Here is a 228,257-nt window from a genome sequence, read left to right on the forward strand (position 1 = left end):
CTGTCCTCTTGCTTCACTGCGTCCATGGCCTGCCTCATCGTGACGGTCGGATCTGCGCCGTCTCATGAGGACCAAGCCAAGCGCGTTGCGCTTAAACCGGGGCGGGCACTTTTTACACTTGAAACTCAAAAGACGTGGCAGACATCTTTCAACAACCTAATGAGGATTAACCTTTGGATCAATACAATCCTAGATGGTTTGTCTTTGTTTCTTTTCCATAAATTGTCGTTTGCCGAATTCCATCCCCCTGCCGGAGCAACATGACAGGGTCAACAACACCATTGCACCGCGCCAACGCGGCGCTGGCACTGGCCCGGCAGACTGCCCCGACAGACCGGCCCTTCGCGAAAAGCTGAATTCACTTCACTTTTTATAGGAAATATGGCTATTTTGGCGTGTATGGAAAGGCCGCGTCGCGGCAATGAATTATTGTTCATACCGTTGGTCAATACCCTTTGCATTGGATCAGCTTGGGTCATCGGCATTGTTCTTTGGTGGCGGTTTTCCCTGCACACCCGAACCAGCCAGACGCAGGCCCATATTTCGATGACGATGCATATTCGAGGTCAGGGGTGTGCCACGGTCAAATCCGGGTGGAGTGAGTTTTGCCGATTGTTTTGGGTATCATGTGATGTCGGTCGCCCCCATTGACCAGATGATTGAATTTGCATTGGAAGAGCTGCTGTCTGGCGACATTTCCCGATGCCGCGCCCTCGTGCGTAAACTGTGCCAAAAATGGCCGTCAGAACCCGCGCTGTGCGTTGTTTTCGCGCTGACAAGTGCCGCATCCATGGTCGAGGATAATTTCAAGATCACCGAACAATCTGACGGGCTGAGCTTGCTGGCTTATAAGCTGGTCGCCCTTTTGGCGGCGGATGTTTATGCGGTGGAAAGCATGGGTCACAAGCCCGCCAAGGCCCGTGATCTGTTGCATTTCTGGCGGCGTGTGGATGGGTATTTTCTGGATCTTTGATTGGCGCTCAGAGCATCTGAATGACGTCTTTGTCGATCGACAGCATATACCCACGACGCGCGATGGTTTTCACCAAAAGCTCGCTCATCATCTGGTTGCCCATCGCATCGCGCAGACGCTTGATCCGCGTGGCACCGGCGGCCTCTTCGCAATCGCTGGCATCCCGGCCCGAGATCAGCGCCTCAAGGCCAGACCCGGTCAGAACCTCATCATCCATGCGGGCCTCAGCCAATGCGGATAGGGTTTCAATCGCGGCCTCGGTCAGGTTCAGCTCCATGTTATTAAGGTAGACCGTGCGCTCTTCTCGGCTGATCAACAGGGAATTCACCTGAATACCGGCACGCTCGATCTCGCCCATGCGGCGGTTCAACCCGATGATGGTGATCAGAAACACCAAGGACGCCACCAACAAAGCCGTCGCAAAAATCAGCAAGACAAAAATCACCATGCGATAGCTGGTCAGCGTGTCAGCAAAGGAGGTTCCCGATTGGGCGAGGATCTCCAAAAGCTTGATTTCTGCGCCCGAGGTCAGCCCGTCATTTTCCATAAAGATCCGTTCAACCCGCGCATTAAACGCACCGGCATCCGGAAGGTTCAGGAACAGGAAAATCGCCGCCAAAAGCAGGATCACAACAATCGCAGCCATGCCAGCCACAATCACCCGCGACGCCCCTTTGCGCGCATCAGTAGCGGAGGAAGAATTGTCCAGCACTCTGTTTCCTTTTCTCAAGTCCATCCGCATCAAACAGCGACAATACATTTAACAACACCCAGCCATCAGTCGCCAATCTGGCAGACACTTGGCGGGCGGCGGCGGCTTTGTTTGCACAGGCCGTATCGGGCAATTCGATGACACCGTAATGAAGCTTAAGCGGGTCGTCACGCTTGGCTTTGTAATCGGCATAACATCCCGCTTGGGCCGGGGCGGCCACTGCGGCAACAGCGCATGCAAACGTCAGGGATAAAAGGATCTGTTTCATGGGGAAAACCATGATCGGTGTACCGCAGATATTCAATAACAAACCACGTTTTCACGAGTGATAACAGATAACCGCACCGCGATATCGCTTGTCTGGCGGGCCACCGGGCAGGGTGAGGCATCACCGCCCACTACGGGCCAACACGGTATGCGGCGCAGATCACACACACAAGCGCCGTCCTATTTGCCACCAGAAGGAGCTCACCATGACTCGCCTAACTGAAACCAACACGACAGAGACAAAGCCCAGCTTGCTGAACCGCGTATTTGCCAAGGCCTCGTTGCGGCGCCTGACCCGTGGTCTCATTGCGCCCTTGCTGGTGGGGGCCTTGACCTTGACATCCATCACCGCGCCCCCCGCCTTTGCCGGCCCGCGCAATCAAAACAACAATGACGAGATCAACGGTCTGATTGCTGCGTTGCTTGGGCTGGCTGTCGTGGGTGCCGTGATCAGCAACAAAAACAATGATCATGACAGCGGCCGCCCCACCAAACCCCGTCGTCCCAAGCGGGGCGGACAGGGCTGGGATGATCGCGGCATGCATCCGAAATTCCAATTGCCGCGCGATTGTCTGCGTCGCTTCAACACCCAGTATGGTAAAGAAAAATACTGGGGCAAACGCTGTCTGAAACGGAATTACGAGTTTTCACGTTCCCTGCCCCGTAGCTGTCGCGACACCATTGTCGCACGGAACAATCGCGGTGTTTATGTCGTACGCAAGGTTTATGAACCGCGCTGCATGAAGCAGGCAGGATACCGTAAATTGCGCCGGTAAGCACAAGAGATGTGCGGCCATCCCCTCAGGTCTTCCTGCGTCCCGCCGCACTTGTATGACCTTCCTTTCCGGTCATGCACAACTGGCGGAAGCTCCGGCTTCCGCCCTTTTTGCTTGCGATCCATTCTGCAATCGGTCACCCAATTCCCATGACAGAGAAAACCGCACCGCCCGCCCCGGACTACAGCTTTGAAACCGCCGCCCATGCCAAAGGGTTTTTGCGCATCGCGGGCGTGGACGAGGTTGGCCGTGGGCCTTTATGTGGCCCCGTGACCGCCGCCGCCGTGGTGCTGGACCCGGAAAATATTCCCGTGGGCCTGAACGATTCCAAAAAGCTTTCTGCCAAAAAACGCGAAGCGCTTTATGATCTGATCTTTGAAACCGCTGACGTCTGCATCGCCCATGCCACTGTCGAAGAGATCGACGAGCTGAACATTCTGCGCGCCAGTCATCTGGCGATGGAACGCGCGGTCGCGGGCTTGGCCACGCCCCCGGATCACCTGTTGATCGACGGAAATATGACCCCACGCGGCATCACCCTTTCAAACGAAACCATCATCAAAGGCGACGCCCGATCTGTGTCGATTTCAGCGGCCTCAATTGTGGCGAAAATATGTCGCGACCGGATCATGGTGGATTTAGCGCAACAGTTTCCCGGCTATGGATGGGAGACAAACGCCGGTTACCCGTCGAAAAGCCACAAGGAAGCCCTGGTCAAACTTGGTGTCACCCCACACCATAGACGTTCGTTCAAACCGGTACACAATATCTTGTATCAACAGAAAAATGTAACCTCCTGATTCAAAAAAGAATTTGACCGGGAATCCACAATTGCCCATCCTAGTACCCAATGAATGAGCGCAAAAATGCGCCGTCACTAGAGCGCGAATGCGCCGGTACATGAGGCAGATATGACGACGAAAACCAAAGTAAAGGTGGCTGAAAAGCTGCCGCTGAATGAGATATTGGATGGTGACTGCATCGACGTGATGAACAGTCTTCCCGCGAACTCGGTTGACCTGATTTTCGCCGATCCCCCCTATAATCTTCAGTTGAAAGGCGATCTTCATCGCCCCGACAATTCCAAAGTGGACGCCGTTGACGACCATTGGGACCAATTCGACAGTTTCAAAGCCTATGATCAATTCACCCGCGCTTGGCTGAAGGCCGCGCGCCGTATTCTGAAACCTGACGGCGCGATTTGGGTTATTGGCTCTTATCACAACGTCTTTCGCATGGGTGCTGAGCTTCAGAACCAAGGTTATTGGATCCTGAACGATGTGGTTTGGCGCAAGTCGAACCCGATGCCGAATTTCCGCGGCAAACGCTTTACCAACGCCCATGAAACCATGATCTGGGCGTCAAAATCCGAAGGTGCAAAATACACCTTTAACTACGAAGCGCTGAAGGCCCTGAACGAAGGCATTCAGATGCGCTCGGACTGGGTTTTGCCAATCTGCACCGGCCATGAGCGTCTGAAAGACGAAAACGGCGACAAGGCGCATCCGACCCAAAAACCACAAAGCTTGCTGCACCGTGTTTTGGTTGGCTCAACCAACCCCGGCGATGTGATCCTTGATCCGTTCTTTGGCACCGGCACCACCGGCGCTGTCGCCAAGATGCTGGGTCGTGATTTCATCGGGATCGAACGTGAAGAAGCGTACCGCAAAGTGGCGGAAAAGCGCATTTCGCGTGTTCGCAAGTTCGACAAAGAAGCGCTGCAAACCACAACCTCCAAGCGCGCCGAACCTCGTGTGCCTTTTGGTCAATTGGTGGAACGCGGCATGTTGAACCCGGGCGAAGTTCTGACCAGCCCGCGTGGCAAAACCGCAAAAGTACGCGCCGATGGCACGTTAATCGCGGGGGACGCGCGTGGGTCGATCCATCAGGTTGGGGCCGCTCTGGAAAGCGCGCCAAGCTGTAATGGCTGGACCTATTGGCACTTTAAGCAAGACGGGAAAAAGGTTCCCATTGATCTCTTGCGTCAACAAGTTCGGGCAGAAATGGTCTAAGACCACCCCTTTTCAATCATAACAAAGAATATCGCTGGGCGCGTCAACGCGCGCCCGGAACGGGATGTGCTGTGTTTGGGTCTGCGCCCAACGGCCCCCGTAGGATAAAGGTGTACCGCCGTGCCTGTGGCAAATTCCACGGCACAACCAACTGGCCCCGCTCTGCTCGAGCGGGGCTTTTTTTTAGATACCCGGTGGGATTGGTTTGTCGTCTTTCAGAAAAAAGGCCAGACGATAGGCAACAATGGACATGTTGCGAAATTGCTCTGCGTCATGTGGGTTTGCACCGTTTTTGGCCAGATCAACTGTGTTGATACCGCCCGTTGATCGGTGGAACCCAAAATAAAGCGCATACATCTGCTTGTCCGCCTGCCCCTCAAACGACAGGGCGTGAGTGACCATTTCGGCCCAATATTTTTCGCCATACATCTCGAGATAGGCCAGCACCCCGCGTGCGGCCTTAAGGAATGATGCCTTTGCCTGAGGGTCGCTCATCTGATCACCGGCGGGGGTAATGTGCCATTTTTATAGGACGTCCAATCGGTGACTTCTGGATAATACCGCGCACGCCATGCGCGCACACGCGGGTTCATGCGTCGCCGCCAAAGCGGAGGCACCATCGCCATCATGCCCATAATCGGATAGCCAAATGGCAATTGCGGCGCCTCACCTTCGGGATAGGTTTGCAACAACGGGAACCGCCGCGCGGGTTTATAGTGGTGATCCGAATGGCGTTGCAGATTGATCAGCAACCAGTTTGACGCGCGGTGATCCGCGTTCCACGAATGATGCGGCATGACATGTTCGTATTTGCCATGGCCCAGATGTTTGCGGGTCAGCCCGTAATGCTCCACATAATTCGTCAGTTCCAACTGCCAGACGGCAATCAGCGCTTGGAATGCAAACAGCGCAAGCCCCAGCCAACCGCCGAGGATCACGGCCAAAAGCACGGCCATCAATTGCAACACGCCATAGCGCCAAAATGGGTTTTTCCCATCAAGGGACGATAGCCCACGCCGCGCCAGCATCGCCCGCTCTGCCCGCCACGCCGAGATCGGCGCCTCGCGCAAGACGCGCGCAAAATAGCGGTGGAACCCTTCGTTATATCGGGCCGTGACCGCATCGCGCGTGGTGCCCACATGGGGGTGATGCACCAAAAGATGTTCGGTACGGAAGTGGCTGTAAAGCACTGTGGACAAAAGCAAATCTGCCAACCAACGCTCGACCCGGTTGGATTGGTGCATCAGCTCGTGGCTATAGACAATGCCCACTGTGCCGGACAAAACGCCCACGCCGAAAAAGACACCGAATTTCTCACCAACAGACAGGTGTTCTGCGCCTGTGACATAAATCAACATGCCGTAGATCATCACAAATTGGATCGGAAACCAGATCATCGTGATCAAACGGTACCAGAACAGTTGTTCCTCCGTCGTGTCCAGATCAGGATTGTCCGTGTTGCGCCCCAACCAAGCATCAAGGCCGGTGTAAAGCCACCAAGTGCCAAAGGGTGGCAAAAGCAAATACCACCCGCCTTTTGTGGCGGCGAAATAGACCAGAATGGGCAGCACGATGGAAATTCCAAACGGGGCGGCGTGGCTGAAACGGGCGACTTTTGACGCGGGAACCATAGCGAGATCCTTATCCTCCCAAAAAACAACTCGGGGAACATTATCCCACATCCACAAGCGCGACTTGCGCAAAGTCAAGCGCTTTGCGCATAACCGTGGGTAAATCCGACGGGCGGATCTGTTGAAACTCGCCTTGATTGGGCGCGGCGTCGAGCGGCAGATGCGCCACCCTTAACGCAAGCCGCAGGTGGAAATGTGTGAAGGTATGGCGCACTTCTGCGCCCGGATCCTGCCAATCCGCCACGATGGGCGGGGCTTCATGTGCGGTCTCGCCCCATTCGGCCCCCGGCCAGCCGAGCATGCCGCCAAGCAGCCCCTTATCCGGGCGACGCTCCACCAGCCACGCACCATCCGTGCGCCGCGCCAGATAGGCAATGCCATAGCGCGTCGGCTTCGGCGCTTTTTTGCGCTTACGTGGAAGCTCTGCTGCGAGGCCAGAGGCGCGCGATTTACACGGCGCACGCCACGGGCAAATTCTGCAGGCTGGTGACTTTGGTGTGCAAATTGTGGCCCCCAGATCCATCACGGCTTGGGCATAGTCGCCGGGGCGCGTCAAAGGGGTCAACGCAGAAGCCGCCTCTTTCATCATCGGTTTGGCATCGGGCATTGGGGTTTCGATCTGAAACACCCGTGCCATGACCCGCTCCACATTGCCGTCGACAACGGTTTCCGGCAGGTCGTAAGCGATGGCGGATATGGCGGCTGACGTATAGGGTCCGATGCCCGGAAGCGTCTCTAACCCAGCGCGATCTGTGGGAAATCCGCCCCTTGCCGTCACTTCGCGGGCGCATTTCAAAAGATTGCGGGCGCGGGCGTAATATCCAAGACCCGCCCATTCCCCCATCACCTGATCATCCTTGGCCGCAGCGAGATCCTCTACCCTGGGCCAAAGGGACAAAAAACGCAGGAAATAGGATTTCACGGCGGCGACGGTGGTTTGCTGAAGCATAATCTCAGACAGCCAGATGGCGTAGGGATCGGGGATCACACCGACGGCACGATCAGCGGGAGAGACCCGCCAAGGCAATGCGCGCGCGTGCGCATCATACCATGCCAGCAATTCCACAGGATCCGGGCCCTCTGCCTGTCCGTCACGCATCTGTTATCCTTCTTCATTTCTTTCCTCTGGCATTGCCGGTGGAAGCGCTTAGAATACGGGCAAATGAGGAAGTTACCAGCCGTGACAAAACCGGTCAAAATGCAGGGCGAAACGGGGGGCAAAATCCCTCGCCGCAAACGCGGGTTCGAGCGCACCTCGAGCTTGCTTATGGCGCGCATCCGCAAGGCGGGTGAAACGCGGGGGTTTGCTGTGACGCGGGTGTTGACCCATTGGGGTGACATTGTCGGGCAGGATATCGCCCAGATCGCCCGACCGGTTGATGTGTCTTATGGCCGTGGTGGCATGGGGGCCACTTTGACGGTGCTGACCACCGGCGCACAGGCCCCGATGCTTGAGATGCAAAAGGAAAAACTGCGGGATCGTGTGAACGGCGTTTACGGCTATAACGCGATCGCGCGCATTCGCATCACCCAAACCGCCCCCACCGGATTTGCCGAGGGGCAGGTACAATTCACCCCCGCCCCCAAAGTGAAAAAAGAACCCGACCCAGAAACTGTCGCCGAAGTGCGCAACACCGCAGCGAATGTGACCGACGATGGGTTGCGCGCAGCACTTGAGGCACTGGGCAACAATGTCATAACAAAACACAAGCACCAAAGAGGCTGAGACCTGATGAACCGTTTTATCCCAATGATTGCCGCCGCACTGATCGCCCTTGGTGGCGGTGCATATTTCATGAGCCAGAACAGTGGCACCGTACCCGGCGTTTCGCTGGCTATGGCGGAAGATGCCGCGGTTGAGCCCGTAAAAGACATGGTGATGGGCGATGAAAATGCGCCGGTCACAGTGATCGAATACGCGTCTTACACCTGTCCCCATTGCGCCAACTGGCACGAAAACATCTTTGATAAACTCAAGGCCGACTACATCGACACCGGAAAAGTGAAATTCATTCACCGCGAAGTGTTCTTTGATCGGTTTGGCCTGTGGGCGGGCATGATTGCGCGCTGTGGTGGCGACATGCGGTATTTTGGTCTGAACGACATGATCTATTCGACCCAAAAAGAATGGATTGGCGAAGGCGACCCAACCCTGATCCTTGAAAACCTGCGTAAAATTGGCCGCAAGGCGGGCATGTCAAACGAGGAAATGGACAGCTGTATGGGCGACGAAAAATTCGCACAAAGCTTGGTGGCCGCCTATCAAACCAACGCCGCGGCAGATGAGATCAACTCCACCCCATCTTTCATCATCGGCGGCGAGAAATTCTCGAACATGTCGTATAAAGATTTCGCAGCCGCAATTGACGCGAAGTTGGCGCAATAAGCGTTAGCTTTGTGAATGAATGCACAACGCCCGTCTGTTTTTACAGGCGGGCGTTGTTTATTTATGACCCTATAGCCCAATTTCCGCCAAGGCGGCATCCAAAGGGGCTTCATCATCCAACACCAAACGCACCGGCACCGTCAGCACCTTACACCGGAAAGATTGCGGCAAGCGCACCGCGTCTTTTTCCGTGGTGACAAGCTGTGCCCCGATGGTGGCGGCCTCAATCTCAAGCCGTTTCATCAGCGCTTCGGAGAGCGGTTGATGATCGGACAAACCTTCACCGCGCAGCACATTTGCGCCCATCATCTTCAACGTCGCAAAGAATTTCTCAGGGTGCCCGATGCCCGCAAAGGCCAACACGTCCTGCCCAGCAAAATCCATCCCCATCTGCAGGGGCTGTAAGTGGCCGGTAATATGCGGGACCGTGATTTTGCCAAACCAATCCTTGGCGAATTTGACTTGTGCATTCTGCGCGCCGATCGACAACAGCAAATCCGCGCGTTTTAGTCCCTGTTCCACAGGTTCACGCAGTGGGCCCGCCGGAATGCAGCGCGCATTGCCAAAGCCTTTGACCGCGTCCACAACGACAATCGACAGCGTTTTATTCACGGAAGGGTTCTGAAACCCATCATCCATCAAAATCACATCCGCCCCCGCCGCTTCGGCCGCACGCACACCCGCGGCACGGTCTTTGGCGATCCAGGTTTTGGTGAATGCCGCCATCAACAGGGGTTCATCCCCCACGTCATCAGCAGAATGGGTCCGGGTATCGACCAAAACAGGCCCCGCCAACGTGCCCTTGTGGCCCCGCGACACCACTTGCACATCTTTGCCACGCGCAAGCAACCTCTGCGCCAAGGCGATGGTTGTAGGGGTTTTCCCCGTGCCACCGGCATTGATATTGCCGATGCAAATCACCGGCACCTGCGCGCCGTATCCCACCCCGCGCAAACGCCGCGCCGTGGCCGCCCCGTAAAGCCACCCAAAGGGCGCCAGCACGCGGGCGCGCCACTCTGGGTGTCGGGGTGAGGTGAACCAAAAACTTGGCGTTTTCATCTTACACTCTCCGCTTGTCGAGCATTTTCACCACAAGCTCTTCGACCAATGTCGACACCTCGGCGCCGCTTGTCGTGATGTCCCAGGCGGCCATGGCCATTTCAGCGGCGCGCTCTGGCTGCAAAAGATATTCAACCTCATCCGCAAGCTTACTTACATCGCGAACGTGACACGCCGCCCCCGCGGCCTGAAGGCGTGCAAAGGCACCAGCGTGTTGGTCGAGATGAGATCCAAACATGACCACCGACCCCAAGGATGCAGGCTCATTCGGGCTGGTACATGGCCCACCCGTTAGGGTTTGACCGATCAAAGTCGTGGGTGACAGATGCATCCACAGCCCCTCTTCACCGGGTTGGTCCGCGATATACACCTGCACCTCTGGCGTTGGATCCTCATCCTGAGATCGCAGCGCCACCACCCAGCCGTCCTCATCGAGCTTTTGCGCCAAAGCCGGGGCGCGGCTGGGATCATCCGGGATCAAAACCAACAACAACCGATGCGATTTGCGCATGACCTGACGATGCGCCGCCAGGATCATCGCGTCTTCGTCCGCATTGCAATTCAACGCCAGCCAGATCGGCCGCGCGCCCAGCGCGTTCGCCATATCGTCGCGTTCCGCCTGATTACAGCTGGGCGGTTGGGTTTGCTCCTGCAAGGCACCCACCACTTGCAGCTTGCTCATCGGCAGGCCAATACGCGACAATTTCGAAGCCGAAATATCATTTTCCGCTAGAATAGTCTCAAATCCCAATGCAATTTTGCGAAGGGATCCCCGGGCCCAACGCAAGCCCGGCTGGTCCGTCAAAGGAGATCTGGCATTGATCCAAAGGGCGGGAATGCCGCGGGCATGGCTTTCTGACAACAAGGAAATCTCCAGCCGCTGACCCATCCACATCACCATATCCGGCGCCCAATGATCCAGAAACCTGCGCACCGATTTCGCGGCCTCATCCGGCAACGGCTGCAGCAATATCAACTCCGCAAGGTCTTGGGGAAGCTCAAACGCGCCATTGCCCCCACGACAAGTAATTAGAAAGCACAAATCATCCCGAGATTGGGTCAACTGACGAACGAATCCCAGCAATGCCTGAAGCTCGCCGATGCCCCCAACATGACACCAAACCAGCGGACCACCCGTTGGACGTGGCGGGTAGTTTTCTGGATCACCATTGACCTCGTCACCCCGTCTCAGGCGGTGAACCAAGCGATGGAAATAGACGCCCGTTGGCAACATGGCCTGCCTCTCTGACCGGAATGCCCCGCATGTGTCGCGGGTTTGTCCCAATCTAGGCGAGGCGCGCGCGCGGGGAAAGGTCAGAACGGCCAGTTTTCCTGCGACAATGCGCTGATTGCCACCAGGATGCGATCAAAGCTCGCTTTTGCGCGGGGCACGGTGCTGCGCGCGCGTAGATAGCCATGCACCAGACCCGGCTCCTCAACCCAGTGCGCACGGCCGCCTGCGGCCCGAATGCGATCGCGATACATGCGCCCATCGTCCGCAAGAGGGTCACATTGAGCGGTGAAAATGACGCTTCGCGGAAGTCCGGCGAAATTGCTATCCGTCAGCGGGGCGGCTGTCGGGTCTTCGTGTATTTCTGACGTGCCGTGGCGCACAGAATGGTAAAATCGCACCTCCTCGGTGCTAAGCATCGGGGCCTTGGCATGGGTCATATAGGACCCTTGCGTCATATCCCCGCCAAGCCCCGGATAGATCAGCACTTGGCCTGCAACCGGCACTTTGCCGCGCGCGTGATGTGATACGGCGGCGGCCAGATTTCCACCGGCACTGTCACCCACCAAAACAGTCACTCCTGGCCAGGTTAGTGACACATAATTCAGCGTCGTCCACGCATCTTCAAAGGCTGCTGGGTGGGGGTTTTCCGGGCATAGCCGGTAATCAGCCGAAACCACACGCAGACCTGTGCGATCACAGATTTCAGCACAAACATCATCGTGACTGTCCAACCCGCCGACCACAAAACCACCACCGTGATAATAGATCACCGTGGCGTCACTGCCCGGTGCGTCGATCTCATTCTTTGCGGTTGCCTCATAGATCCGGATCGGCACCCCTTGGGCGTCGCCATCTCGTACACTCACACCATTTGGATAGCCTTGAAAAAAGGCGCGGCACATCGTGTCATAGGTCTTTCGTTGCTCGGCGATGCTCATCACCGTTGCGTCGGGGGGATAATAGTCTTCGGTCTTGCGAATGAAGGCCCAAGTCTCTTTGTCGATTAGCTTTTCATAGTCCATAGATAGGACGCTATCACAGCAATCAGCCTTGGCAAGTCACCTTGATCCGTTAAGGCGCGTGGCGTGGGGTCAGGCTTAGCGCGTGTTCGCGCGCGGCCCCCCCAAGCGGCAAGGGCACGACATTCCCGCCTTGGCGCGGGGCAACACCGGGGATGATTTGCGTGGCAATGCCCGCCTGACGCAGGGTATCATGGGCGGCATCAACATCGGGAGAGTTTTGCGCTGTTCCCGCGACAAGCCAGACCACGCGCTGCCCCGCGCGTGCGCCATTCAATGCGATTTGGATGATTTGGGCTGGATTAGAGACTATACGTTCCGCATCGCGCCGGGTTAGTGCCAGAAACTCGGGCGTGGTATTCGCCCCATGCAAGACCAGATCGGCACGTTGCATGGCGCCCAGCGCGCGGAATGTAACCAGATCGGTCTCACCGGGGCCGACACCAATGATGGCGACGCTTCCGGGCTCCACCCCATTTTGTGCCAACGCATCTGCGATCAAGTCTTCCGCTCCGGCCGTGTCACCCGCAAGATAGCGGTCTGCAATCGGTCCGTCGATCATCGCTTCCCAAAAGCGTCGGCGGGTGCGGGAGTTGGTGATTTTCGTTTCGATTGTCGCCCGAAACCCAGACAAGAAGCGCGCCAGTTGACCATAGCCGGTGGGCAGCATCGCCTCGATCCGGGCGCGCAGCACACGGCCAATCACGGGTGCGGTGCCGCCGGTGGAAATGGCCACCGTAACCGCATCACGCTCCACCACTGAAGGCGTAATGAAATCGCACAATGGTTTCACGTCAGCCACATTGACCAGCGCCCCGGCCGCTTTGCCGTGTCTGTGCAAAAACGCATCTCGGCTTGGATCGTCCGATGCCCCATAGGCGATCATCACGCCGGCAAAATCCTTGGCACGAGGCAGGCGCGCAACATGGGTAAAGCCATCGCGCCCAATCAGCGACAGCACCTCGCCACCGGGCGCCGGATCAAACAAGCGCACCTTTGCCCCCGCCGACAACGCACGCTCTGCACGACGTGCGGCCCCGGTGCCGCCGCCATCCACAAGGATGCTGCGATCGTTCACATCAAGGAAAACAGGGAGGTGTTTCATCTGAGGGGCTCCGGGGTTAATGACTGACTTGCCCTATTATGTGGAACAATTTCCAGACGAGAGTAGGTTATCACCCCTTGAAAAGATGATCGTTCCACGCGTATCGTTTACAAATGGAATATTATTCCATGTAATTTGATGGGCACAGCACGGGTGGTTTCAAACAGATCAAACGGGGATTCGGTGGAAACGGGGAAAACGGTCCAGTCTGGACCTAACGCCCCTGCAAACTGGCCCTACCCGGCTCGGGTCCTGCCTGATTGGTTTCAGGTCCGAATGGGTGGGGCAATTCGGTATTTTGACCCGCCCCCCCTACATGCTCGACCATGCCAGCAAGTGACAGGACGAAATGCGCCAAACGAACGAGACACAGATCGACACCTCGCCAGCCATTTCTGACGAGATCCGTAAAACCACCTGTTATATGTGCGCGTGCCGATGCGGCATCAACGTGCATATGAAAGGTGGTGAAGTTGCCTATATCGAGGGCAATCGCGACCACCCCGTGAACAAGGGCGTGCTGTGCGGCAAAGGTTCCTCCGGTATTATGCAGCATTACGCGCCGTCGCGGTTGCGTGCGCCCTTAAAGCGGGTCGGTCCGCGCGGGTCGGGTGAATTTGAAGAGATTTCGTGGGAAGAAGCGCTGGACACGGCCGCCGGTTGGCTTGGCCCCTTGCGCAAAGAAGACCCCTCAAAGCTCGCGTTTTTCACCGGTCGCGATCAGTCGCAAAGTTTCACGTCTTGGTTTGCGCAAGCTTACGGCACACCAAACTACGCGGCGCATGGTGGGTTTTGTTCCGTGAACATGGCCGCCGCTGGCATCTATACCATGGGCGGGGCGTTTTGGGAGTTTGGACAGCCCGATTGGGATCGCACCAAGCTGTTCATGCTGTTTGGGGTTGCTGAAGACCACGACAGCAACCCGATCAAAATGGGTCTCGGCAAGTTGAAAGAGCGCGGCGCCAAGGTGATTGGCGTGAACCCGATCCGTTCTGGCTATAACGCCATCGCGGACGAATGGGTTGGCATCACGCCGGGCACCGACGGGCTGTTTATCATGGCGCTGATCCATGAGCTGATGCGCGCGGGCAAGGTCGATCTGTCCTATTTGGCACGCTACACCAACGCAGGATTTTTGGTCGATGACGACCCTAACTCGCCTGAAAAGGGCCTGTTTATCCGTGGTGAAAGCGGCAAACCTCAGGTCGTGTGCCGCGACAGCAAGGGGTTGGCGGATTACGACACCCCCGGTGTGATCCCGAACCTTGCGGCCCAAATGTTCGAAGGGGATGTGACCCACCGCACCGTGTTCCAACTGATGGCTGAACGCTATTTGGGTGACGAATACGCGCCCGAAGCGGTGGCTGAACGCACCGGAATTGAAGCTGCCAAGATCAAATCCATCGCCGCCGAGCTGGCGCGTGTGGCGTTTGAAGAAGAGATTGTAATCGATCAGCCCTGGACCGATTGGAAGGGGCAAAAGCACGACAAGATGATTGGCCGCCCTGTGTCGTTCCACGCGATGCGCGGGATTTCGGCGCATTCCAACGGGTTTCAAACCTGCCGGGCGCTGCACATGCTGCAAATCCTTTTGGGATCGGTTGAGGTGCCAGGCGGGTTCCGGTTCAAACCACCTTACCCCAAACCACCAGAAGCCCACCCAAAGCCCCACGCAGGCGTGACCCCGGGCCAGCCGCTCGACGGCCCGCATTTGGGGTACCCGCTGGGGCCAGAGCATTTGCTCTTGGATGAGGACGGCAATGCCAAGCGCATCGACAAAGCGTTCACATGGGAAAATCCGCTCTCTGCCCACGGGTTGATGCATATGGTGATTTCAAACGCGCATGCGGGTGATCCCTATAAAATCGACACGCTGTTTATGTATATGGCGAATATGGCGTGGAACTCGTCGATGAATTCCTCCGAGGTGATGCAGATGCTCACCGACAAAGACGACAGCGGTGAATATGTCATTCCGCACATTATTTATTCCGATGCCTATAGCTCGGAAATGGTGGCCTATGCGGATCTGATCCTGCCCGACACGACGTATCTTGAGCGTCACGATTGCATCTCGCTTTTGGATCGCCCGATTTGCGAGGCGGATGGTGCGGCGGATGCAATTCGTTGGCCTGTGGTGGAACCTGACCGTGATGTGCGCGGCTTTCAAACCGCGCTGATCCAACTGGGTGTGAAACTTGGCCTGCCGGGTTTTGTGACCGAAGACGGATCCGCAAAATTCGAAGACTACGCCGATTACATCGTGAACCACGAACGCCGTCCGGGCGTTGGCCCACTGGCCGGTTGGCGTGGCGAAGATGGTGAAGGCAAAGGGCGCGGTGCGCCAAACCCGAAACAGATCGACAAATACATTGAGAACGGCGGGTTTTGGGTCGATCACATCCCCACCGAGGCGAGCTTTTATAAACCGTGGAACAAAGCCTATCAGGAATGGGCCGTGAAGCGCGGGATCTTTGATGCCGAAGCACCCTATGTGTTTAACCTTTACGTCGAACCCATGCGGAAATTCCAGCGCGCCGCCGAGGGGCACGGCGACATCCAACCGCCAGAGCATCTGCGCGAGCGTGTCCAGCAAACGATGGACCCGCTTCCGATGTGGTACGAACCGTTTGAAGACAGCAATGTGGATGTGGAGGAATATCCCATTCATGCGCTCACCCAACGACCCATGCATATGTATCACTCTTGGGGGTCGCAAAACGCGTGGCTGCGTCAGATCACCGGCAAAAATTACCTTTATCTGCCAACCAAGATTTGGGAGGCCAACGGGTTTGAAGATGGCGATTACGCCGAGGTCAGTTCCGTGCATGGAACCATCACAGTGCCGGTCGCCCATCACGCAGCATTAAATGACAGCACGGTCTGGACATGGAACGCCATTGGCAAACGCAAGGGCGCATGGGCATTGGATGAAGACGCACCAGAGGCGACCGAAGGCTTCCTGCTCAATCACCTGATCCATGAACTTCAGCCCCCCAAAGGCGACGGTATGAGATGGGCCAATTCAGACCCTATTACGGGCCAAGCCGCGTGGTTTGACCTTCGGGTGAAGCTGAAAAAAGCAGTGCCTAAACCAGCGGAAAGCCAACCGGTACATCCACCGATCAAATCCCCCGTGGGCAAAGGCCCCGCCAAAGTCGCGAGGAAGATCTGATGACCTGTTTGCCCAGCACAACACAAAAGAAACTCGGTCTGGTGATCGACCTTGATACCTGTGTCGGTTGTCATGGTTGCGTGACCGCCTGCAAGGGGTGGAACACGCAAAACTATGGCGCACCGCTGTCGGATATGGACCCATATGGCGCCGACCCGTCAGGCACGTTTTTAAACCGTGTGTTCAGCTATGAGGTCACACCAGAAGACGGCGCGGCGCAAACCGTGCATTTTCCGAAATCCTGCCTGCACTGCGAAGACGCGCCGTGCGTAACCGTCTGCCCAACAGGGGCGAGTTACAAGCGCGAAGAAGATGGGATTGTCTTGGTGGACGAGGACAAATGCATCGGCTGTGGCCTGTGTGCATGGTCCTGTGCCTACGGCGCGCGCGAATTGGATCAAGACGCGGGTGTGATGAAGAAATGCACGCTGTGTGTGGACCGGATTTACAACGAAAACCTGCCCGAAGAGGACCGCGTGCCTGCTTGCGTGCGCACCTGCCCGTCTGGCGCGCGGCATTTTGGTGATCTGGGTGATCCGAACTCTGACGTGTCCAAGCTGGTTGAGGAACGCGGCGGGTTTGATCTGATGCCAGAGCAAGGCACCAAACCTGTGAACAAATACCTGCCACCGCGTCTGAAAGACCGGTTGGATACGGCCCCGATGATCCCTGTGGCTGAGGAGCCGAAAGGCTTTCTTGGTTGGCTCGATAAAGCGCTGGAGAAACTTTAATGCATCCCGCACCAAGTGTTATTATTTTCACCACGCTGTCTGGTCTTGGCTTCGGGCTTTTGGCCTTTTTGGGGCTGGATATCCCCCATGTTCGGGGCGGGTCGGCGTTTGCATTTTTTGTGATTGCTTATGGGCTGGCGGTTGGTGGGCTTTTGGCCTCGACCTTTCACCTCGGCAATAAAAAGAACGCGATTTATGCGTTTAGTCAGTGGCGCAGCAGCTGGTTGTCGCGCGAAGGCATCGCGGCGGTGTTTACGTTGTTGGTGTTTGCTCCGGTTGCACTGGGCAAAATCTTTCTGGGCGCGCAAATGCCCGTGCTTGGGTTAATCGGCAGCCTGGGGGCCGTGGCCACGGTGTTCACCACCTCGATGATCTACGCACAAATGCGCACGATCCCCCGTTGGCGCCAACCGATTGTGCCCGCGATGTTCCTGTTTCACATGCTGGCAGGCGGTGCGCTTTTGTCAGGCGAAAGTCGCTTGGCGGGTGTGCTGATTTTGGTGCTGACCGCGATCATGTTCTGGATGTGGCGCGACGGTGATGCGCGTGAGGCCGCAAGTGCCGACACAATGGAAAGCGCCACCGGGCTTGGGGCGATCGGCAAAGTCCGCATGTATGAAAGCGCGCACACCGCGCGTAATTATGTGATGGATGAGATGATCCACCGGGTTGGGCGAAAACACGCAGAGAAACTGCGCAAAATCACGCTTTTGCTGATCGGTGTTCTGCCTGCCGCGATCCTGCTGATCCTGCCACCCATGCATGTCACCGCGCTGATTGCGCTGGTGTTGCATCTGGTCGGGGCCGCGATCGGACGTTGGTTGTTTTTCGCAGAAGCGCGCCATGTGGTCGGGCTTTACTACGGCAAGTGATCACCGAGCCAGGGGTATGAAACTGCGCGGCGGCCATCAGCTCCGCGCAGTTCTTATGGAAGTTATGAATAGCTAACGGAAACCCACTCGAAATCATCAATGGTAAGCTGGCCCGCAGCACCACGCACAATCGCCAAAGTGGTCCCATCAATTTTGATCAGCGCATCATCGCCGTCATATTCAACATTCGCCGTTAGAACCGGACCATCGGCGTCATATTCCAAGTCAATGTAGTCATGTGCGGCTTCCCAGTCCTGTATCATCACAGGGTCGCCCAAATTACTCGCGTTGAGGACAAATGTATCTGATGAGGTATCGTTTTCGTCCAATGCGCCACCCCAACCGGTGTCCCCTTGGTTCAAAACCAGTACATCCCTGCCCTCACCACCGATCAATGTATCAGCACCATCGGAGCCGGCTGGTTTCTCCAACGCATCCAGATCAATGTCTGAGAAGAATTTGGACGTCTTGATCTCTTCACTGGTTCCGTTTTCAAATAAATCTGGATCCTCCGACTCGAGTTTACTCATGGCTTCTCTGACCGCAACATTGGGATCAAACCCTGATCCGTCAGCATGTTGGTAGTTATACCCGCCAACAAGAATGTCGTTACCTGCCCCGCCCTCTAATAGGTCTTCCCCCGCACCCCCGTATAGTGTGTCATGCCAATTCCCGCCGCCAAGCGTGTCATTGCCATCACCACCCAAAAGCGTGTCTTCGTCACGACCACCGCGCAGCAGGTCATCACCATCCTCACCCGCGATCAGATCTTGGCGAAGCCCACCTTCGATCTCATCATCACCGGCACCGCCAACCAAAGTGTCGCTGCCGCCACCGCCATCAATCGTTTCGCCCTCATCGCCCGCCTCATAGCGGTCAGCTGTATCGGTACCAAGATATTCCGTACCAGCATCGGGGGTAGGCTCAGGCTCAGGCTCAGGAACGATTTCTGGGTCGGACTCAGATGTCTCATCCGTGTCCAGATCATCATCAGCCCCATCAAACAGGCCGCTCAGTCCCCAACCAACAAACCCCAGCGACATTAGAACCGCAAACATCATAATTTTTGTCCTCAAATTGGCGCATCGCACCGACTTTCAAAATTCAACTCGTGTTAACATCAATACCCGAATAAATTGAACCAAATTATGGGAAACTCTGTTTCCGGGTTTGAATGAATCACCACGTCAGCAAGAATTGCCGTGGTTTGAGCGGGCGAAAACAGCATTCCCCCTTTCGGCACAGGTCAAAAACCCGGTAAAGAGGGTGCAGAAATCGTGAGGGCATTATGACCAATCATCTATACAAACGCGATCTGCCGGATGGGCTGGATCTGGGGCCTGTCGTGGCCATTGACTGTGAAACCATGGGCTTGAACCCGCACCGGGATCGTCTGTGTGTGGTGCAAATGTCCGGCGGTGACGGCAATGCGCATTTGGTTCAGGTTGAAAAGGGTCAAACCTCGGCCCCTAATCTGGAACGTATGTTGACCGACCCGAATGTGTTGAAGATCTTTCATTTTGGCCGCTTTGACATTGCCGCGATGCTGAACGCGTTTGGCGTGGTAACTGCACCGGTTTACTGCACCAAAATCGCCTCGAAACTGATCCGCACCTATACCGATCGGCATGGGTTGAAAAACCTGTTGGATCAGCTGTTGAAGGTTGATGTCTCCAAGCAACAACAGATGAGCGATTGGGGCGCGGAAGAATTGACCGATGCGCAGCTGGCGTATGCAGCGTCCGATGTCTTGTATCTGCACCGCTTGAAAGAGGAATTGGACGCGCGTTTGATCCGCGAAGGTCGCATGGAAATGGCGCAGGCCTGCTATGATTTCCTGCCCATGCGCGCGCAATTGGATCTGGCGGGATGGCCCGAACAGGATATTTTCTCGCACTGACGGGTGCGTCTTTAAGCAACGGATCAGGCGTCCTTTTGGGGCGCCTTTTTGGTCGACGGGCGCCCTCCCCCAAATTGACGAGTTGTTAACGCTGCGCCGGTTAAGATTATATCAGGCAGTTAACTAAGAAAGTGGACCAGCAAAAATGACCCACGCACCGTCAACAGATTTCGCACCTGCAACGCAAAAATACGCCGAACCCGGGGGGCGTGACGCCCGATTTCATCCCGGTTGGTGGATCCTTCCCGGTGTGCTGTTGGTGATCCCATTTTGGGTTGCATTCTTTCGCGGTTTCTCTGCGTTGGTGTCGCCCTTTTTGCACTGATCCAACAGCAAAGCCTCGCCGATCCTCCGCTATGTTCTTGGCAAGCCGCGCCAAGGTGCTAGATAGAGGGGGAAAGGACGGTTGATGGCCAGCTATAACAATAGATATTCGCGCATGGTTGCGTGGCTGAAGGTTCTTCTGCCACTGATCGCGCTTGGCCTGTTGTCCACCATGTTCCTGATCTCGAAATCCATCGACCCGACCAAATCGCTGACCTATGCACGGGTCAATTTGGACGAGGTGATGCGCGAGCAAAAAATCTCCGGGCCCAGCTTTTCATCGGTCACAAAAGATGGGGCAGCGATCACATTTTCCGCCGACAGCGCACGACCCGAAGAAGGCAAGAACCGTTATTCTGCCAAAGAAATGGTGGCGCGGATCGAGACACCAGATGGTGCAACCGTAGATATCAACGCCAAGGATGCGATGATTGATGGGGGCACAAATAGAATTGATCTGGCGGGTGGCGTCACTTTGGTCACATCAACAGATTACACCATTAAAACCGAGGGATTACAGGCCGCGATGGACGCCACAACGGTCACATCCAACGGCGCTGTGACCGCCACCGGCCCCTTGGGCGAGATCACCGCCGGCCATGCCAGCATCGCGGAGCAAGGTGACAAAGCAGGCACTTATCTTCTGGTGTTCAAAGATGGGGTAAAGCTGGTATACACTCCCTCAGGTATAGGAGGGGAATAGTGTTGAAATTATTCAAACTGGCCGCTGTCATCGTGGCACTGGGGGTCCCATCTGGGGCGTTTGCCCAAGCGCAGGTGGCTTTTGGCGGTCTGAAACACGACAGCTCGCTCCCAATTGAAATCGCGGCGGACCAGTTGTCGGTTGATCAGGCGGATGGCTCTGCGGTCTTTAACGGCAACGTAAAGATCGGTCAGGGCGACATGCGGTTGTCGGCAGGCAAAGTGCGTGTGGAATACACCACGGGCGCAGGCACCACCGGCGAGATTTCCAAGCTCTTTGCCTCGGGCGGTGTGACGCTGGTCAATGGCGCAGAAGCGGCCGAAGCGCGCGACGCGACCTATACGATTTCCAGTGGGACGGTGGTGATGACCGGCAGCGTGATCCTGACCCAAGGCCAAAACGCCCTGTCATCGGATAAATTGATCGTCAACCTGACCTCTGGCACCGGCACGATGGAAGGTCGCGTGAAGTCAATTATTCAGACCGGGGGCAACTGATGCCGGAACTTGCGGTGGAAAATGGCAGCGCGGGCCTGCATATCAAAGGCTTGCGCAAAAGCTATCGCAAGAAGACCGTGATCCGCGACGTCACACTTGATCTGAACCGCGGCGAAGTTGTTGCCCTTTTGGGGCCAAACGGCTGCGGCAAAACCACCACGTTTTACGCGATTGCCGGACTGGTCACACCCGAGGCAGGTCAGGTGCTGATTGATGGCCGCGATGTAACCCTGCTGCCGATGTATCGCCGCGCCAAATATGGCATTGGTTATCTGCCACAGGAAATGTCGATCTTTCGTGGCATGAATGTCGAAGACAACATTATGTCGATCCTTGAAATTTCCACACCCGAACGCCACAAGCGCCGGGAAAGGCTGGAGGAATTGCTGAACGAGTTTTCGATCAGCCATCTGCGCCAAGCCCCCGCTTTGGCCCTGTCGGGCGGTGAACGTCGCCGGGTTGAGATCGCCAGATTGCTGGCCGCCGACCCCAAATATTTGCTTTTGGACGAACCGTTTGCAGGCGTTGATCCAATTGCCGTCGGGGAAATTCGGACCCTAGTTCATGACCTCAAAGATCGCGGCATAGGTGTTCTGATCACCGATCATAATGTGCGCGAAACGCTGGAGATTGTGGACCGCGCCTACATCCTTCACGATGGGCATGTTTTAATGAGCGGCACCACCGAAGAAGTGGTCCAAGACGAAAACGTGAAACGGGTCTATCTGGGTCAAAATTTCTCGATCAATTGAGCGGATTTCCCCAGAAATTCCCGGCGATCTGCTTGACTCCTTTCCAGATGTGTCGCCAAATGTAAGCAATGCACATACTCGCAAACCTTCGTTTGTGCCGCATCCAACCGGATGCATGCACCAAGGATGGCACCGACAAATCGGCGCCCAAATTCCTGCAAAATAACAGTTTTTTCGCACTCGCCCCCGCCATGGGACGGGTGTTTTGTGACCTGCAAATACCATAGGAGGTAGGATGCAATATCAAATCAGTGGTAAACAAATCGACATTGGTGAGGCCCTTCAAGTTCATGTGAAAGGTGAGCTTGATGGAGTGGTTCAAAAATACGCTGAACGTCCCACCGATGCCCAAGTGATTTTCTCGAAATCCGCCCATGAGTATATCTGTGAAACCATCGTCCACCTGTCGACGGGTCTGACCGCGCAAGCCAAGGCAAGTGCCACCGAAATCTACGCGGCTTTTGACCAATGTGCCGAGAAGATGGAGAAGCAACTGCGTCGCTACAAGCGTCGGTTGAAAGACCACCATCGTGACCGTGCGGACCCGGTTGAAGTATTCGGCGGTTCCTCTTATATCCTTGCATCAGAGGAAGGCCCGGAGGAAAGCGTAGACGCGCAGCTGGAGCCCATGATTATCGCCGAGATGGAGACACGTATCCAGTCGCTCTCGGTTGGCGAGGCAGTCATGCAGATGGAACTAGCGCACGCGCCGGTCCTGGTTTTCCGCAATGAGAAAACCGATGGGGTGAATGTGGTCTATCGTCGTGACGACGGAAATATAGGCTGGGTTGACCCGACAAACGACGCTTAAACCGCCCGCAAACTTGACGGGCGGGGAGTATTATTGATGGAGCTTTCGAGCATTCTTCAGCCCTCGGCCGTCAAGGTCCTTGCAAGCCTGACGTCCAAGAAACGCCTGTTTCAGGAACTTGGCGAAATTGCGGCCGCGACCTATGGTCTGGATGGTAGCGCCGCCTTTGCGGCCCTTCAGGAACGTGAGATCCTCGGGCCAACCGGCGTGGGCCATGGTGTGGCCCTTCCTCATGCCCGAATGCATGGCCTTGATCAGGTGGTCGGCTGCTTTATTCGCGTGGAAAAACCCTTTGATTTCGATGCGGTGGACAAACAACCGGTGGATTTGTTTTTCGCCTTGTTCGCGCCTGAGGATTCGGGGGTTGAGCATCTAAAAGCGCTGGCGCTGGTGTCGCGCACCCTACGCGATCAAACGATATGCACCAAGTTGCGCTCTAACGGGGATGCCGTCACATTACACGCTTTGCTCACCGACAGCCTGTCAAACAAAGCGGCCTGACGCCCACCCAATAGACCCCCACAAACACAAAGGGCCCGTGCGATTGCCGGGCCCTTTGTCATTCGTCAATGGCGCTCATCGCCGCCAAGGGCGAAACCCAAACATCATATAATCACGCTGATAAAGCTTGCGAATCTTGCCCTCGATCTCGTCATCGTAAGTCTCGGCCAGAGTAAAGGGCGTATCGGGTTGTTCTGCCGCAAGTTGCGGGGCGGCCTCGGCCATGCCTTTTTCACCCAGAATCCCCACGAGCCCTTCGGCCAGCTGATCTTCGCGCAAGACATGGTCGGGCAGGGAAAATCCCGCGAATCCCTGCAACACCGCTGATTGTGATGCCCAGCCTGCATCCACGCGGATCCCGGTTTGCCCCTTCAGGTTTTTGTCAACGAAGTCGACAAATTGCGCAAAGGCCGCTTTATGCGCAGCCAAACTCCAACCGTCGCCCGGTTCTGCCTCGGGCAACTCCACACCATAGCTTTCGCGCAGCGCGTGTTTGATGTCCCAATATGTATCTTCGCCATGGTTCACCAGATGCTTGCAAAACACGGCATGCAGGCGCGCAACAGGATGGCGCAGCACGGTAAAGCTGCGATGGCCTTTGTGCTGACGCTTCCACTGGCGCAACGTCTTTTGCGTGAACCCCTCGTCTGTTGCACCCATCCGACCCAGCCAATCGGTCACACGATCCATCGGGCCGCCCTTGACTGGCATAAACACCAGACCGGCAGCATCGGACATCACATAAGACGTCACAGCCGCCGGGCGCGACGGTTCAAAGTTTGGAATCTTGTGCAGATCAAAGAAATCAATCGCGGCAATTGTTTCTTCAAGCTTGTCGAAGTTCACCACTTTTTCAGAAAGCGTTTCCGGGTTTTGCTTTTTGAACTTACCGGCAAATTCGGTGATCTCACCCTCTTCGCCAAGAAACCGTGCAAGCCCGTTGATCACACCAATGTCCTGCGCATCTTCGTAGTCCACATAAAACGCAGTCTGACCGCTGCGCTGCAACCGGTCCTTGATTTGCAGCTGAAAGTTTTTCATGCGGTAAAACAGGCGCTCAAATTCCCAACCATGAAAGGTCGCTTGCTTTTTGATCACGTCATGCACGTCGTTCAACTGCCACTGATCAGTTTCCCAAGCGATCTTGCGCGAGACATAGCTTTCGACGTGATTGCGGGTCAGCACCACTTTGGCACAGCGCGGATCATCAATCAGCATCTCAAACACGCGCGGATCATGGTCGTGGAAAAACCGAAATCCCGGCAGACCCTTTGTGCCTTTTTTGATCGCATCAATCAGCACCATCGGATCCTTATCACGCGCCTCAGTTGTCACCCCAAACAGCTCTTTTGTTTTCGGGGACACCATAAAATAGGGGTTAAACGCCTCGCCATAACAGGTCAGGCCGGAAAACTGGTCCAGATTGCTTTCCAGGAAATTGGACCCGGTGCGCATTTCGGCAAAGATGATGAAGCAATCGAATTGTCGGGTCATGGGGTGGCTCTGCCTGTCACTTGATCAAATAGGGTTTGCGGGTATCACGCGGCGTTTGTACGGGGTCGACACCCGAAGGGTAATCGCCCATCAAATAGGGCTGCATCCCCTGGTTTTTCAGATTCTGCAGGAATTGTCCAAAGCCATCAAGCTCTACCATTTTTGGGGCCTCGGTCAGGCGTGTGTTCATGCGACCGCCAATTTCATCCAGGATCAACTGCAGCGGTTCCATTGGGTTTTGAACGAATTCCGCCATGGTCCAGATGCGAATACGCGCGCGCGAATAACCCGACCGTAGAATATCCAGATGGTCACTTTCGATTTTTTGCAGTTTGGCCGCTTGTCTGCGAATGTCACTGAAATTCTGCTTGGAGTGATAAAGCGGTACCGCCCAAGCCCCCGATACGACCGAGATATAGGCGTTGGGGTCTTTGGCCATGTCCCAACTGATCTTCTGGTTGTCAGCAGGGCCAAATTGGAAACATTGCCGCTCTCCGCGGGTTGACCAAATAAGGTTGGTCAGAAATCCGCGTGGATCATAGTCACGCAGTGCGGCGTTGTCGGTCAGCGCGCCGCTAAATTCGCTCTGCCCGCCCGAAAACTCGGCGCGTTCAGGCGCGAACAAATGCCCATGTACACGGCCCCCGACGGCGCGTTCCAGCCAGCTGTCGAAATCCTCAAACACTTCGGTAAAGCCTTCGAACACCGCATATGGGCTGCCGGTCAAGCCATTTTCAAAACCCATACGCGGATAGCGACTTTGCATGTAAAGGCCCGGACGACCGCGCGTGCGCCGCTCCACTGCTTTGGAAAAGATCCGATCAATCTTGCCGGGATTGGGTTCCGCCCCGCTCATGATCGAGGCCGCATCCGACAAAAAGCTGTCGTAGAGCTTGTCGGCCTGTGGCCAGATTTTGCGCGCGACAAAGCAATCAGACCGGCGCAGCAATTGTAGGTGATCATCATAGAAAATATGCGGTTTTCCCTGATAATCAAACTTCGAAAGGGTCAGCGAACGGCTTTCGATATTGGTTGAAAACTGCCGCACCAAAGTCTGGTAATAGCTTTCATCAGGGATCCAGACCTTTTGGAAATAGGTGTCATATTGTTCACGGTCAGGATCATTCAGAATGTCAGACAGGGTTTGCCGGGTCAGACACCACCATTGGCTGCCCAGATGCGGCGTCAATCCAACGGGGATCTTGCGTTTGAATTTCAGCCGCCGTTGCAACCGCACATAGGCATCAAACAGCGAACGATGACGTTTCCACGAAAATGGGAAGCGTAGGGTAAAGCGTTCTTTGTCCAGCCCGCCCACAGTCCACGGCACATCTTCGGTGGTGACGCTTTCAATGAAATTAGTCTTTGGACGATTGGCCAGATAATCCTGCATTTCCTGTATCGGGCGCAAGGGCAGGCAGGACCCAGAGGCCAAAATCACATGGCTGATCTCTGGAAAGCTTTTCAACATCAGCTCTGACGCGGTTTGACTGGCGGCGACCAACGACCATGTGCCCCATTCGCATTTATGACGGCCGCAAAAGCGCACATTCTCAAGATCCGCCAGATCATTCACAAAACTGGCATAGGCGCGGCGCTTTACGCGTTTGTCGACATGGATCACCACCGGGCAACCATGCCCCGCCCAATGGCGCACCAACTGTCCCGCGCGATCTAGCGCATCGTGGACCAGCATGACGACACCCAAACTCATGCCCAATTGCCTTTTGACATGATCCCAAGGATCTCAAGCTGGCGCCAATTGATGTATTTCTCACTCCATTTACACCACAGATCCGGGTTGTCTTTCAGGTGTTGTTGATAGGCCCGGTATTCATGGCTTCCGGCGTAATGCTGACCGCGCTTCAACTCTTCTTCTGCCTTGGCCGAAAACGTATCGAGGAATTTTGCATGCAGCAAACAGCCCGACGCCTTTTCCCCACCCCATTCGTCATACACAAGGTTCAGCCCACGCGGCAGAATGGTGTGGGTCGAGCTGAGATAGGTGTAATTCTTGTCCCATTTCACCAGCGGGATCTTGTTCAAAGCCGGGGCGCGTTTCGGGTCATCCTGGAAAAAAGCCCGCGTGCGCGGCCCGCCTTGTATCCATAGGTTCCCGTAAAAATTATTCTTCTGGATCATGTAATTGCCGCTGTCGAACCAGCACGCAATATCAAACGGGTCCTGCCCCTCGCGGTAGGGCTGCGCATCCAGCGCCCCCTTTGGATACATATCCAAGAGCATCGCCCCAAACGAGCGCACGCCCGATGCATCCAGCCAATCGGTCAATGCGCGCAAGGGACGGGTATCACAAAACGGATAAACCAGAAACTCATCCGGGTCGACCACCAAGGTCCAATGCCCATCAGCATATTTGCGTTGCAACCAATTCAACCAATCAACACCAAAATGCGAGCGTTTATAGCTGGCATTTGTGCGCCAAAGCGAAACATCTTCTTGTTCAGCAAGATATTCCCGCCCGCCGTCGTCCGACCCATTGTCGACGATAAAGAAATGGCTGACGCCAAGGTCACGGTAATATTTCAGGAAAAACGGTAGCCGAATACGTTCATTGCGCAGGGTAGAGAAAACCAAAATGTCTTCTGGTCGGATCGCACGCGTCCGATTGACAACTTCCGTCAGTTCCCTGCGCTTTCGAAACGCACGAACTTGGCGGCGTTTACGTTGCAGCCTTAGGCGATATGATGTCCAGGCGCCCAAATCTCTTCCACTGCCCCTTGCACTTATTGTCAGCTATCACGTTGCGGTTCACAAACCGACCCAAAAAGACACAACGGCTTCGACCGCAATTGATCCCACTTTACGAACAATACCTTAGATTTATCCATACATGTGACAATTATGGGGGTAAACTGTTTATACAGTTTTAATCCCAGCCTCCCGTTGAAATCAGCCCCAATTCAACCAGTTGTAACCAATCACGAAAGCGCAGGGCGTGGTCTGACCACAAATTGGGCGCCGCGCTGATCCCGTCATAATAGGCATCAAACTGATCCGGTTGACCGAAGTGTTCGCGCCGATCCTTTTCTTCGCGCGATCGTTCCAAAATCCCCGGCAAAAACTTTGTGTGTAAAAGCGCGCCGGACAAACGACCATCGCCGGAAACCACCTGTGGCCCATCCCATTGCAAGTTCATTTTTGGCGGCAGCATAGAGTGGGTGGAGTTGGCATAGGTATATCTGCGGTTCCATTTCACCAGCGGCAGCTTGTTCAGCGTGGGGGCCTGCTCTGGCCGGGTTGGGAAAAACACCCTGTCGCGCGGGCCGCCCTGAAGCCACAGGTTTTGCATCGGGGTCTGGCGACACACACGATAGGGGGCTGCATCAAACCAATTCAGAACCTCGGTGGGGTCTTGTTCAGGGTGATAGGATTGCTGCCCCAACACCCCCTTGGGAAAGAGATCCAGCATCATTGCGCCCAGCGCATGGGCGCCGGTTTCCTCCAGCCGTGCGGTAAGCGCATTTAGGTCGCGCGTGTCCCAATGGGGGTAGACCAGGATCTCATCGGCATCCACGCTGAGACACCAGGCGTCATGACCATATCGAAATTGCAACCACGTCATCCAGTCGACCCCAAACCGCGAGGCTTTGTAACTGGCATCCGTGCGCCACAGCGAGACATCCGGCTGATCCGCCAGCATCGCGACAGACCCATCGTCGCTGTCATTGGCCACAACCATGAAATGCCCTACGCCAAGCCGCCTGTAATGGGCCAAAAAAAAGGGCAGGCGCTGGGCCTCGTTGCGGAGGGTGGTAAACGCGAGGATCTGCCCCGGCTCGATCTGATCAGTACGATCCACGACCGGGGTCAACTGGCGACGTGACCGAATGGATCGCAACAAAAGACGGCGGCGTTTTAGGCGCAGTTTATACGACGCCCAAAATCCCGGCCCGCCCTCAGCCGTCATCGTTTACTCGGCTGCTTTTTGCTGTGCGACAAGGTCGTTCAAGAAGCCCGAGAACTCATCATGCAATTCTTCGCGGGCCAAACCGAAAGAAACGGTGGCCTGAAGGAAGCCAGCCTTGGATCCGCAATCAAACCGGCGCCCGCGGAATCGATAGCCGTAAACTTCACGTTCCTGCTCCAGCTCTTGTGCAATGGCGTCGGTCAGTTGGATTTCACCGCCCGCACCACTTTTGATCTTGTTCAGATTGCGCAAAATGTCCGGGGTCAGAATATATCGTCCAATCACCGCCAGATTTGAGGGGGCATCTTCCATGGAGGGTTTTTCCACCATGCCACGGGCCGAGACCAGCGCGCCCATGTCTTCCTTAATATCAAGCACGCCATAAGAGGATGCTTTTTCCGGCGGAACTTCCATCGCGGCAACCATACAGCCACCGGTTTCTTGATAGGCTTCAACCATCTGCTGAAGGCAGGGTTTTTCGGCAGCGATCACATCATCCGGCAGGATCACGGCGAAAGGCTCATTGCCAATCAGTCGCCGTGCGCACCAAACCGCGTGGCCCAAGCCAAGCGCTTTGTGCTGACGCATATAGGCAATCGCGCCGCTGTCCATATTGGTGTCTTTGAGGATCTCAAGCAGATCATCTTTGCCCTTTTTGCGCAGCTCTTGTTCCAGCACGGGCGAGTTGTCGAAGTAATCCTCAAGCGCGCCTTTGCCGCGCGAGGTTACAAAGATGAATTCTTTGATCCCGGCGGCGCGCGCCTCATCAATGGCGTATTGGATCAGGGGGCGATCCACCAGCGTCATGATTTCTTTGGGGATGGATTTGGTTGCTGGAAGGAAGCGTGTTCCTAGGCCCGCAACCGGGAAAATGGCTTTGGTAACTTTACGTTTCATGTCTGTCCCACCTCATTTGCACTCATTCACACTAGGAAACCATTTGCCTTGGTTCGGCCCGTTCGCCTTTACCCCAATGTTTTCGCACAACATTGTTTTTTTATTAAGGCTAGCGTTTTCCACTAAATTGTCACTTGTTTTTTATGTCTACCCACAGCGTAGCGGGATCAAACAACGCCGGTTGGGCAAAACCGTGACATTATCGTGACGCCACTTTCCCACGTTAAGAAACCATTACGTGAAATATCCCGCTGGCATCAACCCAAACGCGCGCTGGCTAGTCAACCTGCATCCCGCGCAGCATCTCTTCGATCCGGGGAACATCTTCGGGGTTATTTAACTCCCAAAACTGTCGCCCTTTGGCGTCAACTTCGATGCATTGCACCGGGCGTTCTCGTTCCAAAAACCGCAATTGCTCAAGACCTTCTAGTGTTTCCAATGGCCCCGGTGCCCAGCGCGGATATGCGGCAAGGGCAGAGGGGCGATAGGCATACACTCCCACATGATGAAACACGGATGTAGGGGAATTCGGCGCGGTTTCTGACCCACCCGTATAGGGGATCACCTCCTTCGAGAAATAAAGCGCCTTTCCCTCGGCCCCAAAGACCACCGTTGTTCCGCCAACACGCCCCGCACGACGGTCGTCTTGAAACCCCATCAAGGCGCGGCCATCAGCACGCAAGACGGGTGTGGCAACCTCGGCTGTGGGGTGCGCCATCAAGCCTTGGACCAAATCCTCAATGAACCAATGCGGCGTCAGCGGCGCGTCGCCTTGCAGGTTCACCACCACGTCAAATCCCCCGCCCAGCGCATCCAAGGCTTCGGCGCAGCGTTCAGTTCCGTTTTGACAGTCAGACGAGGTCATCACCACGTCGGCCCCAAACCCCTGTGCCACCTCAGAAATACGCGCATCATCCGTGGCCACAACCACACGGTCGATGCCCTGAACCTCTTGTGCGGCTTCCCAGCTGCGTTGGATCAAGGGTTTCGCCACACCAGACGCACCACGCAAAGGCGCAAGCGCCTTTCCGGGATATCGGGTTGAAGCATAACGAGCGGGAATGACGATCAGCGTTTTCATGCGGGTTTCAGATCCACGCCCTTGGCGTAAGCAATGAAAAACGGGTTTTCATAGATCGGTTTGCCGTAGGTCAGTGGCGAATGATCGTCAAAACGCACAACCGCCCCCCCGGCCCCGTTTAAAACCGCATGTCCGGCCGCCGTGTCCCACTCCATCGTGCGCCCGACACGCGGATAAATGTCCGCCTCGCCTGTGGCCACCAAACAGAACTTCAGGCTGGATCCCGCAGACCGGCTGTCGCGCACCGCATATTTGTTGATGTAATCATCGGTGGCCTGATCGCGGTGCGATTTTGAGGCAACAATCATCAGCGCATCATTGTCGGGGGTCGAGACGTTGATCTCTTTGACCTCGCCCTGAGCGTCCTTGTTGAACGGCCCCATTTCCTCAACGCTTTGACCGTCGGCACGGGTGAAAAACATCCGCTCGCGGTAAGGCGCATAGACCACGCCGCGAATGGGGGATCCGTCTTTGACGTAAGCAATATTCACGGTGAAATCACCGCGTCGCAGGACAAATTCTTTGGTGCCATCCAGGGGATCGACAATCAAAAATTCATCGGCCTGCAAATCATGACTGTCGGCCTGTTCTTCTGTCACCAAAAGCACATCCGGGAACGCCGCGCGCAGACCTTTGGAAATCAACGCATCCGCCGCTTCATCCGCCGCCGTGACCGGGCTGTCGTCCGATTTCGCCCGTACATCAAAGTCATCCGAGTTATAGATTTCCATAATGACATCGCCTGCCTCCAGAGCCAAACGACGCATTACCCCTTCTAAACGATCAAAATCCAAACTCTCGCTCCTTAAATTCGGTGATATTCGGCGCTGTTGCCATGATTTCCTTCCTCTCTTATGGTTTCAAGGTAAAGGAACAGCAAGAATTCCCGTGTATTATTCGAGTGCAATCGACGCAAAAGGCAAAAATATGTTTCAAGCCTCCAGTAAAAAACAGTCCCGGGTCGAGGCCGCGTGGTCGATGGGTGAGGTGATTTACCACGCCACCGTGCGCTCTGTGCGTCAGGCCCATTCTAACGCGCTGTTTGGTTTGCTGATCAATATGATGCAGACCATGATCCTGGTGGGGGTGTTTTTCCTGCTGTTCTCACTTATGGGGCGCGGCGGGGGCAAAGTTCGCGGCGATTTTCTGTTATACATCATGACCGGGATCTTCCTGTTCATGACCCATGTGAAAACCATGAAATCGGTCTCATCAGCCGCCGGGCCAACATCCTCGATGATGCAGCACGCCCCAATGAACACCTTTATTTCCATTTCTTCATCGGCGCTGAGCGAGCTTTATACCCAGGTGTTATCGGTGTCCGTGGTGCTGTCTATCTATGAATTATGGACCGGGAATGTCACGTTTCAGCACATACAAGGTGTTGTGGGCATGTTTTTGTTGGCGTGGTTCTCCGGGCTCTGCGTCGGGCTAAATTTTCTGGCGCTTAAGCCGTGGTTCCCGCAATTTTCCAGAGTAGCAACACAGATCTATTCGCGCGCAAATATGATTGCCTCGGGGAAAATGTTCCTTGCCAATACGTTACCAAGTACAATGTTGGCGATGTTCGACTGGAACCCGCTGTTTCATATTATTGACCAAGCACGCGGCTTTACCTTTGTGAATTACAATCCTCATTACTCCAACACGCTCTATCCTCTTTTGGTGTCACTGGTGTTGTTGTTTACCGGCATGCTGGGCGAAAGCTATACCCGCAAACATGCATCCGCCAGTTGGGGAGCCAAAAATTGAAGACTCTCTTTCTCATTGTTTTTACAGTACTTATTCCACTTCACCTTTCCGCAAACCCTTTCCCGGCGCTTTACAACGTCACAGGTGTCGCCAGCGACGATGTCCTGAATGTCCGCGCCGCCCCACATGCAGGTGCGGAAAAGATTGGCGCGCTTTCTTATGCGCAAACTCAGGTCGAAGTCGTGTCCACCTCTGATGATCACACATGGGGGTTGGTGAATATCGGCGAAGGCGCGGGTTGGGTTTCAATGGCCTATCTGCAACGCTTACCCGGGCAGGAATGGGGCAGCTTTAACATGCCCGCCGGCTGCTACGGAACCGAACCGTTTTGGAGCGTGACAGGCATGCAAGGCGATCAAATCATCCTTGAAGAAACCTCTGACACACCGTTCACCTACCACCTGATCGCCAGCATGAGCAGCATTGGCAACATCGGTTCACATTGGCTGGTTGGAGAGAATGGCGGGCGCAATATCCATATTACCTTCCGCCGAACCAGCTGTCACGACGGCATGTCGGATCGTGAATATGGTTTGGCTGTGGATCTCTATGCCGACACAGACGACAACGGTCCGCTGGCGCTGACAGGGTGTTGCTTGCTGGCACCACAATAGCGCGAACAAGCTTGGCTAGCGCACGACGCGAAGGGTCAGATTGATCCGCCCATGGTGCGGTAGAAGATCGCTGGACCCAAACCGCAAACGGTCCACACCGTGAAAGGCCAAGCGCGCCGCGCCGCCCAACACCAAGACGTCCCCGGAATTCAGCCACGTTGATTGTGTCTTGCCGCCCCGTGTGGTGCTGCCGATGCGAAACAACGCATCATCACCAAGCGAGAGCGACACAACCGGAAAGCTGAAATCCCCCTCATCGCTGTCTTGGTGAAGCCCCATTTTGGCCCCCTCGCCGTAATAGTTCACCAAGCCGCAATCAGGTGGCACATCACATCCAGACACGGCGCGCCAAACATCCAACACCTCGGGTGGAATATCCGGCCACACCCCACCCGCTGGATGAAGCGCGTCATAACGATATCCGCGCCGGTCACTGACCCAACCAACCCGCCCACAAGAGGTCATGCGCACTGACATTTTCTTGCCCGACGCCGTCACCGGGTGGAAAAGTGGCGCGTCGGCCACAACCCGCCGCACGGCATTTACCATCACCAATTGGGCGTCACGATCCAACAACCCCTTGAAAATTTTCGCCCCATTAAGGTCCAGAGGGGCTAAATCTTGCGAAAACATGTCCAAAACCCTGAAAATGACTCGTTTTTTTGCACAAAACCCACCCTTCAAAAGCTTGCAGGGGTGCATTTGCCTTCTTATATACGCCGAGACGCTGAGTGTGGACGATCCATATTCGGCTGGAAATTGGGATCAGGGGCCGATGCTTTGCAAGGTCGGTTCCTTAAACATCGCCTAGAAGAGGATATAAGTATGGCCAAAGTCATTGGTATTGACCTCGGGACCACCAACTCCTGCGTTGCCATCATGGATGGTTCACAGCCCCGAGTTATCGAAAACGCCGAGGGTGCCCGCACCACCCCATCAATTGTCGCCTTTAAAGACGACGAACGTCTGGTTGGCCAAGCCGCCAAACGCCAAGCTGTGACCAACCCGGACAACACCATCTTTGGTGTGAAACGTCTGATCGGTCGTCGCGCAGATGATGCGAACCTTGCTAAAGATAAAAAGCACCTTCCATTTGCCGTTGTTGACGGTGGCAATGGGGATGCATGGGTCGAAGCCTCGGGTGAGAAATACTCCCCCTCGCAAATCTCGGCCTTTATTCTTGGCAAGATGAAAGAAACCGCCGAGAGCTATCTTGGCGAAGACGTGACCCAAGCGGTCATCACCGTTCCTGCCTATTTCAACGACGCCCAGCGTCAGGCCACCAAAGACGCCGGTAAAATTGCCGGTCTCGAAGTGCTGCGGATCATCAACGAGCCGACAGCGGCGGCCCTGGCCTATGGTCTGGACAAAGAAGAAACCCAAACCATCGCGGTCTATGACCTTGGTGGCGGTACCTTCGATGTGACCATTCTGGAAATCGACGACGGCTTGTTCGAAGTGAAATCGACCAACGGCGACACCTTCCTGGGTGGCGAAGACTTCGATATGCGCATCGTGCAGTATCTGGTCGACGAGTTCAAAAAAGAGAACCAGGTTGACCTGTCGAAAGACAAGATGGCCCTGCAGCGTCTGAAAGAAGCCGCTGAGAAAGCCAAGATCGAACTGTCGTCCGCACAAACCACCGAGATCAACCAGCCGTTCATCTCGATGGGTGCAGATGGTGCGCCACTTCACATGGTGATGAAGCTGACCCGCGCCAAGTTGGAAAGCCTTGTGGCAGAGCTGATCAAACGCTCGCTCAAGCCTTGTCAGGCCGCGCTGAAAGATGCCGGTTTGTCCACCGGCGACATCGACGAAGTGGTTTTGGTCGGTGGTATGACCCGCATGCCGCGCGTTGTGGAAGAAGTGACCAAATTCTTCGGCAAAGAGCCGCATAAAGGTGTGAACCCGGACGAAGTTGTGGCCATGGGCGCCGCCATTCAGGCCGGCGTTCTGCAGGGTGACGTTAAGGATGTTGTGCTGCTCGACGTGACCCCGCTGTCACTGGGCATCGAAACGCTGGGTGGCGTGTTCACCCGTCTGATCGACCGCAACACCACGATCCCGACCAAAAAGTCGCAAATCTTCTCGACCGCCGAAGACAGCCAAAACGCAGTGACCCTGCGGGTGTTCCAAGGTGAACGTGAGATGGCCGCGGACAACAAGATGCTTGGCCAGTTCAATCTGGAAGACATCCCACCCGCACCACGCGGCATGCCGCAGATCGAAGTGACCTTTGACATCGACGCCAACGGCATCGTTGAAGTGGCCGCCAAAGACAAAGGCACCAACAAAGAGCACAAGATCACCATCCAAGCCTCGGGTGGTTTGTCGGACGAAGACATCGAAGCCATGGTGAAAGATGCCGAAGCCAACGCCGACGCCGATAAAGAGCGTAAAGAGTTGGTCGAAGCCCGCAACCAAGCCGAAAGCCTGATCCACTCGACCGAAAAATCGATGGAAGAGCATAACGACAAGGTTGACCCAACCACGATTGAGGCCATCGAACTGGCAATTGCCGCGCTGAAGGACGATCTGGAAAAAGACGATATCGCAGCTGACAAGCTGAAGTCTGGTGTTCAGAACGTCACCGAAGCGGCGATGAAGTTGGGCGAGGCGATTTACAAGTCGCAGCAAGAAGAAGCTGCCGGTGAAGAGCCAGAAGAAGCCGAAGGCCCTCGTGCCGCAGACGACGATATTGTTGACGCCGATTTCGAAGACCTCGACGGCGACAAACGCTCGTAACTCTCCTTAGGCAACGGGATGGCCTGCTTCTGCGGGCCATCCCCCTCCTCACAGGAGAATACCAATGTCAAAACGTGATTATTATGATGTTCTGGGGGCCCAGAAAGGCGCGTCTTCGGACGAGCTGAAAAAGGCCTATCGCAGAAAAGCGAAAGAGCTTCACCCGGATCGCAACTCCGACAATCCTGACGCCGAAGCGCAGTTCAAAGAAGTGAACGAAGCGTATGAGGTGTTGAAAGACGGTGACAAAAAGGCGGCTTATGACCGCTATGGTCATGCGGCTTTCGAAGGGGGCATGGGGTCGCGTCATGGCGGCGGGGCGGGTCAAGGCGACTTTGCCAGCGCGTTCTCAGACGTGTTTGACGACCTGTTTGGCGACTTTATGGGTGGCCAAGGCGGGGGTCGCGGTGGTGGTCGTTCGCGCGCACAACGCGGGTCTGACCTGCGCTATAACCTGCGTGTGACGCTGGAAGAGGCCTTCACCAGTATCCAGCAAACCATCAATGTCCCCACCTCTGTCAGCTGCGAAGGCTGTAACGGAACCGGTGCTGAATCCGGTGCGGAACCCACCATGTGTCCGACCTGTTCAGGCATGGGGAAGGTCCGCGCGCAACAGGGTTTCTTTACCGTTGAACGCGCTTGTCCCACCTGTCAGGGTATGGGTCAGATGATCAAGAACCCCTGCAAATCTTGCGGTGGTGCTGGGCGGACGGAAAAAGAACGCTCGCTGTCTGTGAACATCCCGGCGGGTGTTGAAACCGGCACGCGCATTCGTCTTGCTGGCGAAGGCGAAGCGGGGCTGCGTGGCGGACCCTCTGGCGATCTTTACATCTTTATCGAGGTGCAACCGCATCAGATTTTCGATCGCGAAGGCACGCATCTTCACTGTCGCATTCCCGTTTCAATGACCTCTGCCGCCCTTGGCGGAGACATCGAAGTGCCAACCATCGACGGCGGACGTTCACGCGTGAAAATTCCAGCCGGAAGCCAATCTGGCCGCCAAATGCGCCTGCGCAGCAAAGGCATGCCCGGCTTGCGGGGTGGCCCGGTGGGCGACATGTATATCGAGCTGTCCGTGGAAACACCGGTCAATCTGACCTCTCGCCAAAAAGAAATGCTGCGGGAATTTGAAAACATGTCCGAAGAGAACAACCCCGAAAGCACCAATTTCTTTTCCAAAGTGAAGGGATTTTGGGACGGGATGACCTCATAGGGCACCAAGACAGTCTAAAGCAGAGGCGTTTGTTAACCTTTGCTTTACCAAAGCGTGGAAGGGTTGGTGTATGGCACATCAACCCTTTTCTTTTGGCGAAAGGCCACAATCACTGTTTGATACGGACGAGGCGATGCCCGTTCCCGTGAAGCAGGAAAAAGGCCGCCTGCCCTCTTACATCAAAGATCACCGCAAGCGATTGCGCGATCGCTTTATGTCTGGTGGTGCCGCGGCCTTGCCGGATTACGAAATGCTCGAACTCGTGCTTTTTCGTGCCATCCCACGTCAGGACGTAAAGCCCTTGGCGCGGCGCTTGCTGGACCGGTTTGGGGATTTCAACGGGGTGATTTCCGCCCCAATTGTGCGCCTTCAGGAACAAGCCGGCGTTGGTCCATCCGTCATTACAGAACTTAAGATCGTCGAAGCAGCCGCACATCGTTTGGCGCGCTCTCGCGTGATGCAGCGCCATGTGATTTCATCTTGGGACAGCTTGATCGACTATTGCCACACCACCATGGCGCACCGGGAAACCGAACAGTTTCGCGTGCTTTATCTGGATAAGAAAAACGTGCTGGTGGCCGATGAAGAACAAGCCAAAGGCACCGTGGACCACGTCCCGGTTTATCCACGCGAAGTGGTCAAACGCGCTTTGGAACTAAACGCCTCTGCGCTTATTTTGGTGCACAACCATCCATCCGGGGATCCAACCCCATCAGACAGTGACATGCAGATGACGCGGCAAGTGGAACACGCCGCAACAGCGCTGGGGATTACGCTGCATGATCATTTGGTGATTGGGAAATCGGATGAGCTGAGTTTTCGGGCCCAGGGATTTCTTTGACGCTTACAAAGCGACATTGGTCATCCCGGCCCGTTAACCCAGACCTCGACCCGCCGATTAACACCCCTGCCCCAAGCATTTTCATCGCAGGCCATTGGCAACGCCTCGCCAAACGCTTCGGTCAAAATCGTGACGCGTTCGGGGTCAAACCCTTCAACTTGCGCCAGCACGGCCCGACGCACCGCATCCGCCCTTTTGCGCGCCAGTTTCAGGTTTGCGGCGGCGCCTCCCTGCCCATCGGAGAACCCCACAAAGCTGAGCTGTTTTCCATCAAAACGTCCGGCCTCAAACGCGCGCGCCAGCAAGGTGACGTTCGAGCGCGACGGAGCATCTAAATAGGTCGAGCCCCCCTCAAACCGGAACGTCAAAGACAGCCGGTGCTGCCGCGTCACAAACGCAGACAGGCGCTGCAGGTCGGAAAGCGTCACCTCGGGTCCGGCCTGTGCAATAGCATTGGCAAGGCGGTCCCCTTGATGCGACAGCGGCACATCAGAGATTGCCTGATCCACAAACCCCGCTCTGCGCGTCACCAATTGGGCTGCATCACTGCGCAAATAGTTCAGAAACTCACGCCCAAACTGCGGCATCCGACGCTCTGGAAGATACAGGTAAGTTGGCGTGGTCAACGGATAATCTTCGGCTTTAATGGCCAAGGGGGTGGCGTCCACGCCAAACCCGCAGCGCCCCGAAAGTTGTACGATTTCACCGCTGCCCACATTGGTAAAAGGCGTAATTCCGATGCCAAAAGGGTCGCGCGACACCGCATCAAGCAATTCAGCATTGTCAGGCAGGCGTATCACGTTTTTCGCAAGTCGCACACCTTGCGCCGAGATCACCTTTTTCTCGAAAACCGCGGTGAACCCGGTGTTTTCGGTCAGCAAATAGGCCGTGATCGGGGCGTCTTCCCCGCCGAGCGCCTTCCAATTGGTGATCTTGCCCGCATAGATCGCCGCCAATTGCGACATAGACATGCGGCGCACCGGGTTGCCGGGCGACACCACTGGCACCAGGCCATCCAGCGCAAGCACCCGCGCCTGTCGGTGGCTGCGCAAGTCACCCATGCCCGCCTCATACGCCATCACGCGTTCACGCGAACTAACTTCGCGTTGGGACAGCACCATATCCGCCTCATGCCCCAGAAGGTCTGCAAACCCTTCGCCCGAAGACGTAAGATGAATGGTGACACGCGCGGCCTCTTGCCCGCTGTCCCCTTCATAAAGGGTGTAAAAGATGCTTGGGCCGGGCTGCTCCTCGCGCTTCAAGGCGTACCCCTGTCGCAGCGCAAACCCCTCGACCAAAGCGGGCAACAATACAGCACCCAGGTTTTGCGACCCAGAGATCACCAGATCCGCGACAAAGGGACCAAGGCTTGGACACCCCGGACCATCGCAACTGACGCCGGAGCCATCCACCGTCAGGATGCCATAGTCGGTTTCAATGCGATAAAAGGCGCCGTCATAACCGATCAATGTGCCGGACAGCGTAATGGACCCATCCCGCGCAATCAGCGTGATATCATCCGCAGAGGCTTGATCCACCTGCCAAAAAAGGGAAAGTGCGGCGCAAAGCACCGCACGCAGATAGGTCATAGGCCGCCCCTGCACTACAGAATTCGTTCGACGTAATTATGGCCCAAATTGCCCCAGCAAAACAGTCTTTCTGTCACATATCGGCAGCCTGTTGCCTTTGCGCTTATCCAAGCTGAAAGCGCAAAGGCCTGATCTTTAATTCAAAGCGATCTTAAGATCCTGCGGCAAGCCTTGCAGCACCAGAAACTCGCCTATGGCATCACAGCCCGGCGCGGAAATTGATACGCTCGATTCAACCGGCGCGGTTGATCCATTGGCCCGCAGGAATGTCCCGGCCACCGGCACATTACAGGTGGTTTCCAGAACCTGCGCCTCGATCGAAATCTCAGGGCCTGACATCGACCGCATCATCGTCGCGGGATATGTATAAATGTCAGCGGCATAACCTTGCGACACCGAACCAAGCATGGTGACAAAGCCACCCTGCCCTTGGGTGATACGATCAGCGTTGCCGGGTGCCTCTGCCCAAATATGACCTTCCCCGCCATAATCCGCGCCCTCTTCAAACGCATGAAGTTGCAGGCCAGTGGCCCCTTCCCACACCAGGGCAGCACGGCGGTAAAGGCCAGCATCCGGGATCGTCAGATCAATTTCCGTAAAGGCCCCATCCGCGAGGCGCGCAACAATTTTGGCATCCTTCATCAATGCAGGCAGCACATAAGAACCGTTGCCATTTTCATTTAGACGTTCGGTAAAGCGCAGCCCCGCATGAGAGAATTCCACCTCTGCGTTTGCGCTACATGGGGCTGCAACATCAAGGGTGATCATCGCCATTTTTGCAGGGGTCGCAGCCAGCGACAAAGAGCAGTTATGCGCGGGTTCAGCATCCGCCAACACCGGTGCGATATCAGGTGCAACGTCACCCAAAGCGGCAAGTTTGGTTGCTTCAGCCGGATCAGGTTGCGCCGAAATCGGGTCGGAGGCGCGCAGGTCACTTTGCTCATTCGCCAGTTTTTCCGCATCGACAGGCGCCGTGACAGAAGGCGCGTCCGTAACAGCGACCGTAAGAGAAGCATCTGCGGCGGCGGGCTGGGCTTGTTCCGTGGTTACGCCGGGCAACACCGATGCGGCTTGCACCTGCGCGACGGGCGCATCAAGTGGGGCCACGTTCGCCGGTTGACCGCTTTGCATATAATAGCCAGTGCCCAGTGCAATGGCCAAAGTGGCCACCGCGGTTCCTGCCCGCTTTTTATCAATTCCCTGCAGATCGATGCTTTTCAGATCGATCGCCTTCAACCGCTCAACGATGTCACGCATGACTGCCTCCTATAAGATTATTTCATCCTCATAGTGGCAGGCGAATGTGCCGGATTTACGGAGGTGTTGTGGAAATTTCGATGCGAAGAGACACAGGAATATCGTTAATTTTCAGACAACTACACCGCCCCTGCCGCATTTTTGCCCAAGGCCAAACATGATTGCGCCCCACCGATCGCTCGGCGGGGCGCATAAAGTTTTAACCGTTTTGCTGGCTCAGAGTTTGCCGTGGCAATGCTTGAATTTTTGGCCTGATCCACACGGACACATGTCGTTGCGGGCAGGGTTACCCCATGTTTCAGGTTTGTTTTCATCAAACCCTTCTGCCTCAACTGGCGTCGCTGGGTTCACATCGCCCGCACCCGCGGCGGCCTGCTGTTGCTGGATCATTTTCTGCATCATCGCAGCCTGCTCTTCTTCGGTCATTGGGCGGATTTGCGACAAACGCTTGGTGACATCAGCGCGCAGCCCGTCCAGAAGGCTTTCAAACAGTTGGAACGCTTCGTTTTTATACTCATTCAGCGGATCACGCTGTGCGTAGCCACGGAAGCCGACAACAGACCGCAAGTGATCCAGCGTCAGCAAATGCTCGCGCCATTTTGCGTCAATCGTCTGTAACAGAATCTGTTTTTCGATCGAGCGCATATTTTCCGGGCCGAAATCAACGGCCTTTTTCGCCATCATTTCATCAGCCGCATCCGAAATGCGCTCGCTGATCGTATCATCATCGACGCCCTCTTCAGCGGCCCAGTCGATCACCGGAAGATCAATGTTCAGATTTTCAATCAAAGCGGCATAAAGCCCCTGAGTGTCCCACTGATCCGCATAGGTTTTTGGTGGCATATAGGCGCCGACCAGGTCGTCGATCACCTGGTTGCGCATATCGCCAACAATTTCGGACAGGTCGTCGGTTTCCATGATTTCCATGCGCTGCGAAAAGATCGCTTTGCGCTGGTCGTTCATCACGTCATCGAATTTCAGCAACTGTTTACGAATGTCAAAGTTGCGCCCTTCGACCTTGGCCTGCGCGCGTTCCAATGACTTGTTCACCCAAGGGTGCACAATGGCTTCGCCTTCTTTCATGCCCAATGTCGAGAGCACTTTTTCAAGGCGTTCAGAGCCAAAGATCCGCATTAGATCGTCTTCGAGCGACAGGAAGAAGCTTGACCGACCGGGATCCCCCTGACGGCCAGAACGGCCGCGCAGCTGGTTGTCAATCCGGCGACTTTCGTGACGTTCCGTGGCCAGAACAAACAGCCCCCCCGCGTCCTTCACCGCTTGCTCATCCGCTTTGTGATCCGCTTCGATTTGCGCCCGCAAGGCTTCGTGATCGCCATCCGGGTTCGCCTCAATCGCTTGCATGATCTTAAATTCGACGTTGCCGCCAAGTTTAATATCCGTCCCACGACCGGCCATGTTGGTGGCGATGGTCACGGCGCCCAGCTTGCCCGCGTCGGCCACAATCTGCGCCTCGCGTTCGTGTTGGCGCGCGTTCAGCACGTCATGGGGGACGCCCGCATCAGTCAAAAGCTGAGACAGCTGTTCCGATTTGTCGATGGATGTGGTGCCGACCAGCATCGGCTGACCCTTGGCATTGGCCTCTTTGACCTCTTTCACAATCGCTTCGAGTTTTTCTTTGGTGGTGCGATACACCGCATCGTGATCATCAATCCGCGCAATCGGCCGGTTGGTTGGCACTTCGACCACACCAAGCGAATAGATCTCGTCAAATTCATCCGCTTCGGTCAGCGCGGTACCGGTCATGCCAGCCAGCTTGTCATAAAGGCGGAAGTAGTTCTGGAAGGTCACGGATGCGAGCGTCACGTTTTCCGGCTGGGTTTTGCAGCCCTCTTTCGCCTCAATCGCCTGATGCAGACCATCTGACAAACGACGCCCGGCCATCATCCGACCGGTGAATTCGTCGATCAGCATCACTTCACCGTCACGCACGATGTAATCTTTGTCCCGTGCAAACAGTTTATGCGCCCGCAAACCTTGGTTCAGGTGGTGGACGATGGTGGTGCTTTCGGCATCATACAAAGACTGGCCTTCGGGCAACAGATTATGGGCGTGCACCAGCTCTTCCAGAAACTCATTGCCCTCTTCGGTAAAGGTCGCGCTGCGGCCTTTTTCATCGAGGGTGTAATGTTCTTCTGTCAGTTCCGGGATCAGCGCATCAATCGTCACATAAAGCTCTGACCGGTCCTCGGATGGGCCGGAAATGATCAATGGGGTTCGCGCCTCATCAATCAGGATCGAATCCACCTCATCCACAATCGCAAAGAAATGATCCCGCTGGGACATGTCTTTCAGCTCAGATTTCATGTTATCGCGCAGATAATCAAACCCAAGCTCGTTGTTGGTGGCATAGGTCACATCACAGGCATAAGCCGCGCGCTTTTCGTCTTCGGGCTGTTGGGGATAGATCACGCCGGTGGTCATGCCCAATGCCTCAAACACATTGTTCATCCACTCGCTGTCACGACGCGCAAGGTAATCGTTCACCGTGACCACATGCACACCGCGCCCAGTCAGCGCGTTCAAATAGGCCGGGAAAGTCGCCACAAGGGTTTTCCCCTCGCCGGTCTTCATTTCCGAGATATTGCCCTGATGCAGGAAAATCCCGCCCATCAGCTGGGTGTCAAAAGCACGCAATCCAAGCGACCGCTTTGCGGCTTCGCGACAGTTCGCAAAGGCCTCGGGCAGGACATCGTCCAGTTTCTCGCCATCCGCCACACGCGCCTTTAGCGCTTCGGTTTTGGCCTTGATGCCCTCGTCAGTGAGGGCGGCAAATTCTTCCTCAAGCGCGTTGATCTTATCCACGATCGGTCGGGTGGCCTTGACCTTGCGGTCATTGGGCGTTCCAAAGACTTTGCGCGCGATTTTTCCAAGCATATTTTTGTGCCTCAATGGGGTTTGTCGCTGGTTGGACCAGAGGGTTCTTGCCCGTCCTCGTCTGGCCCCCTATCTAGGACCTCAAGAACCAGCGCTCTCAAGCCTCAATGCGATGTAAGCGTCAGGTGCAAAACTGTCAATGTTGCCGGGTAAACTGGCGCGCTTAGAAGGAGAAATCCGTGTTGAAACGCAACGCTTTTTTGTTGGGGTCCGCCCTGTCACTGTCACTTTGTTTGCCAGTATTTGCCGAAGATACCCAGCCGACCGGGGACGCGCCCGCACAAATGGAACAACCCGCCGCAGCAGAGGTTGCCAAGATTGATGCGACCGGCGCCACGGTTTTGGCATCGGTGAATGGCGATGACATCACCCTTGGCCACCTGATCGTCGCCCGTCAAGCCCTGCCCCAACAATACCAAGGACTGCCAAATGATGTTCTTATTCAAGGGCTTCTGGAACAGGTGATCCAGCAAACCGTGTTGGGTCAGGCGATGGGTGAACTTAGCCGTCGCGCCGAAATTGAGTTGGAAAACCAGCGCCGGTCGATGGTTGCCACCGAAAAAGTGCAACAGCTGATTTCGACCGCCGTGACCGAAGATGCCCTTCAGGCGGCCTATGACGCGACATATACGGGTGCCGAACCAACCCAAGAATTCCACGCATCACATATTTTGGTGGAAACCAAAGACGAAGCGCTCGATCTGATCAAGAAATTGTCAGAAGGCGCCGATTTTGCTGAACTCGCCAAAGAGTTTTCAACCGGTCCCTCTGGTCCCAATGGCGGTGATTTGGGTTGGTTTAGCGCGGGCATGATGGTGAAACCGTTCGAAGACGCCGTCTTGACGCTGGAACCCGGTCAGGTTTCTGAACCGGTCGAGACGCAATTTGGCTGGCATGTGGTCAAGCTGATGGAAGAGCGCATGAAAGGCGCCCCGCCCCTTGAAGAGGTGCGCGAAGAGCTGGCCGCCCAGATCGAAAATGACGCCGTAGAGCAAGCCGTTTCCAAGCTGTTGGAAGCTGCAAAAATCGACCGGATCGACCTGGATACAATCGATGCCGAAGCCATCAGCAATCTGTCGCTGCTCAGCAAATAAGGGGACTGACATGGGAAAAGCCGAAAAGATCGTCAAGCTGAAGAAAAAGATCAAAAAGCTTCGCAAAAAGCTGTTGCTCGCCCGCAATCATGTACATGATGTGGCGCCACTTGCCCCTGCGGCTTTTCCCGATTTGCCCGTGATTGCCGGGGCGCGATTTGCCGCCGCCAAAGCTGGCGTAAAATATGCGGATCGTTTCGACGTGATGTTGGCGGAACTGGCCCCCGGCAGCACAATTGCAGGCACCTTTACCAAATCCTCAACCCGGTCCGCCCCCGTTTTGGATTGTCAGGCCAAGCTGGGTGGATCCGCCGATCAAGGCGCGGCCTTTGTGGTCAACGCGGGGAATTCAAACGCGTTCACCGGCAAAGCGGGCGAGATTTCGGTTGATGCGATCACCAAGTCGGTGGCCGACACCTTGGGTGTGCCGCAATCGCGCGTCTTTTCCGCCTCGACCGGGGTGATTGGCGAACCTCTGCCCCACGACAAGATCATCGCGCGCATGGATGAGCTTGCGGGCACCCTGGTACCAGACGGCATGCAAGCCGCAGCTGAGGCCATCCGCACCACGGACACCTTTGCCAAAGGCGCAAAAGCCGACGTCAAAATCGGCGATCGGTTGGTGCATATCGCAGGCATCGCCAAAGGGTCCGGCATGATCGCGCCCGACATGGCGACGATGCTGGTATTCATCTTTACCGATGCCAAGATTGCCCAAGACGATTTACAAGCGATGCTGTCAGATCTGACCGACACGAGCTTTAACGCCATCACGGTGGACAGCGATACATCAACCTCTGACACGCTTTTGCTGGCGGCGACGGGGGCCTCTGGTGTGGACGTCGACCAAAACAACGCAGACTTCCGCGCCGCACTGAACACAGTCATGCTCGACCTTGCCCACCAAGTTGTGCGTGACGGCGAAGGTGCCACCAAGTTTGTCGAGGTCCGCGTGACCGGCACCAAGTCAGACGCGGACGCCAAGACCCATGCGCTCGCCATCGCCAATTCGCCTTTGGTCAAAACCGCCGTTGCTGGCGAGGATCCCAACTGGGGCCGCGTGGTGGCCGCCATTGGCAAATCCGGCGCCTATGCGGAACGAGACAAGTTGGCGATTTCTTTTGGTGATATTCTTGTTGCTGAAAAGGGCTTTGTCTCGCCTGACTATCGCGAAGACCAAGGGGCGGCGTATATGAAAAACGATGAGCTGGTGATCCATGTCGACTTTGGAATTGGCGATGGCCAAAGTAAAGTTTGGACCTGCGATCTGACCCATGCCTACATTCAAATCAACGCGGATTATCGGTCATAAAACCAGAAAACTAGTTTTCTAGTTTTCTAGTTTTCTAGTTTTCTAGTTTTCTAGTTTTCTAGTTTTCTAGTTTTCTAGTTTTCTAGTTTTCTAGAAAATGTCTGATCCAAACCCAGGAGAACACCCCAATGACCACCAAAGTTGTGCTTGTGTCAGCGGTCGCATTGATCGACCCAGATGGCCGGGTGTTGCTGGCCCAACGCCCCGCAGGCAAATCCATGGCGGGTCTGTGGGAATTTCCCGGTGGTAAGATCGAGCCCGGTGAAACACCGGAACACGCCTTGATCCGCGAGTTGCACGAAGAGCTGGGCATCGACACTTGGGCCTCCTGCCTTGCCCCGCTGACGTTTGCCAGCCATGCCTATGATGATTTTCATCTGTTGATGCCCGTTTTTGCCTGTCGAAAATGGGAAGGCCAGCCGCATCCACGCGAAGGCCAAGTGCTGAAATGGGTGCGCCCAGAGGCGCTTCGTGACTTTCCAATGCCACCCGCAGACCTGCCTTTGATCCCCATTTTGCGCGAATTACTGTAGTTTTCAGCGCATTTTACAAAAACTCTAGGTTAACGCCAAAATTCGTGGCATGGTTGCATTACCCACAATGACTAAGGGGGATTAGTCATGATGAGAACGATCATGTTGGGCAGTTGCGTTATGGTCCAAGGCCAATTCGTAAAAGCCCTGCAAGACGGCCGAATTGTGGTCCGTGTCGATGACCGGATCTATACTGGACGCCCAGTTGCGCAGGCAAAAGCAGCGTAACGATCACTCACCAATACAAAAAGGGACGGCACTGGGCCGTCCCTTTTTCTTTGTCTTGACGAAAGCGCCCGCCAAGGCGCCGTCGAAATTATGTCAGCGAACGGGCCACTTCTTCACGTTCAAAGATCTCGATCACATCGCCAGGGCGGATGTCTTCGTAGTTCTCAAACGCCATGCCGCATTCTTGGCCGGACAACACTTCTTTCACTTCGTCTTTAAAGCGTTTCAGCGTCTTCAGCGTGCCTTCGTGGATCACCACGTTGTCGCGCAACAGGCGTACACCCGCCGAACGACGCGCCACACCTTCGGTAACCAAACAACCGGCCACCTTACCGACATTCGACACCTTAAAGACTTCGCGGATTTCCGAGTAACCGATGAAGTTTTCACGAACTTCAGCCGACAACAGACCAGAGGCCGCCGCTTTCACGTCATCCACAAGGTCATAAATGACCGAGTAATAGCGGATTTCCACGCCCTTTTGGTTGGCAGAGTTCCGCGCCGGGGTGTTTGCCCGCACGTTAAAGCCAATCACAGGCGCACCCGAGGCTTCGGCCAGGCCGATGTCTGATTCCGTGATCGCGCCCACACCATAGTGCAGCACACGAACGCGGACTTCGTCGTTGCCGATTTTTTCCATCGCCTGAACAATCGCTTCGGCAGAACCCTGAACGTCCGCTTTCACAAGAATTGGCAATTCAGCCACATCCTGATCCGCTTTCGCCTTGGCCATCATCTGCTCCAGCGTGGTCGCAGCACCGGCGGCGGCACGTTTGTCTTTCGCAGCATGGGCGCGGTATTCAGCGATTTCACGCGCTTGCGCTTCGGTCTCAACCACGTTCAGAACGTCGCCTGCTTCTGGCGTGCCGTTCAGGCCAAGAACCTCAACCGGAACCGATGGGCCAGCCTCTGCAACGCGATCTCCTTTGTCGTTCACAAGCGCACGGACACGGCCGTATTGCTCACCCACAACAAAGATATCACCCTGTTTCAGCGTCCCGTTTTGCACCAGAACCGTGGCAACCGGACCGCGACCAACATCAAGCTGGGCTTCGATCACTGCACCCGCAGCGGCGCGTGCTGGGTTGGCCTTCAGTTCAAGAACTTCCGCCTGCAGCGCAATCGCCTCAAGCAGTTCATCCAGACCCTTGCCGGTTTTGGCCGAGACTTCGACGTCCTGCACATCACCCGACATTTTCTCAACGATCACTTCGTGCTGAAGCAGATCGGTGCGCACTTTGTCAGGGTTGGCGTCAGGCTTGTCGCATTTGTTGATCGCAACAATCATCGGCACTTTGGCGGCTTGGGCGTGGTTGATGGCTTCAACCGTTTGCGGCATCACAGCGTCATCCGCCGCAACAACCAACACAACAATATCCGTCACCTGCGCACCGCGAGCCCGCATGGATGTAAACGCGGCGTGGCCGGGCGTGTCGAGGAACGACAACAGCGCGCCATCATCGGTGGTCACCTGATAGGCGCCGATGTGCTGGGTGATGCCACCCGCCTCGCCAGCGGTCACTTTCGCATTCCGGATCGCATCCAAAAGCGAGGTTTTACCGTGGTCAACGTGGCCCATGATGGTGATCACAGGCGCGCGCGGCAACAGATCTTCGTCTTTGTCTTCAATGGTGTGGATCACGTCTTCCACATCCGCATCCGACACGCGCACGATGGTGTGGCCGAACTCTTCAATGATCAGTTCAGCGGTATCCGCGTCGATCGATTGGTTCTGCGTAACCATCATACCCATTTTCATGAGCGATTTCACAACGTCAGCAACACGTTCGGACATGCGGTTTGCCAGTTCCGAAACCACGATGGCCTCTGGAACTTTAACTTCGCGCATAACCTTTTCACGCTCGACATTGCCCATCGCTTTCTGACGCGCACGTTCTTGTTGACGACGCATCGAGGCCACAGACCGTTGGCGGCCGCGATCCCCAGACAGCGCCTGGTTCAAGGTCAGCTTGCCCGAACGACGGTTGTCGTCACGGTTGCCTTTGCCGCGGTTCTGGCGGTTCGGGTCATTGTTGGGCTGGTTCGGCGTGTTGCCACGATCCGATTTCCGAGCAACACCAGACGGCGCTTTGGCACCGCGCGCTTCCGCCGCTTGGGCCGCGGCAGGGTCTTGCTTGGCAGCCGCTGGCGCAGGTGCCTTGGCACGCGCTTTGGCTTCTTCAGCTTCGCGTTTCTTGCGCTCTTCTTCTTCCGCCTTGGCCTTCAGCGCTTCTTCACGCTCGCGCTCTTCGCGCTCTTTGGTTTCGGCTTCTTCGCGACGACGCTTACGCTCTTCTTCACGGGCCTTTTCGGCGGCTTCGCGCTTGGCGGTTTCTTCCACTTCACGGGCTTTCGCCGCCTGAAGGGCTTTCATCCGGCGATCAAGCTCGGCATCCGAAATCCCCGCGGGACGTTTGCGCGGATCACCTTTGGTTGGCGATGCGCCGCCACCAGCGGCCGCACCCGGCTTGGGTACGACAACACGTTTGCGTTTCGTTTCCACCACGACGTTTTTCGTGCGCCCATGGCTGAAGCTCTGCTTCACTTGACCGGGACGGGCTCCGCCGCGCAATCCCAAGGTCTTTTTGCCGTCATTATCGCTCATCTGGACTTCGTACCTTTCCGGCGGCCCTTGCCGCCGTCGCTCTCATTTGCACGCAACGCTGATAGTTTCACCGCTTCCTCTACAACACGGAAGGCCAAACCACCAGACGCTAGCGCGCCATGTATGACATTTTCCCGCCCGAAGGCCTGACCGAGTTCATCCCCGGTCAAACAATCGACATAGCGGTCACGCTCCGAAGGGGGGCGCAGTTTCGATTTTTGGCGTTCAGATCCGTCTGACGCCTGGATCAGAACATAGGCTTGCTCTTTCGACAGCCAGTCCTTCACCTTTTCATATCCAGCCACCGCACCGCCGGCCTTGCGCGCCAGCGAAATCAGGTGAACCACACGGTCCGCGTGTCCGCGCACCAACATATCAAGCAACCCATCGGGCACTGTGACCTGCTGTTTCGCTGACCGCGAAAACAGCCCCTTGTTGATCGCCGTGGCAATCGCCGCCCGCTGGGCCGACACGTAAATGCCGCGACCGGGAAGCTTGCCCAACAGGTCAGGCACAGCCATGCCATCCGGGCTGACCACAAAGCGGATCAGGCCCGTTTTGGGCGCGACCTCACCTGTGACAATGCACTTGCGTTCCGGCTCTTGGGGCCGTGATTTTGATCCACCGCGCGTCATGGCGCCACCTCTGAGGCCTGAGATCAGGCCTCAGCCTCCTCAGTTGTTTCGCCGTCTTCCGCGCCTTCGGCTTCCGCCGCTTCCAGCTCTTCTGGATCAACCCAACCCAGCATAATGCGGGCGGTCATCACCATGTCTTGTGCGGTTTCCAGCGTCATGCCGAACTTTTCAAGCGACCCATCGTCTTTCACGCGTTCGCCATTCACTGTTGTCCAGCCACCGGCCAGTTCCCAGTCTGCGCAGGTTGCGAAATCTTCCAGCGACTTCACACCATCTTCGGCCAAAGCCTCGACCATTTGCGGGGTCAGACCTTCGAAGGTGATCAGGCTGTCTTCGGCGCCAAGCGCACGGGCCGCATCGAGCGCCTTGGTCGCTTGTGCTTCCAAAACATCGCGGGCGCGGGCCTGAAGCTCACCAGCGGTGCCTTCATCAACACCGTCAATCACCAACAACTCGTCTACCTCAACATAGGCCACCTCTTCGAGGTTGCTAAAGCCTTCGGAGACCAGAAGCTGGGCAAAGAATTCGTCCAAGTCCAGTGTGTCCATGAACAGTTTCGTGCGCACGGCGAATTCTTTCTGACGGCGCTCGCTCTCTTCTGCTTCGGTCACGATGTCGATATCGAGCGCGGTCAGCTGACTGGCCAGACGCACGTTTTGACCACGACGACCAATGGCCAGCGACAGTTGCTCATCCGGGACAACAACTTCGATCTTGCCAGCTTCTTCGTCCAACACAACTTTCGACACTTCGGCCGGCTGCAGCGCGTTCACAAGGAAGGTTGGCTGATCTTCATTCCAAGGAATGATGTCAATCTTCTCGCCCTGAAGCTCGTTCACAACGGCCTGAACACGGGATCCGCGCATACCAACACAGGCGCCCACAGGGTCGATCGACCCATCATAAGAAATCACAGCGATCTTTGCGCGCGAACCGGGATCACGGGCCACGGCCTTGATCTCGATGATATTGTCATAGATTTCAGGCACTTCCATTTTGAAAAGCTCAGCCATGAATTCTGGTGCGGTGCGCGACAGGAAGATCTGCGGGCCACGGGTCTCGCGGCGGACATCTTTGACATAGCAGCGAATGCGATCATTGGGGCGATAGCTTTCGCGGCCGATTTTCTCGTTGCGGCGCAGAATGGCTTCGCCAGACCCCACATCCACGATCACATTGCCATATTCTTCGCGTTTAACCTGACCGTTGATGATCGTACCAACGCGGTCTTTGAATTCTTCGAACTGGCGATCACGCTCGGCTTCGCGCACCTTTTGCAAGATCACCTGCTTGGCGGATTGGGCGGCGATGCGCCCCATTTCAACCGGCGGCACTTCTTCGCTAAATGTGGCACCCACTTCAGGGTTTTCCATGTATTCTTTGGCCTGATCCACGGTGAATTCGGCCTGGTAGTTTTCCAGCTCGTCATCCGCCACAACGGTGCGCACACGGGTAAAGGTGGCGCGACCTGTTTTGCGGTCGATATGCACACGAATGTCCATTTCAGCGCCGTAACGCGATTTTGCAGCCCGAGCGAGGCTTTCTTCCATTGCTTCGATGACCAGACCGGGGTCGATCATCTTTTCGCGGGCAACAGCCTCGGCGGTTTGCAACAGCTCAAGCTGGTTGGCGGAAGTGATTGCCATGGTCAGTCCTCCTCAGAACCGGTGATTTCTTGAATTTCATCAAATTGGGCTTCATCGATCTGGCCTGCATCCTTACGGGCGCGCAGCACCTCGCGAATGAGTTCATCGGTCATGACCAGCTTGGCATCCGCCAACCAGTCAAAGTTCAAACCGATGGTGACCATCTCACCTTGGTTTTCGATCTCAATGAGAACGTCTTGGTCTTCGACACCCATCAAGGTGCCCTTGAAACGCTTGCGCCCGTCGATCAGCTCGGTGGTTTCGATCTTGGCGGTGTGACCCTGCCAAGTGTCAAAATCCTTCAGCCGCGTCAGCGGGCGGTCGATGCCGGGGGACCCAACCTCGAGCGTGTAATTGTCTTCAATCGGGTCTTCGACATCAAAGATGGCGCTGATCGCGGTTGAGATTTGCGCGCATTCATCCACCTCAATCCCACCATCGGGACGTTCAGCCATGATTTGCAATGTGGGCGTATTGCCGCCCATCAGGCGCAGGCGCACCAGTTCAAAACCCATATCCTCAATCGCGGGTTGGGCCAGACCAGCAAGGCGCTGATCAATTGATGTTTTAGCAACCAAGTCGGTCACGATACTCTCCTTGCTGGGGCCGGGCCAGATCAAAGCCGATGCCGATCCCCCAAAACAAAAAAACGGGCCAGCGGGCCCGTTGGAATTTCCGGTGGTGCCTCGGGTTTGGACCCCGATGCTCCGCTGTTGAAAAGGGATATAGGCGGGTTTTGCGGGAATTGCAAGGGGTCACCGTTTTGTCCGTGGCAACCCCCTTGCTTCCTTGGTTAATGCAGCAATATCGTCATCTGCTTCGTTGTGGCGCGCCAGCTTTTTTGCCTCTTTGTATTTTGCATATTCGCGATGCGCGTGCGTGTCTGCGATCTTTTTACTCACGGTACCGCCAGAGCGCAAAACAGCGCGCCCAAGTTGGTCAAGCTGTTTGTCCAATAAACTGCGCGCATCATCCATAGAAACCAATCGCCCCAAGTCAAGCTGGTCTTCAAAAATATCCAATAATATATTGGTTAACCTGTTGAGTTCTTTAATTTCTGCTTCAGCAAGGTAGTTTTTCGAAACTGTAACATCAGACTTTCGAATATTGTCATGTGCCCAATTGGTCAGCCCCATATTGGGTTGGTCTGCGTCAGCCCTCCCCTTAATAACCTCAGCAGGAGTGTGTGACACGACCCCATGAACAAGTTTGGCTTGAGTGGTTTTATAGAAATCCACCCACCGCTCAGATCCCGGTTCATAATCAGAGCACATCGAACAGATTTGCTTAAGTTCCCGATAGACGTTGGCTTCATCAGACCGAATGTCCCGAATAATCTCGCGCAGTTCTTTCAGACGGTCGGTATTTTCCGGGCTCTTCAAGCGAACCGAGTCGACCACAAATCCTTTCTTGGCAAATTGCACCAAAACACCGGTAGCCCAGCGTCGGAAGAGTGTCGCTTGGGCCGAAGAAACCCGGTAGCCAACTGAGATAACAACATCGAGATTGTAAAGAGTTACTGGTCTTCCCATACTTATGTGAACTTTTTTCACAGAAGTCTTTTCGTCCAACTCTCCTTCACCAAAAATATTTACGATGTGCTTGGTAACACTTGTTCGATCTTTAGCGAACAAGTCCGCAATTTGCGCCTGAGTCATCCAAAGTGTTTCGCCCTCAAACCGAATATCAAGCTGCGCGCCCCTGTCCGTTCCAAACACAAGAAATCGGTCACCAGTATCTTCGTCTTCAACGAGGTGGACAGGTTCATCTTGGCTGGTCATTGAGCAATACTCCGTAAGAACTTAATGCGAACATTACCAAGCTCCAATCGCATGCGAAAGCCCCAATCACTCCTCGCTTTTCCACCCCTGATCACTGTGCGTGCCGTCGCAAAAGGGTTTATTGCCCGACAGACCACAGCGGCAGAGCACGTATTTCTCGGCCGTTTGCCCCTGACCTGTTGGCTCAGCGGGCGGCACGATGTTTTCCACCCAAAGCGGTCCGTTTTTCTCAACGGTGATTTTCGGCACATCGCCGGTCAGATGCGCGGGCATCCCGTCTGCACCTTTCAAACTCAACGCACCAGAGGGGCAGGCCGCCACCACCGCGCGCAGCTCATCCATCGTGCCATTGTCCGGCTGCACCCACGGCTTTTCGGCGGGGTTAAAGATGTTCTTGGCGATGCGTCCACATTCTGCGGCGTGCGAGCAGAGCATCGGGTTATAAAATACAGTCGCCTCGGTCCCGGTGTATTCGATCAACCGATCACGGCCTGCTGGCTTGCCCGGCGCACTGTCAAACCCGGCGTCCGCATGGCTGCCGTCACAAAACGGTTTGGATTTCGACTGCCCACATCGGCACAACCCCATGACCGGTTTACATTCAATGGCGGCGCCATCTTCACCGGTCATTTCGCTGACATCCTTGCCGACCAAAGGACCATTTTCACGCGCTTCGATTTTTGGCTGATCATTCATCGTTGTTCCTCCCGATACAGATTGGCGGTCTGATCAGTCTGCGGGGAAGGGGGCTTTTACGCAAGGGGCGCGGGGGGTGGGATGTGGGGGCATGGGTAATCGTGGCACATGGGGTTTGCGCAAAACCGCGTTACTTAAGCGCATCCGCCGCCCACACTCCGAACCGATCCGAGCGATATTGGATTACTTTCTGTGGTGCTGCATCCTGGGCCAGACAGCCCTCGCAGGCCACAACAACGCCGCCCGGATGCTCGGCCGCCCAGCGCGTTAAATCCGCCTGATCCAGCGGAAGGTAAATCGGTGTCTCAAGACGCGCGAGAAAGTTAAACTCGGCGTGATAAGGGTGGCCAAAATAGGCGATGTCCTGCCCGTCACGCCCCTCAAATGCTGCAATGAACCCATCAAGCTGATACCGCGGCAAAAGGGGCGAATTGGCCACGCCAAGATTGGCGGCAGCCACCAACAAAAGCGACCAGATCGTGGTGCAGAGCACCGACGCTTGCCACCACGCAAAGACCGCCGCCAACGCCAAACCCAACAACACCATTGCGACCGCAAAAGGCGTGCCGGGCAAATCAGACACCGGGATCAAACTGTTGGGCGCAATCAGGATCGACCCCGCAACCACCGCACAGATAAGCGCCATCAAGGGCAGCGTCACATCCAAGGCGCGACGCCATGTCACCTGCGCCAGCGCGGCCGCGACGATCAACGCAACAAGGGGCATCTCCGGCACAAGATAATGCGCCTGTTTGCTGCCCACCAAGCTGAAAAGCACAAAAGCAGAGATCGTGGAAATCAGCAAAAACCGAATTTCTGCCCGCCGTAAAACGCGGCCAAGGCCGTGCCAGACATTCAGGTTCAGAACCCATGGAAACAGATAAACGGGTAGGAGCATCAGGAAAAACCAAGGCGGGCGGGCGTGATCAAAGACATTGGCGACCCGACCGGCAGATTGCTTCCACAAGATCTCGTTCCGGTAAACCTCGCCACCCAACAGGATCGCGGGCAAAAGCCACAAAAGAACGATACCCAGACCGATCGCAACACCCAGCGCGATGCCCCGAAACCGCAGCGCGCCTTGGGGTTTTGGGCCTTGCGCCCACAGTTTGTACGCGATCAGCGCCGGCAGAATATGCAGGAAAATCACCGGGCCTTTGGTCAAAACCCCAAGCCCAAGGGCTGCGCCAAAAAGCAACCAGCCCCGCAGCGCGCCATCCCTGATCCCATGCCAGATCCCCATAAGGCCCAGCAAGGTTGCCGTGGTCAGCATTGCGTCAAACATGGTGAGGCTGGTGTAGATTGTATAGGCCACCAACGAGCACAGCAGAACCGCGCCATTCCGCGCAATTTGCGGCGCATCCGGGAACAGCACGCGGCCCAACCGATAGGTCAGATAGATATTAAGGACCGAAAAGGCGGGTGCCACAAGCCGGGCGGCAAATTCACTGACCCCGAACACGGACCAGACCATGCTGATCAGCCAAAACAGCAACGGCGGCTTATGCGAATAAACAGCCCCGTTTTTGGTCGGTACAAAATAATCACCCGACTGATACATCTCCCATGCGACTGAGATATATCGCGTCTCGTCGATGGGAAACAACGGGCGCAGCCAGATGCCAAAACACACCAACAGTGAAAACAGCGCTGCGGCCAAAAGGACCGGGCGGTTCTGGATCATGGGGCGCCCTCATCCAGCGGAGTTTTTTGCTCTTTGTGAATCAGCACAAGATTGCGAATATAGACGATCAAGCCAAAAGACTGCCCAACGATAAACACCACATCCTGACGGTAAATCGCATAGGAAAACAGCAGCAAGCCGCCAACAATGGAAATCCACCAAAACGCCACTGGCACGTACGACCGGCCAGCGCGTTCTGACGCAATCCACTGAACAATAAAGCGCGCGGAAAACGAAAGCTGGGCGGTCAACCCAAGCGTGACCCACCAAAATTCGGTCCAGTCATCAATGGATAAAAAGTTGAAGATCGCTTCTTGCATCAGATTATCCTTTTGAACCGGCGGCGGGACTGTCCGGGGCGATCACTGTGATCTGATCACGGGCCACCTTTTTGCGACGGCGGATCAGCCATGCGACTGACAAGAGATCGGACACGCCCACAATGGCGCGGTTCAGGTTGTTATATTTCGAAACACCCCCTTCGCGGTGCTTATGCGCCACATCGGCATGGGCAATTTTCCAGCCCTCTCGCAGAAACAATGCGGGCAGATAGCGGTGCATATGATCGAAATACGGAAGCTCTAGATAAGCCGTGCGGCGGAATGCCTTTAGCCCACACCCACTGTCGCGCGTGCCATCCTTTAACAACGCGCCACGCAGCTTATTGGCGAATTTCGACGCCCAGCGCTTGGCCAATGTGTCATTGCGCTTTGCGCGCTGTCCGGCCACCAAAACCAGATCCGAACCCGCCCCCACAAAGGGCGCCAACAACGCACCGATTTGGTCAGGGGGGTTCTGTCCATCCCCGTCCAACGTGACGATAATGTCAGCATCGGCCACACGCACCGCACTGTTCACGGCCGCCGATTGTCCCGCGGAATGTGGGTGGCAGATGATATGCAAGCCGGGAATTTCACCCTGCAGCGATTTCAGCAACGCCAGCGTCCCGTCATCTGACCCATCATCGGTGACATAAATTTTTGACGCACCATATTTCGCCATCGCATCGCGACACTCGCGCAAAAAGCCAGCTGCGACCTCTTCTTCGTTTTTCATCGGAATGACAAAAGCGAAATCAAGCGCGCTGATGTGCGCGATCTCGGTCGGGTTGGTTTGCCCTTGCGATGGGTCGGTCATGACATATGCCTTTTCTTGCCTCCAGCCCAAAACACATCGGCCTTGCAGACTGGGATACAATGATGATTGGTTACGCCTTTACGACAGTTTTATACGCAAGAAAACCCACACTGGCAGATACCCGCCGTTACAGGCCGAGTGTCGAGCGTTGGCGGGCCAGTTTGTCCATCGTATGTGTCAGCTCTTCGGTGACACCACGTTCTGACAGGGCGTGACCTGCGAAATGCACCATCCGCAGGGTCGAGCTGGGCCAGCGCTTATGTAACTTATACGCCGCCTGCGGGGGGCAAATCATATCATGGCGCCCCTGGACAATCGTACCTGGAATATGGGCAATCTTGGGCATATCGCGCAAAAGCTGCCCTTCGTCCAACCACGCATTGTTCACGAAATAATGGTTCTCGAGCCGAGCAAAGGCGCGCGCATATTCTGCTGGTGCATCAATCATATGGCCACGATTTTGGATCGAAGCGAGGGCATTTTCCCACCCGGCCCACGCTTTGGCAAACCGAACCTCTTCGCGGTAGGTGCCGGAAAACAGCCGCTTATTGTAGGCGCTGATCATATCGTGGTGTTCATCCTCGGGCACGAGGGACGAAAACTCCTCCCACAGTTCGGGCCAGAACCGACCAGCTCCACCGCCGTAAAACCAATCCAACTCGGATTTTGTCGCCAAAAACACCCCGCGCAGCACCAGCCACGCGACGCGGCCCGGATGGGATTGCGCGTAAATCAGCCCAAGGGTGGCCCCCCAACTGCCGCCGAATACAATCCAACGGTCAATCCCAAGCGTAAGACGGATATGTTCAATGTCCGACACCAGATGCCAGGTGGTGTTGTCCTCGATCGCGGCATGTGGGCGCGATCGTCCACACCCGCGCTGATCAAACAGGATGATGCGATAGGTGTTGGGGTCAAAAAACCGGCGCATTTGCGGCGAACATCCGCCACCGGGACCGCCATGAAAAATCACAACTGGCATCCCATCGGGGTTGCCACATTGCTCAACATAGATCTTGTGGCCGTCGCCCACATCCAGCATATGCCGATCGTAAGGTTCGATCGGGGGGTACAGCCCTCCGGCTGCGCTGTTTTTTCCTGCGGCCTTGTCCATGGGGATACTATATAATGACTGTGAAGCCCCTGCTATCAGAAAGACGCGAGATGACCCAAAGCTCTGTTGACCCGTCCGAAGTTGAGAAATTTGCTGCTATGGCGGCGGAATGGTGGGATCCGACCGGCAAGTTTAAGCCGCTGCATATGATGAACCCGGTGCGCTTGGATTACATCACCAGCCAGATCGCAGCAGAATTTGGCCGGGATTTGACGGATGAGGCGCCTTTTGCGGGGCTAAAGATGCTCGATATCGGCTGTGGCGGCGGGCTTTTGTCCGAACCGATGGCGCGTTTAGGGGCCGAGGTTGTTGGCGCGGACGCCACCGAACGCAACATTCCCGTCGCACAAACCCACGCCGATGAAATGGGGCTGACCATTGATTATCGCCACACAACGGCCGAAGCGATTGAGGCCTCGGGCGAGCGATTCGATGTGGTTTTGAACATGGAGGTGGTCGAACATGTCGCCGACCCGCTTGCCTTTCTCACATCCTGTCAGCAGCTTTTGAAACCCGGCGGGCTCTTGTTGTGTTCGACCATCAACCGCAATCCAAAAAGCTTTATGGTGGCGATTGTTGGCGCGGAACATGTGATGCGCTGGCTGCCCAAAGGCACACATGAATGGTCGAAATTCATCACGCCTGATGAGCTGGAGGATTTGATCGCCGAAAGCCTGCTGCGCGTCGTGGACCGCAAGGGGTTTGTGTTCAACCCTGTCACTTGGAAATGGTCCATCTCTGATCGTGACCTGTCGGTGAATTACGTGACCGCCAGCGTAAAGCCCGCGCATTAATCCGCACCTCACGTACAGTACCATCCGCTACACATGAAGGACCATTTTGGGATGAAGAACCCTCCTTTTCCACCCAATGATCCCCCCAATGACGCCCATGCCGCGTGGCGGGATTATGTGAACGACGACGAGGTTCATCGCCTTCGGGTGCTTGAGGAACGGATTGAACGCAAACGGCTGAGCCTGGATGAAACCATTTCAGAACGTCAGCTGATCATGAACCGCTCAATCCGACGCATGCGCCGCGCAGCGGGTAAAGACTAATCAAGCGGCGGGCGATAGGCGCTGATGGTGGTTTCCGCCAACTCAAACCCGGCCCGACGATAAAGCCGTCCCGCATCACTGTCGGCAATCGCAACAATCACCGGGATCGCGTCCGGCGCACGTTTGCGGGCCCAATCCAGGCTGGCACAGAGCAACGACGAACACACACCGCGCCTGCGAAAATCATCATGGGTTTGTACCGATTGATAGCGGATCACGCGGGCATCATGGAAAATCCCCATATCCCCCGCCAATTGATCGCCTGAAAACGCACCGAACCACTGCCCCAAACCTTTGGCAATCTGCTCTTGGCGCGCGCGGGTGCGGTTCTCGAGAAAACTGCGCATTCCCTTTTCCGGCAGGCCGTCACGGATTTGCTCGGCAAAACAAATATCCTCAGACTGGCGCCAATCCTCGGGCGTCATCAGCGGGCGGATCTCAATCCCTTCGGGTGGCGCGGTCCGGCAAAGCGCCCCCGACAAGGTCAGCGTATCGCCCTGTTCCACCTTTAGCCCCGTGCCCGCAAACAAGTGTTCAACCGGCGCAAGGTTCAAATTGGGGATATCCCACGTCACGCAAATATGGTCCGCTTCAGGAACGTCTTGATGAAATTGCGCAATCAACGCCTGAGCGTCGGTTGGTTGGGCCTGAAAAATCACCCGGTTTCCGAACCAAAAATTGGGCTCATCCGGGCTGATTTGTACCGTGCGGTCAGGGTGGTGCGTCACCTCGGTCTGGCCCGTTAAGACCATCAAATCACTGGCAAACTCCAGCGCCTTCATTCCAACCCGCTTAACAGTTGACGCATTTCGCGCAACACAGGCAGCGCTTGTTTGATCTTATCCGTACCGATTTTGGTAACCATATTGCCAATGATTGGCGTGATGGATTGCAACGCCGCATCGCGGGCGCGCTTGCCGGCTGGTGAAATGGTCACAAATTTGCGCCGCGCATCATCCCAATCGGGGCGAATATGGATATGACCCGCCCACTCGAGCTTGTTCAGCGTGTTGGTCATCGCGCCACGCGTTACGTGAAAAGCCTTGGCCAATTGCGCCGGGCTTTTTTCCTCACCAGCGCGCGCAAGATGGTTGAGTACCGAAAAATGGCTTAGCTCCATGCCTTTTGGCAACGCTTTTGACAGACGATTTCGCGCCAGTTGGTCGGCCATGAACATCTCGCTGAACAGCGCGACGGACAGGTTATCGTTGGAACTATCCGCCATCATGGTCCTTCAAAATTACGGTCGTGGGTCAACGAAGGCACGCGCCCTCTCGCTTGCTTTACCGCATCAAGGTCCAGATCGGCCAGTGTTACGCCGGGTTTTTTTCCAGCATCCGCCAAAATCTCGCCCCAGGGCGCGATGACAAGCGAGTGGCCGTGGGTGGATCGACCGGGGGCATTTTGCCCGGTTTGCGCAGGTGCCAGCACAAAACAGCCCGTTTCAATGGCCCGCGCGCGCAAAAGACTTTCCCAATGCGCCGCACCCGTGACAGGCGAAAACGCCGCAGGCACCGTGATGATTTTCGCCCCCGCCTGTGCCAAAGCGCGGTGCAAATGAGGAAAGCGCACGTCATAGCAGATTGTCATGCCGATCTGGGCAAAATCTGTGCGCGCGACAACCGCGCGGGTGCCCGGGCGATAATGCGCGCTTTCGCGATAGGATTCCTGCGCATCAATTTCCACATCAAACATGTGGATTTTGTCGTAGCGCGCGGTGATATCCCCCGCGGGGGACATCAGAAACGACCGATTGGCGAAACGCCCGTCCGGGTCATGTGTTTTCACCGCAAGTGATCCCAAAAGAACCCAGATGCCCAGCGCCTTGGCCTCTTTTTGGATCGTGGATAAAAAATCACACTCTTCCTCATGCGAAATCGCCGCTTCTTGGGTTTTGCGGCTTGAGGACAAGATATTTGTCACCTCGGGCGTCAACACAAATGTCGCCCCGCCAGCCGCCGCCTCGCGCAGGCCGGCAAGCGTGGTGGCAAGGTTTGCGTCCGCATCCTCGCCCGACGTCATTTGGATCAGCCCAACGCGCATTACGCGGCCCCTGCCAAAAGGGGATCAAGCTTGCCTGACCGCTCCAGATCAAAAAGATCATCGCATCCGCCGACATGGGTATCACCCACGAAAATCTGCGGCACCGTGTGGCGACCATGCGCGCGCGCCATCATTTCCTGGCGTTTGTCAGGGCTAAAGCCCACGTCAATCTCGTCAAAGGCGATGTCTTTTTGGGTTAAAAGACGCTTGGCTGCATGGCAAAATCCGCACATTGCGCTTGTATAAATGGTGACCGTTTTCATGGGTATCCCTCAGCTTTGTTGCCAAGGATATATAGGATTTCACCGCCCTTTCACAACACGCGCAAGCGACAAGACACAGACGGATCGCGCGCCAGACGCATGACAGGCCAGTGCAGCGGCTGTAAAAGTGGCACCAGACGTCATCACATCATCCACCAACACAATATCGCGACCAGCAATACGCGCCCCGCGTTTGGGGTGGGGGCGAATGGCGTCTTGCATATTGGCAAACCGATCATCCGACGACAGCCCGTCGTGAACTTGCGTACGTCTTGGGCGGATCAACGCGTCGGGCATATAGTCCATCCCCAGCCGTCCGGACAGCGCCTTGGCCAATTCTGCCGCCTGATTATATCGGCGTTGAAAAAGTCGGGTCCAATGGGACGGGATCGGCACAAACACGGCATCTTCTTGCAAAATCGGTTTAACCGCACGCGCCATCCACCCGGCCGCGGGCCGCGCAAGGTCTGTTCGGTCGCCATGCTTCAGCGACAAAACAATGCGCCGCGCGTTTGCCTCGTATATCAAAGCGGACCGACCATGGGACCAAGGGCGTTCTGTCTGCATGCAATCGTCGCACTGCACCACGTCGCCGTCCCCTTCGCCGGGCAAAGGACAACCGCAAAGATCGCAAACCAACCCCTCGATAAACGGCGTATGACGCCAGCACGCACCGCACAGGCCAAAGTCGGTTTCGACAAGATCGCCACAGCTGACGCATTGCGGTGGATAAAGTAGGCTAAGCGCTGTTTGCATTTCCCGTGGCTCCTCTTATGGTCCGCGCCCATGACAGATATGCCCCAGACCCCACCAAACCTGACCCAACCAAACCAGAGCCCGCCGAAGCTGACCGATCTTGACCGCCTTGCGCAAAACCGCGCGCGGGCGACAAAAGATGGCATGTTCCTGCAAGAACTGGCCGTTGATGAGATTAAGGATCGCCTCATGATGGTTAACAGAGGGTTTACCAATCCCGCTGTCATCACAGGTTTTCCGGAAATTTGGGCAGAAATCTTGCCAAATACCAAAATTGTGCCCGATCAGGACGTGCTGGATCTGGATCCCGGCGCACATGACCTCGTGATTCACGCCATGTCCCTGCATTGGGCAAATGACCCGATTGGCCAGCTGATCCAAGCACGACATGCCTTGAAGCCCGATGGGCTGATGCTGGGTGTTTGCTTCGGTGGGCAAACCCTGTCCGAACTGCGCGCGGTGCTGGCCGAGATAGAAACCGAGATGTTCGGCGGGCTGTCCCCCCGCGTGGCCCCCATGGGCGAAATCCGCGACCTAGGCGCGCTGTTGCAACGTGCCGGATTTGCCTTGCCCGTTGCCGACAGTCTGACGCGCGATGTGACCTATGCGGATCTTTATGCGCTGTTAAGTGACCTGCGAGGAATGGGCGAACGTAATGCTTTGGCAAGCCGAAACACCCGCCCCATGCCACGGCGGTTTTTTGACGCGGCAAGCACCCGTTATGAGCAGCATTTCACCACAGACGAAGGCCGTATTTCGGCGAATTTTGAACTGATTATCCTGACCGGATGGGCGCCAGACGCAAGCCAGCCCCAACCGCTTCGCCCAGGATCCGCCGCCGCACGTCTGGCGGATGCGTTGGGCACGGATGAGACAAAACTGCCCGATTGAACACGCCGCCATTGACCCACCCCCAAAAGCCGCTATCTGAATGGATAACACAGCGCGCAGGAGCCGATTATGATCATGGAAAAACCCACAGATCACCCACAGGTCAAACCCCGCAAAGTTGGCATCCTTTTTGCCAATCTCGGCACGCCCGACGGGTATGATTATTGGTCAATGCGCCGGTATCTGAGCGAGTTTTTGTCAGACAAACGCGTAATCGATTATCCCGCGTGGAAATGGCAACCCATCTTGCAAGCGATCATCCTGACCAAACGCCCGCGCAGCTCGGGCGAGGCGTATAAATCGATCTGGAACGAGGCCGAGGGTGAAAGCCCGTTGATGACCATCACCAAGCAACAAATTGCCAAGCTGAACGCTGTGTTGACCGAAGAATACGGCGATCAGGTTATGGTCGATTTCTGTATGCGTTACGGCAACCCGTCAACCAAATCAAAAGTCGCTGAAATGGTCTCTAACGGCTGTGATAGGGTCTTGTTCTTCCCGCTGTACCCACAATACGCAGGGGCCACATCTGGCACCGCAAATGACGAATTTTTCCGCGCTTTGATGAATGAGAAATGGCAACCGGCCGCGCGGACCATTGAACCCTATTTCGACGACCCCGCCTATGTGGATGCGCTGGCACAATCGGTTGAACAGGGATACGCCAAGCTCGACAAACGCCCGGATCTTTTGGTGGTGTCTTACCACGGGATGCCCATCCGCTATTTGACCGAAGGCGACCCCTATCATTGCCAATGCCAAAAAGGCACGCGCCTGTTGCGCGAGCGTTTGGGCTGGGATGAAGCCGAGATAAAAACCTCGTTCCAATCGGTGTTCGGGCCGGAAGAATGGCTTAAGCCTTACACGGTGGAAGAGGTCGCGCGCCTGGCGAAAGCTGGCAAAAAGAACATCGCCGTGATTGCGCCAGCCTTCTCGGCCGACTGCATCGAAACGCTTGAGGAAATTCAGGAAGAAATTCAAGAAGCGTTTATTCACGCCGGCGGTGAAAGCTTCACCTATATTCCATGCCTCAACGACGACGATGCGCATATCCAGGCACTGGTTGGCGTGGCAAAGCGCAATCTTGGGGGATGGCTGAAATAGTCTCTATTCCAGCCGCCAACCATGTTCCGTTAGTCGTTTTGCAATTTGATCGTGAACATCCTCAGCGTCTGCCTTGATCGCATTGTGCATGGTGAACCAGTAGAGATATTGGTCAAAGGCAGGGGCGTGGTCAGGCGCCATACGCAGCACCTCAGCCACCCCTAGATCATAAACATTTAGCCCGATGTGATGGAAATCAATCTTGCCGAACAGCACGGCAGGCTTGTGGAAAAAATAGCCCATCAGGGCCGCGGATGAATTTTGGGTGACCACAAAGCGACAGGCGCGCAGCGCGTCCTCCATCCCACCGGTCTGAACTATGAGCTGCGGGTTTTCGGTTGAAACTGTGTCTAACGCAGCCAATTCCGCTTTTGTATAGGTCTCATTTGGATGCAGCCCAATGATGATGGGCATGTCAGGATAAGCCGAGATTGTGGCCTCGATCATCTCCATCGGGGACATGGATTGAAAGCTGCGATGCGCCAGCAAGCGCCCCTGAAGAGCAATGTAAATTGGCCGGTTTTGCGGCGGCGGCTTACTGGCCCGCCCGAACAAATACCCTTGCCATCGACCTGCCCATTTTTCCGCCATATCAGGGTCTATTTCAGCCGGATCAAAGGATTTCAGTGCAACGTCAAACTCCCACCGCTTGTCCGATTTCTCCAATCGCCAGAACGGGAAAAAATAGCTTTTGCGCAGCGTCAACGCGCGGTCATGCAGGGGAGCATCCATCAGGAACAATGCGTAACCTGCGCGGGCGACTGATTTCAAACGCTCTTCGTCACTATTGCGGCGCAATTCCACCCGAAACCCGCGCGCCTCCAGCGTTTCGCGGATCCGGGCCACCACATGAAAACCGCCCGCACGCACCTGCTCAAGGCGGTTGTCGCTCAGATAAATCCGCAGGAGCTTTTTGTGTAACCGGTGATCATCCATATCCGCACGCTATCAACGCCGCATTCCGGGAACAAGAACCTGTCTGACCCTTGCCCCCTCTCCGTCGCATGTCCATATAGGATACGAACAAACGGAGGCAACATGGCAGAGAACGAGTTTCCCGGCTGGCACGGCACCACCATCATTGGGGTGCGCAAAGGTGGAAAAGTGGTTGTGGCAGGTGACGGACAAGTCAGCCTTGGCCAAACCGTGATCAAGGGCACCGCGCGCAAGGTGCGCAGGCTGTCCCCCGGCGGATTTGATGTTGTGGCGGGGTTTGCGGGATCTACGGCGGACGCCTTTACCTTGCTTGAACGGCTGGAAGTCAAACTCGAAGCGACGCCCGGCCAATTGGCGCGCGCCTCTGTTGAGCTTGCCAAAGACTGGCGCACAGATAAATACCTGCAAAAGCTGGAAGCAATGTTGATCGTGACCGACGGCACCGATCTTTTTGTGATCACCGGCGCGGGCGACGTGCTGGAACCCGAACATGACGTGGCCGCAATTGGATCGGGGGGCAACTTCGCGCTTGCCGCCGCGCGCGGTTTGATGGACAGCGAAGAAGACGCCGAAGTGATTGCCCGCAAAGCGATGGCCATCGCCGCCGACATTTGCGTCTATACCAACGGCAAATTGACGGTTGAGGAAATCAGCAAATGACCGACCTAACCCCCCGCGAAATCGTATCCGAACTTGACCGGTTTATCATTGGCCAGAGCGACGCCAAGCGCGCGGTTGCCGTGGCGCTGCGCAACCGCTGGCGACGCAAGCAATTGGGTGATGATCTGCGTGACGAGGTGTATCCTAAGAACATCCTGATGATCGGGCCAACCGGCGTGGGCAAAACCGAAATTTCGCGCCGCTTGGCAAAGCTCGCCCGCGCGCCGTTTCTAAAGGTGGAGGCCACCAAATTCACAGAAGTGGGCTATGTGGGTCGCGACGTGGAACAGATCATCCGCGATCTGGTGGACGCGGCGATCATCTCCACCCGTGAGCACATGCGCGATGACGTGCGCGCCAACGCCGAGGCGAACGCCGAAGAACGCGTGATCGAGGCGATTGCCGGCACCGATGCGCGCGACGCCACCCGCGAAATGTTCCGTAAAAAGCTGCGCGATGGATTGCTGGATGACACGGTGATCGAACTGGATGTCGCCGACACGTCCAACCCGATGCAAATGTTTGATATGCCGGGACAACCGGGGCAGGGCATGGGAATGCTGAACCTTGGCGACATGTTTGGCAAAGCCATGGGCGGGCGCACCACGCGCCGAAAAATGACCGTGCGCGAAAGCTATGATGTGCTGCTCGGTGAAGAGGCTGACAAGCTGTTGGACGATGAGACCGTGACCAAAGCCGCGCTTGAAGCGGTTGAGCAAAACGGCATCGTGTTCTTGGATGAGATCGACAAGGTTTGCGCCCGACAAGAGGCGCGCGGTGGCGATGTCAGCCGCGAAGGTGTACAGCGCGACCTACTGCCCTTGATCGAGGGCACCACGGTTTCCACAAAACATGGCGCGGTGAAAACCGACCACATCCTCTTCATCGCATCCGGCGCATTCCACATTGCTAAGCCATCGGATTTATTGCCAGAATTGCAAGGGCGCCTACCCATCCGGGTTGAGCTTCGCGCCCTGACCGAAGAAGATTTTGTGCGCATCCTGACCGAAACCGACAACGCGCTGACCCTGCAATACACCGCCTTGATGGGCACAGAAGAGGTCACCGTTGAGTTCACCGAAGAGGGGATCAAGGCGCTGGCCAAAATCGCCGCAGACGTGAACCGTGACGTGGAAAACATTGGCGCGCGACGGCTTTACACCGTGCTGGAGCGTGTGTTCGAAGAGCTGAGCTTTAGCGCCCCGGATCGCGCTGGCGAATCCGTGACCGTTGATCAGAATTTCGTCGACAAAAACCTTGGCGAGCTGGTGAAATCCACCGACACAAGCCGCTACGTGCTGTAACAGACTGGTCAGATCAGGCGCACTCGGGTATCCGTTACATAATTTCGGAGACTGAGTTTGCGCCTGATCATCCATATTAGCTTGATCCTAACCCTTGCCGCCTGTGCACCGCGCGGCAAACTGACCTTTTACGCCGGCGCGGGAGAGGTGGGCGATGTGCAGCGCATTTTTGTTGGCACAACGCGCGATATTGACGAAACTGGCTTTCCCTCTGGCAAACGCGGCGAAAAACTGATGCTCGGCAGTGTCGATGTGTCGATCCCGCCTGACCGCGCCCCCGGCAGTGTGATTTGGCCCAACCGTAAGACCCCAGATCCGCAAAAACACTTTCTCGTCGATGACTTCGCGGTGCACGAAACCAAAGCCAAGTTTCAGGCCGCCATCCAGCGTGAATTGCGCAACCGCACTGGCGATGCGCGGGTCGCGGTGATCTTTGTGCACGGCTTCAACAACCGGTTTTCCGAAGGGCTGTATCGCTTTGCGCAGCTGGTCGAGGATCTGAATTTGCCGTTCTTGCCGGTGCATTATTCCTGGCCCAGTGCCGGGCATCCATTGGGCTATGGTTATGACCGGGATTCCATGCTGTTTGGCCGCGACGGGCTGGAAACTTTGATCGAAACCGTATCGCAAGCTGGGGTAAAAGACGTGCTGCTTGTGGGGCATTCCATGGGCGCGCTTTTGACAATGGAAAGTCTGCGCCAGCTTTCGATAGCGGGCAAAACCCGCACCCTCAACAAAATTGGCGGCGTCGTTTTGCTGTCACCGGACATTGATATTGATATCTTTCGCCAACAGGCAAAGCGGATTGGAAAACTACCACAACCCTTCTACATTTTTTCATCAACCAAAGACCGTGCGCTTCGTCTGTCCGCTGGGTTAACTGGGCAATCTGAACGGCTGGGCAACACGGCGGACATCAAACCGCTGGCTGATTTGGATGTGACCCTTGTGGATCTTTCCGCCTTTAGTGACGGCGCGCAAGATCACAATGTGGCCTTTGCGTCACCTGCATTTTTGCGACTTTTGAACAGTATTCCGGATATTGGCGGCGCCTATGGGACGGATTCAAGCAATCGCCCCGGCTTGCTTCCCGGAACTGTTTTGGTGGTACAAAACGCAACGCAATTGGTCATTCCAAACACGCTGAAATAATCACCGCAGCCGGCGCAGATACACGTAATAGGCCCCTTGGCCACCATGTTTCAAATGCGCTTCGGTGATCTGCAAGACGTGTTGCTTAAGCGGCGACATATGTAACCAATGGGGCACCTGATGGCGCAGCACACCGTGGTGCACCGGAATAGGGCCGCCGTCATCACGATGCTTGCCTTTCCCTGTGATCACCAGCACCAAACGGCGCTCTGCCGCAACAGCATCGAGAATAAACCGCAACAGAACCGGATGCGCGCGCGCCATGGTCATGCCATGCAGGTCAATGCGGGCCTCAGGTGACAGCCGCCCCTTTTTCATTTTGCCAAAGGTTTTACGATCCATCGCCACATGCTGCGCGGCCACTTGTTCGGCCATTGTTGGCGCAAGATCATGCAGGTTGCTGCGGGGTTTTGCGGTTTGACCAATGCGAAATCTGGGCTGTTTTACCTCGGGTAGTTTTGGTGGCTGAAACACTGTTTCAGGCGTAACAGGGTCTTTTTCTTTGCGAATTGGATGCAGGCGTTCGGTGTTGTCCGCAACCTTTTTCCACAACATCTTTTCATCTTCACTAAGCCCACGGGGACGTCGCGCCATGGCCTAATCCTCCGTCTCAAGCGCATAGGCGCGCTGGATGGGGAACAGCACCAACATGCGGCCACCATCGCGGATTTTCCCCGCACGCTTGCCCGCTTCAATCCCGGTGCCCCAAAAGATATCCGCCCGCTGCGCGCCCTTTACCCGCGACCCGGTGTCTTGGGCAATCATCAGACGATTAAAGGGGTCGGCCCCGGATTTTTCCAACCAAACAGGGGCCCCAAGCGGGGTGTATTTTGGATCAACCGCAAGCGACCGATGCGCAGTGATCGACCGGTTCATTGCCCCAAGCGGCCCCTTATGGGTCGGCACGCGTGAGACTTTGCGAAAGAACACATAAGAGGGGTTGGACATCAGCAGATCCTGCCCCTCAACCGGGTTACGCTGCACCCAATTGCGGATCACCTGTTGGGACACTTGGTGCCGGTTATAAATCCCCCGACGCACCAGTTCATTCCCCAGCGACTTAAACGCATGGCCGTTGTTGCCGCCATACCCCACGCGGAGCGCGGATCCATCAGGCAGGCGAATACGGCCGGAGCCTTGGATTTGCAGAAACTGAAGGTCGACCGGATCCGCCACCCAAGCAATCTCAAGCCCGCGCCCTTGCAGGATCCCGCCCTCTTCAATGGCGCGACGGGGCACAAACGCCTCGCCCGATTTCAGCTCTGGTGGTTTACGATATAGGGGATAGCGGTAGGTGTCAGATTGATACCGTGACCCCAGAATTTCCGGCTCGTAATAGGCGGTGAACAGGGGGGCTGCGTTGTTTTCAATCAGAACCGGACGAAAGAACAGCTCAAAAAAAGCGCGGCCAGACGATTGGTGCTGGGCAACGCGACATAGCGGCCGCCAAAGGGGGTCGTCCAAATCAATACAGGTTTCGATAAAAACCGAAAGGGCGGCGTCATGATTGTCGTCCGCCCATCCGGTCAGGTCTGAATACTCCACCACCCGGGCGCGGGCATCCAGGGGCAGTGCATCCCCCAATCCCGCATAGGACGGCGTGCCCAAAAGGGCCAGCGCGATTGCCAGCCCCCGCAAAATCATCCGCCCGTAGCGACCAATTGCCAGTTTGGATTGTCCGCACCCATTTTGCGCGCAAAGGTCCAGATATCTTTCTGGCGCTTCACCTCATTGGGGTTGCCTTCGATGATGTCACCGCCTTTGTCGCGCACAACAGACGTCAGTTCGCCCACAAAACGCACGGTGACTTCGCCGGTTTGGGTGGCGCTGTCATAATGCGCGTCTTCCAATTTCAGCTCACGCAGACCAACAAAGTTCGCCTCGACGCTCAGGCCCTGGGCGCGGCGATTTTCAACCACCGTTGCAAAGCTTTCATAGACCTCATCCGACAGGAACGGCTTGATGTCGGCCATTTCGCCAGCCTCAAACCCCATCAGGATCATTTCATAAGCACCACGCGCACCGCCAAGGAATTCCCCCACCGAAAAGCTAGGTTCCTGGGCTTTCATCGCCACCAACGCCCGCGCAGCATCACTTTTTTCATCGACATGGTCAGTGATATCGCTGTCTGGACCACCTTCGATCACTTCAAATGCCTCACGATCTGGGCGCTTGCCCTCTTGTCGTGCGACTTGTGGTTTTTCAAAGCCTTCGCGCGTGCCAAGCACATCGCGCAAGCGCAAGATCAGGAACAATGCGATGCCAGCCAGCACCAATAACTGGATCAGGGGTGAACTCATGAGAACCTCTTTTGAACCTCTTTTACGGGGCGCTCTGGAAACGCCTTTGCAGGGAACATATGTAAGTATTGTGTGGGAACAAGTCTACCACGCGAAATGCAAGAAATGAGGTTCATCATGTGGCTCTTTGCCCTGTTCATCGCCGTTCCGCTGATTGAGATCGGACTTTTCATCCAGGTTGGTGGCGTGATTGGCCTGTGGCCGACCCTTTTGGTGGTCATTTTGACAGCCGTCATCGGCACGCAACTGATGCGCGCACAAGGGGCGCATGCAATGTCACAACTGCGCAATAGCTTTGGACAAATGCAGGATCCGACCGAGCCTTTGGCCCATGGCGCGATGATCCTGTTTTCCGGCGCGCTTTTGCTGACACCCGGCTTTTTCACCGATGCCGTTGGCTTTGCACTTTTGATACCAGCATTTCGCACGATGGTTTTCAATTACCTCCGCTCGCGCGTAAAAGTTCAAAGTTTTTCAATGGGTCAGGGGACAGATCACGGCATGCACGGCCAGAATATGGGGCGGGCGCCCAGACACCCTCAGCACGGGCAAGACGACGTAATTGATGGCGATTTCACCGATGTCTCGCCAGACAAACGCCCCACACATGAGGTCGAAAAAGGCCCGTCAGGCTGGACCAAACACTGAGGCTTTATGGTCGCGCAGATAGATGCGCAACCAAGGCGTAAACGCGTCGGGGGATTTGGCAATCTCAGCTTCCAACCGGGCCAAATTCACCCAACGCACCGCCTGAACCTCGTCTGGGTTCAACGCCAAGGCGGGATGCGTGTCGCAATGGATCACAAAAAGGTCAACAACCTCATGTTCGACCATTCCGCCACCCACATCGGCGCGATATTCTAGGTTTTCCATCCAAATTGGCTCGAGCCCGGTAATCCCCAGCTCTTCTTTCAACCGCCGGACAGAGCACACTTTGGGATCCTCACCCCAAGCCGGATGCGTACAACAGGTGTTCGCCCACAGGTTCGGCGTATGATACTTTCCGCCCGCACGCTGCTGGATCAGCACCTCACCGTTGCAAATCACAAATACCGAAATCGCCTTGTGACGCAGCCCTTTCAGGTGCGCTTCAAGTTTGCCAACCGGCATCAATGTGCCATCAACCCAAGTGGGGATCATCGTATCCATCCAAGCCATTTACCCGGTTCTGCGCGCCCAGAAAAGCCCCTCAAATCGCATCGGTTGTATGCCCTCCGCCAAGGTGTTAGGCATTTGCCCAAACATATTTCTCAAGGAGAGCCCCATGGCCGAGGAACAAACCGCACCACTGCCGCCCAAAATGCAGGTTCTGGGTCAGTACATCCGTGACATGTCATTCGAAAACATCCTCGCCCAAAAAGGCGTGGAAGGCGAAGTACAGCCCGACATCAGTGTCGAAGTGGCGCTGGATGCGAAAAAACGCCCGATCGACAATCAGTATGAAATCACCACGAAATATACCGTGGGATCCAAAAACAAATCCGGCGGCGAGCAATTGTTCCTGCTGGAGCTGGAGTACGCAGGTATTTTCCAAGTGGAAAACGTACCGGATGACCAAATTCATCCGTTCCTGATGATCGAATGCCCACGCATGTTGTTCCCCTTCGTGCGCCGCATCGTATCAGACGTGACCCGCGATGGCGGCTTCCCGCCACTGAACCTTGATACCGTTGATTTCCTTGCACTTTACCGTGCTGAAATTGAACGCCGTGCAGCGGCAGAAGCTGCACAAGCGCCCACCAACTAAAGGGGTTTCAGCTTAGTCTGAAAACGTCTTCCACAATGCATCGTCGCCCAGCTTGCCGACAAATTCGGCATGGGCGGCGGTCTCTTCCTCAGAAATCCGTGAGGGCAGGGGATTGGGCCGCGCTGACGGTCGCCAACTGTCGCCAATTGCCGCATCAGAGCTGCCGTCTTGTGGCCCGCCCGCCAGCACCAGATCAGGCTGCCGCCCGCCGATCAGCTCTAGATACACTTCCGCCAAAATCTGACTGTCCAACAGCGCGCCGTGCAATGTTCGCGAGGCATTATTGATGTCAAACCGACGGCACAACGCATCCAAAGACGCAGGCGATCCTGGGAATTTCTTGCGGGCAATTGCCAGCGTATCCAAGGCGCGCTCCCACGGAAGCTCTTGATATCCCATCCATTTCAGCTCTGCGTTCAAAAACTTCATATCAAACGCTGCATTGTGGATGACCAGTTTTGCATCGCCGATGAAATCCATGAATGCGCGGCCAACCTCTTTGAACACGGGCTTGTCCTTCAACAACACTTCGCCCTTTTCCGCAGGGCGCGGCGTCGACAACAGATCCGGCCCAATCCCGTGCACGCCAAACGCCTCATCCGGCATTCCACGTTCTGGATTGATGTATTGGTGATAGGTGCGGCCCGTGGGCATGTGGTTGATCAGCTCAAGACACCCAATTTCCACAATCCGGTCGCCCATTTTTGGGTCGAATCCGGTGGTTTCCGTATCAAGTACGATTTCACGCATCCAGCTTCTCCTGAATATGGTCCAAAACTTCTTGAACGGCGGCTTTGGCCCCCTCAAGCGTTTCGGTAGGGATAATCACATCAGCGCGGGCTCGTTTCTCGGAATCAGGGACTTGCTTGGCCAAGATCGCCTCAAATTGCGCCTCTGACATCGTACCGCGCTCAAGCACGCGGGCCCGTTGAAGTTCGGCCGGGGCAGAGACGACAACCACCAGATCCACATGTTCGTGGGCGCCAATCTCAAACAGCAGCGGCATATCCAGAAGCACGATATCAGTCTCTGTTTCAGCCAAAAACCGTGCGCGATCCTCGGCGACAAGGGGATGCACGATTTGTTCAAGCTTCGCCAGCGCGGAGGGATCTCGGGTCATCCAATCCTTTAACGCGTCCCGGTCGACAGCGCCCGCGATGATCGCCTCGGGGCAAATCCCACGAACAGGCTCAACCGCGGCACCGCCCGCCGCATAAATCCGATGCACAGCAGCATCCGCATCCCAAATTGGCACGCCGACCGCCTGAAACATTTTGGCGGTCGTGGATTTCCCCATGCCGATAGAGCCGGTCAAACCGATAATATAAGGGCCGCTCATTTACCAAGCACCGCACGGCGCAAGCCATCATCCACCACGGGGCGCTGACCAAACCAACGCTCGAACCCGGGAGCGGCCTGATGCAAAAGCATTCCCAGCCCGTCCACCGTGGTGCAACCCGCCGCATTTGCCGCCTGAAGAAACTGGGTTTGCAGCGGCGTATAGACCAAATCTGTCACCACCTGACCCGGTTTTAGCCCATCAAGCGGCACGCGCAGTTCGGGTTTACCCACCATCCCGAGCGAGGTTGTGTTCACCACCGTCACCGCCTCGTCGATCATATTTCCTGCCTGAACCCAATCAATGACGTGGATACGCGTGCCAAATTCAGACCGCAGCCCATCGGCACGGGTGCGGGTGCGATTTGAAAGATAAATCTCTGGCACGCCGATCTCAAGCAGTGACGCAATAATGGCACGCGCGGCGCCACCTGCGCCCAAAATCGCCGCCGGACCCGCCTTTGGATCCCAGCTGGGTGCGCCTTGGCGCAAGTTTTCAATAAACCCGTAACCATCTGTATTATCAGCGTGAATTTGACCATCATTGCGGAAAATCAATGTGTTGGCCGCGCCCATCAATGCGGCACGATCTGTCACCAGATCCGCCATTTTCAACGCCGCCTCTTTATGGGGAATGGTCACATTACAGCCCACAAACCCCGCCTTGGGTAAGGTGCGGATCACCTGTTCCAGATTGTCCACGCTGACGCGCATCGGGATATAATGGCCGGGCAGGCCCATGGTTTTCAGCCAATAGCCATGCAAACGCGGCGACAGGGAATGTTCAATCGGGTCGCCGATGACGCCCGCCAGGGGAATTCGGTGTTCGCTCATATGTCCAGCTCTCCTCGCGTGATCAGATATGACAGCAGCTCTGTCAGGGGCAAACCCAAAACATTGAAATAATCGCCATCAACCTTGGCAAACAATCGCACGCCCTCTTCTTCAAGCTTATATCCACCGACCGAATGGCGAATACTGTCCCAGTTTCGGTCCACATAATCGGCAATATATTGCGTGCTAAGTTCACGCATTTTAAGACGCACCATACCAACGTGGCGCCACAGGGGTTCGCCATTTTTATAGAGGACAGCGGCTGAAAAAAGCCGGTGGGTCATTCCGGACATGGTGGTCAGCTGGGCAATCGCATCATCAGCGTCACGGGGTTTTGACATAACCTCACCGCCCAAATCTGCCACCTGATCACAGCCCAACACCAGCGCATCGCGATGTTTCTCGCTGATTTTGCGCGCTTTGAACTCTGCAAGCGCATCCGCAAGGTCACGGGACGACGCACCCTCGGCCTTTAAAGACGTCTTAATCATATCTTCATCAATCCTTGCTGGAATAACATCAAAGTTAACGCCCGCATTACGCAACAATTGCGCGCGGATGTCAGAGCCAGAGGCGAGGATGATTTGATCGGTCATAGGATAACCCTGTGGAAAAACTCTGTTTGTTCCGGTGTTCGGTTCGGTGGGAAACGGCCCCTCTCGGTGAACCTGCGGATAGATTGGCGTTTATTAAGACAGTTTCCTGTATTCTTCCACTGTTGAGAAGTTTTCCACGGGGTAAAAATCATCGCGCTTCCTGTCGAAGTTCCCCACATGGTTATCCCCAGACCCTGACCAAGGATTGCCCCAGTAAAATTGAGGATCTGACAAACTGTCCACTGTCGGCTTAAGGATTTGTCCACTTGTGTAAAACTCATGGCATAAATCATTAATCCCCATTATCCACAGGCCCTACATAATCATCATCTTTTCTTCTTATATATATTTATTTTAAGTAAGGATGATCGGGACAGATAAGAAGGCAGGCTTAGAATGGGTGATGTTCTCTCTGATTGGTATTTCTTGACCAAATCTCTCCATATCGTTTCGGTCATTGCTTGGATGGCCGGAATTTTCTATTTGCCGCGCTTGTTTGTCTATCACGTTGAAGAGGTGGGATCAGGCAATGAAACGGATCAGCTGTTTCAAACCATGGAACGCCGCCTTCTAAAAGCGATCATGAATCCGGCGATGATTTCCACCTGGATCTTTGGCCTGTGTCTGGTGGCCACACCGGGGATTGTCGATTGGTCGATGATCTGGCCCTGGCTAAAAGGCGGGTCGGTGATTGCGATGACATGGTTTCACATGTGGCTCGGGGCAAGGCGCAAGGAATTCGCGGCCGGGACCAATACACTCGCCGGACGCCGCTATCGCATGATGAACGAAGTTCCGACGCTTTTGATGCTTATCATCGTCTTTTCCGTGATCTTCAAATTCTGAGTTTGTTGACTCAGACGTAAATGCAGCTTATGTGCGGATAAAGCAGGCCGTCCGGCCAATTGCATTTCCCTTTTTAAAATGAGACCGCGTTTCACGTTGTCCGCGTAGGAATACCCATGTCAGAAAACCGTCTGAACCTGTCCGAGCTGAAAGCCCACAGCCCCAAAGACCTTGTGGCGATGGCCGAAGAGCTTGAGATTGAAAACGCATCCACCATGCGCAAAGGCGAGATGATGTTCTCGATCTTGAAAGAACGCGCGGATGATGAATGGGTGATTGGCGGCGAAGGCGTGCTGGAGGTTGTGCAAGACGGCTTTGGTTTTCTGCGCGCACCCGAAGCCAACTATCTGCCCGGTCCTGACGATATCTATGTCTCGCCTGATGTGATCCGCCAACATTCGCTGCGCACTGGTGACACCATCGAAGGCATCATTCAGGCGCCCGGCGACAATGAGAACTATTTTGCGATCACCATCGTTGAAAAGATCAACTTTGAGGATCCTGAAAAGGCCAAACACAAAGTTGCCTTTGACAACCTGACCCCACTTTACCCCGATGAACGTCTGAAGATGGAGATTGAAGACCCCACCATCAAAGACCGTTCCGCGCGGATCATTGATCTTGTGGCGCCGATCGGGAAAGGCCAACGTTCGCTGATCGTTGCCCCACCACGCACCGGTAAAACCGTGCTGTTGCAAAACATCGCCCACTCGATCGAGCAAAACCACCCGGAATGTTACCTCATTGTGCTGCTCATTGACGAGCGCCCGGAAGAGGTGACAGACATGCAGCGGTCCGTGAAAGGCGAAGTTGTGTCGTCCACCTTTGATGAACCCGCCACGCGCCACGTTGCTGTGTCTGAAATGGTGATTGAAAAGGCCAAGCGCCTTGTTGAACATAAACGCGATGTTGTGATCCTGCTCGACAGTATCACCCGCCTTGGCCGCGCGTTTAACACCACTGTGCCGTCGTCCGGTAAGGTTCTGACCGGTGGTGTCGATGCAAACGCGCTTCAACGTCCTAAGCGCTTCTTTGGGGCTGCACGGAACATCGAAGAGGGTGGGTCGCTGACCATCATCTCAACCGCGCTGATCGACACCGGGTCGCGGATGGACGAGGTTATCTTTGAAGAATTCAAAGGGACTGGTAACTCCGAGATTGTTTTGGACCGCAAAGTGGCCGACAAACGCGTTTTCCCGGCCATCGACATCCTCAAATCCGGCACCCGGAAAGAAGAGCTGTTGGTGGATTCAAAAGACCTGCAGAAAACATATGTTCTGCGCCGGATTTTGAACCCAATGGGCACAACAGATGCTGTTGAGTTCCTGATTTCAAAGCTGAAACAGACCAAGTCAAACGGCGAGTTCTTCGACTCGATGAATACGTAACTTCTGTTTTAAAACAATGGCTTAGATATGGATACGATCTTTGCACTTGCATCTGCCCGCGGCAAAGCGGGCGTGGCTGTGGTCCGGATTTCCGGGCCACAAGCATTTCAGGCGGCCACCACGTTGGCAGGCAAATTGCCTGCGCCACGAAAAGCTGGGCTGCGACGTCTGTCCACGCTTGATGGGATCTTTCTGGACGAAGCACTGGTGTTGATCTTTGAAGATAACGCCAGCTTTACCGGCGAGCAGATCGTCGAATTACAGTTGCATGGCTCCACCGCGGTGGTGCGCGCTGTATTGGCAGAGCTTGGGAAAATCGAAAACCTGCGAATGGCAGAACCAGGGGAGTTTACCCGCCGCGCGCTGGAAAATGAACGTATGGATTTGGCGCAAGTCGAGGGTCTCGCCGATCTGTTGGATGCCGAAACTGAAGCGCAGCGTAAGCAGGCATTAAAGGTGCTTTCCGGTGCATTGGGTGAGATCGCAGAAGGCTGGCGACGGGATCTGATACGTGCCGCCGCGCTGCTAGAAGCGACCATTGATTTTGCCGATGAAGACGTGCCCGTTGATGTTTCGCCCGAAGTCGGCGCTTTGATGAACGGCGTGATAACTTCACTGACCAAAGAGGTTGAAGGAACCCGGATTGCCGAACGCATCCGGGATGGGTTTGAAATCGCGATCGTCGGCCCGCCAAACGCCGGGAAGTCGACACTTCTGAATGCGCTTGCTGGCCGGGATGCGGCGATCACCTCGGAATTCGCGGGGACCACACGGGACGTGATCGAAGTTCGGATGGATCTAGCCGGTTTGCCCGTGACCTTGCTCGACACTGCTGGTATTCGCGAAGCGGCGGACTATGTGGAAAGCGTTGGGATCGATCGCGCGCTTGATCGCGCCAATGCAGCGGATCTTCGCATTTTCTTACTGGAAAACAGCGACGATCAGCCACCGTTCCCGCCAAGTGTTGATGATATCGTGGCGATTGGTAAGGCTGATCTTTCTTCCGGAGGCGGGTTCCGATTGTCTGGAAAAACCGGTCTTGGCGTCGATCAACTGATTGAAAAGATCACCAGCATCTTGGAAGATCGCGTTCAATCCGTGGGTATCGCAACCCGTGAACGCCACCGTCAGGAAATGACCCGCGCTTTGGATGCTTTGGATCAGGCGCTGATTGAGGTACAGTTCGGCGAAGATCGCGCCGAACTTGCAGCGGAAGAGCTGAGAACAGCGATCAGGGCGCTGGATTCGCTGGTTGGCCGCGTAGATGTAGAAATGATCTTGGATGAAATTTTTTCAAGCTTCTGTCTTGGAAAATGATCCAACCCTTGGTTTCGAAAGGAGTGTTTCACGTGAAACATTCGAGTTTTGATGTAATTGTTGTGGGGGGTGGGCACGCTGGTGCCGACGCCGCGGCGGCCTCTGCGCGTATGGGTGCGCGGACCGCTTTGGTTACTTTGCGACGCGAAGATCTTGGCGTGATGTCCTGTAATCCCGCGATTGGTGGGTTGGGAAAGGGGCATCTGGTCCGCGAAATTGATGCGCTTGACGGTTTAATGGCGCGTGTCGCCGACCAAGCCGGAATTCAGTATCGCTTGTTAAACCGCCGAAAAGGGCCGGCCGTTCAGGGGCCTCGTGCGCAGGCGGATCGCAAGCTGTACCGCCAGGCCATGCAGGCCGAGATGAACAGCATCGAAAACCTTACTCTGATCGAGGGTGAGGTCGCTGATCTTCTTATGACGGATCATGTTGTTTCTGGTGTCATTCTCGCGGATGGATCGGAAATCTCCGCCAAATCGGTGATTTTGACCACCGGAACCTTTTTGCGCGGTATTATCCATATCGGTGACGTTCAGCGGGAAGGTGGCCGCATGGGGGACCGCCCTTCGGTGAAGCTGGCGGAGCGAATAGATCAATTTGACCTTCCGTTGGGGCGCTTAAAGACGGGAACCCCGCCGCGATTGGATGGTCGCACCATTAAATGGGACGCGCTTGACACCCAACCCGGCGACGAGGATCCGGTGGTGTTTTCATTCATGAACACCAAGCCATTTGCGCGCCAGATTTCCTGTGGAATCACTCATACAAACAGCGAAACGCATGATATTATTCGCGAAAACCTAGATCGCTCTGCGATGTACGGGGGGCATATTGACGGGGTTGGCCCAAGGTATTGCCCTTCAATCGAGGATAAGATCGTCCGATTTGCGGATAAGGAATCACATCAGATTTTTCTGGAGCCTGAAGGTCTGGATGATCACACTGTATATCCTAACGGGATCAGCACCTCGCTTCCTGTAGACGTGCAAGAAGCCTATGTGCGCTCTATCTTCGGATTGGAGGACGCCGTGATCCTCCAGCCCGGATATGCAATCGAATATGACTACATTGACCCACGCGCCCTAACCGAAACACTCCGATTGCGGGCGGTGCCGGGTTTGTATCTTGCGGGCCAGATCAATGGCACCACTGGCTATGAAGAGGCCGCAGCGCAGGGATTGGTCGCGGGCCTAAACGCCGCCGCTGAGGCTTTGGGAAGAGATAAGGTCACATTCTCCCGTTCAAACTCCTACATTGGCGTTATGATTGATGATTTGATTACCCGCGGGGTGTCAGAGCCATATCGCATGTTCACATCCCGCGCCGAGTTCCGGCTGTCCTTGCGCGCGGATAATGCTGATCAGCGACTTACGCCAGTTGGCTTGGAAATCGGCTGTATTGGCGAGCGCAGAAAGCGGGAGTTCGGCCTAAAGAGTGACGCTTTGGCGCGGGGAGAGGAGATATTGAGGGCGCGTATGTTCTCACCTCAGGAGCTTGAACCCGCTGGAATTTCGGTCAGAAAAGACGGCACAAAACGTTCGGGATTTGGGCTGTTGTCATTCCCAGATATTCATTTTCAAAACTTGCTTGAGCTCGATCCCAGTTTTGCGGCCGTTGAGCTGTCGGTGAGGGATCAGCTCGAAAAGGATGCGCTCTACTCCAACTATATTGATCGTCAAGCGAAGGACGTCGAGGCCGTTAAGCGAGATGAAAATCAGGTTATTCCTGAAGATTTTGATTTTGATGGCTTGGATGGCTTGTCGAATGAGCTTTCGGCCAAATTATCGGCTGTTCGCCCAAGAAACCTTGCGCAAGCGGGGCGGGTAGAGGGGATGACACCGGCCGCTTTAACACTAATCTTGGCGAAGCTTCGGAAAACCAGCCGAAAAAAGAGAGCATAGCGTGACCGGTATCGATGTATTTAAGGCAAACTCGGATGTTTCACGTGAAACATTAGACCTATTGAGTGTTTATGCTGATCTGCTTAAAAAGTGGAATCCCGCCATTAATCTGGTCGCTCCCTCGACAATTGACGAGCTGTGGGAGCGCCACATGCTTGATTCAGCCCAGATTTTTAACCTGGTGCCTGGAAATGCTACGTCGTGGTGCGATGTCGGCACTGGTGGCGGGTTTCCCGGTGTTGTTGTGGCTATACTGGCAAAGGAACAAAAGCCTGATCTGAGGGTGACTTGCATCGAAAGTGACGTACGGAAGGCGACCTTTCTGCGAACAGTACTGCGCGAAACTGGGGTGAAAGCTGATATTCTGAGCGCACGTATCGAAGATGTGCCTGCGCAATCCGCTGATATTCTTTCCGCGCGCGCCTTGGCCTCTTTAACGAAATTGCTAGAGTTTTCCGAGCGGCACCTGTCACCTGATGGCATCTGCTTGTTCCCAAAAGGCGCACGTCATCAGGAAGAGATTGACGAAGCGCTGGAAACATGGCGATTTGATTTGGAAAAACTGCCAAGTGTTACCCATTCAGATGCTGTTATCCTCAAACTCGGAGCCATAAAACGTGCATGACCACATTCGCCCGCACGGGCCCAAGATTATTGCGATTACGAACCAAAAAGGTGGTGTTGGGAAGACGACAACCACAATCAATTTGGGGGCCGCTTTGGCCGAAAAGGGCCGAAATGTCCTTTTGATTGATCTTGATCCGCAGGGAAATGCCTCTACAGGGCTAGGTATTGATGCCGCTGACCGTGGCCTTACCACATATGACCTGTTGATCGAAGAGGCGCCGCTGCCTGAGGTGGTTGTAGAAACAGAGGTCGACGGGTTGTGGATCGCCCCGGCGACAACAGATTTGTCATCCGCCGACATTGAGCTGGTCTCAAATGAAAAGCGTAGCCATCTTTTGCACGACGCGGTGCATGGGGAAGGAATGGGGTCGTTTGACTATGTTCTGATCGATTGCCCGCCCTCTTTGAACCTCTTAACTGTAAATGCAATGGTTGCGGCCGACAGCGTCTTGGTTCCACTACAAAGCGAGTTTTTCGCGCTCGAAGGCTTGTCCCAATTGATGCTCAGCATTCGCGAAGTCCGGCAGACCGCAAATGAAAATTTGCGCATCGAAGGGGTCGTCCTAACCATGTATGATGCACGGAACAACCTGTCGCGTCAGGTCGAAGCCGACGCGCGGGGAAACTTGGGAGAGTTGGTCTTTAACACGGTTATTCCGCGGAACGTACGTGTCAGCGAGGCGCCGTCCTTTGCGTTGCCGGTTCTGGCCTATGACCCGCAATCCAAAGGCAGCCAGGCGTATCGCGATCTGGCAAATGAACTCGACGGCAGAAAATAGGAGGCAATCATGGCGAATAAACCCAAACACCGAGGGCTGGGGCGCGGTCTGTCCGCTTTGATGGCAGATGTCGCACCGGATCCAGTTGTTGCAAATCAGCAGCCAGAGGCGCGCAAGGCCGATCAGATGATGCCGATTGAAAAGCTGCATCCGAACCCGGAACAGCCACGGCGTCGCTTTACACCCGAGCAACTGGACGATCTGTCCGCGTCGATCAAAGAAAAGGGCGTTATTCAGCCGCTGATCGTGCGCCCGGACCCCAGCGGGGATGGCACATTTGAAATCGTCGCGGGTGAACGGCGGTGGCGTGCATCCCAAATGGCGCAACTGCACGAAGTTCCCGTGATTGTTCGGAACTACTCCGATACTGAAACTCTCGAAGTTGCGATCATTGAAAACATCCAACGTGCCGACCTGAACGCCATTGAAGAGGCCGCCGGATACCGTGATTTGATGAGCCGCTTTGGTCATACGCAGGAAAAAGTGTCCGAAGCGCTTGGTAAAAGCCGTTCGCATATTGCCAACCTTTTGCGCCTTTTGAACCTGCCGGATGATGTGCAGGAATTTGTGCGTGATGGGAAACTGACCGCCGGGCATGCACGGACTTTGGTCACTTCTGAAAACGCGGTTGAGCTTGCCAAGCAAATCATCGCCAAGGGTCTGTCGGTTCGCGAGGCCGAGCGTTTGGCGAAAAAGCCAACGGATGCCCCGAAGGCCACACCGAAAGCAAAAGCGGAAAAAGATGCTGACACAAAGGCGCTCGAGGGGGACCTGTCAGCGACCCTTGGCATGAAAGTGTCGATTGATCACAAGGCAGGTGGCGAGGGCGGCAGCATCACCATCAGCTACAAAAATCTCGACGAGTTGGACGATTTATGCGGAATTCTGGCCGTTTAGGGTCGAATTACTCCGGTAAAATCTCACGAAGAATTCCATTCAACACGGGGCGGCCTTGATCGGTCGCCCTAAGTATTTCTTGATCAACAAAAATCAAATCAAGATCCTGTAACTCTTTGATTTTATTGATGTTTAACGTGGATTGGAACTGGTTCAGCAGTCGAACAAGATCGATCCCCTCAACCGTTCTTAATCCCATCAAAAGGTATTCTGTTACCTGTTCGGACAGGGGCACCAACGCTCTCTCGCGCTTGTCAGCGTCCCCCAGGGCGTTCGCCAACCATTTGCTCGGCGAGAGAGGGGTTTGTGTTGCCCATCTGTTCCCATCTATGGTCAGTCGTCCGTGCGCGCCCGGACCAACGCCGATCCAATCGCCGGACCGCCAATAGATCAGGTTGTGGCGACTTTCCTGACCAGCCCGCGCGTGATTGGAAATTTCATAGGCTGGGATGCCCGCGGCTTTGGTGGCTTCTTGCGTATGGAAAAACATGTCGACCGCCAAATCCTCTTCCGGCAGGCCCGAAAGCTTGCCCGCCTCAAACCGCGCGCCAAAGGCCGTGCCCGGCTCAATCGTCAGCTGGTAAAGCGACAGGTGGTCGGGGGCCATGGACAGGGCGCGGTCAAGTTCGGATTGCCACGCGGCAAGGGTCTGGTCTTGGCGGGCATAGATTAAATCGAAACTGAACCGGTTGAAATGACTGCGGGCGATATCAAGCGCGCGCAGGCCTTCATCAACCGAATGCATCCGGCCAAGCCGTTTTAGGTCCGCATCGTTCAGCGCCTGAAACCCCATCGACACCCGGTCAACGCCCGCGTCGCGATAGCCGCGAAAATTCCCGGCCTCGATCGAAGTTGGGTTGGCTTCCAGCGTGATTTCGATGTCGTTGGAAAAGGACCAAAGCGATGCGGCCCGGTCGATGATTGCGGCCACGATCGCGGGGGCCATCAAGCTGGGCGTGCCGCCGCCGAAGTAAATTGACGTCAGCACCCGACCCGGCGTGTCGGCGCCATATCGGTCCAGTTCTTTTAGGTAGGCGGTCAGCCAAGCGTCTTGGTCAATACTGGCCGAGACATGGCTGTTGAAATCGCAATACGGGCATTTCGCGGCGCAAAACGGCCAGTGGACATAAAGCCCAAACCCAGCCGTTTGCCAGTTTTCAAGCAAAGCTGCCGGCCACTAATTTGGCGAACGCGTCTGCGCGGTGGCTCATTTCATGCTTCATTGCCGGGTCCATTTCGCCAAAGGTGATATCGAAGCCTTCGGGGATGAAAATCGGGTCATAGCCAAAGCCCAAATCGCCGCGCATGGGCCAGGTTAGCGACCCTTCGACGGTGCCTGCAAAGACCTCGTCGTGACCATCAGGCCACGCAAGGCAAAGTGTGCAACAGAACCGCGCGGTGCGGGGCAGGGGTGCGTTTTTCGCCTCTAACAGCGACCAGGTTTTCTTCATCGCCATCGGGAAATCGCGGCCATTTTCGGTCTCGGCCCAATCGGCGGTGTAAACACCGGGCGCGCCATCCAAAGCGTCGACCATAATGCCGCTGTCGTCTGACAAAGCGGGCAAACCCGTTGATTTTGCAGCGAAATGCGCTTTGATCCGCGCGTTACCGGCGAAAGTATCTTCGGTCTCTTCCGGCTCTTCCAGCCCGTGATCCCCAGCAGATGTGACCTTTACGCCAAAGGGCGCAAGCAAAGCTGCGATTTCGCGCAGCTTGCCTTTGTTGTGGCTGGCGATGACCAGCTCTTGTCCGTCAAATTTGCGGGTCAAGACGTGGCCTCAATCGCCGCGGCCGCCAATTCAGCGCCACCTTTTTCGGCCAGATCCATCAGCTGGTTCATCTGGTCACGGTTAAAGGTGGATCCTTCGGCCGACATCTGAACTTCGATCAGCTTTGCGCCACACATGACAAAGTTTCCGTCAACGCCAGCCTCGGAATCCTCGGGGTAATCAAGGTCCAGAACCGGCTGACCGGCGTAGATGCCACAGGACACGGCGGACACGGGTGCGGACAATGGATCAGTGGTGATGTCACCGGCCTTGAGCAGTTTATTCACCGCCAGACGAAGGGCAATCCAGCCGCCGGTGATCGACGCACAACGTGTGCCACCGTCCGCTTGGATCACGTCGCAATCGACAGTGATCTGACGCTCGCCCAGACCGCGCAGGTCAACGCCAGCGCGCAACGAGCGGCCGATCAGACGTTGGATTTCCACCGTACGGCCACCTTGCTTGCCGCTGGCGGCCTCGCGGCGCATCCGCGATCCGGTTGACCGGGGCAGCATGCCGTATTCGGCGGTCACCCAACCCTTACCCGAATTGCGCAAAAACGGCGGCACGCGCTCTTCCAGTGACGCGGTGCAGAGAACGTGGGTGTCGCCCACTTTGATCATGCAGGACCCTTCTGCGTGCTTTGTGACCCCGGTTTCGATTGAAATCGGGCGCATTTCATCTAAGTTTCGACCTGACGGGCGCATGGCATACCTCTTTGTTTGAGTTTAAAGGCGTGATACCCATGGCGTCGGCATAAAAGCAAGGCGTTTGCGCATGGAAGACGGCTCGGAATTGATGAAAGATATGAACTCGCGGTCGCGAGAGGTGTTTCGCTGTCTGGTCGAAAGCTATCTTGAGACGGGCGATCCGGTTGGCTCGCGTAATCTGGCGCGCAACCTGACCGAAAAAGTGTCTGCTGCGACCATCCGTAATGTGATGCAGGATCTGGAGTATATGGGGCTGTTGAACAGCCCGCATGTGTCCGCCGGGCGGGTGCCCACCGATCTTGGTTTGCGGATGTTTGTCGATGGGCTGTTGGAGGTGTCGAACCTTGATCACACCGACCGCGAAAAGATCGACGCGAGCGTCGGTGGCAGTGATGTGGGCGGCATGATGGACCGCGTGGGGCAGGCGCTGTCGGGTATTACGGCGGGCGCGTCTCTGGTGCTGACCCCCAAGCAAGAGGCGCCCATTAAGCACATCGAATTTGTGTCGCTTGGGGCGGATCGCGCGCTTGTGGTGCTGGTGTTTGCCGACGGCCAGGTGGAAAACCGCGTGTTCACGCCGCCTGTGGGCCAAACCCCGTCTTCGATGCGCGAGGCGGCGAATTTCCTGAACGCCATCGCCGAAGGGCGCACCATTTCTGAACTGCAAAAGGTGATGGGCGAAGAGATCAACCGCCACCGTCAAGAATTGGACCGTTTGGCGCGCGAATTGGTCGAAAGTGGCGGTGCGCTTTGGGACAGCGAAGGCGATCCAAACGAACGTCTGATTGTGCGTGGCAGGTCGAATCTTTTGGCGGGTGGCACTGATGTGCAGGATCTGGACCGGATCAGAACCCTGTTTGATGACCTCGAACGCAAGCGTGATATCGCCGATTTCCTTGAATTGGCCGACCAAGGTGACGGTGTTCGCATTTTTATTGGCTCTGAGAACAAACTTTTTTCACTTTCGGGTAGCTCTTTGGTGGTTTCCCCATATATGAACTCTGATCGTAAGATTATTGGTGCGGTGGGGGTCATTGGCCCGACGCGCCTGAATTACGGACGGATCGTGCCCATCGTGGATTATACCGCGCAATTGGTTGGAAAGATGATCTCGGATCGAGGATAGAATATGACGGACGAGAAGAAGACACCAGCAGAAGACCTGGAAGCTGCCATCCAAGGCTTGATGGCTGAGCAGACCGGCGACGATCTTATGTCGCTGGATGAAATGGCCGCCGAAGACGTGACCCATGTGGACGGCGAAGAAATCTTGGCGCTGCGGGCAGAACGTGATGAGCTGAAAGATCGGTTCATGCGGGCATTGGCCGATGCTGAAAATGCACGCAAACGGTCAGATCGTGACCGTCGCGAGGCTGAGAATTATGGTGGCTCAAAACTGGCACGCGATATGCTGCCCGTTTTTGACAATATGAAACGCGCGGTCGAGGCGGCGTCAAAAATTGATAACGAAGCCTCAAAACCTCTAATCGAAGGGGTTGAACTGACCATGCGGTCGCTGTTGGGCATCTTTGAAAAGCACGGCATTCGCCTTGTGTCGCCCGAAGTGGGGGACCGGTTTGACCCGGAAGAACACGAAGCGATGTTTGAAGCCCCCGTGCCAAACACCAAAGCCGGCGATATCATTCAGGTGATGGCCGAGGGCTTTATGATCCATGATCGCCTGTTGCGCCCCGCACAGGTGGGTGTGTCGTCTACGCCGGGTTAACAGCATAAAATTTGCCTCAACATTTGGCATTAAAAACGTTATAAAACTCCCGCATTGTCGGGAGTTTTCTTTTGCGCATTTTCCTTTCCATGGTCCTCGTCGTCCTGTCCATTACAACGGTTCAGGCCCAAAATTACCCAATGTACTCAGAGATTTACGTGAATGATTTTGCGGGCGTTCTAAATGCGGATCAACGCGACCGGCTGCGCGGCACCCTGAAAGAACTAAAGGCAAAGCGTGGGGTGGAATTTACGGTGGTCACGCTGAATACGCTGCAAGATCATGACTATTCCGGGCCAATCGAACCCTTTGCCACCGGGCTTTTCAACAGTTGGGGCGTTGGGGATGCGGGCAAAAATGACGGCGTCATGTTGCTTGCGGTGATTGAGGATCGCGTGATGCGGATCGAGGTGGGGTCGGGTTATGGCACCAGCATGAACGGCCCAATGCAGCGCGTGATTGACGGGACGATCTTGCCGCAATTTCGTGACGGTGATTACCCCGAGGGGCTTTTTGCCGGTGTGGAAGAGGTGATTTACCAGATCACAGGAACCTATCCCGGTGATTACGATGCGCCGCAATATGAACAGATCGCCAAACGCGGTTGGCGCTGGGCGGAAGGGCTGATTGCGGGCCTCGGGGGCTTTGCTTGGGCGTTGTTGGCACCTGTTGGGTTCGGCCTGTGGCGTGGGTGGAAATTCATCTCGCGTCGTCGCCCGCGCAAATGCCCCAATGATGGAACCTGGATGATCTGGTTGGGTGAAAAAGATGATGATGCACATCTGATCAAAGGGCAAATCCGCGAAGAGGGGCTAAAAAGCGCTGATTATGATGTTTGGCTTTGCCCGGCGTGCGACCACTCCCATGTTATTCGGCACGGCGCTTGGTTCAGCTCCTACAGCAAATGTCCCCGCTGCACGTTTCACACCCTAAAGACCGAGACAACCGTTCTGACGTCGCCGACCACAAGCAGCACCGGCCAAGCAAAAGATGACTACCATTGCCTGAACTGCAATGAGCGTTGGAGCGCAACACGAACGCTTCCAGTTCGCACCAAAAGCTCTTCGTCCTCCTCATCCGGGGGATTTGGCGGGGGCAGCTCAAGCGGCGGTGGGGCGTCAGGCAGCTGGTAAAACAGTTCAGATTACTGCGGCAACAAGTCTTTCAACTGATAGACCAAATTCAATGCCTCGCGCGGGCTAAGACTGTCTGGATGGATGTCTTTTAGGCTCTGTTCCACCGCAGAAGGCTCCTGTTTCTGGGGTGCAGGGGCAGGGGGCATTGCGGCAAACAGCGGCAGATCGTCGATCATCGCCTTGGCGCCATTGCCCTCTCGCTCACCCTTCTCCAGTGCGGCCAACACCACATTTGCGCGGGCAATCACGGTTTGCGGCAGGCCCGCAAGCTTGGCAACCTGAACACCGTAAGACCGATCCGCGGCGCCCTTTCGCACCTCATGCAGGAATATCACTTCGCCGTCCCATTCCTTGACCGCAATCGTGGCATTTTCCACCCCGTCCAGCTTATCGGCAAGCTGCGTCATTTCGTGATAATGGGTGGCAAACAGGGCGCGGCTTTGGTTGGTGTCGTGCAGATGCTCCAATGTGGCCCAAGCAATCGACAACCCGTCATAGGTCGCTGTTCCGCGGCCAATTTCATCCAAAATCACCAAGGCGCGATCATCCGCCTGGTTCAAAATTGCTGCCGTTTCAACCATCTCAACCATGAATGTCGATCGCCCGCGCGCCAGATCATCTGATGCACCCACGCGGCTAAACAGCTGTGACACAATGCCGATTTCTGCGGACTTCGCGGGAACGTAACTGCCGGTCTGTGCCAGCAGGGCAATCAATGCATTTTGCCGCAGAAAGGTCGACTTACCCGCCATGTTTGGACCTGTCAAAAGCCAGATGTGCGCGCGCTCGGCCCCGTTTGAAAGATCACAATCATTGGCAATAAAAGGCTCGCCCGCGCGGCGCAAAGCGGCCTCGACAACCGGGTGACGCCCCCCTTGAATGTCGAATTTTCGACTGTCGTCCACACGGGGCTGACACCAGTTTTCAGACCGTGCAAGATCGGCAAACCCACAGGCCACGTCCACCTCTGACAAGGCGCGCGCGGTATCGGCGATCTGTGCGGCGCGGTCCAAAATGGCACGAGATAGGGTGGAATAGAGCCGTTTTTCGATCTCAAGCGCCCGTCCGCCCGCATTGTGGATCTTGGTCTCCATCTCGCTCAACGGCACCGTTGTAAAGCGCACGGCGTTCGCGGTCGTTTGACGGTGGATAAAAGTCTCTGACAATGGCGGGTTGAGCATTTTTTCCGCGTGGGTCGCCGTGGTTTCAATGAAGTAACCCAGCACATTGTTGTGCTTTATTTTCAGCGTGCTGATGCCGGTAAGCTTGGCATATTCCGCTTGCATTCCCGCGATCACGCCACGCCCTTCGTCACGAAGCTGGCGCGCGTCGTCCAGCTCTGCGTCAAAGCCCGAGGCGATGAAGCCCCCATCACGGGCCAACAACGGAGGCTCCGCAATCAATGCATCCTCAAGCAAGGTCAACAGGTCGTCATGGCCCAGCAAATGACCGCTTGCGCGCATCAGTTTTTCCGGCAAGGCCTCGGCATTGCAAAGCTGCTCCGAGAGTTCAATTGCCGCTCCCAGACCCGCGCGAATGGCCGCCAGATCACGGGGGCCGCCGCGTTCCAACCCAAGCCGAGACAGCGCGCGATCTATGTCGGGGGTTTTGCGCAGGGCGGCGCGTAAATCATCCGCCATGCGGCTCTGATCCACCAGAAAAGACACGTTTTCAAGGCGGGTGTGAATTTCCGAAAGCGAGCGGGATGGCGAAGAAATGCGCCGTTCAAGCAAGCGGCCACCGCCTGGTGTGACGGTACGATCCACAGCCGACAATAACGAACCATCCCGCCCGCCAGACATGGCGTGGGTCAGTTCCAGGTTGCGCCGGGTTGCGGCGTCAATTTGCATGGTTCCGTGTGTCATCTCACGAACGGGTGGGCGCAGCAGCGGCAGCTTGCCTTTTTGCGTGATCTCAAGATATTCGACGATTGCCCCCATGGCGCCCAGTTCGGCACGGGTGAAGGTGCCGAACGCGTCTAATGAACCGACGGCGTAAAGCTCTTGCAGGCGTTTTTCAGCGCTGGTGCTGTCAAAGGCGGCACGACCAAGGGATGAGGGGGCGGCGCCTGATTCAGAGACTATTTCAGCCAAATTCGCCGCAGATTGATCAGAGAGAACCACTTCGCGCGGACCGAGTCGCGCCAGTTCCGGCGAGAGGCGCAGATGTGAGCAGGGCATGACATGGAACGCCCCGGTAGAGATATCGACCCAAGCCAGAGCGGCCTCATCGCGGACCTCGGCAAAGGCGGCCAGAAAATTGTGGCGGCGCGCATCCAACAGGCTTTCTTCGGTCAGCGTACCGGGGGTGACAAGGCGCACAACGTCGCGTTTCACAACGGATTTACCGCCGCGCTTTTTGGCCTCGGCGGGGCTTTCCAGTTGCTCGCAAACGGCAACACGAAAGCCTTTTCGGATCAGCGTCAGCAAATAGCCTTCCGCCGAATGCACGGGCACGCCGCACATGGGGATGTCTTTGCCCAGATGTTTGCCGCGTTTGGTAAGCGCGATATCAAGGGCTTCGGCGGCGGCCACCGCATCGTCGAAAAACAGCTCGTAGAAATCACCCATCCGGTAGAACAGCATCGCATCGGGATAGCCCTGTTTGATGTCGAGAAACTGCGCCATCATGGGCGTGATTTTAGGCTGAATGTCGCTCACGTTTGTGGGCTCCCTTGTCTGGTTTGGCACAGGATAGGGGGGTTAGCGGATGGGTGAAAGGGGTTGATTTTGGGTGGGCAAACTATTCCCAAACGGGGAGCTTTCTAAAACTAGAAAACTAGAAAACTAGAAAACTAGAAAACTAGTTTTCTGGTATTCCCATTAGGTGTTCTTGCGGCGCGAGACCCAATTCCAGCTTGAGGCGCACATTTCGTCCAATCCAAGCTCTGCCGTAAACCCAAGCAGGTCGCGCGCCTGGGTTGGGTCGGCATAGACGCTGGCCACGTCCCCCAGGCGGCGCGGTGCAATCCTGTGGGGTAGGGGTTTTTCGGCGGCGCGTGCGTAGGCATGCAGCATATCAAGCACGGAATACCCGATGCCTGTGCCTAAATTCACGGTGTGGCATTGGCCCGTTTCAAGCAAGGCTTTGACTGACAGGACATGGCCACGCGCAAGGTCCATCACATGGATATAGTCGCGCACGCCGGTGCCATCTGGTGTGTCGTAGTCGCCACCGAACACAGCCAACTCGGCCAGCTCGCCTGTTGCCACTTTTGCAATATAGGGCATGAGATTGTTGGGAATGTCGCTTGGATCCTCGCCAATCAGCGCGCTGTCGTGGGCCCCTGCTGGATTAAAATAGCGCAAGATGCCAAATGCCCATTTGCTATCGGATGCGGCGACCTGTTCCAACGATTGTTCGCAGGCAAGCTTGGTGAACCCATAGGGGCTGGTGTAACTGCGCGGGGCGTTTTCGGGCACGGGCAGCTGGTCGGGCTGGCCATAAACGGTGGCGGAGGATGAAAACACCAGTGCGCTGGTTCCGGCGCGATCCATGGCGCGCAGCAAAGAATAAAGCCCGGCGATATTGGTGTTCATATATTCAAGGGGGATATCTGCGCTTTCCCCCACGGCTTTCAACGCTGCGAAATGGATGGCCGCGTCGATCTTATGTTCGGCAAAGATCTGATCTAAAAGGGCCCCGTCCAGAACATCCCCTTTATAACAGGTTACCGGACTGGCGGTGATCACTTCGAGCCGGTCAATCACATCGGGGCGTGCGTTTGAAAAATTATCGAGGATAACAACGTCGAAACCTGCTTTGATCAGCTCAATATAGGTGTGCGACCCAATAAACCCGGCACCACCGGTCAAAAGCACTTTTTGGGACACAATCACTCTCCTTACAACATGTTGGGTAAGATATAAGGTGAATGGCGCGCAAACGCATCAACGATTTGGAAATCGGCCGGAGATCGGCTTGTCATGGTGCTGAGTTTGTATTTATTGCGTCAGTAACCTATGCAATTTAATACTATTGCGCGATAAGGCTATAAATGGGTCAGAAAAATGCGTGAATAGAGGTTGAGCCTTGATCCTAGCCGCTGTATGGGTTTGGGAAGAGACTGTCGCATAAAAGGCCCAACCCCATGCCCAAACACCGCATTACCGACGAAGAGGCGCTTGCCTTCCATGTGGATCCAACGCCCGGCAAGTTTGAAATCTCGCCCACGGTCCCAATGACCTCACAGCGTGACCTGTCGCTTGCCTATTCCCCCGGTGTTGCGGTGCCTTGCGAAGCGATCGCGGCGGATCCGTCGACGGCTTATGATTACACCAACAAGGGCAACCTCGTCGCGGTGATTTCCAACGGGACGGCTGTGCTTGGATTGGGCAATTTGGGTGCGTTAGGGTCGAAACCGGTGATGGAGGGCAAGGCCGTTCTCTTTAAACGCTTTGCCGACGTGAACTCGATCGACATCGAGCTCGATACCGAAGATCCAGATGAAATCATCAATGCCGTGCGCCTGATGGGTCCCACATTTGGTGGTATCAACCTTGAGGATATCAAGGCGCCGGAATGTTTTATTATCGAGCAAAAGCTCAAGGAAGAAATGGACATCCCGGTCTTTCACGACGACCAACACGGGACCGCCGTGATCTGTGCCGCTGGGCTTTTGAATGCGCTGCATCTGTCGGGTAAAAAGATCGAAGACTGTAAGATCGTCCTGAATGGCGCCGGGGCCGCCGGGATTGCCTGTATCGAACTGATCAAATCCATGGGTGCGCGCCATGAAAACTGTATCGCCTGCGACACAAAAGGTGTGATTTATCAAGGCCGTACAGAGGGTATGAACCAATGGAAATCGGCCCATGCCGTAAACACCGAACTGCGCACATTAGAAGAGGCGATGGTCGGGGCGGATGTCTTTCTTGGCGTATCCGTCAAGGGCGCCGTGACCCAGGATATGGTGAAATCTATGGCCGACAATCCGGTCATTTTCGCGATGGCCAACCCCGATCCGGAAATCACCCCGGAAGAGGCGCATGAGGTACGCAACGACGCCATCGTCGCCACCGGTCGTTCGGATTACCCGAACCAGGTGAACAACGTGCTGGGCTTTCCCTATCTCTTCCGCGGCGCGCTTGATATCCACGCCCGCGCCATCAATGATGAGATGAAAATCGCCTGCGCCCAAGCCCTTGCAAAATTGGCGCGCGAAGATGTGCCAGACGAAGTGGCGATGGCCTATGGCAAAAAGCTTAGCTTTGGCCGTGACTATATCATCCCAACCCCGTTTGATCCGCGCCTGATCTATATGATCCCCACCGCCGTGGCGCGGGCCGGTATGGACACCGGCGTCGCCCGTCGCCCGATCATTGATATGGAGGGGTACGAGCAAAGCCTGAAGGCGCGGATGGACCCAACCGCCTCGATCCTGCGCGGCATCACAGCGCGTGCGCGCCAAAACCAGGCGACGATGATTTTTGCCGAAGGCGACGACCCACATGTGCTGCGCGCCGCTGTGCAATATCAACGCAACGGCTATGGCCGCGCTTTGGTGATTGGCCGTCAGGACAATGTGCGAGAGCTGTTGGAAACCGCGGGTCTTGGGGATGCTGTGCGCGAATTGCGTGTCGTCAATGCCGCCAACACCGAGAATTTAGACGAATACAAAGACTTCCTTTATGGCCGCCTGCAACGCGATGGGTTTGACCGCCACGATGTGCACCGCCTCGCCGCGCGCGATCGTCACGTATTTGCGTCGCTGATGCTGCAACATGGGCACGGCGATGGGTTGATCACCGGGGCCACGCGCAAATCAGCTTATGTTCTTGACCGGATCAACCATGTGTTTGATGCACGCGCCAGTGACGGAGCTGTGGGCGTGACCGCGCTGTTGGTCAAAGGCCGTATTGTGCTGATGGCGGATACGTTGGTGCACGAATGGCCGGAAACCGAAGATATGGCTGACATCGCCGAACGCGCCGCTGCCGTGGCGCGCGGATTGGGGCTAGAGCCTCGTGTCGCTTTTGTCAGCTTCTCGACCTTTGGCTATCCGAAATCTGAACGGGCACAGAAACTGCACGAAGCGCCCGCCATTCTGGACGCGCGCGGTGTGGATTTTGAATATGACGGTGAAATGACCGCCGATGTGGCCCTGAATCCAGAGGTGATGGCGCAATACCCGTTCTGCCGCCTGTCTGGCCCAGCCAACATTCTGGTGGTGCCCGCCCGCCATTCCGCGTCGATTTCGGTGAAAATGATGCAGGAACTGGCTGGTGCCACCGTGATTGGCCCGATCCTCTCCGGTATTGATAAGCCGATTCAGATCTGCTCCACCAACTCGACCTCAAACGACATCCTGAACATGGCAGTGTTGGCCGCCGCACGTTTGGGAGAGAAGAAATAGGGACAAATTCAGCCCAAAAGCGCTAATTTGACCCGCCACATAGGCCTGCCTTATCCTTGGGTATGGCCTATGTTCTTTCTCATTGGCGTGGAGAGCAGTCTTTACTTCGGTCGTTTTGGCTGAACGGGGTCGCTTTGCGACTTGTGATTTACGCTATCGTTGCGATGTTGATCCGCGATCACCCGGTCGCAATCCCCTTGGCGCTGGGTGCGGTTGGGACAGATCTTGCGGTTCTGATCTGGCAATGTACCGGATATTTTCGGGCGGCAGAGCGGAATTTGCGTGGATTAGGGTCTATGTTACCGCTTTGGGGCGGGATGTTTGCCCTGATCGTGGCTGTGTTTGTGGTGTTGTCGCAATGGTGGGGGCTGGCACTGGCCACCCATGTTCCGCCAACCGAAATACCTTACTCTGTACAGCGGGATAAACTACACGCATCAAACTATGACATGCGCATCTCCGAGGATGGAACGGTCCTTACCCTGCGCGGTGTGATCGCGCTGGGCGCAACCAAACGGTTCATGGCGCTTTTGGCAAAACATCCCGATCTGCGCCATGTTCATCTGACCAGCAACGGGGGAAACATCTTTGAGGCGCGCGGGATTGCCAAGCTGATCCTCGCCCGTGATCTGAATACATTTGTTGATCAAGATTGCAGCTCGGCCTGCACCCTCCCCTTTATCGCGGGGAAAACGCGCCGGGTTGCGCCGGGCGCACAGTTGGGATTTCACGGATACCTTCTCACCAACGCCTCGCAACTGCCGCATATCGATGTGGCGGCGGAGCAGGAAAAGGATCGGGATCTTTTCCGCGCGCGTGGGGTCAGTGACGGATTTTTGGACGCGATGTTCCAACGGTCACATAATGAGATTTGGACGCCAGATTTGGCCGTTTTGCGCGCCGCTGGCGTGGTGAATACGGATGGGTTTTAGGGAGATTTTGGGTTTAAACAGTTTAAAGTTTTGCCACGGAGACCATTAAACAGTTTAAAGTTTGGCGATTTGAAACTTTAAACTGTTTACAGTTTTGGCAAAGAAAAACCCCCACCGGTTAGCGGGGGTTTTCGTGTTTTAGACTGGCGAAACTCAGTCGATGATCGCGTTCAGCGTGGCCGATGGGCGCATTACTTTGGCTTTCAACGCGGCGTCAGGGCGGTAATAACCACCGATGTCTGCGGCAGGACCTTGGACCATCGCAAGCTCCGCAAGGATCGCTTCTTCACCATCTGCCAGCGCCTTTGCAACGGGTGCAAATTCTGCTGCCAAATCAGCATCTTGCGTCTGGGTGGCAAGGGCTTCGGCCCAGTAACGTGCAAACCAATAGTGGCTGTCGCGGTTGTCCGGCTCGCCCACTTTACGGCTTGGCGAACGGTTGTTGTCCAAGACCCCTTGGGTTGCTGCTTCTGCCGCGACGCCCAAAAGGCCCGCTTTTGGGTTGCCTTTTGCGTCGGCGAGGAAGTTCAGGCTTTCACCTAAGGCACAGAATTCGCCCATAGAATCCCAACGCAGGTGGTTCTGATCAAGCAGTTGTTGAACGTGTTTGGGGGCAGAGCCGCCCGCGCCGGTTTCAAACATTCCACCGCCTTGCATCAGCTTCACAATCGACAGCATTTTTGCCGAGGTGCCAAGCTCCAGGATTGGGAACAGGTCGGTCAGGTAATCGCGCAGCACGTTGCCAGTGATGGCGATGCTGTCGTTGCCTGCGGTGATGGTGTTCAGTGACTGACGAGTGGCTTCGCGTGGCGCCATGATCTGGAATTTGTCAGCAACACCAGCGGCTTGCAGGGCAGGCTCAACCATTTTGATCAGTTCAGCATCATGGGCGCGGTTGGCGTCGAGCCAGAAAATAGCCTCGGAACCTGTCAGGCGTTGACGGTCCAGTGCAAGCTGAATCCAGTTGTCGATCGGGGCCTTGTTCGCCGTACAAGCGCGCCAGATGTCGCCGCTTTCAACATCGTCCGAATGAAGGATCTCGCCGTTGGCCAAAACCACGCGGATCACGCCGTCTGCGGGCGCTTCAAAGGTTGTGGGGTGGCTGCCGTATTCCTCGGCTTTCTGCGCCATCAGGCCGACGTTTGCGACGGATCCAACCGTGGTCACGTCCATTTTTCCGTGTTCTTTGAAGAACTTAATGCTTTCGTCGTAAATGGTCGCATAGCAATTGTCTGGGATCACACAGTTGGTATCCCCTTTGTTGCCGTCAGCGTCCCAACCTTTGCCGCCCGCGCGGATCACGGCAGGCATCGAGGCGTCGATGATGACATCTGATGGAACGTGCAGGTTGGTGATGCCCTTGTCGCTGTCCACCATATACATCGCGGGGCGATCTGCGGTCACGGCGTCGATTGCGGCCATGATGTCGGCGTTGTCTTTCACGCGCTCAATCAAGTCACCCATGCCCGAATTTGGGTTCACGCCAGCGGCTTCCAGCTCGGCACCAAACTTGTCAAACACAGGCGCCAACCAGGCTTTCACGGCGTGGCCAAAGATGATCGGATCGGACACTTTCATCATGGTCGCTTTCAAGTGAAGCGACAACATGGTGCCGTCTTTTTTGGTGTCTTCAATGGCGTCAGCCAAGAAAGCGGACAGGGCTTTTGCCGACATGAATGTCGCGTCTGCCACGGTGCCTTCTTTCAGTTGCCAATCGTCTTTCAGGACGGTGGTTGCGCCATCCTTGCCGATGAATTCGATCTTTGCATCGCCGGCTTGTGCCGCTGTGATGGTTGCCGCTTTTTCGTTTGCATAGAAGTCGTTACCGGGCATCGAAGACACTTTGGTTTTCGATGTTGGCACCCATTCACCCATCGAATGCGGGTTTTTCTGGGCATAGTTTTTCACGGCTTTGGCCGAACGACGGTCGGAGTTTCCCTCGCGCAGAACCGGGTTCACGGCGGAACCTTTGATCCCGTCATAACGTGCGCGCACGGCTTTCTCTTCGTCGGTTTTCGGCTCTTCTGGATAATCCGGCAGGGCGTACCCTTTGGCCTGAAGCTCTTCGATTGCGGCCACAAGTTGTGGAACCGAAGCCGAGATGTTCGGAAGTTTGATGACGTTGGCATCAGCGGTTTTCACCAGCTTGCCCAGCTCGGCCAAATCGTCGTTCTGGCGTTGTTCGGCGGTCAAGCTTTCGGGGAAGGTCGCAATGATCCGGCCAGCCAATGAGATGTCTTTGGTGCCCACCGACACGCCCGCCGCTTTGGCAAAGCGTTTGATGATCGGCAGGAACGAGGCGGAGGCAAGCTCCGGCGCTTCGTCTACAATGGTATACACAATATCCGGCTGTGAAGTATCGGTCATGACAGAACACCCCTTTTTTTTCGATGAAAGGTTAGAATGCGCGCGAAAGACCGCTTCGGGCGCAGAATTGGATTTGACCCTGACATACACAATCTGCGCATGAAAAAAAAGGGACTTGCGCGTGAAACGGCGAATTAGTCGCGGTCAATCAGGGGTAAAATTTGTTTGGTCAGCAGATAGTGGCTCGAAATTTCGCGACCATCGTGGATCAAAGAGAAAACGCCATATGGATTGGGGACAAGGGTTCGCGCGTCTGTCGCGGATGTGATTTCGATGGCGCGAAACGAGAGACCCAAGGTGTCGGCGGCGGCACGCGCATGTGTCACCGCGTCCTCGAGATAGGGACATTGCGCGGAATGAAGAACCGTCACTCCCGATCCATAAGCGGCGGCTTTTGCGTGCCAATGTCCCGACAGTTGTGGCGGATCTGAGGGGGAAAGGGACTTTAACATCAGGTCATATCCTGGCGCTGCGCTGTCAACAGATTGGTATCCGTGATGGTCCAAGATGCCTTTGTCGATCAGCCAGTTTCCCGAACTTGTCAGGGCGGCCACACCTTTGTACCCATTCTCACGCGCCCAATCCTCGGCCTCAGTCAAAAGTTGGGTCGAGAACCCGTGGCCTTTGCTTTTCCCCACCACCCAAAGACAGTGGATCACCACAAACTCGTCTGCGTTTTCAATGCCGCGCCAAGCATATTTGCCGGGGATGAATTCAATGAAACCGCGTTCTTTATTGCCCAAAAGCCGAAGTTGCAGACCCTCGGAAAAACGCGCCTCTAGCCACGCCTTTTTACGTTTCCAAGCGCTGGTTTTCCGGGCGCTCATTTTGCAAAAGAACCCGTGTTTCTGAACGGTTTCTGCGGTGCCGGTAAGGATCTGATTTGAATCTGACTGGGTCATATGGCCAGCATACGCGGGGTGGTGCGCTGTGTCCCTGACAGAGGTCAAAGCCGGGACGTTTGCCCCGGCTTTGGGTTATGCACTTACAAACGCGAGATGATCGCGTCTGCAAGCGTGGTGGTGTTGCCCGTGCCACCCAGATCAGGTGTCGCGCCATCGCCGGATTGTACCGTGTCGATCACCGCTTGGCGCAGGCGTTTGGCGTCATCCACGCGGCCCACATGTTCCAGCATCATCCCCGCCGCCATTAGGAAAGCGCAGGGGTTGGCAAGGCCTTTTCCGGCGATATCTGGCGCGGATCCATGCACCGCCTCAAAGATCGCGGCGTCTTCACCGATGTTGGCGCCGGGGGCAAGACCCAGACCGCCGATAAGGCCGGCCGCCAGATCGGACAGGATGTCGCCAAAGAGGTTGGTGGTGACAATCACATCAAAGGCTTCGGGGTACATGACCATCTGCATGGCGCAGGCGTCGACGATGCGTTCGTCATATTCAATGCGGCCATCGTATTCCTTGGCCACGTCACGGGCCTCTTCCAAAAACATGCCGGACAGCAGTTTCAGGATGTTGGCCTTGTGCACGATGGATACTTTTTTACGGCCATTGGCGACGGCATATTCAAAGGCCGCGCGGGCGATGCGGCGGGCCTCAGTTTTGGTGTTGTAACCCGTTGAATAGACTTTGCCTTCGGGGTCGCCGTTGTGTTCGATGTATCCTTCGTCCGCGATGTAATACCCTTCGAGGTTTTCACGGAAGATCACCATGTCGATGCCGTCAAAGCGGCCGTTTTTCTTGATGGTTTTGGTGGGGCGCACGTTTGCGTAAAGCTCAAACTCCTGACGCAGTTGCAGGTTGATTGACTTAAAGCCGCCGCCAACGGGCGTGGTCAACGGCCCCTTTAGGGCCAGTTTGGTGCGGTGAATACTGTCGAGTGTGGCTTGCGGAAGTGGCACGCCAGCGGCATCAACCCCGGCCATGCCGGCCTGTTGCACATCCCATTTAAAGGGCGCGCCCATGTGGTCCAGAATGGCGGTGACGGCTTTGGTGATCTCAGGTCCGATCCCATCGCCGGGGATCAGGGTGGCTTCGATTTGGCGTGTCATGGCGGGTCTCCAGGCTTGGAAATTATGAAATTCTTATAGCTCATATAAACGGTATACAATGGAATACAATAAGAAAGTGAAGCTCAAAGACCGGGAATGTCCGTACAGATTTCCCCACCCACCACCGCATTCCCCTTGCGCAGGGACGATGAAAATATAGGGTTCCCTAAAAAGAGGACCCGATGACCGTATTTTGTTTTGGCTCGATTAATATCGACAATTTTTACCAGATGCCGCATTTACCCCAACCCGGAGAGACGCTGGCCGCAACGGGTTACGCATGCGGATTGGGGGGCAAAGGTGCCAATCAATCGGTCGCCAGCGCGCGCGCAGGAAGTGTGACGAAGCACATTGGCGCCGTTGGGGATGATGGGGCGTGGTGCTTGGACAAGCTGCGGGACATGGGTGTCGACACCGCGCAGATTGCGACCACCACAACCGCGACCGGACATGCAAATGTCTGTGTTGACCCCTCTGGTGAAAACATGATTGTGCTGGCTCCGGGCGCCAATCACGCCCAAAATCTTGAGCGGACCCAACGTGCCTTACGCGGCGCCGATCCCGGCGATATCTTGCTTTTGCAAAACGAGGTGAACCTTGTCAAAGAGGTCGCAACGCTGGCGAAAAACCTGGGTCTTTTTGTGATCTATTCCGCCGCCCCCTTTGATGCAAACGCGGCGCAAGAGGTTCTGCCGCTATGTGATCTTTTGGTTGTGAATGAGGTTGAAGCCCAGCAGCTTTCAGAGGCGTTGGGCGTGTCGGTCAACGAAATTGAGGTCCCTGCTGTTTTGATCACGCGAGGCGCCAAAGGCGCGGTTTGGCGCGACCAGATCACCAAAAGCGAAACCAAAGCCCCCGCGTTTAAAGTCACTCCCGTGGACACCACTGGTGCGGGGGATTGTTTCATCGGATATGTCGCGGCGGGGTTGGATCAGGGGCTGCTCGTGGCGGATGCGTTGCGCCTGGCCTCCGCTGCCTCGGCGCTTCAGGTCACGCGTCCGGGTACCGCTGACGCGATCCCGATGCGGGCAGACGTCGATGCGTTTTTGGCGGGTGTTAGCCCTTAAACAGCTTCCCCAGTTTCATCGCAATCGAGACATCCCCGTCGACTTTGATCTTGCCCGTCATAAAGGCGGTCATTGGGTTCAACTTGCCGCGCATCAGCTTTTCCAAATTGTCTTTGGACATGGCGACGGTGCATTTGGTGTCTACGTTTTCCCGGCTCACCGCGCCATCCACCAGCGCAATTACCCCATCCTCGCCGCAATCCAGTTTCAGGCTTTCGTCAAGGGGATGTTTCGCCAATCCGCGGCTGATCTTGGCGGCAATATCGGTGAGCGGCATGGGATGTCCTTTTAAAAGAAAACGCCCCCGCGTGATACGGAGGCGTCCCTATTTCGTCCACAGCCAAAACCCACTGTGACGCAACGATAGCTTACTTCGCGACGCGCTTGTTGCGCATGGCGATCAACCGCAGGCGCAGCGCGTTCAGCTGGATAAAGCCCGCCGCATCGGTTTGATCATAGGCGCCCATGTCTTCCTCGAACGTCACATGCTCTTCTGAATAAAGCGAGTGATCGGACCAGCGGCCAACAACGCGGGCCAAACCTTTGTACAGTTTGATGCGCACGGTGCCGGTCACATGTTCCTGCGACAGGTCGATGGCGGCCTGCAGCATTTCACGCTCGGGCGAATACCAGTAACCGTTATAGATCAGCTCGGCGTATTTCGGCATCAGCTCATCTTTCAGGTGCATTGCGCCCCGGTCCATGGTGATGCTTTCAATGCCGCGGTGGGCTTCGATCAGGATGGTGCCGCCGGGGGTTTCATAGATCCCGCGCGATTTCATGCCAACGTAACGCCCCTCGACCAGATCAAGACGGCCAATGCCATGCTTGCGGCCATATTCATTCAGCTCGGTCAGCACGGTTGCGGGCGACATCTTCTCGCCATTGATGGCAATGGGATCACCTTTTTCGAACTCGATCTCGATGAACTCGGGCGTGTTTGGCGCATCCTCTGGGTGAACAGACCGCTGGTAGACGTAATCCGGTGCATCCTCGGCGGGATCTTCCAGAACCTTACCCTCGGATGAGGTGTGCAACAGGTTTGCGTCAACAGAAAACGGCGCTTCGCCGCGTTTGTCTTTGGCGATCGGAATTTGGTTCTGTTCCGCAAATTCCAACAGCTTGGTACGCGAACCAAGATCCCATTCACGCCAAGGGGCGATCACTTGGATGTCGGGGTTCAGCGCGTAAGCCGCCAGTTCAAACCGCACTTGGTCGTTGCCCTTGCCGGTTGCACCGTGGCTGACCGCATCGGCGCCATGCTCGGCCGCAATCTCAACAAGACGTTTGGAGATCAGCGGACGGGCGATTGAGGTGCCCAAAAGGTAGAGCCCTTCGTATTGCGCATTGGCGCGGAACATCGGGAACACAAAGTCGCGCACAAACTCTTCGCGCAGATCTTCGATGTGGATGTTTTCTGGCTTGATGCCCAGCAGCTCGGCCTTTTTACGAGCGGGTTCCAGTTCTTCGCCCTGACCAAGGTCAGCGGTGAAGGTGATCACTTCGCAACCATACTCGGTTTGCAACCATTTCAGGATGATCGAGGTATCAAGGCCGCCGGAATAGGCAAGCACAACTTTTTTGGGCGCAGCTTGGGGTGCGGTGTTGGACGAAAGCATCATATTCCCTTTCACGAGCGTATCGCGCCGCGCTTATCGGGTTTTGCCGCGCGGGGCAAGGTTTGTAGCTTGTTTTTAACGCCAATACTTATACAGCGGTGCACCGGGTGACAGATGGGCGATCCCTTTCAACAGCAGATATCACCCTTGCCAAGTCGTTTCCCTTGGGTCAGACATTCCGGATGAGCGATTTTCTGAAAAAAGCCCGCGTGGCAGAACAGCAGATGCGGGCGCTTTTCCCCGCGACGCCGTTACAGCGTAATGATCACCTGTCGGCCAAATTTGGTGCGGACATTTGGTTAAAGCGCGAAGACCTGTCCCCTGTGCGCAGCTATAAAATCCGCGGTGCGTTAAATGCCATGAGCAAAGCGTTGGCAAAGACGCCGGACCAAGACGTGTTCGTCTGCGCCTCAGCGGGAAATCACGCGCAGGGCGTGGCCTATGTGTCCAAGCATTTTGGGGTGAAAGGCGTGATCTTCATGCCCGTCACCACGCCACAACAGAAGATTGAAAAGACCCGGATTTTTGGCGGCGACGCGATTGAGATCCGCCTGATTGGCGATTATTTCGACGACACCTTAGCCGCCGCACAAGCCTATTGCGCTGAGGTCGGCGGGCATTTCCTGTCGCCTTTTGACGACAAGGATGTGATCGAAGGGCAAGCCAGCGTGGCGGCCGAGGCAGTCGCCCAACTGGGCCGCTCCCCTGACATTGTTGTCTTGCCTGTTGGGGGTGGTGGTCTCTCTGCTGGGATCACGCGTTACTTGGGCGAAGTCGCCCCTAAGACCGACATTTTCTATGTAGAACCCGCTGGCGGCACGTCGCTTGCCGCCGCACTGGCCCATGGTGGCCCGATCACGCTGGAACAGGTCGACAACTTTGTGGATGGCGCCGCCGTTGCGCGCATCGGTGCGTTGACGTTTGATGTTTTGAAAGACACGCCGAAAGACAAGGTGCGGGCAATCCCCGAGGATCGGATTTGCACCACAATCCTTGATATGCTGAATGTTGAGGGTGTTGTGCTAGAGCCTGCGGGTGCATTGTCGGTGGATGCGTTGAAAGATCTGCGCGATGAAATTGCGGGAAAAACCGTGGTTTGTGTGACCTCTGGAGGGAACTTTGATTTTGAACGCCTGCCAGAAGTGAAAGAACGCGCTCAGCGTTATGCGGGTTTGAAAAAATATCTTTTGCTGCGCCTGCCCCAACGCCCCGGTGCGTTGAAAGATTTCCTTCAAATCCTCGGGCCAGACGACAACATTGCCCGGTTTGAGTATCTCAAGAAATCGGCGCGAAACTTTGGATCTGTATTGATTGGGATTGAAACAAATCGCCCCGAAAACTTCGATGCCATTTTTGTGGGTCTTGACGCTGGCGGCTTTGCGTATTCGGACATTACAGATGATGAAACCGTGGCGGAATTTGTGATCTAACGTGCTGTGAATGCTTCTTTTGACGCGGAATAGGTTTCAAATACAGGGCCCAGTTGCACGGCGTCAGCTTTCCCCTCTGCCGCCAACCGCTCGCCTTCGCCACAAAGTTTTGACAAGGCTTGAAAGCCAAGGTTGAGCGACGAGCTTTTTAGAAAATGCAGGTCTTGTTCATATTGATCAGGCTCGGGCGTGGCCCGCAGTCGTTCAATGACTTCGTCCACCTCCTCAAGAAACATCTCCGCCACTTCGGCAAAATCCTCTTCGCCGATCTCTTCTTTCAACTCATTAACGCGATCCCAGCTGATCATATTGATCCCTTCCGGTCCTGTCACAAACACAAACTGTACTTTCGATAAGGGCAGAGGCTTAACATCTCATTATTAAACGCGGAAATTCCGTGCAAATTTTAGAATTAACCAGCGGGCAATACCTGAGTCGTATGGCTTGGTCGGGTCAAGTGATCCGTGAGGCATAAGGAACCTGTTTTGAAATCACGCGCTGTATCTCAACTGCCAAATATTGCCGGCCCTGAAACGCCGTCGGCAGTTGGGGCGGATGCTGTCAAAACCATTCTCGTGGTAGATGACAGTCGGGCGCAGCGCATGATTGTGAGCTCCACGTTAAAGCGTCAGGGGTTCACGGTTGTTGAGGCTGGATCAGGTGATGAAGCGCTGGAAAAAATCGCAGCGGAAGACATCGATTTGATCCTTTCAGACTGGATGATGCCGGGCATGGACGGGCTTGAGCTTTGCCAAGCGTTCCGGGCCCTTTCGCGCGATAAATACGGATATTTTATTCTTCTCACCTCAAAAAGTGAAAAAGGGGCTGTTGCGCAGGGTCTGAATGTTGGCGCGGACGACTTTCTGAATAAACCTGTCAATGCCGAAGAGTTGCGCGCGCGGATCAATGCGGGCGGGCGCATCATGCGGATGGAGCGCGAACTTCAGGAGAAGAATCGTCTGGTTTCAGCGACGCTTTCTGAAATTCAGACCATCTATGACTCGATTGATCGCGACCTGATTGAAGCGCGCAATATGCAACAATCCTTGGTGCGTGAGCGGTTTCGTGATTATGGCACCGCCGAAGTCAGCCTGCTGTTGCAACCCTGCGGGCATGTCGGCGGAGATCTGGTTGGGATGTTTCAACCAGATGATAACACGGTTGCTATTTACTCTATTGATGTCTCCGGCCACGGGATTGCATCGGCTTTGCTGACGGCGCGATTGGCGTCCTATTTGTCAGATGGATCACCCGAGCAAAATATCACCTCTGCAAGCGCGCCGGGTGGTAAAACGCGCCTGCGTGACCCAGAAGAAGTTGCGTTCCTTTTGAATACAATGATGCTTGAAGACATGCCGACCGAGCATTATTTTACGATGATCCTGTCATATCTGGACCTTTCGACAGGTAAGATTGTGTTGACCCAATGCGGCCACCCCAACCCCGCGCTTTTACGTCCTGATGGCTCGGTGGAATATTTGGGTGATGGTGGCATGCCAATCGGGCTGATCCGGGGCAGTAAATATGAACGGTTTGAATTTACGCTCGAGCCGGGTGATCGCCTGATGTTCTATTCTGACGGGTTCACCGAGGCCGAAAATGAAAAAAATGAAATGCTGGATGAAGATGGGTTTGAAGACGTGATTGCGCGCAATGCCCAACTCAAACGACAAGAATTTTTGGATGGATTGGTTTGGGATGTTGATAAATTTTGCGGTGAAAAAGAATTCGGTGATGATCTGTCCATGTCTTTGATTGAATACAAAGGACCATCAAAATAACCGGGCTTTGTACCGTGGCTTCCGGTGCAAAACTGGTTGCGTTACACTAATTTTTCCACCATCCCCCCTTTTCCCCTTACTTGCCGCGCCCATATAGACGCGATATGGCAGAGGAACTGCCGCAAGCACAGCCCGTGGAAAACCCAATGACACTCGGAAATTTGATCGCCTGGGATGATACCATCCTGCCCTTCCAACTGGATAATTGTGACGTGCGCGGACGCGTGGTGCGCCTGGATGGTACGCTCGATACCGTTTTGTCTCAGCACAAGTACCCCCCCGCGATCGAAGCGCTGGTGGCTGAGGCCGCTCTTTTGACCGCGATGATTGGCCAGTCCATCAAGCTGCGCTGGAAGCTGTCCTTGCAAATTCGCGGTGACGGCCCCGCGCGTCTCATTGCGACGGACTATTATGCGCCAGAAAAAGAAGGTGACCCAGCTATGGTGCGCGCCTACGCCAGTTATGATGAAGATCGGCTGGATGCAGACGCCCCCGCGTTTGACCAGATCGGCAAGGGTTTCTTTGCGGTTTTGATTGATCAGGGTGATGGTAAAACACCTTACTCGGGCATGACGCCCATCGCCGGAAACTCTCTGTCTGATTGCGCGCAGGTTTATTTTGCCCAGTCCGAACAGTTGCCAACCCGGTTTCACCTGAGTTTTGGACGGTCCACTTGGGCCGGTGGCGAAGAAAGCTGGCGTGCTGGTGGTGTGATGCTGCAGCACATGCCCAAAGCCAGCCCACATGTGACCGGCGAAGGTGGTTCGGGAGAGGGCGGTGTGCTGTCGGCCGACGATGTGTTGGGAGAGAATGACAAGGAAAACTGGAGCCGGGCGAATATCCTGCTGTCTTCTGTGGAAGAACTGGAATTGATTGGCCCGTCAGTGTCCCCCACCGCCCTATTGACCCGTCTGTTCCACGAAGAAGCGCCGCGCGTTTATGACCCGCAACAAGTGCGCTTTGGCTGTACTTGCTCTGAAGACCGCGTGCGCGAAAGCTTGTCGATCTACTCGGTGAAAGACATTGCATATATGACCAAAGATAACGGCCGCCTGACAGCAGATTGTCAGTTCTGCGGGGCGCATTACGATCTGGATCCCGCAACCGTGGGCAAAGATGCAAAAGGTCAGGACAGTGAGGCCTGAGATTGAACATATCCGGCGTGCGCTTGCCCCTTCGGGCGGGGGCAGCTCGGATTATGATCTCAACCCGAATGTGACGCTCCCTGCGGGGCGCGTCTTGCGGCCCGCCGCTGTCTTGATCCCGCTGATCTATGTCGAAGATGAACTGCGGTTGATCTTAACCAAACGTGCCTCGCATTTGAAACATCACCCGGGGCAGATCGCGTTTCCAGGTGGTAAGGTGGATCCTGATGATGCCGGGCCGGTGGCCGCTGCCCTTCGCGAAGCGTGGGAGGAAATAGGCTTGCCGCAAGACGCGGTAACCGTGTTTGGTCAAATGTCCGCCCATGAAACCGTGACGTCCTACACGGTCACACCCGTTCTTGGTTTGGTGACGCGCCCGTTTGTGGAACGTCCAGAGGAGGGCGAGGTTGAAGAGGTGTTCTCGGTTCCGTTCAAACATGTCTCTAATCCAGCCAATTTCATCATTCAGGGCCGGGTCTGGCAAGGCATGTCGCGTTACTATGATACCGTGCCCTATGGCCCCTATTATATTTGGGGGGCCACAGCACGCATCCTGCGCGCGCTGGCCGAAAGGCTGTCTTCATGACGCAAATTACAGCAGATTGGATCGAAAACCCGCGCGTCCAGCGATTGGCACAGGCCTTTCTGTTGCAAGGGTTTGAAATCTATTTCGTTGGTGGATGCGTGCGAAATGCGTTGATGGGGGCGCCAGTCGCGGACCTGGACCTGTCAACAAATGCTCTCCCGGAGCAGGTGATTGAGTTGACCAAAGCGGCGGGGTTTCGCCCCGTGCCCACCGGGATCGACCACGGCACAATTACGGTGGTGGTCGAGGGCGAAGGCTTTGAGATTACCACCTATCGTAAAGATGTGGAAACCGACGGGCGCCGCGCGGTGGTTGCTTTTGCAGATACGATGGACGAAGACGCGCATCGTCGTGATTTCACAATGAACGCCCTGTATGCGGATGCAAGGGGGCGTGTGATTGATCCGCTGCACGGCCTGCCTGATTTGTTGACGCGGCGGGTGCGGTTTATTGATGACGCCACAACCCGCATTCGGGAAGACTATCTTCGAACCTTAAGGTTTTTCAGGTTCTACGCGTGGTACGGCAATGAAGCTGAAGGCCCGGACCACGATGCTTTGGCGGCAATTTCTGCCAATTTGGGCGGATTAGAGACGCTTTCGCGCGAACGTGTTGGGGCGGAGATGCTGAAACTCCTCTCTGCCAGAGATCCTGCGCCTGCGGTGGCCACGATGGCGCAATGTGGTGTGTTACAAGTGCTTTTACCGGGGGCGGATGCGCGCGGTTTGCCCATTTTGGTGCATTTTGAGGATGGGATGCAGGTTGATCCGATCCGGCGATTGGCTGTGCTGGGCGGCATGGATGTCGCTCGATCGTTACGGTTGTCGCGCAAAGAGGCGAAGAAATTGCAAGCCTTGCGGGATGGAATGGGGGCGATGACCGGGGCTGCGGAACTGGCCTATCGGGACGGCGCCGATCTTGCCCGAGACATCATCCTTTTGCGGGCGGTTCAGATGGAACTCCCGCTTCCGATTGGATATGAGGTGGACATTGCCAAAGGGGCGGCAGCCCAATTTCCGATCACCCCTGTGGATTTAATGCCCGCGTTTTCCGGCCCGGCGCTGGGCGCGGAACTCAAACGACGCGAAGCCCTTTGGATCGCCTCTGATTTTACTTTGACCCGTGAGGAGCTGCTGACATGAGCATCCCCAGCCAATCCACCACACATACAATTGAGCGATTGGGCCATCTTGGCGATGGTGTTGCCCCCGGCCCGGTTTTCGTGCCACGCGCCTTGCCGGGTGAGGTTGTCGAGGGTGAAGTGAATGACGGTCGTATCGACGCGCCGCGCATCGTGACCCCATCACCAGACCGTATCAAAGCATCTTGCCCGCACTATAACAGCTGTGGTGGCTGCGCGTTGTTGCATGCCTCTGATGCCTTCGTGTCTGATTGGAAGTCAAATGTGGTGCGTCAGGCGCTGGCCGCGCAGGGTATCGAGACGGAAATTCGTCCCATTGCCACGTCACCTGCCGCGTCGCGGCGCCGGGCGACATTGTCGGCAAGGCGCGGTAAAAAGGGCGCAATCGTTGGCTTTCACGGCCGTCGTTCTGGCGCGATTTCTGCAATTGAGCACTGTCAAATGCTTGCCCCAGAATTGGTGGCGCAAGTGCCAACCATTGAGGCTCTTGTATATTTGGGCGGTTCGCGCAAAGCGGAATTGTCTGTGAGCATGGCGATGTCCGAGGGCGGTATTGATATGTCGGTCATGGGCGGAAAGGCCCTAAACCGCGAACTAGAGACTGAATTGGCGCAGGTGCTTCACAAATTTGGCCTTGCGCGGCTGTCTTGGAATGGCGAGTTGGTTGCCACCGAGATCGCGCCGCAGCAAGCGTTTGGGCAAGCATTGGTGACGCCCCCTCCTGGTGCATTTTTACAGGCCACGCGAGAGGGGGAGGCGACTTTGGTTGCTGCGGTTCGAGAGGCAATTGGCGGTGCAGACACAGTGGTCGACCTGTTTGCCGGCTCTGGCACCTTTAGCCTACCCTTGGCCGATCAGGCCGAAGTACATGCTGTTGAGGGGGCGGATGCCATGATGCAGGCGCTTGATCACGGGTGGCGACGGTCAAAAGGGCTAAAGCGTGTGTCGACTGAGACCAGAGACCTGTTTCGCCGTCCCCTGATGCCCGACGAGCTGAACAAATTTGCCGCCATTGTCATTGACCCCCCGCGTGCGGGTGCGTTGGCGCAGGTCGAGGAAATTGCCCAGTCTGAGGTGGCGCGCGTGGCGATGGTGTCATGCAATCCCGTGAGTTTTGCGCGGGACGCACAGGTTTTGGTGGCGGCGGGCTATCGGTGTGATTGGGTTTTGCCAGTGGATCAGTTCCGCTGGTCGCCGCATGTGGAACTGATGGCGGCCTTCAGCAAAGCGTGACCAAATTCGGCGTGAAACCACTTGGTCGCTTGCCGCAGTGGGGCGTGATGGGCTATGTGTAAAGAAAAAACCTTGGGCAGAAGCAGGCAAATGCAATGCGGTATCTGATAGCAATTCTCGTAATGATTGGTGTTTTCAGCACGGCAAGCTGTGCGCGCAAGAGCAAGGTTATGCGTCAGTATGACGGCCCTGCTGTCACGCAGATTGTGGTGTCAAAATCTCAGCGAAAAATGTTCTTGCTGCATCAGAAAGAGGTGCTGAAATCCTACCGGATTGATCTTGGATTTACGCCAGATGGGCACAAGCAGTTCAAGGGAGATGGGAAAACCCCTGAGGGTCGCTATTTCATCAATCGCCGCAATCCGCGCAGTGCCTTCCACCTGTCGCTGGGGATCTCTTATCCAAATTCAGCGGATATCGCGTATGCGAAAGCGAGTGGGCGTGAAGCGGGCGGAGATATTTTCATCCACGGGGCGCGGCGTGCGCAAGATCCGAAGGGGCGCGACTGGACGGCCGGGTGCATTTCGGTATCGGACAAAGAGATCGAAGAAATCTGGTTGATGGTGCAAGATGACACGGTAATTGATATTCTGCCTTAAGTGCTGCTGTGCATCCGGGCATAAAAAACCGCGCTTCTAAGGCGCGGTTTTGTCGTTTTATAGGGTCAGGATTAGCTGCCCATTAACAATGTCCACCAAATCTTCCCACCGGCTTCCTGCACCCAAGCAAAGCCCATGTTTTGCGCACGGGATTCAAGGATCACGTCGCGTGTGCCGGGCTCTTCCATCCAAGCCGCGAGTGTTTCCAGTTCGGTTTCGTAGGTTTCCGAGATGTCTTCCCCGAGCATCAGGCCGGGGTACCCGGTGCGCGCCACGCGGTCGATTGGCGATGATCCGTCAGAGCCGAAATGCCATGGTCGGTTTTGGGCGGACATGTCCCGAGAATGGGTTGCGGCGGCTGCGTTCAGCTGGGAATTCAGCACAACAGGGTTTTTGCCCGCGGCTTGACGCAGTGCGTTAACCGAATCCAGCATGTTGTATTGGATCTTGGATTGCTGACCTGCGCCAATGCGATAGATTTTGGCAGTGGTGCCATCGGCCCGGGAATAGGTCCCTTCTGTGCTGCAAGCTGTTAAAGCCAAAGCGGCGGCCATACTGATCAAAAACGTGCGTTTCATCTATCTCACCTAGGTTCGTGAAGTCCTTTCCCTCTATATAGGAATGTTGCCGGGATCAAACGCAACAGGCGGAAATGTGCGAGTTAACGCTTGTTTGATTTGCGACTGCGTCATTCGCGCCATATATAGTGAGCGAATTGCCAGTATTTATTGGAGAACGAAATGGCCCATAGGCTACCTAAATCCCTCAGCAGACGCTCATTCCTCGGGTCGACCGCGGCTGTGGCCTCTGTTTTGGCCGCGCCTGCGCTGGCGCAGACCGGGGATGAAACCACAGAGATCGAAGAGGATATCACCGAGCGTGTTCGCCGGAATATCTCGTCTTTTCGGTCACTTGATTGGCGCCCATATTTCTCAAACACCAAAAATGGCGTTGTGCTTGTGGATATTTCCTCACGCGCGCTGCACTATTGGTCAGAAGATCAGAGCGTATATAAGCTGTTTCCCTCGTCGGTGCCATTGACCGCTGACCTGACGCGCAAGGGACGTACGTCTATTGTTCGCAAGGTAGAGGGTCCAAGTTGGCGCCCGACACCTTCGATGAAAAAGCGCAATCCGGAATGGCCTGATTTTATCGGACCCGGTCCGGAGAACCCGCTGGGCACACATGCGCTGTATCTGGGTTGGACATATTACCGGATCCACGGCACCCACGACACACGCAAGATTGGGCGGCGTTCGTCGAATGGCTGTATCGGTTTGTACAATCAGCATATTTCAGAGCTGTACGGCCTTACCAAGGTTGGAACTCAGGTTCTGATTATCTGAGTCGAGAACTAAAAAATGACCTTTTAGCCCCGCCCATTTGGCGGGGTTTTTCGTTTTGAAAGCACTGCTTTTGTTGGCTTTCCGGCCGGAACAAACCCCGAGATACTTAACAATTGTCAAGATTGTGATCTGCAATCCTGACTAAGTTGGTCGGGAGAAGCTGAGTTGGAGACTAAAAATGCGGGAAGTCATGACAAAAACCATGGCGCGCAATGTGTTCTACGGCGGCTCGCTGTTTTTTATCGTGGTGTTTTTGATCCTGTCGGCACAGTCCGTCAGCCACATCAAAAATGTTTCGACCGTTCATTCGGAACTGACAGAGAGTGTCGCCAAGGGCAAACGCGTCTGGGAAGAAAATGCGTGTATCAATTGTCACACGCTGATGGGTGAAGGGGCATACTTTGCACCTGAGCTGCAAAACGTAATGAACCGGTGGGGCGTTGATGACGATCCTGAAGGCGCTTTCGAAGTGCTGCAGGGTTGGATGGAAGCCCAGCCGTCGGGTATCGAAGGCCGCCGCCAGATGCCACAGTTTAACCTAACCGAAGAACAAATTCGTGATCTTGCGAACTTCTTCCTTTGGGTAAACAAAATTGATGCCCAGGGCTGGCCGCCCAATGAGGCGGGCTAAGGCTGCGGAGGAAAAATCATGAAATATCAATCACAGAAAGTCGCCTACGCGTATTTCCTGGTCGCGATGATTCTATTCGCGGTTCAGGTTTCGGGTGGGCTGTTGGCCGGGTGGATTTATGTCCAACCGAATTTCCTATCGGAACTTTTGCCATTTAACGTCATTCGTATGCTGCACACCAACTCGTTGATTGTGTGGTTGCTCCTTGGGTTCTTCGGGGCCGCCTACTTCCTTGTACCGGAAGAAAGCGAGCGCGAATTGCACTCACCAATGTTGGCCTATGTTCAATTGGCGATCTTGGTTTTGGGAACGGCTGGCGTTGTCGTCACTTATGTTTTTGACCTGTTTGCCGGGAACTGGCTTTTGGGTAAAGAAGGCCGCGAGTTCATCGAGCAACCGGTTTGGGTTAAGCTGGGCATTGTCGTTGCCGCGCTGATCTTCCTTTACAACATCACCATGACGGTTCTGAAAGGTCGTAAGACTGCGATCACGAACGTACTGCTTCTGGGCCTTTGGGGTCTGGTGCTCTTGTTCTTGTTTGCCTTCTACAATCCAGAAAACCTTGCGCTGGACAAAATGTTCTGGTGGTACATCGTTCACCTGTGGGTGGAAGGTACTTGGGAACTGGTTATGGCCTCGATCCTTGCCTTCTTGCTGTTGAAGCTGACTGGTGTGGACCGTGAGGTCATTGAAAAATGGTTGTATATCATCGTTGCCACGGCGCTGTTCTCAGGCATTCTGGGCACTGGCCACCACTATTATTGGATCGGGACCCCCGGTTACTGGCAGTGGATTGGTTCGGTCTTCTCGTCGCTGGAAATCATTCCGTTCTTCGCAATGATGTCGTTCAGCTTCGTGATGGTTTGGAAAGGCAAACGTGATCACCCGAACAAAGCCGCGTTGCTTTGGGCGCTGGGTGCATCCACGGTGGCGTTCTTCGGTGCTGGTGTATGGGGCTTCCTGCACACATTGCACGGTGTGAACTATTACACCCACGGAACACAGATCACCGCGGCCCACGGCCACCTGGCCTTTTACGGTGCCTATGTTTCGGTCAACCTTGCGATCATCACCTACGCAATGCCGATCCTGAAAGGCCGTGATCCTTACAACCAAGTGCTCAACATGGCCAGCTTCTGGCTGATGACAGGCGGCATGTCCTTCATGACCTTTGTCCTCACCTTTGCCGGCACAGTTCAAACCCACATGCAACGAGTGCTGGGCGAGAACTTCATGGATGTTCAAGAAGGTCTTGGCCTTTTCTACATCATGCGCTGGGGTGCTGGTGCCGCTGTTGTCCTTGGGGCCATCCTGTTCATCTACGCACAACTGGCCCCGCGTCGTGAAGTGATTTCGCGCAGCGCCAGCGAAGAGGCATAATCCAAATGAATACCGTTCCACAAAACAAAAAAGGGGGGGCTCACGCCCCCTCTACTCCCCCCTTCTACGCGCCAGTCGGACACGAATGTGATCTGTTTGAAACGGCGTTTAACAACGATTTGCCGGTGCTGCTGAAAGGCCCCACCGGTTGCGGTAAAACCCGGTTTGTGGCCCATATGGCCGCGCGTCTGGGCCGCCCTCTTTACACTGTTGCCTGTCATGACGACCTGTCGGCCGCTGATTTGGTTGGCCGGTTCCTTTTGAAAGGTGGCGAAACGGTCTGGGTTGATGGCCCATTGACCCGCGCCGTTCGTGAAGGCGCGATTTGTTACCTTGATGAAGTGGTCGAAGCGCGCAAAGACGTGACCGTCGTTTTGCACCCGCTCACGGACGACCGCCGCATCTTGCCGCTGGATAAAACCGGCGAAGAATTAGAAGCCGCGCCCGGTTTCATGCTGGTTGCCAGCTATAACCCCGGCTATCAGAACATCCTGAAAACGTTGAAACCGTCCACACGGCAGCGCTTTTTGTCGCTCGAATTCGATTTCCCGGCGCAAGACCGCGAAGTCGACATTGTGGTTCGTGAAAGCGGCCTGGATGAGGCTCGTACAACATCGCTTGTACGGCTTGCGGGCAAGCTGCGCGCCTTGAAGGGTCAAGATCTGGAAGAGGGCGTCTCTACCCGTCTGATCATTTATTGCGCAACCCTGATCATGGCCGGCACACCGATTGAACAGGCCATCGAGGCCGCGATGATTGAACCGCTTTCCGACGACCAAGACGTGAAACAAGGCCTGTTGGATCTGGTTGCAGCGGTCTTTGGATAAAATCAATGGACCGTTCAGAGATTGATATCTTCGACCCAGAAGAGACAATCGGCAAAATGTGGCATGCCTATGCCAGTCGGTTGGAAAAACCCGAGGCGCATGACGACGCGGCCGTAACATTGGCTGAAATCGAAAATCGCCTTGGGGTGTTCTTTCGGGGTCTCGGCGGGGCCGCTGCGGTTGAGATTAAACCCGCGACCTTGCAAACCTCGCCTCACCGTTTGTCGAAATTGCGCAGCATGGGCACATGGCGCGAACGCGTTGCGCGACCAAGTTTTGATGGCGAGGCGATGCGCCTGCCGGATTCGATTTCGGATTTTCCAGTGCGCGAAGCCAACGCAGCACTTTATTTCTGGCTTGCCGCCTCAATGGCCCATGCCCCTGAACCAATTGCGGACGATGACCCCCTGCGGGCGGATGTTCAAAATCTGCGCGCAGCAATTGCGATGACGCGCGAAACCCTAAAAGACTGTCCCGGTCTGAAAGGGTTTTATGAAACCTTGATCGAAGCGTGCCATGCCCAACGCCCAACCCAAGCTTTGCCTCGGTTTGAGGCGGCGATTGAAGAGGTTGTTTTGCATCTATTAGGGGGGCAAGAACCCACAGGCGCGCGCGCTTTGGATGTGTTGAAACGGGTGCGACAGCCAGATGCTGATCTGTCAGATTTGGTTGCTCCGCATGATTACCGCCCTTACCGTCCGGTGCCGCTTTGGCCTGACCTGCGCCCGCTGACGGGCCGCGAAAAAACCGAACGTATGCCTGAAGGGCAGGAACAAGGCAGCGGCGCAGATGCCGCCGAAGGCACCAAAAAAGCCCGCCGGTCTGAAAGTGATTTGGCCGAACGACGCGACAGTTTGATCCTGCATAAGTTTGAGGCGATCCTGTCGTGGGTTGAAAGCCTGAACATGAACCGTCGCATCGAAGATGATGACGACGACACCGCGAAAAAGGCGGCGGAGGATCAGGACGAATTGGCGCTGGGGCAAGTGTCGAAAAAAACCGCGACGCGGTTGAAGTTCCACCTTGATCTGTCGCCAGAGGATGCGGACCGCGAACGCATATCTGGCGAACATATGTATCCCGAATGGGACCACCGCACAGGCAGCTATTTGCCCGATCATTGTCGGGTGTTGTCCAGCGTTGCGGACGAAATAGAAGAGCTTCCGGATTTCGCCACCGATCCCGCAGCCAAGCGGCGCATTCGCGCGGTGAAGCGCCAATTCGAAGCGTTGCGTCCGCGCCGCGTCATCCTTCCGCGTCAGCTAGAAGGGGACGAGCTGGATCTGGAGGCGGTTGTTGCGGCACAGGTAGAATTGCGGGCAACGGGCCACGGATCAGACCGTGTTTACCGCGCTGCGCGCACCCAAGATCGGGACCTGGCCATCTCGGTGCTGATTGACGTGTCGCGATCTACAGAGGCGTCCATTGGCGAGCGCACAGTGATCGAGGTTGAACGCGAAGCCTTGGTCGCCCTGTCGTGGGGGCTTGATGCCTGTGGCGATGATTTTGCCATCAACACATTCTCGTCCCTAAAACGCGACCGCGTCTATGTGCAAAGCTGCAAGGGCTTTGATGAAAAGATGGGCAGCCATGTTGAAGGGCGGATCGCGGGTGTGAACCCCGCGTTCTACACCCGCCTTGGCGCCGCAATGCGCCATGTGTCGGCTGAGCTGGACAAACGCCCCAACAGTCGCAAGCTTTTGCTGGTGATCACGGACGGCAAACCCAATGATTTGGACCATTACGAAGGCCGCCACGGGATCGAAGACAGCCGGATGGCGGTGCGCGAAGCACGTCGCCGCGGTCAGGCCGTTTACGGCGTTGTTGTGGACCAAAAAGGCCAGTCTTGGGTGAACCGGATTTTCGGGTCCGACGGGTTCTCAATCGTGCCCGACGCCAACCGTCTGACCCAAGCTTTGCCCGAAATTTACCGACATATTACCGGAGGCGTCTAATGACCCACAGCCCGGCGCCCGTTCCCGCCCACGCTGATCAAGACCACATCCTTGACACCCTGCCCGGAGATCTGATGATCTGGGTGCTGATCGTCAGCGAATTGTTGGTGTTTGGTGCGGGGCTATTGGCCTTTCTCGGGATGCGGATCATGGATCCCATCGCATTTGCACATGACCAAGACAGCCTGAACCGGGTGGCGGGGGCGGTGAACACCATCATTCTGATATCCAGCGGATATTTGGCCGCACGCGCAGTCCACAGTGCGCAGCACATGCGAAAATGGCTGGCGGGATCAATGGTTCTGGGTGTGGCGTTTCTTATCGTGAAGTGGATGGAATATGCTGACAAAGCCCGCCATGGTATCGGGATTGAAAGCAGCGACTTTTTCACCTTCTACTATTTACTCACCGGGTTTCACGCGATGCATGTGCTGGCTGGCTTGGTGATTTTTGCGCTGATGATGCGCTGGCCAAATCCACGCAACCTAGAGGGTGGCGTGATGTTTTGGCATATGGTTGATCTGGTCTGGGTGCTGCTCTTTCCGATTATATACTTGGTGCGCTGATGGAAAATGTGACGCTAAATAAAGCCTTCGTTGTGCTTTTGGCCCTGTCTATCGGGACCGCAGTTTTGACCGACATCCGCCCACAAGCGGGGACAATCTTTGTTGTCGTTGTCCTGCTGCTGGCGGGACTAAAGGCGCGTATTATTTTGACTGAATATTTAGGTCTGCGCGCGGCCCCCGAATTTCGTCGTGGGTTCAGTGCATTCCTGATCGCCTTTTTGCTGGCGGCATTGGGGCTTTTCTTGCTCGCTTAAGACCGGCGTGCTTTTGGCATTCCGGTCTCATCATCCGAGACAAAAACCTTCAAATCGCTGATCTCTGAAACCGTCACGGCCTCTCGCTGAACTTCTACACCATGCGCGCGCAGGTTGGCGAAAGATCGTGACAGGCTTTCGGGTTTCATCCCCAGGCGTTTCGCGATCAAAATCTTGTCGTAAGGCAAAACAAACGAACAGGGCCCTTCATCCACCGGCGCCAGAGAAATCAGGAAGGTCGCCAAACGCTGTGCGCCTGTGAGTGCCTTAAGATTTTCGATTTCCATGACCAATTCATGCAGATGGCTGAAGGTAGAGCTGAGCATCGCCACAGCCAAGTCAGGTTCATGGCGCAGGGTGTCGAACACAATCCGCGTCTCAACCTGCAACAGCACACTGTCCTGTACGGCTTCAACAGTGACGGGATATTTTCCGCCCTTCAGTGCGATCGCTTCACCAAAGCTTTTGCCGGCGGAATAAACCGCCACGACCACTTCGTCGCCGCCCGGCGTGATCCGCGTCAGCTTTACGCAGCCTTGCAAGATCACATACATAAAGTTCGCCGGATCGCCCTGAACAAACAATGTCCCACCACGCGGGCAGGATGACTTATAGCACTTCCTAAGAAGATCCTGCAGCATTTGGTCGGGCACATTGGCAAACAATACAGATCGTTTGGCCATTTTTAGTTCGGCTGGGCTGAGCACTTTCATGCCTCCGGGCTTAGGCTGCGGGTCAGAATGACGCATCCCTATACTATGCTTATTTGTCACAGATTGACGGAAATCAAGCCGTTAAGGCCGTCAGAAGGGTATGTTTAACCCGGAAAACAACGGAGGATTACCGTGAGAATTGCGCGAACAACCTTGATTTTGCTGACTATTTCCAACCCCGCACTGGCCCACCACGATAAAACGCCCTTGCGTGAAGCCGTGATAGATGGACATAGCCATGCCGTTGGTGGGGCAACTATTTGGCTTGCGGCAGCCGTCATTGCCATGATTCTTGCCCTTTATGCCGTGCAAAAAGCAGTGTTTCGAAAAAAATGACTGAAACACCGAAACAAAAGCAACCCGGTGAAACCGTGCCAGACCCGAGTGGCCGCTGGCCTGTTTGGGCATTGGCCGCTGTGTGTTACCCGGTTGCGGTTGGCGCGGTTGCGGTGAACCTGTTTTTTGCCAGCTTGTTGGGGCAGGCGATTGGCATGCCTGCCATTCCCCCGACGATTGCGGTGCTCTGTGGTGTTGTGGGCGGACTTCCTGCGGCCTGGATCACCGGGCGCTGGTTCCGCGCCAAGATTGACGAAGCCGAAGGCTACACCAACCCCGGAGCGTGAAATATGACACAAGTAAAACCCGCCCGCGCGACGCGGCTGGATGAATTGCGCGAGACGTTTGGTGATCAAGCGGTTGCGGAAGCGGGCCGCCGTGATGCTGTGACCGCGCTTTTTGACCGGATTGCACCGCGGTACGACCTGATGAATGATTTGATGAGCTTTGGGACCCACCGGATGTGGAAATCCACGATGGTGAAAACCGCACTGAAGCAGATCAAAGGACAGCAAGGCCCAATTGTGGATTTGGCGGGCGGTACTGGCGATATTGCATTGGCAATAAAAGCGGCGGACCCAATGCGCGACGTGATTGTCGCCGATGCCAGTGCGGGTATGCTGGCGCAGGCCAAAGAGCGTGCGGGAAACCAACTTGATTATCTTCACGCACCCGCCGAAGATCTGCCGCTTGCCGACAATTCCGTGGCGGGCGTGACCTTGGCGTTTGGCTTGCGCAATATGACCCACCCGCGTCAGGCCTTAGAAGAATGTGCGCGGGTGTTAAAGCCCGGCGCGAGCCTTGTGCTGTTGGAGTTTTCCAAGCCCGCCGCATGGTTTGCGCCGTTTTATGCCATTCATTCGCGCTATATTATCCCCGCGCTTGGGGCTTTGGTGGCGCGTGACAAGGGGGCCTATAACTATCTGGTGGAATCCATTCGTCGCTTTCCTGCGGCGGGGGATATCACCCGCGAACTCGAGGCATCCGGCTTTCAGGTACGCCAGACGCGGTCGTTTATGTTTGGCGTGGCCATGTTGCATGTTGCGGAGGTTGCATGATCTCAAATCCGCCCGATCCAATGGCCGGACTGGTGTCGCGGATGGGGCAATTGTCGCCCCCTTTGCGGTGGGTGATTGCCGCGCGTGTGAAAACGCTTAGCCTATCCTTGATGCCCGTGATTGCCGGGAGCTGGCTGGCCGCAACAATGGGCGCTTGGCGACCGGACGTGGCCTTGGCGGCGGGTGGGGCATCGGCGGCCATTCAGGTGGGCACCAATCTTTGGAATGATGCGGCTGACGCCAAAAGCGGCGTTGATGGACCCGAGCGGCTGGGGCCACCGCGCCTCACATCTCTTGGTTTGCTTGATCCGGCGCGGGTGCGTCAGGTTGCGGCGGGGTCGTTTTTGGTGGCGGTGCTGCTTGGCCTTTATCTGGTTTCGTTAGGCGGCTGGCCGATTGTGGCAATCGGTTTCATCTCGCTGGCGATGGGGTTTTTCTATTCGATGGGACCACGGCCGTTGTCGGGCACCCCGTTGGGCGAGCTTTTAGTGATCGCGTTTTTCGGCGTGATTGCGGTGGCAGGCACGGTCTATTTACACGGCCAGCCATTGATCGCGCCGGTCTATGCGCTTGGTTTGATTATGGGCCTGCCGGCTGCGGCAATCCTGATGATCAACAATCACCGGGATCGGGCCACGGACAAACGCGCCGGGCGTCGCACTTTGGCCATTCAAATCGGCGAAATGCCCTCGCGGATCGTGTATGTCTTGCTGATTTTGATGTCGCTGGCGGGAGGGGTTTGGTTTGCGGGCTGTGCTGCGTCATTTATCCCAGCTGCGGGGCTGGGGGTATGGCTTAGCACTGCGATGCTTCGCACATCCATTTCCACACGCCTGAACCAATTGATCCCCGGCACAGCCTTGTTTCAAATACTGTTGTTGGTGGGAACCATGGGCGGGCAGATGATCTGTGGCTGATCCTGCCCACCGAAGGGTTTTGCAAAGGTGAAAGGACGCCGCAAAATCAGCGCCTAATTCTGCCTTAGTTCATTGCGCCCGGCCCTTTGACGGTCAGGGTAACGGGTACTTCGCCTGCTTTTTCAAAGATCAAAGTCGCCTTGACGGTTTCACCCTCAATCAGTTGCTGGCTCAGCTTGATGAACATCAGATGAAAGCCACCGGGTTTCAGTTCAACCATACCACCAGCGGGCACGTCAATCGCCTCGACCTGACGCATGCGCATCATGCCATTGTCGTGGATATGGGTGTGCAGTTCGGGGCGTTCGCAATTGGGGGATTTGAAGCCAACCAAACGGTCCGCTGCCCCTTTTGACGTGATGGTCATAAAGCCAGCGCCAGCCCCGGCCATCTTTGGAGAAGCCCGTGTAAAGGCGCCAGATATCATAAGGTTATCGGTTTCAACATCCTGGGCGAGGGTTGGCGTGGAAAAAACAAAACACGCCGCAACTGAGGCGGCGGTAAATGAACGGCGATCCATTTGGAAAAGGTCCTTTATTTCACGGGTTATCGTATTCAAACATATTCGATTTTCATTTTTTGAGCTTAACAAAAGTCAAGAATGCGCTCGCGGAATCGTGATCAAAAAGAGGCGGATCGATCACCGGGCATCGATCTATGCGTGCTGACTACACGCGTTTAACCGCCCGGACATGAGGACGCAAAATGATCAGCAACATTCGCAACCGCTTTGCGGCGACTGCGAGCGTTGTCACCTTAGGCTTGGCTATGACCGCAAATTCGGTCGCTGCTGATACGCTTGATGAGGTGATGGAACGCCGGGGTCTTTCACAAAAAGACCTTTTAGCCGCTGCAAAAACCTATACGCCAACTGGGGGACGTGATGAGTTTATCGTGTTCTCGTCGGGCGGTCAGTCAGGCCAAGTTATGGTCTATGGCGTGCCGTCGATGCGTATTTTGAAATACATATCTGTGTTCACGCCCGAACCATGGCAAGGCTATGGGTTCGACGAAGAATCAAAAGCTATCTTGGAGAGCGGCAAAGTAGACGGCCGCGAGCTTCACTGGGGCGACACCCACCACCCAGCGATCACCGAAACTAACGGTGATGTGGATGGTGAATATCTGTTCATCAACGATAAATCCGCCCCTCGTGTGGGTGTGATTTCGTTGCATGACTTTGAAACACAACAGATCGTTGTGAACCCGATCCTTCAGTCTGAGCATGGCGGCACCTTTGTGACACCAAACTCGGAATATGTGATCGAAGCAGCCCAATATCCGGGTGTGCTGGGCCGTGGCTTTGCGCCGCTGTCTGAGTTCAACGAAAAGTTCCGCGGTGCTGTCACCTATTGGAAGTTTAACCGTGAAAAAGGCCGCATCGAGCCCGAGAATTCATTCTCGATCGAATTGCCACCATATTCACAGGATTTGTCGGATGCTGGTAAGCTGGTTTCCGATGGCTGGTCTTTCACCAACTCGTTCTGTGCAGAGCGTTATGTGGGTGGGATCGAAAGCGGCCGTCCGCCGTTTGAAGCGGGTTGTTCGCAAGCCGACACCGATTACCTTCACGTCATTAACTGGAAAAAAGCCGAGCAGGTTTATAAATCCGGTGCTGTGACCATGATCAATGATCACCCTGTGATTTCGATGCAAACGGCCATCGATGAGGGTCTTGTTTATCTGATCGCAGAACCCAAATCGCCACACGGTGTCGACGTATCCCCAGACGGTAAGTTCATCGTCATTGGTGGTAAGCTCGACACCCAAGCGTCGGTTTACTCGTTTGAGAAAATCATGGCTGCGGTTGATGCCAAAAACTTCTCGGGTGTTGACCCTTACGGTATTCCAATCATTGCGATGGAAGATGCGATCCATACCCAAGTTGCGCTTGGTCTTGGCCCGCTTCACAACCAGTTCGACAGCAAAGAATGTGTTGTCTACACATCGCTTTATGTGGACAGCCAAGTTGCGAAATGGGATTATTGCGAAGGTAAAGTTCTCGATAAAATCTCGATCCACTATAACATCGGTCACCTTGTGGCGATGGAAGGTGAAACGGTTAACCCAAAGGGTAAATACCTGATTTCGCTGAATAAACTTGCGATTGACCGGTTTAACCCTGTTGGCCCTCTGCACCCACAGAACCACCAGCTGATCGACATCTCTGGCGACAAAATGGAACTGCTTTATGATATGCCAGTTCCGTTGGGCGAGCCGCATTACGCGACCGCTATTTCGGCTGACAAGCTGAAACCACTGGTTCGCTATCGTTACGGCACCAACTCTCGCACCGGTGGCAAGCACGAAGGTGCTGTTCGTCCGGGTCAAGAGCGTATCGAGCGTGATGGCACCAATGTTAAGGTGTATATGACCGCAATCCGGTCGCACTTTACACCTGAGATTATTGAGGTGAACGAAGGCGACACCGTTGAGTTCATCATCACCAACTCAGAGCGTGCCGAAGATGAAACCCACGGTTTCTCGGTCTCGACCTATGACGTGAACCTGTCGCTTGAGCCGGGTAAAACGGCAACCGCCAAGATCCAAGCCGATCACCCTGGTGTGTTCTCGTTCTACTGCACCGAGTTCTGCTCGGCGCTGCACCTCGAGATGCAAGGTTACCTTGTCGTGAAACCGGAAGGTTACGTTGATGAGAACGCCGAGATTGTCGAAGGCGCCACCTATACTCAAGCCGACTATGACAAGCAGTTCACTGTGAACATGGAAACCCAAGCTGTTATCGACAGCGTTGTGGGCTACATCACAGGCCGCAACTTCAAAGACTTCCCTGAAGTTGTCTCGCTTGTTGAGGATGCGACGGACCAGCTGGGCTTTGCTGCCGAGGCGCAAGCCAAATCAGAAGAGCTGGCGAAAGCTGAAGACTGGCAAAACGCCACTCTGTGGGCCGGTCAATGGTGGCAGTATCAGGTGAAAGCGGCGGACATTGGTCTGCGTGCAAAAACCTTCCTGGACGAACATGGTGCGGTGAAGGTCGAGTGACCTAACCCAACCTCGTTCAAGGCAAAGGGGGTGGCGGTTCAATCGCCACCCCTAACCCTCCCCGAAACATGAACAGGATGAACCGATATGCGCGCTCTTCTTTCTGCAGTAATTCTTGGCGTGGCCGGGACGCTCGCGGCACCCGCTTTTGCGGATGGCGATGCCCTGAAAGCCGGCAAACGGGTCTATATGACCAAAACATGCCTTGCCTGCCACGGGCGCAACGGTGCCAAACCGGTCCTGTCTTATCCGGCGCTTGCCGGGCAAAATGAAAAATACTTGGTCGCTCAGCTTAAGATCATTCAAGAGGGTGGTCGTGTGGGCAACCCAGACCCATCCACGGGCCATCCCTTCATCACCGGCATGGCAAATATCATGCACTTGTTGACGGCGGATGACATTAAGAACGTTGCGAAATATTTGGCCGCGCAACCTGCGGCCGCGCCCGAAACCCTTGATCCCGCCCCTGAACAGGCGCTGCTGGATGAAGGTGAGGCGAGATATAAAAAACTTGGGTGTAAGGCGTGCCACGGCAAAGACGGTACCAAAGCCACCAACAAAGCCTATCCCATTCTTGCTGCGCTCGATCGCGACTATCTGGTCCGTCAGATGACCGAAATGCGTGACAAAGTGCGCACCGGTGGCAAATCCAAACTGATGTTCGGCGTGATCAAACGCGCTGATGATGCAGATATCAAAGCGATCGCAACTTGGTTGAGCCAAGTCGAACGCCCCAGCAAATAATCCTGAAAGGACGCGCGATATGAAACTGATGAAAACAGCCTTTTTTGCCGCAGCCATGGCGCTGGGCGCACAGGCCGCAGTGGCCGACAGCACCCACACTCCAGCGGATGGGTGGAATGAAGGGGGCGGCGAGCAAGACGAGGCGCTGCACCTGACCCCTGACATGGATAATGGTCGTTACGTGTACGAAGTTTGCTCGGCCTGCCACCAGCTGAATGGCTGGGGTCTGACCGACGGGACCTTCCCGCAAATCTCGGGCCAGCACACCAACGTGATCATCAAACAGCTCGCCGACATTCGCGCGCTGAACCGCGACAACCCAACCATGTATCCGTTTGCGTTGCCGCAGGAAATTGGTGGCTCGCAGTCGATTGCGGATGTTGCACTTTATATCTCAAAACTGCCAATGAATCCGAACCCAGGTGTGGGCGAAGGCGACAATCTTGAGCATGGCGCGCAGCTTTACAAAGACAATTGTGTGAAGTGTCACGGCGAAAACGGCGAAGGCAACAACGAGAAGTTCTACCCCCGTATTCAGGGTCAGCACTACTCATACTTGGTGCGCCAATATGAATGGATCCGCGACGGCAAACGCCGCAATGCAAACCCGGAAATGATTGAGCAGATCAAAGGCTTTTCCGAAGAAGATACCAAAGCGGTTCTCGACTTTGTATCGCGCATGAACCCACCCGCAGAATTGGTTGGGGACCCAGATTGGGTAAACCCAGATTTTGACTGGTAACATCAAATTGCGGGCGGCCAATTGGCCGCCCCAACCGTCCTCGTAAAAGGCAAGGATGTCTTAGGCATGTCCCGTGAAACCACCCGTTCCGACCGTCGCGGCATCATCTACCGCGTATTAACCGTTCTCGCCGTTGCCCTCATTGGTGCGTCCTTCTTTTCACCCGGATGGTGGGTCTCGTTGACGGCACCCAACTATCCCGAAGCGACGTTCCCGCAAGGGATCCGGATCCTGTTTCACATGGATTCGGTGCAAAACGGCTGTGAAATTCGCGACAGTGACGAGGTTGTTGAAACCGAGGCGCTGGATTGTGTGCATGAGATGGACACGATCAACCACTATGTTGGTATGTACCCGATTGCCTCTGGTGGACCCGTAGAAAAAGCGTTTTCGCCGTTCCTGTTTGCGATGCTTGGCGTAATGGCGCTGACCTTTGCGGCCCCCGGTCGCATTGTGCGTATGGTGGTGGCCTTGGCAGGTTTCGGCGCCATTTCGATCTGGATGACCATGGCGATGTACGGTGAAAACGGCATCCGCCTGCACACGACCAACTATCTGTCCGGGCTTGTTGTGTCCCTTGGGCAAGATGCAAGTGACAGCACCGCCAACAGCTCGCTTTCCCCTGTGGTGCAGATGCTGAAGGATTCACTGGACGAAAGCGAAGCGGCGGAACACGATGAGGTTCTGGTCGAGGGCGATGCCAAAGTTGCGCTGATAAAGACCCTAAAACACGCCTATGAAATCGAACAGACCAAGACCCCGCCCTATAAACGCGAAGCGTGGAATGGCTCGGTGATGCAGGTGTTCAAATGGCACTATGCAAAATCGCTGGCCCGTTGGTTTAATGAGCCAGAGCGCAACGATCCGCTGGTCAAACAGATGGATGGGATCGCCCAAATCCTGTATGCTGTTGTGATGGCGTTCATGGTCCTGTTGGTCTTTGCGGCGTGGTCTGTACGGTCGATTTTTCACTGGATTTTGGTGCTGGCCCCAATGGCGCTTCCGGTGGGATTTATCGCTGAATATGCCGCCTGGCTTTGGTGGTACGGGCACAGCCTGAATGCGATGGGTGCGTTCACATTGAAGCCGTTTATGCCAACTGTGTTTGGCGATGGTAAAGTGGCGCAGTTTACCACCCACTCTTATCCGTCCACTGGTTTCTTCCTGATGATGGGGGCGTCGGCATTGTTGCTCTTGGCCGCTCTGATCCGGTTGAAACAGGTTCGTCTGGCTGGTCCGGACGCTGCGCGGATGTAACCTGAGAGGCAAATAAGCAATGGCCTATATCCGTTCCATATTGGCAATGCTCTTCGTGGTGACGCTGGCGGTTCTGTCGGCGGCACCCACCCATGCCGGCGCGCTGCAAGATCTGATCGACGCAGCGCCCGATGGCGCAGACATTGTCCCCCCAGCGGGCACGTACACCGAGCAACTTGTCATCACCCGTCCTGTGGTGATTGACGGTCGCAATGGTGTGGTGATTGACGGCGGAGGCAAAGGCACGATTATCACGCTCGACACAGATGGGGTCACACTGAAAAACCTGACCATCCGTAACTCTGGTCGCCTGCACAATAAGATCGACGCCGGGCTGCGGGTGAACAGCAACTTTAACGTGATCCGCGATGTGACCATCGAAAACACGCTGTTTGGGATCGATCTAGATCAGGCGGATAACAACGTTTTTCGCCGCGTACATATCAGCTCCAAGGACATGTCTATGGGTCTGCGTGGCGATAGTATGCGGATCTACTATTCGCACAACAATGTGGTTGAAGACAGTCTGATCGAAGAGGCGCGTGATGTGGTGATTTGGTACAGCCAAAACAACACATTTCGCCGCAACACCATTCGCAACAGCCGGTATGGCATCCACTTTATGTATGCCCATGGAAACACCGTGGAAAACAACGAAATTTCCGACTGCGTTGTTGGGGTTTTCCTGATGTATGCCAACAATGCCACTGTGCGTGAAAACAAGATTTTGCGCGCGTGGGGGGCATCGGGCGTGGGAATTGGGTTCAAGGAAAGCTCGGGTGCTTTGATTGAACGCAATGACATCATCGGCAACGCCACGGGCATCTATCTGGACCCGTCACCCTGGGATCCGGATTTGGACAATGACTTTAATGACAATGTGATCGCCTATAACGGCATGGGGATCGAATTCCACACCGACTGGACCGGCAATTACTTTCGCCGCAATGCGATGTTGTCGAACTTTACCCAAGTGTCGGTGCGCGGTCGTGGTACGGCGCTTCGCGAAGGCTGGGAAGGCAATTACTGGGACGACTACGCGGGTTTTGACAAGGACCAGGACGCGATGGGTGACGTGCCGTATGAGATTTATAACTATGCGGACCGTTTGTGGATGGAGGTGCCTTCAGCCTCGTTTTTCCGTGGCGGTCTGGCTTTGGCCGCACTTGATTTTGTTGAACGCCTCGCACCCTTTTCCGAACCGCGTCTGTTGGTGCGGGAGCAGGTGCCGATGATGGACAAAGGGGTGGTGGCTGAGGCCGTAGAAGCCCCCGAAAATGACCGCCCCAAAACGGCATTGGAGATGTTGCAATGAGCACCGTACCCACCCCCGAACAGCCAAAGAAAAAGAGACTAACCCGCCGAGAATTGGAGCGGCGTCGGATGTTGATCCGGTCGGGTGCCGCAGGTGCTGTGGCCGTAACGGCCGCTTTGGTTGGTCTTTATCCCGTGAAGGCGCAGGTGTTTGATCGGCTGCGCCCCCCCGGCGCCTTACCCGAGAATGATTTCCTTGCGGCATGTATCAAATGCGGCCAATGCGTTCAGGTGTGTCCGGTTGAAGCCATTAAGCTGGGGGATGGCACCGAGGGCTATGGTCTTGGCGTACCTTACATTGATGCGCGCGGTCAGGCTTGCGACTTTTCCTGCGACGCGGTGCAATGCGTTTTGGCGTGCCCGACCGGTGCGCTGTCGCATGACATCTCGGCCAAAGAAGAGGTGTTCATTGGCAAGGCTCGCTTGGCACGCCCATCGTCCTGTTTGGCGATGAAAGGGTTGGGGTTCGAAGGCCACGCCCGCGGTCAGGACTTCGAAGGCCTGTTGCGTTATGAAGAAATTGACCGCTGGACGCCCATTAAAATCGCGGACCACCCCTATGATCTGGAACTTTGTGATCTGTGTGTGCGCGAATGCCCGATTGAGGATGCAATCTATCTGGAACCGCTGTCAGGCGACGACGGGGATGCGCGTCACCAACCGATCATCACCGATAAATGCGTCGGCTGTGGGACTTGCGAAATGATCTGCCCGACTGAGCCTGCCGCCATCGTGATTGATACGGAACAGAGCATTGAGCGCCAAAAAGGAGCCGTGTCATGAGTGTGAAATGGTATCTGCACAAACTGGCCATGATGTTCGGCGCCGAGGCACGGCGCCCGAATAAAGACGAAGAAACCGACGCCGCGCGGGCGATGAAAAAGTTCCAAAAAACGCCCGAGCAAACGGTTGAACGGCGCAAGATCATCCAACACGAGCTGGACTTCCCTGTTGTCAGCAACAAATGGAAATTCGCCCGCTGGACCTCGATCATTCTGATCAATGTGATGTTTATCGTGTCCTTTGCATGGGACGTTCAGTTGGTCGAAGGTGCAATGACCGCGTCGCGTTTCCTTGGTTTCCACATGGCGGATCCCACAGGCGCGCTTCAGGTCATGTTGGCGTTTAAACAAATTATGTTGAACCTGCTGATTGGCACCGTGACCGTGATGTTCATCTGGTGGTTTTTTGGCGGTCGGGCGTTTTGCTCCTGGGCCTGCCCCTACCACTTGCTTGCAGAATGGGCCGAGGCGATTCACTTGTTTTTGGCCAAGCGCGGTTGGGTCAAAGACCACCCGTTTCACCGGGGTTTGCGCGTGGTCTTGTGGTTTGTGTTCATGGGGCTTGCGCTGGTCACAGGCTATACCGCGTTTGAGTATATCAACCCTGTTGGCATCGTCAGTCGTGCCCTGATTTACGGCCCATCATTGGCTGTCCTCTGGGTTGTCTTCTTGCTGTCGATTGAGATTTTCTTTTCGCGCCGCTTTTGGTGTCGCTACGCCTGCCCGATGGGGCTCACTTACGGGGTAATTGGCACCGCCGCACCGATCCAGATCAAATACGAACTCGATAAATGTGTGCATGAAGGGGAGTGTCGGGCGGTGTGCCTTGTGCCCCATGTGCTCGACATTACGAAAATGGGGTATGCGCAGGATACGGAAGAGTTCATCGCACCCGATTGCACCCGCTGCGGTCTGTGTGTTGATGCCTGCCCGCAAGGCGCGCTGAGCTTTACCCTTAGGGGATTGGATAAGGTGATCTGATGGGAATGATCCGCATCAATAAACTGACCAAGCGGTTTGAAAAACGCGCGGTGTTGGATGAGCTGACGGTGTCAATTGACGCGGGTGATCGCATTGCGCTGATCGGGTCCAATGGCGCCGGAAAAACGACCCTATTCCGCTGTCTTTTGGGGCATTACCGATTTTCCGGTGAGGTCGGGTTTGAAGGCGCAGGCATGGGGCGTCGTGATCTGGACATGTTGTCGCGCGTGGCGTTTGTGCCGCAAACACCTCCGCCCTTGCGTATGCCTGTGGGCGAACTCCTCAGCTTTGCCGCCAAAGGGTCTGGCGCTGATCCGGTGAAAATGAACGAAATTGCCGATGCGATGGGCATTGATTTGGCTGAGATTAACACCCGCCCCTTTTACCGCCTGTCTGGTGGGCAAAAGCAAAAAGTGTTGGTCACCGTGGCACTGGCGCGCCCCGCGGATCTGCTGATCTTTGACGAACCCGCCGCCAACCTTGATCCCGCCGCACGGGCTGTCTTTATCGACCTTTTGGCAGGACGGCGCGATGCGTCTATGCTGATTGCGTCGCACAGATTGGAAGAGGTCGCCCCCCTTGTGAACCGGGTGATCGAAATGGATCGGGGCCAAGTTGTGCTGGATGACAGTGTGATGGACCGCCTGAAAGCTGGCCATTTTCGCGCCTGCCGCATTGGCTTGGCCGAACCGCACCCAACCTTTGCCGCCGCGCTGGCAGAGTGGGGGTTTACGAGCCAGAGTGAGACTATGTTTGAAGGGCAGATCCCCGCCGGCGACACGCTGCGGTTCCTCGGAACGCTCAGCCGCTATGCCAGCTTGGTGGATCGCCTGTCTTTGGAAACCGATCCTGATGGGTCGGACACTGGAAAGGAGTGACCTATGTGTGGATGCTCTCATAAACCCAATCGCCGCGTGGTGCTTTCGATGCTGGCCGCAGTGCCCATCGTCGCAGCCTGTAAGCCCAAAAAAGAAGGCCCCGAAGACATTCGTTGGGGCCGGGAAACCTGTGAAATTTGTGGCATGATCATATCCGATCCACGCTATGCAGCCGAAGTGCGCGGTGGCCCGGACAAGCGGCTGGTGAAGTTCGACGACATTGGTGATGCGGTGCATTGGCTTGATATGCAGTCGTGGAAAGAAGAGCCAGACGTGGAGTTTTGGGTGCGTGACAGCAACACTGGCGAAGATTGGTTGGACGCGCGCACATCCTATTACCATTCTGACACTGTCAGTCCGATGGACTATGGATACGCCGCCGTGCCATCCGCTGAGCCCGGCGCTGTTCGATTTGACGAAATGGTCAAAGCGGTGTTATCGCGCGGTCTGTCCAGCCGTTGCCTGCCTGTGGAAGAGATCGCATCCTAATGACCAGACCTATTCGCACCACCATGGGGCACATGCTGCGCCTTGAGCTTCAGGAGAGCCTGCGTTCGCGTTGGTTTCATTTCTATGCTGCTGTGACCATCGGCCTGATGCTCCTGCTGATTTTTACGGGGATTGCCGAAAGCCGCGTGCTTGGATTTACGGGTCTATCCCGCCTATTAGTGACCTATATTCAGATCACCATGGCGATCTTACCCCTGTTTATCATTGTCGTGACGGCCCGTTCGATGGTCGGGGATCGTGAGGCTGGGAACCTAGAGTATATGCTCGCCTTTCCAATCAGTTTGGCGACATGGTTTTGGGGTCGTTTTATCGCGCGTCTTGTGTTGATCCTGGCGCCTGTGTTTGCTGCGCTCGCGATTGCTGCGATCTTTGGTGCGATGAAAGGGTATGATATCCCATGGCGCCATGTTGGTCTCTATTCTGGCTTAACAGCCGCTTTGGCGACCTGCTTCTTGGGGCTCGGCTTCTTGCTTTCAGCCGTTTCAAAGTCCACGGAAATTGCCCTTGGGGCGAGCTTGCTGATCTGGCTCTTGTTGGTGGCGTTTCTTGATTTGCTGCTGTTGTCCATATTGATTAAGGCGCAGTTTGTTCCGGAGGTTGTAATCGCCATCGCGCTGGCCAATCCGCTGCAAAGTTTCCGCACAGCTTCGATGATCTTGTTTGATCCTCAGCTGATCCTGCTTGGACCTGCGTCTTATGTGATCTTGGATAATTTTGGTGTGACGGGGTATGTGCTTTGGGCGCTGGGCTATCCCACCGCGCTGGGCGCCGCGTTTGCTGGTCTGGGATATTGGCGATTTAGCCGGTCAGATCTGGTATAACAAATGGGGCGTGATGGACGCGACGCCCCATTTTCTTAACGACCCAGCCCGTTGAGCCATTCGATCGTTTCAACATCATCCCAAACGGCCTCTCCAGTGATGGTATAGGCGTGATGAAGATCGGGGGTCAGGATTGCAGTGGTGGGCAGACGCTCTAGCCCCAGGGTGTCATACAAATTACGCCCGTTTCCTGTGTACACGGGCAGCTCATCAAACCCGTTGTCAGACAAGAACTTGCGCACAAACCAAGGGCCCTTTCGCTCAAACGCGAGGGGTAAGAACTGGATATGATCTTTGTCCAAGGCCCGCGTCATGCGCACGACGGACGGCATTTCATCTTTGCATTGCTTGCACCACGGGCCCCAAAGGCTCAGGACAACCCAGCGCCCTTGCCAATCGGCCAAGGACACGGGTTCCTTTTGTTCAGTCAGGATCTTAAGCGGTAGGGCAGATGCGCCATCCACCACCGGCACCGCGAGGCTTTTTGCCGTGGGCACCCCCGCCTTGGCCAAGACGGGCATTGCGGTCGCCGCCGCGAGTGTCGTCAACATATGTCGCCGGGTCAGCAGCACTTTATTGCTCAGCCGCGCGAATGGCCGCTTGAATATAAGCGGTGATTTTATCGGGATGCATGCCGTGCGGGAAGCGTTTGATTAGTCGTCCGCCGGGGTCAACAAAGGCGATAGATGCTGTGTGATCCACGGAATATTCTTCTGGTTTTTCAGGGTCTTCAATGTGGAATTCGTAGCGCGCATTAAAGGCTTTGACCATGTGATCCGTATAGGCTTTCGGGCCACGCAACCCGATGATGCGCTCGTCGAAAAACCCGAGATATTCGCGCAGTTCTTGTGCCGTGTCACGGTCTGGGTCGACGGTCACAAATAGAACGGCAAGGTCATCGGTGTCTTCGCCGAGTTTCTCCATCACATCCGCGATGGTCGACAGCGACGTTGGGCAGACGTCGGGGCATCCCATGTAACCGAAATAAACCAATACGAATTTACCCTGAAGGTCTTCGTCCTTCACGATGTTTCCATAGGTGTCTTCCATCAGATACCGGCGGCGATGGGGTTCAGCATCTGCCAGCATGTCAGGTTCCAATGTCGCGTGTTGCGCCCATGCAGGCAGGGCAACGGAAAGCCCCGATAGGGCAGTGGTGATCAAAAAGGCGCGGCGGGTTTGCATTTGCATTTCTCCATGTTCCGTCTTTGATTAGCGTCTGGAATGTGCCTCTGCCTTGATTTTGATCATGGAGAGCATTTGCCGCGTGTCTATCTTGGGGAAACTTGGAAACCGGGGATGGATGGATGACTGATCTATTGGCCAAATTACTGCCACTGGGCTTGGCGCTGTTGATGTTTGTGGTCGGGCTAAGGTTGCGGCCACACGATGTCTGGGCAGTTTTTAGAACACCAAAAGCATTGGCTGTCGGATTGGCGGTGCAAATGCTGGCTTTGCCAATCTTGGCATTTGTGCTGGGTCGCGCATTGGGGTTGTCTGCGGTGATGCAGGCGGGGTTGGTCCTGGTGGCCGCGGCCCCGGGGGGGGTGACGTCGAATTACATCGCCTACTTGGTGCGCGCCGATTTGGCCCTGTCGACCGGGATGACGCTGATTACCACTTTGCTGGCCAGTCTGACGATTCCTTTGATCTTAACGCTCTGCGGAGTGGAGGGCATCGGTACTGGCGCTGGCTTGGTAAAGCTCAGCCTTGCTATGTTGGCCGTGTCCATTGTGCCTCTTTTGTTGGGCATGAGCTTGGTTGCAGCATCGAAACGGATCAGTGCCCGCGTCCTGAAGGTGATGGAACCTGTCGCCCGCATGGTGTTTTTTGCGATGGTCGCCGCGACATTCATTCAAAATTGGGGGCCAATGCAGGCGAATTTGGCCGATGTGGGCATCAGTGTTATTGCCCTAAACCTTGGGGCATTGGCCCTGGGCTCCGGCGCCGCGTGGATGATGGGGCTCTCTTGGGAACAAGGCCGCGCGATCATGGTGGAAGCCTCTTTGCAAAATGTCGCTGTGGCTTTGTTTGTTGCGGGATCCGTCTTGGCCCAACCCGCCTTGTCCGTGCCAGCGCTGATCTATGCGGTGGTGATGAACATCAGTGCGTTGGTCCAGATTGCTTTGCGTTCGCGTGGTGCGGCGCTGACCGTGTAAACAAAAAAAGCCCCACCAAAAGGAGGGGCTCTTAAAATCTCATTCGGGGCGCTTAGATGCTTTCGTCGATCCATGCCTGAAGGGCTGCTTTCGGCGCGGCCCCCACTTTGTTCGACACAACCTGACCGTCTTTGAACAGGAACAGCGCTGGAATGCCGCGGACACCCATTTGCGCAGGTGCGTTCGGGTTCTCATCCACGTTCACCTTGGCGATTTTGATTTTGTCGCCGTATTCCACCGCCAGCTCTTCCAACGCCGGACCGATTTGTTTGCAAGGACCACACCATTCAGCCCAAAAATCTACAACAACCGGAACATCCGAGTTGCGCACTTCGGCGTCAAAGGTGGCATCGGTTACGGCAACAGTCGCCATGGCAGTTCTCCTGAATTTACATGTTGGCCTGAACCTATGAACCCACCTCGCCCACGTCAAGGCGATCATAAGCGCTATCTAACAACGCGTCCTCCAGCGGCATCAGTTTTGCGTGATAGGTCCACAGTATCGCCGTATAAATCAGGCGATTTGGGTAAATCTGCTTTAGCGCAGCACGATAAGCGGCCATTTGGCGCAGCACCCCGTCCGGCGTGTCTTTGGCCTGATCTGGCACCACCCGGTTGGATTTGAAATCTACGACCGTGACCGCATCTGGCGTCACGATGAGGCGGTCAATAATGCCCGACATGACCCGGTTGTAACCAGGCAGGTTCGCCGTGATCTCCAGCTCGGCAAAGGTGTCAGGGGTAAAGATATATGCCAAGTCCGGGTTGGTCAGAACGCGTCGTGCTTCGGCGAGCAACTCGGTGATTTCGGCAGCTTTTGCAACATTGTCTCCTGCGGACAAAAGTGTATGTGCATGGCGATCCCAATCGGCCTGATCATAGGTCGGCAAATGCTCAAGTAAGAGGTGAAGCTGACGCCCACGACGCTTTGCGGCCTCTTCATCCTGCGCCTCGGAGTGTTCGCCATACAGGGCCTTCGCACCGCCAAGATCCGAGGGCGAAAGCGTGCCCAGCTCGGCGCTTTCCGCATCAGCGTTGGTTTGCGCCCAACGCGGCAAAACAGTCTCTATTTCCGCGGAGGTTGCCGCGACTTCGGCCTGTGTCGAACCCTTACCCCACTCCCCCACTTCATACCGCATGAACCTGTCATGTTCTGGCCCAACCGAGACACCGCCCGCGCGCTGCATCGCCTCGTGCGCCACATTATACCATTCCGTGCCTGATTTCCCCACGGTGCCGGCCGCGCCCATGATCAACCATTGTTCCGCCCGGGTCATGGCGACATACAGCAGCCGTGTCATTTCTTCATCTTGGGCCTGCTTGTCTCGTGCCTGTGCTTCGCTCACGGGTGGGGTGCGATCGGCGCTGGGGGGCTTCCAAATGGCATGCCCACCGTCCAGTTCAAGAATTTCATCGCGGTTCATACTGCGGTGTTGGGCCATATCCGGCATGATCACAATCGGCGCCTCCAGCCCTTTAGATCCGTGCACCGTCATGACGCGAATTTGTTGGCCGACCATATCCATCTGACGTTTGATCGTGACCTCTTCGGCGGCCAGCCAGGTGACAAATCCGGTCAGGCTGGGCGTTTCAAGCCGTTCATAACCCAATGCTTGGGCCAGCAGGGCGTCAATCCCATCTTCAGCCTCTGGCCCCAAGCGCGCCAACAGCTTTCGCCGCCCATCAAACCTGGTCAGCACCCGCTCGATCAACTCATAAGGTCGTAAAAAATCCGCCTCATCCCTTAGGGCGGTGAGCATGTCGACGATTTCAGGGTAAATCTCGGCCTGATCGCGCAAAGCTCGCCAAAGATAGGTGTTTTTGCCACGAGGATGCGCAAGGCGAAACAGGTCATCCTCGCTGAATCCAATCAAAGGCGAACGCAGCACTGCGGCCAGTGACAAATCATCCTCTGGTGTCGCCAAAAAGGAAAGAATCGCGGTTAGATCCTTCACCGCAAGTTCGCCTCCAATCCGCAACCGATCGGCCCCGGCAATGGGCAGCCCCTCTTGCTTGCAGGCGCGGATGATTTCATGAAAAAGCTCACTCCGCTTGCGCAATAGCACAAGGAAATCGCCGGCATTGGCCGCGCGCGATTTACCGTTTTCCGCAGGAAGAGGCTCTGTTTCGATGATCCTTCGAATTTCGCGTGCAACTTTACGCGCCATTTGCACACGGTGATCTTCGGCGCTCAGCTTGTCGACTGGATCAAACCAGTCGCGGTCTTCTTCGAATTTCACCGGCTCAATTATCGGCCATAAATCCACCCGCCCTGGCTTGTCAAAAAACGCTCGGTGCTGAAAGCTGTCACCAAGCCCGCCAAAGTCCGCCAAAGCATAGTCTACAAAACCCAAAATGGCTGGGGAGGAACGGAATGAGTATTCCATCGGAAGGTTTTGAAACGGCTTGCCGACCTGCGCCAATTTTTCGCGAAATGTCTCGCGCATCCGTTCAAACTCATCGGGTTTGGCGCCTTGAAACGAGTAAATGGATTGCTTCGGATCCCCGACAACGAAAACTGTGCGATTTACATCGTCACGCGCGCCAAGCCCGCTGGTGAATTCACGCGAAAGATTGTCGATCACCCGCCATTGCGCGGGGCTGGTGTCTTGCGCCTCGTCCACCAAAATGTGGTCAATGCCACCATCAAGGCGATACAGGACCCAGGCGGCCACGGCGGGATCCGTCAAAAGATCGCCTGCTTTGGTGATGAGGTCATCAAAATCGAGCCAGCCGCGCAACCGCTTTGCGGCTTCATATTGTGTCACAAAGCTTTGCCCAAAGGCATAAAGTGCTGCGGTGCGGCGGGCCGATGCCAGACCTGCGCGAAGGCCCCGTGCATCGGCAATGCGTTCGTAAAGTGCATTAAGTTGCGGCATCAGATCGGCCAGCACCTCTTTGCGCAAGGCTGCACTTTGCGGAAAGCTGTTCACCTTCGCGCCATAGGGCGTTTTGGTTTTTTCGCCAGCCAGAAAAACCGTTTCGCAAATGCGCAGATCGTCCATGCCCAAACGATCAGGATTCACCCTTTTCAGCCGGGATAGAGCCGATATGTCATTCTTTGAGCCATTTGCCAAAACCTCCGTCAGTCGGCGGATGAGTGTCGGATCGCCCGGCCCAAAGGCGCGTGCGAGAATCTGATCTTCGGTCAGGGTAACGGGGATTTCAAACCAACTGCGAATGGCAGTTTCGTCTATCGGGGATAAAAACTGGGTGCGGTTGCTGGCAATATCTCGGGTTAGACCGTCAAAGTCCTCGGCGGTGTAAAATTGCGCCAGTCGCGCCACCAATTCCGGCTCATCCATTGCTAACCGATCAACGATCTCGGCCCGCAACAATTTGGCCGCGCGGTCGTCCATTTCGCTAAATTGCGGAGAAATGCCCGCCTCCATAGGAAATTTCCGCAGCAAGCTCGCGCAATAGGCATGGATTGTCTGAATTTTTAGACCGCCCGGTGTTTCAATGGCGCGAGCAAAGAGGCGGCGGGCCTGAGGTAGGTCCAAATGGGCAACCGGAATTCCAAGTTTGAGCAACGCCTCCTTCAAGGTCGGGTCGTCTTTCATCGCCCATTCGCCCAAACGCTGAAACAGCCGGTTTTGCATCTCGCTGGCGGCGGCTTTCGTGTAGGTCAGACAGAGGATATTTTGCGGGCTGACGCCGTTTAGCAACAGCCGCGCGACCCGGTCCGTCAGCACACGGGTTTTGCCCGATCCAGCGTTGGCGGACAACCAGGTGGAGCTTGCTGGATCGGCGGCATCAATTTGCCGTTGGGTGGCTTGGTCAAAAATCACGTCCCGACCTCCTGCATACATCCATCGTTGCTTTCGTCCCACTCCCCGAACCGTGCGAGGTGATCGTAATCCCCCTCAAAGCGTTCTTGTTGCATTGCGCGTCGGGACAAATATCCTTGGTTTTCGCTGGAATAGGCACTGATAAGCTGTTCCAGTTCCGATTTGATATCGCCGATTTCGGCGGAGCTTAGAACGATCTCACTCGTCACAGGCGCGGATCCCAAACCGATATAGGACACATGGCTCACGGGGCCGGCGGGAAGGTTCCTGAACCCACCGGCCACGGCCATCACGGCCTCAAGCAACAATTGCTTGTCAAAGTATTTTTGTGCCTTTTCCGTTGGGGGGCTTCCTGTTTTGTAATCGTAAATACGTAGGTTTCCGTCGTGGTCCCGGTCAATTCTGTCTGCTGTTCCGGTGAGCGTAAAACCAAGGTCATCGAGCACCAGCTGACCTCTGATTTCATTGGCAATATTGTCAGAAAAGGTTCGGCGTTTTTCCTCTTCCGCAATGAACCAATCCGCCACACGCGCTAGTTTTGCGTGCCAAAGAGCGCGTGTGGCGGGCCACGGTGCCTCTTTTGCCAAAACATCGCCGGCCACTGCCAATAACCGGACTTTTGCGTCCTCGGGCCCTTCATCATCGGGGCGTTCTGTGATGAAACGCTCGAGTACATTGTGTAAGACGGTGCCGCGCAACGGTGCATCGGGGTTCTGATGCAAGGGGCGTAGCGGACGCAATTTCAACACCTGTTCGGCGTAAATTGCATAAGGGTCGCGGATCAATTTGGAGATGCGCGTGACCGAAAGCTGGTTGGGTCGCGCCGTCAAAGGAGGGCACGGTGCGGGCCGTTTTTCAGGCGGAGTAGAGACTGAAGGGGTTTCAATCTGTTTTGCCAAATTGACCCACACCGCCCCGCGCGCGCGCATCGCTTTCAATGCCAGAGCGCCGTCTTGCGACATCCCGCCCAAAAGATTGGTCAGGCGGTTGATCCATCGCGAGGCGATCGTTTCGCTTTCGTCATTCCGAGCTGCGCGGGTGATAAACACCTGCTTGGCCGCGACGGCCTGCTGAAAATCATGCGCAGACAGCCCGATGCGGCGTTCGGGCAGCAATAGGCCAACATCTTGGCGCATTTTTCGGTTCATCCACGGATCTGGTGCCGGCACTTCTGGCCAACTGCCTTCGTTCAGCCCCGCCAAAATCACGGTTTCTGTGCCTTGCACGCGGGCCTCAAGCGTGCCCCAGAACATGACGCCACGATGTGGGGTGTTTGGGTCGCGGACTTCCCCTTTGTTTAGCAGCGCGGAAAAGAGGCTGGCATAGTCTTGTGCCGTCATCTCTCCGCCAAACGCTGCTTCGTTTTGCAGTTGGGTGATGTGTTTGAGCGCCTCACGGCCAGCGGCTTTGTCCCAAAGCCCCCCGGAACCATGCCCAAGCGGCCCCGCCGCAATGGATTCTGTCAGCAGTATATGTCGCTCTACCCATTGCTCCAAGGGGTCCGAATTTGGTGTTTCCGGCGGAAAGAGGCAAGTGTTGATCCAGGAGATCCACGTCTGAAACGCCGGATCCAGCTCGCGCTTGTTTGCCCATTCAGTCAGGGCCTCTGGTGTCGGGTAAGGCAGTCCACGACGAAGTACTTCTAGTTCCAGATCGCGCGTCCAACGGAGATGGTCACCGCGCCCTTCGCAGCTATGGGTTAACGGGTGTTTTAAAATTGCCAGCAGGGCATCGCTGGTCAATTCTCGTACAAACAAGTCACTAACATGGCGCAAAAGACGCCCTGGGGCGGAAAGAGCAAGGGGACGTCCGGCGCTGTCATCGGGTTCAATACCCCAACGATCCAGCGCCGCGGTTACCTGACGGGTCAAGTTCCGGTCCGGTGTGATCAAGGCAATCGGCGTTTTCCGCTCGACCGCGTCGCGCAGGATCATCGCGATGGCCAAGGCTTCTTGCCGAGGGGACTGTGCTTCGATCAGGGTCAGGTCTTGGGTCGCGTCTTGCACCCCTTGAAAAACCGGCCCTTCAATTTGCCACTGATCCGTCACTGGCGCAGGGCGCATCGCCAACGAGATCAACCGGTTTCTGGCGGGGTTTGGTGCGGCGGTTGTCGCCCATGGGCGAATGTCTTGTGGCGACATATCAAGCGCGCGCGACAAGGCCGCAAACCGGTATTGCGGATGATCCTCACCTTGCAGTGCATCCTCTAACTGGGACCATGCTGCGTGGGGCATATCACTGTCAAAACCAGGCAAAATCACAGCGCCCTGGGGCAATTTCGCAACGGCCTGCATCAGCAATCCGGTGGCCCCGCGTGACCCGGTTGACCCAGCGATGATCACGGGATGGGCCGGTGGTTGCGTTGCCCAGCGGGCCACCAGCCGTTCGATCACTTGCCTCTGCCGACTTTCGGTGTCGGGATGGGTTTTGGCTGTTTCACCCAAAAAACTCTCGACCAGGGATACAAATTGCAATGCGCGTTGCCAGTGGCCCGACTGATCCTCGACGTTCAGCGTGCGAATGGCGCCCGGCGTCACCCCCTCGCCCTGCATCTCATCCATCAACGCTGCAAGGCTGTCGGCCAAGTCAAAAACCGAAGTCTTAGGTGCAAGATCTGGTTCGCTTTCGATCAAACGCGCGACCAGTTGGGCCAATTCCAACCGCCGTCGTAATGGGGGAACGGCAGGGGGCAGGTCGGACATTGCCAAGTCGTGACCAAGATCCCCTAAGACCCGAATGCGCGGCAAGAGTCGCGCATTTCCGTCAAGAAACAAGTGGCGCACGCGGCGTTGCATGCGTTGTGTGTTCACATATATTTCCACCTGCGCCATGGCATCAGGCGTCAAGTGGGACATGCGTTCCAGCAGCCCGCTGACCACTGATTTTGGAAAATCTACGCCGGGGGGAAGTGCAAAGAGGCGAGGGGAGGAGCTTGGTTCAAACATCTGTTTCAAATAAGTTTTCTGCAAGTTTAATTCCATCTGGGTGGCCAACGTCACACCAATGCCCATCGTGTAAAATACCAAACATGCGGCGCTGAGCGAGTATTTGCTGCCAAATGTCCCACATCGAAAAACAAGTTTTGTTGTGATGCGCAAATAGGTCGGTTTTGATAATCTGACACCCCGTATACACCAGCCCCTCGCCGGGCGTAAGGCGGCCAGCTTCGTCTAAGGTAAAATCGCCGTTTCTGGTGTATCCGATTGCATTTTCGCGTGGAACCAAGGCCATCAGAGCATCCATTCTTTCGGGGTCCCAGGCTGCTTTCAGTCGCGTTATCGGGTTGCTGCCCGTCCAAACCGCGTCAGAGTTTAGTGTGATGACGGCCCCACCGCCCAACATTGGCAAGGCCTTTTTAAACCCGCCGCCGGTCTCTAAAATCTCGTCACGTTCATCTGATATTGCAATGCCATGTGGGGCGAGGTGCGTGATCAATTGGTCTGGCAAATAATGCACATTTGCCACAATTTTTCCGATCCCCGCATCGGTGGCCAAAGCAATCGCATGGTCGATCAATGGGCGCCCGGCCACTGGGATCAATGGTTTGGGGCGGTCCGAAGTTAAAGCACCCATCCTTGTTCCAAAACCGGCTGCAAATATCATTATGGCGTTGGGCATGGGGTCCTCAGGCAGGTTAGCAGGTGATCATCTGGTGGCGGCAGTAGTTCATTTAGGGTGCGCTTAAGGGGGGCAAGGTCCGGGTGCGTCAAATCCTCTTGCAACATGCGCCAAACGCGGGGGATGAAGGTGATGTAACCCGGTTTTCCCATCTGTTTCGACAAGCGAGCGAAGACGCCCAAAATGCGTAGGTTGCGCTGTGTTGCAACGACTGCGGCGGCATGGGTTACATCAGCCAGATCCTGCTGGGTGTGCGACGCGTATCGGGACAACAAGACCTGGGATATCTGATCAGAGACATCACGTCGCGCGTCGCGCGTCAGGGAGATCAGGTCATAGATCGGGTGGGTTAAAACGGCATCCTGAAAGTCGAGCAACCCAACCCGAGCGGGTCCTGTGCGGTCGGGCAGCCAGATGAGATTTTCTGCGTGATAGTCGCGCAAGGAAAGAACCGGCGGTCGCGCCACGGCCTCAAGGGCGGTCTTGAGGCACTCCATCGCGGACAGCGCGCCGTCACCAAGAGACTGGCCTGTGTCTTGGCGATACCATTGAAAGGCAACATCCGTTGCGCTGGCCATAGTGCAAGGATCAAAGGTGGGAATCCCAGTTGGGGCGGGGGCACCATGCAAAGGCGTGAACACGTCAATTGCTGCGGAATAGAGCCTGATTTCAACGGAGGGATCTCTGCCAACTTCGCGCGCGAAGACGGCGTCGCCGAGGTCTTCCATCAAGATCAGGCCATTGGGAATGTCGCTTGCGAAAATCTCGGGCGCTGATAATCCCAACCCACGTAAATGTGCTGCGATAGAGACAAAGGCCAAGATTGCCGCCTGATTTCCAGTTGCGTCATCCATCAAGATAAAGCGCGTCGGTGGTTGCGTGATCCGCTCGTAGCGGCGAGCAGAGGCGTCCCCGGCCAGAGGGGTGCGGCTGGCTTTAGCCAAGCCATTTTCCCCCAGAAAGGATGCAATGAGCTCGGCGCGCATCATGATAGCGCCTGCTTGACGCGGGCGGCCCAGTTTGAGTTTGGCGCATCGAACCGCGCCACGCGCTCGCCTTCTGTTTCGGTTGTGGAAAACGCAATATGAAGCGCGGTTTGCGGCGTCAGGCTGCCCAATCGATCAGGCCATTCCACCAGACAAATGGCGTCTTCAAATGCGTCGATTAACCCAAGTTCATCCACCTCATCCGGGTGGGTCAGGCGATAAAGGTCCGCGTGCCAGATTTCGCCTTGGCCATCCTGATAGGTTTGCACCAAAGTGAAGGTTGGTGACGGTACGTCTTCGACCCCTCCTGCCAAAGCCAGACGCGCCTGAATGAGCGCGCGCGCGAAATGGGTTTTGCCGGCGCCAATCCCTCCCTCAAGTAAAATCACATCACCCGGCCCCAAAAGAGGGGCGAGGGCGGCAGCGAACCGGGCGGTTGCTTCGGCGCTGGAAAAAGGATGGTCGGGCAGGTCTGGCACAGTCATGACGCGAATATGAGCGGGCACCGCGTCCTTCGCAAGCCTGATCGCTCAATTGATCTGATCTATGGTCAAACAGGCAGATCAGGTTGGGTCACACTTGCGAGATGGCCGTAATTTTCGGCGAGTTTTTGGTGTTGCTGGCTGCTGTGCTGCGTTTTTTTGGCGATGCTGGCAATTCAGACGACGCGGCAAAACTGACCATTGTGGCGCCACGCACCATAGGCTTGATCTGGCAAATGACAGAGCGGCCGTTGAGCAGATGGAATTCCTCGCTCCAGCTGCTGCGATTTTCGATATTGGCGACGCTGGTTTGGATGCGGTCCCAGATATCAGAAGGGCGGCATTTGTGGCGCCATGTCATGCAGGCATCCGAAACGGTGACGTCCATCAGGCTGGTTTCCGGGTCATTGCCCCAAAGTGTGCGGTAAGCTGCATTTGACATGGCAAGCGTTCCACCGGGGGCAAAGACGGCGATGGCTTCGCTCATACAATCCAGTGCGGATTGACCCATTTCAAGCTCTGCTCTGAACCGACGCGTAAGCGAGACTTCGGCGGTGATATCTTCAAACAAAAACGCGACGGCACCTTCAGGATGCGGGCGGCCGGACACGCGATAGGTCTGACCAGACGGCAGTGACCAAGTTTCTTCATAGGTCCCATCGCGCGCGGCGGCTTCGAGTTCCGACATTTGCTGACGCCAGGATTTGTAATCTTTGGGCTCTGGCATCATGCGTTTTTCGCGCAAATGGTCGAGAAAGCTGAACAGCGTTGGTTTGCCCACCAGAAAAGCGACGGGAAGCGACACCAAATCGGTGAGCGCTGGATTAAACAGCGCGAGCTGACGTTTGCGATCAAAAATGGCGAGGCCAATGGGAAGATGCGCAAAGGTTTTTGTCAGCGTGGTGACAAATTCTGACAGGCTGCTTTCCGCTTTGACAAGGCGATCGACGGGAACTGCTGTGATCACATTCTCATCGCCCAACATCACTTCGTGTAATTCGAACCACTGTCGCTGACCGTTTGGACCACCGGGCAAGGCCGCGCGGCGGGGGTGGTCATTTGTGGCGGCTTCGGCCAGTTGTGGTGTGTCGAATAACTTGCGTGGTGGCCAAGAGGTGACGGCCTCGTCAGGCTGGAGGCTATCGGCCAGCTCCAGGTAATGACGATTGGCCCAAGTGATGGTTTGGTTTTCATTTTCACGCCAGATCAAAAACGGCAGCTGTTCGGTGGTGGAGCGCAGGGTGGAAACTTCGTCCTGTAACGCGTGCATTTTGTGGCGATCAACGCCGGTTGTGGCGGTGTTTTCGTCCAGAAACTCGATCCGGGCCAACCCATCATGCCACCGCGCGCGCAGGCGACAAGGGCGATCCTTGGAACTGAGATCCACTTCGCCGAATTCCGCAAGTTCAGCCATACGGTTTTCTAGGTCGGGAAAATAGCCACGCAGCATGTGGGACAATTGTTGCCAGTCGGACGCGCCCGTCGGCTGTTCGCTGGATTGGATCATCTGCCAGCCACGTTCGGTTGCATCGACGAGTTTTTGGTCGTCGAACAAAAAGATCGCTGTGTTGCGTTCAATATCTGCCTCTTGCCCCAAGGGGGTGCGCCGGCGTTTGCCAGCCAATGACAGTGAGAAGAGAGCGGCAAGTGCGATGCAGAACGCAGTCAGCACCAAGGCCGCGGCCATGAGTGTGTTTAGCATTTTTCCTGTCCCAAGATCGGGCGTTTCACCCTGATCAAGCCTAGGGACATGAAGGTTAACGAACGTTTAACCAGACCCATAAAATTAAGGGTTTTTTGCTATTCTATTTGGATATTTTCACCTAATCCCTGCATGTTGTCTTTCCGTTCCAGCGATGGGTCATTCCGATCCCAGCTGACCTGAACAATGGCACCGGACTTTTCACGAGGGTGAGGGCGACCGGTATATGGCTCAGCTCCATTGCTGAAATTCAACACCGCCCCGGTGCGTTCCAGCAAGGTTTTGGCAATGAACAATCCCAGCCCCATGCCCTCATATTCTTTGCGCCGCGTCCGGTGCGTGTCAGGCGCGCGGCGACGGATAAACGGGTCACCGATGCGGTCGATCATATGCGGGGCATACCCGCGCCCATCGTCAATCACCCGAATGGTGATAGAGCGATCGGTCCAGCTGAGGTCGATCCACACGGCGGTCGATGCGAAGTCCACAGCATTCTGGATCAGGTTGCGTAGCCCGTGAATGATCTCGGGTCGCCGTGCCATGACCGGCTGTTCATGGGCGAAATTACCGGGGTCGTTGATAGAGATTGTGATGTCTTTGCCGCGATCCATATGCGGTTCAGCGGCGGCTTCGACCAAGGCCGAAAGCGGCACAAACCGGATATGCATATCGTCTTTTCCAGCCCGGCCCATAGACCGCAGGATGTCGCGGCACCGGTCCGTTTGCTGGCCAATCAAGCGCACGTCTTCGATCAGGTCGGGCTGGCCCTCCAGCTCCTCTGCCAATTCGGATGAGACCAGCTTGATCGTGGCAAGGGGGGTTCCCAATTCATGTGCTGCTGCCGCGACAACACCGCCCAGGTCTGTCAGTTTCTGTTCGCGGGCCAGAGCCATTTGCGCGGCAAGCAGGGCTTCGGACATGGATTTGATTTCCGACGAAATCCGACGCGTATAAAGCCCAATAAAACCGATCGACACGACAACGGCGACCCAGAACCCAAAGACAAAGATCTCGGGCATTCGTAGAGAAAACCCCATTTGGGTCTGTAAAGGCAGGTTGAAGTCAGCCACAAATGTGGTGGCGGCAATCGCGGCCCCGCCGACAATCATGGTGGCCCGTGATGACAGCGCCGTTGCCGCCACCGTCACCGGGGCCACAATCAACACCATGAACGGGTTGTGAAGCCCGCCGGTCAGAAACACCATGAACGCCAATTGGAAAGTATCAAACAGCAACCACCCGGTCGCCTGCCGCTCGTTCAACCGCATATTGCGCGGATAAATCGTCAGCGCCACGAGGTTGGCAATTATCCCAAGGCCAATCGCCACAGCGGTGAAACCAAGGTGGATATCAAGAGAAAAGAACTGAATCGCGATCAGGATTGCCGTTATCTGACCCAACACAGCCGCCCAGCGCAGCACCACCAAAGTGCGCAACCGTACCCATTGCGCTGCGACCGGTGATGGTGACGACGGCGTCAGAATTGGCGCGTTGCGGTCAAACATTTGTGATCCGTCCTTGCTGTGCTTGGCCGCAAAAGGGGTTGCGGCATCCTGAACTCTTGTTAGTCCTGCCAGAACGCGCGATCAATGCCTTGTAGGGCTGATAAGACGACCCCGATATGCTGGAGAACACCGATGATGAGAACCTATGCCGCAAGCGCCGCAGTAGCTGTCACCGCCTTTATTGGGGTCAGTTGGTATATGACCACCGGGGGCGAAGATGCGTTTGCGCAATGTCGCGGTTCGGCGATTGGCACCGGTGCGGCATCAATTGGTGGGCCATTTGAGTTGACTGACGAAAACGGTGTTGCGGTCACCGACAAAGACGTGATCACCAAGCCAACGCTGTTATATTTTGGGTATACTTTCTGTCCTGACGTTTGCCCGCTTGATAATGCACGCAACGCAGAGGCGCTCGATCTGTTGCAAAATGCGGGATATGACGCGCAAATGGCGTTCATTTCGATTGATCCAGAACGCGATACGCCCGAACAGATGCGCGAATTCACCGACTATCTGCACCCGGACATGATCGGCTTGACGGGTACGCCCGCCCAGGTGCGCTCCGCCAGCAAGGCCTATAAGACCTATTACCGCAAGCAAGAGGGGGACGACGAGTATTACCTCGTGGATCATTCGACGTTCACCTATCTGGTCACACCCAAAAACGGTTTTCTTGAGTTCTTTAAGCGCGATGACACCGCGGAAGACATCGCCAAACGCGTGGAATGTTTTATTGACGCTGAGGGGTAATCCTGTGTGAGTTGCGCGACACGCATAGCTGATAACGCTGCGTTGAATTTGACCCGAGGCGCGCAAAGCCCTACGTATATTCAGAATGTTGCAAGCGACCCATAGACAAACCCGAGGGGGTGCCATGGCTGATCAAGACCTGAATGAGATTGGCGAAGATAAATCGCTGCTTTTGGTGGATGATGACGAACCATTCCTGCGTCGCCTTGCGCGCGCGATGGAAAAACGTGGTTTCGAGCCGGAGATGGCTGGTTCCGTGGCCGCAGGAAAAGCCATCGCAACGGCCCGCCCGCCGGCATATGCCGTCGTGGATTTACGGCTGGAGGATGGCAACGGTCTGGATGTGGTCGAAGTGATCCGCGACAAGCGCCCGGACGCGCGCGTGGTGGTGCTGACCGGTTATGGTGCCATCGCGACCGCTGTGGCGGCCGTGAAATTGGGCGCAAATGATTATTTGTCCAAACCCGCCGATGCCAATGATATCACCAGTGCGCTGCTGGCCAAACCGGACGAGCTTCCTCCGCCGCCCGAAAACCCAATGTCCGCGGATCGTGTGCGGTGGGAACATATTCAGCGCGTGTATGAATTGTGCGATCGCAACGTGTCGGAAACCGCGCGTCGCCTGAATATGCACCGCCGGACGTTGCAACGTATTCTGGCCAAGCGCAGCCCGAAGTAATCGGAATGCGTGCGGGTCTCTGTCTTCTTGTGATCTGCTTGTCGGGGTGCTTGGCTGCGCCTGAAACATCTTCAAATGCAGCTGCAAAAATAGGTGTAACCGTGCATCCTGATGCTCAGGGTCTGGCGATTTCGCCTGTGGATCAGCGCATTGATTTTGGCCGCTCCCCAAAAGGCGTGTTGCCCGCGCTTGATCGCGAGCTTGGCGCGCATCGCGCCTTGCCGCTGACGCATTGCCCCACTAGCATCGCTGCACAACACCAATGGGGCAAGCTTGTGCTGACCTTTACGGGTGAGCGGTTTGTGGGGTGGCGCAAGGACGGTCAGAGACAGGGAATGACCTGCACGTCCTAAGGCTTCCCCAGCCCTGCGGGCGTTTGAACTTTGGGCGGGCCCAATCAACCTGAGTTTCCAAGCGATCAGCCATATCAGACATGTGTTTTGCGGTCCTGCGCGGTGTGGAAACACGCGTGGCGACGGCAAAACTGTTTGCAAGTATGTTTAACATGGGTGTGCCCTCCTTTTGGTTCACTTGGTCATTTAAGCTTGTTCTGGCCGCTAAATCCAATCAGTATGATTTCGCAACTGTTAGGCAGGCTTACATAGGGCAATCAATTTGGACTGGAAAAACATCCCCTCTCTTTCGGCTCTTCGAGCGTTTGAAGCCACAGCGCGCCTTGGGTCGTTTTCCGCGGCTGCACGGGATTTGAACGTAACCCATGCGGCCATCGCCCAACATGTGCGCGGGCTTGAGGCGGAGTTTGGCCAAGATCTGGCCTACCGCGTGGCGGGAGGGATGGAGTTGACCGATGCGGGACAGACCCTTGCGCAAGCGCTGGGCGATGGGTTCGGCAGTATAATGCAGGGTGTGGAGGCGCTGCGCCAAGCCAAAGAAGCGCGTCCCCTTCGGGTAACACTCACACATGCTTTTGCTGAAAACTGGTTGATGCCGCGACTTGGGGCGTTTTGGCTAAAACATCCCGACATCCCCATCACGCTTGTCCCGTCAAAAGGCGCCGTTGATCTCAAGCGGCAGGGGTTTGATCTTGGGTTGCGGTACGGTTCTGGCGCATGGCCCGGTTTGAAAAGCGAGCTTTTGGTGCCTGCGCATTTTATGATTGTTGGGCGGCCAGAACTGCTGAAGGACGTGCAAACTGGGGATCCGAAGGCTTTGTTTTCGCTGCCTTGGTTGGTGAATGCAGACTGGCCAGAACAAGACCTTTGGATGAAAGAGCTGGGTATCTCAAATGAAACTGCAAAGATCACAGAATTTTTGACAACGCCGATGACAAAGGCGGCCGTCCGTGCGGGGCTGGGGGTGTCTGTGCAAATGCGTCCGATGATCGAAGAGGATCTGGAGACAGGTCGATTGATGGCCCTTCGAGAGCTTCAGCAAAGCGATCTTGGCTATCATATCGTGACCGCGCCAGGGGGGCTGTCAGACGGAGCCCGTCTTTTCATTCGTTGGCTGAAATCGACGGTTTAACTTTGGGAAATATCAAACCGTTTTCGAACGAGGTTAGGTTGTGTCTCATACGTTACAAATCCCATGGCTGCGTAATACCCCAACCCTTTGTCATTATCCGCGCCGATAGTGGCCTCAATGGTCTCTAGTCCACCGGATAGAGCCGCTTTTTGACTTTCCGAAAATAGCGCGCGCCCAATGCCACCCCTTCCGGCATCTAAGGCAACATAGGTGCCAATCTCTCCCCAGCCAGCGGGGGTATTATACGGGTTGCCTTCGACTGGTCGGATCAAAGATTGGAAGCCCACAAGGCGTCCTGTTTCGTCTTCAGCGACAGTGCACTGAACGTTGTCTGGGTGGGTGATGTAATGTTTCAACATATGCTCTGCATCGCCACGCCGTGCGCTGTTCCAGCTTTGCAGAATGGGGGTGATCAACGCGCTCATTGCGGCTGCATCATTTGGATTGGCGGGGCGTGTTTTGATCATAGGTTTTCCAGCAATTCTTCGTGCCGTGCGGTGAAGGCTTTGCGCACCTCACGCGGTGGGCGCAGCTGAATATCAAGACCGCGGATGATGTCAGGATCGGGCGCGCCAAACAGCTTATTAGACTCTGCCACTGAGAAACCTGCGATTTGGGTCGCCTCTAACCAAGCCGATATTTTGTCCGCCCGTTTGATCGCCTTTTTAATCGACACGGGTGTCTTTGCAGGCAGACCAAAACGGACGTGGATTGCGGTGGTCAACCGTTCGTCCAGCTCGCCGTACCCTTCGCCAACCGATGCCTTGACCGGGGAAATCATGTCACCGATCACGTATTCGGGCGCGTCATGCAAGAGGGCGGCCAATTGCCATTTCACGGGGGCCTTGGGATAAAGGCGCGAATACAAGGCCTCGACCAACAGCGAATGTTCCGCGACGGAATAGGGGTAATCGCCATGTGTCTGCCCGTTCCAGCGCGCCACAAAAGCAAGGCCGTGGGCAATGTCCTCAATCTCAATATCCATTGGGGTCGGATCCAACAGATCCAACCGACGCCCGGACAGCATTCTTTGCCAAGCTCTTGGTTTTGCGGCCATCAATTGTCTCTCCATGCAGTGGTGTCGCGACGAAGCAATGGGGTGTGCCTGCGCCGGGCGAGTGTCATCGCATATTTTCCACGTTGCGAGAAGAGTTCAAGCGGTCTTCGGTGGGTCGTTCTCGTCGCCGCACAGGAATGGCTTTCGTGGTGGTCAGATCCAAAGATGCCGGGTCCATCACATCTTGGGACCCCAAGGCTGGATATTGACCCCTTACATTGCGTGTTAACGGTGAGGATGGTAAGGCCCCCGGGAAACATGTTTTGTTATGGAGGTCCCGGTGACCCAAGATTACATCGTCAAAGACATCGCCCTGGCTGAGTTTGGCCGCAAAGAGCTGGACATCGCTGAAACAGAAATGCCGGGCCTGATGGCGCTGCGCGAAGAATATGGTGAGACAAAGCCATTGGCTGGGTCGCGCATCGTTGGCTCGCTGCATATGACCATTCAAACCGCGGTTCTTATTGAAACGCTGGTGGCACTGGGCGCCGATGTGCGCTGGGCGTCTTGCAACATCTTCTCGACCCAAGATCACGCGGCGGCGGCGATTGCGGCGGGTGGTACACCTGTATTCGCCATCAAGGGTCAGTCGCTGGAAGAGCATTGGGATTACCTTGATCGCTCGTTCATGTTCCCCGAGGGTCCAAACCTGATCCTGGATGATGGCGGCGATGCGACCCTTTATATCCTCTTGGGTGCGCGTGTTGAAAACGGCGAAACTGGCCTGATCGAGACGCCAACTTCGGAAGAAGAAATCGCGGTCTTTGCGCAGATCAAGAAACGCATGGCGGCCACACCCGGTTGGTTCACCAAAATGCGCGAGCAGATCCAAGGTGTTTCCGAAGAAACCACCACCGGCGTTCACCGCCTTTACGATCTGGTCAAGCAAGGCCAACTGCCGTTCCCTGCGATCAATGTGAACGACTCTGTGACCAAGTCGAAGTTCGACAACAAGTACGGCTGTAAAGAATCGCTGGTTGACGGCATTCGCCGTGCGACCGACACGATGCTGGCGGGTAAAGTGGCTGTCGTTTGCGGGTATGGCGATGTGGGCAAAGGCTCTGCCGCGTCACTGTCTGGCGCGGGTGCCCGTGTGAAAGTCACCGAAATCGACCCAATTTGCGCGCTTCAGGCCGCCATGGACGGCTTTGAAGTGGTTGAGCTGGAAGACGCTGTATCATCCGCTGACGTGTTCATCACGACCACCGGCAACAAAGACATCATCCGGATCGAGCATATGCGCGCGATGAAGGATATGGCGATCGTCGGCAACATCGGTCACTTTGACAATGAAATCCAAGTGGCATCGCTGAAGAACCACAAATGGACCAACATCAAAGACCAGGTGGACATGATCGAAATGCCATCCGGTGCGCGCATCATCCTTCTGTCCGAAGGGCGTTTGCTGAACCTTGGCAACGCAACGGGTCACCCATCCTTTGTGATGTCCGCAAGCTTTACCAATCAGGTGTTGGCGCAGATCGAATTGTGGACCAAAGGCGACGAATATAAAAACGACGTCTATATCCTGCCCAAACATCTGGATGAGAAAGTGGCCAAGCTGCACCTTGATCGCATCGGTGTGAAACTGTCCAAACTGTCGAAAGACCAAGCGGACTATATCGGTGTGGGTGTCGAAGGGCCGTTTAAGCCCGAGCATTACCGCTATTAAAATAATGCAAGGATACTTTGAGTTGTACCCTTCAAGACGCCACCCCAATGGGGTGGCGTTTTTCGTTTTTAACGGGTTAAACGCGCGGATATCCACCGATGCGAAACACGTTGCTTGAACCGACTCAGCGCCGACCAGATTGTGTCCCGGTATGCGGTTCTTTGGTTTCATCTCGTTAAGGCTGATTATGGTGTCCATCACCCTTTTGGTGATCGGAATAAGTGTGGCGGTGTTGCACCCTGACAGCCCATTGCCGAGCCAATGGAACCCCACAAAAGACCTTTCAATAGATGCGCCGTTGACCCCGATCACCCGAGTACAGATGTTGCGGGCCACGCGCGATGGTGCCACATGCGCGAAGGTGTTGCATGCCTATGGCGCGCGCTTTGATGAGCTTCCTAATCTTGACCGGTCAGAAAATTGCCATATCCATGACCGGGTGCGGTTAAGGGCCGTGGGGGACGTGCGCGTGGGTCCTGTGGAAACCCGCTGTGACATCGCTCTTCGGCTTGCGATGTGGGAGCGTCATGGGATCCGCCGCGCCGCGCAAGCTGCTGGATTACGGGTGACGCGGCTGTTTCATCAAGGCAGCTATAATTGCCGAAAAATCCGAACGACACGGGGTGGGGCGGACGATTGGAGCCAACATGCCACCGCAGGTGCAATCGATATTCGCGCTTTTGGTTTGGAGGATGGCCGGCAATTGGCGTTGTTGCGTCATTGGGACGGGGAGAACGCGGGATTTCTGCGCGCGGCGTGGCGCACGTCATGTGACTGGTTCAAACTGGTACTTAGTCCAGAATACAATTCGTTACACGCGGATCATTTGCATCTTCAGGCCAGCGGGTGGGGCGTTTGTCGGTAAGGGGCTTTGCCCCTTAAACCCCAAGGTATTTTGAGCAAGAAAAAGCTCAGTTGGCGTAAGGGGAGGGGCGACGGTTCGCCCCTCTGTTTGATTAGGCATCGTCTTGATTAAGCGTCGTCGCCGAACCCGAAGGTTTCGGTGACATAATCAATGTCTTTATCGCCGCGGCCTGACAGGTTGATCAGGATCGACTTGCCGGGGTTTTTTGGGGCTTCGCGCATGGCAAACGCCACGGCATGGGCGCTTTCCAGTGCTGGAATGATGCCTTCGTGGCGCGAGAGCGCATAAAAGGCGGCCAGTGCTTCTTTGTCATTGGCCGAGGTGTAATTGGCTTTCCCTGTGCGATAAAGATGCGCGTGTTCTGGGCCAACACCGGGGTAATCCAAGCCAGATGCAACCGTGTGTACAGGCGCCGGATCGCCGTTTTCGTCTTTTAGCACCATGGTGCGGAAGCCATGAATGTCGCCATCTTCGCCAAAGGAAATGGTCGCCGCATGTTCGCCCAATTTTGACGAGGTGCCCATCGGTTCGACCCCATGCAGCGACACGGTTTCGTCTTCGATAAAGCCCGAAAACAGACCCATCGCATTTGATCCACCGCCAACGCATGCGGCAACCATGTCTGGCAGATCGCCGGTCATCTCCATGAACTGTTCACGGGCTTCGACGCCAACGATGTGTTGGAAATCACGCACGATGAGCGGGAAGGGGTGTGGGCCAACAACCGATCCGATTGCGAAAAGCGCCGTGTCGGCCTGTTCCATATAGCTGCCAAAGGCGCTGTCGACCGCTTCTTTCAGCGAGCGCCCACCAAAGCCAACAGGCACAACCGTGGCGCCCAGCAGTTTCATACGGGTCACATTTGGGGCCTCTTTGGCGATGTCGATCTCGCCCATGTGGATTTCGCATTCCAGCCCGAAGTATGCCGCCGCCGTCGCCAGCGCGACGCCGTGCTGACCCGCGCCCGTTTCGGCCATCAGTTTGGTCTTGCCCATGAACTTGGCCAACAGCCCTTCGCCCATGCAGTGATTCAGCTTGTGTGCGCCGGTGTGGTTCAGGTCTTCGCGCTTTGCATAAATCTGCGCGCCGCCGCACATGTCTGACAGGTTCTTAAGGTAAGAGACCGGGGTTGGGCGCCCTTGGAAATGTTTGCGGATATGGCGCAGTTCAGCAATGAAATCCGCGGATTTCGAGATCCGGTCATAGGCTTCACGGATTTCTTTGAAATGGGGTTCCAGCGGCGGTGGCAACATCGCCCCCCCATATTCGCCAAAATAGCCATCGCGGTTGGGGGTGGATTTTAGGTAACCCATGTTGTGCGCCTCCGTCAGAATTGTTTCGCAAGGATCAGACAGGGAATTGGCGCGCGCCTCAAGGTAAAAAACGCGGGGGTGCGATTGTTTTTGGGGTGATAAAATGCAGCGCAAAAAGAAACGGCCGGGGAATGCCCAGCCGTTTTGTGTTTGATATATTCGCCGCTTATTGCGGGATGCGCAGGTTCTGACCTGGATAGATTTTGTCAGGATGTGAGAGCATTGGGCGGTTGGCCTCAAAAATCTCTTCATATTTCGCACCATTGCCAAGTGTTTTGGCCGCAATCGCCCAAAGGGTGTCGCCTTTTTCAACGGTGTGGAAAACAGGTTCGTTTTCCATCTCGGCTTCAACTTCGGCCACACCTTCGACGTTGCCAACAGCCAGAATGACCTTTTCACGGTCTTCCGCGCTCAGACCTTCACCGCCGGCAATCACAACTTTTTCGCCGTCCAGTTTGATGTCCAGCCCTTCGGTGCTGATCCCCAGATCCGCAACCTCTTTCGCCAGTGTTTCTTCGGTGGCTGCGTCATCATCGCCGAACAATGCCTTACCGGCGCCTTTTACAAAATTCCAAAGACCCATGGATCCCTCCTGATTAAATGTGTTGGTTGGCGACAGTCTGCGACAAACGACCCATGATTCCTAGGGGGAACGATGCGGCAATGTTTTCCTTTGTGTTGATGAATTTTACCCTTAGTCTGCCCCCAGAGAGGCTAAGCCTTGAACAACAATTGGGAGCACCATTATGGGTAAAAGAGACGACTTGATCGCGAAATACGCAGATGATTTGAAAAATAAATGTGGCATGTCCCCGGACATGGATCTGTTGACCAAGGTCACAATTGGTTGCGGTCCGGCCATCTACAATGACGATGCTTCGACCGTTGCAGCGACCCAGGACAGCGAGCTGGAAACCGTGAAAAACAACTTTCTGATCAAGAAGTTGGGTCTGGGCGATGGCCCGCAATTGATGGACGCAATCAACGCTGTAATCCAAACCTATGGCCAATCTGAGCGCAACAAATACCGCGCCGTTGTTTATTACATGCTGGTCAAGCATTTCGGTAAGGAAGCTGTTTACAGCTGATCCCAACCCAGAATTTCAAAAAGGCGCGGTGACCCTTGGTCCTGCGCCTTTTTCATGTCCAGGTATGGTTAACCAATCCTTGAGTTAACCTACTGATTTTGAATAATTTTGAACGGGAAACAAGATTGCAATCCGCCGCAATTTCCCGCTATATAGTCTACGAAGACCAGGACGGTCGGACCCTTATTATTGTGAACACGTGTGGTGCTAGGGAGCACGTGGGGTGGTAGAAGGGGTCCGATGGGTGCGGGCCCCTTCTCTTTTTTGTCGGCTTAGGTCGGCCTTTTTTGTTTGGGGTTAAAACAGACCCAAAACCAATCCCGCAACAGCACATCCACCGGCCGCATAGCCGCCGTCAATCAATGCCAGCTTTTTGGGCTTTCCAGAAAACATCACGTTGTTCACAATCCACGGTGCGGCCACAAACAGGCCAAGGCCCAGCCCAGTGATCAGCGATTTACCGACACCATCAATACCCGCCATGGTGAAAATATGCCGCATCATCCCAGCCACCAAAATCGCCATGACAAAGGCTACAATATAGGGGATTGGATTGCTTGCATTTTCAGGTCGCCCGTCTTCGCCCACCGCCACCCCGGTTGCTGCCATCCAAGGTTTCGCCAGCGACATATACCAAATAGTTCCAAACACATAGGCGGCGACGGCGGCCGCCAAAACTGATAGAATTCCCATTGGGTTTCCCCTCCTGTTCGACATTTCTTTAACAGGAGTATGACTTCAGCCCTGATCGCCCGCAAGCTCCAGCACAACCCGCCATTCTTCGTCGGTCACAGGCTGGACAGACAGGCGGGTGTTGTTGACCAAAACCATATCGGCAAGTCGCGGGTCATCTTTGCACATCTGTAATTTGACAGGACGTGGCAGGGGGCGGACCGCCTTGATATCGACACACTCCCAGCGTTCATCATCCGTGGTGCTGTCGGGATGGGCTTCGGCGCAGACCTCGATAATCCCGACGATCTCTTTCTCTTTTTGCGAATGGTAAAAGAACCCGAGGTCGCCCACTTTCATGGTGCGCATGTGGTTGCGCGCCTGATAGTTGCGCACCCCGTCCCATTCCTCGCCGGCGTCACCTTTGGCAACTTGCTGATCCCAACTCCAGGTCGAGACCTCGGATTTGAACAGCCAGCGGGTCATCCGATCACTCTGTTCCATTGTTCGATGCGAACATCTGAAAACAGCCCGGCCTTGGCATAGGGGTCTTCTGCGGCCCAAGCCTGTGCGGCGGCCATATCCTCCACATCAAGAATGACCAGCGAGCCATACATCATACCATCCGCATTTAAAAACGGCCCCGCCTGCACCACATTTGTGGCCTTCAAGTAAGCAACATGCGCGTCACGGTTGGCTTTTCGGGTTTCAATCGCCCCGTCTTTGTCGGTGCAAATCACGGATACCAGCATATCATTCCTCCTTCAGGGGGCGGGCCAACAGGGCCTTGGTCGCTTCTTTAATGGTCAGGTGCTTATCAAGAACGGCCACAACCATATTGGCAATAGGCATGTCCAAATTTAGCGTCTTTGCAAGGGATGAAACGGCCTTGGCTGTGGCCTTACCTTCAATTGTGGTGCCTTCCGGAAGGCTGTCGCCACGCCCCAAGGCCAGCCCAAATGCGAAATTCCGCGATTTCTCTGAGGTACAAGTGAGCGACAGATCGCCAAAACCCGACAGCCCCGCAAGGGTTTCTGGCCGCGCACCCTGGGCAATCGCAAAGCGTTGCATCTCGGCGTATCCTCGGGTCATCAAGGCCGCACGCGCGCTTTCGCCAAGTCCGGCGCCGATCGCGATCCCGCAGGCAATTGCCACGACATTTTTCAGCGCACCGCCAATTTCAACCCCCACCAGATCCGCAGACCGATAAAGGCGCAAGGTGTCTGTCGAAAGGGCGTTTTGCAGCACTTCACCATCATTTACGGCAAGGGTCAGCGCTGTGGGCAGACCGGCCGCAATATCGACGGCAAAGCTTGGCCCGGACAGAATTGCCGGTGTGGCATTGGGGACATGGCGGCGAATGACTTCTGCGGGTCCAAAGCCAGTGTCCAGATCAATACCCTTGCAGCAGGCGACCAGCGTTTTGCAGTCCAGCAAACCGGAATGTTCGCCCAAAAAACGCGAGAGTTGTTGCATTGGCGTGGCCAGAAGGACGATGTCGGGCTTGCATGCTAAGGGCAAATTCCCAGTCACGGTCAAACTGTCCGGAAACCGGTGCCCCGGCAAGCGTCGGGCATTCTCTCGGGCGGCTTGCATGTCTTCGGGCGTGCGGGCCCACAGCAATACATCCCGCCCATCTCGCGCGATTGAGATCGCCAAGGCGGTTCCAAAAGCGCCTGCGCCGAGGATGGAAATGCTCATGCTTTGGCTCCCTTTTTGCCAGATCCCAACATAGCGGGGGCAGTGCGGTCAAGGGGCCAGCGGGGGCGTGCGGCCAGCGACATGTCGTCCTGCGCGCCCAGACGGAATCGCTCCATCCCGGCCCAGGCAATCATGGCGGCGTTGTCGGTGCAAAGATGCATGGGAGGGGCGAGAAAAGCGACCCCAAGATCGCCACACAAAGTCTCTAATCCGCTTCGTAGAGCCTTGTTTGCAGCCACGCCTCCGGCGACGGCCAAGGTTGGTTCCTCTGGAGAGAGGGATAGATATTCCGCCAACGCACGGCGAGATTTCTCGATCAAAACATCGCGCACGGCAGCCTGAAATCCGGCACAAAGATCCGCCCGATCCGCTTGGTGCAGCCCGCCATGTTCAGCCACTTGGCGATCCCGCTCTCGAAGCAAGGCTGTTTTGAGGCCAGAAAAGCTCATGTCACAACCGGGGCGATCAAGCAGGGGGCGCGGGAAACGGAACTGTTTCTCGTCGCCCTTCCGGGCCTCGGCCTCTACCGCAGGACCACCAGGTTGTGGAAGGCCTAACAGTTTTGCGGTTTTGTCAAAGGCTTCACCGGGGGCATCGTCGATGGTGCCGCCCAAACGGCTGAATTCTTCGGGCCCTTTGGCAATCAAGAACTGGCAATGCCCGCCGGACACCAAAAGCATCAAATAGGGAAAGGTCGCTTGATCCGTGAGCCGTGGGGTCAGGGCGTGGCCGGCCAGATGGTTCACGCCGACCAGGGGCAGGCCGGATCCGGCAGACAGCCCTTTGGCGCACATAACGCCGGCCAAAACGCCGCCGATCAAACCGGGCCCGGCGGTCACTGCGATGGCATCAAGGTCGGTCAGGTTAAGATCAGAGGCGGCCAATGCTTCTTCTACACAGAGGTCGAGTTTTTCGGTGTGCGCGCGGGCGGCAATCTCTGGCACGACACCACCGAAGTCAGCGTGCAGATCGGTTTGCCCAGCCACAACTGTGGCCAGAATTTCCGGCGCGTCCCCCGGCGTGTGGCGCACAACGGCGGCGGCGGTGTCGTCGCACGAGCTTTCCAGCCCAAGAAATGTTAGCGTTTTGGTCATGTCGGTTCTGTTGCGATAAATCTTTCGTCGGGGTAACACCCGAGGATAGATGAGACAACAGGTCTGCCAAAATCATGTCTGCAAAAGTGGTGCTTACACGTCCGGAGAACAGCTCGCGTCAGGTGCTTGAAGCGTGCGAGGCGGCGTTGGGTAAGGTGGTCGTTGCGGAGGTTTCTCCGGTTTTACGGATTATTCCCGTAGGCGCATGGCCGGATTTGGCCGCGTTTCAGGCGGTTCTTCTGACGTCTGTACATGGGGTTCAAGGGCGGATGGACGGGCAGCGCGCCTATTGTGTTGGCAACCGTACGGCGTTAGCGGCGGAAAAGGCTGGGGCGAAGGTTGTCATGACCGCGCAGGACGCAGATCATCTGCCCGAAGACATACCAGAGCGCCCGATGGTGTATCTACGCGGGGGCCATGTCAGTGCCGATCTTGCGGCCCGCTATGGATGCTCTGAGAAAATCGTTTATGATCAACAATCTATTCCATTGACGAAAGCCGCCATAAATGCGCTGACCGGGGAGAAGCATGTAATCCTTCCCCTTTTCTCGCCACGCTCCGCGCGTTTGGTTGCAAAAGAGGTGGCGCAACTCGGGCAAAAGGTTCACATCATTGCGATGAGCGCCTCGATCGCGGAGGCTTGGCGCGCGGTTTATACTGGCTTAATGCCTGATCCATCGGTTGAAATTTGCGCTGAACCGACACAGATCGAGATGGTGGGCAGGATTGTCGCATCCCTTCAAAGCCTCTCAGGGGGTAAGATTGGGTAAGTTCGCTTGAGGGCCCGGTGGGGCCAAGTTAGTCTGGTGTGGCGCGACTGCCGCGCAATTTAAGGTGAGATTCGAAAGGTTCTGACATTGGCCAATACCCGCAAACCCGCAAAAGGGCAGGCATCGAAGGTCGAAAAGACCGCAAAAGACGCTGCTGTGAGTGACAAGAAAGATACCGCTCTGGCTGGGCCTGGATCAAAGAAAGATGCAAGTGCGAGTGCAAAGCCGTCGACTGTAAAATCAAAACAGCCGGTGGCAAAACCCGTTGAAAAATCACCGAAAAGCGGGGCAAACCCCGCAGCTTCGAAAAAAACGACAGGCGCAAAAGCCGCGGCACACCCTTCATCAGTTGAAGAGGATGTGTCAAAAGGCACAACCAGCCTGAAGGATGCAAAACCTGCGGACAAGTCTGCGCCTAAGGACAACGCCGGCACTAAACGTGAAGCGACGTCGAGTGCCGACACGGCATCAAAAGCACCCCCGCCTGCGTCGTCCAACGCGGCGGCAGTCTTGGCCGAAAACCCACGTCGTGGCGGGTTTGTGCCAATGCTTTTGGGTGGCGTGGTTGCAGCAACGCTTGGATTTGGCGCCGCGCGCTATCCTGATCAATGGCCGTTTGTCTCTGGTCCAGCTGAGGATCCGATTACAACCGAGTTGGCCGCTTTGACGGGTCGCCTGACCGCGCTTGAAAGCCAAGGTGCGGCGCAAGGCGAGGCGCTGACGGTTCTTAAAAATGATGACAGCCTTGCCAATGCCCGCGGTGAGATTACGGGTAAACTCGCTCAGTTGCGCACCCAGCTTGACGCGATGAACACCGCGATGAGTGATCTGGAAAACCGCCTGCACACCGTTGAAAAACTCCCACAAGGGTCGGGCATGGAAGCGGCCGCTGCTGCAGCCACGGCCTATGAGCGGGAATTGCAACAGATGCGTGAGATGCTGGATCAGGAACTCGCGAAAATCTCCAGCGCGAAAGAAGATGCCGCGACGCTGGAAGTCAATGCTGCCGAGGCTGCGAAAGCGGCAGGGGCACGGGCGGCTTTGGCGCGTGTTTTGGCTGCGATTGATACCGGTCGCCCCTATGGCGATGCGCTGTTTGATTTGACCGAACAGGCGGGTGTTGAGGCCCCTATGGCCCTGGCTGCCCACGCAGAAAAGGGTGTTGTGACGTTGTCCGCGCTTCAGGCTATGTTCCCAGAAGCCGCGCGTGCAGCGCTGGATGCTTCGGTTCGGGCCGCTGTGGCCGCAGGTGAGATGGATCGCGTATCAGCCTTTGTGCGCTTGCAGTTGGGCACCCGGTCGTTGGAGCCCAAGGATGGGACGGATGCGGATGCGATCCTGTCGCGCGCCGAAGGGGCGTTGAAGATGGGAAAAATTGATGTTGCCCTGGCCGAACTTGCGGCCCTGCCAGACGCAGGGAAACCTGCATTAGAAGGGTGGATTGCTGATGCCACCGCCCGCAAAGATGCGCTTGCTGCTGGTGATGCGCTATCCCAGCTTGTGAACAAAAACTAAGGACACGCCGATGCTTTGGTCTCTTTTCAAGATTATCCTGTTCGTCGCGGTCATTGCGGGGCTGGCCATGGGCGCCGGCGCGTTGATGGAGCTGGAAGGTGGAATTCGTGTGGCAGTGGCCGGGGTTGAACTGAACCTTGGGCCGTTGCAGGCGGTGATTGTTTTTGCGGTGTTGATTGTTGCGGTCTGGCTGCTGATTGTGCTGTTTGGATTGCTGCGCGCAGTGGTGCGTTTTTTGAACGGGGATGAAACAGCGATTTCGCGATACTTTGATCGCTCGCGTGAGAAAAAGGGCTATGAGGCGCTGGCGGATGGCATGATGGCGCTGGCATCGGGCGAAAGTTCAACAGCGATGGCCAAAGCATCGCGCGCTGAGAAATATCTGCGTCGGCCGGAGCTAACCAATTTGTTGACGGCACAGGCCGCTGAAATGTCGGGTGATACGCGCAAAGCGACCCAAGTATACAAGAAACTTCTGTCGGATGAGCGGACCCAATTTGTTGGCGTGCGCGGGTTGATGAAGCAAAAACTCGACGAGGGCGACACGGAAACTGCCATGCGGTTGGCGGAAAAAGCCCTAGCGCTGAAACCACGCCATGTGGACACTCAAGATGCATTGTTGGGCCTTCAGGCACAGAAAAGCGATTGGGCTGGTGCGCGAAAAACGCTGGCTGCAAAGCTGAAATATGGGGGCCTTCCGCGTGATGTGCATAAACGGCGTGATGCGGTTTTGGCGCTGTCCGAGGCCAAAGGGATCTTGGACGAAGGCAAAAGCGTAGAGGCGCGTGAGGCGGCGATTGAAGCCAACCGACTCTCCCCTGATCTGGTGCCTGCGGCCGTGATGGCCGCGCGTGGATATATCGACGATGACAAGCCACGTTATGCCGCGCGCGTGTTGACCAAAGCTTGGGTCGCGCAACCCCACCCTGATTTGGCCGCCGCATTTGCGGAGATTGCCCCCGATGAAACACCCAAAGCACGTATTGCCCGTTTCCGCGCGTTGACCAAGCATCGCGAAGGCGACGCAGAAACGCGGATGTTGGTCGCGGAACTGAACATCGCAGCGGGCGATTATGTTGCGGCGCGCAAGGCGCTGGGGAATTTGCCAGATAGTGAGCCTTCGCAGCGCGCTTTGACGTTACTGGCCGCGATTGAGCGGGGCGAAGGGTCAGACGACAAAACAGTGCGGGCGCTTTTGGCCCGTGCCGTAACCGCCCCACGAGGCCCCCAGTGGGTGTGCGAAAACTGTAAGCACATTCATGCAGGTTGGACCCCGGTTTGTGAAAACTGCGGTGGGTTTGACACATTGTCCTGGACCAAGGCGCCTGAGGCCGAAGGCCAAATGGCCGGTGGTGCTGAGATGCTGCCTTTGATCATCGGAGAAGATACCCCGAGCGAGACTGAGCGTGACCTCTCCGTCGATGATCAAGACAAGGCATCGGATGATCCGGTAATGCGTGACGAGCCACTGGACGGAGAAGTGGTGGCAACACCCTCTGATCATATCAGCAATGAAAAGCGTTGATTTTGGGGCTACCCATGCGCGCGGGACGGTGCTAAAGACCCGCGCAGAAACATAGCAATGCCCCATTAGCTCAGCTGGTAGAGCAGGTCCTTCGTAAGGACAAGGTCGGCGGTTCAAGTCCGTCATGGGGCACCATTTATCCGGCAACCCCCCTAGTTTCCTAGACAGAGTCCGGATTTGCATTGCGCTGTCTGTTGCCGCAACCTCAAATCGGACGCTTGGTGGCTTTGCAAACCGAGCCTTCTAGGTGTGCAGGGACTTGGTGCTGATGCCAATCGCGCCGAAACCTCAGGATTTGGATGTCCACGTACCGTAATCCCCCTTCTCATCGACACGGCGTTTCGACTGCTGGGCTGCGGATGCACAGCATCACGCTTGAAACCGTCACTGAAATTGGGCTTCTCCAGAACGGGCATCTTGCCTCAAACTTAGGGAAGAAAGCGTCTGCAATACGGGGGCTATTCTGTTTCTGATCTGTCCCAAATTGATCAATTGGACAGTAAAGGCGTGTGATCCATTGCTGAAACACACGCCTTTTTGTCATGCTCTTACATAGTGAAATCAGAGCGCCGCGGTCAGAAATTCTTACTGATCAACAGGTCCGCGCCAACCGATCCACGTTCAGGCGCGCCAATGCCATCATAAGATATGTTCACATTGAAGATGACACCATTATCAAACTGACGATTGAGACCAAAATCCACGCGTCCTCGCAGATCTTCTTCAATCGCGCCGTCCACATCATAATGTGCGTAGATCGCGGACAGGCCGCCTGTCACCTCGCCTGTACCAGACGACACCGCGGTCGGGATACTGAAGTCCAGCCCTGCGGATGCTTCGAACAAGTTCAGATTTCCTGCCGCAATTGTCTGTCCCAAACCGTCGACATAGCTGGGGCGTTTCTCCGTGATGTTTGCCAAGTCTAATGTTGGGTACAAGGTGAGCTTGGAAATAGAAATTTCGTGGCTCATCGACAGGGTAAAGACGTTTCGGTCCGCGGTAACTTCATCTTGGTAAGTTCCGAGAGGTGAGAGCGCGATATCAGTACGCCCAACAAGCCAAGAGCCCGAGAAGACTTGTTTGCCATCCGGCGAACGGGCAACAAAATAGGGGCCAATCAGCCAACCATTAGCGTCAAGCGCCGCAACGCCGTCTCGCGAGGAACCGTGATCGCCTTGCAGCATTGCCCCAAGGATAAAGTTTTCCCGTTGCAAAAGATGGGCACCCACAGCGGCATGAATGTAACTGTCCTGCACACCACCATTGGAAGACCAGCGCCCTTGCGCAAACAGCCAAACTGGGTTTTCCGGCTTGGTTGAAAGCTTGAAATCCCCACCGCGTGACGAGAGTCGACCGACGAATGAGCCGCGTTGAGATCGGAAAAACGAACCCAAATTTGGTTGCGATGACAGCAAGGATTGACCGCGTTTTTTGGCGCTGTTGGCAAGCAATTTATAGGTTACCTTTGTGGCCGTCAGTTTGGCGGTCACAATTGCCGACGCTGCGTTTTTGTTGCCAGCACTATCTTGTGCAACGTTTTTGGCCACCGAAAGGGATATATCGCCCGACGATAGCGCGGTGATGGATGCGGTATAGACGGCGCCCGAGCCCGCAAAGTTCGAGACACTGGCGTTGACAACCGTCAGGTCTGTTTCAACAAATCCAGTTACAGGTTCAGTGAATGTTACTGCCACCTGCGCAGAGGTGTTTGCTTCGAGCTTGCCAGGCAAACCCGTTATCGTAACCGACGGTGCCGTCTGATCGCGAACCGTAATGGTCACTGTATCAGGCGACGATGCTGTGTGGCCGTCATTGACCACCAGTTCAAACACCAGCACCTCCGACGGCACACCAACCGCCAGAGTTGGGGCATCAAAGCTTGGATTGCCCACGGTGGTCGATGATAACGTGACATTCGACCCACTCAGCTGGCGCCATTTGTAGCTTAGAACTTGGCCTGGATCAGTGTCATTTGACGCGCTGCCATCCAGCGTAACGTTCGCACCTGATGCAATCGAAGCTTGGTCCGGGCCGGCACTTGCAGTTGGCGCAGAGTTGCCCACTGTTACGTCCTGAAAGGTGCTGGCCGGATCATAGGTTGCGTCCCCCGCCTGATCGGCGTTGATCCGACAATTGCCAAGATTGCTGAATGTAACGGTGCTGCCCGCCATAGAACAAATGCCGCTGCTGGATGCATCAATCGACAATGCAACCGTTAACCCTGACGTGGCAGATGCGCTTGCTACATAGGTTCCGCTAGGTGCGGCGTTTGTTGGCGCGGTGCTTGAAAAGCTGACAGTTTGTGATTGCTTGCTTACAGCAAAGCTTTGGAACGCTTGCGGGGCGGGATCATAGGTTGCGTTACCGGCTTGATTTGCGTTGATCCGACAGGTTCCCGCACTTGAGAATGAAACGGTGGAGCCCGCGATGCTACAGATTGCGGCGCTGCCGGCGTCCACGGTCAATGCTGGGGTCAAGCCCGAAGTTGCGGTCGCACTTACAGCGTAGGTGGCACCCCCGACTTCGGCGTTTGTTGGCGCGGTGCTTGAAAAGCTGACAGTTTGCGATTGCTTGCTTACAGCAAAGCTTTGGAACACTTGTGGGGCGGGATCATAGGTTGCGTTACCGGCTTGGTTCGCGTTGATCCGACAGGTCCCCGCACTTGAGAATGAAACGGTGGAGCCCGCGATGCTACAGATTGCGGCGCTGCCGGCGTCCACGGTCAATGCTGGGGTCAAGCCCGAAGTTGCGGTCGCACTTACAGCGTAGGTGGCACCCCCGACTTCGGCGTTTGTTGGCGCGGTGCTTGAAAAGCTGACAGTTTGCGATTGCTTGCTTACAGCAAAGCTTTGGAACACTTGCGGGGCGGGATCATAGGTCGCGTTCCCGGCTTGGTTCGCGTTGATCCGACAGGTCCCCGCACTTGAGAATGAAACGGTGGAGCCCGCGATGCTACAGATTGCGGCGCTGCCGGCGTCCACGGTCAATGCTGGGGTCAAGCCCGAAGTTGCGGTCGCACTTACAGCGTAGGTGGCACCCCCGACTTCGGCGTTTGTTGGCGCGGTGCTTGAAAAGCTGACAGTTTGTGATTGCTTGCTTACAGCAAAGCTTTGGAACACTTGCGGGGCGGGATCATAGGTTGCGTTCCCGGCTTGATTTGCATCAATCCGACAGGTCCCCGCACCTAAGAATGACACCGTCGATCCAGAGACTGAACAGATGCCCGCACTTGCGGCTGCGGCTGAGAACGAAACCGTCAGACCTGAACTCGCGGTTGCGCCAATGTTATAGGAGGCACCTGCGACCACTGCATTGGTCGGGGCAATGCTGGAAAATGAAATGGTTTGAGCGGTTTTGCTCACGGTAAAGCTCTGTTGCGCTTGCGGAGCGGCGTTATAGTTCGCGTTGCCAGATTGGTTTGCATTAACCGTACAGGTGCCCGCCCCATTGAAAGAGACAGTAGAGCCAGCGATGCCACATACCGCCGAGCTGCTGGCGCTGATGGTCAGCGCTGGGGTCAACCCCGAGGTCGCAGTTGCCGCTACCGTATAGCTCGAACCGCCAACTGTCGCATTGGTCGGGGCCGTGCTTGTAATACTGGCAGTTTGGTTTGCTTTGTTGACGGTGAAGCTTTTGGTGCTACTTGCGGGGAAATAATTCGCATTGCCTGCCTGACTGGCGGTGATCGAACAGCTTCCGGCAGACAGGATCGTGGCAGTGGTTCCAGACACCGTGCAAACAGAGGTCGAGTTTGAGGCAAAACTGACGGACAATCCAGACGTCGCGGTCGCACTTAGGGGAACCGTGTGGCCAGGGGCATAGGTCTGTGTGCTCGGTGCAGTGAAGCTAATGGTTTGCGATTGCTGGGTCGGGGGTGGCGCAACATATGCCACGGTAAAATTGGGTGGGTTGGGGACGCCATTAATCCCCACAGTAATGGTGGACGGGGTTTCATAAAGCGTAGAGACATCAGAGGCTGAGGTGACATAGGTCCCCGAGCAGGTGATGTTGACATTGAGGCTGCCAGAACTCTGAGGCGAACAACTGTAATTGGGAACGAGAAACCCCGATGCCGAAACACCGTTGTAAATTGATGTACCCGAATTGATGACGAAGGAGAAGGTTATCGACTGCCCCGCCCCAGAATAAGTTGTTGGTGACACGCTCGATGACGTCACATGTTGCGCAACCGCATTACTGATCGAAGCAACCGACAAAATGGCCGCCAAAGTGAGCTGAAAAGCAAACGTTGTTATGATTTTGCGTATCGAACCAAAGTTCCGTTTTGCCGAAGTTGTATTGATCGTATTCTCTAAAGTAGTCATCAGTTTTATCACCCCAGTGGGCTTGCTCCTTTTTTCAGGTGCAAACCAGTCCATTCCCATTTTTCGGGGTAACGTAGGGGAAGGCTGGGAGTTGTGCGAAAAGTCACAGTCTAGGGGAACTTGAACATGTTATCTAAAAATGTTTCAAATTTGCACCAACTGGAAGGCGCATCAGCGCAAGTCGTCAGCCCAACCAGCCCACTGCGCAAGGCGTCGGCGGTCCAATATGGCAATGCGGCCGCGGCTGACCGCCAAGACGCTCTCTTGGGTCAAAGCAGTTAGTCGACGATTAACAGCCTCGCGACGGCACCCAACCAGTCGCGCCAGCTCTGTCTGGCTGACTTGAATTTCAGATTGGCCGGGGGGAATTAGCCCAAGTATTCTTTGACAAATACGTTCGTTCACGCTCGCAAAAAGAGCATTTGCGAGCAGCTGATTGTCCGCTTTCAAATAGTGACTTACTCTACGATGAAGTGCCCTTAGAACGATGGGGTCTCGATATAGGTCGCTCAGAGCTGGCGAAGGTAAAATAATCACTTCGGTAGGGGTGCATACTGTGCAACTGGCGGCGGCAGCTTCTCCTGATAAAACTTCAATTTCACCCAGAACATCCCCTTTTGTTGCGTGGCGCAACCAAGCGACGTCGCCGTCTGGCGTTGTATAGGTGACTTCGATACATCCAGACAGGATGATAATCACCTCTCGATTGCATTCACCCTGTTTGTAAACATCAGTCCCCGGCGTCAGGGTCCGCCGGAGCCCAACCGCCCGGATTTTCTGTTTCATATCCTGGCAGTGGTTTCCCAAACTGCCGGTCCAATCGAACGAAAGCGGCGGCTCTTTTGCCGTGCTCATATAAGGCGATTTATCATCTCGAAAACGCACATTTTACCCCACCTAGATTGCAAAAAAAGCATCGCATCACGCGATCTAGTGGAAGAAAGCAACAAGTTCCCACTGAAAGACAATTAACACGTTCAGGGAAATGTTGGCAACTTTGCATATTTCAAAAGCCAGCCCCCCACCGGGCCGCAAAACGCCCAGTCCTTTGTGGCCCATACGAGCAAGCTCGTAATGTCCCCCATTGGGGGGCTGCAACCGGTGCACCACCCTTTTTAAGTCAACATTTACCCTATTCAGGAAGCCGTGTGCGCAGGTCGTATTTCTGTGACGTCTTATTGAATTTCCGCACGACAGATGCCCCCAAATCAATGCCCAGATGGTCCGCCAAAAGATCCAAAGAAATGATCGCATCTGCCATTTCATCTGCCACATCCTGCAACGTCGCCGTGGACCCCTTGATGCCACGTTCCGCGCGCAGCATCTTTTTCACCGCCTCTGCCACCTCGCCAAACTCCCCCGCGACTTCTAGTGCCCGGAATGCGGTATCGGCCTGATCATCGCCGGGCCATTCGGTGCGACGAATGGCATTGGCGTCACGTAAATCCTGAAATCGCATGACTGATCCTTCTCAAAAGCTTTGCGACCCTAGGGCGCAGGGGGGCCGGATTGCAACTCGTCTCTGGCCTCACTCGGTCAACAGTGCTAATCCCTGTGCGATTTAAATTCAGCGAGAGGCGAAAAACGATGCCAGCTTACCGTTCCAGAACGTCGACCCACGGCCGTAACATGGCGGGTGCCCGCGGATTGTGGCGTGCAACGGGGATGAGCGATGATGATTTCGGTAAGCCGATCATCGCCATTGTCAATTCGTTCACCCAGTTCGTACCGGGCCATGTGCACCTGAAAGATCTTGGTCAAATGGTTGCACGCGAAGTGGAAGCGGCCGGCGGCGTTGCCAAGGAATTCAACACCATTGCGGTCGATGATGGCATTGCGATGGGCCATGACGGGATGCTTTACTCGCTGCCGTCACGCGAAATCATCGCGGATAGCGTGGAATATATGGTCAACGCGCATTGCGCCGATGCGATGGTCTGTATTTCCAACTGTGACAAGATCACCCCCGGCATGATGATGGCCGCGATGCGCCTGAATATTCCGGTGATCTTTGTGTCCGGTGGCCCGATGGAAGCGGGTAAGATTGACCTCGCGGATCTGGATATGAAAAAAATCGACCTCGTGGACGCGATGGTTGCTGCGGCAAGCGAAGATATGACGGATGACCAAGTCCAGCATATCGAAGAAAACGCCTGCCCAACCTGTGGCTCGTGTTCGGGCATGTTTACCGCCAACTCGATGAACTGTCTGGCCGAGGCGCTGGGCCTTGCGCTGCCGGGCAACGGGTCCACATTGGCGACCCACGCCGATCGCAAAAATCTGTTCCTTGAGGCCGGTCGCAAGATCGTTGAGATCACCAAACGCCATTATGTTGAGAACGAAAAAGGCCTGCTCCCGCGTGAGATTGCAACCTTTGAGGCGTTTGAAAATGCGATGTCGCTGGACATTGCGATGGGTGGTTCAACCAACACCGTTTTGCACCTGTTGGCCATCGCGCATGAAGGCGAAGTTGATTTCAACATGACGCATATGGATCAGCTCAGCCGCAAGGTGCCGTGCCTGTGTAAAGTGGCCCCCAACACCGAAAATGTGCATATGGAAGACGTGCACCGCGCGGGCGGAATTTTCTCAATTTTGGGTGAACTGTCGCGTGCGGGCCTTTTGCACAATGACTGCTCGACCGTGCATTCAAACTCCATGGGCGAGGCGATTGCCAAATGGGACATTAAGGTCGCCAACAACCCAGAGGCCGAAAGCCTGTTCAAAGCCGCGCCCGGTGGCGTGCGCACGGTTGAGGCGTTCTCAACCGAGAACCGGTTCAAAGAGCTGGATACCGACCGCGAAAATGGCGTGATCCGTTCAAAAGAACACGCGTTTAGCCAAGATGGCGGCTTGGCCGTGCTCTTTGGCAATATCGCGCTGGATGGCTGTATTGTGAAAACGGCCGGCGTGGATGCCAGCATCCTCAAATTCACCGGGACAGCCTATGTTTGTGAAAGCCAGGACGCCGCTGTCAGCGATATTCTGACCGGCAAGGTTAAGGCAGGCGACGTGGTTGTCATTCGTTACGAAGGGCCGCGTGGCGGGCCGGGCATGCAGGAAATGCTTTACCCGACCAGCTATTTGAAATCCAAAGGTCTGGGCAAAGACTGTGCCCTTCTGACCGACGGTCGTTTCTCAGGCGGAACATCTGGCCTATCAATTGGCCACGCCTCGCCAGAGGCCGCAGAGGGCGGCGCGATCGGTTTGGTCGAACAGGGTGACAAGATCATCATCGACATTCCAAACCGCAGCATCCATCTGGATGTGTCTGATGACGATCTGGCTGCGCGCCGGACCGCCCAAGACGCCAAGGGCTGGGTGCCCGCCAAGCCGCGCAAACGCAAAGTGTCCAACGCGCTAAAAGCCTATGCGATGCTTGCATCCTCTGCTGCCAAAGGGGCGGTGCGCGTGATCGACTGATCGTTGCGGTTTTAGAAATGGGAAAGGGCGGGCCGGGCTCCGCCCTTTTTTCTTGGCAAAAATATCCCACGGGGGTCTGGGGGTGTGAAACCCCCAGCTCGCTTTACGCGCAATGACGATCCACCATCCGCTGAACCATTGGCGCAAAATGCCAATAATCCGGCGTCAGCATATCGTCGCGCTTTCCCGCCTCATCCAGATAGCGCACCGCGATGATTTGCTTGAGGTTTGGATTGGCTGCAAACGCCGCCACCTCTGCCTCATTCATCGGCCCGCCCTGCAGCTCAAGCGTATGGGCGGACGCCGGCGACAGACGCGCGAAATATTCGGGCTTGGTGGCGCAAAGATACCGTTTGGCCGCCACATGATACCGCACACAATCGGTGATCACGCTGGGAAAGAACTGCTCCAACACCTCAGCGCCCGCGTCCTCGTGGTGGCGATCTTCGGTATCATCAGGGTGATAGGTTCCAAACTCGGACGTGAAATGGCCAATGTCGTGCAGCAGCGCGCCGACAATGATCTCTTCTGACTGGCCGTTTTGTTCGGCAATCGTTGCGCCTTGCAGCATATGTTCAGCCATGGTCACAGGCTCGCCCAGATACTCCTCATCCCCACGACGCTCAAAGATCCCGCCGATGAATGCGACGATGTTTTGGGGTGTCAGCGCGTCAATATCCGGCTTCATTCCGCCGCCTCCTTTTGCGCACTTCGGATCATCGCATCATAGGTTGATCGCAGCCCGTCTTTGTCGGAGTAACACCCCTGAAGCCACCGCGTACCCTCGCCGGAATACCCCTTGCGGGCGTGCAAAACGCGGGTGTTGTCGACGATGAACCCTTCGCCGGGGTTCAGGCGAAAGGTCACCTCCATCGCCTCATCATCAATGATTTCGCCCAAGCGGCGATAGGCGGCGTAATAATCGGCCATCTTGTCAAACGGCACGTCCGTCACGGCGGCCAAAGACCGGTTGTTGAAGCGCACGCCAACCAGTTCGCCGTCGGGGGCAAGCTCGATCATCGGGCGGCGGGACGTTAGGCAAACATCCTCTTCGCCTGCATATTCAAACCGTGCGCAATGATCTGCCAACACATTGAAATAGTTTTCATTTTCATCACGCAACCGCAGGGCAGCGGCAAAGCCGTCCACCACCATATTCTCACCACCCGCAGCCGAGCTTTCCAGACAATAAAGCACCTGAAGTGACGGGACCGGGTCGCGATAGGGGTTGTCGGTATGGGCCTGCAAGCCCAGCCCGGTAAAGGCCAAATTGGTGGGGTTCACCTCTGTGCGCACCTCAAAATGCCTGCCGTAATTGGTCTCGCGGACAAAGCCAAAAAGGCCTGCGACCTTAAACAGTGCGCCATCCTCAACCGGGCCGTTCACAACCTTGCCAAAGCCGTATTTGGTGACCTTTCCCAGCCAATCGCGCAAGGCGACCCCGCGTTTGGAAAGCTCGGCAAAATCACCAACCGGCACATCGCCCATCAAATCACTGTGCCATGGTTGAATGCGTGGTCCCAGCCAGCCACGCTGGGTCGGCACCGGGTGGTCATAACTGTTTTCCATCAGCCAGTTCAGATCAAAACGAACGGTCTTGCCCTCCGGTTCAAAGCGGACCTCAAGATGGGTGGCATCCACGCTGGCGGCACCAATTTGCGTACCGGCCGGAATGTCACGCAATGCAATCAGGCGCTGGCCATTGCCCGGTGCGCGGGTGTCTTCATCCCACGCATTATCGCGCAGCCAGACGGCGTGAAAGCGCGCGGATTTTCCTGCGGTGTTAAGGGTGAGAAACTGCGCTTGCGGGTCGATCAAGACTTCGGACATCTGGGGTTTCCTTGATTGGAGCCAAAGTGGAACATTGTGTTTTCTGGTGACAGTGTCGCTTCATCCGTTCATAAGTTCAACAAAGAGGAATGGGGTCTGAGGGGTTGATAAACTTATGGCTGGATCGCAGCTGGACAACCTTCCGTTGGATTGGGTGCGCGCCTTTGAAACCGCCGCCCGCACGGGCAGTTTTACAGGCGCAGCAAAGGAAACAGGGCTGACGCAGGCCGCTATCAGCCAGCGCATTGCCCAGTTAGAAGCGCGACTCGATACGCAATTGTTCATCCGTCAGGCGCGTGGTGTGGTGCTGAGTGTTGAGGGTGAGGCGTGGTTGCCATATGTCAGTCATGGCCTTGCCACACTGGATCATTCAGCCCAAGAGCTGTTTGGAATTCGGCGCCGTACACTGAAATTATCCGCAAGCGCGTCGATGCTGACCCATTGGATTGCACCACGATTGGCGGGGGTGTCATTGGGCGCAGATGTTCAGATTTCCTGCCAAACCCATGTGTTGTCTGCCGAGGATCTGCGCGATGGGCCGATGGTCCGGGTGCGGTATGGCGAGGGGCGTGGTGATGAACCTTTCAAGGCCCGCCTGTTCGCGGAGCGGTTGTCACCGGTCTGCGCGCCAGGTTTGCTTGGGCAAGGCCCGTGGCAGGCGTTGCCTCGGTTGGCGATCTCCGGCCCCCGCGACGGGTGGCAGGAATGGGCGGCGCTGACCGGGGACGCGCCCACCCCAGTTCCCCGCCTGCGGTTTGATACCTTCACCGCCGGGGTGGCCGCGGCACGGGCGGGCAATGGCGTGCTTTTGGCGTCGCTTCCTCTGGTGCAAGACGAATTGGACACAGGTCGTTTGCACCGGTTGTCGGAGGCGGAACTGACGCCCGAGCAGAGTTATTGGATATCTGCCAGCGACCGAACCGTGACGCGCAAGCAATGGGATGCATTGTGTCAGGCCCTTTGTGATCCTGGTGAACGTGCGACATCACCCTGACACCTGCATGGGCGATGCAATAACTGCATTGGACTTCTAAACCGGCATGGCGTTTCCGTTCACCTACGCACCCCGCCTTTGGGGGCTTAGGAAATGGAAAAGACCATGAGCCAGCAAGAATTTCTCACCAGTGTTCAAAACTTCATCGACAATGCAATCTCTCATATCGACCTGACCGAAGGGTTGGCCGAACGGATCGCCCAATGCAATTCGACCTATTCGGTGCGTTTTGGGGTGAAACTGCGCGGACGGATTTACAGCTTTCAGGGCTGGCGATCCGTGCACAGCGAGCATATCGAACCGGTGAAAGGCGGCATTCGCTATGACCCCGATGCGAACCACGATGAGGTTGAAGCATTGGCGGCGTTGATGAGCCTGAAATGCGCCTTGGTGAACGTGCCGTTTGGCGGCTCAAAGGGGGCTTTGAAAATAAACCCGGCGGATTGGTCTGAAGATGAGCTAGAGAAAATCACCCGCCGCTTTACCCAGGAACTCGCGCGCCGGGATCTGATCCATCCGGGCCGCAACGTGCCTGCGCCTGACATGGGCACCGGCGAGCGTGAAATGGCCTGGATGGCGGATGAATTTCGCCGCTCGGGACGTTCAGATGCAATCAACCAAGCGGCCTGTGTCACCGGAAAACCCGTTGCGCGCGGCGGGATCGAAGGCCGGGTCGAGGCGACAGGTCGTGGTCTGCAATATGCGTTGAAATCCTATCTTGCGCATCCTGACACAGCACCCGTGGCGGGGCAAAAAGACATCGCAGGTCTGAGTGTTGTTGTGCAAGGTTTCGGGAATGTGGGCTATCATGCAGCCAAGTTTTTGCAAGAAGATGGCGCGCGCATTGTTGGCATTGTTGAACATGATGTGGCGATCTTTGATGACGCTGGTTTTGATGTGGACGCGGTTGCCGCATTCCGCGCTGAAACCGGATCCGTGGGCAATTTCCCCGGTGCCGAAACCGTGCCATCAGCGCAAGGCCTGACCTATAAAGCCGCAGACATTCTGATCCCGGCGGCCAAAGAAAACGCCATCACCGCAGACAATTGTGAAGACGTGAACTATGAGCTGATCGTTGAGGCCGCCAACGGACCCGTCACCGCCGAAGCCGAAGAGTGTCTGACCCGTCGCGGCATCATCATTCTGCCCGATCTTTACGTGAATGCAGGCGGTGTTGTGGTCAGCTATTTCGAATGGGTGAAAAACATCACGCACCTGCCTTTTGGCCTGATGGACAAGCGTCAAAACATCATGTCGGGCTCGGCGGTTGTGTCGGCATTGGAAGAGATTGCAGGACGCCCCTTGCCAGATACCCAGCGGTCGAAAATTGCGCGTGATACGCGCGAAATTGACGTTGTTCGTTCGGGTCTGGAAGAGATCATGGTCCGCGCGTTTGATGAGATCATGGAGCGCAAGAAAACCCTGGGGAACGCCACTTTACGCACCGCCGCATACGTGGTTACCATTGCGCGCATCGCCGAGTATTATCGCGCGATTGGATTGTAAGGACAGGCGCAAATGGACGTTCGGTGGCTCGAGGATTATCTGGCTCTGGTAGAGTTGCGAAACTTCACCCGGGCCGCCGAATTCCGCAATGTGTCGCAGGCTGCGTTTTCGCGGCGCATTCAATCGCTTGAACAATGGTTGGGCACAGCGCTGGTGGTCAAAGGCGCTGTGCCCGTTCGTTTGACGGATGCAGGTGAACAGTTTCGCGAAAGCGCACGCATCGCGGTGGAGCGGTTGTTTGAGGCGCGATCTTCGATCCGGGCGGCGCAGTTTGATGTGATGTCCCAGGTGCGGATTGCGATGCCAAATGTGCTGGCGCGGTCCGAGTTCAAACGGGTGCTTGAGATCATCGGCCAAAACGCCAATTGCTCATTTTCGGTCATTGTCGGCACCACAAGTGATGTGGTTGCGCGCTATTTGGCGGGGGATGCGGATATCCTGTTTGCCCATGATTGTGTGGCCATCCCGACCCACGACAATCTGGACCAACACGAACGTCTGGTGGTGCGGCGCGACCGGTTTATGCCCTATGCGACCCAGGATGCGAAACTGCGCGAGGGGTTCGGGTTTCCGGGCAAAGCAAAGCACCCTTTTCCGATGGTGGCCTATTCACACCGCGCCTATTTTGTCCGGCTGTTTGAACATGTGTTGGAGCGTGCTGGCGAGCCACTGCCGCATAAGGTTTGCGTGCAATGCGACATGTCGGACGTGTTGAAAGAGGTGATTGTGGCGGGGCACGGCGTAGGGTGGCTGCCTGAAAGTGCTGTGGATGCGTCGGCACAGGAATTAATTGCGCCGATTGGTGGGCCAGAATGGCGGTTGGACGTGGATATTTGTGCCTTTCGCCCGCGTGCGCAAGTGGGGCCAAAAATAGAAGCGATTTGGCAAGCGCTTGCCTCCCGCGTTCCACAGTTGCAACACAGCTAAGGGTGGCCCGGCTAGGCGTTTAGCTGTGTCTGGGCCTCAAGCCGGTCTTTGGGAAATGGTACCATACAGCGGTTTTCGTCGTCATAAAGTTTCCACCGCAGACACTTAATCCCATCGATAAAACCGATCTTTTCAGAGGTGATCAGCCCGCGCGCCTCAAGGTCATCGTAGGCGGCTTTGATTTTATAGCCGGGGATTTTGGCATTCAGATGGTGCAGATCGTGATAGGCAATATTCATCATCGCAAGATCAAACAGGCGCCCCCAATCCAGCACGGATGACCCTTCCAAAGCGGCAGTTTCCATATCAAGCTCTGGCTTTACCCCCCAATGCACATGCTCAAAATTATGCAGCACATAGGGGATCAACCCGCCAAACACACAGGCGATATAGATTGAACCAACCCAGACCGCGATCCCGGCCCAACCTGCGATGGCCCAAACAGATGTTGCAAGTCCGGTCAACAGCACATTGTGCAACACCAGATCCCAGATGCCGGTCTTTAACCCATAAAACGGCATGCGGCGCAGGATCCCATACAGAATGAATGGGCCAACAATGATCAGGATAAAGGGGCTGCGGTACAGACGATATTTGGCGCGTATAAGGCACGGTGCGTCGGCCCATTCTTTCACGGTCATGACATAGATTTCAAAGGTATCGCGCCGCTCAAGATCTGCCACATGCGCGTGGTGTTGGTTGTGCTTGAACCGCGTCGCTTGATAAGGCGTCAGGGCAATGGGCGACACCAATGTGCCAACAATGTCGTTCAAACGGCGACTGGTGAAAAAGGCGCGGTGCAAGCAATCATGCTGAATAATGTAAATCCGCAACCCCATCGCGGCGGCGAAAATCATTGCGGGAAACAGGATCCAAGGGGCACCGATTGAGAAAAGTGCGGTGAGCAAGCCAACCAGATAGAGAAGAAAAGTTAGGCCAAGTTCGAGCCATGCTCGTCTGTTGTTGGCGCTGGCGTAGTGTCGTGAAACAGCTCGAATTCCAGTGCCCTCTGCCCCCATACCGATCCCTCCCATTCCGCGCCTTTTTGTCGTTAATATAGGTTAACAACCGGATTGAATTTCAATCAAGCCTGTTGAGCCTGTGTTGGTTGACGGCTTCGCCTGGGGTCAACGCCCCCCGCGCTTTTGACATCCCTTGTAAACGAGGCCAAAAACGACGCGCGATGTCGAAATTGATCAGACAAGTGGGGCGTGGTGTCTGTATTTGGGTCGGGCGCGCGAGGAGGATTTTATGACACTTTCCCTAGGGGTTGATACGGGCGGCACCTATACAGATGCTGTTCTGATCCAAGATGAGAAAACGGTGGTGGCGACGGCCAAGTCACTGACAACACGCCATGATCTTGCCGAAGGCATTGGCAAGGCGGTTGAGGCCGTGTTGCGCGATGCGAAGGTGGATCCAGACCAGATTACGCTTGCGTCCTTGTCGACCACCTTGGCCACCAATGCGTTGATCGAGGGGCAAGGCGAACGCGTGGGTCTGGTGTTGGTTGGCTTTAACGAGGCGGATATGAAACGCCACGGGTTGACCGATGTGATGGCAGGGGATCCCTATGTTCTGATTGATGGCGGGCACAATCACGCAGGCAACGAGGCGCATCCGCTGGACGAAAAAAGCCTGCGAGATTGGTTAACATTGCAGGCCTCAGACGTTTCAGGCTTTGCGGTTGCTGCGCAATTCGCCACCCGAAACACCGCGCATGAAAAGCGCGTGTCGGATATGATCCACGCGCAGTGTGAAAAACCGATCAGTTGTTCACATCATCTGTCGTCAAAGCTGAATGGCCCCAAGCGGGCGCTGACAGCGATCTTAAACGCGCGGCTGATTGGGATGATTGACCGTCTGATCACACGCGCACAGATCCGATTGACTGAGCTGGGCATCCACGCCCCTTTGATGGTTGTGCGCGGGGACGGGGCGTTGATCTCGGCGGAATTTGCACTGGAACGCCCGATTGAAACCATCTTAAGCGGCCCGGCGGCAAGCATCGTTGGCGCGCGTTGGATGACCGGGGCGGCGGACGCTTTGGTCAGCGATATTGGCGGCACCACGACGGATGTTGCGGTGCTGCGCGATGGCCGTCCAGCCATTGATCCCGAAGGCGCGCGGGTTGGCCCGTTTCGCACAATGGTCGAGGCGGTGGCGATGCGCACGTCGGGTTTGGGCGGTGACAGCGAGGCGCATTTCTTGTCCGAAGGGCTGCAAAGTTCGGTCTCACTTGGTCCGCGCCGCGTTTTACCCGTGTCCTTGATCGCGATGGAGGCGCCAGATCTGGTGCATGAGGTGCTGGAAAAGCAACTGCGCAGCACAACATTAACCGAACATTTTGCGCGTTTTGTCCGTGCCGTTTCAGGCGCGCATCGCTCTGGATTGCCACCTCGTGACAGCGCGCTGTTGGAACGGATTGGGGATCAGATTCACCCCTTGGGGGATGTCTTGGAAAACCGGCTGGAATATAACGCGCTGCGCCGTTTGGTGGATCGCGGTTTGGTGCAGGTGTCTGGCGTGACGCCCTCGGATGCCAGCCATGTTTTGGGAAATGCGGATGCTTGGGACGCGAAAGCCGCACATATGGCGCTGGAACTTTTCAGCCGTCAGCGTACCGGCGCCGGCAAGCGGTTTTCTGATACTGCTGAAGAGGTTGCGCAGGTTATCGTGGATCAGTTGACCCAGCAAACATCACTTGCGCTTTTGGAAACGGCTTTCGGAGAAGAGGCGGATGGCTTCGGTCTGCCCGCAGCAGATTTGGCCCGCCATGTCCTGACCCAACGAGGGCTCAGCCGTCACCGCGGGTTGGTCAAACTGGATGCCGGGTTAAACCTGCCGGTCGTGGGCTTGGGGGCATCGGCACCCACCTATTACCCCGCAGTTGGCGCGCGGCTGCAGTGTGAGATGATCTTGCCGGAACATGCCGGGGTTGCCAACGCCATTGGGGCGGTGGTTGGTCGGGTTACGATACGTGAGACAGGCACCATCACCAGCCCATCTGAAGGGACGTTCCGGGTGCATCTCGCCACTGGCCCCGAGGATTTCCGCAGCTCGGAAGACGCCTTGTTGCGCCTTGAAGAGGTGTTGAAGTCGAGGGCGCAGAACGCGGCGATTGTGGCCGGGGCCGAGGGGGTTCGTGTGGTCGTACAGCGTGACATCCGCACCGCCACAATCGAGGGACAAGACGTGTTTATTGATGCGGAAGTGATTGCCGAAGCCTCAGGTCGCCCGCGCATTGCCTTGTAACAATACCGCTAAAACCGGCCAGTTTGGTGCAAGGTGAAAACGGGGGCAGCGAAAGCCGCTTGAATGTCTGAAATGCAAGCCGTGTAGACGTTTTTGGGTATGCTGTCGCTTTGGTAAAAATGCTTGGTTGCCTTGTGCGGGTTGGACAAATTGTCCATATCGCATATGCGTCAGAAAAGCGGTGTTTTCCCGTTGGCTAAGGTCCGGTCGGCCCGTTTTATTGAATTTTTGACCGCGTGGCGCAACATGCGCGTCGGGTGAATAAGGGAGGGAGCATGTCAGATTTATTAAGCGGCATGTCTCAGGCCTTCTGGATGTTGCTGACTTTGGATGCGGATTTGGTGGAAATCACGTTGCGGTCGTTGCGCGTGACGCTGACCGCTTTGGTGATTGCCTCCGTTGTTGCGCTGCCGCTCGGGGCGTTGCTGGCTGTGCGCCGATTTCGCGCGCGCCGCTTGACGATCGCAATGCTCAACGCGTTGATGGGCCTGCCCCCGGTCGTCGTCGGGCTTGTGGTCTATGTGTTTCTCAGTCGCTCTGGCCCGTTGGGGGTTATGGGGCTTTTGTTCACACCAACTGCCATGGTGATCGCTCAGGTGATCATTATCGTGCCGCTGATTGCCTCTATTGCCCATCAGGCTTTGCGCGAATTGTGGTCGGATTATCACGACCTTCTGATTTCCCTGAATACGACCCAATTCCAGCGGGTACAGGCCCTTATTTGGGACGGGCGGCGTGCGTTATTAACCGCCGCGCTGGCAGGGTTTGGACGCGCAATTGGCGAGGTTGGCGCGATCATGGTGGTTGGGGGGAATATCGACCACCACACCCGCGTGTTGACCACCGCAATCGCACTTGAAACGGGCAAAGGGGACTTTGCTCTCGCGCTGGGCCTTGGCTTTGTGCTGATCTTCATGGCCATTGCCGTTAATCTTGCAATCCACGTCATAGGTCGCACAGAGCGGGAGGGCCGGTGGTGAGCAATCTTTTTCCCGTTGTCTTGTCAGGCGCAACGCTGCGCCGTGGCCAAAAAGCGCTGATCGGCCCCGTGGATCTGACCCTGCAGGCGGACGGGGTCACGGTTGTCATTGGCCCAAATGGCGCCGGAAAAACATCTTTTCTACGGATGCTCCACGGCATTGCCCGCCTTGGCGCGGGTTCGATCACATGGTCTTGTGATCCGTTGGAGGCCCGCCAAAAACAAGCCTTTGTGTTTCAGCATCCGGTGATGATGCGTCGTTCGGTGCTGGGCAATTTGATCTATCCGCTGAGGTTGGCGAAAATGGCGCGGCCCAAGGCGCGTGCGCTTGCAATCAAGGCGGCCCAGGATATTGGGTTGGGGGACGCCTTGGATCGTCCGGCACCGTTTTTGTCTGGCGGCGAGCGTCAAAAACTTGCCTTGGCCCGCGCGTTGATCACGAAACCGGATTTGCTGTTTCTGGACGAACCCTGCGCCTCGCTGGATGGTCGCGCGACGCGTGAAATCGAAGAGATCCTGACCCGCGCCGCCACGGCGGGTACACGGTTGATCATGTCGACCCACGATATGGGGCAGGCCCGCCGCCTGGCCACGGAAACCTTGTTTCTTCTAAACGGAAACATCCACGAATATGGCCCAGCATCAACGTTTTTTGAGAGGCCTAAAACGGCACAGGCCTGTGCCTTTTTAAAAGGAGATATCGTCGAATGAAACGGGTCTTGTGCGGGCTTTTCGCCTCGGTTCTTTTGTCAGGTGTGGCTGTTGCGGATGAGATGAGAATGGCCGTGACCACATCTTTTCACAACTCTGGCTTGGCCGACATTCTGTTGCCGCAGATTAAGGCGGATACGGGCATTGATGTGCAGCTGTTGGTGGTGGGCACCGGGCAGGCGATAAAGCTGGGCGAGGCGGGTGATGTGGATGCGATCCTGGTGCATTCCAAAAAGGCTGAACAAAAGTTTCTCAAAGGGGGTTTTGGCACCCATCGCCGTGAGATCATGTATAATGATTTTGTGTTTATCGGCCCAAAATCAGACAGTGCCAAATTGGCTGACGCCAACAGCGCGGCTGCGGCTCTTAAGGCGATCGCAGACACCCAATCCCCTTTTGTCAGTCGCGGCGATGACAGCGGCACCCACAAGAAAGAACTGTCGTTGTGGGCAAGTGCTGATGTGACGCCAGACGGGGATTGGTACAAAGCGGTGGGGGCCGGGATGGGGGCCGCACTTAATACCGCCGCCGGGATGAACGCCTATATCATGTCTGATCGCGCAAGCTGGCTGAATTTTGGCAATAAGGGCGATCTGGCGTTGGTCTATTCCGGGGATCCGGTTTTGTTCAATCAATATGCGTTTCTGCCCGTAAACCCAGATGTGCACCCTCATGTCAGGGCTGATCTGGCCGCAAAGTTAGAGGCGTGGTTGGTGTCGGACACAGCCAAAGATTTGATCAATGCCTATAAGATCAACGGCGAAACCCTGTTTGTGTTTAACGCGGAATAAAAGGTTTTGCGTGCATCCCGGGGGGCGCCCAGCCGTCTTGCACAAGAAAACGCAACATAGATTTCACACTTGCGCCAAGATGTTTCACCTCTCGCTCTTGACGCTCTGAACAGTATGAAATATGTGATGAATTCACTGGGCGGGCGTTGTGTAGTGGTAAGACCTTAGCCTTCCAAGCTAATGACGCGGGTTCGATTCCCGCCGCCCGCTCCAGATTTTCTCTTTTTCGTGAAATGAACTCTCACCCCTTTTGGGGAAGGTGTTTTGACGACGTTGGTTTGGGCGATTTGTACAAAAAAACCGCCCATCAGACAGGTCCAATGGGCGGCATTTATCGTTCAATTTTGCTGATATCACGCGGCTTTTGCGGCCCTTTCGCGTGTTTCTTCACGCTTGAAAAACACGTAATACAGCACTGGCGCTGCCACCAGCGTGAGCAGTGACGCAAAGGCCAGCCCGCCCATGATCGTCACCGACATCGACACGAAAAACGCATCTGACAAAAGTGGGATCATACCAAGGATCGTGGTGATCGCGGCCAATGCAACGGGACGTACCCGCGAGGCGGACGCATCAATAATGGCCTTGCGCAATTCGACACCTTCTTCGCGCACAAGGTCGATCTCTTCGACCAGGACAATGCCGTTTTTGATCAGCATGCCCGACAGGCTGAGCAAGCCAAGAAGCGCGGTGAAGGTAAAGGGCAGGCCGGTGCCAAGCAGGCCAATCACCACACCGTTCACCGACATTGGCACCAACAGCCAGATAATCAGCGGTTGGCGCACCGCATTGAACAGCAGGATTGAGATCATGACCATGACCAACAAACTGACAGGAAGTTGCTTGCCCAAGCTTGCATTGGCCTCGGACGAGCTTTCAAATTCGCCGCCCCACTCCATTGAATAACCCGGTGGCAGGTCCATTGCCTCAACAGCCGCGCGGACTTCGGAATGCACAAATGCCGCGGTCTTATCCGCCGGGATCGAGGCCCCAACCGCGATGGTTGGCACGCGGTTCCAACGTTTGAACAGCGTGTTTTCGACCGTGTAATCAAAGCCATCTGTGACTTGCTCAATTGGCATTTGATGACCGGAAATAGGCGAGTAAATCAGCTGATCATTCAGGCTATAGCTCCGATCGCGCGGGCTGCGCAAAATAATGGGAATTTGTCGTTCCCGTTCACGGTATACACCCGCCCGGATCCCATCCGTTGAGAACAAAAGGCTGCTGGCAATCGCATCACGCGTAATGCCGGCGGACTGGGCGCGGTTGGTGGCGTGAATCGGCACAACCGACAATTCCTGTTCGCGCCAATCGGCTTGAATGTTGATCAGGTTGTCAGAGGCCCCCTTCATAACCGCACTAACGTCATCCGCCAATTGCCGCAGCACTTTTGGGTCGCTGCCCGACAGGCGCACCTGAATGGGCGTTCCGCTTGGCGGACCAAACACCAACCGTTCGACCCGGAAATCCGCCTCGGGGAAGCTTTCGGCCCCGAAGGCCTCCAGCCGTTTGCGCAGCGCCGGAATTTCGTCGATGGTTTCGGTTCGGATGATCAGGTGGCCATACGCAGGATTGGCTTGCCCCGCATCATAGGTCAGCATGAAACGTGTGGCGCCTTGGCCCGCATAGGCCGCGACAGACACCACCTCTTCCTGGTCCAACAACCAGCTTTCCATGACCTTCAGATCGTCCGAAGTTTTGGTGATCGGCGTGCCTTGTGGCAGCTGATACCTGACAAAAAACAGCGGTGTGTTTGAGTTCGGGAAGAACTGTTGCTTCACCGATGCGAAGCCCCCAAAACATGCCACAGTGATGGCGATCATCCCGGCAATCACCGGCCAGCGCAGGGTCAGTGCCCAATCCAGCATCTTTTTGTAGAACACAAAGAAACGCCCGGAATAGGCATCTTCTGCGGACTGGTTGTCCAGCTTAAACAGGTGATGTCCCAGGAACGGGGTGACCGTCAGCGCCAAGACCCAGCTGAGCATCAGGGAAATACCAATCACGGCAAACAGCGAGAAAAGAAACTCGCCGGTGCTGTCGGGTGACAGGCCGATCCCCGCAAAGGCCATGATCCCAATGACCGTCGCCCCCAACAGTGGGATTTGGGTTTTCTTCGCCGCGTCATCCGCTGCCTGTCGCGAGTTGCGCCCGCGCAGCATCGAGATTTGCATCCCTTCCGCCACAACAATGGCGTTGTCCACCAGCATCCCCATCGCAATGATCAGGGCACCCAGCGAAATCCGCTCCATCTCAATCGAGAAGAGCCACATGAACAAAAGCGTGCCCACAACAGTCAGCAAGAGCGTGGTGCCGATCACAATCGCAGCGCGCCACCCCATGAACAGGCCAAGCACGATAATCACGATGCCCACCGACATGGCGAGGTTGATCAGAAAGTCATTGGAGGCTTTTTCAACAACGATGTGCTGTTGATAGATCGGCTGAAGCTCCACCCCATACGGAATGACTTGTGAAAGCTCCGTAAGGCGATCGTCAACCCGATGACCCACTTTGACAATGTCTTCGGTTTCCAGACCCGCAATCGCAAGGGTAAAGGCATCTTGGCCATTATAGCGGATGATCTGGCTTGGGTTTTCCACGCGCGCGCGGGTCACAGAGGCAAAATCCACAAGGTTCAACAGGTTGCCATTCAACCCAACACTCAGTTCGGCAATGGCGGATACGGTGTCGGATCCTTCGGGTGCCTCGATCTGCACACGGCTTTCGCCAGCAGCGATTTCACCGGCAGAGACGACCGAGTTCGCAGTCGACAGTGCGTTGGCGATGGCATTTGGTGGAATACCCTGATTGACGGTGAGCGTGAGGTCAGGTTCGATAAAGATCGCCTCTTCGGGAAGACCCATCAGATCGACATCCGCAACCCCGTCCACAACCAACAACTCTCGGCGCAGGAAGGTGCCAAGATCGTGCAATTCAGCGTCTGTGAAACCGGGGGCTGTGACGGCATAATACAGACCAAACACATCCCCAAAACTGTCATTCACCATTGGCGTTTGAACGCCCTGTGGCAGGTTGCGCGCGGCATCCCGCACCCGGGCGCGCAGACGGGTCCAAATGGCCGGCAACGCTTCGGCGGGATAGGTTGATTTGATCTCGACATCGATTCTGGATTGGCCGGGTTGGTTGATCGATGTGATCTTTTTGATCTCTTCCATCTTTTGGATGGCGCTTTCCAGCGGCTCTGACACTTCGGTCGCCACCTGTTCAGCAGAGGCACCGGGATATTGTGTGATCACCACGGATTGTTTGATGGTAAAGGCCGGATCTTCTAATCGACCCAGATTGAAAAAGCCCCAGATGCCGCCCAGCAGCATTGTGAGGATCAAAAGCCATGTATAAAGCGGCTTTTCGATGGACGCGCGTGCGATATTCACCATTGGAAAACGCTCCTAGTTGGCGAGGCCGGTGAACGGGCGCACGGTTTGACCATCCGCAACCCGATTGGCACCAGCTGCCACAATTTGTTGTCCTGGCGCGAGGCCGGACAGAACCACGAAGTCGCCATTCTCGGCGGGCTTCACCTCGATTGGCGCGGCCTTGATCACGCCTTTACCATCTTCTGTTTCCTCATAAATGCGGACCGACACACTGCCGTCTGCATCTGTCGCAATGGCGGTCACCGGGACGATGATTTCTTGTTTGCCCAAGCTGGCGTGGGTCAGAACATCCACCGAGGATCCGGGCAACACCACCAGATCACTGGGGGTCTCCATGCCGAGTGTCAGGCGATAGGTTTGCCCCGCGGCCGAGGCCTCTGCGTTGAACTCGCGGATCTCAAGCCGATAGGTGTTGTCGCTGGACGGAAAGCGCGCGGTGATGGTGACCGGGCCGCCTTTACCCGCCGTTTGGAACAAGACCTCGGGCACGTCGATATCAATGCGAATTTCGCTCATGTCGTGCAGCCGCACGACGGGTTTCCCAGCGCCGATGGTGACAAAATTGCCGACATTCCGGGTGGCGACCAACGCGTCAAACGGGGCTGATAGCGTGGTGTGTTCCAGATCAAATTCGGCTTTGCGCACGGCAATATCCGCGAGGCTGGCCTGGGTGGTGGCATCGTCCAGCTTAACCTGGCTGACAGTTTGCCCCTGTAATTTGGTCAGTCGCGTCAGCGTGCGGTCGGCCTGATCCTTCTGCAGTTGTGCTTGTTCCAACGCAAGCGAGTATTGCTCTTGGTCCAATTGCGCGATCAACGCGCCCATAGGAATCACGTCACCTTCAATGACGGGAAAATCGATCAACTGCCCGCCGACCTGAAAGGCAAGATCGACGGTTTGACGGGCAACAACCTTGCCATAAAAAATTCGATCGAGGCTGGCAGAGGTGTCCGCGATGGTCATGAGTTTGACGGGTTTAATGGAGTCTTGGGCCAGAACGGGCGACAAGCTGACGATCATGGTCAGCGCGGTTGCGGCCAGAATGGGTTTCATAAGGGTCATTGTGCGGCTCTCGTAATTTCGGGTTGGTCCGGGTTTTGCATGGCCAATTGGATATTGGCGTGGATTTTGGTGCCGATATCGGCATAGCTCTTTAATTCGTCATCGGTGAGGTGCAGGATGTCTTGCAACAAAGTACGCGACAGTTGCACAATTTCAGCACGGTGATTGGCGCCCTGTTCGGTCAAGACCAAAAGCCAGGCGCGCCGATCATTTGGATCGCGCTGGCGCGAGACAAACCCTGCGCGCTCTAGCTGATCCGCTGCGGCGGTCATGGTCGAGGGCAGGGAGTTTGTGTCGCGCGCGAGCTGACCCAAGCGTTTGGGTTGATCCAGCCGGATCAGCAGGTTGCGTTCAAATTTGGTCAGCCCATCATCAATGACATTGCATTCGACCTGCATCTCGAGAAAAGAATGCAGGGCAATCGCCCCCATAATGGCCCGCAATTCGGGTTCAATATTCGGTGCGGCGGTTTGCAGATACAGTGGGTCGTCATTGCAATTGGACATGGTGTTCCTTTGGTGTGGAATCGAGACTTGCCGTACATAGTTCAAAAAATGAAATATCCAAGCAGAAAAGTAAATTTGGCTAATTTTTCCCTCGAAGGTGTAGGGGAGTGGCGGACCTCTCGCCAAAAGCGACCCGATATATTCGTAACGTCAACCTGAAGGCGCCGACTTTATCAAATGGTCAAAATAGCTAAGAAAACAAGGTTTTTTCGCAAGTTAGTTGGCAGAGTGTAGGCGGCAATTTCATGAATTGGTAAATTAATATTACCACTTCGTGAAATTATCATTTGAATTCTTGTTTCAACTCCGTAGTAATGTCCGTGGCAACGTAGGTGACCCTGGGAGAGATGTGGGCCGCCATCGTCTGACAACAAGAGAACTGAAAAACTCGGAGGAGAAATTTTTATGATGGAACGCCGTAAGTTTCTGACGGGCGCTGCACTTGGTGCAGGCGCGACCGCATTGGCGACACCCGCACTTGCCCAGGGCGGTAAGACCCTGACAATCGTATCGACATGGCCGCGTGACTTCCCGGGTTTGGGGATTTCTGCTCAGCGTCTTGCAGATCGCATTGCGCAACTGTCTGACGGTCACTTCAAAGTGGAATACTTCGCGGCAGGCGAACGCGTTGGTGCGTTTGACTCGTTTGACGAAGTGGCATCTGGCAACAGCCAAGCCTATATCGCCGCTGAATATTACTGGGCTGGGAAACACCCTGCCTTCAACTATTTCACCTCGGTTCCGTTTGGCATGTCCAACCCCGAGTGGAACGCTTGGATCAAATTCGGCGGCGGCCAAGAGCTGTGGGACGAAGTGTCTGATCAATTCGGCCTGAAAGCGTTCACTTGTGGCGCAACCGGTACCCAAGCGGGCGGTTGGTTCAACAAAGAAATCGAAAGCGCAGATGACCTGAAAGGTCTGAAAATGCGTATTCCGGGCCTTGGTGGTCAGGTTCTGTCGAAACTGGGCGCATCAACCGTGTCGCTGCCTGGTTCGCAAATCTATGAAAACCTTGTGTCTGGTTCGATTGACGCAACCGAATGGGTTGGTCCGTACAACGATTACTTCATGAAGTTCTATGAGGCGGCGAAATACTATTACACCGCTGGTATGCATGAACCCGGTGGCGGTCTGTCCTTTGGTATGAACAAATCTTGGTACGAAGGTCTGTCCGACTGGGAAAAAGCTGTGATCGAAGCCGCTTGTATGGAAGAGAACGCAGCCGCCTACGAAGAAAACATCGCGAAAAACGGTGAATATCTGGCCAAGCTTGTTGACGAGCAGGGCGTTCAGGTACGTGCGTTTAACGACGATGTTTGGGACAGCTTTGGTGAAGCCGCTGAAGAAGTGTTCTCAGAAGTGCGCGACCATTCGGAACTTGCCGCTCGTGTGAACGACAGCTTCCAATCCAAGCTGCGCGAAATGGGTTCAATGATGAACCAGTTCGAAATCGGCTATGTCAACCAGCGTAACCGTGTGCTGGGCCTGTCGTAAGCGACTGATGTCATAACAAAACCAGAGCGGGGCTTTTTTGGCCCCGCTCTTTTACAAGCGCCCCTGGGATATCACCGGGTGCGGCGCTTATGGGGAAGCAGATGCCAAGCGATTTTGCAAATATTCAACGAACCGGTGAACCCGCCGTTCCCGCCCGCCTTTTTGGCTGGGGGATGCTGGCTGTGCTGTTTGCCTATATGGTTAACAACGTCCTTGTGGTTGGGTTCGGAATGCCGGGCGTTAAGCCATTGTTTTCGGGCGCCGCTGGTGGGGCCGCTTGGGTCAATGCCGCAGTCTACGCCGCAAGCATCACCGTTGCGGTGCTGTTTGTGTTGCGCACGCCAGGTAACGCGCTGCGTTGGGACGCGATGACGATCCACAGGTTCAACACATATCTGATCCGCGCCGCCTTCTGGACGGTTTTGTTTGTCGGGATTGTCGACAGCGCGATTGCCTTTATGCGTGTCGAGGGGATCTTGGCCGCGATATTTGCCGAAGACACCGTTAAGCTTTTCAGCAAGGCGCGTTGGGTTGGGCCCTATATCCACATTCCTCTGGTGTTCGCCGGGTTGGTCGTTGCCGGCTTTACCCGCACGCTGGGCTTTACATGGCTTGCCTTGATGATTGTGGCCGCAGAGCTTTTGATCGTGATCTCACGCTTTGTGTTTTCTTATGAGCAAGCGTTGATGGGCGACCTTGTGCGCTATTGGTACGCTGCTTTGTTCCTGTTTGCCTCAGCCTATACCCTGTTTGAAGAAGGGCACGTTCGCGTAGATGTTCTTTACGCAGGCTTTGGCCGCACCACCCGTGGATTTGTCAATGCCTTCGGTGCCATCGCGCTGGGCATGAGCACCGTTTGGGTGATCCTGATCGTCGGCCTGAATGGCAAAACGGCGATCATCAACAGTCCCATCGTCAACTTCGAAATCTCGCAAGCGGGCGGCGTCGGCATGTTCATCAAGTATCAGATGGCGGCATTCCTTGCGATTTTTGCCACAACAATGCTGATCCAATTCGTCAGCTATTTCCTCGAGGCCGTGGCCGACAAACGTGACGAGCCGGGCCATCGCGAAATTGCCCCGGCGGCACACTAACAGGATATCAGATCATGGAACTCTATTTCCTCGCCCTTCTCATCCTGATTATGGCCATGTCCCTTGGGTCCGGCTTTCCGGTGGCCTTTGCGCTGCCGGGTGCGGCCATTATCACCATCGGGATTGCCGCAGGCACCGGCTATTTCTTTGCCGGCTCCACCGATGCGTATTTTCATTCCGGTGGGCCAAGCCAATGGCTGTCGGCCGGCGTGACCAACCTTCGCGGCGTCTATTGGGAGGTGGAGCGAGATACGCTGATTGCGATCCCATTGTTCATCTTCATGGGCATCATGCTGCAACGTTCAAAAATTGCCGAAGACCTTTTGGTTACCATGGCACGGCTGTTTGGCCCCGTGCCCGGCGGTCTGGGCATCTCGGTTGTCTTTGTGGGCGCGCTTTTGGCGGCGACCACGGGGATCGTGGGGGCAACTGTTGTGGCGATGGGCCTGATCTCATTGCCCGCGATGTTGCGCAACAATTACTCGTCATCTTTGGCGACCGGCACCATTGCGGCCTCTGGCACACTGGGTCAGATTATCCCGCCGTCGATTGTTCTGATTATCCTTGCGGACCAATTGGCATCCGCCACGGACCAGGCGTCCACGGCGCGAAAGCTTTTACACAAAGAGGCAACGGGCGAATTGTCGATGCCATCCGTATTCGACGTGGCGTCGACATCCGCAGGCGAGATGTTTCTTGGCGCGTTTATCCCCGGCATGGTTTTGGTCGGGCTCTATATGCTCTACATCTTGGTCTTTGCGATCTTGCGCCCGAAACATGCGCCCGCCGTGCCGTACGAAGGCAAATTTGACGCGGGTTTCCTGCGCAATGTTGCCATCACTCTGGTGCCGCCACTTGCGCTGATCTTTCTGGTGCTTGGGTCCATTATTGCGGGGATCGCGACCGTGAACCAAGCCGGGGCCATTGGTGCCGCCGGGGCGATGATCATGGCCGGGTATCGTCTGCCCAAGGGGGGTAAAACGCTTTACTACCCCGCGCTGATGGCTCTTTTGGCAATGGGCATGATTGCCTTTGCACTGACCAGTTTTGATATGAACATCAAAGCGATTGACAGCGGCGCTGACCAGCTGGGTATTGCCATTGGCGCCTTTGCCACCGTGATGCTTTTGGTGGCGCTGGTGTGGTCGGGCGCGCGGATCTTTAAGATTGAAAACACCCTTCAAGGTGTGATGCTGGAAACAGCCAAGACAACTTCGTTGGTGTTTATCATCCTGTTGGGGGCCGCCATGTTGACCGCCGCCTTCCGCGCCTTTGGCGGCGAGGAGTTGGTGAAGGAATTCTTGCTCGGCCTGCCAGGTGGGTTCTGGATGCAGTTTATCATCGTGATGTTGGTGATCTTCATCTTGGGTTTCTTTCTGGATTTCATCGAGATCGCCGTTGTGGTTGTGCCGATTGTGGCGCCGATCCTGCTGGCGGACCCGTCTGCCAACATCACTGCCGTTTGGTTGGGTGTGATGATCGGTTTGAACATTCAAACCAGCTTCCTCACCCCACCGTTTGGCTTTGCGCTCTTTTACCTACGCGGTGTTGCGCCCGCGGTGGTAAAGACCGTGCAGATGTACAAAGGCGTGATTGCATTCATTCTGCTGCAAATCTCGGCGCTGACCATTGTGGGGGGCTTTCCGCCGCTGGTGAACTATTTGCCAAACCGCGTCAGTTTCCTGTCGGAAAGCAGCCCGCCCCCGCGTAACCCCAAGTTGCAACTGTGCCTTGAGGATTATGTGGGTCAGCAGCTGATGCAAAGCACCGCAACCGCGGATGCGATTGCTGCGGCGCGCGGGCTGGACCTGTCGGTTCTGCCAAAAGATCTGGCAAAGGATTTAGCCGGCGGCTTGGATCAAGCGGACACCGCGATGGCCAAATTGGCTGAGGCATTTGCCTCTGCCGAAGTGGTACAGGAAGCGGCCCCTGCCTATCGACCAATGCACGGTGTTGTGCGCGGGATCGAAAAGCAAATCCGCAATCGTGGCACGCATGTCAAAGAGCTTGAGACACGGATCAGCCGCCTTCGCGATGAAAGCGAAGCGGCGGAGCGGGCTAAGCTCGAGGCGGAATTGGCTGTTTACAACGCTGAAATCGCGGCATTTGAGGCTGAAATTCCGGACGCATGGGAAGATCAGCACGCAACCTTCCTAAAACTCACTCAGGCTGAGAATAAGGCGCGGGCTGTGTACCGTCGTGCGGCAGATGCGGCGTATGAAGCCCCGCTGTCTGTTCTGGCGGTGCTGGATTCGAATGCTGATTTTGCAGCGCTTGAAGGGCCGCTTCGCGACATGCGCAGCACCATCGAGACGACACCCGAGGCTGAGGCAGAGGGGCTTGTGAACGAGCTGACCAAAGCCTTTAGCGCGGTGGAGGGGTCTGACGATGTGAAAAAGGCTCTGAAAAAGGCGCGTAAAGCGTTGAAGTCGAAAACGCCGGATCGTGCGACGGCATTGGTCGAGTATGATAAAGCGGTTGTGGCCTATGAAGAGCAAGTCGTGTGGCGTGGATCAGCAGAAGACCAGCTGCGGGCGGGTCTGACATCCTATGTGGAGACCCTGAAAGGGACCCTTGGGGTGCGTCTACAGAAGCGATTTACGCGTGATCAGGCGCTGGAAATGGCCTCTTGTACGGCTTACCACAGGGATATTTCCCTTAACTTCTAGCGTCTTACGTAACGTAAGCTTAAAGGGCCGGGCAATTGTCTGGCCCTTTTTTTTGTACGTAACATTGTCGGAACTGTGCGCCTCTATGTCGTAATATTGTTACCGCAAGTCGGTTACAGCCCTTGCCATGCCCGCTCATCTGCGCAAAGCTTTGTGCGGAACAAAAGAAATAATGACGGGCCGAATGGCCTGACCAATGGGAGCTCCACATGTCAAAAGAACTTGAATACCTATCCAAACGCGTTGCTGCGAACAAACTGTCACGCCGCGATTTTCTGGGCCGTGCCTCTGCGTTGGGTGTGTCTGCTGCGGCTGCCAACACAATGCTGTCGGGTGCTGCACATGCTGCGGGCCCAGTAAAAGGTGGTACGCTTAAGATTGGTATGAACGGTGGCGCAAGCACCGATACATTGGATCCAGGTCTGGTTGCATCTCAGGCAACCAAGGGTGTTCTGCGTCATTGGGGTGATACCTTGGTGAATGCATCGCCAACCGGCGAGCTGGACATGCGCCTGGCCGAGAGCATCGAAAGCTCTCCGGATGCGAAGGTCTGGCATTTTAACATGCGTCAGGGCGTCGAATTCCATAACGGCAAAACAATGACCGCCGAAGATGCGATGAAAACCATCGAGCGCCACTCGAACGAAGAATCGAAGTCGGGTGCTCTGGGGATCGTGAAAGGCATCGAATCGATGTCCGTCAGCGGCAACACATTGTCAGTGACCTTGGACACACCAAACGCGGACCTTCCTTACCTTCTGGCAGATTATCACCTTGTGATTCAGCCAAACGGCGGCATGGATGATCCAAACGCAGGGATCGGCACCGGCCCCTATACGGTTGAAGTGAATGAACCGGGCGTGCGCTATGGGTTCAAAAAATTCGCAAACCATTGGGATGAAAGCATCGGTCATGCGGCGGAAACAGAGCTGTTGGTTCTGAACGATGCAACTGCTCGTATGGCAGCATTGCAATCTGGTCAGGTTCACATGGTGAACTCGGTTGAGCCAAAGGTTGCATCCCTTCTGGATCGCGCGCCGGGGATCTCGGTGAAAAACGTATCTGGCCGCGGCCACTATGTGTTCATCATGCACACGGACACCGCGCCGTTTGACAACAAAGACCTGCGTTTGGCGCTGAAATACGCGATCAACCGTCAGGAAATGGTCGACAAGATCCTGAAAGGTTATGGCGGTGTTGGTAACGACATGCCGATCAATGCCTCTTACCCACTGTTTGATGAAACCATTCCACAGCGTGAGTATGATCCTGAGAAAGCGGCAGAGCACTATAAAGCATCTGGCCACGACGGAAGCCCAATCATTCTGCGCGTTGCTGATGCGGCGTTCCCGGGCGCGGTTGATGCGGCCCAGCTGTTCCAGCAAAGCGCCGCCGCTGCGGGCATCCCGCTGGAAATCAAACGCGAGCCTAACGATGGCTATTGGTCAGAAGTTTGGAACAAGCAACCGTTCTGTGCCTCTTACTGGGGTGGCCGTCCGGTGCAGGATCAGATGTATTCGACCGCTTATCTGTCGACCGCTGACTGGAACGACACAAGGTTCAACAACCCCGAGTTTGACAGCCTGCTTAGCCAAGCCAAAGCGGAATTGGATCCAGCAAAGCGTAAAGCGCTTTACAGCCAGATGGGTCACATCGTGCGCGACGAAGGCGGCCTGATTTGTCCGATGTTCAACGACTTTGTTGACGCGGTCAGTGATAAGGTTGGCGGGTTCGAACCCGATCCCAACGGGGAACTGATGGATAACATCGCCAGTTCACGCTGCTGGTTGGCGTAAGGCCAAACCATGCATCCTGTCTTAAAACTTATTGCCCAGCGATTAGCGCTGGGCATCCTTCTACTCCTTGCCGCCTCCCTGCTGATTTTTGCCGGCACGCAGATCCTTCCGGGTGATGTGGCGCAATCCATTCTTGGTCAATCGGCAACACCCGAAGCCCTTGCCAACCTGCGCGCAGAGCTTGGTTTGAATGAACCCGCCATGAGCCGCTATTTCAGCTGGCTTGCGGGGGCGATTCAAGGCGACTTGGGTACCGCGCTGACCAACGGACAAGATATCACCAAATCCTTGGGCGGACGGTTGAAAAACACCCTGTTCCTCGCGTTCTGGGCGGCTGTTGTGGCCGTGCCTCTGGCGATTTTCTTGGGCCTTCTTGCGGTGCGTTTCCGCGAACGGTGGCCTGATAAACTGATCTCAGCGGTCACGTTGGCATCAATTTCGGTTCCGGAATTCCTGATCGGTTACGTCCTGATGTATATCGTTGGCGTGAAACTGGGCTGGGCGCCTACCGTGGCAACGGTTTACGATTCGATGAGCTTTCTTGAAAAGCTGAATGCGATCGCATTGCCGGTTGCGGTTCTGACCATGGTGGTTCTGGCGCATATGATGCGCATGACCCGCGCGGCCATTTTGAACGTGATGCAATCGGCCTATATCGAAACAGCCGAACTTAAGGGCCTGTCCAGTTTCCAAGTGATCTACCGCCATGCGTTCCCTAACGCGATCGCGCCGGTGGTGAATGTGGTCATGCTGAATCTGGCCTATCTGGTTGTGGGTGTTGTCGTTGTCGAGGTGGTCTTTGTCTATCCCGGCATGGGGCAATATCTGGTGGACCACGTCTCGAAACGTGATGTGCCGGTGGTCCAGGCCTGTGGCCTGATCTTTGCCGCTGTTTATATCGGTCTGAACATGGTCGCTGACATCGTGTCGATCCTTGCAAATCCACGCCTGAGGCACCCGAAATGATGAGAATTCCTCCTGCGGCCTTGATTGGCCTCTTTTTCACCGGGCTCTACTTCTTTGTGGCAATTTTTGCACCTTGGATTGCGCCTTACTCGATGACGGAAATCGTAAGCGATATTCCATGGGATGTGGCGTCTGCTCAGCATTGGTTGGGCACGGATAATATCGGTCGCGATCTGCTGACCCGGATGATCTATGGTGGTCGGACAACAATCTTTATCGCAACCGCTGCCACAATCCTAAGCTTTACCCTTGGGTCCGTTCTTGGCCTGACGGCGGCTGTGATTGGCGGTTGGGTTGATCAAGCGATGAGCCGCTTTGTTGACCTGATTATGTCAATTCCAACGCTGATCTTTGCGCTGGTGGTCCTGTCGGTGATGCCGGTGACCATGCCGATCCTGATCCTTGTGATGGGGCTTTTGGATTCCACACGCGTTTACCGTCTGGCGCGGGCCGTTGCGGTGGACATCAACGTGATGGATTTTGTCGAGGCCGCCAAGCTGCGCGGCGAAGGCAATCGCTGGGTGATCTTTCGTGAAATCCTTCCCAATGCGCTGTCGCCATTGGTTGCTGAAATGGGGCTGCGCTTTATCTTCGCAGTGCTCTTCGTGTCCACATTGTCGTTCCTTGGCCTTGGGGTGCAACCCCCGAACGCGGACTGGGGTGGCATCGTGAAGGAAAACAAAGATGGTATCGTCTATGGCATCCCTGCGGCGCTTTACCCCGCATTTGCCATCGCGACACTTGCGATCTCTGTGAACCTCGTGGCGGACTGGGTTCTGAACCGCACCGCCAGCTTGAAAGGGGGTCGCGGATGACCGATGCACTTCTGAAAGTCAAAAACCTGAAAATCGGCGCACGGATTTATCCGCCCGGCGAAAAACCCAAAGACATCGACATTGTGCATGGTGTCAGCTTTGAACTGGAAAAGGGCAAAGTGCTGGGTTTGATTGGCGAATCCGGTGCGGGCAAATCCACCATCGGGCTGGCCGCAATGGCTTATGGTCGGGGCGGGGTTGAGCTGACGGGCGGCGAAGTTTGGGTGAACGGGCGTGAAATCCTGCACACCTCACGCGCGGATCTGCGCCACCTGCGCGGCCTTGAAGTGACCTATGTCAGCCAATCGGCTGCGGCCAGTTTTAACCCGGCCAAAAGGATCATGGAGCAAGTGATCGAGGCGTCGGTTCACGCGGGCAAGTTTTCGAAAAAGGACGCCGAGGGCCGCGCGCGGGAACTGTTCGCCAAACTTGGCTTGCCGGACCCGGACAACATCGGGGATCGCTATCCGCACCAAGTGTCCGGCGGTCAGCTACAGCGTTGCATGACGGCGCTGGCGCTTTGCCCGGAACCTGATTTGGTGGTGTTCGATGAACCCACCACGGCGCTTGATGTGACAACGCAGATCGACGTGCTGATGGCGATCAAAGAAGCCATTCGGGACACCGGCGTTGGGGCGCTTTACATCACCCATGATCTGGCCGTTGTGGCACAGGTCTCGGATGAGATTATGGTGCTGCGCATGGGCGATATGGTGGAACATGGCACCACCGATCAAATCATCAACAACCCGCGTGAAGACTACACTCGTGATCTGGTGTCCGTGCGTTCAAAACAGCACGAAGGTCAGGCCCCCACCGACAATCCGATCCTTCGGGTTGAAAATGTAACCGCGCGCTACAAAGGCACCAACTTTGACGTGCTGCATAATGTGGTGATGGAACTCCACCCCGGGCAAACCCTTGCGGTTGTTGGGGAAAGTGGCTCGGGGAAATCGACAACTGCGCGGGTGATCACCGGCCTTTTGCCGCCCCGTGAAGGGAAAATTACCTTCGATGGGCGCGAATTGTCCGCGGATCTGAACGGGCGCACCCGCGAAGATTTGCGCGAGCTGCAGATGATCTATCAGATGGCGGATGTGGCGATGAACCCGCGCCAAACGGTCGGCACCATCATCGGCCGCCCGCTGGAGTTTTACTTCGGCATGAAAGGCGCGGAAAAACGCAAACGCATCGTAGAGCTTTTGGACGAGATTGAACTGGGCGAGGGCTTTATTGACCGCTATCCCGCTGAGCTGTCCGGTGGGCAAAAACAGCGTGTGTGTATTGCCCGCGCGCTTGCTGCCAAACCGAAGGTCATTATCTGTGACGAGGTGACTTCAGCACTCGATCCATTGGTCGCCGACGACATCCTCAAGCTTCTGGAAAACCTTCAGAAAATCGAAGATGTGGCCTATCTGTTCATCACCCACGATCTCGCCACCGTCTCCGCCATCGCGGACAGTATCGCGGTGATGTATCAGGGCAAAGTGGTGCGCTATGGCCCTAAAGCCGAGGTGCTATCGCCGCCGTTTGACGACTATACCGACCTTCTGCTCAGCTCTGTGCCAGAAATGCGCCTTGGCTGGTTGGAAGAGGTGATTGCAAACCGGAAAATGGAAAGCGCAGGTAACTAATCGGTCCGCTGGTTGCGCCTTCCTCTTTCTAAAAATATCCCCGCCGGAGGCATCCTACAGGTGCCTTCGGCGTTTTCGTTGAAATGGTCAAAAACCGACAGGAATTGACGCGCATGTGGCATAAGTCTGTAATGCGAAACGCCTAACCTGTCTGAAGGATCTCCGCGCAAATTGGAAAGGCGCTTCTCATGGATAAAAAACTGCTTCTTATCGTTGTTGACGGCGTGCCATGGCGAAATTTTCGCCGGTTGTTTGGCAATCTCGAAGGTTGGGTGCAATCAGGCGAGGCGCAGCTTTTTAAAATGCGCGCGGTGCTGCCCTCTACCTCGGCCAGCTGCTACGCGTCGATCCATTCCGGGGTCACGCCGCAGGTGCATGGCTGCACCGGCAACAACAATGTCTTTCGCATTGCGCAAGATGATATCTTTAGCCAAACGCGCAAAGCGGGCGGCACGACCGGGGCGGTGACCCATTCTTTTTGGTCCGAATTTTTCAACCGCGCGCCTTTTGATGTGGTGCGTGATATTGAGTATGACGAGCCGGAAAGTGACACGATCAACCATGGCCGGTTCCACACGATGACTGGCTATAACCTGATCAACCAGACGACACCTGCGGACACCGATCTTTTCGCCACGCTGACCATGTTATGTGACCGGTTTTCGCTGAATTACGGCATCCTGCACACCTGTACGCTCGACAGTATGGGACACCGGTTTGGGCATGAGACCCACGAAATGGACCACGGTTGTTTTGCCATGGACGAACAGTTGGCGCCCTTCATTCGCCGTTGGCGCGACATGGGGTATGAGGTGATCGTCACCGCCGATCACGGCCAAACGGACCGCGGCCATCACGGTGGGCACGAAGATTTACAGCAAGACGTGGCCCTTTATTACTTTGGGGATGGTAAAATTGCGGATGAAAGTGAGGTCCTGTGTCAGACCCAGCTGGCCCCAACGATCCTGACGCTTTTGGGCGCCCCAATCGCCGACACGATGAAGGGGAAGGCGTTCTTAAAATGAACGATGCACCAACATGGGTGATTGATCCGCTGCCCCAACCCAGCCTGCCGGTGGTTGGGGAGAGCGGGCGATTTCCCGTGCGTCGCATCTTTTGCGTGGGGCGCAATTATGCGGCCCATGCGCGTGAAATGGGCCATGACCCGGACCGCGAACCGCCGTTCTTCTTTACCAAGCCGGCGGATGCTTTGGTGCCAGATGGCGCGACGATCCCATTTCCACCCGCCACAAAGAACCTTCACTTTGAGGCAGAACTGGTGGTGGCCATTGGGGACGGTGGGGCTGACATCGACGCGGACCAAGCGTTGGATCATGTGTTTGGCTATGCCATTGGCAACGACCTGACCCGTCGGGACGTGCAAGCCGCTGCGAAAAAACTGGGCCGCCCCTGGGACATGGCCAAAGGGTTTGATCGCTCTGCGCCATGCGGGCCAGTGCACCGTTCTGCTGATGTTGGGCACCTGAGTCATGGCAAAATTGCCCTGTCGGTAAATGGTGTGGTGCAGCAAGACGCCGACCTTGCAGACATGATTTGGTCGGTGCCCGAGGTGATCTCTCATCTTTCTTCTTTGGTCGAATTACGGCCGGGTGATTTGATCATGACCGGCACACCCGCTGGCGTTGGTGCCCTTGGACGCGGCGATTCATGTGTGGTGGAAATTGTCCCTTTGGGGCGTCTCATCACCCATATCGCGGTTTCTTAATCGCTCATTTCTTCCTCAACTAAACTTTTTTCGCCTGTTATTTCAACAGGTCAGCGGGTTTTTCTGCGTTGCGGCCAAATTTTACTATTTGGTAAAAAATAAACCTGTGCCATGCTGAAAAGAAAAATGAACCAACAGAGAGAAAAGGGAGGCTCCCTTGACCAATTCCCAGTCAACGCCAGGAATTGTACCTAACCGCCTTAGTGGCGACGCTTACGGGGACAATTTCTCAGACTTACATCCACCGCTGAATGACCACGAAGCCTTGGTCGCCGCAGACAGATGCTATTTCTGTCACGACGCCCCGTGCATGGAGGCCTGTCCAACCACAATCGACATCCCCCTGTTCATTCGTCAGATCGCAACCGGCACGCCGGAAGCGGCGGCAAAAACGATCCTGAACCAGAATATTCTGGGTGGGATGTGCGCGCGGGTGTGCCCCACGGAAACGCTGTGCGAAGAGGTGTGCGTGCGTGAAACCGCCGAAGGTAAACCAGTGGTGATCGGCGAGCTGCAACGCTATGCGACCGACAAAGCGATGGGGGCACATCCCTTTACGCGCGCCGCCAGCACCGGGAAATCGGTGGCGGTTGTGGGCGCTGGCCCGGCCGGGTTGTCGGCTGCGCACCGTTTGGCGATGCACGGCCATGACGTGGTGATTTATGATGCGCGCCCCAAGGCGGGCGGGCTGAATGAATTTGGCATCGCATCTTACAAATCCACCAATGATTTCGCCGCGCGCGAAGTGGAGTGGCTGCTGTCGATTGGCGGGATCACCGTCAAGCTGGGCCAAGCCCTTGGCAATGGGCTGACGCTGGACAAACTGTCCGCTGATCATGACGCGGTCTTTCTTGGTATGGGCCTTGCGGGCGTGAATGCGCTTGGCGTCGAGGGTGATGACAAAGACGGCGTTTTGGACGCGGTCGATTTCATTTCAGATTTGCGGCAAGCGTCCGATCTATCCACGCTCCCAGTGGGTCGTCATGTTGTCGTCATTGGCGGCGGCATGACGGCGGTGGACGCGGCGGTTCAGGCCAAACTGCTGGGTGCCGAAGATGTGGCGCTGGTCTATCGCCGTGGGCGCGACCGGATGGGGGCGTCAAAATTTGAACAGGATTTGGCGGCCTCAAAAGGGGTGCGGATCATCACCCATGCCAGCCCAAAAGCGGTGCATGGCAATGGCGCGGTGCGCGAGGTTGAGTTTGCTTACACAGCCGATGGCGCAGACGGTCTGGCGGAAACCGGCGAGGTGTTTCGCCTGCCAGCCGATCAGGTGTTCAAGGCCATTGGTCAGACGCTTGGTGACGGGCAGGGGTTGGAACTTGAAGGGCGCAAAATCTCGATCAGCATGACCGGGCGCACGTCGCGTGCGGGTGTTTGGGCCGGGGGCGATTGTGCCAGCGGTGGCGATGATTTGACCGTGACGGCGGTGGCCGAAGGGCGCGACGCCGCAGAAGACATCCACGCAACATTGATGGGGGAGGGTTAAGCCATGAAAGATCTGTTGAACGGAACCCGCTACGGCGCCGATTTGCACAGCAATTTTCTGGGCATCGAAAGCCCGAACCCCTTTTGGCTGGCCTCAGCCCCGCCAACTGACAAAGAGGTGAACGTGCGCCGCGCCTATGAGGCCGGTTGGGGCGGTGTCGTTTGGAAAACTTTGGGCGAGGCGGGCCCGCCCGTGGTCAACGTCTCTGGCCCACGGTACGGCGCAATCTTTGGCGCGGATCGTCGGTTGCTGGGGTTAAACAACATCGAACTGATCACGGATCGTCCTTTGGAAGTGAACCTTGAGGAGATTGCCCGCGTGAAACGGGATTACCCGGATCGCGCGCTGATCGTGTCCTTGATGGTGCCCTGCGAAGAAGAGCCGTGGCGCAAGATCCTGAAAGAAGTTGAGCTGACCGGCGCCGATGGGGTCGAGCTGAACTTTGGTTGCCCGCACGGCATGGCCGAACGGGGCATGGGGGCCGCTGTTGGGCAGGTTCCTGAGTATATTGAAATGGTCACCGGTTGGGTGAAAAAGCATTCGAACCTGCCGTGTATTGTGAAGCTGACCCCGAATATCTCTAACATTCTAATGCCCGCGCAGGCGGCGATGCGGGGTGGCGCGGATGCGGTGAGCTTGATCAACACCATCAACTCGATCACCTCGGTGAACCTTGATGCGATGTCGCCTGAGCCGATGATTGATGGCATGGGCACACATGGCGGCTATTGCGGTCCGGCGGTGAAACCAATTGCCATGAATATGGTTGCGGAAATTGCCCGGTCGCAAGACACCAAGGGTCTGCCGATTTCGGCCATTGGCGGGGTGACGACCTGGCGCGATGCGGCGGAGTTCATGGCGCTTGGAGCTGGCAATGTTCAGGTCTGCACCGCCGCGATGACCTATGGGTTTAAAGTGGTGCAAGAGATGATCTCGGGTCTTAGCCAATGGATGGATGAAAAGGGGTATGAAAGCACCTCGGATTTCATCGGGTTGGCGGCGCCAAAGGTCACCGACTGGCAGCATCTGAACCTTGATTTTGTCACCAAAGCCGAGATCAATCAGGACGATTGTATCAGCTGTGGGCGCTGTTTTGCGGCCTGTGAAGACACCAGTCACCAGGCGATTGAGATGTCAGAAGATCGCGTGTTCACCGTGAAAGACGATGAATGTGTCGCCTGTAATCTCTGCGTGAATGTTTGCCCGGTCGAAGGCTGCATCACCATGCGCCAATTGGGTGTGGATGAGATCGACGAGCGCACAGGTATGAAAGTCCCCGCCGACAAACGCACATGGCTGGAACATCCCAATAATCCATCAGCCGACCCCAATACCTGCATCATTCGCGGGCAATAGGAAAACAGGCCCTTGGGTGCGACAAAATACGTCGCAATCAAGGGTTAGAATGCTTGACTGACCTCGGCGCTGTGCTAGCGTCGAGGTTGACCAAACGGTAAAAATACACCGTTTCACGTATGACGCCAGATCCCGGTCAACCGGGGCAAGAGCGAGAAACCAACAGGGAGCCAGGGGCCTCATGCCCCCAGCTGTTGACCGTGCCCCGCGCGGCGACCCATATGCTGAACCTGCCTGTTGCCAGATGACCACGCGCACATGCGCTGTGACAGGGAGAGTACCATGGCCGCACCCGGCGAAAATATGAAAATCAATGGCGACCGTCTTTGGGACAGTCTGATGGATATGGCCAAAATCGGCCCCGGCGTGGCGGGCGGCAACAACCGCCAGACCTTGACGGACGAAGACGGCGAAGGCCGCAAATTGTTTCAGGATTGGTGCGAGGCGGCTGGCATGTCGATGGGTGTGGACACCATGGGCAACATGTTTGCCACGCGGGCGGGCGAAGACCCAGATGCGCTGCCGGTTTATGTCGGCTCTCACCTTGATACACAGCCCACCGGCGGTAAATACGACGGGGTGCTTGGCGTGCTGGGTGGGCTGGAACTGATCCGCACGATGAATGACCTGGGCCTCAAAACAAAACACCCGATCGTTGTAACCAATTGGACCAACGAAGAGGGCACGCGTTACGCCCCCGCGATGCTGTCATCCGGTGTGTTTGCGGGCATTCACACCGAAGATTGGGCCAAAGACCGCGAAGATGCCGAAGGGATTAAATTCGGCGATGAGCTGAAACGCATTGGTTGGGAAGGCGATGAGCCCGTTGGCGCACGTAAAATGCACGCGATGTTTGAGCTGCATATTGAACAAGGTCCAATTCTGGAAGCCGAAGGCAAAGACATTGGCGTTGTCACCCACGGTCAGGGGCTTTCCTGGACCGAAGTGATCATCGAAGGCAAAGACAGCCACACCGGGTCCACCCCGATGCCCATGCGCAAAAACGCCGGATTGGGCATGGCGAAAGTGCTTGAAAAAGTGGATGAGATCGCATGGTCCCACGCCCCGCACGCGGTGGGCGCTGCGGGCCATATCGACGTTTATCCAAACTCGCGCAATGTGATCCCCGGCAAGGTGGTGTTCACCGTCGATTTCCGCTCGCCCGACCTGTCGGTGATCGAGGATATGGAGGCGCGCTTGCGTGTGGAAGGTCAGAAAATCGCCGACGATATGGGGCTGACGATCAGCTTTGAAAAGGTTGGCGGGTTTGACCCTGTGACCTTTGATGAGACCTGCGTGAGCGCCGTGCGCAACGCCGCCGTGCGGCTGGGGTATTCGCACCGCGACCTGATTTCAGGTGCCGGGCATGACGCCTGCTGGATCAACCAAGTCGCGCCCACCGCGATGATCATGTGCCCCTGCGTGGATGGCCTTTCGCATAATGAGGCGGAAGAGATTTCAAAGGAATGGGCCACGGCGGGCACGGATGTATTGTTGCACGCGGTGCTGGAAACAGCGGAGATTGTGGAGTGAGGCCAGGCCGGGGGCACTGCCCCCGGACCCCCGAGGTATTTCTGCAAGAAAAAAGAAAAGTCGATCCACGACAGGGAGAGAGAGTATGACCACAGTCATCAAAAACGGCACCATTGTCACCGCTGACCTGACCTATAAATCCGACGTTCTTGTGGATGGCGGTAAGATTGTTGAGATCGGTCCAAACCTCAAGGGCGACAAGGAACTGGACGCCACGGGGTGTTACGTGATGCCCGGCGGGATCGACCCGCACACCCATTTGGAAATGCCGTTTATGGGCACTTATTCCTCGGATGATTTTGAAAGCGGCACCCGCGCTGGGCTTGCGGGCGGCACCACGATGGTGGTGGATTTTGCGCTGCCCAATCAGGGCGAAAGCCTGCTGGATGCGCTGAAGCGCTGGGACAATAAATCGACCCGCGCGAACTGTGATTACTCGTTCCACATGGCCATCACTTGGTGGGGCGAACAGGTTTGGAATGACATGGAAGAGGTCGTGAACAAACGCGGCATCAACACGTTCAAACACTTCCTCGCCTATAAAGGCGCGTTGATGGTGAATGATGACGAGCTGTTCCATAGCTTCACCCGCTGTGCTGACCTTGGGGCCACCCCGATGGTGCACGCCGAAAATGGCGACGTGGTGGCGGAACTGTCTGCGCGCCTGTTGGCCGAGGGCAACAATGGCCCCGAAGCCCACGCCTATTCTCGCCCGCCGCAGGTCGAAGGTGAGGCGACAAACCGTGCGATCATGATTGCCGATATGGCCGGTGCACCGCTGTATGTTGTGCACACCTCCTGCGAGGACAGCCACGAAGCTATTCGCCGCGCGCGCATGCAAGGCAAACGCGTTTGGGGCGAGCCGCTTATTCAGCATCTGACCTTGGACGAATCCGAGTATTTCAACAAAGATTGGGACCATGCCGCGCGCCGTGTCATGTCGCCGCCGTTCCGCAACAAACAGCACCAAGACAGCCTGTGGGCGGGCCTGCAATCGGGGTCTTTGTCGGTCGTTGCAACCGACCACTGCGCGTTTACAACCGAACAGAAACGCACCGGGGTGGGGGATTTCACCAAGATCCCCAATGGCACCGGCGGGCTTGAGGATCGCATGCCGATGCTCTGGACGCACGGGGTTGGCACTGGGCGGTTGACGCCGAATGAGTTTGTCGCCGTGACCTCAACCAACATTGCCAAAATCCTGAATTGCTACCCGCAAAAAGGGGCCGTTCTGGTGGGGGCGGATGCGGATCTGGTGGTCTGGGATCCTGAGAAGGAAAAGACCATTGCCGCCGACGGTCAGCAATCCTCAATCGACTATAATGTCTTTGAAGGCAAACACGTCAAAGGCTTGCCGCGGTTCACTCTGACGCGTGGCCAAGTGGCGGTTCATGACGGGGAAATCCGCTGTGAAGAGGGGCATGGTAAGTTTGTGGAACGGTCGCCAAACGCCACCGTGAACCGCGCGCTTACCCAATGGAAAGACCTGACGGCTCCGCGACCCGTTGAACGGTCTGGCATTCCGGCAAGCGGGGTTTGACGTGAACGATATTGTCATCCAAGCCAAAAACCTCGACCTGACGTTTGAGACAAATGATGGCCCCATCCATGCGCTGAAGGGCGTGGATCTGGAGATCAACAAAGGTGATTTTGTCAGCTTCATTGGCCCGTCGGGTTGTGGCAAAACAACATTTCTCAGGGTGATTGCGGCGCTGGAACATCCCACCGGCGGCGAGATCACCGTGAACGGCATGTCGCCCGATGAGGCCCGCCAAAACCGCGCCTATGGCTATGTGTTTCAGGCGGCGGGGCTGTATCCGTGGCGCACCATTGGCGGTAACATCAAGCTGCCGCTTGAGATCATGGGCTACTCCAAAGCGGAACAGAAAGCGAAGGTCGAAAAGGTGCTCGATCTGGTGGATCTGGCAGGCTTTGACAAGAAGTTCCCGTGGCAGCTTTCCGGCGGGATGCAGCAACGGGCCAGCATCGCACGGGCCTTGGCGTTTGACGCGGATATCTTGTTGATGGACGAACCGTTTGGGGCGCTGGATGAGATTGTGCGCGATCACCTGAACGAGCAGCTTTTAAAGCTTTGGGCGCGCACGGAAAAGACCATTGGTTTCGTGACCCACTCGATCCCCGAAGCGGTGTATCTGTCGACCAAAATCGTCGTCATGTCCCCCCGTCCGGGCCAGATTTACGATGTGATCGAAAGCACGCTGCCCAAAGAACGCCCGCTGGATATTCGCGACACACAAGAATTTCTGGACATCGCGCACCGCGTGCGAGAAGGGCTGCGGGCGGGGCATGCCTATGACTGAGCGGCGCATGATGACATCATTGGTGCCGATCCTGACGGTGATCACGGCGATCATGGTTCTTTGGTACGCGGCGGCGATTGGTATGAATGCCAAATGGGCGCGCGATCAGGCGAAGCGGGCCAAGGTCGAACTGACCACGTCAGAGCTGATTGTGGATACCTGGAGCCAGGACCGCCCGGTCTTGCCGGTCCCCCATCAGGTCGCATCTGAGCTGTGGAAAACCACCGGGGCTATGGCCCTAAAGGGGCGTGCCTTTTCCAAACGTTCGTTGATTTTTCATGGTTGGATTACCCTGTCTGCCACCCTGTTGGGGTTTGTTTTCGGGACCGGTGCTGGCATCCTTTTGGCCGTCGGCATTGTGCACAACAAAGCGATGGACATGAGCGTGATGCCCTGGGCGATTGCCTCGCAAACCATCCCCATTCTGGCGATTGCGCCGATGATCATTGTGGTGCTGAACTCGGTTGGCATTCAGGGGTTGGTGCCCAAGGCGTTCATCTCGGCCTATCTTTCGTTTTTCCCGGTGGTGGTTGGCATGGTCAAAGGGCTGCGCAGCCCGGATGGGATGCAGCTTGATCTGCTGAAAACCTATTCCGCAAGCGGAGGGGAGACGTTCTGGAAGTTGCGCCTGCCCTCTTCAATGCCCTATCTTTTCACAGCACTTAAGGTCGGCATGGCCGCGTCTTTGGTGGGGGCCATCGTGGGCGAGTTGCCAACCGGAGCCATCCGCGGTCTTGGCGCACGCATGCTAACCGGCAGCTATTATGGGCAAACCATCCAAATCTGGTCGGCGTTGTTTGCGGCGGCCATTCTCGCCGCCAGCCTTGTGGGCATTATTAGCATGATCGAGCGCCGAATGCTGAAACGCATGGGGGTGAAGCCATGATCTGGGTTCTGATTGCGGTTGCCTTTTGGGTGTTCACATGGTGGCTGAATGGCCGCATCGCAAATTCTCCGGCCGCAGGGTCGCGTTGGGCGAAACTGGCCGTGCCGGTGATCTTTGGTGCGACTGTCTTGGTGGTGTGGGAGGCATTGGTGCGGGGATTGAATGTCCCGCCCGTAATCCTGCCCCCGCCTTCGGCCATCGGGGTCAAGGTCGCCAGCTCGCTTGACGTGCTTTGGGTCGACTTTGTGCAGACCTTTGTGAAAGGGGCGTTGACGGGGTATTTGATGGGATGCGGCGGGGCAATTGTCACGGCGATCCTGATTGATCGCTCGCCCTTTTTGCAACGTGGGTTGCTGCCCGTTGGCAATTTCATCGCGGCCCTGCCGATCATTGGCACCGCGCCCATCCTTGTGATGTGGTTTGGGTTTGACTGGCATTCAAAAGCGGCCGTTGTGGTTGTCATGGTGTTTTTCCCGATGCTGGTGAACACCGTGCAAGGCCTTGCTGACACCGACAGCATGCAGCGCGATTTGATGAAAACCTACTCGGCCAACTACTGGCAGACGCTGTTTTCCCTTCGCCTGCCCGCCGCGATGCCTGCCATTTTCAACGGACTGAAGGTGGCGACCACCTTGGCGCTGATCGGCGCGATCGTGGCAGAGTTCTTTGGATCACCAATCAAAGGCATGGGGTTTCGCATCTCAACCGAGGTGGGGCGGCTGGGCCTTGATATGGTCTGGGCCGAAATCACAATCGCCGCCATTGCCGGATCGGCATTTTATGGCATTGTGGCATTAATAGAAAAGGGGGTCACATTCTGGCACCCCTCACAAAGAGGCTGAGCAAAACAAATAACAGCCAATAACCAACTGGGAGAAATGAAATGCTGAACTACACGAAAGGCGCGCTGGCCGCGTTTGCGCTGGGCGCAATGTCCACAGGGGCAATGGCCGCCGATGACGTGACACTGCAATTGAAATGGGTCACGCAGGCGCAGTTTGCCGGCTATTATGTGGCGCTGGAAAACGGGTTTTATTCGGACGAAGATCTGAATGTGACGATCAAGCCGGGTGGCCCGGATGTGGCCCCGGTTCAGGTGTTGATGGGCGGCGGTGCTGACGTGATGGTCGACTGGATGCCATCGGCCTTGGCGGCCCGCGAACAAGGCGCACCGGTGGTGAACATCGCGCAGCCCTTTAAGTCGTCCGGCATGATGCTGACCTGCCGCAAAGACACCGGTATCACCAGCCCGGCAGATTTCCCCGGCAAGACGCTTGGCGTTTGGTTCTTTGGCAATGAGTATCCGTTCCTCAGCTGGATGTCCTCGCTTGGTATTGGTACCGAAGGCGGTGACGGGGTGACGGTTCTGAAGCAGGGCTTTAACGTCGATCCGATCCTGCAAGGCCAGGCCGATTGCGTGTCGACCATGACCTATAATGAATACTGGCAGATCATTGATGCGGGCATTGGTGCGGACGATCTGGTGACGTTCAAATATGAAGAACAGGGTGTCGCAACGCTTGAGGACGGTCTTTACGTGCTCGAAGAAAAGCTTGGCGATGATGCGTTCAAAGACCAGATGGCCCGCTTTGTGCGTGCCTCGATGAAGGGTTGGAAATGGGCCGAGGAAAACCCAGAAGACGCCGCGATGATCGTGTTGGAATATGACGAGACCGGCGCGCAGACTGAAAAGCATCAGGTGCGGATGATGGGCGAGATTGCCAAACTGACCGCGGGCTCTGACGGATCTTTGAATGTCGCCGATTATGATCGCACGGTCGCCACGCTGATGGGTGGTGGTTCGGATCCGGTGATCACCAAGATGCCAGAGGGCGCCTATACCACCGCAATCACCGATATGGCGATGATGAAATAAGGCTCTAATCCGCTGATTAGGGACTATCCAAGTCAAAAGGCCGCTCTGATTGGGCGGCCTTTTACAGTTTGCTCAGGTGATTCAAAAGCGAGTTCTTTGCACCGAGGATGTGTTGGTGGGTTAGTTCAGCTGCGGCGTCCGCGTCCCCCCGTTCACAGGCGTCTTGAATGCGAAGATGTTCATCGTTGGCGCGGGCCATGCCGTCCGACAAAACCAACTGTGCGCGCAGGTAACGATCAACACGATCCAGCGCGCTTTCCACGGCTTCAAGGTGAAAGGTCAAACCCGAGGCATTATAAAGTGTGGCGTGAAATTTCCGGTTCAAATCGCCCCATTCCATCGGATCATCCGACACAGCAAACGCGTCACAAAAGGACCGCGCTTCGGTCAAGGCTTTTGGGGTCATCTTGGGGACAGCAACGCGGATGATATGCGGCTCTAATATAGCGCGATAGTCAAAAATCTCGCCAGCTTCATCCGCCGAAAGACCGGACACAACCGCCCCTTTATAGCGTTGGGATTTCACCAAGCCATGTTCTTCAAGCCGCGAGATTGCCTCGCGCACAGGGATTCGTGATGTGTTGAACATTTTGGCGATTTCATCTTGGCGCAATGGCGCGCCTTCTTCCAAATCACCCTCAATGATCGCCTTTTTCAGCGCATCGAAAATGATCGACGCGGCCGAGGCGGTTTTGGAAATATCGACTGATTTAAACTGCATAGTCCCTCACTTTGGGATGAAACTAGCAGCAATTCAGGATGGAATGAAGGATTTTGGAAAAACTATATTGAATATTGGATCCAATCTGGCTATGACTGGGGCAACACATCCAAAAGGGGCCAATCCGCCCACCAATTTGCCTCTGTCCATCGATCAAATGTGGATATGCCCTGCCAAGGAGTTTGACATGTCGAATATTTTTTCCGGAACGATCCCGGCGCTGATGACCCCGTGCAAGGCGGACCGCACACCTGACTTTGACGCGCTGGTGAAAAAGGGTCAGGAATTGATCGCGGCGGGGATGTCGGCGGTGGTTTATTGCGGCTCTATGGGCGACTGGCCGCTATTGACAGACGCCGAGCGTATGCAGGGTGTTGAAGCGCTGTGTCAGGCGGGTGTTCCCGTGATTGTGGGCACAGGTGCGGTAAATTCACGCCTTGCAGCTGAGCACGCTGCGCATGCCGAAAAAGTTGGGGCCAAGGGTCTGATGGTGATCCCGCGTGTGCTGTCTCGTGGGACGTCAATGGCGGCGCAAAAGGCGCATTTCAAAGGGGTCTTGTCGGCCGCTCCGAACCTGCCAGCGGTGATCTACAACTCTCCCTATTATGGATTTGCCACCCGCGCAGATCTGTTTTTTGCCCTGCGCGCTGAACATGACAATCTGATCGGGTTTAAGGAATTCGGCGGTGCGGACGACTTGCGGTATGCGGCGGAAAACATCACTTCGCAAGATGACAGCGTGACCCTGATGATTGGCGTCGATACCACCGTGTACCACGGCTATGTGAACTGTGGGGCGGGTGGGGCGATCACCGGCATCGGCAATGCCTTGCCGCGCGAGGTCCTGCACCTTGTGGCGCTTTGTGAAAAGGCCGCAGCGGGCCATGCCGAAGCGCGTGTGCGTGCCAAGGAATTGGAAGAAGCACTTGGCGTTTTGTCCTCGTTCGATGAGGGCGCAGACCTCGTGCTTTATTACAAGCATCTGATGGTTCTGAACGGCGACACCGAATACACGCTGCACTTCAATGAGACCGATGCGCTGACAGACGCACAACGGAATTATGTCGAAGCACAGTATCAACTGTTCAAAGACTGGTACGCGGATTGGTCACGCCAAGGTGGGATCATCGCTGAATGCGCGTAATCGACAGTCATACCGCGGGCGAACCAACGCGTGTGGTAATCGAAGGCGGGCCGGACCTTGGGACTGGCCCCCTTGCGATACGCGCGGCGCGGCTGTGGACCGATCATCCCGATTTTGGCCCCTCGACCCTGTGTGAACCTCGGGGTCATGACGCAATTGTCGGCGCTTTGCTCACACCGCCCTCGGACCCAAGTTGCGCAACAGGGGTGATTTTTTTCAACACGGTGGCCAATCTTGGAATGTGCGGCCATGCAACCATTGGCTTGGCAGCTGTGCTTTATCACATGGGGCGTATCACGCTTGGCGTGCATCGCTTTGAAACGCCCGTGGGCGTGGTCGAGGTTGACCTGCTGTCCCCCGATCGCGTGCGTGCCAAGAATGTTGAAAGCTTTCGCCACCTCAAGGACGTGACAGTAGAGGTGCCGGAACTTGGCCGGGTCAGCGGTGATGTCGCCTATGGGGGCAATTGGTTTTTCCTTTCCAAACATGACGCCATTCCATTGGATTTTGCCCGCCTGTCCGAGTTGACGTCCGCCACAATTGCGATCCGAAACGCGCTTGAGCGCAACGGGATCACCGGCGCAGGTGGCGCTTACATTGACCACATTGAACTGTTTGGGCCCGCGCATGGTCAGGCTGACAGCCGTAACTTTGTGCTGTGTCCGGGCGGGGCGTATGATCGGTCGCCTTGTGGCACCGGATCCTCGGCAAAACTGGCCTGTTTGGTTGCTGATGGGATGCTGGCGCCGAATGAGACCTGGGTACAGGAAAGCATCATCGGCAGCACCTATGATTTGACCTATGTGCCCGGCAACACGGGCATTATCGCGACCATCGAAGGGGCGGCTTATGTCACCTCAGAAACCACATTGCTCTTTTCAAATGACGATCCCTATCGAACTGGAATAAGAGCCTAACCTGCGGAATAGAGACTATTATGGACTTCAAAAACTACATCGGTGGCGCGTGGCACGAGACCACAGAGGCTGTGAACAACATCAACCCATCGGATATCTCTGATATTGTTGGCGTCGCGGCAAAAGCTGGTGCAGGTGACCTGGATCAAGCGATTTCCGCGGCACATCACGCGGCACCTGCATGGGGCAAATCCACCCCGCAACAGCGCTTTGATGTCCTTGACTTTATCGGTTCTGAAATCCTCGCTCGGAAAGAAGAGCTGGGTCGCTTGCTGTCACGCGAAGAGGGAAAAACCCTGCCCGAAGGCATCGGAGAGGCCGCGCGCGCCGGGCAGATTTTCAAGTTCTTCGCAGGCGAAACATTGCGCCAAACCGGCGACCGATTGGCCTCGGTTCGGCCCGGCGTTGATGTTGATGTGACCCGGTTTCCCGTGGGGGTCATCGGCTTGATCACGCCGTGGAATTTCCCGATCGCGATCCCCGCATGGAAAATCGCCCCCGCGCTGGCCTATGGCAACGCTGTGGTATTGAAACCTGCTGAATTGGTGCCCGGGTGCGCATGGGCGATTGCTGAGATTATCAGCCGTTCGGGCCTTCCAGCGGGCGTCTTTAACCTTGTCATGGGGCGTGGCTCTGAGATTGGGCCGAAGATGATTGAGGATCCGCGCGTGACTGCAATCTCGTTCACGGGTTCGGTTCCGACCGGGCGCGGGATTGCGGCGGCTTGCGGGGCGAACCTTAAGAAAGTTCAGCTTGAGATGGGCGGCAAAAATCCGATGGTTGTGTTGGATGATGCTGATCTGGATGTTGCGGTGGATGCTTGCCTGAACGGCGCGTTCTTCTCTACCGGTCAGCGCTGTACCGCGTCTTCGCGCCTGATTGTCACCGAAGGTATCCATGACAAATTTGTCGGTGCCTTGGCGGAAGCTGCCGCCAATCTTAAAGTCGGAAACGCGCTTGAGGCGGGGGTTCAGATGGGCCCTGTGGTGGATGAAAAACAGCTTGCTCAGGATCTGGAATATGTCTCTATTGCTGCGAAAGAGGGCGGTAAAGTACTGGGCGGCGAACGCCTTAGCCTCGCCAGCGACGGCTTCTATATGTCCCCCGCTCTGATTTCTGAGACCACCAATAACATGCGTATCAACCGCGAAGAGGTGTTCGGCCCCGTCGCCAGCGTGATCCGTGTGCGGGATTATGACGAGGCGCTGTCCGTGGCCAATGACACGGAGTTCGGCTTGTCCTCTGGCATCTGTACCCAGTCGCTGAAACACGCAAGCCATTTCAAGGCAAATGCGCAGGCGGGCATGGTCATGGTGAACCTGCCGACTGCGGGCGTGGACTATCATGTGCCCTTTGGCGGGACCAAAGGATCCAGCTTTGGATCGCGTGAACAGGGGGCTTATGCGGCTGAGTTCTATACAAGTGTGAAAACCGCTTATACGTTGCCCTAAAATGATCCCAAAAAGGCGCTTCAGATGACGCAGTCCCCCACGCATGACGTTCTTGTAATTGGTGCAGGAATTATTGGCATCAGCACCGCCCTTGCGCTTCAGGCGCAGGGGCGGCGGGTTACGGTGTGGGACCGAACGGGGGTGGCCGAGGAAACCTCCTCGGGCAATGCTGGCGCGTTTGCCTTTACCGAAATCGAACCATTGGCGACGCCTGGCGTCATGAAAAAAGCACCCAAATGGTTGCTGGACCCATTGGGCCCTTTGTCTGTTCCACCAGCATATGCGTTAAAAATCGCACCGTGGATGTTGCGGTTTTGGCGGGCATCTTGGCGCGATAGATATGATGCGGTTGTAAAGGCGCAACTTGATTTGATGCGCCACTGCGAGGCCGCTTTTGAGCGGCAATTGCAAACGGATGGCGACGCCGCTTTGATCAATCGCGAAGGACAGCTGAGTGTTTATGACGGGGCGCGAGCGTTCAAATCCGCCGCCCCGATATGGCAACGCCGCAAAGAGTTGGGGATACCATGTGAGGTGTTTGACAGCGCCGGGGCCATCGCCGAAATTCAGCCGGGGCTGTCCGCCAGATTTACCCATGCGGGGTATACACCGGGCTGGTTTAACACGCGCGATCCAAAGACCTGGGCGCAATCTTTGGCGGCTAGATTTGTTGAAAAAGGTGGTGTGATTGAGACCAAAACAGTCTCTAATTTGCGGAATAGAGACGTATATGTCGATATCACTCATGACACCGGGGTGGACAGTGCCGTTCAGGTTGTTCTGGCCGCAGGGGCTTGGTCACATCGGTTGGCCGCCACGCTTGGGGATCAGATCCCGTTGGAAACCGAGCGGGGGTATAACACGACATTTGCCACCCGAAATCTGGACATTCGCACCCATATCACCTTTGCCTCTCACGGGTTTGTGCTGTCGAAAAACCACGATGGGTATCGTGTGGGGGGGGCCGTGGAATTGGGCGGGCTTGAGCTGCCGCCCAATTACAAACGCGCCGAGATCCTGTTGAAGAAAGCCGCCAAGTTCATGCCCGGACTTGAAACCTCTGGCGGAACGCAATGGATGGGATATCGCCCGTCCCTGCCCGACAGCTTGCCAGTGATCGGCGCATCCCCTCAGGCACCTCGCGTGATTTATGCGTTTGGTCACGGTCACCTTGGCCTAACCCAATCAGCGGGCACCGGCGAACTGGTGGCGAGCCTTGCCCAAGGGACCGCGCCTGCGATCAATCTTGCGCCGTATTCCCCTACGCGTTTCTAAGGAACACCCCATGCGATCAACGAAAACCATTCATGTCGTGTCCTGCCATGCCGAGGGCGAGGTGGGCGACGTGATTGTTGGCGGTGTGACCCCGCCGCCCGGAGACACAATTTGGGAGCAACGCAATTGGATCGCCGAGGATGACACGCTGCGGCGGTTTGTTCTGAACGAACCGCGCGGCGGGGTGTTTCGTCATGTGAACCTGCTCGTGCCACCAAAACACCCCGAGGCGGACGCGGCGTGGATCATCATGGAACCCGAAGACACCCCGCCGATGTCCGGGTCAAACTCGATCTGTGTGGCGACCGTTCTTTTGGACAGTGGCATTCTGCCGATGAACGAGCCTGAAACCCATTTGGTGCTAGAGGCCCCCGGTGGTTTGGTGCGGGTGCGGGCGGAATGCCGTGACGGCAAAGCCGAACGGATCAATGTGCAGAATGTTGCCAGCTTCGCCGATAAATTGGATGCGGTGATTGAGGTCGAGGGGATCGGCAGTTTGCGGGTCGACACGGCCTTTGGGGGCGACAGCTTTGTGATTGTCGATGCGGTTGATCTTGGCTTTGCGCTCACCCCGGATGAGGCGGCGGATCTCGCGCGCACCGGCGCCAAAATCACCGATGCAGCCAATGAGCAGTTGGGATTCTCGCATCCCGTCACCGATTGGAACCACATCTCGTTTTGCCAAATTGCTGGGCCGCTGGTGCGAGAGGGCGATGTGTTGACGGGCAAAAACGCCGTGGCGATTAAACCGGGAAAAGTGGATCGCTCGCCCACCGGCACCGGTGTTTCCGCGCGCATGGCGATGCTGTTGGCGAAAGGTCAGATGGGCGTTCAGGATCGATATGTGGCCCGGTCGATAATCGACAGTGAATTTCAGGGCCGTATCGTTGCGCAGTTTGACCTGAATGGGCGCGCCGCAATCACGCCTGAGATTTCGGGGCGCGCGTGGATTACGGGCACGCATCAACATATGCTTGACCCGTCAGATCCATGGCCCGGCGGGTATCGGTTGTCGGACACCTGGGGTGCCCGCTAAACGGTGCATTCCTGTGAAAACGCGCGCAATCCGCGCAGATCACCAAGGCGGATGTTGCCTTCGTGACTGTGTACGCCGAACGGTTTTAGTTGGCGAAACGCGCGTGACAGGCTTTCGGGTTTCATGCCCAGCTTGCCGGCAAGCACCTTTTTGCCATAGGGCAGGGTCATCTCGTTCTCGCCACCTTTTGTGTCGCTCAATTCAACCAGATAATCAGACAATCGCTGTGCACCGGTTTTGGCCTTAAGTTGTTCGATCTGTCCAATCATATCGCGGGCATGGCCCGATGCGGCGGCCAACACCGCCATGTGTAATTCAGCAAATGCGTTTTTACAGGTGCAGATTGCGCGAAGGTCCAGATGTAAAACCGTGCAATTGCTGATCGCTTCGGCCGAGGCGATGGCCGCCCCTTTTTTCAATGCTGGAACTTCGTCAAAGCTGTGACCATGGTCCAGCATCGCGAGCGTGGTTTCGGTGCCGCCCGAAGACAGGCGGAACAGTTTCACCCAGCCGTCCACCACGACTTTCAGTGTTGGGTTTTCATCGCCTTGCAGGCTGATGATGCTGCCCTGAGGGTGGGACCGCATCACGGATTTTCCGACCAAACAGGCGCGGACATGCGGGGACAGCCGCGCAAAGAATGGCAGTTTTGTTAAGGCGGATTTGGTGTGGATGTGCATGGGGCAGTCCCTCAGATTGAGGGACCAACCTACCCTAATGGAGGGCAGGCTGGATTGACGCAGGTCAAAACGGAAAAATAGTGAACCAGCAAGTCAAAATTGGAATGACTTTAGTCTTTCAATGCTTGCGCGTGGATCGCCATCACCCCCATCAGCGTTTCCATGGTTTGAAAGGCGCGTACGTCCTCGCGGGCCAAAACCGCATCCATCACAGCGATATGCCCCTCGCCCAATCGCCTCATGCTGTCGCGCGAGAAGTAGCGATACCAGAACCGGCGCGCATGGGTTTGCAGGGGGCCAAGGATGTTGTTCAGATATTGGTTTTCGCAGGCGGATGTCATGGCCTGATCAAAGGCTTTGTCGGCCTTGAGGTAAAGTTCTGCGTCTAAATCGGGCAGGGCGTCTTGCATCATTTGCTGGCTGATCCGCACGTCTTCCAATTGGCGCGGTGTGGCAAAGCGGGCGGCGGCGCGGGCAAGGCGGGGTTCCAGCACTTTGCGCAGTTCGATCACTTTGGAACAGTCTTCGGCGCGGATGTCGGCGATTTTGATGCCAGATCGCGGGCGCACCTCGATCAACCCCTCCCAAGACAGGCGTTGCATCGCCTCGCGCAGGGGGGTGCGGCCCATCTTTGTGACCTCAATCAACTTGCGTTCCGAGATGATGGATCCGGGTTCAAGTTGCAGGGTGACAATGCGTTCTTCGATGGCAAGATAGGCTTGCGTCGCGAGGTTTGGGGGCTGTGTCATGAGGCGACTCGCTGAACTGGTTCGACGCTTATATATCAGTGGGCGGCCAGTTCGGGAAGATCTTTACCCGCGGTCAAGCGACTCGGTTTTGGTTTCGCAGTTTACCAATTGATCAATATTTGTGATGATGGCGATAACACATTATGTAACGCATTGTTAACACCACAAATATTTTGCTGATATATCAGTGTTGATTTGCTGCAATGCCCATCATAAGCTGCCCCCATTCCGCGCCAAAAAGGCGTGAAGACCTGATTGGGAGGATATCATGAAAAAACACTTTAAGCTGGCCAGCATTGCTGCTGCTGCGATGCTGACCGCATCGACGGCTATGGCCGATGGCACCCTTGTCTATTGCTCGGAAGGATCACCCGAAGGGTTTGATGCCGCGCTTTATACATCGGGCACCACCTTTGATGCGTCTTCAAAAGCGCTCTACAGCCGTCTGGCTGAATTTGACACTGGCACCACCAATGTCATCCCTGGTCTGGCTGAAAGCTGGGACGTGTCAGAAGACGGTCTGGAATACACATTCCACCTGCGTCCCGGTGTGAAATTCCACACCACTGACTATTTCACGCCAACCCGTGACATGAACGCAGACGACGTGATCTTCACGTTTGAGCGTCAGGGCGACGAAGCCAACCCCTTCAACAAAGTGTCCGGCGGCACCTGGGAATATTACAACGGCATGTCGATGCCTTCGCTGATCAAAGAGATCGTGAAAGTTGACGACCTGACGGTGAAATTCGTTCTGAACCGCCCAGAGGCGCCAATGATCGCCAACCTGGCGATGGATTTCGCATCTATTGTGTCCAAGGAATATGCCGACGCGATGCTGGCGGCTGGCACCCCTGAGAACCTGAACCAAATGCCGATCGGCACCGGTCCGTTCCAATTTGTTGGCTACCAAAAAGACGCGGTTGTTCGCTATTCGGCAAACCCCGACTTTTTCCGCGGCAAAGCGGATGTGGACAATCTGATCTTTGCGATCACACCAGATGCGGCCGTTCGTTATCAAAAGCTGAAAGCGGGCGAATGCCATGTGATGCCATATCCAAACCCGGCTGATGTTGCCGCCATGCGTGCGGATGCGGACATCAACCTGACCGAGCAAGAAGGCCTGAACGTGGGCTATCTGGCTTATAACTCTTTGGTTGCACCGTTTGACAATCCCGAAGTGCGTAAAGCGCTGAACATGGCGATGAACAAACAAGCCATCATCGACGTTGTGTTCCAGGGTGCTGGTCAAATCGCCAAAAACCCGATCCCACCAACAATCTGGTCGTATAATGATGCGGTTCAGGATGACGTGTATGATCCGGTAAAAGCGAAAGCCATGCTGGATGCCGCTGGTGTCAAAGATCTTGAAATGAAGATCTGGGCCATGCCTGTTCAGCGTCCATACAACCCAAATGCCCGCCGTATGGCAGAGCTGATCCAAGAGGATTTCGGCAAAGTTGGCGTCAAGGCTGAGGTTGTGTCCTACGAATGGGGTGAATACCTGTCGCGGTCAAAAGACAAAGATCGTGACGGTGCTGTGCTTCTGGGTTGGACCGGCGACAACGGCGATCCCGACAACTTCCTGGCCGTTCTTCTCGGCTGTGACGGTGTTGGTGGTTCAAACCGCGCACAATGGTGCTACGAGCCTTTCCAAAAGCTGATCGATGCTGCCAAGCAGGAATCTGATCCAGCGAAACGGACCGCGCTTTATGAAGAAGCTCAGGTTGTGTTCAAAGAGCAAGCGCCATGGGCAACCATCGCTCACTCGATCGTTCACATGCCTCTGCGCAACGAAGTTCAAGGCTATAAGATCGACCCACTGGGCGGTCACATCTTCTACGGTGTTAGCCTGAAATAAACAGGTCACCATGACCTCAAACAGGGGCGGGCGCATCATGTGCCCGCCCCAGCCAGTTTACCGCGAGCCATCCACATGCTGTCTTTTCTGCTGCGCAGATTGCTGACGTTTGTGCCGACCTTTATTGGTGTCACAGTCGTCTCTTTTGTTTTCATCCGCCTTCTACCCGGTGACCCGATCCTGCTTTTGGCAGGGGAACGTGGCGTCGGAGAAGAGCGTTATGCCGAACTGATCAAACAATTCGGATTTGATCAGCCCATCTGGCGCCAATACATCGATTACCTCGGTGGCGTGCTGCAGGGCGATCTGGGCACGTCTTTCGTGACCAAGAAACCGGTTGTGACCGAGTTCTTTGCGCTCTTTCCCGCAACCGTCGAACTGTCGCTCTGCGCCATTATCGTGGCTGTGGTGCTTGGCATTCCAGCGGGCGTGATTGCCGCTGTGAACCGCGGAAAGTTCTTTGATCAGGCGCTGATGACCACGGCTTTGGTTGGCTATTCAATGCCGATCTTCTGGTGGGCGCTGCTGCTGATTATCGTGTTTTCATCGGGCCTTGGCTGGACGCCGGTGTCCGGGCGGATTTCGTTCATGTACTTCTTCGACAATGTCACCGGCTTTATGTTGATCGACAGTCTGTTGTCCGGGCAAAAAGGGGCGTTCCTGTCCGCCGTGCGGCACCTGATCCTGCCGACGATTGTCTTGGCGACCATTCCGCTTGCCATCATCGCCCGGCAAACCCGGTCCGCGATGCTTGAGGTGTTGGGCGAAGATTACGTGCGGACCGCGCGTGCCAAAGGGCTGTCGCCGCTTCGCGTCAACGGCCAACACGCGCTTCGCAACGCCATGATCCCGGTGATCACCGTGATTGGCCTGTCGGTCGGCACACTTATGGCCGGCGCAATCCTGACCGAAACGATCTTTAGCTGGCCGGGCATCGGCAAGTGGATGGTCGATAGCATCTTCCGCCGCGATTATCAGGTCGTACAAGGTGGCCTGTTGATGATTGCGTCGATCATTATGATCGTGAACCTTACCGTTGACGTGCTTTACGGCTGGATCAACCCAAAGATCAGAAAGGGCTGACGGATGACCGAGACATCAACCAATTCGCCCGAAACCACCCCTGCACCGCCCGGCCCGCTGCGCGAGTTCTGGAGCTATTTTCGCGAAAACCGGGGTGCCGTCGTTGGCATGTATATCTTCGCGGCGTTTTTCATCGTGGCCTTGATCGCCCCGCTTTTGGCGCCCTACACCCCACATGAACAGTTCCGCGATCACCTGTTGCAACCGCCGTTCTGGCAAGAGGGCGGATCCACCAAGTTCCTCTTGGGGACCGATCCCCTAGGTCGCGATATGCTGTCACGACTGCTGTTTGGCGCGCGGTTCTCATTCTTCATCGGTGTGATTGTTGTGTCGATCGCGTCGTTCTTTGGCGTGATCATCGGCGTGATTGCCGGGTTTGCCCCAAAGTGGGCGGACACGCTGATCATGCGTTTGATGGACATCATCCTGTCCTTCCCATCGCTTTTGCTGGCGCTTGTGCTGGTGGCCATTCTTGGGCCATCACTGATCAATGCGATGATCGCCATTGCCTTGGTGCTACAGCCCCATTTCGTGCGCCTGACGCGCGCCGCCGTGCTGTCGGAACGCACCAAAGACTATGTGACCGCCGGTCGCGTGGCCGGCGCAGGCCGGTTGCGCACCATGTTTGTCACCGTATTGCCCAATTGCTTGGCGCCGATCATTGTGCAGGCTGCCTTGTCGTTCTCATCCGCTATTTTGGACGCTGCGGCGCTTGGCTTTCTGGGCATGGGGGCCCAGCCGCCCACGCCAGAATGGGGCACGATGCTCGCGGAATCGCGTGAATTCATCCTACGCGCGTGGTGGGTTGTGACCATGCCGGGCCTGTGTATCCTGATCGCCGTTCTTGCCATCAACCTTATGGGTGACGGGTTGCGCGACGCGCTTGATCCGAAACTAAAGCGGAGCTGACGCATGAGCCTTTTAGAGATAAAAAACCTCACCGTAGAGTTCCGCACCGCAAACGGTCCGTTCCGGGCCGTGGACAGCGTGGATATGACCGTCGAGGCGGGCGACCTTCGCGCCATCGTGGGCGAAAGTGGATCCGGGAAATCCGTGTCGATGTTGGCGATGATGGGGCTTTTGCCCTGGACCGCCAATATCACCGCCGACAAGATGGAGTTTGACGGGCAAGACCTGCTCAAAATGTCCGCCCGCGACCGGCGCAAAATCATCGGCAAAGATGTGTCGATGATTTTCCAGGAACCGATGTCGTCGCTGAACCCCTGCTACACCGTTGGGCGTCAGATCAAAGAGGTGCTGCGCCAGCACACCCCGTTGACCCGATCCGAACGGCAAGCCCGCGCGGTTGAGCTGATGGATCAGGTGGGCATTCCCGATCCGGCCAAACGTCTGTCAGCCTTCCCGCATCAACTGTCGGGCGGGATGAGCCAGCGGGTGATGATCGCCATGGCGCTTGCGTGTAAACCCAAGCTGTTGATTGCGGATGAACCGACCACAGCGCTTGATGTGACCATTCAGGCGCAGATTCTTGATCTGCTCATCGACCTGCAAAAAACCGAAGGCATGGCGTTGATCCTGATCACCCATGATATGGGTGTGGTGGCCGAAACCGTCGACCGTGTGTCGGTGCAATACGCAGGCCAGCGTGTGGAAGAGCAAGAGGTGAATGCGCTGTTCACCGACCCACATCACCCCTATACGGCGGCGCTGCTTGCCGCCCTTCCTGAACGGGCAACAGGTAAGCATTTGCCAACGATCGCGGGCGTTGTTCCGGGTCAATTCGATCGGCCAAAAGGGTGTCTATTCTCGCCCCGCTGCGCCTTTGCCGATGATCTGTGCCACTCCACCCAACCTGGCAAAGCCAGCGCTGATCTGGGCGAAGCCCTCTGTCACCACCCGCTGAAAAACGGCCAGCCCGTATCGGAGGAACCCGCATGAGCGCCCCCATTCTGACCGCCCAAAATCTGTGTCGTCATTTCGAGGTGAAAACCGGTTTGTTTGGCGGTAGCCACACCGTGCGTGCGCTGGATGGGGCCAGTTTCGATCTGGTGCCCGGTCGCACGCTGGCTGTTGTGGGGGAAAGCGGCTGTGGCAAATCCACACTCGCCAACCTTGTCACCATGATTGACACGCCCACATCGGGCAGCTTTGCCATCGACGGGAAAGACATCCAGCCGGGCGATGAGCTGCGCGATAAAAAGCTGCGCGCCAAAGTGCAGATTGTGTTTCAAAACCCCTATGGCTCGCTCAACCCGCGCCAGACCATCGGTAAAATCCTGATGGAGCCTTTGTTGCTGAACCGACCGGACATCCCGGCGGATGAACGCGAAAAGCGTGCGCGCGAAATGGTGGAACTGGTTGGGCTGCGGCCCGAACATTTCAACCGTTACCCACATATGTTTTCCGGTGGCCAACGCCAGCGGATTGCGGTGGCGCGTGCGTTGATGCTGGAACCTGAAATTCTGGTCTTGGACGAGCCGGTGTCGGCGCTTGATCTGTCGATCCAGTCACAGGTTCTGAACCTGCTGACGGACCTGCAGGACAAATTCAATCTGGCCTATCTCTTCATCAGCCACGACCTGTCTGTGGTGCGCCATTTTGCCGACGATGTGATCGTGATGTATCTGGGTAAACCGGTGGAACAAGGGTCAAAAGAACAAGTGTTTAACGCCCCGCGCCACCCTTACACAAAGGCGCTGATGTCCGCGACACCAATGGCGGATCCCGCCAATCGGGTTGAACGCATCAAGCTGGAAGGGGAACTTCCCTCACCGCTGAATGTGCCCGTGGGTTGCGCGTTTAATCCGCGGTGTTGGAAAGCGACCGACCAATGCCGTGCCGAACGCCCGCCAATGTCAGGGGGCGATCACGGTTTTGCCTGCTTCCATCCGGAAGGTCCTGAGCAATAATCCCAACGAATGAAAAAGGGCGCCACGTAATGCGGGCGCCCTTTTTCTTGCCCTAAGTACCTCGGGGTTCGAGGGGCAGAGCCCCTCACTTTACCCGCGCACAAACATATCACGCGGCAGGTCGGAATATACCTCTGGCCCGTCGTCGCGCAGGATCACAATCTCTTCCAATCGAATGCCAAACTGATCCAACAGGTAAATTCCCGGCTCAATTGAAAAAACATTTCCGGCCTCAAGCACCACATCAGACCCTGACACAATGTCGGGCTTTTCGTGCAGATCCAGCCCCAGACCATGCCCGGTGCGCGACACAAAGGTGTCGCCATATCCTGCGTCAATGATCACATCACGCGCAGCCGCATCCACCGCGCCCGAGGTCACGCCGGGCTGTGCGGTTGCCAAAGCGGCCGCCACCGCACGCTCCACAATATCAAAAATCTTGGTGTATTCGACCGAGGGCGTGCCAAACCAACCACAGCGCGTGTTGTCCGCCGGATAGCCCATATGACGACAGCCGCAATCAATTTGCACCGCCATCTCGCGGGTCAGACGTGTGTCGCCTGTGTGGTGATGGGGGAAGGCGCCGTTGGGGCCAAAGGCGACGTTGATAAACTCCACCCGTGCGCCGTGACTGGCGTAGGTGGCGGCGATCACATCGGCCACATCGCGTTCCGTCATCCCCTCGCGCAGCCCATCAAATGCCGCCGTCAGGGCGATGTCATTCACCTGATGTGTTGCCTTAAGGGCCGCGTGTTCTGAGGCATCTTTGATCTTGCGCAGCGCGCCAATGGCACCGTGTTGAAAGACGTGCTGGGCACCGGGAAGTTTGCCCAGCAACAGGAAGGAAAAATCCGAGCGCATCATTTCATCCAGCGCCACGCGCGGGTTTTCGGGCAGCGGGATGCGCGACAGGATTTCATCCAGTGCCGCGTGCGGTCCGTTTGCATCCGCCCATGTGGTGAACGGGATGTCGGTATGTTGGCGCACGCTGTCGGCATTCAGCGCCGGCATCAAAAACTCTGCGTGTTCTTGGCTGATCAACAACAGCACCGGGCGTTCATCCCCATGCGGATCCAGCCCCGTCAACCACGCCAAATGGCTGGTTGGCCCCACGGCCACCAAATCGGTTTCTGTTTCGCGCATTTTTGCACGCAGTTTGGTGAGGCGGGTTTGGTAAATTGCGGACATGGGACCCTCGTTATTGGCTGTTCAAGAGGCACCATGTCTGGTGAAGGGAGTCAATGGGATTTTGGATCCAAAGTGGCCGTCATGGGATTATTTCCCCGAAGTCACCATCGCACGGATCTTCACGGCCTTCTCAAAGTGATCAAGCGCGTGGGTTTGAATCCACCACGTTGCGGCCTCCATCAACAGATCCGGGTCGTCGTTTTTATTGGCGAAAAACGCATAAAACGACAGGCCAACGCCTTCGCCTTTTTGGGCAATTTTTGCATCGCAGGTTTGGATGATTTTCGCTCGTAACGTGTCGCGCATTTTATGTCCCTATGCAGGGGGGGGAACCGAAAACGGGGGCCGCAGCCCCCGCTCCCAAACCTATCTCACTTTAGGTAAGGTGCCGCAATCGCTTACTGCAAACCCCATTTTTTCGCGGTGGCGTCAAAGAACCCCTTCTCCTGCTTCAGCTTAATCCAGCTGTTCACATAGTTGATCCATACCTGATCAGCCTGCGGCAGGATCATCGCGATGGGGGTCGGCTTGGCGGGGCTTTCCACGTCAACGCGGGTCACTTGGGGGAACTTCTGCACCAAGGTCGCCCCTTCGATGTTCGAGGTTATGAACACGTCAGACCGTCCGGCGATCACTTCTTGATACCCACGGGCAGGGGCCTCAACCACTTTGATGTCCGCGTTGGGGAACCAATCGCGCACCATCTTTTCGAACGAGGTGCCAAGCGTGGTGGCGACCTTTACGTCGGGCTGGTTCAAACTTTCCCAAGTGGTAAAGCGGCCGGCCTTATCCGTTGTGGTGAACGGCAGGATTTGCACCGAAATATAAGGCGATGAATAGCCCGCCACCTTCATGCGCGAAGGCGAGATCGAGGCGGAGCCTGTCATGTGGTATTTGCCCGCAACAATGCCATTTACCAATGTTTTCCAGTCGGTTGGAACAAATTCCAGCTCAACTTCAAGGTCTTTCGCCAGCTCTGTCATCACGTCGATGTCATAGCCTTTGTACCCTTCTGTGGCCGGGTCGCGCACCGACATTGGGTTCCAATCGCCGGTGGTGCCGACCTTCAGGACCCCGTTTGAAAGAATGTCATTCAGGGCCGATTGCGCCTGTGCGGGGGCGGCAAACGCCAACCCGGCAACAAGGGCTGCACCAACCGTGCGTCTAAGAGTTCGCAAAAAGTTCATCAAGAGGATCCTTTTCTAGGCTATCACATGCGTTTCGTCTCTCTATATTAGAACAAAATGTGAATTTGCGTTAGCCGATCACGAATAGGTGATGAGATGTGGGGAACTGAGATGAGCGCAGCGGTCAAAATGTCGAGCCTGTCCAAGTGGTATGGCGATTTTCAGGTGCTAAAGGATATCGATCTAAAGGTCGCCGCGGGTGAGAAACTGGTGATCTGCGGCCCATCCGGATCTGGTAAATCCACCGTGGTGCGCTGTGTTGCCAATCTTGAACCCTATCAGGGCGGTGATTTGTCGGTGCTGGACACGGCGCCTGACAAGGTGCGGCGCGGCGACGTGGGTATGGTGTTTCAACAGTTCAACCTGTTTCCGCATCTCTCTGTGCTCGACAACCTCACGCTTGGCCCCATTCGGGTGCTGAAACAATCGCGCACCGAGGCCGAGGCGCGGGCGCGGGATCTGCTGGACCGGGTGAAAATCCCCGACCAGGCGGACAAGCGGCCGGGGCAATTGTCCGGCGGTCAGCAACAGCGCGTCGCGATTGCGCGGGCGCTTTGCATGGAACCCAAGGTGATGCTGTTTGACGAGCCGACCTCGGCGCTGGACCCGGAAATGATCGCCGAAGTTTTGGACGTGATGGAGGAGCTGGCGCGGGACGGCATGACCATGATTTGCGTGACACATGAAATGGGCTTTGCCCGCCGAGTGGCCGATCGCATTGCCTTTATGGACGCGGGTGAAATGGTCGAAATCGGCACCCCGGATCAGGTGTTCACCGCACCAAAATCCGACCGGTTCGCCGACTTCCTTGATAAGATCCTAAGCCATTGAAGGGCGCGCGCATGACCCGGTTTCTGCCCTTTGCCGCCCTTCTGTTGCTGGCCAGTTGCGCGGGGCAACCCGGCACTTGGGGCTGGTATGTTGTGGATCCCACCACCGCCAACGGTTGGGTGAATATCAAGTTCCTGCTGCGCGGGTTTTCATCCACCATTCAAGTGTCCTTGCTGGCGGCCTTTGCGTCGATCATCATCGGCCTGTTGATCACCATGCCGGGGCTGTCGGCAAATCGTTGGGTCCGCCTGCCGAACCGAATTTACGTAGAGTTTATCCGCGCGATTCCCCTGTTGCCGATGTTGTTTTGGGTATTTTACGGCCTTCCTGTGGTGATGAAATCCATGGGAATTCAAATCAACATCGACCCGTTTTGGGGCGCTGTGATCACATTGGCCATTTCCGACAGCGCCTTTACGGCAGAGATTTTCCGGTCGGGCATTCAGGCCGTGCCGCGTGGCCAGACCGAGGCCTCCTCCGTGATCGGCCTTAGCCGCGCACAGACGATGCGCTATGTGATCTTGCCGCAAGCGATCCGCCGCATCCTGCCGCCGCTGGCGAACCAGTTCATCTATATCGTGAAAATGTCGGCCTTTGCGTCCGTCATTGGTATGCAGGAGTTGACCCGCCGCGCCAATGAATTGGTGGTCACCGAATATCGCCCGCTGGAGATTTATTCGCTGCTCATCCTCGAATATCTCGTGCTGGTCTTGATCATCTCATCCGCTGTGCGCTGGCTGGAACGGCGCATGGGGGCGGACGAGCGCTGATCTGTCACGCTTTTCACGTCTGCGTCAGCGGGACAAACGGGGGGTGGTTCCCCCGCCGGTGCGGCCCATATTGGGGGAACGCAACCAAAGGAGACGCGCGATGGATTGGGACGCTTTCATGAAAGAGACCGTGGGAAATATCGGCAAATTGGGGCGCGATATGCCTGAGACGATGAAGGGGTTCACCCAGATGGGCACCGCCGCCAAAAAGGACGGTGCGTTGTCGGAAAAGACCAAGGAATTCATGGCGCTGGGCATTGCGATTGCCACCCGTTGCGACAGCTGCATTGGCTTTCACGTACAATCCCTTGTGCGCCTTGGTGCGACCTTGGATGAGATGAACGAAGCCCTTGCGATGGCGACTTACATGGGCGGCGGGCCGTCGCTGGCCTATTCCGCCAAAGCCCGCGCGGCGTACGAGCATTTCAGCGCCTAAGCCCTCTTAATCCTGTTCGGGCGTCAACCTGTCCGAACGGGTTCCTTATCCGCGGTGGAATGCCCAAGGGAGATGGGGTTTTTGATCTGCAAAATGACCAATAAAACGCCGCCCAAGGCCACGGATGCGGCGGGCAGATACAGGCTGGCGTTGTAATTCCCGCTGATCGCGGCCAGCTGTGCGGCCAGCGCCGGGGCAAGGATTTGTGCGGTCCCATAAGACAGGGTCATCTTGCCCATCAACTTGGCGGGCTGCGCGGGATAAAGAAGCCCGCCCATGGTCAAAACCAGACTGACGACCCCCATAAACGTGGCGCCAAACAGCATGGTCGACAAAAGCACGCTGACCAGTCCGGGGATCAAAATCGGCATGATAATGGCAGGCACCTGCAAAAACATCGCGAGGATCAACGTCGGGACATAGCCAAAGCGCCGTGCGCTTAGATCCCAAAGCGCGCCAGCGGGTGCGGCCGCCAGACCAAGGATGAGAAAGGCGAGGGGCCCCTGACCTTTCAGGCCGGGTAAATCCTCGACAATGGCGACGATGAAGGTCGCGGTGATCACATATCCAATGCCGGCAAAGAAGTAGGCGGCCAGAAACATCCGCATGAAAAACGGGCTGAGTTGCGTGGCGCTGTGCGGTTGGGTTTTTGCGGTGGCCGCGGTGTGTTTTGGCGATGGCAACCAGCCCCAAGCCGGGATCAGCAGGGCCAAACCGATCGCTGCCAAGATCAGCCATTGGGTATCCCATGGCAACATCTGCTCCATCCCCCAAACGGTGATCGCGGCCAAAGCAATGCCCAGCCCAAGCCCGGCAAAATGCACACCCAATTCAGCGCGGTACCCGTGGCGCATCAGCCAGTGCATGACCAGGCCAGAGGCCAGCAACATCCCCGCCGCACTGCTGAGCCCCGACAGAAACCGAAGGATCGCCCAGAGCCAGATATTGTCGGTCAGCCCCATCGCGGCAGTTGTGGCAATCGCCATGATCAACCCAAGCCGATACAATCGGTCCTTCACGGCCAAGTCTTTGATCGACATCGACAAAAGCGCCCCGCCCAAATACCCCACGTAATTGATGGTCGCCAGCCAGCCGCCCCAAAAATGGCTCAGTCCGGCGTCTTCGATCATTGTTGGCAACAATGGTGTATAGGCAAACCGCGCGATCCCCACGGTGAGGATCAGGCTGAATACGCCCGCAGCGATGACTTTTGCGCGGTCTAGGGATGGGGGCATTGGTGTGTCCTGTAAGGTGCAGCTTGACCTTAGGGCGCGCGCCGGATGGCGTATAGAGAATTGTCAGGCAAATGAGGGTGAAACACCCAAAGTCACGTAACGGAATCAGTTTGGGATTGGGTGTAATCATATGGCCCCGGCGAAGGGCATAGCTCTGCCGGAAGCAATTTGGGTTTGGATCCCTCAAATGTGCAATTCTGCCCTAAAAAACCTCACCGCTAAGGTGCTCATACCGCCCCCATGCGCAGGGGTAAAACCGTTTTGAGGGATCTGTGGTGTGATAATAGACATACCCCCCTTTTTCCAATTGCGGCTTCATACGCTTATAGTTGGACATGCCTTCTTGTGTTCCAATCCAATAGGATTCTCCGCAGGCATTAATCTCATGAATACCCTGTTGACGTTGCAGCCCCATCGCATTGGTTCCGTCGCTTAAAATGGGCGATCCCTGAATGTCTAAGGCGGCGGCAAAGGATGCGGGCAAAGACAAAGCAACAACCAGCGCTAAGGTTTTGAAAGGTCTCATAGTGAAGCTCCTAAAGAAATTGGAGGGCAGGTATCGCCCATGCTTCACATTCTAATTATTTAATATATCTATTCCCTGATTTGGATCAATAAAATAAGGGTGTTTAGCAAGTTGAGTGGCGCACATGTTCAGAAAAGTTCACGGGCCAAAGTTGCGTGAATTAGGCCGGTGTCGGCGTGGAAAAGCAATGATTTTGGAATAAATGGTGCCCAGAAGAGGCATCATCACCGGAAAAATCGCTTTGTTATCAATGGAATATAAGCACGTATTCTGCGAAATGTGAAGCGATTGTGAAGCGATTTCAGCAAGGGCTACAAACTAACTAAAGTCGGCCTTAGAACAGATTTCTTTCTTTGCCAGTGTTCAGCCCGATGCAGACCTTTTTAGCATGTCGATGATAAGTCAAAGTTCACTACGGTGTGCTCTAGGTTTAGATAAGAGTGGGAGCCCCAAAACTACGGAAGTGGCTAGCTCAAACCGCTGAGCAGTGTCATATAGCTCAAGAACTTAAAGAGAGCGAGTTCGTGTTTATGAACTGTGCTCGAACCTCAGGAGCGCCTACTAATGACATCAACTGACGGGACCTTGTCCTGGAATCCACTTGAAGCGGCCGGAAACGTCGATGCAAATGTTCTCGCTTCCGCGAAGAAGCGCGAAATCAAAAATATTTTGAAGTCGTACGTTAGCAATTATGATCCACTCTCAGAAATCCTCCAAAATGCAATGGACGCAGTTGAGAAGAGATTTGGTGCTGACCAGAATGGCGCCTCCAAAATAAGGGTCAGTATTAATTTGCAAGAAAATTCCGTTGAAGTGGTTGATAACGGCTGTGGGTTCGAGGAAGCTGAGTTTCGATCTTTTCTAGCTCCGAGCATTTCGTTCAAATCTGGTGGAGACACACGTGGCAACAAGGGTGTTGGCGTCACCTATATTGCT

222 protein-coding genes and 2 tRNA genes (2 of these 224 only partly in view) are annotated in these 228,257 nt (G+C 55.8%); 127 read left to right on the forward strand and 97 right to left on the reverse strand.

What is annotated here, in order from left to right:
* On the reverse strand, nt 1–26 hold the start of the coding sequence (locus KKW20_RS11445; RefSeq protein WP_214568026.1) for a glycosyltransferase. 1,210 nt of this gene lie to the left of the window's left edge; only the first 26 of its 1,236 coding nucleotides appear in the window; it begins with the start codon at nt 24–26; its stop codon lies beyond the left edge, outside the window.
* Between the two features lie 572 nt (nt 27–598).
* Between KKW20_RS11445 and KKW20_RS11450 the strand changes: the two genes are divergently transcribed.
* A complete protein-coding gene (locus KKW20_RS11450) occupies nt 599–973 on the forward strand; it encodes a hypothetical protein (RefSeq protein ID WP_214568027.1) in 375 nt (124 codons plus the stop codon).
* A gap of 7 nt (nt 974–980) precedes the next feature.
* Here KKW20_RS11450 and KKW20_RS11455 read toward each other — a convergent pair whose 3' ends face one another.
* Both KKW20_RS11455 and KKW20_RS11460 read right to left on the reverse strand, forming a co-directional pair.
* Nucleotides 981–1,685 (reverse strand): winged helix-turn-helix domain-containing protein, encoded by a 705-nt coding sequence (locus KKW20_RS11455; RefSeq protein ID WP_214568028.1) that lies wholly within the window; start codon nt 1,683–1,685, stop codon nt 981–983.
* On the reverse strand, nt 1,657–1,953 hold the full coding sequence (locus KKW20_RS11460) for a hypothetical protein (RefSeq protein ID WP_214568029.1): 297 nt from the start codon (nt 1,951–1,953) through the stop codon (nt 1,657–1,659). Before KKW20_RS11460 ends, KKW20_RS11455 begins: the two co-directional genes overlap by 29 nt.
* Nucleotides 1,954–2,158: 205 nt before the next feature.
* Here KKW20_RS11460 and KKW20_RS11465 point away from each other — a divergent pair, with 205 nt between their 5' ends.
* From KKW20_RS11465 to KKW20_RS11475, 3 genes are all read left to right on the forward strand, one after another.
* Entirely contained in the window at nt 2,159–2,728 is a 570-nt protein-coding gene (locus KKW20_RS11465; protein ID WP_214568030.1) for a hypothetical protein, read from the forward strand.
* 149 nt (nt 2,729–2,877) lie between these two features.
* Nucleotides 2,878–3,528 (forward strand): ribonuclease HII, encoded by a 651-nt coding sequence (locus tag KKW20_RS11470; RefSeq protein WP_214568031.1) that lies wholly within the window; start codon nt 2,878–2,880, stop codon nt 3,526–3,528.
* 111 nt (nt 3,529–3,639) lie between these two features.
* Complete coding sequence (locus KKW20_RS11475) at nt 3,640–4,740, forward strand: site-specific DNA-methyltransferase (RefSeq protein ID WP_214568032.1); 1,101 nt, start codon at nt 3,640–3,642, stop codon at nt 4,738–4,740.
* A gap of 183 nt (nt 4,741–4,923) precedes the next feature.
* On the opposite strand, the gene KKW20_RS11480 is transcribed toward KKW20_RS11475, so the two are convergent.
* The 3 genes from KKW20_RS11480 to KKW20_RS11490 are packed head-to-tail and all read right to left on the reverse strand — an operon-like array spanning nt 4,924 to nt 7,470.
* Nucleotides 4,924–5,235, reverse strand: a complete 312-nt coding sequence (locus KKW20_RS11480; protein ID WP_214568033.1) for a hypothetical protein — start codon at nt 5,233–5,235, stop codon at nt 4,924–4,926.
* Nucleotides 5,232–6,371: an alkane 1-monooxygenase gene (locus KKW20_RS11485; RefSeq protein WP_214568034.1), complete on the reverse strand. Its 1,140-nt coding sequence runs from the start codon at nt 6,369–6,371 to the stop codon at nt 5,232–5,234. Before KKW20_RS11485 ends, KKW20_RS11480 begins: the two co-directional genes overlap by 4 nt.
* 40 nt (nt 6,372–6,411) lie before the next feature.
* Complete coding sequence (locus tag KKW20_RS11490; protein ID WP_214568035.1) at nt 6,412–7,470, reverse strand: A/G-specific adenine glycosylase; 1,059 nt, start codon at nt 7,468–7,470, stop codon at nt 6,412–6,414.
* 99 nt (nt 7,471–7,569) lie between these two features.
* Here KKW20_RS11490 and KKW20_RS11495 point away from each other — a divergent pair, with 99 nt between their 5' ends.
* Nucleotides 7,570–8,097 carry a DUF721 domain-containing protein gene (locus tag KKW20_RS11495; protein WP_214568238.1) on the forward strand — a complete coding sequence of 176 codons (528 nt, stop codon included), beginning with the start codon at nt 7,570–7,572 and terminating at the stop codon, nt 8,095–8,097.
* Between the two features lie 6 nt (nt 8,098–8,103).
* Complete coding sequence (locus KKW20_RS11500) at nt 8,104–8,757, forward strand: DsbA family protein (protein ID WP_214568036.1); 654 nt, start codon at nt 8,104–8,106, stop codon at nt 8,755–8,757.
* 69 nt (nt 8,758–8,826) lie between these two features.
* Here KKW20_RS11500 and lpxK read toward each other — a convergent pair whose 3' ends face one another.
* The 4 genes from lpxK to KKW20_RS11520 form a co-directional block, all read right to left on the reverse strand.
* The gene (lpxK, locus tag KKW20_RS11505; RefSeq protein WP_214568037.1) at nt 8,827–9,816 is read right to left on the reverse strand and encodes a tetraacyldisaccharide 4'-kinase; all 990 of its coding nucleotides are present in this window, start codon (nt 9,814–9,816) and stop codon (nt 8,827–8,829) included.
* A gap of 1 nt (nt 9,817) precedes the next feature.
* Entirely contained in the window at nt 9,818–11,050 is a 1,233-nt protein-coding gene (locus KKW20_RS11510) for a 3-deoxy-D-manno-octulosonic acid transferase (RefSeq protein ID WP_214568038.1), read from the reverse strand.
* A gap of 80 nt (nt 11,051–11,130) precedes the next feature.
* Nucleotides 11,131–12,072 carry an alpha/beta hydrolase gene (locus KKW20_RS11515; protein WP_214568039.1) on the reverse strand — a complete coding sequence of 314 codons (942 nt, stop codon included), beginning with the start codon at nt 12,070–12,072 and terminating at the stop codon, nt 11,131–11,133.
* Nucleotides 12,073–12,121: 49 nt separating this feature from the next.
* Nucleotides 12,122–13,174: an NAD(P)-dependent oxidoreductase gene (locus KKW20_RS11520; protein WP_214568040.1), complete on the reverse strand. Its 1,053-nt coding sequence runs from the start codon at nt 13,172–13,174 to the stop codon at nt 12,122–12,124.
* 349 nt (nt 13,175–13,523) lie between these two features.
* On the opposite strand from KKW20_RS11520, the gene KKW20_RS11525 reads away from it, so the two are divergent.
* The 3 genes from KKW20_RS11525 to KKW20_RS11535 are packed head-to-tail and all read left to right on the forward strand — an operon-like array spanning nt 13,524 to nt 17,952.
* A complete protein-coding gene (locus tag KKW20_RS11525) occupies nt 13,524–16,349 on the forward strand; it encodes a molybdopterin oxidoreductase family protein (protein ID WP_214568041.1) in 2,826 nt (941 codons plus the stop codon).
* Entirely contained in the window at nt 16,349–17,080 is a 732-nt protein-coding gene (locus KKW20_RS11530; protein ID WP_214568042.1) for a 4Fe-4S dicluster domain-containing protein, read from the forward strand. Before KKW20_RS11525 ends, KKW20_RS11530 begins: the two co-directional genes overlap by 1 nt.
* On the forward strand, nt 17,080–17,952 hold the full coding sequence (locus tag KKW20_RS11535; protein ID WP_214568043.1) for a dimethyl sulfoxide reductase anchor subunit family protein: 873 nt from the start codon (nt 17,080–17,082) through the stop codon (nt 17,950–17,952). Before KKW20_RS11530 ends, KKW20_RS11535 begins: the two co-directional genes overlap by 1 nt.
* Nucleotides 17,953–18,014: 62 nt before the next feature.
* Here the strand turns inward: KKW20_RS11535 and KKW20_RS11540 are convergent, their stop codons facing one another.
* Nucleotides 18,015–19,010 carry a calcium-binding protein gene (locus KKW20_RS11540; RefSeq protein ID WP_214568044.1) on the reverse strand — a complete coding sequence of 332 codons (996 nt, stop codon included), beginning with the start codon at nt 19,008–19,010 and terminating at the stop codon, nt 18,015–18,017.
* A 230-nt stretch (nt 19,011–19,240) separates the two neighbouring features.
* Here KKW20_RS11540 and KKW20_RS11545 point away from each other — a divergent pair, with 230 nt between their 5' ends.
* The 7 genes from KKW20_RS11545 (at nt 19,241) to KKW20_RS11575 (ending at nt 23,440) form a co-directional block, all read left to right on the forward strand.
* A complete protein-coding gene (locus tag KKW20_RS11545; protein ID WP_214568045.1) occupies nt 19,241–19,852 on the forward strand; it encodes a ribonuclease D in 612 nt (203 codons plus the stop codon).
* A 145-nt stretch (nt 19,853–19,997) separates the two neighbouring features.
* The gene (locus tag KKW20_RS11550; protein ID WP_214568046.1) at nt 19,998–20,177 is read left to right on the forward strand and encodes a hypothetical protein; all 180 of its coding nucleotides are present in this window, start codon (nt 19,998–20,000) and stop codon (nt 20,175–20,177) included.
* 84 nt (nt 20,178–20,261) lie between these two features.
* Nucleotides 20,262–20,879 carry an LPS export ABC transporter periplasmic protein LptC gene (gene lptC, locus KKW20_RS11555; protein ID WP_214568047.1) on the forward strand — a complete coding sequence of 206 codons (618 nt, stop codon included), beginning with the start codon at nt 20,262–20,264 and terminating at the stop codon, nt 20,877–20,879.
* A complete protein-coding gene (locus KKW20_RS11560; RefSeq protein WP_425514270.1) occupies nt 20,879–21,376 on the forward strand; it encodes an LptA/OstA family protein in 498 nt (165 codons plus the stop codon). Before lptC ends, KKW20_RS11560 begins: the two co-directional genes overlap by 1 nt.
* Nucleotides 21,376–22,128, forward strand: coding sequence for an LPS export ABC transporter ATP-binding protein (lptB, locus tag KKW20_RS11565; RefSeq protein ID WP_214568048.1), 753 nt, complete (start codon nt 21,376–21,378; stop codon nt 22,126–22,128). The genes KKW20_RS11560 and lptB overlap by 1 nt, the downstream gene beginning before the upstream one ends.
* Nucleotides 22,129–22,363: 235 nt before the next feature.
* Nucleotides 22,364–22,939, forward strand: coding sequence for a ribosome hibernation-promoting factor, HPF/YfiA family (gene hpf / locus KKW20_RS11570; protein ID WP_214568049.1), 576 nt, complete (start codon nt 22,364–22,366; stop codon nt 22,937–22,939).
* 36 nt (nt 22,940–22,975) lie between these two features.
* On the forward strand, nt 22,976–23,440 hold the full coding sequence (locus tag KKW20_RS11575; RefSeq protein ID WP_214568050.1) for a PTS sugar transporter subunit IIA: 465 nt from the start codon (nt 22,976–22,978) through the stop codon (nt 23,438–23,440).
* A gap of 75 nt (nt 23,441–23,515) precedes the next feature.
* Here the strand turns inward: KKW20_RS11575 and KKW20_RS11580 are convergent, their stop codons facing one another.
* From KKW20_RS11580 to cysQ, 7 genes are all read right to left on the reverse strand, one after another.
* Nucleotides 23,516–24,934 (reverse strand): sulfotransferase family 2 domain-containing protein, encoded by a 1,419-nt coding sequence (locus KKW20_RS11580; protein ID WP_214568051.1) that lies wholly within the window; start codon nt 24,932–24,934, stop codon nt 23,516–23,518.
* A gap of 16 nt (nt 24,935–24,950) precedes the next feature.
* On the reverse strand, nt 24,951–26,648 hold the full coding sequence (locus KKW20_RS11585; RefSeq protein WP_214568052.1) for a beta-1,6-N-acetylglucosaminyltransferase: 1,698 nt from the start codon (nt 26,646–26,648) through the stop codon (nt 24,951–24,953).
* Complete coding sequence (locus KKW20_RS11590; RefSeq protein ID WP_214568053.1) at nt 26,645–27,655, reverse strand: glycosyltransferase family 2 protein; 1,011 nt, start codon at nt 27,653–27,655, stop codon at nt 26,645–26,647. The genes KKW20_RS11585 and KKW20_RS11590 overlap by 4 nt, the downstream gene beginning before the upstream one ends.
* A 166-nt stretch (nt 27,656–27,821) precedes the next feature.
* The gene (locus KKW20_RS11595) at nt 27,822–28,862 is read right to left on the reverse strand and encodes a glycosyltransferase family 2 protein (protein WP_214568054.1); all 1,041 of its coding nucleotides are present in this window, start codon (nt 28,860–28,862) and stop codon (nt 27,822–27,824) included.
* Nucleotides 28,863–28,865: 3 nt separating this feature from the next.
* On the reverse strand, nt 28,866–29,759 hold the full coding sequence (gene galU / locus KKW20_RS11600) for a UTP--glucose-1-phosphate uridylyltransferase GalU (protein WP_214568055.1): 894 nt from the start codon (nt 29,757–29,759) through the stop codon (nt 28,866–28,868).
* A gap of 277 nt (nt 29,760–30,036) precedes the next feature.
* Complete coding sequence (locus KKW20_RS11605; RefSeq protein WP_214568056.1) at nt 30,037–30,840, reverse strand: 3-deoxy-manno-octulosonate cytidylyltransferase; 804 nt, start codon at nt 30,838–30,840, stop codon at nt 30,037–30,039.
* Nucleotides 30,837–31,607 carry a 3'(2'),5'-bisphosphate nucleotidase CysQ gene (gene cysQ / locus KKW20_RS11610; protein ID WP_425514276.1) on the reverse strand — a complete coding sequence of 257 codons (771 nt, stop codon included), beginning with the start codon at nt 31,605–31,607 and terminating at the stop codon, nt 30,837–30,839. The genes KKW20_RS11605 and cysQ overlap by 4 nt, the downstream gene beginning before the upstream one ends.
* Before the next feature lie 160 nt (nt 31,608–31,767).
* Between cysQ and KKW20_RS11615 the strand changes: the two genes are divergently transcribed.
* Both KKW20_RS11615 and KKW20_RS11620 read left to right on the forward strand, forming a co-directional pair.
* Nucleotides 31,768–32,592, forward strand: coding sequence for an ABC transporter permease (locus tag KKW20_RS11615; RefSeq protein WP_214568058.1), 825 nt, complete (start codon nt 31,768–31,770; stop codon nt 32,590–32,592).
* The gene (locus tag KKW20_RS11620) at nt 32,589–33,206 is read left to right on the forward strand and encodes an SH3 domain-containing protein (protein WP_214568059.1); all 618 of its coding nucleotides are present in this window, start codon (nt 32,589–32,591) and stop codon (nt 33,204–33,206) included. The genes KKW20_RS11615 and KKW20_RS11620 overlap by 4 nt, the downstream gene beginning before the upstream one ends.
* A 15-nt stretch (nt 33,207–33,221) precedes the next feature.
* Here KKW20_RS11620 and KKW20_RS11625 read toward each other — a convergent pair whose 3' ends face one another.
* The gene (locus tag KKW20_RS11625; protein WP_214568060.1) at nt 33,222–33,839 is read right to left on the reverse strand and encodes an alpha-ketoglutarate-dependent dioxygenase AlkB family protein; all 618 of its coding nucleotides are present in this window, start codon (nt 33,837–33,839) and stop codon (nt 33,222–33,224) included.
* Nucleotides 33,840–34,031: 192 nt separating this feature from the next.
* Here KKW20_RS11625 and dnaK point away from each other — a divergent pair, with 192 nt between their 5' ends.
* The 3 genes from dnaK to radC all read left to right on the forward strand — a co-directional run bounded on the left by dnaK (nt 34,032) and on the right by radC (nt 38,005).
* Nucleotides 34,032–35,951, forward strand: a complete 1,920-nt coding sequence (gene dnaK, locus KKW20_RS11630; protein ID WP_214568061.1) for a molecular chaperone DnaK — start codon at nt 34,032–34,034, stop codon at nt 35,949–35,951.
* Between the two features lie 64 nt (nt 35,952–36,015).
* Nucleotides 36,016–37,164 (forward strand): molecular chaperone DnaJ, encoded by a 1,149-nt coding sequence (gene dnaJ, locus KKW20_RS11635; RefSeq protein WP_214568062.1) that lies wholly within the window; start codon nt 36,016–36,018, stop codon nt 37,162–37,164.
* A 70-nt stretch (nt 37,165–37,234) separates the two neighbouring features.
* Nucleotides 37,235–38,005 (forward strand): RadC family protein, encoded by a 771-nt coding sequence (gene radC, locus KKW20_RS11640; protein WP_214568063.1) that lies wholly within the window; start codon nt 37,235–37,237, stop codon nt 38,003–38,005.
* A 20-nt stretch (nt 38,006–38,025) separates the two neighbouring features.
* Here the strand turns inward: radC and KKW20_RS11645 are convergent, their stop codons facing one another.
* The 3 genes from KKW20_RS11645 to secA form a co-directional block, all read right to left on the reverse strand.
* The gene (locus KKW20_RS11645) at nt 38,026–39,594 is read right to left on the reverse strand and encodes a phosphate ABC transporter substrate-binding/OmpA family protein (protein WP_214568064.1); all 1,569 of its coding nucleotides are present in this window, start codon (nt 39,592–39,594) and stop codon (nt 38,026–38,028) included.
* Nucleotides 39,595–39,729: 135 nt separating this feature from the next.
* Nucleotides 39,730–40,851 carry a hypothetical protein gene (locus tag KKW20_RS11650; protein ID WP_214568065.1) on the reverse strand — a complete coding sequence of 374 codons (1,122 nt, stop codon included), beginning with the start codon at nt 40,849–40,851 and terminating at the stop codon, nt 39,730–39,732.
* 216 nt (nt 40,852–41,067) lie between these two features.
* Nucleotides 41,068–43,746 (reverse strand): preprotein translocase subunit SecA, encoded by a 2,679-nt coding sequence (secA, locus tag KKW20_RS11655; RefSeq protein WP_214568066.1) that lies wholly within the window; start codon nt 43,744–43,746, stop codon nt 41,068–41,070.
* 179 nt (nt 43,747–43,925) lie between these two features.
* Between secA and KKW20_RS11660 the strand changes: the two genes are divergently transcribed.
* The 4 genes from KKW20_RS11660 (at nt 43,926) to KKW20_RS11675 (ending at nt 46,913) form a co-directional block, all read left to right on the forward strand.
* Nucleotides 43,926–44,840 carry a peptidylprolyl isomerase gene (locus tag KKW20_RS11660; protein ID WP_343207587.1) on the forward strand — a complete coding sequence of 305 codons (915 nt, stop codon included), beginning with the start codon at nt 43,926–43,928 and terminating at the stop codon, nt 44,838–44,840.
* Nucleotides 44,841–44,850: 10 nt separating this feature from the next.
* Nucleotides 44,851–46,152: a bifunctional glutamate N-acetyltransferase/amino-acid acetyltransferase ArgJ gene (gene argJ, locus KKW20_RS11665; protein WP_214568067.1), complete on the forward strand. Its 1,302-nt coding sequence runs from the start codon at nt 44,851–44,853 to the stop codon at nt 46,150–46,152.
* Nucleotides 46,153–46,280: 128 nt separating this feature from the next.
* Entirely contained in the window at nt 46,281–46,685 is a 405-nt protein-coding gene (gene mutT, locus KKW20_RS11670) for an 8-oxo-dGTP diphosphatase MutT (RefSeq protein WP_214568068.1), read from the forward strand.
* Nucleotides 46,686–46,772: 87 nt separating this feature from the next.
* Complete coding sequence (locus tag KKW20_RS11675; RefSeq protein ID WP_214568069.1) at nt 46,773–46,913, forward strand: hypothetical protein; 141 nt, start codon at nt 46,773–46,775, stop codon at nt 46,911–46,913.
* Between the two features lie 88 nt (nt 46,914–47,001).
* Here the strand turns inward: KKW20_RS11675 and infB are convergent, their stop codons facing one another.
* The 10 genes from infB to pip all read right to left on the reverse strand — a co-directional run bounded on the left by infB (nt 47,002) and on the right by pip (nt 58,211).
* On the reverse strand, nt 47,002–49,518 hold the full coding sequence (infB, locus tag KKW20_RS11680) for a translation initiation factor IF-2 (protein WP_214568070.1): 2,517 nt from the start codon (nt 49,516–49,518) through the stop codon (nt 47,002–47,004).
* Nucleotides 49,515–50,153: an RNA-binding protein gene (locus tag KKW20_RS11685; protein WP_214568071.1), complete on the reverse strand. Its 639-nt coding sequence runs from the start codon at nt 50,151–50,153 to the stop codon at nt 49,515–49,517. The genes infB and KKW20_RS11685 overlap by 4 nt, the downstream gene beginning before the upstream one ends.
* Before the next feature lie 23 nt (nt 50,154–50,176).
* The gene (gene nusA / locus KKW20_RS11690) at nt 50,177–51,799 is read right to left on the reverse strand and encodes a transcription termination factor NusA (protein WP_214568072.1); all 1,623 of its coding nucleotides are present in this window, start codon (nt 51,797–51,799) and stop codon (nt 50,177–50,179) included.
* Nucleotides 51,800–51,801: 2 nt separating this feature from the next.
* A complete protein-coding gene (gene rimP / locus KKW20_RS11695; protein ID WP_214568073.1) occupies nt 51,802–52,386 on the reverse strand; it encodes a ribosome maturation factor RimP in 585 nt (194 codons plus the stop codon).
* A 168-nt stretch (nt 52,387–52,554) separates the two neighbouring features.
* Nucleotides 52,555–53,580 (reverse strand): RhuM family protein, encoded by a 1,026-nt coding sequence (gene rhuM / locus KKW20_RS11700; RefSeq protein WP_214568074.1) that lies wholly within the window; start codon nt 53,578–53,580, stop codon nt 52,555–52,557.
* A 66-nt stretch (nt 53,581–53,646) separates the two neighbouring features.
* Nucleotides 53,647–54,276, reverse strand: a complete 630-nt coding sequence (locus KKW20_RS11705) for a CDGSH iron-sulfur domain-containing protein (RefSeq protein ID WP_214568075.1) — start codon at nt 54,274–54,276, stop codon at nt 53,647–53,649.
* Between the two features lie 130 nt (nt 54,277–54,406).
* Nucleotides 54,407–55,960: an ArnT family glycosyltransferase gene (locus KKW20_RS11710; RefSeq protein ID WP_214568076.1), complete on the reverse strand. Its 1,554-nt coding sequence runs from the start codon at nt 55,958–55,960 to the stop codon at nt 54,407–54,409.
* The gene (locus KKW20_RS11715) at nt 55,957–56,280 is read right to left on the reverse strand and encodes a lipid-A-disaccharide synthase N-terminal domain-containing protein (RefSeq protein ID WP_214568077.1); all 324 of its coding nucleotides are present in this window, start codon (nt 56,278–56,280) and stop codon (nt 55,957–55,959) included. The genes KKW20_RS11710 and KKW20_RS11715 overlap by 4 nt, the downstream gene beginning before the upstream one ends.
* A gap of 4 nt (nt 56,281–56,284) precedes the next feature.
* A complete protein-coding gene (locus tag KKW20_RS11720; protein WP_214568078.1) occupies nt 56,285–57,097 on the reverse strand; it encodes a glycosyltransferase family 2 protein in 813 nt (270 codons plus the stop codon).
* A 127-nt stretch (nt 57,098–57,224) separates the two neighbouring features.
* A complete protein-coding gene (pip, locus tag KKW20_RS11725) occupies nt 57,225–58,211 on the reverse strand; it encodes a prolyl aminopeptidase (protein ID WP_214568079.1) in 987 nt (328 codons plus the stop codon).
* 50 nt (nt 58,212–58,261) lie between these two features.
* On the opposite strand from pip, the gene ubiG reads away from it, so the two are divergent.
* Entirely contained in the window at nt 58,262–59,005 is a 744-nt protein-coding gene (ubiG, locus tag KKW20_RS11730) for a bifunctional 2-polyprenyl-6-hydroxyphenol methylase/3-demethylubiquinol 3-O-methyltransferase UbiG (RefSeq protein ID WP_214568080.1), read from the forward strand.
* 51 nt (nt 59,006–59,056) lie between these two features.
* A complete protein-coding gene (locus tag KKW20_RS11735) occupies nt 59,057–59,269 on the forward strand; it encodes a hypothetical protein (RefSeq protein ID WP_214568081.1) in 213 nt (70 codons plus the stop codon).
* Here KKW20_RS11735 and KKW20_RS11740 read toward each other — a convergent pair.
* The 5 genes from KKW20_RS11740 to KKW20_RS11760 are packed head-to-tail and all read right to left on the reverse strand — an operon-like array spanning nt 59,266 to nt 62,331.
* On the reverse strand, nt 59,266–60,051 hold the full coding sequence (locus tag KKW20_RS11740) for a GNAT family N-acetyltransferase (protein WP_214568082.1): 786 nt from the start codon (nt 60,049–60,051) through the stop codon (nt 59,266–59,268). The two genes, KKW20_RS11735 and KKW20_RS11740, sit on opposite strands and share 4 nt — an antisense overlap.
* On the reverse strand, nt 60,048–60,497 hold the full coding sequence (locus KKW20_RS11745; RefSeq protein WP_425514271.1) for a MarR family winged helix-turn-helix transcriptional regulator: 450 nt from the start codon (nt 60,495–60,497) through the stop codon (nt 60,048–60,050). The genes KKW20_RS11740 and KKW20_RS11745 overlap by 4 nt, the downstream gene beginning before the upstream one ends.
* Nucleotides 60,494–61,312, reverse strand: coding sequence for a carbon-nitrogen hydrolase family protein (locus KKW20_RS11750; RefSeq protein WP_214568084.1), 819 nt, complete (start codon nt 61,310–61,312; stop codon nt 60,494–60,496). The genes KKW20_RS11745 and KKW20_RS11750 overlap by 4 nt, the downstream gene beginning before the upstream one ends.
* Entirely contained in the window at nt 61,312–61,575 is a 264-nt protein-coding gene (gene grxC / locus KKW20_RS11755; RefSeq protein ID WP_214568085.1) for a glutaredoxin 3, read from the reverse strand. The genes KKW20_RS11750 and grxC overlap by 1 nt, the downstream gene beginning before the upstream one ends.
* 39 nt (nt 61,576–61,614) lie before the next feature.
* Nucleotides 61,615–62,331, reverse strand: a complete 717-nt coding sequence (locus KKW20_RS11760) for a ComF family protein (protein WP_214568086.1) — start codon at nt 62,329–62,331, stop codon at nt 61,615–61,617.
* Between the two features lie 30 nt (nt 62,332–62,361).
* On the opposite strand from KKW20_RS11760, the gene KKW20_RS11765 reads away from it, so the two are divergent.
* Nucleotides 62,362–63,222 (forward strand): methyltransferase domain-containing protein, encoded by an 861-nt coding sequence (locus KKW20_RS11765; protein WP_246534581.1) that lies wholly within the window; start codon nt 62,362–62,364, stop codon nt 63,220–63,222.
* Nucleotides 63,223–63,291: 69 nt separating this feature from the next.
* Entirely contained in the window at nt 63,292–64,326 is a 1,035-nt protein-coding gene (gene hemH / locus KKW20_RS11770; RefSeq protein WP_214568087.1) for a ferrochelatase, read from the forward strand.
* A gap of 3 nt (nt 64,327–64,329) precedes the next feature.
* Here hemH and KKW20_RS11775 read toward each other — a convergent pair whose 3' ends face one another.
* Nucleotides 64,330–65,262, reverse strand: a complete 933-nt coding sequence (locus KKW20_RS11775; protein WP_214568088.1) for a glycosyltransferase family protein — start codon at nt 65,260–65,262, stop codon at nt 64,330–64,332.
* Nucleotides 65,263–65,364: 102 nt separating this feature from the next.
* Here KKW20_RS11775 and hslV point away from each other — a divergent pair, with 102 nt between their 5' ends.
* The 3 genes from hslV to KKW20_RS11790 are packed head-to-tail and all read left to right on the forward strand — an operon-like array spanning nt 65,365 to nt 68,378.
* Nucleotides 65,365–65,922 (forward strand): ATP-dependent protease subunit HslV, encoded by a 558-nt coding sequence (gene hslV, locus KKW20_RS11780; RefSeq protein WP_214568089.1) that lies wholly within the window; start codon nt 65,365–65,367, stop codon nt 65,920–65,922.
* Complete coding sequence (gene hslU, locus KKW20_RS11785) at nt 65,919–67,226, forward strand: ATP-dependent protease ATPase subunit HslU (protein WP_214568090.1); 1,308 nt, start codon at nt 65,919–65,921, stop codon at nt 67,224–67,226. Before hslV ends, hslU begins: the two co-directional genes overlap by 4 nt.
* Nucleotides 67,227–67,283: 57 nt before the next feature.
* Nucleotides 67,284–68,378: an alpha/beta hydrolase gene (locus KKW20_RS11790; RefSeq protein ID WP_214568091.1), complete on the forward strand. Its 1,095-nt coding sequence runs from the start codon at nt 67,284–67,286 to the stop codon at nt 68,376–68,378.
* Here KKW20_RS11790 and KKW20_RS11795 read toward each other — a convergent pair whose 3' ends face one another.
* Genes KKW20_RS11795 through KKW20_RS11805 form a run of 3 tightly spaced genes read right to left on the reverse strand, consistent with a single transcriptional unit; the run spans nt 68,379 to nt 70,678 of the window.
* Nucleotides 68,379–68,972: a Smr/MutS family protein gene (locus KKW20_RS11795; RefSeq protein ID WP_214568092.1), complete on the reverse strand. Its 594-nt coding sequence runs from the start codon at nt 68,970–68,972 to the stop codon at nt 68,379–68,381. It lies immediately after the preceding gene.
* Between the two features lie 3 nt (nt 68,973–68,975).
* Nucleotides 68,976–70,022: a murein transglycosylase A gene (gene mltA / locus KKW20_RS11800; protein WP_214568093.1), complete on the reverse strand. Its 1,047-nt coding sequence runs from the start codon at nt 70,020–70,022 to the stop codon at nt 68,976–68,978.
* Entirely contained in the window at nt 70,019–70,678 is a 660-nt protein-coding gene (locus KKW20_RS11805; protein ID WP_214568094.1) for a Tim44/TimA family putative adaptor protein, read from the reverse strand. The genes mltA and KKW20_RS11805 overlap by 4 nt, the downstream gene beginning before the upstream one ends.
* Before the next feature lie 117 nt (nt 70,679–70,795).
* Here KKW20_RS11805 and KKW20_RS11810 point away from each other — a divergent pair, with 117 nt between their 5' ends.
* Nucleotides 70,796–71,326 (forward strand): FxsA family protein, encoded by a 531-nt coding sequence (locus tag KKW20_RS11810; protein WP_214568095.1) that lies wholly within the window; start codon nt 70,796–70,798, stop codon nt 71,324–71,326.
* Here KKW20_RS11810 and idi read toward each other — a convergent pair.
* Nucleotides 71,306–71,827, reverse strand: a complete 522-nt coding sequence (gene idi / locus KKW20_RS11815; protein WP_214568242.1) for an isopentenyl-diphosphate delta-isomerase — start codon at nt 71,825–71,827, stop codon at nt 71,306–71,308. The genes KKW20_RS11810 and idi overlap by 21 nt on opposite strands.
* Nucleotides 71,828–71,942: 115 nt before the next feature.
* Between idi and secB the strand changes: the two genes are divergently transcribed.
* Complete coding sequence (gene secB / locus KKW20_RS11820; protein WP_214568096.1) at nt 71,943–72,425, forward strand: protein-export chaperone SecB; 483 nt, start codon at nt 71,943–71,945, stop codon at nt 72,423–72,425.
* Nucleotides 72,426–72,437: 12 nt separating this feature from the next.
* On the opposite strand, the gene dnaQ is transcribed toward secB, so the two are convergent.
* The 4 genes from dnaQ to KKW20_RS11840 are packed head-to-tail and all read right to left on the reverse strand — an operon-like array spanning nt 72,438 to nt 75,193.
* Nucleotides 72,438–73,175, reverse strand: a complete 738-nt coding sequence (gene dnaQ, locus KKW20_RS11825; protein WP_214568097.1) for a DNA polymerase III subunit epsilon — start codon at nt 73,173–73,175, stop codon at nt 72,438–72,440.
* Complete coding sequence (gene coaE, locus KKW20_RS11830; protein WP_214568098.1) at nt 73,168–73,764, reverse strand: dephospho-CoA kinase; 597 nt, start codon at nt 73,762–73,764, stop codon at nt 73,168–73,170. Before coaE ends, dnaQ begins: the two co-directional genes overlap by 8 nt.
* On the reverse strand, nt 73,761–74,597 hold the full coding sequence (locus KKW20_RS11835; RefSeq protein ID WP_214568099.1) for a shikimate dehydrogenase: 837 nt from the start codon (nt 74,595–74,597) through the stop codon (nt 73,761–73,763). The genes coaE and KKW20_RS11835 overlap by 4 nt, the downstream gene beginning before the upstream one ends.
* Complete coding sequence (locus KKW20_RS11840) at nt 74,594–75,193, reverse strand: Maf family protein (RefSeq protein WP_214568100.1); 600 nt, start codon at nt 75,191–75,193, stop codon at nt 74,594–74,596. Before KKW20_RS11840 ends, KKW20_RS11835 begins: the two co-directional genes overlap by 4 nt.
* A 396-nt stretch (nt 75,194–75,589) precedes the next feature.
* Here KKW20_RS11840 and KKW20_RS11845 point away from each other — a divergent pair, with 396 nt between their 5' ends.
* The 7 genes from KKW20_RS11845 to KKW20_RS11875 all read left to right on the forward strand — a co-directional run bounded on the left by KKW20_RS11845 (nt 75,590) and on the right by KKW20_RS11875 (nt 82,948).
* Nucleotides 75,590–76,039: a CopD family protein gene (locus KKW20_RS11845; protein WP_214568101.1), complete on the forward strand. Its 450-nt coding sequence runs from the start codon at nt 75,590–75,592 to the stop codon at nt 76,037–76,039.
* Nucleotides 76,040–76,155: 116 nt separating this feature from the next.
* Nucleotides 76,156–77,427: a transcription termination factor Rho gene (rho, locus tag KKW20_RS11850; RefSeq protein ID WP_214568102.1), complete on the forward strand. Its 1,272-nt coding sequence runs from the start codon at nt 76,156–76,158 to the stop codon at nt 77,425–77,427.
* A 27-nt stretch (nt 77,428–77,454) separates the two neighbouring features.
* Nucleotides 77,455–78,744: a tRNA uridine-5-carboxymethylaminomethyl(34) synthesis GTPase MnmE gene (mnmE, locus tag KKW20_RS11855; RefSeq protein ID WP_214568103.1), complete on the forward strand. Its 1,290-nt coding sequence runs from the start codon at nt 77,455–77,457 to the stop codon at nt 78,742–78,744.
* A 32-nt stretch (nt 78,745–78,776) separates the two neighbouring features.
* On the forward strand, nt 78,777–80,645 hold the full coding sequence (gene mnmG, locus KKW20_RS11860) for a tRNA uridine-5-carboxymethylaminomethyl(34) synthesis enzyme MnmG (RefSeq protein ID WP_425514272.1): 1,869 nt from the start codon (nt 78,777–78,779) through the stop codon (nt 80,643–80,645).
* Between the two features lies 1 nt (nt 80,646).
* Nucleotides 80,647–81,270: a 16S rRNA (guanine(527)-N(7))-methyltransferase RsmG gene (rsmG, locus tag KKW20_RS11865; protein ID WP_343207588.1), complete on the forward strand. Its 624-nt coding sequence runs from the start codon at nt 80,647–80,649 to the stop codon at nt 81,268–81,270.
* The gene (locus KKW20_RS11870) at nt 81,263–82,051 is read left to right on the forward strand and encodes a ParA family protein (protein WP_214568105.1); all 789 of its coding nucleotides are present in this window, start codon (nt 81,263–81,265) and stop codon (nt 82,049–82,051) included. Before rsmG ends, KKW20_RS11870 begins: the two co-directional genes overlap by 8 nt.
* A gap of 9 nt (nt 82,052–82,060) precedes the next feature.
* Nucleotides 82,061–82,948, forward strand: coding sequence for a ParB/RepB/Spo0J family partition protein (locus KKW20_RS11875; protein ID WP_214568106.1), 888 nt, complete (start codon nt 82,061–82,063; stop codon nt 82,946–82,948).
* Between the two features lie 7 nt (nt 82,949–82,955).
* On the opposite strand, the gene hemW is transcribed toward KKW20_RS11875, so the two are convergent.
* From hemW to rph, 3 genes are read right to left on the reverse strand one after another with little or no spacing between them, the layout of a single operon-like run.
* Nucleotides 82,956–84,113, reverse strand: coding sequence for a radical SAM family heme chaperone HemW (hemW, locus tag KKW20_RS11880; protein WP_214568107.1), 1,158 nt, complete (start codon nt 84,111–84,113; stop codon nt 82,956–82,958).
* Nucleotides 84,106–84,717: an RdgB/HAM1 family non-canonical purine NTP pyrophosphatase gene (gene rdgB, locus KKW20_RS11885; RefSeq protein WP_214568108.1), complete on the reverse strand. Its 612-nt coding sequence runs from the start codon at nt 84,715–84,717 to the stop codon at nt 84,106–84,108. The genes hemW and rdgB overlap by 8 nt, the downstream gene beginning before the upstream one ends.
* Nucleotides 84,714–85,424, reverse strand: a complete 711-nt coding sequence (rph, locus tag KKW20_RS11890) for a ribonuclease PH (protein WP_214568109.1) — start codon at nt 85,422–85,424, stop codon at nt 84,714–84,716. Before rph ends, rdgB begins: the two co-directional genes overlap by 4 nt.
* 70 nt (nt 85,425–85,494) lie before the next feature.
* Between rph and hrcA the strand changes: the two genes are divergently transcribed.
* From hrcA to KKW20_RS11905, 3 genes are all read left to right on the forward strand, one after another.
* Nucleotides 85,495–86,553 carry a heat-inducible transcriptional repressor HrcA gene (gene hrcA / locus KKW20_RS11895; protein WP_214568110.1) on the forward strand — a complete coding sequence of 353 codons (1,059 nt, stop codon included), beginning with the start codon at nt 85,495–85,497 and terminating at the stop codon, nt 86,551–86,553.
* A gap of 60 nt (nt 86,554–86,613) precedes the next feature.
* Entirely contained in the window at nt 86,614–87,153 is a 540-nt protein-coding gene (locus tag KKW20_RS11900; RefSeq protein ID WP_214568244.1) for a nucleotide exchange factor GrpE, read from the forward strand.
* 89 nt (nt 87,154–87,242) lie between these two features.
* The gene (locus tag KKW20_RS11905; RefSeq protein ID WP_214568111.1) at nt 87,243–88,286 is read left to right on the forward strand and encodes a TPM domain-containing protein; all 1,044 of its coding nucleotides are present in this window, start codon (nt 87,243–87,245) and stop codon (nt 88,284–88,286) included.
* An 11-nt stretch (nt 88,287–88,297) separates the two neighbouring features.
* Here the strand turns inward: KKW20_RS11905 and mutS are convergent, their stop codons facing one another.
* Both mutS and galE read right to left on the reverse strand, forming a co-directional pair.
* Nucleotides 88,298–90,919 carry a DNA mismatch repair protein MutS gene (mutS, locus tag KKW20_RS11910; protein WP_214568245.1) on the reverse strand — a complete coding sequence of 874 codons (2,622 nt, stop codon included), beginning with the start codon at nt 90,917–90,919 and terminating at the stop codon, nt 88,298–88,300.
* A 192-nt stretch (nt 90,920–91,111) separates the two neighbouring features.
* A complete protein-coding gene (gene galE / locus KKW20_RS11915; RefSeq protein WP_214568112.1) occupies nt 91,112–92,122 on the reverse strand; it encodes a UDP-glucose 4-epimerase GalE in 1,011 nt (336 codons plus the stop codon).
* A 257-nt stretch (nt 92,123–92,379) separates the two neighbouring features.
* Here galE and KKW20_RS11920 point away from each other — a divergent pair, with 257 nt between their 5' ends.
* The gene (locus tag KKW20_RS11920) at nt 92,380–94,644 is read left to right on the forward strand and encodes an NADP-dependent malic enzyme (protein ID WP_214568113.1); all 2,265 of its coding nucleotides are present in this window, start codon (nt 92,380–92,382) and stop codon (nt 94,642–94,644) included.
* Nucleotides 94,645–94,706: 62 nt separating this feature from the next.
* Entirely contained in the window at nt 94,707–95,576 is an 870-nt protein-coding gene (locus tag KKW20_RS11925) for a COG3904 family protein (RefSeq protein WP_214568114.1), read from the forward strand.
* A 153-nt stretch (nt 95,577–95,729) separates the two neighbouring features.
* Here KKW20_RS11925 and KKW20_RS11930 read toward each other — a convergent pair whose 3' ends face one another.
* The 3 genes from KKW20_RS11930 to KKW20_RS11940 all read right to left on the reverse strand — a co-directional run bounded on the left by KKW20_RS11930 (nt 95,730) and on the right by KKW20_RS11940 (nt 99,948).
* Nucleotides 95,730–97,943 carry an NADP-dependent isocitrate dehydrogenase gene (locus tag KKW20_RS11930; protein WP_214568115.1) on the reverse strand — a complete coding sequence of 738 codons (2,214 nt, stop codon included), beginning with the start codon at nt 97,941–97,943 and terminating at the stop codon, nt 95,730–95,732.
* Between the two features lie 134 nt (nt 97,944–98,077).
* Nucleotides 98,078–98,845, reverse strand: a complete 768-nt coding sequence (locus KKW20_RS11935) for a GNAT family N-acetyltransferase (RefSeq protein WP_214568116.1) — start codon at nt 98,843–98,845, stop codon at nt 98,078–98,080.
* 83 nt (nt 98,846–98,928) lie between these two features.
* Nucleotides 98,929–99,948, reverse strand: a complete 1,020-nt coding sequence (locus KKW20_RS11940; protein WP_214568117.1) for an isocitrate/isopropylmalate dehydrogenase family protein — start codon at nt 99,946–99,948, stop codon at nt 98,929–98,931.
* Between the two features lie 182 nt (nt 99,949–100,130).
* Between KKW20_RS11940 and KKW20_RS11945 the strand changes: the two genes are divergently transcribed.
* On the forward strand, nt 100,131–101,015 hold the full coding sequence (locus KKW20_RS11945) for a ribokinase (protein ID WP_214568118.1): 885 nt from the start codon (nt 100,131–100,133) through the stop codon (nt 101,013–101,015).
* Here the strand turns inward: KKW20_RS11945 and KKW20_RS11950 are convergent.
* Both KKW20_RS11950 and KKW20_RS11955 read right to left on the reverse strand, forming a co-directional pair.
* Nucleotides 101,005–101,292, reverse strand: coding sequence for an SCP2 sterol-binding domain-containing protein (locus tag KKW20_RS11950; protein WP_214568119.1), 288 nt, complete (start codon nt 101,290–101,292; stop codon nt 101,005–101,007). The two genes, KKW20_RS11945 and KKW20_RS11950, sit on opposite strands and share 11 nt — an antisense overlap.
* A 91-nt stretch (nt 101,293–101,383) precedes the next feature.
* Entirely contained in the window at nt 101,384–102,634 is a 1,251-nt protein-coding gene (locus tag KKW20_RS11955) for an argininosuccinate synthase (RefSeq protein WP_214568120.1), read from the reverse strand.
* Nucleotides 102,635–102,816: 182 nt separating this feature from the next.
* Here KKW20_RS11955 and ilvA point away from each other — a divergent pair, with 182 nt between their 5' ends.
* Nucleotides 102,817–104,064 carry a threonine ammonia-lyase IlvA gene (ilvA, locus tag KKW20_RS11960; protein ID WP_214568121.1) on the forward strand — a complete coding sequence of 416 codons (1,248 nt, stop codon included), beginning with the start codon at nt 102,817–102,819 and terminating at the stop codon, nt 104,062–104,064.
* Here ilvA and KKW20_RS11965 read toward each other — a convergent pair.
* A complete protein-coding gene (locus tag KKW20_RS11965) occupies nt 104,061–104,372 on the reverse strand; it encodes an Hpt domain-containing protein (protein ID WP_214568122.1) in 312 nt (103 codons plus the stop codon). The genes ilvA and KKW20_RS11965 overlap by 4 nt on opposite strands.
* 177 nt (nt 104,373–104,549) lie before the next feature.
* On the opposite strand from KKW20_RS11965, the gene KKW20_RS11970 reads away from it, so the two are divergent.
* From KKW20_RS11970 to KKW20_RS11995, 6 genes are all read left to right on the forward strand, one after another.
* Nucleotides 104,550–105,845 carry a PP2C family protein-serine/threonine phosphatase gene (locus KKW20_RS11970; RefSeq protein WP_214568123.1) on the forward strand — a complete coding sequence of 432 codons (1,296 nt, stop codon included), beginning with the start codon at nt 104,550–104,552 and terminating at the stop codon, nt 105,843–105,845.
* A gap of 146 nt (nt 105,846–105,991) precedes the next feature.
* Nucleotides 105,992–106,990 carry an Hsp33 family molecular chaperone HslO gene (hslO, locus tag KKW20_RS11975; RefSeq protein WP_214568246.1) on the forward strand — a complete coding sequence of 333 codons (999 nt, stop codon included), beginning with the start codon at nt 105,992–105,994 and terminating at the stop codon, nt 106,988–106,990.
* Nucleotides 106,962–107,576: a CoA pyrophosphatase gene (locus KKW20_RS11980; protein WP_214568124.1), complete on the forward strand. Its 615-nt coding sequence runs from the start codon at nt 106,962–106,964 to the stop codon at nt 107,574–107,576. The genes hslO and KKW20_RS11980 overlap by 29 nt, the downstream gene beginning before the upstream one ends.
* On the forward strand, nt 107,573–108,718 hold the full coding sequence (locus KKW20_RS11985) for a CCA tRNA nucleotidyltransferase (RefSeq protein WP_214568125.1): 1,146 nt from the start codon (nt 107,573–107,575) through the stop codon (nt 108,716–108,718). The genes KKW20_RS11980 and KKW20_RS11985 overlap by 4 nt, the downstream gene beginning before the upstream one ends.
* Nucleotides 108,715–109,950 carry a class I SAM-dependent RNA methyltransferase gene (locus KKW20_RS11990; protein ID WP_214568126.1) on the forward strand — a complete coding sequence of 412 codons (1,236 nt, stop codon included), beginning with the start codon at nt 108,715–108,717 and terminating at the stop codon, nt 109,948–109,950. Before KKW20_RS11985 ends, KKW20_RS11990 begins: the two co-directional genes overlap by 4 nt.
* Before the next feature lie 95 nt (nt 109,951–110,045).
* Complete coding sequence (locus KKW20_RS11995) at nt 110,046–110,549, forward strand: L,D-transpeptidase family protein (RefSeq protein WP_214568127.1); 504 nt, start codon at nt 110,046–110,048, stop codon at nt 110,547–110,549.
* Between the two features lie 71 nt (nt 110,550–110,620).
* On the opposite strand, the gene dalA is transcribed toward KKW20_RS11995, so the two are convergent.
* Nucleotides 110,621–111,127, reverse strand: coding sequence for a divisome-associated lipoprotein DalA (dalA, locus tag KKW20_RS12000; RefSeq protein ID WP_214568128.1), 507 nt, complete (start codon nt 111,125–111,127; stop codon nt 110,621–110,623).
* Between the two features lie 162 nt (nt 111,128–111,289).
* Here dalA and KKW20_RS12005 point away from each other — a divergent pair, with 162 nt between their 5' ends.
* From KKW20_RS12005 to KKW20_RS12035, 7 genes are all read left to right on the forward strand, one after another.
* On the forward strand, nt 111,290–111,895 hold the full coding sequence (locus KKW20_RS12005; RefSeq protein WP_214568129.1) for a L,D-transpeptidase family protein: 606 nt from the start codon (nt 111,290–111,292) through the stop codon (nt 111,893–111,895).
* Nucleotides 111,896–112,073: 178 nt separating this feature from the next.
* Nucleotides 112,074–112,526 carry a c-type cytochrome gene (locus KKW20_RS12010; protein WP_214568130.1) on the forward strand — a complete coding sequence of 151 codons (453 nt, stop codon included), beginning with the start codon at nt 112,074–112,076 and terminating at the stop codon, nt 112,524–112,526.
* A gap of 18 nt (nt 112,527–112,544) precedes the next feature.
* Nucleotides 112,545–113,906: a cbb3-type cytochrome c oxidase subunit I gene (locus tag KKW20_RS12015; RefSeq protein WP_214568131.1), complete on the forward strand. Its 1,362-nt coding sequence runs from the start codon at nt 112,545–112,547 to the stop codon at nt 113,904–113,906.
* A 5-nt stretch (nt 113,907–113,911) separates the two neighbouring features.
* Complete coding sequence (locus KKW20_RS12020; RefSeq protein ID WP_214568132.1) at nt 113,912–114,733, forward strand: CbbQ/NirQ/NorQ/GpvN family protein; 822 nt, start codon at nt 113,912–113,914, stop codon at nt 114,731–114,733.
* A 5-nt stretch (nt 114,734–114,738) separates the two neighbouring features.
* Complete coding sequence (locus tag KKW20_RS12025) at nt 114,739–116,688, forward strand: nitric oxide reductase activation protein NorD (protein ID WP_214568133.1); 1,950 nt, start codon at nt 114,739–114,741, stop codon at nt 116,686–116,688.
* Entirely contained in the window at nt 116,688–117,254 is a 567-nt protein-coding gene (locus KKW20_RS12030; RefSeq protein ID WP_214568134.1) for a cytochrome c oxidase subunit 3, read from the forward strand. Before KKW20_RS12025 ends, KKW20_RS12030 begins: the two co-directional genes overlap by 1 nt.
* Nucleotides 117,254–117,508, forward strand: a complete 255-nt coding sequence (locus tag KKW20_RS12035; RefSeq protein ID WP_214568135.1) for a cytochrome C oxidase subunit IV family protein — start codon at nt 117,254–117,256, stop codon at nt 117,506–117,508. The genes KKW20_RS12030 and KKW20_RS12035 overlap by 1 nt, the downstream gene beginning before the upstream one ends.
* Here the strand turns inward: KKW20_RS12035 and KKW20_RS12040 are convergent.
* Complete coding sequence (locus KKW20_RS12040) at nt 117,505–118,221, reverse strand: Crp/Fnr family transcriptional regulator (protein WP_214568136.1); 717 nt, start codon at nt 118,219–118,221, stop codon at nt 117,505–117,507. The two genes, KKW20_RS12035 and KKW20_RS12040, sit on opposite strands and share 4 nt — an antisense overlap.
* A gap of 153 nt (nt 118,222–118,374) precedes the next feature.
* Between KKW20_RS12040 and KKW20_RS12045 the strand changes: the two genes are divergently transcribed.
* From KKW20_RS12045 to menA, 4 genes are read left to right on the forward strand one after another with little or no spacing between them, the layout of a single operon-like run.
* Nucleotides 118,375–118,557, forward strand: coding sequence for a hypothetical protein (locus tag KKW20_RS12045; protein ID WP_214568137.1), 183 nt, complete (start codon nt 118,375–118,377; stop codon nt 118,555–118,557).
* Nucleotides 118,554–118,844, forward strand: a complete 291-nt coding sequence (locus tag KKW20_RS12050) for a hypothetical protein (RefSeq protein ID WP_214568138.1) — start codon at nt 118,554–118,556, stop codon at nt 118,842–118,844. Before KKW20_RS12045 ends, KKW20_RS12050 begins: the two co-directional genes overlap by 4 nt.
* A gap of 3 nt (nt 118,845–118,847) precedes the next feature.
* Nucleotides 118,848–119,615 carry a ubiquinone/menaquinone biosynthesis methyltransferase gene (locus tag KKW20_RS12055; protein WP_214568139.1) on the forward strand — a complete coding sequence of 256 codons (768 nt, stop codon included), beginning with the start codon at nt 118,848–118,850 and terminating at the stop codon, nt 119,613–119,615.
* On the forward strand, nt 119,612–120,532 hold the full coding sequence (gene menA, locus KKW20_RS12060) for a 1,4-dihydroxy-2-naphthoate octaprenyltransferase (RefSeq protein ID WP_214568140.1): 921 nt from the start codon (nt 119,612–119,614) through the stop codon (nt 120,530–120,532). Before KKW20_RS12055 ends, menA begins: the two co-directional genes overlap by 4 nt.
* 64 nt (nt 120,533–120,596) lie before the next feature.
* Here menA and KKW20_RS12065 read toward each other — a convergent pair whose 3' ends face one another.
* Nucleotides 120,597–121,052, reverse strand: coding sequence for a copper chaperone PCu(A)C (locus KKW20_RS12065; protein ID WP_214568141.1), 456 nt, complete (start codon nt 121,050–121,052; stop codon nt 120,597–120,599).
* A 185-nt stretch (nt 121,053–121,237) separates the two neighbouring features.
* On the opposite strand from KKW20_RS12065, the gene nosZ reads away from it, so the two are divergent.
* The 10 genes from nosZ to KKW20_RS12115 all read left to right on the forward strand — a co-directional run bounded on the left by nosZ (nt 121,238) and on the right by KKW20_RS12115 (nt 131,564).
* Nucleotides 121,238–123,535, forward strand: a complete 2,298-nt coding sequence (gene nosZ, locus KKW20_RS12070; RefSeq protein WP_214568142.1) for a Sec-dependent nitrous-oxide reductase — start codon at nt 121,238–121,240, stop codon at nt 123,533–123,535.
* 87 nt (nt 123,536–123,622) lie between these two features.
* Nucleotides 123,623–124,279, forward strand: a complete 657-nt coding sequence (locus KKW20_RS12075; RefSeq protein WP_214568143.1) for a c-type cytochrome — start codon at nt 123,623–123,625, stop codon at nt 124,277–124,279.
* Nucleotides 124,280–124,298: 19 nt separating this feature from the next.
* On the forward strand, nt 124,299–125,021 hold the full coding sequence (locus KKW20_RS12080; protein ID WP_214568144.1) for a c-type cytochrome: 723 nt from the start codon (nt 124,299–124,301) through the stop codon (nt 125,019–125,021).
* Between the two features lie 66 nt (nt 125,022–125,087).
* Complete coding sequence (locus KKW20_RS12085) at nt 125,088–126,278, forward strand: hypothetical protein (RefSeq protein WP_214568145.1); 1,191 nt, start codon at nt 125,088–125,090, stop codon at nt 126,276–126,278.
* A gap of 19 nt (nt 126,279–126,297) precedes the next feature.
* The gene (nosD, locus tag KKW20_RS12090) at nt 126,298–127,593 is read left to right on the forward strand and encodes a nitrous oxide reductase family maturation protein NosD (protein WP_214568146.1); all 1,296 of its coding nucleotides are present in this window, start codon (nt 126,298–126,300) and stop codon (nt 127,591–127,593) included.
* Complete coding sequence (locus KKW20_RS12095) at nt 127,590–128,375, forward strand: 4Fe-4S dicluster domain-containing protein (protein WP_214568147.1); 786 nt, start codon at nt 127,590–127,592, stop codon at nt 128,373–128,375. The genes nosD and KKW20_RS12095 overlap by 4 nt, the downstream gene beginning before the upstream one ends.
* A complete protein-coding gene (locus tag KKW20_RS12100; protein ID WP_214568148.1) occupies nt 128,372–129,355 on the forward strand; it encodes a NapH/MauN family ferredoxin-type protein in 984 nt (327 codons plus the stop codon). The genes KKW20_RS12095 and KKW20_RS12100 overlap by 4 nt, the downstream gene beginning before the upstream one ends.
* Nucleotides 129,355–130,233, forward strand: a complete 879-nt coding sequence (locus KKW20_RS12105; protein WP_214568149.1) for an ATP-binding cassette domain-containing protein — start codon at nt 129,355–129,357, stop codon at nt 130,231–130,233. The genes KKW20_RS12100 and KKW20_RS12105 overlap by 1 nt, the downstream gene beginning before the upstream one ends.
* A gap of 3 nt (nt 130,234–130,236) precedes the next feature.
* On the forward strand, nt 130,237–130,722 hold the full coding sequence (locus KKW20_RS12110; RefSeq protein WP_214568150.1) for a hypothetical protein: 486 nt from the start codon (nt 130,237–130,239) through the stop codon (nt 130,720–130,722).
* A complete protein-coding gene (locus KKW20_RS12115) occupies nt 130,722–131,564 on the forward strand; it encodes an ABC transporter permease (RefSeq protein ID WP_214568151.1) in 843 nt (280 codons plus the stop codon). The genes KKW20_RS12110 and KKW20_RS12115 overlap by 1 nt, the downstream gene beginning before the upstream one ends.
* A 35-nt stretch (nt 131,565–131,599) precedes the next feature.
* On the opposite strand, the gene KKW20_RS12120 is transcribed toward KKW20_RS12115, so the two are convergent.
* Both KKW20_RS12120 and KKW20_RS12125 read right to left on the reverse strand, forming a co-directional pair.
* Nucleotides 131,600–132,115 (reverse strand): TlpA family protein disulfide reductase, encoded by a 516-nt coding sequence (locus KKW20_RS12120; protein ID WP_214568152.1) that lies wholly within the window; start codon nt 132,113–132,115, stop codon nt 131,600–131,602.
* A 22-nt stretch (nt 132,116–132,137) separates the two neighbouring features.
* Nucleotides 132,138–132,749: an SCO family protein gene (locus KKW20_RS12125; RefSeq protein WP_214568153.1), complete on the reverse strand. Its 612-nt coding sequence runs from the start codon at nt 132,747–132,749 to the stop codon at nt 132,138–132,140.
* 122 nt (nt 132,750–132,871) lie between these two features.
* Here KKW20_RS12125 and KKW20_RS12130 point away from each other — a divergent pair, with 122 nt between their 5' ends.
* Nucleotides 132,872–133,723: a bile acid:sodium symporter family protein gene (locus KKW20_RS12130; RefSeq protein WP_214568154.1), complete on the forward strand. Its 852-nt coding sequence runs from the start codon at nt 132,872–132,874 to the stop codon at nt 133,721–133,723.
* 52 nt (nt 133,724–133,775) lie between these two features.
* On the opposite strand, the gene trxA is transcribed toward KKW20_RS12130, so the two are convergent.
* From trxA to regB, 8 genes are all read right to left on the reverse strand, one after another.
* Nucleotides 133,776–134,096: a thioredoxin gene (trxA, locus tag KKW20_RS12135; RefSeq protein WP_214568155.1), complete on the reverse strand. Its 321-nt coding sequence runs from the start codon at nt 134,094–134,096 to the stop codon at nt 133,776–133,778.
* Between the two features lie 34 nt (nt 134,097–134,130).
* On the reverse strand, nt 134,131–137,535 hold the full coding sequence (gene addA, locus KKW20_RS12140) for a double-strand break repair helicase AddA (RefSeq protein WP_214568156.1): 3,405 nt from the start codon (nt 137,533–137,535) through the stop codon (nt 134,131–134,133).
* Nucleotides 137,511–140,525: a double-strand break repair protein AddB gene (gene addB / locus KKW20_RS12145; protein WP_343207591.1), complete on the reverse strand. Its 3,015-nt coding sequence runs from the start codon at nt 140,523–140,525 to the stop codon at nt 137,511–137,513. The genes addA and addB overlap by 25 nt, the downstream gene beginning before the upstream one ends.
* Nucleotides 140,452–141,132, reverse strand: coding sequence for a nucleotidyltransferase family protein (locus KKW20_RS12150; protein WP_214568158.1), 681 nt, complete (start codon nt 141,130–141,132; stop codon nt 140,452–140,454). The genes addB and KKW20_RS12150 overlap by 74 nt, the downstream gene beginning before the upstream one ends.
* Nucleotides 141,117–142,121 (reverse strand): aminoglycoside phosphotransferase family protein, encoded by a 1,005-nt coding sequence (locus tag KKW20_RS12155; protein ID WP_246534584.1) that lies wholly within the window; start codon nt 142,119–142,121, stop codon nt 141,117–141,119. Before KKW20_RS12155 ends, KKW20_RS12150 begins: the two co-directional genes overlap by 16 nt.
* Nucleotides 142,118–142,603, reverse strand: a complete 486-nt coding sequence (gene tsaE, locus KKW20_RS12160) for a tRNA (adenosine(37)-N6)-threonylcarbamoyltransferase complex ATPase subunit type 1 TsaE (protein ID WP_214568159.1) — start codon at nt 142,601–142,603, stop codon at nt 142,118–142,120. Before tsaE ends, KKW20_RS12155 begins: the two co-directional genes overlap by 4 nt.
* An 88-nt stretch (nt 142,604–142,691) precedes the next feature.
* Nucleotides 142,692–144,302, reverse strand: a complete 1,611-nt coding sequence (locus KKW20_RS12165; RefSeq protein ID WP_214568160.1) for a PAS-domain containing protein — start codon at nt 144,300–144,302, stop codon at nt 142,692–142,694.
* 98 nt (nt 144,303–144,400) lie between these two features.
* Nucleotides 144,401–145,807, reverse strand: a complete 1,407-nt coding sequence (gene regB, locus KKW20_RS12170; protein WP_214568161.1) for a sensor histidine kinase RegB — start codon at nt 145,805–145,807, stop codon at nt 144,401–144,403.
* Nucleotides 145,808–145,939: 132 nt separating this feature from the next.
* Between regB and KKW20_RS12175 the strand changes: the two genes are divergently transcribed.
* The 4 genes from KKW20_RS12175 to KKW20_RS12190 all read left to right on the forward strand — a co-directional run bounded on the left by KKW20_RS12175 (nt 145,940) and on the right by KKW20_RS12190 (nt 148,721).
* Nucleotides 145,940–146,557, forward strand: coding sequence for an SCO family protein (locus KKW20_RS12175; RefSeq protein ID WP_214568162.1), 618 nt, complete (start codon nt 145,940–145,942; stop codon nt 146,555–146,557).
* A 124-nt stretch (nt 146,558–146,681) separates the two neighbouring features.
* Nucleotides 146,682–147,236 carry an ActR/PrrA/RegA family redox response regulator transcription factor gene (locus tag KKW20_RS12180; RefSeq protein WP_214568163.1) on the forward strand — a complete coding sequence of 185 codons (555 nt, stop codon included), beginning with the start codon at nt 146,682–146,684 and terminating at the stop codon, nt 147,234–147,236.
* A 5-nt stretch (nt 147,237–147,241) separates the two neighbouring features.
* On the forward strand, nt 147,242–147,589 hold the full coding sequence (locus tag KKW20_RS12185) for a hypothetical protein (protein ID WP_214568164.1): 348 nt from the start codon (nt 147,242–147,244) through the stop codon (nt 147,587–147,589).
* A 262-nt stretch (nt 147,590–147,851) separates the two neighbouring features.
* Nucleotides 147,852–148,721: a LysR family transcriptional regulator gene (locus KKW20_RS12190; RefSeq protein ID WP_214568165.1), complete on the forward strand. Its 870-nt coding sequence runs from the start codon at nt 147,852–147,854 to the stop codon at nt 148,719–148,721.
* Here the strand turns inward: KKW20_RS12190 and KKW20_RS12195 are convergent.
* On the reverse strand, nt 148,718–149,188 hold the full coding sequence (locus KKW20_RS12195; RefSeq protein ID WP_214568166.1) for a GNAT family N-acetyltransferase: 471 nt from the start codon (nt 149,186–149,188) through the stop codon (nt 148,718–148,720). The two genes, KKW20_RS12190 and KKW20_RS12195, sit on opposite strands and share 4 nt — an antisense overlap.
* Nucleotides 149,185–149,778: an HD domain-containing protein gene (locus KKW20_RS12200; protein WP_214568248.1), complete on the reverse strand. Its 594-nt coding sequence runs from the start codon at nt 149,776–149,778 to the stop codon at nt 149,185–149,187. The genes KKW20_RS12195 and KKW20_RS12200 overlap by 4 nt, the downstream gene beginning before the upstream one ends.
* A gap of 280 nt (nt 149,779–150,058) precedes the next feature.
* Between KKW20_RS12200 and ahcY the strand changes: the two genes are divergently transcribed.
* Nucleotides 150,059–151,450, forward strand: coding sequence for an adenosylhomocysteinase (ahcY, locus tag KKW20_RS12205; RefSeq protein WP_214568167.1), 1,392 nt, complete (start codon nt 150,059–150,061; stop codon nt 151,448–151,450).
* Between the two features lie 151 nt (nt 151,451–151,601).
* The gene (locus KKW20_RS12210; protein WP_214568168.1) at nt 151,602–152,315 is read left to right on the forward strand and encodes an extensin-like domain-containing protein; all 714 of its coding nucleotides are present in this window, start codon (nt 151,602–151,604) and stop codon (nt 152,313–152,315) included.
* 107 nt (nt 152,316–152,422) lie between these two features.
* On the opposite strand, the gene trpB is transcribed toward KKW20_RS12210, so the two are convergent.
* On the reverse strand, nt 152,423–153,628 hold the full coding sequence (trpB, locus tag KKW20_RS12215) for a tryptophan synthase subunit beta (protein WP_214568169.1): 1,206 nt from the start codon (nt 153,626–153,628) through the stop codon (nt 152,423–152,425).
* 166 nt (nt 153,629–153,794) lie between these two features.
* Entirely contained in the window at nt 153,795–154,211 is a 417-nt protein-coding gene (gene lysM / locus KKW20_RS12220; RefSeq protein ID WP_214568170.1) for a peptidoglycan-binding protein LysM, read from the reverse strand.
* A gap of 163 nt (nt 154,212–154,374) precedes the next feature.
* On the opposite strand from lysM, the gene KKW20_RS12225 reads away from it, so the two are divergent.
* A complete protein-coding gene (locus KKW20_RS12225) occupies nt 154,375–154,716 on the forward strand; it encodes a DUF2853 family protein (RefSeq protein ID WP_214568171.1) in 342 nt (113 codons plus the stop codon).
* A gap of 297 nt (nt 154,717–155,013) precedes the next feature.
* Here KKW20_RS12225 and KKW20_RS12230 read toward each other — a convergent pair whose 3' ends face one another.
* Genes KKW20_RS12230 through tsaD form a run of 5 tightly spaced genes read right to left on the reverse strand, consistent with a single transcriptional unit; the run spans nt 155,014 to nt 158,183 of the window.
* Nucleotides 155,014–155,409, reverse strand: coding sequence for a DUF1761 domain-containing protein (locus KKW20_RS12230; RefSeq protein ID WP_214568172.1), 396 nt, complete (start codon nt 155,407–155,409; stop codon nt 155,014–155,016).
* Nucleotides 155,410–155,454: 45 nt separating this feature from the next.
* Nucleotides 155,455–155,874 (reverse strand): EVE domain-containing protein, encoded by a 420-nt coding sequence (locus KKW20_RS12235; RefSeq protein ID WP_214568249.1) that lies wholly within the window; start codon nt 155,872–155,874, stop codon nt 155,455–155,457.
* Nucleotides 155,871–156,140, reverse strand: a complete 270-nt coding sequence (locus KKW20_RS12240) for a YciI family protein (protein ID WP_214568173.1) — start codon at nt 156,138–156,140, stop codon at nt 155,871–155,873. The genes KKW20_RS12235 and KKW20_RS12240 overlap by 4 nt, the downstream gene beginning before the upstream one ends.
* A 1-nt stretch (nt 156,141) precedes the next feature.
* Nucleotides 156,142–157,089, reverse strand: a complete 948-nt coding sequence (locus KKW20_RS12245) for an NAD(P)H-dependent glycerol-3-phosphate dehydrogenase (protein WP_214568174.1) — start codon at nt 157,087–157,089, stop codon at nt 156,142–156,144.
* On the reverse strand, nt 157,086–158,183 hold the full coding sequence (gene tsaD, locus KKW20_RS12250; RefSeq protein ID WP_214568175.1) for a tRNA (adenosine(37)-N6)-threonylcarbamoyltransferase complex transferase subunit TsaD: 1,098 nt from the start codon (nt 158,181–158,183) through the stop codon (nt 157,086–157,088). Before tsaD ends, KKW20_RS12245 begins: the two co-directional genes overlap by 4 nt.
* Nucleotides 158,184–158,257: 74 nt before the next feature.
* On the opposite strand from tsaD, the gene KKW20_RS12255 reads away from it, so the two are divergent.
* The gene (locus tag KKW20_RS12255) at nt 158,258–158,953 is read left to right on the forward strand and encodes a uroporphyrinogen-III synthase (RefSeq protein WP_214568176.1); all 696 of its coding nucleotides are present in this window, start codon (nt 158,258–158,260) and stop codon (nt 158,951–158,953) included.
* A 59-nt stretch (nt 158,954–159,012) separates the two neighbouring features.
* Here KKW20_RS12255 and KKW20_RS12260 read toward each other — a convergent pair whose 3' ends face one another.
* Nucleotides 159,013–159,450 (reverse strand): hypothetical protein, encoded by a 438-nt coding sequence (locus KKW20_RS12260; protein WP_214568177.1) that lies wholly within the window; start codon nt 159,448–159,450, stop codon nt 159,013–159,015.
* A 13-nt stretch (nt 159,451–159,463) separates the two neighbouring features.
* On the opposite strand from KKW20_RS12260, the gene KKW20_RS12265 reads away from it, so the two are divergent.
* The 3 genes from KKW20_RS12265 to KKW20_RS12275 all read left to right on the forward strand — a co-directional run bounded on the left by KKW20_RS12265 (nt 159,464) and on the right by KKW20_RS12275 (nt 162,128).
* A complete protein-coding gene (locus tag KKW20_RS12265; protein WP_214568178.1) occupies nt 159,464–160,468 on the forward strand; it encodes a COG4223 family protein in 1,005 nt (334 codons plus the stop codon).
* A gap of 10 nt (nt 160,469–160,478) precedes the next feature.
* The gene (locus KKW20_RS12270) at nt 160,479–161,993 is read left to right on the forward strand and encodes a heme biosynthesis protein HemY (RefSeq protein WP_214568179.1); all 1,515 of its coding nucleotides are present in this window, start codon (nt 160,479–160,481) and stop codon (nt 161,991–161,993) included.
* 59 nt (nt 161,994–162,052) lie between these two features.
* Nucleotides 162,053–162,128, forward strand: a tRNA-Thr gene (locus tag KKW20_RS12275).
* Between the two features lie 440 nt (nt 162,129–162,568).
* On the opposite strand, the gene KKW20_RS16655 is transcribed toward KKW20_RS12275, so the two are convergent.
* The 3 genes from KKW20_RS16655 to KKW20_RS12290 form a co-directional block, all read right to left on the reverse strand.
* Nucleotides 162,569–165,724: an Ig-like domain-containing protein gene (locus KKW20_RS16655; RefSeq protein ID WP_214568180.1), complete on the reverse strand. Its 3,156-nt coding sequence runs from the start codon at nt 165,722–165,724 to the stop codon at nt 162,569–162,571.
* 765 nt (nt 165,725–166,489) lie between these two features.
* Complete coding sequence (locus KKW20_RS12285) at nt 166,490–167,203, reverse strand: Crp/Fnr family transcriptional regulator (protein ID WP_214568181.1); 714 nt, start codon at nt 167,201–167,203, stop codon at nt 166,490–166,492.
* A 247-nt stretch (nt 167,204–167,450) separates the two neighbouring features.
* Nucleotides 167,451–167,777, reverse strand: coding sequence for a MazG-like family protein (locus KKW20_RS12290; protein WP_214568182.1), 327 nt, complete (start codon nt 167,775–167,777; stop codon nt 167,451–167,453).
* A 128-nt stretch (nt 167,778–167,905) separates the two neighbouring features.
* On the opposite strand from KKW20_RS12290, the gene ilvD reads away from it, so the two are divergent.
* Nucleotides 167,906–169,741, forward strand: a complete 1,836-nt coding sequence (gene ilvD / locus KKW20_RS12295) for a dihydroxy-acid dehydratase (RefSeq protein ID WP_214568183.1) — start codon at nt 167,906–167,908, stop codon at nt 169,739–169,741.
* A gap of 103 nt (nt 169,742–169,844) precedes the next feature.
* Here the strand turns inward: ilvD and tmpB are convergent, their stop codons facing one another.
* Together tmpB and tmpA are read right to left on the reverse strand one after the other, a co-directional pair.
* Complete coding sequence (gene tmpB, locus KKW20_RS12300) at nt 169,845–170,429, reverse strand: (R)-1-hydroxy-2-trimethylaminoethylphosphonate oxygenase (protein ID WP_214568184.1); 585 nt, start codon at nt 170,427–170,429, stop codon at nt 169,845–169,847.
* A complete protein-coding gene (gene tmpA, locus KKW20_RS12305; protein WP_214568185.1) occupies nt 170,426–171,571 on the reverse strand; it encodes a 2-trimethylaminoethylphosphonate dioxygenase in 1,146 nt (381 codons plus the stop codon). Before tmpA ends, tmpB begins: the two co-directional genes overlap by 4 nt.
* A gap of 115 nt (nt 171,572–171,686) precedes the next feature.
* Between tmpA and KKW20_RS12310 the strand changes: the two genes are divergently transcribed.
* The 3 genes from KKW20_RS12310 (at nt 171,687) to KKW20_RS12320 (ending at nt 174,998) form a co-directional block, all read left to right on the forward strand.
* Nucleotides 171,687–172,565: a LysR family transcriptional regulator gene (locus KKW20_RS12310; RefSeq protein WP_214568186.1), complete on the forward strand. Its 879-nt coding sequence runs from the start codon at nt 171,687–171,689 to the stop codon at nt 172,563–172,565.
* A gap of 105 nt (nt 172,566–172,670) precedes the next feature.
* Nucleotides 172,671–174,071 (forward strand): Glu/Leu/Phe/Val family dehydrogenase, encoded by a 1,401-nt coding sequence (locus tag KKW20_RS12315; RefSeq protein WP_214568187.1) that lies wholly within the window; start codon nt 172,671–172,673, stop codon nt 174,069–174,071.
* Between the two features lie 12 nt (nt 174,072–174,083).
* Entirely contained in the window at nt 174,084–174,998 is a 915-nt protein-coding gene (locus KKW20_RS12320) for a LysR family transcriptional regulator (protein ID WP_214568188.1), read from the forward strand.
* 11 nt (nt 174,999–175,009) lie between these two features.
* On the opposite strand, the gene KKW20_RS12325 is transcribed toward KKW20_RS12320, so the two are convergent.
* Nucleotides 175,010–176,032 carry a fatty acid desaturase gene (locus tag KKW20_RS12325; protein WP_214568189.1) on the reverse strand — a complete coding sequence of 341 codons (1,023 nt, stop codon included), beginning with the start codon at nt 176,030–176,032 and terminating at the stop codon, nt 175,010–175,012.
* Nucleotides 176,033–176,249: 217 nt separating this feature from the next.
* Here KKW20_RS12325 and KKW20_RS12330 point away from each other — a divergent pair, with 217 nt between their 5' ends.
* From KKW20_RS12330 to KKW20_RS12350, 5 genes are all read left to right on the forward strand, one after another.
* Nucleotides 176,250–178,253: a hydantoinase/oxoprolinase N-terminal domain-containing protein gene (locus tag KKW20_RS12330; RefSeq protein ID WP_214568190.1), complete on the forward strand. Its 2,004-nt coding sequence runs from the start codon at nt 176,250–176,252 to the stop codon at nt 178,251–178,253.
* 275 nt (nt 178,254–178,528) lie between these two features.
* Nucleotides 178,529–179,233 carry an ABC transporter permease gene (locus KKW20_RS12335; protein WP_214568191.1) on the forward strand — a complete coding sequence of 235 codons (705 nt, stop codon included), beginning with the start codon at nt 178,529–178,531 and terminating at the stop codon, nt 179,231–179,233.
* Entirely contained in the window at nt 179,230–179,943 is a 714-nt protein-coding gene (locus tag KKW20_RS12340) for an ATP-binding cassette domain-containing protein (protein ID WP_214568192.1), read from the forward strand. Before KKW20_RS12335 ends, KKW20_RS12340 begins: the two co-directional genes overlap by 4 nt.
* Nucleotides 179,940–180,734 (forward strand): ABC transporter substrate-binding protein, encoded by a 795-nt coding sequence (locus KKW20_RS12345; protein ID WP_214568193.1) that lies wholly within the window; start codon nt 179,940–179,942, stop codon nt 180,732–180,734. The genes KKW20_RS12340 and KKW20_RS12345 overlap by 4 nt, the downstream gene beginning before the upstream one ends.
* Before the next feature lie 139 nt (nt 180,735–180,873).
* Nucleotides 180,874–180,947 (forward strand) — tRNA-Gly (locus KKW20_RS12350).
* 140 nt (nt 180,948–181,087) lie between these two features.
* Here KKW20_RS12350 and KKW20_RS12355 read toward each other — a convergent pair.
* The 3 genes from KKW20_RS12355 to KKW20_RS12365 are packed head-to-tail and all read right to left on the reverse strand — an operon-like array spanning nt 181,088 to nt 185,706.
* A complete protein-coding gene (locus KKW20_RS12355) occupies nt 181,088–184,135 on the reverse strand; it encodes an efflux RND transporter permease subunit (RefSeq protein WP_214568250.1) in 3,048 nt (1,015 codons plus the stop codon).
* A gap of 15 nt (nt 184,136–184,150) precedes the next feature.
* A complete protein-coding gene (locus KKW20_RS12360) occupies nt 184,151–185,200 on the reverse strand; it encodes an efflux RND transporter periplasmic adaptor subunit (protein WP_343207590.1) in 1,050 nt (349 codons plus the stop codon).
* Nucleotides 185,197–185,706 carry a MarR family winged helix-turn-helix transcriptional regulator gene (locus KKW20_RS12365; RefSeq protein ID WP_214568194.1) on the reverse strand — a complete coding sequence of 170 codons (510 nt, stop codon included), beginning with the start codon at nt 185,704–185,706 and terminating at the stop codon, nt 185,197–185,199. The genes KKW20_RS12360 and KKW20_RS12365 overlap by 4 nt, the downstream gene beginning before the upstream one ends.
* 405 nt (nt 185,707–186,111) lie before the next feature.
* Between KKW20_RS12365 and KKW20_RS12370 the strand changes: the two genes are divergently transcribed.
* From KKW20_RS12370 to KKW20_RS12450, 17 genes are all read left to right on the forward strand, one after another.
* Entirely contained in the window at nt 186,112–187,200 is a 1,089-nt protein-coding gene (locus KKW20_RS12370) for a TRAP transporter substrate-binding protein (protein WP_246534587.1), read from the forward strand.
* Between the two features lie 101 nt (nt 187,201–187,301).
* Entirely contained in the window at nt 187,302–188,294 is a 993-nt protein-coding gene (locus KKW20_RS12375; RefSeq protein ID WP_214568195.1) for a TRAP transporter small permease subunit, read from the forward strand.
* A gap of 14 nt (nt 188,295–188,308) precedes the next feature.
* Entirely contained in the window at nt 188,309–190,963 is a 2,655-nt protein-coding gene (locus tag KKW20_RS12380; RefSeq protein WP_214568196.1) for a TRAP transporter large permease, read from the forward strand.
* Between the two features lie 209 nt (nt 190,964–191,172).
* Complete coding sequence (locus tag KKW20_RS12385; protein ID WP_214568197.1) at nt 191,173–192,759, forward strand: ABC transporter substrate-binding protein; 1,587 nt, start codon at nt 191,173–191,175, stop codon at nt 192,757–192,759.
* A 9-nt stretch (nt 192,760–192,768) separates the two neighbouring features.
* The gene (locus tag KKW20_RS12390; RefSeq protein ID WP_214568198.1) at nt 192,769–193,725 is read left to right on the forward strand and encodes an ABC transporter permease; all 957 of its coding nucleotides are present in this window, start codon (nt 192,769–192,771) and stop codon (nt 193,723–193,725) included.
* Entirely contained in the window at nt 193,722–194,540 is an 819-nt protein-coding gene (locus tag KKW20_RS12395; protein ID WP_214568199.1) for an ABC transporter permease, read from the forward strand. Before KKW20_RS12390 ends, KKW20_RS12395 begins: the two co-directional genes overlap by 4 nt.
* A complete protein-coding gene (locus KKW20_RS12400; RefSeq protein ID WP_214568200.1) occupies nt 194,537–196,174 on the forward strand; it encodes an ABC transporter ATP-binding protein in 1,638 nt (545 codons plus the stop codon). The genes KKW20_RS12395 and KKW20_RS12400 overlap by 4 nt, the downstream gene beginning before the upstream one ends.
* Nucleotides 196,175–196,362: 188 nt before the next feature.
* Nucleotides 196,363–197,199 carry an alkaline phosphatase family protein gene (locus KKW20_RS12405; RefSeq protein WP_214568201.1) on the forward strand — a complete coding sequence of 279 codons (837 nt, stop codon included), beginning with the start codon at nt 196,363–196,365 and terminating at the stop codon, nt 197,197–197,199.
* The gene (locus tag KKW20_RS12410; RefSeq protein ID WP_214568202.1) at nt 197,196–197,900 is read left to right on the forward strand and encodes a fumarylacetoacetate hydrolase family protein; all 705 of its coding nucleotides are present in this window, start codon (nt 197,196–197,198) and stop codon (nt 197,898–197,900) included. The genes KKW20_RS12405 and KKW20_RS12410 overlap by 4 nt, the downstream gene beginning before the upstream one ends.
* A 157-nt stretch (nt 197,901–198,057) precedes the next feature.
* Entirely contained in the window at nt 198,058–199,389 is a 1,332-nt protein-coding gene (locus KKW20_RS12415; protein WP_214568203.1) for an NAD(P)-dependent oxidoreductase, read from the forward strand.
* 3 nt (nt 199,390–199,392) lie between these two features.
* A complete protein-coding gene (gene preA / locus KKW20_RS12420; protein ID WP_214568204.1) occupies nt 199,393–200,745 on the forward strand; it encodes an NAD-dependent dihydropyrimidine dehydrogenase subunit PreA in 1,353 nt (450 codons plus the stop codon).
* A gap of 282 nt (nt 200,746–201,027) precedes the next feature.
* Complete coding sequence (locus tag KKW20_RS12425; RefSeq protein ID WP_214568205.1) at nt 201,028–202,278, forward strand: Zn-dependent hydrolase; 1,251 nt, start codon at nt 201,028–201,030, stop codon at nt 202,276–202,278.
* Between the two features lie 85 nt (nt 202,279–202,363).
* Nucleotides 202,364–203,818, forward strand: a complete 1,455-nt coding sequence (gene hydA / locus KKW20_RS12430; protein WP_214568206.1) for a dihydropyrimidinase — start codon at nt 202,364–202,366, stop codon at nt 203,816–203,818.
* 1 nt (nt 203,819) lies between these two features.
* Complete coding sequence (locus KKW20_RS12435; protein ID WP_214568207.1) at nt 203,820–204,599, forward strand: ABC transporter ATP-binding protein; 780 nt, start codon at nt 203,820–203,822, stop codon at nt 204,597–204,599.
* Between the two features lie 10 nt (nt 204,600–204,609).
* Entirely contained in the window at nt 204,610–205,485 is an 876-nt protein-coding gene (locus KKW20_RS12440) for an ABC transporter permease (protein WP_214568253.1), read from the forward strand.
* Nucleotides 205,482–206,327 carry an ABC transporter permease gene (locus KKW20_RS12445; protein ID WP_214568208.1) on the forward strand — a complete coding sequence of 282 codons (846 nt, stop codon included), beginning with the start codon at nt 205,482–205,484 and terminating at the stop codon, nt 206,325–206,327. Before KKW20_RS12440 ends, KKW20_RS12445 begins: the two co-directional genes overlap by 4 nt.
* A 41-nt stretch (nt 206,328–206,368) precedes the next feature.
* Nucleotides 206,369–207,361: an ABC transporter substrate-binding protein gene (locus tag KKW20_RS12450; protein ID WP_214568209.1), complete on the forward strand. Its 993-nt coding sequence runs from the start codon at nt 206,369–206,371 to the stop codon at nt 207,359–207,361.
* Between the two features lie 61 nt (nt 207,362–207,422).
* On the opposite strand, the gene KKW20_RS12455 is transcribed toward KKW20_RS12450, so the two are convergent.
* Complete coding sequence (locus KKW20_RS12455; RefSeq protein WP_214568210.1) at nt 207,423–208,082, reverse strand: GntR family transcriptional regulator; 660 nt, start codon at nt 208,080–208,082, stop codon at nt 207,423–207,425.
* A gap of 187 nt (nt 208,083–208,269) precedes the next feature.
* On the opposite strand from KKW20_RS12455, the gene KKW20_RS12460 reads away from it, so the two are divergent.
* Genes KKW20_RS12460 through KKW20_RS12480 form a run of 5 tightly spaced genes read left to right on the forward strand, consistent with a single transcriptional unit; the run spans nt 208,270 to nt 213,905 of the window.
* Nucleotides 208,270–209,226, forward strand: a complete 957-nt coding sequence (locus tag KKW20_RS12460; RefSeq protein ID WP_214568211.1) for a dihydrodipicolinate synthase family protein — start codon at nt 208,270–208,272, stop codon at nt 209,224–209,226.
* Nucleotides 209,217–210,143, forward strand: coding sequence for a 4-hydroxyproline epimerase (locus tag KKW20_RS12465; RefSeq protein WP_214568212.1), 927 nt, complete (start codon nt 209,217–209,219; stop codon nt 210,141–210,143). The genes KKW20_RS12460 and KKW20_RS12465 overlap by 10 nt, the downstream gene beginning before the upstream one ends.
* Before the next feature lie 20 nt (nt 210,144–210,163).
* Complete coding sequence (locus tag KKW20_RS12470; protein ID WP_214568213.1) at nt 210,164–211,594, forward strand: aldehyde dehydrogenase family protein; 1,431 nt, start codon at nt 210,164–210,166, stop codon at nt 211,592–211,594.
* Between the two features lie 24 nt (nt 211,595–211,618).
* Complete coding sequence (locus KKW20_RS12475; protein WP_214568214.1) at nt 211,619–212,869, forward strand: NAD(P)/FAD-dependent oxidoreductase; 1,251 nt, start codon at nt 211,619–211,621, stop codon at nt 212,867–212,869.
* A gap of 10 nt (nt 212,870–212,879) precedes the next feature.
* Entirely contained in the window at nt 212,880–213,905 is a 1,026-nt protein-coding gene (locus KKW20_RS12480) for a trans-3-hydroxy-L-proline dehydratase (RefSeq protein ID WP_214568215.1), read from the forward strand.
* On the opposite strand, the gene KKW20_RS12485 is transcribed toward KKW20_RS12480, so the two are convergent.
* Both KKW20_RS12485 and KKW20_RS12490 read right to left on the reverse strand, forming a co-directional pair.
* Nucleotides 213,902–214,585: a cyclic nucleotide-binding domain-containing protein gene (locus tag KKW20_RS12485; RefSeq protein ID WP_214568216.1), complete on the reverse strand. Its 684-nt coding sequence runs from the start codon at nt 214,583–214,585 to the stop codon at nt 213,902–213,904. The two genes, KKW20_RS12480 and KKW20_RS12485, sit on opposite strands and share 4 nt — an antisense overlap.
* Nucleotides 214,586–214,695: 110 nt before the next feature.
* A complete protein-coding gene (locus KKW20_RS12490) occupies nt 214,696–215,334 on the reverse strand; it encodes a GntR family transcriptional regulator (RefSeq protein ID WP_214568217.1) in 639 nt (212 codons plus the stop codon).
* Between the two features lie 268 nt (nt 215,335–215,602).
* On the opposite strand from KKW20_RS12490, the gene KKW20_RS12495 reads away from it, so the two are divergent.
* From KKW20_RS12495 to KKW20_RS12515, 5 genes are all read left to right on the forward strand, one after another.
* A complete protein-coding gene (locus KKW20_RS12495) occupies nt 215,603–217,195 on the forward strand; it encodes an ABC transporter substrate-binding protein (RefSeq protein ID WP_214568218.1) in 1,593 nt (530 codons plus the stop codon).
* A 75-nt stretch (nt 217,196–217,270) separates the two neighbouring features.
* Nucleotides 217,271–218,278, forward strand: a complete 1,008-nt coding sequence (locus tag KKW20_RS12500) for an ABC transporter permease subunit (protein WP_214568219.1) — start codon at nt 217,271–217,273, stop codon at nt 218,276–218,278.
* A gap of 3 nt (nt 218,279–218,281) precedes the next feature.
* Nucleotides 218,282–219,187 (forward strand): ABC transporter permease subunit, encoded by a 906-nt coding sequence (locus tag KKW20_RS12505; protein ID WP_214568220.1) that lies wholly within the window; start codon nt 218,282–218,284, stop codon nt 219,185–219,187.
* Between the two features lie 3 nt (nt 219,188–219,190).
* Nucleotides 219,191–220,177 carry an ABC transporter ATP-binding protein gene (locus KKW20_RS12510; RefSeq protein ID WP_214568221.1) on the forward strand — a complete coding sequence of 329 codons (987 nt, stop codon included), beginning with the start codon at nt 219,191–219,193 and terminating at the stop codon, nt 220,175–220,177.
* Entirely contained in the window at nt 220,174–221,148 is a 975-nt protein-coding gene (locus tag KKW20_RS12515; protein WP_214568222.1) for an ABC transporter ATP-binding protein, read from the forward strand. Before KKW20_RS12510 ends, KKW20_RS12515 begins: the two co-directional genes overlap by 4 nt.
* A gap of 90 nt (nt 221,149–221,238) precedes the next feature.
* Here the strand turns inward: KKW20_RS12515 and KKW20_RS12520 are convergent, their stop codons facing one another.
* The 3 genes from KKW20_RS12520 to KKW20_RS12530 form a co-directional block, all read right to left on the reverse strand.
* Nucleotides 221,239–222,336 (reverse strand): M24 family metallopeptidase, encoded by a 1,098-nt coding sequence (locus tag KKW20_RS12520; protein WP_214568223.1) that lies wholly within the window; start codon nt 222,334–222,336, stop codon nt 221,239–221,241.
* 87 nt (nt 222,337–222,423) lie between these two features.
* The gene (locus KKW20_RS12525; RefSeq protein WP_214568224.1) at nt 222,424–222,642 is read right to left on the reverse strand and encodes a DUF6500 family protein; all 219 of its coding nucleotides are present in this window, start codon (nt 222,640–222,642) and stop codon (nt 222,424–222,426) included.
* 92 nt (nt 222,643–222,734) lie between these two features.
* Nucleotides 222,735–223,523 carry a transporter substrate-binding domain-containing protein gene (locus tag KKW20_RS12530; RefSeq protein ID WP_214568225.1) on the reverse strand — a complete coding sequence of 263 codons (789 nt, stop codon included), beginning with the start codon at nt 223,521–223,523 and terminating at the stop codon, nt 222,735–222,737.
* A 111-nt stretch (nt 223,524–223,634) separates the two neighbouring features.
* On the opposite strand from KKW20_RS12530, the gene KKW20_RS12535 reads away from it, so the two are divergent.
* The 3 genes from KKW20_RS12535 to KKW20_RS12545 all read left to right on the forward strand — a co-directional run bounded on the left by KKW20_RS12535 (nt 223,635) and on the right by KKW20_RS12545 (nt 225,560).
* Entirely contained in the window at nt 223,635–224,354 is a 720-nt protein-coding gene (locus tag KKW20_RS12535; RefSeq protein ID WP_214568226.1) for an amino acid ABC transporter ATP-binding protein, read from the forward strand.
* A gap of 11 nt (nt 224,355–224,365) precedes the next feature.
* A complete protein-coding gene (locus KKW20_RS12540; protein WP_214568227.1) occupies nt 224,366–225,124 on the forward strand; it encodes an amino acid ABC transporter permease in 759 nt (252 codons plus the stop codon).
* A gap of 100 nt (nt 225,125–225,224) precedes the next feature.
* Complete coding sequence (locus KKW20_RS12545) at nt 225,225–225,560, forward strand: carboxymuconolactone decarboxylase family protein (RefSeq protein WP_214568228.1); 336 nt, start codon at nt 225,225–225,227, stop codon at nt 225,558–225,560.
* 23 nt (nt 225,561–225,583) lie between these two features.
* Here the strand turns inward: KKW20_RS12545 and KKW20_RS12550 are convergent, their stop codons facing one another.
* Nucleotides 225,584–226,795 carry a YbfB/YjiJ family MFS transporter gene (locus KKW20_RS12550; protein WP_214568229.1) on the reverse strand — a complete coding sequence of 404 codons (1,212 nt, stop codon included), beginning with the start codon at nt 226,793–226,795 and terminating at the stop codon, nt 225,584–225,586.
* A gap of 202 nt (nt 226,796–226,997) precedes the next feature.
* On the reverse strand, nt 226,998–227,321 hold the full coding sequence (locus KKW20_RS12555; RefSeq protein ID WP_214568230.1) for a hypothetical protein: 324 nt from the start codon (nt 227,319–227,321) through the stop codon (nt 226,998–227,000).
* 564 nt (nt 227,322–227,885) lie between these two features.
* Between KKW20_RS12555 and KKW20_RS12560 the strand changes: the two genes are divergently transcribed.
* Nucleotides 227,886–228,257, forward strand: partial view of an ATP-binding protein gene (locus KKW20_RS12560; RefSeq protein ID WP_214568231.1) — the 5' portion only. It continues 1,602 nt past the right edge of the window; the window shows 372 of its 1,974 coding nt (coding positions 1–372); it begins with the start codon at nt 227,886–227,888; its stop codon lies beyond the right edge, outside the window.

Origin of the sequence: Aliiroseovarius lamellibrachiae, assembly GCF_018599245.1 — a bacterium.
GTDB lineage: Bacteria > Pseudomonadota > Alphaproteobacteria > Rhodobacterales > Rhodobacteraceae > Aliiroseovarius > Aliiroseovarius lamellibrachiae.

Excerpts from the sequence above, each read along its gene's own strand:
- KKW20_RS12505 (WP_214568220.1), top strand. The coding sequence starts at position 218,282 with ATGACCGAGACATCAACCAATTCGCCCGAAACCACCCCTGCACCGCCC.
- KKW20_RS11765 (WP_246534581.1), top strand. The coding sequence starts at position 62,362 with ATGACAGATATGCCCCAGACCCCACCAAACCTGACCCAACCAAACCAG.
- KKW20_RS11595 (WP_214568054.1), bottom strand. The coding sequence starts at position 28,862 with ATGACGGCTGAGGGCGGGCCGGGATTTTGGGCGTCGTATAAACTGCGC.
- coaE (WP_214568098.1), bottom strand. The coding sequence starts at position 73,764 with ATGAGCGGCCCTTATATTATCGGTTTGACCGGCTCTATCGGCATGGGG.
- dalA (WP_214568128.1), bottom strand. The coding sequence starts at position 111,127 with ATGAAACGCACGTTTTTGATCAGTATGGCCGCCGCTTTGGCTTTAACA.
- KKW20_RS12545 (WP_214568228.1), top strand. The coding sequence starts at position 225,225 with ATGGATTGGGACGCTTTCATGAAAGAGACCGTGGGAAATATCGGCAAA.
- KKW20_RS12025 (WP_214568133.1), top strand. The coding sequence starts at position 114,739 with ATGGACCGTTCAGAGATTGATATCTTCGACCCAGAAGAGACAATCGGC.
- KKW20_RS11540 (WP_214568044.1), bottom strand. The coding sequence starts at position 19,010 with ATGTTTGCGGTTCTAATGTCGCTGGGGTTTGTTGGTTGGGGACTGAGC.
- hslO (WP_214568246.1), top strand. The coding sequence starts at position 105,992 with ATGACACTCGGAAATTTGATCGCCTGGGATGATACCATCCTGCCCTTC.
- nosZ (WP_214568142.1), top strand. The coding sequence starts at position 121,238 with ATGATCAGCAACATTCGCAACCGCTTTGCGGCGACTGCGAGCGTTGTC.
- KKW20_RS12335 (WP_214568191.1), top strand. The coding sequence starts at position 178,529 with ATGTCAGATTTATTAAGCGGCATGTCTCAGGCCTTCTGGATGTTGCTG.
- nosD (WP_214568146.1), top strand. The coding sequence starts at position 126,298 with ATGGCCTATATCCGTTCCATATTGGCAATGCTCTTCGTGGTGACGCTG.
- KKW20_RS12365 (WP_214568194.1), bottom strand. The coding sequence starts at position 185,706 with ATGTCCAATTGCAATGACGACCCACTGTATCTGCAAACCGCCGCACCG.
- KKW20_RS11720 (WP_214568078.1), bottom strand. The coding sequence starts at position 57,097 with ATGACCGACCCATCGCAAGGGCAAACCAACCCGACCGAGATCGCGCAC.
- KKW20_RS12460 (WP_214568211.1), top strand. The coding sequence starts at position 208,270 with ATGTCGAATATTTTTTCCGGAACGATCCCGGCGCTGATGACCCCGTGC.
- KKW20_RS12540 (WP_214568227.1), top strand. The coding sequence starts at position 224,366 with ATGACCCGGTTTCTGCCCTTTGCCGCCCTTCTGTTGCTGGCCAGTTGC.
- KKW20_RS12320 (WP_214568188.1), top strand. The coding sequence starts at position 174,084 with ATGGACGTTCGGTGGCTCGAGGATTATCTGGCTCTGGTAGAGTTGCGA.
- hpf (WP_214568049.1), top strand. The coding sequence starts at position 22,364 with ATGCAATATCAAATCAGTGGTAAACAAATCGACATTGGTGAGGCCCTT.
- KKW20_RS12210 (WP_214568168.1), top strand. The coding sequence starts at position 151,602 with ATGCGGTTCTTTGGTTTCATCTCGTTAAGGCTGATTATGGTGTCCATC.
- dnaJ (WP_214568062.1), top strand. The coding sequence starts at position 36,016 with ATGTCAAAACGTGATTATTATGATGTTCTGGGGGCCCAGAAAGGCGCG.
- KKW20_RS12105 (WP_214568149.1), top strand. The coding sequence starts at position 129,355 with ATGGGAATGATCCGCATCAATAAACTGACCAAGCGGTTTGAAAAACGC.
- KKW20_RS12150 (WP_214568158.1), bottom strand. The coding sequence starts at position 141,132 with ATGCCCAACGCCATAATGATATTTGCAGCCGGTTTTGGAACAAGGATG.
- hydA (WP_214568206.1), top strand. The coding sequence starts at position 202,364 with ATGACCACAGTCATCAAAAACGGCACCATTGTCACCGCTGACCTGACC.
- KKW20_RS12495 (WP_214568218.1), top strand. The coding sequence starts at position 215,603 with ATGAAAAAACACTTTAAGCTGGCCAGCATTGCTGCTGCTGCGATGCTG.
- KKW20_RS12325 (WP_214568189.1), bottom strand. The coding sequence starts at position 176,032 with ATGGGAGGGATCGGTATGGGGGCAGAGGGCACTGGAATTCGAGCTGTT.
- KKW20_RS12100 (WP_214568148.1), top strand. The coding sequence starts at position 128,372 with ATGAGTGTGAAATGGTATCTGCACAAACTGGCCATGATGTTCGGCGCC.
- KKW20_RS12530 (WP_214568225.1), bottom strand. The coding sequence starts at position 223,523 with ATGAACTTTTTGCGAACTCTTAGACGCACGGTTGGTGCAGCCCTTGTT.
- KKW20_RS11580 (WP_214568051.1), bottom strand. The coding sequence starts at position 24,934 with ATGACCCGACAATTCGATTGCTTCATCATCTTTGCCGAAATGCGCACC.
- KKW20_RS11965 (WP_214568122.1), bottom strand. The coding sequence starts at position 104,372 with ATGATCAGCTGGGATCGCGTTAATGAGTTGAAAGAAGAGATCGGCGAA.
- KKW20_RS11460 (WP_214568029.1), bottom strand. The coding sequence starts at position 1,953 with ATGAAACAGATCCTTTTATCCCTGACGTTTGCATGCGCTGTTGCCGCA.
- tmpB (WP_214568184.1), bottom strand. The coding sequence starts at position 170,429 with ATGAAGCCGGATATTGACGCGCTGACACCCCAAAACATCGTCGCATTC.
- hslU (WP_214568090.1), top strand. The coding sequence starts at position 65,919 with ATGACCGACCTAACCCCCCGCGAAATCGTATCCGAACTTGACCGGTTT.
- KKW20_RS11515 (WP_214568039.1), bottom strand. The coding sequence starts at position 12,072 with ATGGACTATGAAAAGCTAATCGACAAAGAGACTTGGGCCTTCATTCGC.
- KKW20_RS12240 (WP_214568173.1), bottom strand. The coding sequence starts at position 156,140 with ATGCTGGTATCCGTGATTTGCACCGACAAAGACGGGGCGATTGAAACC.
- trxA (WP_214568155.1), bottom strand. The coding sequence starts at position 134,096 with ATGGCGACTGTTGCCGTAACCGATGCCACCTTTGACGCCGAAGTGCGC.
- KKW20_RS12185 (WP_214568164.1), top strand. The coding sequence starts at position 147,242 with ATGCGTGCGGGTCTCTGTCTTCTTGTGATCTGCTTGTCGGGGTGCTTG.
- KKW20_RS11465 (WP_214568030.1), top strand. The coding sequence starts at position 2,159 with ATGACTCGCCTAACTGAAACCAACACGACAGAGACAAAGCCCAGCTTG.
- rph (WP_214568109.1), bottom strand. The coding sequence starts at position 85,424 with ATGCGCCCGTCAGGTCGAAACTTAGATGAAATGCGCCCGATTTCAATC.
- KKW20_RS12360 (WP_343207590.1), bottom strand. The coding sequence starts at position 185,200 with ATGACCCTTATGAAACCCATTCTGGCCGCAACCGCGCTGACCATGATC.
- lptB (WP_214568048.1), top strand. The coding sequence starts at position 21,376 with ATGCCGGAACTTGCGGTGGAAAATGGCAGCGCGGGCCTGCATATCAAA.
- KKW20_RS12315 (WP_214568187.1), top strand. The coding sequence starts at position 172,671 with ATGAGCCAGCAAGAATTTCTCACCAGTGTTCAAAACTTCATCGACAAT.
- KKW20_RS12345 (WP_214568193.1), top strand. The coding sequence starts at position 179,940 with ATGAAACGGGTCTTGTGCGGGCTTTTCGCCTCGGTTCTTTTGTCAGGT.
- KKW20_RS11685 (WP_214568071.1), bottom strand. The coding sequence starts at position 50,153 with ATGACGCGCGGTGGATCAAAATCACGGCCCCAAGAGCCGGAACGCAAG.
- KKW20_RS11525 (WP_214568041.1), top strand. The coding sequence starts at position 13,524 with ATGCGCCAAACGAACGAGACACAGATCGACACCTCGCCAGCCATTTCT.
- KKW20_RS12085 (WP_214568145.1), top strand. The coding sequence starts at position 125,088 with ATGTCCCGTGAAACCACCCGTTCCGACCGTCGCGGCATCATCTACCGC.
- cysQ (WP_425514276.1), bottom strand. The coding sequence starts at position 31,607 with ATGCGTCGTTTGGCTCTGGAGGCAGGCGATGTCATTATGGAAATCTAT.
- KKW20_RS12440 (WP_214568253.1), top strand. The coding sequence starts at position 204,610 with ATGACATCATTGGTGCCGATCCTGACGGTGATCACGGCGATCATGGTT.
- mnmE (WP_214568103.1), top strand. The coding sequence starts at position 77,455 with ATGGATACGATCTTTGCACTTGCATCTGCCCGCGGCAAAGCGGGCGTG.
- KKW20_RS12180 (WP_214568163.1), top strand. The coding sequence starts at position 146,682 with ATGGCTGATCAAGACCTGAATGAGATTGGCGAAGATAAATCGCTGCTT.
- galU (WP_214568055.1), bottom strand. The coding sequence starts at position 29,759 with ATGAAACGTAAAGTTACCAAAGCCATTTTCCCGGTTGCGGGCCTAGGA.
- KKW20_RS12330 (WP_214568190.1), top strand. The coding sequence starts at position 176,250 with ATGACACTTTCCCTAGGGGTTGATACGGGCGGCACCTATACAGATGCT.
- KKW20_RS12400 (WP_214568200.1), top strand. The coding sequence starts at position 194,537 with ATGACCGATGCACTTCTGAAAGTCAAAAACCTGAAAATCGGCGCACGG.
- KKW20_RS12500 (WP_214568219.1), top strand. The coding sequence starts at position 217,271 with ATGCTGTCTTTTCTGCTGCGCAGATTGCTGACGTTTGTGCCGACCTTT.
- KKW20_RS12165 (WP_214568160.1), bottom strand. The coding sequence starts at position 144,302 with ATGCTAAACACACTCATGGCCGCGGCCTTGGTGCTGACTGCGTTCTGC.
- KKW20_RS12470 (WP_214568213.1), top strand. The coding sequence starts at position 210,164 with ATGGACTTCAAAAACTACATCGGTGGCGCGTGGCACGAGACCACAGAG.
- KKW20_RS11615 (WP_214568058.1), top strand. The coding sequence starts at position 31,768 with ATGTTTCAAGCCTCCAGTAAAAAACAGTCCCGGGTCGAGGCCGCGTGG.
- KKW20_RS12055 (WP_214568139.1), top strand. The coding sequence starts at position 118,848 with ATGACACAAGTAAAACCCGCCCGCGCGACGCGGCTGGATGAATTGCGC.
- KKW20_RS11645 (WP_214568064.1), bottom strand. The coding sequence starts at position 39,594 with ATGACCTATCTGCGTGCGGTGCTTTGCGCCGCACTTTCCCTTTTTTGG.
- KKW20_RS11940 (WP_214568117.1), bottom strand. The coding sequence starts at position 99,948 with ATGACACGCCAAATCGAAGCCACCCTGATCCCCGGCGATGGGATCGGA.
- addA (WP_214568156.1), bottom strand. The coding sequence starts at position 137,535 with ATGTATGCAGGAGGTCGGGACGTGATTTTTGACCAAGCCACCCAACGG.
- KKW20_RS12245 (WP_214568174.1), bottom strand. The coding sequence starts at position 157,089 with ATGAGCATTTCCATCCTCGGCGCAGGCGCTTTTGGAACCGCCTTGGCG.
- KKW20_RS12255 (WP_214568176.1), top strand. The coding sequence starts at position 158,258 with ATGTCTGCAAAAGTGGTGCTTACACGTCCGGAGAACAGCTCGCGTCAG.
- KKW20_RS11715 (WP_214568077.1), bottom strand. The coding sequence starts at position 56,280 with ATGCAAGAAGCGATCTTCAACTTTTTATCCATTGATGACTGGACCGAA.
- hemH (WP_214568087.1), top strand. The coding sequence starts at position 63,292 with ATGATCATGGAAAAACCCACAGATCACCCACAGGTCAAACCCCGCAAA.
- KKW20_RS12515 (WP_214568222.1), top strand. The coding sequence starts at position 220,174 with ATGAGCGCCCCCATTCTGACCGCCCAAAATCTGTGTCGTCATTTCGAG.
- KKW20_RS12225 (WP_214568171.1), top strand. The coding sequence starts at position 154,375 with ATGGGTAAAAGAGACGACTTGATCGCGAAATACGCAGATGATTTGAAA.
- rhuM (WP_214568074.1), bottom strand. The coding sequence starts at position 53,580 with ATGACCAGCCAAGATGAACCTGTCCACCTCGTTGAAGACGAAGATACT.
- dnaQ (WP_214568097.1), bottom strand. The coding sequence starts at position 73,175 with ATGCGTGAAATCGTACTTGATACGGAAACCACCGGATTCGACCCAAAA.
- KKW20_RS12455 (WP_214568210.1), bottom strand. The coding sequence starts at position 208,082 with ATGCAGTTTAAATCAGTCGATATTTCCAAAACCGCCTCGGCCGCGTCG.
- KKW20_RS11605 (WP_214568056.1), bottom strand. The coding sequence starts at position 30,840 with ATGAAAACGCTGATCGTCATTCCCGCTCGTTATGCTTCAACCCGATAT.
- KKW20_RS11935 (WP_214568116.1), bottom strand. The coding sequence starts at position 98,845 with ATGACCCAGTCAGATTCAAATCAGATCCTTACCGGCACCGCAGAAACC.
- KKW20_RS11805 (WP_214568094.1), bottom strand. The coding sequence starts at position 70,678 with ATGAGTTCACCCCTGATCCAGTTATTGGTGCTGGCTGGCATCGCATTG.
- lpxK (WP_214568037.1), bottom strand. The coding sequence starts at position 9,816 with ATGAAAACGCCAAGTTTTTGGTTCACCTCACCCCGACACCCAGAGTGG.
- KKW20_RS12375 (WP_214568195.1), top strand. The coding sequence starts at position 187,302 with ATGCCAAGCGATTTTGCAAATATTCAACGAACCGGTGAACCCGCCGTT.
- KKW20_RS11485 (WP_214568034.1), bottom strand. The coding sequence starts at position 6,371 with ATGGTTCCCGCGTCAAAAGTCGCCCGTTTCAGCCACGCCGCCCCGTTT.
- KKW20_RS12290 (WP_214568182.1), bottom strand. The coding sequence starts at position 167,777 with ATGCGATTTCAGGATTTACGTGACGCCAATGCCATTCGTCGCACCGAA.
- KKW20_RS11930 (WP_214568115.1), bottom strand. The coding sequence starts at position 97,943 with ATGACCGATACTTCACAGCCGGATATTGTGTATACCATTGTAGACGAA.
- KKW20_RS12115 (WP_214568151.1), top strand. The coding sequence starts at position 130,722 with ATGACCAGACCTATTCGCACCACCATGGGGCACATGCTGCGCCTTGAG.
- tmpA (WP_214568185.1), bottom strand. The coding sequence starts at position 171,571 with ATGTCCGAAGTCTTGATCGACCCGCAAGCGCAGTTTCTCACCCTTAAC.
- ilvD (WP_214568183.1), top strand. The coding sequence starts at position 167,906 with ATGCCAGCTTACCGTTCCAGAACGTCGACCCACGGCCGTAACATGGCG.
- ubiG (WP_214568080.1), top strand. The coding sequence starts at position 58,262 with ATGACCCAAAGCTCTGTTGACCCGTCCGAAGTTGAGAAATTTGCTGCT.
- KKW20_RS11705 (WP_214568075.1), bottom strand. The coding sequence starts at position 54,276 with ATGAATGATCAGCCAAAAATCGAAGCGCGTGAAAATGGTCCTTTGGTC.
- secA (WP_214568066.1), bottom strand. The coding sequence starts at position 43,746 with ATGCTTGGAAAAATCGCGCGCAAAGTCTTTGGAACGCCCAATGACCGC.
- KKW20_RS12450 (WP_214568209.1), top strand. The coding sequence starts at position 206,369 with ATGCTGAACTACACGAAAGGCGCGCTGGCCGCGTTTGCGCTGGGCGCA.
- radC (WP_214568063.1), top strand. The coding sequence starts at position 37,235 with ATGGCACATCAACCCTTTTCTTTTGGCGAAAGGCCACAATCACTGTTT.
- KKW20_RS11840 (WP_214568100.1), bottom strand. The coding sequence starts at position 75,193 with ATGACCGATCAAATCATCCTCGCCTCTGGCTCTGACATCCGCGCGCAA.
- dnaK (WP_214568061.1), top strand. The coding sequence starts at position 34,032 with ATGGCCAAAGTCATTGGTATTGACCTCGGGACCACCAACTCCTGCGTT.
- KKW20_RS12155 (WP_246534584.1), bottom strand. The coding sequence starts at position 142,121 with ATGATGCGCGCCGAGCTCATTGCATCCTTTCTGGGGGAAAATGGCTTG.
- KKW20_RS12040 (WP_214568136.1), bottom strand. The coding sequence starts at position 118,221 with ATGAAAGTGCTCAGCCCAGCCGAACTAAAAATGGCCAAACGATCTGTA.
- KKW20_RS11710 (WP_214568076.1), bottom strand. The coding sequence starts at position 55,960 with ATGATCCAGAACCGCCCGGTCCTTTTGGCCGCAGCGCTGTTTTCACTG.
- KKW20_RS11900 (WP_214568244.1), top strand. The coding sequence starts at position 86,614 with ATGGCTGAGCAGACCGGCGACGATCTTATGTCGCTGGATGAAATGGCC.
- KKW20_RS12065 (WP_214568141.1), bottom strand. The coding sequence starts at position 121,052 with ATGGATCGCCGTTCATTTACCGCCGCCTCAGTTGCGGCGTGTTTTGTT.
- KKW20_RS11520 (WP_214568040.1), bottom strand. The coding sequence starts at position 13,174 with ATGAAACACCTCCCTGTTTTCCTTGATGTGAACGATCGCAGCATCCTT.
- KKW20_RS12010 (WP_214568130.1), top strand. The coding sequence starts at position 112,074 with ATGCGGGAAGTCATGACAAAAACCATGGCGCGCAATGTGTTCTACGGC.
- KKW20_RS12555 (WP_214568230.1), bottom strand. The coding sequence starts at position 227,321 with ATGAGACCTTTCAAAACCTTAGCGCTGGTTGTTGCTTTGTCTTTGCCC.
- lptC (WP_214568047.1), top strand. The coding sequence starts at position 20,262 with ATGGCCAGCTATAACAATAGATATTCGCGCATGGTTGCGTGGCTGAAG.
- KKW20_RS12175 (WP_214568162.1), top strand. The coding sequence starts at position 145,940 with ATGATGAGAACCTATGCCGCAAGCGCCGCAGTAGCTGTCACCGCCTTT.
- KKW20_RS11985 (WP_214568125.1), top strand. The coding sequence starts at position 107,573 with ATGACGCAAATTACAGCAGATTGGATCGAAAACCCGCGCGTCCAGCGA.
- infB (WP_214568070.1), bottom strand. The coding sequence starts at position 49,518 with ATGAGCGATAATGACGGCAAAAAGACCTTGGGATTGCGCGGCGGAGCC.
- KKW20_RS11495 (WP_214568238.1), top strand. The coding sequence starts at position 7,570 with ATGCAGGGCGAAACGGGGGGCAAAATCCCTCGCCGCAAACGCGGGTTC.
- KKW20_RS12425 (WP_214568205.1), top strand. The coding sequence starts at position 201,028 with ATGGCCGCACCCGGCGAAAATATGAAAATCAATGGCGACCGTCTTTGG.
- KKW20_RS11625 (WP_214568060.1), bottom strand. The coding sequence starts at position 33,839 with ATGTTTTCGCAAGATTTAGCCCCTCTGGACCTTAATGGGGCGAAAATT.
- KKW20_RS11650 (WP_214568065.1), bottom strand. The coding sequence starts at position 40,851 with ATGCGTGACATCGTTGAGCGGTTGAAGGCGATCGATCTGAAAAGCATC.
- hslV (WP_214568089.1), top strand. The coding sequence starts at position 65,365 with ATGGCAGAGAACGAGTTTCCCGGCTGGCACGGCACCACCATCATTGGG.
- secB (WP_214568096.1), top strand. The coding sequence starts at position 71,943 with ATGGCCGAGGAACAAACCGCACCACTGCCGCCCAAAATGCAGGTTCTG.
- KKW20_RS12230 (WP_214568172.1), bottom strand. The coding sequence starts at position 155,409 with ATGGGAATTCTATCAGTTTTGGCGGCCGCCGTCGCCGCCTATGTGTTT.
- KKW20_RS12080 (WP_214568144.1), top strand. The coding sequence starts at position 124,299 with ATGAAACTGATGAAAACAGCCTTTTTTGCCGCAGCCATGGCGCTGGGC.
- KKW20_RS11745 (WP_425514271.1), bottom strand. The coding sequence starts at position 60,497 with ATGATGGCGGATAGTTCCAACGATAACCTGTCCGTCGCGCTGTTCAGC.
- KKW20_RS12395 (WP_214568199.1), top strand. The coding sequence starts at position 193,722 with ATGATGAGAATTCCTCCTGCGGCCTTGATTGGCCTCTTTTTCACCGGG.
- KKW20_RS11585 (WP_214568052.1), bottom strand. The coding sequence starts at position 26,648 with ATGAGTTTGGGTGTCGTCATGCTGGTCCACGATGCGCTAGATCGCGCG.
- tsaE (WP_214568159.1), bottom strand. The coding sequence starts at position 142,603 with ATGACTGTGCCAGACCTGCCCGACCATCCTTTTTCCAGCGCCGAAGCA.
- KKW20_RS12120 (WP_214568152.1), bottom strand. The coding sequence starts at position 132,115 with ATGTTGACGACACTCGCGGCGGCGACCGCAATGCCCGTCTTGGCCAAG.
- KKW20_RS11990 (WP_214568126.1), top strand. The coding sequence starts at position 108,715 with ATGAGCATCCCCAGCCAATCCACCACACATACAATTGAGCGATTGGGC.
- mltA (WP_214568093.1), bottom strand. The coding sequence starts at position 70,022 with ATGATTTTGCGGGGGCTGGCAATCGCGCTGGCCCTTTTGGGCACGCCG.
- KKW20_RS11795 (WP_214568092.1), bottom strand. The coding sequence starts at position 68,972 with ATGGCGCGACGTCCCCGTGGGCTTAGTGAAGATGAAAAGATGTTGTGG.
- KKW20_RS12520 (WP_214568223.1), bottom strand. The coding sequence starts at position 222,336 with ATGTCCGCAATTTACCAAACCCGCCTCACCAAACTGCGTGCAAAAATG.
- KKW20_RS12485 (WP_214568216.1), bottom strand. The coding sequence starts at position 214,585 with ATGCACATCCACACCAAATCCGCCTTAACAAAACTGCCATTCTTTGCG.
- preA (WP_214568204.1), top strand. The coding sequence starts at position 199,393 with ATGAAAGATCTGTTGAACGGAACCCGCTACGGCGCCGATTTGCACAGC.
- KKW20_RS11810 (WP_214568095.1), top strand. The coding sequence starts at position 70,796 with ATGTGGCTCTTTGCCCTGTTCATCGCCGTTCCGCTGATTGAGATCGGA.
- regB (WP_214568161.1), bottom strand. The coding sequence starts at position 145,807 with ATGTTTGACCGCAACGCGCCAATTCTGACGCCGTCGTCACCATCACCG.
- KKW20_RS11835 (WP_214568099.1), bottom strand. The coding sequence starts at position 74,597 with ATGAGCGAACACCGAATTCCCCTGGCGGGCGTCATCGGCGACCCGATT.
- trpB (WP_214568169.1), bottom strand. The coding sequence starts at position 153,628 with ATGGGTTACCTAAAATCCACCCCCAACCGCGATGGCTATTTTGGCGAA.
- mutS (WP_214568245.1), bottom strand. The coding sequence starts at position 90,919 with ATGATGGCGCAGTTTCTCGACATCAAACAGGGCTATCCCGATGCGATG.
- KKW20_RS11945 (WP_214568118.1), top strand. The coding sequence starts at position 100,131 with ATGACCGTATTTTGTTTTGGCTCGATTAATATCGACAATTTTTACCAG.
- KKW20_RS12410 (WP_214568202.1), top strand. The coding sequence starts at position 197,196 with ATGAACGATGCACCAACATGGGTGATTGATCCGCTGCCCCAACCCAGC.
- KKW20_RS11480 (WP_214568033.1), bottom strand. The coding sequence starts at position 5,235 with ATGAGCGACCCTCAGGCAAAGGCATCATTCCTTAAGGCCGCACGCGGG.
- ilvA (WP_214568121.1), top strand. The coding sequence starts at position 102,817 with ATGAGCGATTTTCTGAAAAAAGCCCGCGTGGCAGAACAGCAGATGCGG.
- KKW20_RS11775 (WP_214568088.1), bottom strand. The coding sequence starts at position 65,262 with ATGGATGATCACCGGTTACACAAAAAGCTCCTGCGGATTTATCTGAGC.
- KKW20_RS11995 (WP_214568127.1), top strand. The coding sequence starts at position 110,046 with ATGCGGTATCTGATAGCAATTCTCGTAATGATTGGTGTTTTCAGCACG.
- KKW20_RS11980 (WP_214568124.1), top strand. The coding sequence starts at position 106,962 with ATGCAAAAGGTCAGGACAGTGAGGCCTGAGATTGAACATATCCGGCGT.
- KKW20_RS11575 (WP_214568050.1), top strand. The coding sequence starts at position 22,976 with ATGGAGCTTTCGAGCATTCTTCAGCCCTCGGCCGTCAAGGTCCTTGCA.
- KKW20_RS12235 (WP_214568249.1), bottom strand. The coding sequence starts at position 155,874 with ATGACCCGCTGGCTGTTCAAATCCGAGGTCTCGACCTGGAGTTGGGAT.
- nusA (WP_214568072.1), bottom strand. The coding sequence starts at position 51,799 with ATGGCAATCACTTCCGCCAACCAGCTTGAGCTGTTGCAAACCGCCGAG.
- KKW20_RS12550 (WP_214568229.1), bottom strand. The coding sequence starts at position 226,795 with ATGCCCCCATCCCTAGACCGCGCAAAAGTCATCGCTGCGGGCGTATTC.
- KKW20_RS12370 (WP_246534587.1), top strand. The coding sequence starts at position 186,112 with ATGATGGAACGCCGTAAGTTTCTGACGGGCGCTGCACTTGGTGCAGGC.
- KKW20_RS12075 (WP_214568143.1), top strand. The coding sequence starts at position 123,623 with ATGCGCGCTCTTCTTTCTGCAGTAATTCTTGGCGTGGCCGGGACGCTC.
- KKW20_RS12035 (WP_214568135.1), top strand. The coding sequence starts at position 117,254 with ATGGAAAATGTGACGCTAAATAAAGCCTTCGTTGTGCTTTTGGCCCTG.
- KKW20_RS12095 (WP_214568147.1), top strand. The coding sequence starts at position 127,590 with ATGAGCACCGTACCCACCCCCGAACAGCCAAAGAAAAAGAGACTAACC.
- KKW20_RS11530 (WP_214568042.1), top strand. The coding sequence starts at position 16,349 with ATGACCTGTTTGCCCAGCACAACACAAAAGAAACTCGGTCTGGTGATC.
- KKW20_RS11735 (WP_214568081.1), top strand. The coding sequence starts at position 59,057 with ATGAAGAACCCTCCTTTTCCACCCAATGATCCCCCCAATGACGCCCAT.
- KKW20_RS12020 (WP_214568132.1), top strand. The coding sequence starts at position 113,912 with ATGAATACCGTTCCACAAAACAAAAAAGGGGGGGCTCACGCCCCCTCT.
- KKW20_RS12110 (WP_214568150.1), top strand. The coding sequence starts at position 130,237 with ATGTGTGGATGCTCTCATAAACCCAATCGCCGCGTGGTGCTTTCGATG.
- KKW20_RS12465 (WP_214568212.1), top strand. The coding sequence starts at position 209,217 with ATGCGCGTAATCGACAGTCATACCGCGGGCGAACCAACGCGTGTGGTA.
- KKW20_RS11905 (WP_214568111.1), top strand. The coding sequence starts at position 87,243 with ATGGTCCTCGTCGTCCTGTCCATTACAACGGTTCAGGCCCAAAATTAC.
- KKW20_RS12475 (WP_214568214.1), top strand. The coding sequence starts at position 211,619 with ATGACGCAGTCCCCCACGCATGACGTTCTTGTAATTGGTGCAGGAATT.
- KKW20_RS11950 (WP_214568119.1), bottom strand. The coding sequence starts at position 101,292 with ATGCCGCTCACCGATATTGCCGCCAAGATCAGCCGCGGATTGGCGAAA.
- KKW20_RS12015 (WP_214568131.1), top strand. The coding sequence starts at position 112,545 with ATGAAATATCAATCACAGAAAGTCGCCTACGCGTATTTCCTGGTCGCG.
- KKW20_RS12195 (WP_214568166.1), bottom strand. The coding sequence starts at position 149,188 with ATGATCAAAACACGCCCCGCCAATCCAAATGATGCAGCCGCAATGAGC.
- KKW20_RS12525 (WP_214568224.1), bottom strand. The coding sequence starts at position 222,642 with ATGCGCGACACGTTACGAGCGAAAATCATCCAAACCTGCGATGCAAAA.
- KKW20_RS11475 (WP_214568032.1), top strand. The coding sequence starts at position 3,640 with ATGACGACGAAAACCAAAGTAAAGGTGGCTGAAAAGCTGCCGCTGAAT.
- KKW20_RS12270 (WP_214568179.1), top strand. The coding sequence starts at position 160,479 with ATGCTTTGGTCTCTTTTCAAGATTATCCTGTTCGTCGCGGTCATTGCG.
- tsaD (WP_214568175.1), bottom strand. The coding sequence starts at position 158,183 with ATGACCAAAACGCTAACATTTCTTGGGCTGGAAAGCTCGTGCGACGAC.
- menA (WP_214568140.1), top strand. The coding sequence starts at position 119,612 with ATGATCTCAAATCCGCCCGATCCAATGGCCGGACTGGTGTCGCGGATG.
- KKW20_RS12005 (WP_214568129.1), top strand. The coding sequence starts at position 111,290 with ATGGCCCATAGGCTACCTAAATCCCTCAGCAGACGCTCATTCCTCGGG.
- KKW20_RS11675 (WP_214568069.1), top strand. The coding sequence starts at position 46,773 with ATGATGAGAACGATCATGTTGGGCAGTTGCGTTATGGTCCAAGGCCAA.
- KKW20_RS12405 (WP_214568201.1), top strand. The coding sequence starts at position 196,363 with ATGGATAAAAAACTGCTTCTTATCGTTGTTGACGGCGTGCCATGGCGA.
- KKW20_RS12310 (WP_214568186.1), top strand. The coding sequence starts at position 171,687 with ATGGCTGGATCGCAGCTGGACAACCTTCCGTTGGATTGGGTGCGCGCC.
- KKW20_RS12445 (WP_214568208.1), top strand. The coding sequence starts at position 205,482 with ATGATCTGGGTTCTGATTGCGGTTGCCTTTTGGGTGTTCACATGGTGG.
- grxC (WP_214568085.1), bottom strand. The coding sequence starts at position 61,575 with ATGAAAACGGTCACCATTTATACAAGCGCAATGTGCGGATTTTGCCAT.
- KKW20_RS12030 (WP_214568134.1), top strand. The coding sequence starts at position 116,688 with ATGACCCACAGCCCGGCGCCCGTTCCCGCCCACGCTGATCAAGACCAC.
- KKW20_RS11470 (WP_214568031.1), top strand. The coding sequence starts at position 2,878 with ATGACAGAGAAAACCGCACCGCCCGCCCCGGACTACAGCTTTGAAACC.
- KKW20_RS12510 (WP_214568221.1), top strand. The coding sequence starts at position 219,191 with ATGAGCCTTTTAGAGATAAAAAACCTCACCGTAGAGTTCCGCACCGCA.
- KKW20_RS11920 (WP_214568113.1), top strand. The coding sequence starts at position 92,380 with ATGCCCAAACACCGCATTACCGACGAAGAGGCGCTTGCCTTCCATGTG.
- KKW20_RS11740 (WP_214568082.1), bottom strand. The coding sequence starts at position 60,051 with ATGAAGGCGCTGGAGTTTGCCAGTGATTTGATGGTCTTAACGGGCCAG.
- mutT (WP_214568068.1), top strand. The coding sequence starts at position 46,281 with ATGACCACCAAAGTTGTGCTTGTGTCAGCGGTCGCATTGATCGACCCA.
- KKW20_RS11955 (WP_214568120.1), bottom strand. The coding sequence starts at position 102,634 with ATGCTTTCGTCCAACACCGCACCCCAAGCTGCGCCCAAAAAAGTTGTG.
- KKW20_RS12390 (WP_214568198.1), top strand. The coding sequence starts at position 192,769 with ATGCATCCTGTCTTAAAACTTATTGCCCAGCGATTAGCGCTGGGCATC.
- KKW20_RS12380 (WP_214568196.1), top strand. The coding sequence starts at position 188,309 with ATGGAACTCTATTTCCTCGCCCTTCTCATCCTGATTATGGCCATGTCC.
- KKW20_RS11550 (WP_214568046.1), top strand. The coding sequence starts at position 19,998 with ATGACCCACGCACCGTCAACAGATTTCGCACCTGCAACGCAAAAATAC.
- KKW20_RS12130 (WP_214568154.1), top strand. The coding sequence starts at position 132,872 with ATGACTGATCTATTGGCCAAATTACTGCCACTGGGCTTGGCGCTGTTG.
- KKW20_RS11545 (WP_214568045.1), top strand. The coding sequence starts at position 19,241 with ATGACCAATCATCTATACAAACGCGATCTGCCGGATGGGCTGGATCTG.
- KKW20_RS11535 (WP_214568043.1), top strand. The coding sequence starts at position 17,080 with ATGCATCCCGCACCAAGTGTTATTATTTTCACCACGCTGTCTGGTCTT.
- KKW20_RS12050 (WP_214568138.1), top strand. The coding sequence starts at position 118,554 with ATGACTGAAACACCGAAACAAAAGCAACCCGGTGAAACCGTGCCAGAC.
- KKW20_RS11510 (WP_214568038.1), bottom strand. The coding sequence starts at position 11,050 with ATGTTGCCAACGGGCGTCTATTTCCATCGCTTGGTTCACCGCCTGAGA.
- rho (WP_214568102.1), top strand. The coding sequence starts at position 76,156 with ATGTCAGAAAACCGTCTGAACCTGTCCGAGCTGAAAGCCCACAGCCCC.
- KKW20_RS12480 (WP_214568215.1), top strand. The coding sequence starts at position 212,880 with ATGCGATCAACGAAAACCATTCATGTCGTGTCCTGCCATGCCGAGGGC.
- KKW20_RS12490 (WP_214568217.1), bottom strand. The coding sequence starts at position 215,334 with ATGACACAGCCCCCAAACCTCGCGACGCAAGCCTATCTTGCCATCGAA.
- KKW20_RS11845 (WP_214568101.1), top strand. The coding sequence starts at position 75,590 with ATGGGTGATGTTCTCTCTGATTGGTATTTCTTGACCAAATCTCTCCAT.
- KKW20_RS11500 (WP_214568036.1), top strand. The coding sequence starts at position 8,104 with ATGAACCGTTTTATCCCAATGATTGCCGCCGCACTGATCGCCCTTGGT.
- lysM (WP_214568170.1), bottom strand. The coding sequence starts at position 154,211 with ATGGGTCTTTGGAATTTTGTAAAAGGCGCCGGTAAGGCATTGTTCGGC.
- addB (WP_343207591.1), bottom strand. The coding sequence starts at position 140,525 with ATGGGCATTGGTGTGACGTTGGCCACCCAGATGGAATTAAACTTGCAG.
- hrcA (WP_214568110.1), top strand. The coding sequence starts at position 85,495 with ATGGAAGACGGCTCGGAATTGATGAAAGATATGAACTCGCGGTCGCGA.
- KKW20_RS12200 (WP_214568248.1), bottom strand. The coding sequence starts at position 149,778 with ATGGCCGCAAAACCAAGAGCTTGGCAAAGAATGCTGTCCGGGCGTCGG.
- KKW20_RS12385 (WP_214568197.1), top strand. The coding sequence starts at position 191,173 with ATGTCAAAAGAACTTGAATACCTATCCAAACGCGTTGCTGCGAACAAA.
- KKW20_RS11760 (WP_214568086.1), bottom strand. The coding sequence starts at position 62,331 with ATGCAAACAGCGCTTAGCCTACTTTATCCACCGCAATGCGTCAGCTGT.
- KKW20_RS11490 (WP_214568035.1), bottom strand. The coding sequence starts at position 7,470 with ATGCGTGACGGACAGGCAGAGGGCCCGGATCCTGTGGAATTGCTGGCA.
- KKW20_RS11925 (WP_214568114.1), top strand. The coding sequence starts at position 94,707 with ATGGCCTATGTTCTTTCTCATTGGCGTGGAGAGCAGTCTTTACTTCGG.
- KKW20_RS11750 (WP_214568084.1), bottom strand. The coding sequence starts at position 61,312 with ATGCGCGTTGGGCTGATCCAAATGACGTCGGGCGAGGATGCGGACGCA.
- KKW20_RS11875 (WP_214568106.1), top strand. The coding sequence starts at position 82,061 with ATGGCGAATAAACCCAAACACCGAGGGCTGGGGCGCGGTCTGTCCGCT.
- KKW20_RS12535 (WP_214568226.1), top strand. The coding sequence starts at position 223,635 with ATGAGCGCAGCGGTCAAAATGTCGAGCCTGTCCAAGTGGTATGGCGAT.
- idi (WP_214568242.1), bottom strand. The coding sequence starts at position 71,827 with ATGGATACGATGATCCCCACTTGGGTTGATGGCACATTGATGCCGGTT.
- KKW20_RS12125 (WP_214568153.1), bottom strand. The coding sequence starts at position 132,749 with ATGCAAACCCGCCGCGCCTTTTTGATCACCACTGCCCTATCGGGGCTT.
- pip (WP_214568079.1), bottom strand. The coding sequence starts at position 58,211 with ATGGACAAGGCCGCAGGAAAAAACAGCGCAGCCGGAGGGCTGTACCCC.
- argJ (WP_214568067.1), top strand. The coding sequence starts at position 44,851 with ATGGGAAAAGCCGAAAAGATCGTCAAGCTGAAGAAAAAGATCAAAAAG.